Annotated in this window: 199 protein-coding genes, 14 pseudogenes and 1 riboswitch; of the genes and pseudogenes, 102 read left to right on the top strand and 111 right to left on the bottom strand. The window is 61.9% G+C overall.

Going from position 1 to position 230686, the window contains the following annotated elements; genetic code table 11:
* Positions 1-550 precede the first annotated feature (550 nt).
* Positions 551-772 (top strand): hypothetical protein, encoded by a 222-nt coding sequence (locus tag CO657_RS29950; protein ID WP_054184720.1) that lies wholly within the window; start codon positions 551-553, stop codon positions 770-772.
* Positions 773-953: 181 nt separating this feature from the next.
* On the opposite strand, the pseudogene traD reads toward CO657_RS29950, so the two are convergent.
* Together traD and CO657_RS29940 are read right to left on the bottom strand one after the other, a co-directional pair.
* Positions 954-1058: pseudogene (traD, locus tag CO657_RS29945) on the bottom strand (conjugal transfer protein TraD); the annotation flags it as partial.
* Positions 1018-1305: a TraC family protein gene (locus CO657_RS29940; protein WP_054184721.1), complete on the bottom strand. Its 288-nt coding sequence runs from the start codon at positions 1303-1305 to the stop codon at positions 1018-1020. The gene CO657_RS29940 and the pseudogene traD, both read right to left, overlap by 41 nt.
* Before the next feature lie 175 nt (positions 1306-1480).
* On the opposite strand from CO657_RS29940, the pseudogene traA reads away from it, so the two are divergent.
* The 4 genes and pseudogenes from traA (at position 1481) to CO657_RS29920 (ending at position 9487) form a co-directional block, all read left to right on the top strand.
* Positions 1481-6102: pseudogene (gene traA / locus CO657_RS29935) on the top strand (Ti-type conjugative transfer relaxase TraA).
* Positions 6103-6305: 203 nt separating this feature from the next.
* The gene (locus CO657_RS29930; protein WP_054185016.1) at positions 6306-7028 is read left to right on the top strand and encodes a FadR/GntR family transcriptional regulator; all 723 of its coding nucleotides are present in this window, start codon (positions 6306-6308) and stop codon (positions 7026-7028) included.
* Positions 7025-8197 carry a PLP-dependent transferase gene (locus CO657_RS29925; RefSeq protein WP_054185017.1) on the top strand — a complete coding sequence of 391 codons (1173 nt, stop codon included), beginning with the start codon at positions 7025-7027 and terminating at the stop codon, positions 8195-8197. The genes CO657_RS29930 and CO657_RS29925 overlap by 4 nt, the downstream gene beginning before the upstream one ends.
* Positions 8198-8227: 30 nt before the next feature.
* A complete protein-coding gene (locus CO657_RS29920; protein ID WP_003594548.1) occupies positions 8228-9487 on the top strand; it encodes an ABC transporter substrate-binding protein in 1260 nt (419 codons plus the stop codon).
* Between the two features lie 27 nt (positions 9488-9514).
* Here CO657_RS29920 and CO657_RS37660 read toward each other — a convergent pair.
* Positions 9515-9711 (bottom strand): annotated as a pseudogene (locus CO657_RS37660) (hypothetical protein); the annotation flags it as partial.
* On the opposite strand from CO657_RS37660, the gene CO657_RS29915 reads away from it, so the two are divergent.
* The 4 genes from CO657_RS29915 to pepT all read left to right on the top strand — a co-directional run bounded on the left by CO657_RS29915 (position 9683) and on the right by pepT (position 13843).
* Positions 9683-10618, top strand: coding sequence for a carbohydrate ABC transporter permease (locus CO657_RS29915; RefSeq protein WP_003594549.1), 936 nt, complete (start codon positions 9683-9685; stop codon positions 10616-10618). The pseudogene CO657_RS37660 and the gene CO657_RS29915 sit on opposite strands and share 29 nt — an antisense overlap.
* Before the next feature lie 4 nt (positions 10619-10622).
* Entirely contained in the window at positions 10623-11453 is an 831-nt protein-coding gene (locus tag CO657_RS29910; RefSeq protein ID WP_054185018.1) for a carbohydrate ABC transporter permease, read from the top strand.
* A 4-nt stretch (positions 11454-11457) separates the two neighbouring features.
* Positions 11458-12516: an ABC transporter ATP-binding protein gene (locus CO657_RS29905; RefSeq protein ID WP_054185019.1), complete on the top strand. Its 1059-nt coding sequence runs from the start codon at positions 11458-11460 to the stop codon at positions 12514-12516.
* Positions 12517-12610: 94 nt separating this feature from the next.
* The gene (gene pepT, locus CO657_RS29900) at positions 12611-13843 is read left to right on the top strand and encodes a peptidase T (protein ID WP_003594552.1); all 1233 of its coding nucleotides are present in this window, start codon (positions 12611-12613) and stop codon (positions 13841-13843) included.
* A gap of 37 nt (positions 13844-13880) precedes the next feature.
* Here the strand turns inward: pepT and CO657_RS29895 are convergent, their stop codons facing one another.
* From CO657_RS29895 to CO657_RS29875, 5 genes are all read right to left on the bottom strand, one after another.
* A complete protein-coding gene (locus tag CO657_RS29895) occupies positions 13881-14744 on the bottom strand; it encodes a cell wall hydrolase (protein ID WP_054185020.1) in 864 nt (287 codons plus the stop codon).
* 158 nt (positions 14745-14902) lie between these two features.
* On the bottom strand, positions 14903-15943 hold the full coding sequence (locus tag CO657_RS29890; RefSeq protein ID WP_003594557.1) for a sulfate/molybdate ABC transporter ATP-binding protein: 1041 nt from the start codon (positions 15941-15943) through the stop codon (positions 14903-14905).
* Between the two features lie 10 nt (positions 15944-15953).
* Positions 15954-16826 carry a sulfate ABC transporter permease subunit CysW gene (gene cysW, locus CO657_RS29885; protein WP_054185021.1) on the bottom strand — a complete coding sequence of 291 codons (873 nt, stop codon included), beginning with the start codon at positions 16824-16826 and terminating at the stop codon, positions 15954-15956.
* A complete protein-coding gene (gene cysT, locus CO657_RS29880; RefSeq protein WP_012555213.1) occupies positions 16816-17673 on the bottom strand; it encodes a sulfate ABC transporter permease subunit CysT in 858 nt (285 codons plus the stop codon). Before cysT ends, cysW begins: the two co-directional genes overlap by 11 nt.
* Before the next feature lie 8 nt (positions 17674-17681).
* A complete protein-coding gene (locus tag CO657_RS29875; protein ID WP_012555212.1) occupies positions 17682-18707 on the bottom strand; it encodes a sulfate ABC transporter substrate-binding protein in 1026 nt (341 codons plus the stop codon).
* A 360-nt stretch (positions 18708-19067) separates the two neighbouring features.
* On the opposite strand from CO657_RS29875, the gene CO657_RS29870 reads away from it, so the two are divergent.
* Entirely contained in the window at positions 19068-20084 is a 1017-nt protein-coding gene (locus CO657_RS29870; protein WP_003594564.1) for a porin, read from the top strand.
* A 49-nt stretch (positions 20085-20133) separates the two neighbouring features.
* On the opposite strand, the gene CO657_RS29865 is transcribed toward CO657_RS29870, so the two are convergent.
* From CO657_RS29865 to CO657_RS29820, 8 genes are all read right to left on the bottom strand, one after another.
* Positions 20134-20589 carry a PTS sugar transporter subunit IIA gene (locus CO657_RS29865; RefSeq protein WP_012555211.1) on the bottom strand — a complete coding sequence of 152 codons (456 nt, stop codon included), beginning with the start codon at positions 20587-20589 and terminating at the stop codon, positions 20134-20136.
* 57 nt (positions 20590-20646) lie between these two features.
* Positions 20647-21339 (bottom strand): response regulator transcription factor, encoded by a 693-nt coding sequence (locus CO657_RS29860; protein WP_054185022.1) that lies wholly within the window; start codon positions 21337-21339, stop codon positions 20647-20649.
* A complete protein-coding gene (locus CO657_RS29855; protein WP_054185023.1) occupies positions 21336-24044 on the bottom strand; it encodes a sensor histidine kinase in 2709 nt (902 codons plus the stop codon). The genes CO657_RS29860 and CO657_RS29855 overlap by 4 nt, the downstream gene beginning before the upstream one ends.
* Before the next feature lie 179 nt (positions 24045-24223).
* The gene (gene kdpC, locus CO657_RS29845) at positions 24224-24793 is read right to left on the bottom strand and encodes a potassium-transporting ATPase subunit KdpC (protein ID WP_054185024.1); all 570 of its coding nucleotides are present in this window, start codon (positions 24791-24793) and stop codon (positions 24224-24226) included.
* A gap of 16 nt (positions 24794-24809) precedes the next feature.
* Positions 24810-26870: a potassium-transporting ATPase subunit KdpB gene (kdpB, locus tag CO657_RS29840; RefSeq protein ID WP_054185025.1), complete on the bottom strand. Its 2061-nt coding sequence runs from the start codon at positions 26868-26870 to the stop codon at positions 24810-24812.
* 205 nt (positions 26871-27075) lie between these two features.
* Positions 27076-28779, bottom strand: coding sequence for a potassium-transporting ATPase subunit KdpA (gene kdpA, locus CO657_RS29835; protein ID WP_054185026.1), 1704 nt, complete (start codon positions 28777-28779; stop codon positions 27076-27078).
* A gap of 69 nt (positions 28780-28848) precedes the next feature.
* The gene (locus CO657_RS29830; protein ID WP_003594574.1) at positions 28849-28938 is read right to left on the bottom strand and encodes a K(+)-transporting ATPase subunit F; all 90 of its coding nucleotides are present in this window, start codon (positions 28936-28938) and stop codon (positions 28849-28851) included.
* A 299-nt stretch (positions 28939-29237) separates the two neighbouring features.
* On the bottom strand, positions 29238-29600 hold the full coding sequence (locus tag CO657_RS29820; protein WP_003594575.1) for a copper resistance CopC family protein: 363 nt from the start codon (positions 29598-29600) through the stop codon (positions 29238-29240).
* A gap of 497 nt (positions 29601-30097) precedes the next feature.
* Here CO657_RS29820 and CO657_RS29810 point away from each other — a divergent pair, with 497 nt between their 5' ends.
* Positions 30098-31141: an NAD(P)-dependent alcohol dehydrogenase gene (locus tag CO657_RS29810; RefSeq protein ID WP_054185027.1), complete on the top strand. Its 1044-nt coding sequence runs from the start codon at positions 30098-30100 to the stop codon at positions 31139-31141.
* Between the two features lie 15 nt (positions 31142-31156).
* Here the strand turns inward: CO657_RS29810 and CO657_RS29805 are convergent, their stop codons facing one another.
* From CO657_RS29805 to CO657_RS29790, 4 genes are all read right to left on the bottom strand, one after another.
* Positions 31157-31726 carry a DedA family protein gene (locus CO657_RS29805; protein WP_054185028.1) on the bottom strand — a complete coding sequence of 190 codons (570 nt, stop codon included), beginning with the start codon at positions 31724-31726 and terminating at the stop codon, positions 31157-31159.
* 33 nt (positions 31727-31759) lie between these two features.
* A complete protein-coding gene (locus CO657_RS29800) occupies positions 31760-33127 on the bottom strand; it encodes an FAD-containing oxidoreductase (protein ID WP_054185029.1) in 1368 nt (455 codons plus the stop codon).
* Positions 33124-33585, bottom strand: a complete 462-nt coding sequence (locus tag CO657_RS29795; RefSeq protein ID WP_054185030.1) for a hypothetical protein — start codon at positions 33583-33585, stop codon at positions 33124-33126. The genes CO657_RS29800 and CO657_RS29795 overlap by 4 nt, the downstream gene beginning before the upstream one ends.
* Positions 33586-33674: 89 nt before the next feature.
* Positions 33675-34862 (bottom strand): acyl-CoA dehydrogenase, encoded by a 1188-nt coding sequence (locus CO657_RS29790; protein WP_003594583.1) that lies wholly within the window; start codon positions 34860-34862, stop codon positions 33675-33677.
* A 175-nt stretch (positions 34863-35037) separates the two neighbouring features.
* Between CO657_RS29790 and CO657_RS29785 the strand changes: the two genes are divergently transcribed.
* Entirely contained in the window at positions 35038-35376 is a 339-nt protein-coding gene (locus CO657_RS29785; RefSeq protein WP_003594586.1) for a cupin domain-containing protein, read from the top strand.
* Here CO657_RS29785 and CO657_RS29780 read toward each other — a convergent pair whose 3' ends face one another.
* On the bottom strand, positions 35377-36330 hold the full coding sequence (locus CO657_RS29780; RefSeq protein WP_054185074.1) for a LysR family transcriptional regulator: 954 nt from the start codon (positions 36328-36330) through the stop codon (positions 35377-35379).
* 175 nt (positions 36331-36505) lie between these two features.
* Here CO657_RS29780 and CO657_RS29775 point away from each other — a divergent pair, with 175 nt between their 5' ends.
* From CO657_RS29775 to mmsB, 7 genes are all read left to right on the top strand, one after another.
* Entirely contained in the window at positions 36506-37711 is a 1206-nt protein-coding gene (locus tag CO657_RS29775; RefSeq protein WP_003594589.1) for an ABC transporter substrate-binding protein, read from the top strand.
* Between the two features lie 5 nt (positions 37712-37716).
* Positions 37717-38499 carry an ABC transporter ATP-binding protein gene (locus CO657_RS29770; protein WP_012555193.1) on the top strand — a complete coding sequence of 261 codons (783 nt, stop codon included), beginning with the start codon at positions 37717-37719 and terminating at the stop codon, positions 38497-38499.
* Complete coding sequence (locus tag CO657_RS29765; protein WP_003594592.1) at positions 38499-39200, top strand: ABC transporter ATP-binding protein; 702 nt, start codon at positions 38499-38501, stop codon at positions 39198-39200. Before CO657_RS29770 ends, CO657_RS29765 begins: the two co-directional genes overlap by 1 nt.
* A gap of 4 nt (positions 39201-39204) precedes the next feature.
* Positions 39205-40092: a branched-chain amino acid ABC transporter permease gene (locus CO657_RS29760; protein WP_012555192.1), complete on the top strand. Its 888-nt coding sequence runs from the start codon at positions 39205-39207 to the stop codon at positions 40090-40092.
* Between the two features lies 1 nt (position 40093).
* Entirely contained in the window at positions 40094-41083 is a 990-nt protein-coding gene (locus CO657_RS29755) for a branched-chain amino acid ABC transporter permease (protein WP_054185031.1), read from the top strand.
* A 112-nt stretch (positions 41084-41195) separates the two neighbouring features.
* Positions 41196-42791, top strand: coding sequence for a GMC family oxidoreductase (locus CO657_RS29750; protein WP_003594598.1), 1596 nt, complete (start codon positions 41196-41198; stop codon positions 42789-42791).
* A gap of 9 nt (positions 42792-42800) precedes the next feature.
* Positions 42801-43682: a 3-hydroxyisobutyrate dehydrogenase gene (mmsB, locus tag CO657_RS29745; RefSeq protein ID WP_054185032.1), complete on the top strand. Its 882-nt coding sequence runs from the start codon at positions 42801-42803 to the stop codon at positions 43680-43682.
* Between the two features lie 6 nt (positions 43683-43688).
* Here the strand turns inward: mmsB and CO657_RS29740 are convergent, their stop codons facing one another.
* The 9 genes from CO657_RS29740 to CO657_RS29700 all read right to left on the bottom strand — a co-directional run bounded on the left by CO657_RS29740 (position 43689) and on the right by CO657_RS29700 (position 52582).
* A complete protein-coding gene (locus CO657_RS29740; RefSeq protein WP_003594602.1) occupies positions 43689-44468 on the bottom strand; it encodes an ABC transporter ATP-binding protein in 780 nt (259 codons plus the stop codon).
* Positions 44469-44566: 98 nt separating this feature from the next.
* Positions 44567-45325 carry a fumarylacetoacetate hydrolase family protein gene (locus CO657_RS29735; protein ID WP_054185033.1) on the bottom strand — a complete coding sequence of 253 codons (759 nt, stop codon included), beginning with the start codon at positions 45323-45325 and terminating at the stop codon, positions 44567-44569.
* A gap of 89 nt (positions 45326-45414) precedes the next feature.
* Positions 45415-46794 carry an FGGY-family carbohydrate kinase gene (locus CO657_RS29730; protein ID WP_054185034.1) on the bottom strand — a complete coding sequence of 460 codons (1380 nt, stop codon included), beginning with the start codon at positions 46792-46794 and terminating at the stop codon, positions 45415-45417.
* Positions 46791-47108 carry an L-rhamnose mutarotase gene (gene rhaM / locus CO657_RS29725; RefSeq protein ID WP_054185035.1) on the bottom strand — a complete coding sequence of 106 codons (318 nt, stop codon included), beginning with the start codon at positions 47106-47108 and terminating at the stop codon, positions 46791-46793. Before rhaM ends, CO657_RS29730 begins: the two co-directional genes overlap by 4 nt.
* Positions 47105-48112 carry an ABC transporter permease gene (locus CO657_RS29720; protein ID WP_054185036.1) on the bottom strand — a complete coding sequence of 336 codons (1008 nt, stop codon included), beginning with the start codon at positions 48110-48112 and terminating at the stop codon, positions 47105-47107. The genes rhaM and CO657_RS29720 overlap by 4 nt, the downstream gene beginning before the upstream one ends.
* Positions 48109-49110, bottom strand: coding sequence for an ABC transporter permease (locus CO657_RS29715; RefSeq protein WP_054185037.1), 1002 nt, complete (start codon positions 49108-49110; stop codon positions 48109-48111). The genes CO657_RS29720 and CO657_RS29715 overlap by 4 nt, the downstream gene beginning before the upstream one ends.
* Before the next feature lie 9 nt (positions 49111-49119).
* A complete protein-coding gene (locus tag CO657_RS29710) occupies positions 49120-50655 on the bottom strand; it encodes a sugar ABC transporter ATP-binding protein (protein ID WP_054185038.1) in 1536 nt (511 codons plus the stop codon).
* A gap of 72 nt (positions 50656-50727) precedes the next feature.
* Entirely contained in the window at positions 50728-51723 is a 996-nt protein-coding gene (gene rhaS, locus CO657_RS29705) for a rhamnose ABC transporter substrate-binding protein (RefSeq protein WP_054185039.1), read from the bottom strand.
* A 46-nt stretch (positions 51724-51769) separates the two neighbouring features.
* Complete coding sequence (locus tag CO657_RS29700; protein WP_054185040.1) at positions 51770-52582, bottom strand: DeoR/GlpR family DNA-binding transcription regulator; 813 nt, start codon at positions 52580-52582, stop codon at positions 51770-51772.
* Between the two features lie 197 nt (positions 52583-52779).
* On the opposite strand from CO657_RS29700, the gene CO657_RS29695 reads away from it, so the two are divergent.
* Both CO657_RS29695 and rhaI read left to right on the top strand, forming a co-directional pair.
* Entirely contained in the window at positions 52780-54876 is a 2097-nt protein-coding gene (locus CO657_RS29695; protein WP_054185041.1) for a bifunctional rhamnulose-1-phosphate aldolase/short-chain dehydrogenase, read from the top strand.
* Between the two features lie 194 nt (positions 54877-55070).
* A complete protein-coding gene (gene rhaI, locus CO657_RS29690) occupies positions 55071-56363 on the top strand; it encodes an L-rhamnose catabolism isomerase (RefSeq protein ID WP_054185042.1) in 1293 nt (430 codons plus the stop codon).
* Positions 56364-56411: 48 nt separating this feature from the next.
* On the opposite strand, the gene CO657_RS29685 is transcribed toward rhaI, so the two are convergent.
* A complete protein-coding gene (locus CO657_RS29685) occupies positions 56412-56870 on the bottom strand; it encodes a carboxymuconolactone decarboxylase family protein (protein ID WP_054185075.1) in 459 nt (152 codons plus the stop codon).
* Between the two features lie 127 nt (positions 56871-56997).
* Between CO657_RS29685 and CO657_RS29680 the strand changes: the two genes are divergently transcribed.
* A complete protein-coding gene (locus CO657_RS29680; protein ID WP_054185043.1) occupies positions 56998-57867 on the top strand; it encodes a sigma-70 family RNA polymerase sigma factor in 870 nt (289 codons plus the stop codon).
* Positions 57868-58038: 171 nt separating this feature from the next.
* On the top strand, positions 58039-59247 hold the full coding sequence (locus tag CO657_RS29675) for an amidohydrolase/deacetylase family metallohydrolase (protein ID WP_054185076.1): 1209 nt from the start codon (positions 58039-58041) through the stop codon (positions 59245-59247).
* A gap of 111 nt (positions 59248-59358) precedes the next feature.
* Here CO657_RS29675 and CO657_RS29670 read toward each other — a convergent pair.
* The 3 genes and pseudogenes from CO657_RS29670 to CO657_RS29660 all read right to left on the bottom strand — a co-directional run bounded on the left by CO657_RS29670 (position 59359) and on the right by CO657_RS29660 (position 60964).
* Positions 59359-59605, bottom strand: a pseudogene (locus CO657_RS29670) (FitA-like ribbon-helix-helix domain-containing protein).
* Between the two features lie 70 nt (positions 59606-59675).
* Positions 59676-60515 carry an IclR family transcriptional regulator gene (locus CO657_RS29665; protein ID WP_041672212.1) on the bottom strand — a complete coding sequence of 280 codons (840 nt, stop codon included), beginning with the start codon at positions 60513-60515 and terminating at the stop codon, positions 59676-59678.
* A gap of 200 nt (positions 60516-60715) precedes the next feature.
* Entirely contained in the window at positions 60716-60964 is a 249-nt protein-coding gene (locus tag CO657_RS29660; RefSeq protein WP_054185044.1) for a type II toxin-antitoxin system Phd/YefM family antitoxin, read from the bottom strand.
* Positions 60965-61079: 115 nt separating this feature from the next.
* On the opposite strand from CO657_RS29660, the pseudogene CO657_RS29655 reads away from it, so the two are divergent.
* A pseudogene (locus CO657_RS29655) lies at positions 61080-61931 on the top strand (SDR family oxidoreductase); the annotation flags it as partial.
* A 97-nt stretch (positions 61932-62028) separates the two neighbouring features.
* On the opposite strand, the gene CO657_RS29650 reads toward CO657_RS29655, so the two are convergent.
* Positions 62029-65640 carry a hydantoinase B/oxoprolinase family protein gene (locus CO657_RS29650; RefSeq protein WP_054185045.1) on the bottom strand — a complete coding sequence of 1204 codons (3612 nt, stop codon included), beginning with the start codon at positions 65638-65640 and terminating at the stop codon, positions 62029-62031.
* A gap of 85 nt (positions 65641-65725) precedes the next feature.
* Here CO657_RS29650 and CO657_RS29645 point away from each other — a divergent pair, with 85 nt between their 5' ends.
* Positions 65726-66256 carry a winged helix DNA-binding protein gene (locus CO657_RS29645; RefSeq protein ID WP_054185046.1) on the top strand — a complete coding sequence of 177 codons (531 nt, stop codon included), beginning with the start codon at positions 65726-65728 and terminating at the stop codon, positions 66254-66256.
* Positions 66257-66311: 55 nt separating this feature from the next.
* Here the strand turns inward: CO657_RS29645 and CO657_RS29640 are convergent, their stop codons facing one another.
* The gene (locus CO657_RS29640; protein ID WP_012555169.1) at positions 66312-66527 is read right to left on the bottom strand and encodes a hypothetical protein; all 216 of its coding nucleotides are present in this window, start codon (positions 66525-66527) and stop codon (positions 66312-66314) included.
* Positions 66528-66653: 126 nt separating this feature from the next.
* On the opposite strand from CO657_RS29640, the gene CO657_RS29635 reads away from it, so the two are divergent.
* Together CO657_RS29635 and CO657_RS29630 are read left to right on the top strand one after the other, a co-directional pair.
* Positions 66654-67277 (top strand): TetR/AcrR family transcriptional regulator, encoded by a 624-nt coding sequence (locus tag CO657_RS29635; protein ID WP_054185047.1) that lies wholly within the window; start codon positions 66654-66656, stop codon positions 67275-67277.
* A 71-nt stretch (positions 67278-67348) separates the two neighbouring features.
* Positions 67349-67543, top strand: coding sequence for a hypothetical protein (locus CO657_RS29630; RefSeq protein WP_003594637.1), 195 nt, complete (start codon positions 67349-67351; stop codon positions 67541-67543).
* Between the two features lies 1 nt (position 67544).
* On the opposite strand, the gene CO657_RS29625 is transcribed toward CO657_RS29630, so the two are convergent.
* Together CO657_RS29625 and CO657_RS29620 are read right to left on the bottom strand one after the other, a co-directional pair.
* Positions 67545-67976: a DUF1810 domain-containing protein gene (locus CO657_RS29625; RefSeq protein ID WP_054185048.1), complete on the bottom strand. Its 432-nt coding sequence runs from the start codon at positions 67974-67976 to the stop codon at positions 67545-67547.
* A 90-nt stretch (positions 67977-68066) separates the two neighbouring features.
* Entirely contained in the window at positions 68067-68345 is a 279-nt protein-coding gene (locus CO657_RS29620; RefSeq protein WP_172643332.1) for a hypothetical protein, read from the bottom strand.
* Between the two features lie 274 nt (positions 68346-68619).
* On the opposite strand from CO657_RS29620, the gene CO657_RS29615 reads away from it, so the two are divergent.
* Together CO657_RS29615 and CO657_RS29610 are read left to right on the top strand one after the other, a co-directional pair.
* The gene (locus CO657_RS29615) at positions 68620-69990 is read left to right on the top strand and encodes an amidase (protein WP_054185049.1); all 1371 of its coding nucleotides are present in this window, start codon (positions 68620-68622) and stop codon (positions 69988-69990) included.
* 65 nt (positions 69991-70055) lie between these two features.
* Positions 70056-70916 carry a sugar phosphate isomerase/epimerase family protein gene (locus CO657_RS29610; protein ID WP_054185050.1) on the top strand — a complete coding sequence of 287 codons (861 nt, stop codon included), beginning with the start codon at positions 70056-70058 and terminating at the stop codon, positions 70914-70916.
* Between the two features lie 19 nt (positions 70917-70935).
* Here CO657_RS29610 and betC read toward each other — a convergent pair whose 3' ends face one another.
* The gene (gene betC, locus CO657_RS29605; protein WP_054185051.1) at positions 70936-72450 is read right to left on the bottom strand and encodes a choline-sulfatase; all 1515 of its coding nucleotides are present in this window, start codon (positions 72448-72450) and stop codon (positions 70936-70938) included.
* A gap of 94 nt (positions 72451-72544) precedes the next feature.
* On the opposite strand from betC, the gene CO657_RS29600 reads away from it, so the two are divergent.
* Positions 72545-73450: a choline sulfate utilization transcriptional regulator gene (locus tag CO657_RS29600; RefSeq protein ID WP_054185052.1), complete on the top strand. Its 906-nt coding sequence runs from the start codon at positions 72545-72547 to the stop codon at positions 73448-73450.
* 127 nt (positions 73451-73577) lie between these two features.
* Here the strand turns inward: CO657_RS29600 and CO657_RS29595 are convergent, their stop codons facing one another.
* Complete coding sequence (locus CO657_RS29595; protein ID WP_054185053.1) at positions 73578-74507, bottom strand: hypothetical protein; 930 nt, start codon at positions 74505-74507, stop codon at positions 73578-73580.
* Positions 74508-75089: 582 nt separating this feature from the next.
* Here CO657_RS29595 and CO657_RS29590 point away from each other — a divergent pair.
* Together CO657_RS29590 and CO657_RS29585 are read left to right on the top strand one after the other, a co-directional pair.
* Positions 75090-75290, top strand: coding sequence for a hypothetical protein (locus CO657_RS29590; protein ID WP_054185054.1), 201 nt, complete (start codon positions 75090-75092; stop codon positions 75288-75290).
* 61 nt (positions 75291-75351) lie between these two features.
* Positions 75352-76146 (top strand): HpcH/HpaI aldolase family protein, encoded by a 795-nt coding sequence (locus tag CO657_RS29585; protein WP_054185055.1) that lies wholly within the window; start codon positions 75352-75354, stop codon positions 76144-76146.
* 37 nt (positions 76147-76183) lie between these two features.
* Here the strand turns inward: CO657_RS29585 and CO657_RS29580 are convergent, their stop codons facing one another.
* Positions 76184-76864 carry a spermidine synthase gene (locus CO657_RS29580; protein ID WP_054185056.1) on the bottom strand — a complete coding sequence of 227 codons (681 nt, stop codon included), beginning with the start codon at positions 76862-76864 and terminating at the stop codon, positions 76184-76186.
* A 242-nt stretch (positions 76865-77106) separates the two neighbouring features.
* Here CO657_RS29580 and CO657_RS29575 point away from each other — a divergent pair, with 242 nt between their 5' ends.
* Positions 77107-77544 (top strand): VOC family protein, encoded by a 438-nt coding sequence (locus CO657_RS29575; protein WP_054185057.1) that lies wholly within the window; start codon positions 77107-77109, stop codon positions 77542-77544.
* Positions 77545-77563: 19 nt separating this feature from the next.
* Here CO657_RS29575 and CO657_RS29570 read toward each other — a convergent pair whose 3' ends face one another.
* The 10 genes from CO657_RS29570 to thiM all read right to left on the bottom strand — a co-directional run bounded on the left by CO657_RS29570 (position 77564) and on the right by thiM (position 86908).
* On the bottom strand, positions 77564-78463 hold the full coding sequence (locus CO657_RS29570; protein ID WP_054185058.1) for an ABC transporter ATP-binding protein: 900 nt from the start codon (positions 78461-78463) through the stop codon (positions 77564-77566).
* Positions 78460-79263: an ABC transporter ATP-binding protein gene (locus tag CO657_RS29565; RefSeq protein WP_054185059.1), complete on the bottom strand. Its 804-nt coding sequence runs from the start codon at positions 79261-79263 to the stop codon at positions 78460-78462. Before CO657_RS29565 ends, CO657_RS29570 begins: the two co-directional genes overlap by 4 nt.
* On the bottom strand, positions 79260-80138 hold the full coding sequence (locus CO657_RS29560) for an ABC transporter permease (protein ID WP_054185060.1): 879 nt from the start codon (positions 80136-80138) through the stop codon (positions 79260-79262). The genes CO657_RS29565 and CO657_RS29560 overlap by 4 nt, the downstream gene beginning before the upstream one ends.
* Position 80139: 1 nt before the next feature.
* On the bottom strand, positions 80140-81117 hold the full coding sequence (locus CO657_RS29555) for an ABC transporter permease (protein WP_054185061.1): 978 nt from the start codon (positions 81115-81117) through the stop codon (positions 80140-80142).
* A gap of 106 nt (positions 81118-81223) precedes the next feature.
* Entirely contained in the window at positions 81224-82870 is a 1647-nt protein-coding gene (locus CO657_RS29550) for an ABC transporter substrate-binding protein (protein WP_054185062.1), read from the bottom strand.
* 41 nt (positions 82871-82911) lie between these two features.
* Positions 82912-83934 (bottom strand): glycoside hydrolase family 3 N-terminal domain-containing protein, encoded by a 1023-nt coding sequence (locus CO657_RS29545; RefSeq protein ID WP_054185063.1) that lies wholly within the window; start codon positions 83932-83934, stop codon positions 82912-82914.
* A 16-nt stretch (positions 83935-83950) separates the two neighbouring features.
* Positions 83951-84439, bottom strand: a complete 489-nt coding sequence (locus tag CO657_RS29540) for a GNAT family N-acetyltransferase (protein WP_054185064.1) — start codon at positions 84437-84439, stop codon at positions 83951-83953.
* A gap of 215 nt (positions 84440-84654) precedes the next feature.
* Entirely contained in the window at positions 84655-85476 is an 822-nt protein-coding gene (gene thiD, locus CO657_RS29535) for a bifunctional hydroxymethylpyrimidine kinase/phosphomethylpyrimidine kinase (protein ID WP_054185065.1), read from the bottom strand.
* Entirely contained in the window at positions 85473-86108 is a 636-nt protein-coding gene (gene thiE, locus CO657_RS29530) for a thiamine phosphate synthase (RefSeq protein ID WP_054185066.1), read from the bottom strand. The genes thiD and thiE overlap by 4 nt, the downstream gene beginning before the upstream one ends.
* Positions 86105-86908, bottom strand: coding sequence for a hydroxyethylthiazole kinase (thiM, locus tag CO657_RS29525; protein ID WP_054185067.1), 804 nt, complete (start codon positions 86906-86908; stop codon positions 86105-86107). Before thiM ends, thiE begins: the two co-directional genes overlap by 4 nt.
* Positions 86909-86956: 48 nt before the next feature.
* Positions 86957-87053, bottom strand: a riboswitch (TPP riboswitch).
* A gap of 647 nt (positions 87054-87700) precedes the next feature.
* Between thiM and CO657_RS29520 the strand changes: the two genes are divergently transcribed.
* The 9 genes and pseudogenes from CO657_RS29520 to CO657_RS29480 all read left to right on the top strand — a co-directional run bounded on the left by CO657_RS29520 (position 87701) and on the right by CO657_RS29480 (position 101162).
* Positions 87701-88288 carry an invasion associated locus B family protein gene (locus tag CO657_RS29520; protein WP_054185068.1) on the top strand — a complete coding sequence of 196 codons (588 nt, stop codon included), beginning with the start codon at positions 87701-87703 and terminating at the stop codon, positions 88286-88288.
* Between the two features lie 13 nt (positions 88289-88301).
* Positions 88302-90023 (top strand): ShlB/FhaC/HecB family hemolysin secretion/activation protein, encoded by a 1722-nt coding sequence (locus tag CO657_RS29515; RefSeq protein ID WP_054185069.1) that lies wholly within the window; start codon positions 88302-88304, stop codon positions 90021-90023.
* Between the two features lie 13 nt (positions 90024-90036).
* Complete coding sequence (locus CO657_RS29510) at positions 90037-90504, top strand: hypothetical protein (RefSeq protein WP_054185070.1); 468 nt, start codon at positions 90037-90039, stop codon at positions 90502-90504.
* A gap of 45 nt (positions 90505-90549) precedes the next feature.
* Positions 90550-91103: pseudogene (locus CO657_RS29505) on the top strand (hypothetical protein).
* A gap of 92 nt (positions 91104-91195) precedes the next feature.
* Positions 91196-99061, top strand: a complete 7866-nt coding sequence (locus CO657_RS29500; protein WP_082366340.1) for a hemagglutinin repeat-containing protein — start codon at positions 91196-91198, stop codon at positions 99059-99061.
* Positions 99058-99264, top strand: coding sequence for a CPCC family cysteine-rich protein (locus tag CO657_RS29495; RefSeq protein ID WP_082366341.1), 207 nt, complete (start codon positions 99058-99060; stop codon positions 99262-99264). The genes CO657_RS29500 and CO657_RS29495 overlap by 4 nt, the downstream gene beginning before the upstream one ends.
* An 89-nt stretch (positions 99265-99353) precedes the next feature.
* Positions 99354-99731, top strand: a complete 378-nt coding sequence (locus CO657_RS29490; RefSeq protein ID WP_128715629.1) for a hypothetical protein — start codon at positions 99354-99356, stop codon at positions 99729-99731.
* A 118-nt stretch (positions 99732-99849) separates the two neighbouring features.
* Positions 99850-100788, top strand: a complete 939-nt coding sequence (locus CO657_RS29485) for a hypothetical protein (RefSeq protein ID WP_245293014.1) — start codon at positions 99850-99852, stop codon at positions 100786-100788.
* Between the two features lie 113 nt (positions 100789-100901).
* Positions 100902-101162, top strand: a complete 261-nt coding sequence (locus tag CO657_RS29480) for a MafI family immunity protein (RefSeq protein ID WP_164918693.1) — start codon at positions 100902-100904, stop codon at positions 101160-101162.
* Here the strand turns inward: CO657_RS29480 and CO657_RS36945 are convergent.
* Positions 101135-101704: a hypothetical protein gene (locus CO657_RS36945; RefSeq protein ID WP_156339796.1), complete on the bottom strand. Its 570-nt coding sequence runs from the start codon at positions 101702-101704 to the stop codon at positions 101135-101137. The two genes, CO657_RS29480 and CO657_RS36945, sit on opposite strands and share 28 nt — an antisense overlap.
* Positions 101705-101848: 144 nt before the next feature.
* On the opposite strand from CO657_RS36945, the gene CO657_RS29470 reads away from it, so the two are divergent.
* The 5 genes from CO657_RS29470 to CO657_RS29450 all read left to right on the top strand — a co-directional run bounded on the left by CO657_RS29470 (position 101849) and on the right by CO657_RS29450 (position 105060).
* Positions 101849-102235, top strand: coding sequence for a transposase (locus CO657_RS29470; RefSeq protein ID WP_054186396.1), 387 nt, complete (start codon positions 101849-101851; stop codon positions 102233-102235).
* The gene (tnpB, locus tag CO657_RS29465; RefSeq protein WP_003495066.1) at positions 102232-102576 is read left to right on the top strand and encodes an IS66 family insertion sequence element accessory protein TnpB; all 345 of its coding nucleotides are present in this window, start codon (positions 102232-102234) and stop codon (positions 102574-102576) included. The genes CO657_RS29470 and tnpB overlap by 4 nt, the downstream gene beginning before the upstream one ends.
* Before the next feature lie 75 nt (positions 102577-102651).
* Positions 102652-104271 (top strand): IS66 family transposase, encoded by a 1620-nt coding sequence (tnpC, locus tag CO657_RS29460; protein ID WP_128715578.1) that lies wholly within the window; start codon positions 102652-102654, stop codon positions 104269-104271.
* A gap of 200 nt (positions 104272-104471) precedes the next feature.
* Positions 104472-104723 (top strand): MafI family immunity protein, encoded by a 252-nt coding sequence (locus CO657_RS29455; RefSeq protein ID WP_054184494.1) that lies wholly within the window; start codon positions 104472-104474, stop codon positions 104721-104723.
* 22 nt (positions 104724-104745) lie between these two features.
* Complete coding sequence (locus tag CO657_RS29450; RefSeq protein WP_054184495.1) at positions 104746-105060, top strand: MafI2 family immunity protein; 315 nt, start codon at positions 104746-104748, stop codon at positions 105058-105060.
* Between the two features lie 59 nt (positions 105061-105119).
* Here the strand turns inward: CO657_RS29450 and CO657_RS29445 are convergent, their stop codons facing one another.
* Positions 105120-105704, bottom strand: a complete 585-nt coding sequence (locus CO657_RS29445; RefSeq protein ID WP_054184496.1) for a DUF1349 domain-containing protein — start codon at positions 105702-105704, stop codon at positions 105120-105122.
* Between the two features lie 227 nt (positions 105705-105931).
* On the opposite strand from CO657_RS29445, the gene CO657_RS29440 reads away from it, so the two are divergent.
* The 12 genes from CO657_RS29440 to aspA all read left to right on the top strand — a co-directional run bounded on the left by CO657_RS29440 (position 105932) and on the right by aspA (position 120003).
* Entirely contained in the window at positions 105932-107458 is a 1527-nt protein-coding gene (locus tag CO657_RS29440; RefSeq protein WP_054184497.1) for an ABC transporter substrate-binding protein, read from the top strand.
* Between the two features lie 255 nt (positions 107459-107713).
* Entirely contained in the window at positions 107714-108655 is a 942-nt protein-coding gene (locus CO657_RS29430; protein ID WP_054184498.1) for an ABC transporter permease, read from the top strand.
* Complete coding sequence (locus CO657_RS29425) at positions 108655-109524, top strand: ABC transporter permease (RefSeq protein WP_054184499.1); 870 nt, start codon at positions 108655-108657, stop codon at positions 109522-109524. Before CO657_RS29430 ends, CO657_RS29425 begins: the two co-directional genes overlap by 1 nt.
* Positions 109525-109573: 49 nt before the next feature.
* Positions 109574-110086 carry a RidA family protein gene (locus CO657_RS29420; RefSeq protein ID WP_054184500.1) on the top strand — a complete coding sequence of 171 codons (513 nt, stop codon included), beginning with the start codon at positions 109574-109576 and terminating at the stop codon, positions 110084-110086.
* Positions 110087-110155: 69 nt separating this feature from the next.
* Positions 110156-111352 (top strand): aminotransferase class V-fold PLP-dependent enzyme, encoded by a 1197-nt coding sequence (locus CO657_RS29415; RefSeq protein ID WP_054184501.1) that lies wholly within the window; start codon positions 110156-110158, stop codon positions 111350-111352.
* A gap of 21 nt (positions 111353-111373) precedes the next feature.
* A complete protein-coding gene (locus CO657_RS29410; protein WP_054184502.1) occupies positions 111374-113209 on the top strand; it encodes an ABC transporter ATP-binding protein in 1836 nt (611 codons plus the stop codon).
* Positions 113210-113292: 83 nt separating this feature from the next.
* Entirely contained in the window at positions 113293-114114 is an 822-nt protein-coding gene (locus tag CO657_RS29405) for a bifunctional allantoicase/(S)-ureidoglycine aminohydrolase (protein WP_054184503.1), read from the top strand.
* 94 nt (positions 114115-114208) lie between these two features.
* Positions 114209-114928 carry a FadR/GntR family transcriptional regulator gene (locus CO657_RS29400; protein WP_054184504.1) on the top strand — a complete coding sequence of 240 codons (720 nt, stop codon included), beginning with the start codon at positions 114209-114211 and terminating at the stop codon, positions 114926-114928.
* Between the two features lie 51 nt (positions 114929-114979).
* Complete coding sequence (locus CO657_RS29395) at positions 114980-115684, top strand: FadR/GntR family transcriptional regulator (RefSeq protein WP_054184505.1); 705 nt, start codon at positions 114980-114982, stop codon at positions 115682-115684.
* Positions 115685-115827: 143 nt separating this feature from the next.
* Positions 115828-117300, top strand: coding sequence for an amino acid permease (locus CO657_RS29390; protein WP_054184506.1), 1473 nt, complete (start codon positions 115828-115830; stop codon positions 117298-117300).
* A 72-nt stretch (positions 117301-117372) separates the two neighbouring features.
* Positions 117373-118476: an asparaginase gene (locus CO657_RS29385; RefSeq protein WP_054184507.1), complete on the top strand. Its 1104-nt coding sequence runs from the start codon at positions 117373-117375 to the stop codon at positions 118474-118476.
* A gap of 99 nt (positions 118477-118575) precedes the next feature.
* The gene (gene aspA / locus CO657_RS29380; protein ID WP_054184508.1) at positions 118576-120003 is read left to right on the top strand and encodes an aspartate ammonia-lyase; all 1428 of its coding nucleotides are present in this window, start codon (positions 118576-118578) and stop codon (positions 120001-120003) included.
* 107 nt (positions 120004-120110) lie between these two features.
* On the opposite strand, the gene CO657_RS29375 is transcribed toward aspA, so the two are convergent.
* A complete protein-coding gene (locus CO657_RS29375) occupies positions 120111-121040 on the bottom strand; it encodes a TauD/TfdA dioxygenase family protein (RefSeq protein WP_054184509.1) in 930 nt (309 codons plus the stop codon).
* A gap of 289 nt (positions 121041-121329) precedes the next feature.
* Between CO657_RS29375 and CO657_RS29370 the strand changes: the two are divergent.
* From CO657_RS29370 to CO657_RS29360, 3 genes and pseudogenes are all read left to right on the top strand, one after another.
* Positions 121330-121735: pseudogene (locus CO657_RS29370) on the top strand (carboxymuconolactone decarboxylase family protein).
* 278 nt (positions 121736-122013) lie between these two features.
* The gene (locus CO657_RS29365; protein ID WP_054184610.1) at positions 122014-122835 is read left to right on the top strand and encodes a DUF1206 domain-containing protein; all 822 of its coding nucleotides are present in this window, start codon (positions 122014-122016) and stop codon (positions 122833-122835) included.
* Between the two features lie 198 nt (positions 122836-123033).
* The gene (locus CO657_RS29360; protein ID WP_054184510.1) at positions 123034-125358 is read left to right on the top strand and encodes a putative bifunctional diguanylate cyclase/phosphodiesterase; all 2325 of its coding nucleotides are present in this window, start codon (positions 123034-123036) and stop codon (positions 125356-125358) included.
* Between the two features lie 35 nt (positions 125359-125393).
* On the opposite strand, the gene CO657_RS29355 is transcribed toward CO657_RS29360, so the two are convergent.
* Positions 125394-126116, bottom strand: a complete 723-nt coding sequence (locus tag CO657_RS29355) for a response regulator transcription factor (protein ID WP_054184511.1) — start codon at positions 126114-126116, stop codon at positions 125394-125396.
* A 13-nt stretch (positions 126117-126129) separates the two neighbouring features.
* Positions 126130-127368, bottom strand: a complete 1239-nt coding sequence (locus tag CO657_RS29350; RefSeq protein ID WP_054184512.1) for a GAF domain-containing sensor histidine kinase — start codon at positions 127366-127368, stop codon at positions 126130-126132.
* A gap of 279 nt (positions 127369-127647) precedes the next feature.
* Here CO657_RS29350 and CO657_RS29345 point away from each other — a divergent pair, with 279 nt between their 5' ends.
* The 8 genes from CO657_RS29345 (at position 127648) to ligD (CO657_RS29310) (ending at position 136879) form a co-directional block, all read left to right on the top strand.
* Complete coding sequence (locus CO657_RS29345; protein ID WP_054184513.1) at positions 127648-128664, top strand: ABC transporter substrate-binding protein; 1017 nt, start codon at positions 127648-127650, stop codon at positions 128662-128664.
* A gap of 72 nt (positions 128665-128736) precedes the next feature.
* The gene (locus CO657_RS29340) at positions 128737-130188 is read left to right on the top strand and encodes a sugar ABC transporter ATP-binding protein (RefSeq protein WP_054184514.1); all 1452 of its coding nucleotides are present in this window, start codon (positions 128737-128739) and stop codon (positions 130186-130188) included.
* Complete coding sequence (locus CO657_RS29335) at positions 130185-131132, top strand: ABC transporter permease (protein ID WP_054184515.1); 948 nt, start codon at positions 130185-130187, stop codon at positions 131130-131132. Before CO657_RS29340 ends, CO657_RS29335 begins: the two co-directional genes overlap by 4 nt.
* Positions 131129-132079 (top strand): ABC transporter permease, encoded by a 951-nt coding sequence (locus CO657_RS29330; protein ID WP_054184516.1) that lies wholly within the window; start codon positions 131129-131131, stop codon positions 132077-132079. Before CO657_RS29335 ends, CO657_RS29330 begins: the two co-directional genes overlap by 4 nt.
* A 14-nt stretch (positions 132080-132093) precedes the next feature.
* A complete protein-coding gene (locus CO657_RS29325; protein ID WP_054184517.1) occupies positions 132094-133008 on the top strand; it encodes an SMP-30/gluconolactonase/LRE family protein in 915 nt (304 codons plus the stop codon).
* Positions 133009-133143: 135 nt separating this feature from the next.
* Positions 133144-134328: an MFS transporter gene (locus CO657_RS29320; RefSeq protein ID WP_054184518.1), complete on the top strand. Its 1185-nt coding sequence runs from the start codon at positions 133144-133146 to the stop codon at positions 134326-134328.
* A 160-nt stretch (positions 134329-134488) separates the two neighbouring features.
* Entirely contained in the window at positions 134489-135694 is a 1206-nt protein-coding gene (locus CO657_RS29315) for an MFS transporter (RefSeq protein WP_054184611.1), read from the top strand.
* 132 nt (positions 135695-135826) lie between these two features.
* On the top strand, positions 135827-136879 hold the full coding sequence (ligD, locus tag CO657_RS29310; RefSeq protein ID WP_054184519.1) for a non-homologous end-joining DNA ligase: 1053 nt from the start codon (positions 135827-135829) through the stop codon (positions 136877-136879).
* A 20-nt stretch (positions 136880-136899) separates the two neighbouring features.
* On the opposite strand, the gene CO657_RS29305 is transcribed toward ligD (CO657_RS29310), so the two are convergent.
* The 6 genes from CO657_RS29305 to CO657_RS29280 are packed head-to-tail and all read right to left on the bottom strand — an operon-like array spanning position 136900 to position 141941.
* Entirely contained in the window at positions 136900-137208 is a 309-nt protein-coding gene (locus tag CO657_RS29305) for a YciI family protein (protein ID WP_054184520.1), read from the bottom strand.
* Complete coding sequence (locus CO657_RS29300) at positions 137205-138053, bottom strand: dioxygenase family protein (RefSeq protein ID WP_054184521.1); 849 nt, start codon at positions 138051-138053, stop codon at positions 137205-137207. Before CO657_RS29300 ends, CO657_RS29305 begins: the two co-directional genes overlap by 4 nt.
* Before the next feature lie 20 nt (positions 138054-138073).
* Positions 138074-139132, bottom strand: coding sequence for a maleylacetate reductase (locus CO657_RS29295; protein ID WP_054184522.1), 1059 nt, complete (start codon positions 139130-139132; stop codon positions 138074-138076).
* Position 139133: 1 nt separating this feature from the next.
* Entirely contained in the window at positions 139134-140114 is a 981-nt protein-coding gene (gene tsdA / locus CO657_RS29290) for a gamma-resorcylate decarboxylase (protein WP_054184523.1), read from the bottom strand.
* Between the two features lie 44 nt (positions 140115-140158).
* The gene (locus tag CO657_RS29285) at positions 140159-141391 is read right to left on the bottom strand and encodes a flavin-dependent monooxygenase (protein ID WP_054184524.1); all 1233 of its coding nucleotides are present in this window, start codon (positions 141389-141391) and stop codon (positions 140159-140161) included.
* A 10-nt stretch (positions 141392-141401) separates the two neighbouring features.
* On the bottom strand, positions 141402-141941 hold the full coding sequence (locus tag CO657_RS29280) for a flavin reductase family protein (protein WP_054184525.1): 540 nt from the start codon (positions 141939-141941) through the stop codon (positions 141402-141404).
* 203 nt (positions 141942-142144) lie between these two features.
* On the opposite strand from CO657_RS29280, the gene CO657_RS29275 reads away from it, so the two are divergent.
* The 3 genes from CO657_RS29275 (at position 142145) to CO657_RS29265 (ending at position 146610) form a co-directional block, all read left to right on the top strand.
* Positions 142145-142597: a MarR family winged helix-turn-helix transcriptional regulator gene (locus tag CO657_RS29275; protein WP_054184526.1), complete on the top strand. Its 453-nt coding sequence runs from the start codon at positions 142145-142147 to the stop codon at positions 142595-142597.
* A 182-nt stretch (positions 142598-142779) separates the two neighbouring features.
* Positions 142780-144072 carry an MFS transporter gene (locus CO657_RS29270; RefSeq protein ID WP_197283912.1) on the top strand — a complete coding sequence of 431 codons (1293 nt, stop codon included), beginning with the start codon at positions 142780-142782 and terminating at the stop codon, positions 144070-144072.
* A gap of 492 nt (positions 144073-144564) precedes the next feature.
* Entirely contained in the window at positions 144565-146610 is a 2046-nt protein-coding gene (locus CO657_RS29265) for an SPFH domain-containing protein (RefSeq protein ID WP_054184528.1), read from the top strand.
* Positions 146611-146653: 43 nt separating this feature from the next.
* Here CO657_RS29265 and CO657_RS29260 read toward each other — a convergent pair whose 3' ends face one another.
* The 3 genes from CO657_RS29260 to CO657_RS29250 all read right to left on the bottom strand — a co-directional run bounded on the left by CO657_RS29260 (position 146654) and on the right by CO657_RS29250 (position 148298).
* A complete protein-coding gene (locus tag CO657_RS29260; protein ID WP_054184529.1) occupies positions 146654-146935 on the bottom strand; it encodes a hypothetical protein in 282 nt (93 codons plus the stop codon).
* A 173-nt stretch (positions 146936-147108) separates the two neighbouring features.
* A complete protein-coding gene (locus tag CO657_RS29255; protein WP_054184530.1) occupies positions 147109-147573 on the bottom strand; it encodes an NUDIX hydrolase in 465 nt (154 codons plus the stop codon).
* 326 nt (positions 147574-147899) lie between these two features.
* Positions 147900-148298, bottom strand: a complete 399-nt coding sequence (locus tag CO657_RS29250) for a RidA family protein (protein WP_054184531.1) — start codon at positions 148296-148298, stop codon at positions 147900-147902.
* Positions 148299-148455: 157 nt separating this feature from the next.
* On the opposite strand from CO657_RS29250, the gene CO657_RS29245 reads away from it, so the two are divergent.
* Positions 148456-149049, top strand: coding sequence for a TetR/AcrR family transcriptional regulator (locus tag CO657_RS29245; protein WP_054184532.1), 594 nt, complete (start codon positions 148456-148458; stop codon positions 149047-149049).
* Between the two features lie 33 nt (positions 149050-149082).
* On the opposite strand, the gene CO657_RS29240 is transcribed toward CO657_RS29245, so the two are convergent.
* The 8 genes from CO657_RS29240 to ligD (CO657_RS29205) form a co-directional block, all read right to left on the bottom strand.
* Positions 149083-149763: a redoxin domain-containing protein gene (locus tag CO657_RS29240; protein ID WP_054184533.1), complete on the bottom strand. Its 681-nt coding sequence runs from the start codon at positions 149761-149763 to the stop codon at positions 149083-149085.
* A gap of 88 nt (positions 149764-149851) precedes the next feature.
* Entirely contained in the window at positions 149852-150769 is a 918-nt protein-coding gene (locus tag CO657_RS29235; RefSeq protein ID WP_054184534.1) for a carbohydrate ABC transporter permease, read from the bottom strand.
* Between the two features lie 23 nt (positions 150770-150792).
* A complete protein-coding gene (locus CO657_RS29230; protein ID WP_003574893.1) occupies positions 150793-151725 on the bottom strand; it encodes a carbohydrate ABC transporter permease in 933 nt (310 codons plus the stop codon).
* Positions 151726-151867: 142 nt separating this feature from the next.
* Positions 151868-153172 (bottom strand): ABC transporter substrate-binding protein, encoded by a 1305-nt coding sequence (locus CO657_RS29225; RefSeq protein WP_054184535.1) that lies wholly within the window; start codon positions 153170-153172, stop codon positions 151868-151870.
* Positions 153173-153322: 150 nt separating this feature from the next.
* Positions 153323-154390 (bottom strand): ABC transporter ATP-binding protein, encoded by a 1068-nt coding sequence (locus CO657_RS29220; RefSeq protein WP_054184536.1) that lies wholly within the window; start codon positions 154388-154390, stop codon positions 153323-153325.
* A gap of 141 nt (positions 154391-154531) precedes the next feature.
* A complete protein-coding gene (gene denD, locus CO657_RS29215) occupies positions 154532-155524 on the bottom strand; it encodes a D-erythronate dehydrogenase (RefSeq protein ID WP_054184537.1) in 993 nt (330 codons plus the stop codon).
* A gap of 51 nt (positions 155525-155575) precedes the next feature.
* Positions 155576-156301: a FadR/GntR family transcriptional regulator gene (locus tag CO657_RS29210; RefSeq protein WP_054184538.1), complete on the bottom strand. Its 726-nt coding sequence runs from the start codon at positions 156299-156301 to the stop codon at positions 155576-155578.
* A 198-nt stretch (positions 156302-156499) separates the two neighbouring features.
* Positions 156500-159145, bottom strand: coding sequence for a DNA ligase D (gene ligD, locus CO657_RS29205; RefSeq protein WP_054184539.1), 2646 nt, complete (start codon positions 159143-159145; stop codon positions 156500-156502).
* Between the two features lie 194 nt (positions 159146-159339).
* On the opposite strand from ligD (CO657_RS29205), the gene CO657_RS29200 reads away from it, so the two are divergent.
* The gene (locus CO657_RS29200; RefSeq protein WP_054184540.1) at positions 159340-161106 is read left to right on the top strand and encodes an SLC13 family permease; all 1767 of its coding nucleotides are present in this window, start codon (positions 159340-159342) and stop codon (positions 161104-161106) included.
* A 64-nt stretch (positions 161107-161170) separates the two neighbouring features.
* Here CO657_RS29200 and CO657_RS29195 read toward each other — a convergent pair whose 3' ends face one another.
* Positions 161171-161410 (bottom strand): hypothetical protein, encoded by a 240-nt coding sequence (locus tag CO657_RS29195; protein WP_003594756.1) that lies wholly within the window; start codon positions 161408-161410, stop codon positions 161171-161173.
* Positions 161411-161586: 176 nt separating this feature from the next.
* Here CO657_RS29195 and CO657_RS29190 point away from each other — a divergent pair, with 176 nt between their 5' ends.
* A complete protein-coding gene (locus tag CO657_RS29190) occupies positions 161587-162072 on the top strand; it encodes a DMT family transporter (RefSeq protein ID WP_054184541.1) in 486 nt (161 codons plus the stop codon).
* Complete coding sequence (locus CO657_RS29185) at positions 162069-162509, top strand: DMT family transporter (RefSeq protein ID WP_054184542.1); 441 nt, start codon at positions 162069-162071, stop codon at positions 162507-162509. The genes CO657_RS29190 and CO657_RS29185 overlap by 4 nt, the downstream gene beginning before the upstream one ends.
* 41 nt (positions 162510-162550) lie before the next feature.
* On the opposite strand, the gene CO657_RS29180 is transcribed toward CO657_RS29185, so the two are convergent.
* The 4 genes from CO657_RS29180 to yghX all read right to left on the bottom strand — a co-directional run bounded on the left by CO657_RS29180 (position 162551) and on the right by yghX (position 166659).
* Positions 162551-162769: a hypothetical protein gene (locus CO657_RS29180; protein WP_003594761.1), complete on the bottom strand. Its 219-nt coding sequence runs from the start codon at positions 162767-162769 to the stop codon at positions 162551-162553.
* Positions 162770-163164: 395 nt separating this feature from the next.
* Positions 163165-164925 carry an MOSC and FAD-binding oxidoreductase domain-containing protein gene (locus tag CO657_RS29175; protein ID WP_054184543.1) on the bottom strand — a complete coding sequence of 587 codons (1761 nt, stop codon included), beginning with the start codon at positions 164923-164925 and terminating at the stop codon, positions 163165-163167.
* A gap of 67 nt (positions 164926-164992) precedes the next feature.
* Positions 164993-165544, bottom strand: coding sequence for a G/U mismatch-specific DNA glycosylase (gene mug, locus CO657_RS29170; RefSeq protein ID WP_054184544.1), 552 nt, complete (start codon positions 165542-165544; stop codon positions 164993-164995).
* A 227-nt stretch (positions 165545-165771) separates the two neighbouring features.
* A complete protein-coding gene (gene yghX, locus CO657_RS29165; RefSeq protein WP_054184545.1) occupies positions 165772-166659 on the bottom strand; it encodes a YghX family hydrolase in 888 nt (295 codons plus the stop codon).
* Between the two features lie 326 nt (positions 166660-166985).
* Between yghX and CO657_RS29160 the strand changes: the two genes are divergently transcribed.
* The 5 genes from CO657_RS29160 (at position 166986) to CO657_RS29140 (ending at position 172398) form a co-directional block, all read left to right on the top strand.
* The gene (locus CO657_RS29160; RefSeq protein WP_003594794.1) at positions 166986-168143 is read left to right on the top strand and encodes a Gfo/Idh/MocA family protein; all 1158 of its coding nucleotides are present in this window, start codon (positions 166986-166988) and stop codon (positions 168141-168143) included.
* Between the two features lie 13 nt (positions 168144-168156).
* Positions 168157-169041, top strand: a complete 885-nt coding sequence (locus tag CO657_RS29155; RefSeq protein ID WP_054184546.1) for a carbohydrate ABC transporter permease — start codon at positions 168157-168159, stop codon at positions 169039-169041.
* A complete protein-coding gene (locus tag CO657_RS29150; RefSeq protein WP_003594798.1) occupies positions 169038-169895 on the top strand; it encodes a carbohydrate ABC transporter permease in 858 nt (285 codons plus the stop codon). Before CO657_RS29155 ends, CO657_RS29150 begins: the two co-directional genes overlap by 4 nt.
* Positions 169896-169967: 72 nt before the next feature.
* Positions 169968-171173, top strand: coding sequence for an ABC transporter substrate-binding protein (locus CO657_RS29145; RefSeq protein ID WP_037074333.1), 1206 nt, complete (start codon positions 169968-169970; stop codon positions 171171-171173).
* Between the two features lie 91 nt (positions 171174-171264).
* Complete coding sequence (locus tag CO657_RS29140; protein WP_054184547.1) at positions 171265-172398, top strand: ABC transporter ATP-binding protein; 1134 nt, start codon at positions 171265-171267, stop codon at positions 172396-172398.
* Positions 172399-172511: 113 nt separating this feature from the next.
* On the opposite strand, the gene CO657_RS29135 is transcribed toward CO657_RS29140, so the two are convergent.
* From CO657_RS29135 to CO657_RS29125, 3 genes are read right to left on the bottom strand one after another with little or no spacing between them, the layout of a single operon-like run.
* A complete protein-coding gene (locus CO657_RS29135) occupies positions 172512-173612 on the bottom strand; it encodes a D-TA family PLP-dependent enzyme (protein WP_054184548.1) in 1101 nt (366 codons plus the stop codon).
* Complete coding sequence (locus tag CO657_RS29130) at positions 173613-175088, bottom strand: M81 family metallopeptidase (RefSeq protein ID WP_054184549.1); 1476 nt, start codon at positions 175086-175088, stop codon at positions 173613-173615.
* Positions 175089-175118: 30 nt separating this feature from the next.
* The gene (locus tag CO657_RS29125; RefSeq protein WP_003594807.1) at positions 175119-175601 is read right to left on the bottom strand and encodes a hypothetical protein; all 483 of its coding nucleotides are present in this window, start codon (positions 175599-175601) and stop codon (positions 175119-175121) included.
* Positions 175602-175712: 111 nt separating this feature from the next.
* On the opposite strand from CO657_RS29125, the gene CO657_RS29120 reads away from it, so the two are divergent.
* From CO657_RS29120 to CO657_RS29100, 5 genes are all read left to right on the top strand, one after another.
* The gene (locus CO657_RS29120; protein WP_054184612.1) at positions 175713-176102 is read left to right on the top strand and encodes a RidA family protein; all 390 of its coding nucleotides are present in this window, start codon (positions 175713-175715) and stop codon (positions 176100-176102) included.
* A gap of 21 nt (positions 176103-176123) precedes the next feature.
* Complete coding sequence (locus CO657_RS29115; RefSeq protein WP_054184550.1) at positions 176124-176987, top strand: MurR/RpiR family transcriptional regulator; 864 nt, start codon at positions 176124-176126, stop codon at positions 176985-176987.
* Between the two features lie 25 nt (positions 176988-177012).
* Positions 177013-177789: an SDR family oxidoreductase gene (locus CO657_RS29110; protein WP_054184551.1), complete on the top strand. Its 777-nt coding sequence runs from the start codon at positions 177013-177015 to the stop codon at positions 177787-177789.
* 96 nt (positions 177790-177885) lie between these two features.
* The gene (locus tag CO657_RS29105; protein WP_054184552.1) at positions 177886-179109 is read left to right on the top strand and encodes an MFS transporter; all 1224 of its coding nucleotides are present in this window, start codon (positions 177886-177888) and stop codon (positions 179107-179109) included.
* A 77-nt stretch (positions 179110-179186) separates the two neighbouring features.
* The gene (locus CO657_RS29100) at positions 179187-180389 is read left to right on the top strand and encodes an ROK family transcriptional regulator (RefSeq protein ID WP_054184553.1); all 1203 of its coding nucleotides are present in this window, start codon (positions 179187-179189) and stop codon (positions 180387-180389) included.
* A 14-nt stretch (positions 180390-180403) separates the two neighbouring features.
* On the opposite strand, the gene CO657_RS29095 is transcribed toward CO657_RS29100, so the two are convergent.
* Entirely contained in the window at positions 180404-181426 is a 1023-nt protein-coding gene (locus CO657_RS29095) for an SAM-dependent methyltransferase (RefSeq protein ID WP_054184554.1), read from the bottom strand.
* A 299-nt stretch (positions 181427-181725) separates the two neighbouring features.
* Here CO657_RS29095 and CO657_RS29090 point away from each other — a divergent pair, with 299 nt between their 5' ends.
* On the top strand, positions 181726-182394 hold the full coding sequence (locus tag CO657_RS29090; RefSeq protein WP_054184613.1) for a haloacid dehalogenase type II: 669 nt from the start codon (positions 181726-181728) through the stop codon (positions 182392-182394).
* Positions 182395-182518: 124 nt separating this feature from the next.
* Here CO657_RS29090 and CO657_RS29085 read toward each other — a convergent pair whose 3' ends face one another.
* The 6 genes from CO657_RS29085 to CO657_RS29060 are packed head-to-tail and all read right to left on the bottom strand — an operon-like array spanning position 182519 to position 189938.
* Positions 182519-184540 (bottom strand): beta-N-acetylhexosaminidase, encoded by a 2022-nt coding sequence (locus CO657_RS29085; protein WP_054184555.1) that lies wholly within the window; start codon positions 184538-184540, stop codon positions 182519-182521.
* 52 nt (positions 184541-184592) lie between these two features.
* Complete coding sequence (locus tag CO657_RS29080; RefSeq protein ID WP_054184556.1) at positions 184593-185537, bottom strand: ABC transporter ATP-binding protein; 945 nt, start codon at positions 185535-185537, stop codon at positions 184593-184595.
* Positions 185534-186349, bottom strand: a complete 816-nt coding sequence (locus tag CO657_RS29075; protein ID WP_054184557.1) for an ABC transporter ATP-binding protein — start codon at positions 186347-186349, stop codon at positions 185534-185536. Before CO657_RS29075 ends, CO657_RS29080 begins: the two co-directional genes overlap by 4 nt.
* Complete coding sequence (locus CO657_RS29070; protein WP_054184558.1) at positions 186346-187248, bottom strand: ABC transporter permease; 903 nt, start codon at positions 187246-187248, stop codon at positions 186346-186348. Before CO657_RS29070 ends, CO657_RS29075 begins: the two co-directional genes overlap by 4 nt.
* Complete coding sequence (locus tag CO657_RS29065; protein ID WP_054184559.1) at positions 187248-188228, bottom strand: ABC transporter permease; 981 nt, start codon at positions 188226-188228, stop codon at positions 187248-187250. The genes CO657_RS29070 and CO657_RS29065 overlap by 1 nt, the downstream gene beginning before the upstream one ends.
* A gap of 18 nt (positions 188229-188246) precedes the next feature.
* Positions 188247-189938 carry an ABC transporter substrate-binding protein gene (locus CO657_RS29060; protein WP_054184560.1) on the bottom strand — a complete coding sequence of 564 codons (1692 nt, stop codon included), beginning with the start codon at positions 189936-189938 and terminating at the stop codon, positions 188247-188249.
* A gap of 334 nt (positions 189939-190272) precedes the next feature.
* On the opposite strand from CO657_RS29060, the gene CO657_RS29055 reads away from it, so the two are divergent.
* The 3 genes from CO657_RS29055 to CO657_RS29045 all read left to right on the top strand — a co-directional run bounded on the left by CO657_RS29055 (position 190273) and on the right by CO657_RS29045 (position 196336).
* Positions 190273-191181, top strand: coding sequence for a flagellin N-terminal helical domain-containing protein (locus CO657_RS29055; RefSeq protein WP_003594825.1), 909 nt, complete (start codon positions 190273-190275; stop codon positions 191179-191181).
* Positions 191182-191393: 212 nt separating this feature from the next.
* Positions 191394-192932, top strand: coding sequence for a DHA2 family efflux MFS transporter permease subunit (locus CO657_RS29050; protein WP_003594827.1), 1539 nt, complete (start codon positions 191394-191396; stop codon positions 192930-192932).
* Positions 192933-193033: 101 nt separating this feature from the next.
* Positions 193034-196336 (top strand): GH36-type glycosyl hydrolase domain-containing protein, encoded by a 3303-nt coding sequence (locus CO657_RS29045; RefSeq protein ID WP_054184561.1) that lies wholly within the window; start codon positions 193034-193036, stop codon positions 196334-196336.
* Positions 196337-196339: 3 nt separating this feature from the next.
* On the opposite strand, the gene CO657_RS29040 is transcribed toward CO657_RS29045, so the two are convergent.
* The 5 genes from CO657_RS29040 to CO657_RS29020 all read right to left on the bottom strand — a co-directional run bounded on the left by CO657_RS29040 (position 196340) and on the right by CO657_RS29020 (position 200781).
* Entirely contained in the window at positions 196340-197086 is a 747-nt protein-coding gene (locus CO657_RS29040; RefSeq protein ID WP_054184562.1) for a FadR/GntR family transcriptional regulator, read from the bottom strand.
* Between the two features lie 178 nt (positions 197087-197264).
* Positions 197265-198029, bottom strand: a complete 765-nt coding sequence (kduD, locus tag CO657_RS29035; RefSeq protein WP_280114339.1) for a 2-dehydro-3-deoxy-D-gluconate 5-dehydrogenase KduD — start codon at positions 198027-198029, stop codon at positions 197265-197267.
* Positions 198026-198862 (bottom strand): 5-dehydro-4-deoxy-D-glucuronate isomerase, encoded by an 837-nt coding sequence (gene kduI, locus CO657_RS29030; protein WP_003594834.1) that lies wholly within the window; start codon positions 198860-198862, stop codon positions 198026-198028. The genes kduD and kduI overlap by 4 nt, the downstream gene beginning before the upstream one ends.
* A 605-nt stretch (positions 198863-199467) precedes the next feature.
* Positions 199468-199614, bottom strand: coding sequence for a DUF1127 domain-containing protein (locus tag CO657_RS29025; protein ID WP_003594835.1), 147 nt, complete (start codon positions 199612-199614; stop codon positions 199468-199470).
* A gap of 186 nt (positions 199615-199800) precedes the next feature.
* Positions 199801-200781 (bottom strand): 3'-5' exonuclease, encoded by a 981-nt coding sequence (locus tag CO657_RS29020; RefSeq protein WP_054184563.1) that lies wholly within the window; start codon positions 200779-200781, stop codon positions 199801-199803.
* Positions 200782-200896: 115 nt separating this feature from the next.
* On the opposite strand from CO657_RS29020, the gene CO657_RS29015 reads away from it, so the two are divergent.
* Together CO657_RS29015 and CO657_RS29010 are read left to right on the top strand one after the other, a co-directional pair.
* A complete protein-coding gene (locus CO657_RS29015) occupies positions 200897-202165 on the top strand; it encodes a flavin monoamine oxidase family protein (protein WP_054184564.1) in 1269 nt (422 codons plus the stop codon).
* 224 nt (positions 202166-202389) lie between these two features.
* Positions 202390-203421 carry an aldo/keto reductase gene (locus tag CO657_RS29010; protein WP_054184565.1) on the top strand — a complete coding sequence of 344 codons (1032 nt, stop codon included), beginning with the start codon at positions 202390-202392 and terminating at the stop codon, positions 203419-203421.
* Positions 203422-203520: 99 nt separating this feature from the next.
* Here the strand turns inward: CO657_RS29010 and CO657_RS29005 are convergent, their stop codons facing one another.
* Positions 203521-205305 (bottom strand): trimethylamine N-oxide permease, encoded by a 1785-nt coding sequence (locus CO657_RS29005; RefSeq protein ID WP_054184566.1) that lies wholly within the window; start codon positions 205303-205305, stop codon positions 203521-203523.
* A 252-nt stretch (positions 205306-205557) separates the two neighbouring features.
* Between CO657_RS29005 and CO657_RS29000 the strand changes: the two genes are divergently transcribed.
* The 4 genes from CO657_RS29000 (at position 205558) to CO657_RS28985 (ending at position 209409) form a co-directional block, all read left to right on the top strand.
* Positions 205558-207927 carry a trimethylamine N-oxide demethylase gene (locus tag CO657_RS29000; protein ID WP_054184567.1) on the top strand — a complete coding sequence of 790 codons (2370 nt, stop codon included), beginning with the start codon at positions 205558-205560 and terminating at the stop codon, positions 207925-207927.
* A 297-nt stretch (positions 207928-208224) separates the two neighbouring features.
* The gene (locus CO657_RS28995) at positions 208225-208434 is read left to right on the top strand and encodes a cold-shock protein (RefSeq protein WP_003548109.1); all 210 of its coding nucleotides are present in this window, start codon (positions 208225-208227) and stop codon (positions 208432-208434) included.
* Positions 208435-208659: 225 nt separating this feature from the next.
* Positions 208660-208884 (top strand): hypothetical protein, encoded by a 225-nt coding sequence (locus tag CO657_RS28990; protein ID WP_054184568.1) that lies wholly within the window; start codon positions 208660-208662, stop codon positions 208882-208884.
* Between the two features lie 144 nt (positions 208885-209028).
* The gene (locus CO657_RS28985) at positions 209029-209409 is read left to right on the top strand and encodes a DUF6481 family protein (protein ID WP_012555040.1); all 381 of its coding nucleotides are present in this window, start codon (positions 209029-209031) and stop codon (positions 209407-209409) included.
* A gap of 41 nt (positions 209410-209450) precedes the next feature.
* On the opposite strand, the gene minE is transcribed toward CO657_RS28985, so the two are convergent.
* The 12 genes and pseudogenes from minE to CO657_RS28930 all read right to left on the bottom strand — a co-directional run bounded on the left by minE (position 209451) and on the right by CO657_RS28930 (position 219334).
* On the bottom strand, positions 209451-209711 hold the full coding sequence (gene minE / locus CO657_RS28980; protein WP_003594850.1) for a cell division topological specificity factor MinE: 261 nt from the start codon (positions 209709-209711) through the stop codon (positions 209451-209453).
* Entirely contained in the window at positions 209708-210523 is an 816-nt protein-coding gene (gene minD / locus CO657_RS28975; RefSeq protein ID WP_003594851.1) for a septum site-determining protein MinD, read from the bottom strand. Before minD ends, minE begins: the two co-directional genes overlap by 4 nt.
* 77 nt (positions 210524-210600) lie before the next feature.
* On the bottom strand, positions 210601-211323 hold the full coding sequence (minC, locus tag CO657_RS28970; RefSeq protein WP_054184569.1) for a septum site-determining protein MinC: 723 nt from the start codon (positions 211321-211323) through the stop codon (positions 210601-210603).
* Between the two features lie 210 nt (positions 211324-211533).
* Entirely contained in the window at positions 211534-212136 is a 603-nt protein-coding gene (locus CO657_RS37990; protein ID WP_054184570.1) for a methyl-accepting chemotaxis protein, read from the bottom strand.
* 110 nt (positions 212137-212246) lie between these two features.
* Positions 212247-213584, bottom strand: a complete 1338-nt coding sequence (locus CO657_RS28960) for an NAD(P)-binding domain-containing protein (RefSeq protein ID WP_054184571.1) — start codon at positions 213582-213584, stop codon at positions 212247-212249.
* Positions 213585-213675: 91 nt separating this feature from the next.
* Complete coding sequence (locus CO657_RS28955) at positions 213676-214716, bottom strand: heme-dependent oxidative N-demethylase family protein (protein WP_054184572.1); 1041 nt, start codon at positions 214714-214716, stop codon at positions 213676-213678.
* 34 nt (positions 214717-214750) lie between these two features.
* Entirely contained in the window at positions 214751-215716 is a 966-nt protein-coding gene (locus CO657_RS28950; RefSeq protein ID WP_054184573.1) for a PDR/VanB family oxidoreductase, read from the bottom strand.
* The gene (locus CO657_RS28945) at positions 215713-216318 is read right to left on the bottom strand and encodes a dimethylamine monooxygenase subunit DmmA family protein (RefSeq protein WP_054184574.1); all 606 of its coding nucleotides are present in this window, start codon (positions 216316-216318) and stop codon (positions 215713-215715) included. Before CO657_RS28945 ends, CO657_RS28950 begins: the two co-directional genes overlap by 4 nt.
* A gap of 11 nt (positions 216319-216329) precedes the next feature.
* Entirely contained in the window at positions 216330-217463 is a 1134-nt protein-coding gene (locus CO657_RS28940; RefSeq protein WP_054184575.1) for an aminomethyl transferase family protein, read from the bottom strand.
* Positions 217464-217571: 108 nt separating this feature from the next.
* Positions 217572-217652: pseudogene (purU, locus tag CO657_RS38320) on the bottom strand (formyltetrahydrofolate deformylase); the annotation flags it as partial.
* 56 nt (positions 217653-217708) lie between these two features.
* A complete protein-coding gene (locus tag CO657_RS28935; protein ID WP_245292996.1) occupies positions 217709-218647 on the bottom strand; it encodes a helix-turn-helix domain-containing protein in 939 nt (312 codons plus the stop codon).
* A 99-nt stretch (positions 218648-218746) separates the two neighbouring features.
* On the bottom strand, positions 218747-219334 hold the full coding sequence (locus CO657_RS28930; RefSeq protein WP_054184614.1) for a TetR/AcrR family transcriptional regulator: 588 nt from the start codon (positions 219332-219334) through the stop codon (positions 218747-218749).
* Between the two features lie 99 nt (positions 219335-219433).
* Here CO657_RS28930 and CO657_RS28925 point away from each other — a divergent pair, with 99 nt between their 5' ends.
* The 5 genes and pseudogenes from CO657_RS28925 to CO657_RS28905 all read left to right on the top strand — a co-directional run bounded on the left by CO657_RS28925 (position 219434) and on the right by CO657_RS28905 (position 226177).
* Positions 219434-220549, top strand: coding sequence for an efflux RND transporter periplasmic adaptor subunit (locus CO657_RS28925; protein WP_054184577.1), 1116 nt, complete (start codon positions 219434-219436; stop codon positions 220547-220549).
* Positions 220549-223657: pseudogene (locus CO657_RS28920) on the top strand (efflux RND transporter permease subunit). Before CO657_RS28925 ends, CO657_RS28920 begins: the two are co-directional and overlap by 1 nt.
* Positions 223658-223675: 18 nt before the next feature.
* On the top strand, positions 223676-224320 hold the full coding sequence (locus tag CO657_RS28915) for a TetR/AcrR family transcriptional regulator (RefSeq protein WP_054184579.1): 645 nt from the start codon (positions 223676-223678) through the stop codon (positions 224318-224320).
* 40 nt (positions 224321-224360) lie between these two features.
* Positions 224361-225108, top strand: a pseudogene (locus CO657_RS28910) (NADPH-dependent F420 reductase).
* A 247-nt stretch (positions 225109-225355) separates the two neighbouring features.
* Positions 225356-226177, top strand: coding sequence for an oxidoreductase (locus CO657_RS28905; RefSeq protein WP_054184581.1), 822 nt, complete (start codon positions 225356-225358; stop codon positions 226175-226177).
* 61 nt (positions 226178-226238) lie between these two features.
* Here the strand turns inward: CO657_RS28905 and purU (CO657_RS28900) are convergent.
* From purU (CO657_RS28900) to CO657_RS28885, 5 genes and pseudogenes are all read right to left on the bottom strand, one after another.
* A pseudogene (gene purU / locus CO657_RS28900) lies at positions 226239-227123 on the bottom strand (formyltetrahydrofolate deformylase).
* 87 nt (positions 227124-227210) lie between these two features.
* Positions 227211-228517, bottom strand: a pseudogene (glnT, locus tag CO657_RS28895) (type III glutamate--ammonia ligase).
* A gap of 236 nt (positions 228518-228753) precedes the next feature.
* Positions 228754-229276, bottom strand: a pseudogene (locus CO657_RS37985) (glutamate synthase-related protein).
* The gene (locus CO657_RS37980; RefSeq protein WP_281026232.1) at positions 229186-229704 is read right to left on the bottom strand and encodes a glutamate synthase-related protein; all 519 of its coding nucleotides are present in this window, start codon (positions 229702-229704) and stop codon (positions 229186-229188) included. The pseudogene CO657_RS37985 and the gene CO657_RS37980 overlap by 91 nt, the downstream one beginning before the upstream one ends.
* A gap of 229 nt (positions 229705-229933) precedes the next feature.
* Positions 229934-230619: pseudogene (locus tag CO657_RS28885) on the bottom strand (GltB/FmdC/FwdC-like GXGXG domain-containing protein).
* Between the last annotated feature and the right edge of the window lie 67 nt (positions 230620-230686).

Genomic DNA, 230686 nt, shown 5'->3' with positions numbered 1-230686 from the left:
ACTTCTCTCCTGCGGTGCGCTCGCCGTCTCATCGTTCGCGTGCCGTCGATGCCCGCTCCCTCCGGTCAGGGACATCCCGGCAGCTCACGACGAGGCCTCGCTTCAGCATCTTTCACCAAATCGATCTGGCCACCATGCTGTTCCTCCGGCGCGGATCACAGGCTTGCGCCTGTGAGCGCTGTTGCTTTGTCTGACGACTCGCAACAGCATGGGCTGCGTCGGGCACGACATCCAGGCCGATTTGGTGAAAGATGGCAGGATAGGCTAATGGTATCCCACTAGCCGTTTCGCCCGAGGGGCGATCTTCGAGGCCTGAATCGTGAATGGGTAAATGAGCGAATGGGTGCGCAACGGATCGCGCCGATTGGCGACTAAGCGGCCCAAATAGGTGGGTGCGCCCTTCGGCGACTGCGCGTTTCGGTAAGCCAGTGATCCTGTCGGTTCAAAACGGTGATGGATGGTTCCTAGTTTGGGGATATTGCCCGCACCGTACTTTGCCATCGCGGGGGTGTCGGTTAAACCTTTCGCCCGCGACAAGCTGGAATCAACAATGGACGAAACAATCAAAATCGATAGCCGAGGCGACTTCGGGCTCTGGGCGATCGAAGCGGCAAAGCAGATCGTCGGCGAGCAAGGCTTTGAGCTTGCCAAGGCGGCCCGTGACGGTAGTGAAGAAGATCTCCGCTCCGCAGGCAACGCTCTCGGACAGGCGATCACCGACGTGCTGCTGGAATTATATGACGGCTTGCTCGACGGTGCTCCCGAAACATAGGTCGATTTGGCGGTCGAGGCCGCGGGTGATTCGGGCCGAACTCGAGAGCCGCGTAAGCGCCGAGCCGACCTTTCGAGGCGCCGATCACCGTCATTCTAGCCGGCGCAGACGGTTCGACTGGAACCGGGGCGTATCCCTCTGCCGCCGGTTTCTACTATCTCCGACGCTGTAATTATCCTCCAGCCAACCCAGCCTTGACGACGATGCCGCCGAGCAGGATTTTCTCGCGCGTGTCGCGCTTGCGTTCAGCCGGCATTTGGAACCTGCCCCTCCGCTCCAGCGCCATTATCTGCTGGTCGACGCGTTTGAGGAGCAGGGACAACGACCCCTTTCCGTTCCTCCTTGCGAAACCGCGCGGCGATCTCCTCGACGATCCGATCGACCTCCTCATCGGCGATCTCCATCTCGGCCAGGCCGGATTTCGTCGCAGCGCGGGCAAACCGTTCCGCCGATTTGACGATCAATAGACGTTTGCGTTCGCGCAGTCTCTCGATCTGGGCGTCGAGATCGGCGATCGATGATTTGGTCGACATTCGCGGTTCCTTTCGCGGTTCAGATAGCGCGATGTTCGATTATACTGACTAGAATAGGATGGTAAAGCGCGCTACCCTGCAACCGGAAAAACGGCATCGGCCCTACGGTCCGATCTGTTAGAGGGCGCAATATACGTCGCTGTCGCGACGTGCCTGGATCAGTCTGGAGACACCAGTGGCGATCATGTTCGTCAGAGCGCAGGTGATCAGCAGGGGAACTGGCCGCAGCATCGTCTCGGCCGCCGCTTATCGTCATCGCGCCCGAATGATGGACGAACAGGTGGGAACGTCTTTCAGCTATCGCGGCGGCGCCTCCGAGCTGATGCATGAGGAACTGACGCTGCCCGATCAAATCCGGCCTGGCTGAAGAATGGGATCGACGGGCAATCTGTCGCTCGGGCCAGCGAAGTGCTTTGGAATGCGGTCGATGCCTTTGAGAGGCGGGCGGATGCGCAGCTTGCCCGGGAACTGATCATCGCCCTGCCGGAAGAGCTGACGCGGGCAGAGAACATCGCGCTGGTCCGCGACTTCGTTCGCGACAATCTTACCGCGAAAGGGATGATCGCCGATTGGGTCTATCACGACAAGGATGGCAACCCGCATATCCACCTGATGATGACGCTCCGGCCGCTGACGGAGGAAGGATTCGGGCGGAAGAAAGTTGCGGTTCTGGGAGAGGACGGCAAGCCGCTGCGTGTCGTCACCCCCGACCGGCCGACCGGCAAGATCGTCTATAAGGTCTGGGCCGGCGACAAGGAAACGATGAAGGCGTGGAAGATCGCCTGGGCGGAGACGGCCAACCGGCATCTGGCGCTGGCCGGTCATGAGATCCGCCTCGACGGTCGTTCCTACGCCGAGCAGGGTCTCGACGGCATCGCGCAAAAACATCTCGGGCCGGAGAAGGCGGCTCTCGCCCGCAAGGGCAGGGAGCTCTACTTCGCACCGGCCGATCTCGCCCGCCGCCAGGAGATGGCTGACCGGTTGCTGGCAGAGCCGGAGCTTCTGTTGAAGCAGCTCGGCAATGAACGCTCCACTTTCGACGAGAAGGATATCGCCAAGGCGCTGCACCGCACTGTCGACGATCCCGGCGATTTTGCCAACATCCGCGCCCGGCTGATGGCGTCGGACCAGTTGGTCATCTTGAAGCCGCAGGAGATCGATCAAGAGACAGGGAAGGCGGCCGCGCCTGCCGTGTTCACCACGCGGGACATCCTGCGTATCGAATATGACATGGCGCAGTCGGCACGGGTGTTGTCGAAGCGTGGCGGCTTCGGTGTTTCCAGGCGGCACGTTGAAGCGGCGATTGATCGCGTCGAGAGCCGTGATCCCAAAACCCCTTTCCGGCTCGATGCGGAGCAGGTCGATGCCATCCGGCATGTCACCGGTGATAGCGGCATTGCTGCCGTCGTCGGCTTGGCCGGGGCCGGCAAGTCGACGTTGCTTGCCGCGGCCCGTCTTGCCTGGGAAGGCGAGGGGCACCGGGTGATCGGCGCCGCCCTTGCGGGCAAGGCGGCAGAGGGGTTGGAAGACAGTTCCGGCATCAAATCGCGCACGATCGCCTCCTGGGAACTCGCCTGGGCAAATGGGCGCGACACACTCCATCGCGGTGACATGCTTGTCATCGACGAGGCCGGCATGGTGTCGTCGCAGCAGATGGCCCGTGTGCTGAAGATTGCCGAGGAGGCTGAGGTAAAGGTCGTTCTCGTCGGTGACGCGATGCAGCTGCAGCCGATCCAGGCAGGTGCTGCTTTCCGAGCGATCACCGAACGGATCGGCTTTGCCGAGCTTGCCGGGGTGCGCCGCCAGCGTGAGGCGTGGGCGCGCGATGCCTCACGGCTCTTTGCCCGCGGCGAGATCGAGAAAGGTCTCGACGCCTATGCTCAACAGGGCCATCTGGTCGAGACGGGCACACGCGAGGAAACGATCGATCGCATCGTCTCCGACTGGGCTGTTGCGCGCAAGCAGGCAATCGGTCGGTCGATCTCGGAAGGTCGAGATGGCCGTCTTCGCGGCGACGAACTGCTCGTGCTCGCCCACACCAATGATGACGTCAAACGCCTGAACGAGGCGCTGCGTGAAGTCATGGCCGGCGATAATGCCCTGAGTGACAGCCGCAGCTTCCGGACCGAGCGCGGGACGCGGGAATTTGCCGTCGGCGACCGCATCATCTTCCTGGAAAATGCTCGCTTCCTCGAGCCGCGGGCCAAGCACTCCGGGCCGCAATACGTCAAGAACGGCATGCTCGGCACGGTCGTCGCGACCGGTGACAAACGCGGCGATCCGCTGCTGTCGGTTCTGCTCGACAATGGCCGCAAGGTCGTCTTCAGCGAAGACAGCTATCGCAATGTCGATCACGGCTATGCCGCAACGATCCACAAATCGCAAGGCGCCACCGTCGACCGCACCTTCGTGCTCGCCACCGGCATGATGGACCGGCATCTGACCTATGTGTCGATGACCCGGCATCGTGACCGCGTCGATCTCTACGCTGCGAAAGAAGATTTTGAGCCGAGACCGGAATGGGGACGCAAACCGCGCGTCGATCACGCTGCGGGCGTCACCGGCGAGCTTGTCGAAACCGGCGAAGCCAAATTCCGGCCCGAGGACAAGGATGCCGACGACAGCCCCTATGCCGATGTCAGGACGGATGACGGAACCGTCCATCGCCTGTGGGGCGTAAGCCTGCCGAAGGCGCTCGAAGACGCCGGCATCTCCGACGGCGACACCATTACGCTGCGCAAGGATGGTGTCGAGCGGGTCAAGGTTCAGGTTGCTATCGTCGACGAGGCGACAGGTCACAAGCGCTACGAGGAGAGGGAAGTCGACCGCAACGTCTGGACGGCCAGACAGATCGAAACCGCCGAAGCGCGTCAGGAGCGCATCGCGCAGGAAAGTCATCGGCCGGAGGTGTTCAGCCGGCTTATCGAGCGATTGTCGCGTTCCGGCGCCAAGACGACGACGCTCGATTTTGAAAGCGAGGCCGGCTATCGCGCCCAGGCGCAAGACTTCGCTCGGCGCCGCGGGCTTGATCATCTTTCGCTCGCCGCAGCCGAGATGGAGGAAAGCCTTTCCCGGCGCTGGACATGGATTGCCGCAAAGAGGGAGCAGGTGGAAAAGCTCTGGGAAAGGGCAAGCGTGGCGCTCGGCTTTGCCATCGAGCGAGAACGGCGGGTGGCCTACAACGAGGCGCGAACTGAACCCCACATCGTCTCGGGCGCAAGCGCTGGCGAAGAGCGATATCTGATCCCGCCGACCACTTCGTTCGTCAGGAGCGTCGAGGCGGATGCGCGGCTGGCACAGCATTCCTCGCCGGCCTGGACGGAGCGGGAAGCAGTCCTTCGGCCGCTGCTCAATAAGATCTACCGGGATCCGGATGCAGCACTTGTTGCCCTGAATGCGCTCGCCTCGGACGTCGGCACTCAACCCCGCAGGCTCGCCGACGAGCTTGCCGCAGCACCCGACCCGCTCGGCCGGCTGCGGGGCTCCGAGCTGATCGTCGACGGACGCGCGGCGCGCAACGAGCGCGAGGTCGCCATGGCGGCTGTGAGGGAATTGCTTCCCTTGGCCCGGGCCCATGCGACTGAGTTCCGCAGAAACGCCGAACGGTTCGAACTCCGCGAGCAGACGCGTCGCTCCTATATGTCATTGTCGATCCCGGCGCTTTCCGAACGCGCGACGGCGCGTCTGATGGAGATTGAGGCGGTACGCAGCCGGGGCGGGGACGACGCCTATAAGTCGGCCTTCGCGCTTGCGGCCGAGGACCGCACCATCGTGCAGGAGATCAAGGCGGTCAGCGAAGCGTTGACGGCCCGCTTTGGCTGGAGTGCATTCACCGGGAAGGCGGATGCGGTTGCTGAACGCAACATGGAGGGGCGTATGCCGGAAAATCTGACGGCCGCCCTGCACGAGGAACTGACTGGGCTGTTCGAAGCCGTGAAGCGTTTTGCCGAGGAGCAGCATCTCGCCGAGCGGCAGGATCGCTCGAAGATCGTCGCGGCGGCCAGCGGCTCTCCAGGGGCGGAGAGAATAGGCATGCTGCCGATGCTCGCCGCCGTCACCGAATTCAAGATACAGGTCGACGACGAGGCTCGATTGCGAGCGCTCTCTAACCCTCTCTATCGCCAGCAGCGTGCCGCATTGGCCAACGCCGCGACAATGATCTGGCGCGATCCGTCGGGCGCCGTCGGCAAGATCGAGGAACTGCTCCGGAAAGGCTTTGCTGCCGATCGCATTGCCGCTGCGGTGACCAACGATCCCGCCGCCTATGGTGCGTTGCGCGGCTCCGATCGCCTCATGGATCGGATGCTGGCGTCGGGCCGGGAGCGGAAAGAGGCGGCGCGGGCTGTGCCCGAAGTGGCAGCCAGCCTGCGCGCGCTTGGAACGACCTACGACAATTTGCTGGATGCAGAACATAAGGTCATTGCAGCAGAGCGGCAGCGCATGGCGGTTGCAATTCCCGGCCTTTCGAAAGCGGCAGAGGAGGTACTCGTGCAACTGATGGCTCAGGCGCGGGAAAATGGTCGCAAGCTGAATATCTCGGCCACTCCTCTCGATGCAAACATCCGTCAGGAGTTCGCCGATATCAGCCGGGCGCTCGACCAGCGCTTTGGGCGAGATGCCGTCATCCGAGGTGACAAGGATCTCATCAATCGCGTGCCGCCGGCGCAACGCCCGGCCTTCGCGGCGATGCAGGAGAAATTGAAGGTCGTGCAACAGAGCGTCCGCCAGGAAAGCAGTGAGCAGATTATCGCGGAACGGCGGGAACGTGCTGTCAACCGTGGCCGCGGCATCGGGTGAAGACCGACGAAGAAGCGAAGCGGGCAATCGTGGAAACCAAGCGCGGCTTTCCTGCCCGCACCCACCTGAACGACGGCCGCTACATCGACTAAAATTGATGCGAAAGAGGCGGAAGAGTGGACTTGACGTGCTTCCTCGTTTGAGAAATGCTAAGATGTCAGACCAATTTCAAACCTGACTGCCTGATAGAAAAATGGGGAACCATGAAGGCAAAGCTTAGCGACAGGCCGGTGATCCGGCCGCTTCCCGTCATGGACCGCGCGCGTCAGGTGACCGATGCGCTGGCGGATTATGTCGAGGATGCGCGCTTGCAGGCGGGGGACCGGCTGCCGGCGGAGCGCGAGTTGATGGCGGCCCTTGCTGTCGGGCGTTCCACGATTCGCGAGGCGATCCGCCACTTCCAGGCGCTCGGGGTGATCGAGACGCGCAAGGGCAGCGGCACCTATCTGTTGAAGCCGGTGTCTAGGGCGACGATCCATATGCCGCTGTCCTTCGATGCGGTGCATCTGCGCGATGCGCTGCTGCAAACGCTGGAGGTTCGCCGCGGCATTGAATGCGAGGCGGGCATGGTCGCAGCGAGACGGCGCACGGCGAAGGACCTCGTCGTCATCGAGGAAAAACTCAACGAGATGGAGCGGGTGCACCTGGAGAAGGGCACTTCGGGGCCGGAGGATCTGGCTTTCCATCTCGCCGTTTACGACGCCACCCACAATCCGCTGTTTCGCCAGCTTCTCGAGCAGATGCGCGAGACCTTCGAGCGCTTCTGGGAGCATCCCTTCGACCGGCAGGATTTCGCCCGCCGGTCCTTTCCCTTTCATCGCACCCTTTTCAACGCGATCGCGGCCGGGGATGCCGAGGCGGCGCGTGCGGAAACATTGAAGATCCTCGACATTGTCGAGGAAGACATCAAGGAAATGTCCAAATGAACAGCGGCGAAGACCCGTTCGATCTTGCCTCCATCATCACCGCCCACGACCACGGCAACTTCGCCGACGCCGTCGTGCCGCCGATCTTCCAGACTTCGCTTTTCACCTTTTCCGATTATGACGAGATGATCACCGTCTATCGCGGCGAGAAGGTACGGCCGACCTATACGCGCGGGCTGAACCCGACCGTGCGCGCCTTCGAAGAAATGCTGGCAAAACTCGAAGGTGCCGAGGATGCGCTCGGTTTTGCGAGCGGCATGGCGGCGATCTCGTCAGCCGTGCTGAGCTTCGTCGAGCCGGGCGACCGCATCGTCGCCGTCAAACATGTCTATCCCGATGCCTTCCGCCTGTTCGGCACTATCCTGAAGCGGATGAAGATCGAGGTGACCTATGTCGACGGGCGCGACGAGGAGGCAGTTGCCAAGGCGCTGCCCGGCGCCAAGCTCCTGTATCTGGAAAGCCCGACGAGCTGGGTGATGGAGGCGCATGATGTCGGCGCGCTCGCGGCGCTTGCCAAGCGCCACGGCGTCGTCTCGATGATCGACAACAGCTGGGCGAGCCCGTTCTTCCAGCGGCCGCTGACGCTCGGCGTCGATCTCGTCATCCATTCGGCCTCGAAATATCTCGGCGGCCACAGCGATGTGGTGGCGGGCATCGTTGCCGGCTCGAAAGAAATGATCGCGCGCATCAAGGCAGAGGCCTATCCCTATCTCGGCGGCAAGCTTTCGCCCTTCGATGCCTGGCTCTTGATCCGCGGCCTGCGCACGCTGCCGCTGCGCATGCGGGCGCATGAGGCATCGGCACTCGAGATCGCCCGGCGCGTGCAGAAGCTCGAGGTGGTGGAGACGGTCTGCCACCCGGGCCTCGCCAACCGCCTGCCTGCCGGCCTCAACGGCACCTCCGGCCTGTTTTCCTTCATCTTCCGCGACGGCGTCGATATCCGCGCCTTCACCGACCACCTCAAGCTCTTCAAATTGGGTGTAAGCTGGGGTGGTCATGAAAGCCTGATCGTACCGGGCGAGGTGGTGCTGCAGCAAAAGGCACAGCCGAATTCCGCGCAAACCTTTGGCATCCATGCGCGATCCGTACGCCTCCATGTCGGCCTCGAAGGAACCGAGGCGCTGTGGAGAGACATCGAGGAGGCGCTTGCCGCCGCCTCGCAATCCTGAAACCCAAGAACCTAAAAGGGGGAACTGAGCATGAAAAAACTAATAATCTCGACGCTCTTTGCTTCGATGATGGCGGGTACGGCCTTTGCCGATACCACGCTCAAGCTTGTCGAAGTCATCACCAGCCCGGAGCGCACCGAAACGCTGAAATCGATCGTCGGCAAGTTCGAGGCGGCCAATCCCGGCACCAAGGTCGACATCATCTCGCTGCCCTGGAACGAAGCCTTCCAGAAGTTTGCGACCATGGTATCGGCCGGTGACGTGCCCGATGTGATGGAGATGCCCGATACCTGGCTGTCGCTCTATGCGAATAACGGCATGCTCGAAAGCCTCGAGCCCTATCTCGCAAAGTGGGAGCACACCAAGGAGCTGACGCCGCGCGCGCTCGAACTCGGCCGCGACGTCAAGAACACCGCCTATATGCTGCCCTACGGCTTCTATCTCCGGGCGATGTTCTACAACAAGAAGCTGCTTTCGGAAGCCGGTGTCGCAGCGCCGCCGAAGACGCTGGAGGAGTTCACCGCCGCTTCGGAAAAGATCTCCAAACTGCAGGGCAAATACGGCTACTGCATGCGCGGTGGTGCCGGCGGCCTCAACGGCTGGATGATTTTCGCCGCCTCGATGGCCGGGTCGAACAAATACTTCAAAGAAGACGGCACCTCGACGATGAACAGCCCAGGCTGGGCCAAGGGCATCGAATGGATGGTCGATCTTTACAAGAAGGGCTATGCGCCGAAGGACAGCGTCAACTGGGGCTTCAACGAAGTCGTCGCCGGCTTCTATTCCGGCACCTGCGCCTTCCTCGACCAGGATCCTGATGCGCTGATCGCCATTGCCGAACGCATGAAAAAGGAAGATTTCGGCGTCATGCCGCTGCCGAAAGGCCCGGATGGCAAGTCCTTCCCGACGATCGGCTATGGCGGCTGGTCGATGTTTTCGACCAGCGGCAACAAGGATCTCTCCTGGAAGCTGATTGCCACCCTCGAAGGGCCGGAAGGCAATATCGAGTGGAACAAGCGCATCGGCGCCCTGCCGGCCTATACGGCGGCCGAGAAGGATCCTTTCTATGCCGGTGACCAGTTCAAGGGCTGGTTCGAGGAGCTGGCGGACCCGAACACGGTGCCGACTGTCATGCCGACCTACCTCGAGGAGTTTGCCTTTTTCAAGGATTCGTTGGCGATCAAGACCTCGCAGCAGGCCTTGCTCGGCGATATCTCGGCGAAGGATCTGGCCGACCAGTGGGCGGACTATCTGACCAAGGCGCAGCAGAAGTTTCTGAGCAAGAAGTAGGTGGGGTGATGGGGGCTTCGAGGCAGAAGCCCCCTCATCCGCCTGCCGGCACCTTCTCCCCGCTGGGGAGAAGAGACTCGTGGCGGCGCCTCATTCCCCTTCTCCCCGGCGGGGAGAAGGTGGCCCGAAGGGTCGGATGGGGGGGCCGCACGCGCATTGAAAGCCTTGATTACACGTGATGGAAACTGCAATCCGATGACCACTTCCGCCGATACGCTCGACATGCGTCGCGACCGCAGGCCATGGCTGCGTCGTCTTGCCGATGCTTCGGAGCCATATCTCTACAGCGCGCCGTCGCTGATCCTGATCATTGCGGTAATGCTGGTGCCGCTGACCTTGGGCGTTTCCTACGCCTTCCGCGATATCCAGCTGCTCAACCCGTTTTCCGGCGGCTTCATCGGGCTCGATCATTTCCGGGAGCTTGCCGGCGATCCGGCCTTTTACGGAGCGCTGAGGAACACGCTCTGGTGGACCGGCGCCTCCGTCGTGCTGCAGTTCGTGTTCGGCCTCATCCTGGCGCTACTGCTCGACAAGCCGTTTCCGGGCCGGGCGATCGCGCAGGCTTTGGTCTTCCTGCCCTGGGCGGTGCCGTCCTTTCTTGCCGGCCTCAACTGGGCCTGGCTGTTCAATCCGGTCATCGGGCCGATCCCGCATTGGCTCTTCGGGCTCGGGCTGATGCATGAGCCGGGCAATATCCTTTCCGATCCCAATTATGCGATGTGGGGGCCGATCGTCGCCAATGTCTGGTGGGGCATTCCCTTCTTCGCGATCACGCTGCTCGCCGCCCTGCAGGCGATCCCGCGCGATCTCTACGAGGCGGCGTCGATCGACGGCGCCGGCTGGTTCCAGCGTTTCCGCTCGATCACCCTGCCGTTTCTGGCGCCGACCATTGCCATCACCGTGCTCTTGCGCACCGTGTGGATCTCCAATTTCGCCGATCTCATCGTCGTCATGACCAACGGCGGGCCAGCCGACCGCACCCAGATCGTCGCGAGCTATATCTTCACCACGGCGTTCAAGCGGCTCGATTTCGGTTATGCCTCGGCGATCGCGCTGGTGCTGCTCGTGCTGCTGCTTGCCTATTCGATGCTGATCATCCTGCTGCGGCAGACGCTGCTGAACAAGGATTGAGCCGATGAGACGATCCGCCATCCCCACCATCGCGCACCGCCTGGCAATCCTCTGCTATATCGCCTTTGCGCTCTTCCCGCTGTTCTGGCTGCTCAAAGTGTCGGTGACGCCGAACGACCTGCTCTATAGCGAAGGCGTGCGCATGTGGCCGTCGCGCACGACATGGGATCACTATGCCTTCGTGCTGCAGCACAGCGCCTTTCCGACCTTCTTCAAGAACAGCCTGATCGTCTCGGCCTCGACGGCGGTGACGGTGACGATCTGCGCCTCGCTCTCCGGCTACGCGCTGTCGCGCTTCAATTTCCGGGCAAAATACTGGATCGTCGCGCTGATGCTGCTGACCCAGATGTTCCCGCTCGTCATGTTGGTGGCGCCGATCTTCAAGATCCTGTCGCCCTTACATCTGACCAACAGCCTCACCGGTCTCGTCATCGTCTACACCGCCTTCAACGTGCCTTTCGCCACCTTCCTGATGCAGTCCTTCTTCGACGGCATCCCCAAGGATTTGGAAGAGGCGGCGATGATCGACGGGGCGACGCAGTTCACGGCGTTTCGCCAGATCATCCTGCCGCTGACGCTGCCAGGGATCGCCGCCACGCTCGGCTTCGTTTTCACCGCCGCCTGGAGCGAGCTGCTCTTTGCGCTGATGCTGATCAACGGCAATGACGCGGCAACCTTCCCGGTCGGGCTTCTCACCTTCGTTTCGAAATTCTCGGTGGATTTCGGGCAGATGATGGCGGCGGGCGTCATGGCGCTCTTTCCGGCCGGTCTCTTCTTCCTGCTCATCCAGCGTTATCTCGTCCAGGGCCTGACGGCCGGCGCGGTCAAGGGTTAAACAAATGGCATCGATCGATATCCAGAATCTCCGCAAAGCCTATGGCCATGTGCAGGTGCTGCACGGCGTCGATCTTGAGATCAAGGACGGCGAATTCGTCGTGCTGGTCGGGCCGTCCGGCTGCGGCAAGTCCACGCTGCTGCGGATGATCGCCGGGCTGGAGGATGTCACATCAGGCGAGATCCGCATTGCCGGCGCCCGGGTGAACGAACGGCATCCCAAGGACCGCGACATCGCCATGGTGTTCCAGTCCTATGCGCTTTATCCGCATATGAACGTCGCCGGCAATATGAGCTACAGCCTGAAACTGCGGAAGACGGCGAAGGAGAAGATCGCCAGCGCCGTCTCCGCCGCCGCCGCCAAGCTCGGCCTCGATCCGCTGCTCGAACGCCGGCCGAAGGCGCTTTCCGGCGGCCAGCGCCAGCGCGTCGCCATGGGCCGCGCCATCGTGCGCCAGCCGAAGGCCTTCCTGTTCGACGAGCCGCTCTCCAATCTCGATGCGCGGCTGCGCGAACAGATGCGCGCCGAAATCAAGAAGCTGCACGGTGACCTGAAGGCGACCTCGATCTACGTCACCCATGACCAGATCGAGGCAATGACCCTGGCGGACCGGATCGTCGCCATGCATGGCGGCGTGGTGCAGCAGGTCGGCAGTCCGCTCGAACTCTACGACCACCCCGCCAACCTGTTCGTTGCCGGCTTCATCGGCTCGCCGGGGATGAATTTCCTCGCGGCGAGCTATGTCGAAGGCGGCGTCAAGCTGCAGGACGGGACGATCGTGCTGCTGGCAAAGCCGCTGCCGCTTGAAGACGGCGCCAAGGTGACACTCGGCATCCGGCCGGAGCATGTGCTGATGACGACTGACGGGGCGGGACTTGCCACCGATGTCGAACTCGTCGAGCCCACCGGCTTCGGCATCATCCTGCATCTTGCCCTGCACGGCCTGCCGTTCAAGATCTTCACGCTCGATCGCGAAGCGCTGAAGGCAGGCCCGAAGGTCAATGTGGCTTTCCCGGCGCAGTACCTGCATGTGTTCGACGGCGAGGGAATACGCGTCGATTGATCGGGTCAATCCTCACGCATTGCGAGCGGAAAAAACTTTTGCCGCATCGCCCGTGAGGATTATATCAACCAGGTGATTTGCTGGATTGGATGCCATGACCGACACTGTTCTCGACCGCTTTCTCCGTTATGTCGTTATCGACACGCAATCCGACCCTGCCTCGTCCACGCAGCCGACCACCGAAAAGCAGAAGGATCTCGGCCGGGTGCTGGTCGATGAACTGCTGAAGATCGGCCTGGCCGATGCGCATCTCGATGAACATGGTTATGTCTATGCGACCATTCCTGGAAATAGCGACAAGGCGGTGCCGGTCATCTGCTTCTGCTCGCATATGGATACCGCGCCCGATTTCAGCGGCACGGGTGTCAGGCCGCAAATCATCCGCAATTATGTCGGCGGGGATATTCAGCTCGTCGGCGATCCGAGCCGGGTCATTCGCGTTTCCGAGCATCCCGAGCTGAACAACCAGCTCGGCAACGACATCGTCACCACCGATGGGACGACCTTGCTCGGCGCCGACGACAAGGCCGGGCTGGCGGAAATCATGACCGCGGCCCAAGTGCTCGTCGACAATCGCGAGATCCGGCACGGGACGATCAAGATCCTGTTCACGCCCGACGAGGAAGTCGGACGCGGCGTCAACAAGGTCGACTTAAGGAAACTCGGCGCCGACTTCGCCTATACGATGGACGGCGAGACATCAGGCCATATCGAGGACGAGACTTTCTCGGCCGATGGCGTCGAGATCGCTATTTCAGGCGTGGCGATCCATCCGGGCTTTGCCAAGGACCGGATGGAGAACGCCATCAAGATCGCTGGCGCCATCATCGACCGGCTGCCGAAGGAGATGGCTCCGGAGACCACCGAGGGCAAGCAGGGCTTTATCCATCCCACCGGCGTCACCGGCTCGATGGAAAGGGCCTCGCTCAGCCTTATCATCCGTGACTTCACCGACAAGGGACTGGTGGAAAAGGAAACGATGCTCGAAGCCATCGTCAAGGAGGTCATGGCCGGCTATCCCGGCTCGACCTATCATTTCCAGGTCAAGGAACAGTATCGCAACATGAAGGTGGTGCTCGACCGGCACCCGGAGATCGTCGACAATGCCATCGAAGCCGTGCGCCGGGCCGGCATGACGCCGGTGCGCGGCAGCATCCGCGGCGGCACGGACGGCTCGCGCCTCTCCTTCATGGGCCTGCCATGCCCGAACATCTTCGCCGGCGGCCACGCCTTCCACTCGCCGCTCGAATGGGTCAGCCGCCAGGATATGGAAAAGGCGGTCAAGACGATCGTCGAACTGGCCAAGGTCTGGGAAGAGCGCGCCTGAGCGCCCTGCACTTTAACCCATAACCGGAACGGCGGGCTTAGCCGCCGTTCGCTGCGACACTGCCGCGCAGCATGACGCTGTCATAGGCGGGGCGGGGAATGGGGATCGCGATCGGCATTCCCGGGTCGGATTCGATCGAGGTTTCCGGCGCGGTCACCGGGGCCGTGATCTGCATCGGCATGGGATTGGCAATCGGCGCCATACGTGCCGTCGGCGTCGCATTGATCGCCGACATCGTGCTCGCTGTCGCCATCGGGTCGGGCGCCGGCAGCGGAACCGGAACGGCCGACGGGATCAGCGCGTCGAATTGCGGCGGCAGCATGCTTTCGCCAGGCACATAGTTCATCGCCACCTCATAGGCGGGCAGCGGCGGCGGTGTTTGGAGCATGCCATCGGCGCCGCGCTTCTCGTAGAAGGCGTTGCCGCCGGCGACCGCCACATAATGCATGTTGTTGTAGGGGAATTTCAGCCCGTCGGTGTGGAAGAACATCGCATCCTTGACCGCGGGATGACGGGCGCCTTTGAGGATGGCGTCGGCGGCGGTCGCCAGCTCGGTTTCGGCCTGCGGCTTGACTTCGCGCGTCATCACGCCGGGAGCAAACTGTTTTTCCTGGGCGACGACGCCGCAGATCGAAGGCGGATAGGCGCCTGACGTCAGCCGGTTCATGACCACGGTTCCGACGGCCATATAGCCGTCCTCATCGGAATGCTGCGATTCGAAATACATCGCGCGCTGCAGGCAGTCGCGGTCCTTGTTCGTGTAGTTGAAGGTAACTTTCGCCGGTTGCTTTGTCTTCGCCGCCGTTGCCGCCGGTTTCGGTGTCGTTGTGCAGCCTGCGGCCGCCAGCCCTACGAACAAAATCCCGATCAGGGATTTTCCAAAGGAAATCTCCGCCCTCAACGCAAGGTGCCTCCTGTGGGATTAGTCCTACTTATTAACGTGAAAATCTTTTACTCGTCATGTGACAAAAATACAAACAACCATAGATAACAAAAAGCCAAAGGGACTCTCGCCACATGAGAGTCCTGCGAGGAGTCGGGTCGTGACAACAACCTCCATCAGCTGCGGAACAGCTTCCAGCGGGTCGGTTTGAAGGCCACGCGGTGGCGGTCGAGCCTGTCGGCCTCGCTCGGCGGCAGCTCGATCTCGATATGCGGGCGGTCGTTGCCGATATCCAGCTCGATATGGCGGGTGCCGGCGACGCGGCGGCTGGAAACCGGTTGGCCGGCGATGCAGTTTTCAGCTGATTCGCAGAGCCTGACGTCATGCGGGCGGAAGTAGAGCTGCGCGGTGCCGTCCGGCTCGCCCTCGGCATTGAGGCCGAGCGAGCGGCCTTCGAAGCGGATGTCGCCGTCCGAGATTTCGACCTGCAGGCAGTTCGACTGGCCGATGAAGCCGAAGACGAAGGGCGAGTTCGGATTGTCGTAGACCTCATCCGGCGTGCCGACCTGCTCGATTGCGCCCTGGCTCATGACGACGACGCGGTCGGCGAGCTCCAGCGCCTCGTCCTGGTCGTGGGTGACGAAGACGGTGGTGTGGCCGGTGCGGTCGTGGATCTCGCGCAGCCATTTGCGCAAGTCCTTGCGCACCTGGGCGTCGAGCGCCCCGAAGGGCTCGTCGAGCAGCAGCACGTTCGGCTCGACGGCCATGGCACGAGCGAGCGCCACACGCTGGCGCTGGCCGCCGGAAAGCTGGGCCGGGTAGCGTTTTTCAAGGCCGGAGAGCTGCACGAGGTCGAGCAGTTCCAGCGCCCGCTTGCGGATATCGGCCTTGGCCGGCCGCCGCGCGCTGTTTCTGACTCGCAAGCCGAAGGAGACGTTGTCGAGCACCGTCATGTAGCGGAAGAGGGCATAATGCTGGAAGACGAAGCCGATATTGCGCTGCTGCACTGATTTCTTCGAGGCATCTTCGTCGCCGAAGAAGATCTGCCCCTCCGTCGGGCTTTCGAGGCCGGCGATCAGGCGCAGCAATGTCGTCTTGCCGGATCCGGACGGGCCGAGCAGGGCGATCAGCTCGCCGGAGCGGATGCCGAGCGAGACATCATGCAGCGCCGGGAAACGATCGAATTCCTTGCGGATGTTTTGAACGCGTACTTCCATTCCCAATCCTTCAGTGCCGCCGGCTGGCGGAGATTTCAGCGCTATAGCGCATTTCCAGCAGCGTCTTCAAAACAAGAGTGACGAGCGCCAGCAAGGCCAAAAGCGTGGCGACGGCAAAAGCGCCGGTGAAATTATACTCGTTATAGAGAATCTCCACCTGCAGCGGCATGGTGTTCGTCTGGCCGCGGATATGGCCCGACACCACCGAGACGGCGCCGAATTCGCCCATGGCGCGGGCGTTGCAGAGCAGCACCCCGTAGAGCAAGCCCCATTTGATGTTCGGCAGCGTCACGTGCCAGAAGGTCTGCCAGCCGCTGGCGCCAAGCGAAAGGGCGGCCTCTTCGTCGGCCGTCCCCTGTTCCTGCATTAGCGGGATCAGCTCGCGGGCGACGAAAGGGAAGGTGACGAACATGGTGGCGAGGATCAGGCCCGGCACCGCAAACAGGATCTTGATGTCGTGGGCGCTGAGCCACTGGCCGAGCCAGGTATTGGCGCCGAACAACAGCACGAAAACCAGGCCCGATATGACGGGAGAAACCGAGAAGGGCAGGTCGATCAGCGTCGTCAGGAAGGCCTTGCCCTTGAACTCGAACTTGGCGATCGCCCAGGCGGCGGCAACCCCGAAGATGAGGTTAAGGGGAACGCTGACACCGGCAACGATCAGCGTCAGGCGGATCGCCGAGAAGGTTTCGGCATCGCCGAGCGCCTCTATGAAGGGGCCGGCACCCTTGCGGAAAGCCTCGACAAAGACGGCGGCCAGCGGCAGCAGCAGGATCAGCAGCAGGAAGATCAGTGAGACGATGATCAGCGTGAAGCGCGCGATGCGGTTTTCGGTGGTCACCGAACGCAGCTTCACCGGTTGAGCGGTTGTATCAAGCCCCATAGCCGTACCTCCGCCTGCTCCAGCTCTGGATGAGGTTGATGACCAGCAGCATGGCGAACGAGATGATCAGCATGATCGCCGCGATGCCGGTCGCTGCCGCATAATTATACTCTTCGAGTTTGATGATGATCAAAAGCGGCGCGATCTCCGATTTGAACGGCAGGTTGCCGGCGATGAAGATGACCGAGCCGTATTCGCCGACGCCGCGGGCAAAGGCGAGCGCAAAGCCGGTAAGCACGGCGGGCGCCAGCCCCGGCAGCAGCACGCGGAAAATCGTCTGGAAGCGGTTGGCGCCGAGCGTTGCTGCGGCCTCTTCCACTTCCTTGTCGATCTCCTCCATAACCGGCTGCACGGTGCGCACCACGAAGGGCAGGCCGACGAAGATCAGCGCGATGACGATGCCGGCCGGCGTGAAGGCGATCTTGATGCCGAGCGGCGTCAGGAACTGGCCGATCCAGCCGTTCGGCGCATAGAGCGTCGTCAGGGCGATGCCGGCGACGGCGGTCGGCAGCGCGAACGGCAGATCGACCATGGCGTCGATGATGCGCTTGCCGGGAAAGCGGTAGCGCACCAGCACCCAGGCAAGCAGGATCCCGAAGACGGCATTGACGATCGCGGCGATGAAGGCGCTGCCGAAGCTGATGCGCAGCGCGTTCAGCGTGCGCGGATCGAGCGCGATCGACCAGAATTTCTCCCAGCCGAGCGCGCTCGACCGGACGGCAAGGCCCGAGAGCGGGATGAGGATCAGAAGGGTGAGCCAGGTCAAGGTAAAGCCGAGCGCCATTCCGAAACCCGGAATGACGCTCGGCCGTCTGAACCGCCACCGCGTGGGGCTATGTGCTTTCATGAAGTCTATTATTGGGCCGGCTTATAGATCTGGTCAAATACCCCGCCGTCGCCGAAGAATTTCGGCTGCGCTTCCTTCCAGCCGCCGAAGTCGTCGATGGTCGCGAGCGTCAGCTTCGGGAAGCGGGCGATATCGGCCGGATCGGCGGCTTCAGGCTTGAACGGCCGGTAATAATGCTTGGCGGCGATCTTCTGGCCTTCGTCCGAATAGAGGTAGTTGAGATAGGCTTCGGCGACCTTGCGCGTGCCCTTCTTGTCGACATTGCCGTCGACGACGGCGACCGGCGGGTCGGCGCGGATGGAGAAGCTCGGGGTGACGATCTCGAACTGGTCGGGGCCGAGTTCTTCGAGCGAAAGATAGGCTTCGTTTTCCCAGGCAAGCAGCACGTCGCCGAGGCCGCGCTGGACGAAGGTGGTCGTGGCGCCGCGCGCGCCGGTATCGAGAACCGGAACGTGCTGCAGCAGCTTAGCAACATAATCCTGCGCCTTGGCTTCATCGCCGCCATTCGCCTGCTTGGCCCATGCCCAGGCGGCGAGGAAGTTCCAGCGGGCGCCGCCCGAGGTCTTCGGGTTCGGCGTGATCACCTGCACGTCGTCCTTGACCAGGTCGCCCCAATCCTTGATGCCCTTCGGGTTGCCCTTGCGGACCAGGAAGACGATCGTCGACGTATAAGGCGTCGAATTGTTGGGGAATTTCGTCTTCCAGTCGGCCGGGATCTTGCCGGTGGCTTTGGCAATGGCGTCGATATCGCCTTCGAGGGCCAGCGTCACGACATCGGCGTCGAGGCCGTCGATGACCGAGCGGGCCTGGGCGCCGGAACCGCCATGGGAGGCCTGGATCGTTACGGCTTCGCCGTTGTCCTTTTTCCACTTCGCGGCAAAGGCGGCGTTGAAATCCTTGTACAATTCGCGAGTCGGATCATAGGAAACGTTGAGCAGCGTCTGATCCGCGAAAGCAGGAGCAATGCTCCCGATCGCGAAGCTGCCTGCCATGACCGCGGCTGCAAGGAGCCGGGTGAGCCGTTGTGTCTGCATGGGAACCCTCCTGTTTTCTGTCTTAACTCTATCAAGTCAGTCGTATAATGAAACAAAGGTTCTTCCCGTTCCGGCCTTACCGTTAGAATGTCATTCCATTTGAGGGGTGATAATGAAATAGACGTGCCGAAGTTGGCCGCGGCCAATTGCTAGGCGGCGCCGCCAAGCCGTGGCACCGTGCTTTTTCGGCCACAGTTCCTCCACGAAAGCGCCATGGTGGTGCTGATTTTTGCCCAGATTTTGCCGCGATGACACTTGCGGATTCCTATATGGCCACCGTGCGTCCGTCTATTCCGGCCGCTACGCGGGGGCATCCCTTGAAATGTGCCCCGCATTCCAAACCTGTTAGGGCCATTCAAAATGAATATCAGAACTATCCTTTTTGCCTCCGTTGCCGCCCTTGCCGCGGCCTCCGGAGCCCGCGCAGCCGACGCCATCGTGGCGGCGGAACCCGAGCCCGTGGAATATGTTCGCGTTTGCGACGCCTACGGGACCGGCTACTTTTATATTCCGGGGACGGAAACTTGCCTTTCGGTCGGCGGCTACATCCGTACCGAAGTGCGCTTCGGCGACCAGATCTCCGGCGATTCCGACGTAAACTTCTGGACTCGCGGTCAGGTCACCTTCCAGGCCAAGAACGACACCGAGTACGGCACGCTCACCGGCGTCATCACGCTGCGTTACAATGCCGACAATGCCTCCGATCAGGAAGCTCTGCTGGATGAAGGCTATATCGACATTGCCGGTTTCCGCGTCGGTAAGCTCTACAGCTGGTGGGATGACGACATGAGCGGCGAGACCGATACGCTCGCCAGCAACGAGACGACCCACAACTCGATCCGTTATCAGTACGAGTCCGGCGCTTTCGCGGCCGGCATCTCGGTCGACGAACTGGAAGAAGACTACGACACCAAGCCGGGCGAAGGCCCGAACAACTTCGGTGTCGCAGGCCAGGTTTCCTACAAGGCCGGCGCCATCAGCGCTTACCTGCTTGCCGGTTATGACACCGACACCAGCGAAGTCGCCGTCCGCGGTATCGTCTATGCCGACATCGGCCCGGGCACGCTCGGCATTGCCGGCGTATGGGCAAGCGGCGCCAACTACTACTACGAAGAGTCCGAATGGACGATCGCAGCAGAATACGCCTTGAAGATCAACGACAAGTGGTCGGTTACCCCCGGCTTCCAGTACTTCGAAAACATCGCTCTCGAAGCTGACGGCAATGGCTTCACCGGCGGCAGCGCCTACACGACTGGCGTCACGATCGACTATCGCATCGTCGACGATCTCCGTACGAAGCTCAGCGTGCAATATCACGATGAGGACGAAGGCGACGACGAAGTCTTCGGCTTCCTGCGCTTCCAGCGCGATTTCTAAGATCGTCTGATTGCTAACGAGGAGGCGCGACCTTCGGGCCGCGCCTCTTTCATACCCTGGAGTCGGCGATGAAATCGGAATAAAATTCGTCGACCGTCCTTGCCTTGCGCATGGCGGCGAGCACGCCGTCCGATTGCAGCCGCCGGGCGATGGCGGACAAGACGTTCAGATATTCGCCGCGATTGTTCTCCCCGAAAAGCAGCACGAAGGCGATATCGGTCGGGATATCGTCGATCGCCTCGAAATCCAGCGGCTGGGCGAAGCGGAGGAGCAGGCCGCGCGGGCTGGTCATGCCGTCGATCGCCGCATGCGGAATGGCGATACCGTTGCCGATCCCGGTGGAGCCGAGCTTCTCGCGCGCTTCAAGCGCTTTCAGGATGGTCTGGCCGTCAACGGAGAAAGCCTTGGCGGCCTTCTCCGCTATACCCTGCAGCGCGCGCCATTTCGTCGGCGCCGGCACGCCGATGAAGGTGTGTTCCGGCCGGATGATGTTGGGAAGGTTCATGTCATTCTCAATGCTGTTCTGGCTCAATACTGTTCGGGCAGCGGGAGGCAAGGGCGGTCAATCCGGTTCCCTGAGCCGGTAGCCGACGCCGGTCTCGGTGGTGATATAGTGCGGCTGGTCGGGAATCTGTTCGACTTTTTGCCGCAGCTGCCTGATGTAGACGCGCAGATATTGCACATCCGCCGCCGGCCCCCATACCTGCTTTAAGAGATACTGGTGGGTCAGCACCTTGCCGGCGTGCTGGGCGAGCACCCGCAGGATGTCGTATTCCTTCGGCGACAGTTTTATGTCCTGGCCGTCAACCTTGACGATGCGCTTGACGAGGTCGATCGACAGCCCGCCGGTCTGGAAGATTGCCTTTTCGCCCTGCTGCTGCAGCCGGTGGCGCAGGGCCACGCGGATGCGGGCGCCGAGTTCGTTGACGCCGAATGGCTTGGTCACGTAATCGTCGGCGCCGCTTTCCAGCGCCGTGACGATGCCGGCCTCGTCGGTGCGGCTGGAGAGGATGACGATGGGCACGGAAAGTCCTTCATCGCGCCACGCCTGCAAGAGATCGTGGCCTGATATGTCGGGCAGGCCGAGGTCGAGCACGATGAGGTCGGGCAGGCTGTCGGCCACCGACTGACGGGCGCCGGCGGCGTTTGCTGCCTCCTGCACCTCGTAACCTTGGGCGGTCAGGCCGACCCGGAGCAGTTTGCGGATCGGCGGCTCGTCGTCGACGACGAGGATTTTGACGGCTGAACCGGTCATTTGAGTTCATCCAGTTTCGGAATGTCGGTGGGCTTCGGCAGGCGGATGGTGAAGACGGCGCCGGAGCGGCCCGTCCGGTTTCCGGCCGCGATCGTGCCGCCCATCGCCTCGATGAAGCCGCGGCAGATGGATAGGCCGAGGCCGGTGCCGGCGCGCACCTGATCGCCCTTGCGCACCCGGTAGAAGGTGTCGAAGACGCGAGTGAGATCGGCGGGCGGGATGCCCGGGCCTTCGTCCGAGACCTGCAGGACGACATTGTCGGCATCGGCCCAGCCGCCGATGTGGATGACTGAGCCGTCGGGCGCATATTTCGCGGCATTGTCGAGCAGGTTGAAGATCACCTGCTCGAACAGCACCGGATCGACGCGCACCATCGGCAGGTCGGCGGGAATGCTCATCTCGGTTCTGTGCCGTTCAAGCATCTTTGCGGCGCGACGCAGAGCGCTGCCGACGATATCGCCGGCATAATGCAGCGCACTGTTCGGCTCCATCGCGCCGGATTCGATCTTGGTCATGTCGAGCAGGTTGGCGATGAAACGGTTGAGGCGCTCGGATTCGTCGACGACGGTGGAAAGCAGGTCGCTGCGATCTTCCTCCGGCATCGAGGCGAAATAATCGCGCAGCGCGCCGGCGGCGCCGAGGATGGCGGCAAGCGGCGTTTTGAGGTCATGCGAGATCGAGGTGAGCAGCGCCGAACGCAGCCGGTCGGCTTCGGCCGCGAGCCTTGCCCGGTCGACATCGGCGACGAGCTGGACGCGTTCGATGGCAAGCGCTGCCTGGTCGGCCAGCGCATCGAGCAGCCGCTGCTGCTCCGGCGTCAGCAGCGGCCCGTCGCGTCGGTCGCTGTCGAGGCCGATGACGCCGACGGCGGTGCGGCCGGTTCTGAGCGGCACGTAGAGCCGCTTGGCGCCGGGCAGCGTATCGGCGCCGCGGCCGGCGGCGTGATTGTGCTCCCAGGCCCAGCGGGCGGCGGCGATATCGGCATCGTCGAGCGTGTCGTCGGGCGGATATCCGGCCTTGACGGCGATGCTGCCCTCTTCAGGCAAGAGCAGCACGACGCGGACCTTCAGCATCGAGGCGAGCTGGAAGGCGGTTGCCCAGAGCACGTCGTCGAGCGTGCCGGTACCGGCGAGTTTCTTCGAGAAAAGATAGAGATCTTCGGTCGTGCGCGCCCGCTGCTGGGCGGCGGCGGCCTGACGCTGCACGGTCGCGGTCAGATTGCTGGCGATGATGGCGACGCCCAAAAAGAAGAACAGCGCAAGCACGCTTTCCGGATCGCTGATCGTCAGCGTGTAGCGCGGCGGCAGGAAGAAGAAGTTGAAGGACAGCGCGCTGAGGATACAGCTGTAAAGCGCCGGCCGCAGCCCATGCAGCACGGCCGAGGTCAGCACCGCCATCAGGAAGACCAGGGCGAGGTTGCGCACGTCGAGCACCTGGTCGAGCACGATGCTGACGCCGAGCGCGATAGCGACATAGACGGTTGCCAGCAGATAGGCCCGCAAATCCAGCTGCGGCGCAGTGGCGGCCGCCTTGACACCGCGCGCGGTGGTGCCGTCCTTCTCGGTGCCGGAGATGACGTGGACGCTGATCTCGCCGGTCTTGCGGATCAGCTCGTCGGTGATCGAGCGGTCCCACCAGTCGCGCCAGGTCGGCTTCTTCGGCGCGCCGATGACGATATGGGTGACGTTGTTGGCGCTGGCGTGGCGGACGAGTTCGTCGGCCACCTCGCGGCCGGGGATGGTGATCGCCTCGCCGCCGAGCTGCTCGGCAAGCCGCAGCGTCGCGGCGATGGTATCGCGCTCGGCTTCGCTGAGGTTGATCGAGCGGTTGGTCTCGACATAGACGGCCGCCCACGGCGCCCGCAGCCGCGAGGCCATGCGCGAGGCGTAACGCACCAGCGAGGCCGACCGCGGGTGATGATCGACCGAGACGAGGACGCGTTCGCCCGCCGCCCAGGGGCCCGATATTGCGTGGGCCTGCATATGGGTGAGCAGCTGATCGTCGACGCGCTGGGCGGTCTTGCGCAGAGCAAGCTCCCTCAGCGCCGTCAGATTGCCCGGCGTGAAATAGTTGGTCAGCGCCCGCTCTGCGGTGCGCGGCATATAGACCTTGCCGTCATGCAGCCGCTTGATGAGATCGTCCGGCGTCAGATCGATGATCTCGACGTCGTCGGCAAGGTCGATGATCGAGTCCGGCACCGTCTCGCGCACCCGGATGCGGGTGATCTGAGAGACGACGTCGTTCAGGCTCTCGACATGCTGGATGTTCAGCGTTGAATAGACATCGATGCCGCGGTCGAGCAGCTCCTTGACGTCGAGATAGCGCTTCGGATGGCGGCTGCCCTCGGCATTGGTATGGGCGAGTTCGTCGACCAGCACGAGGTCGGGCCTGCGGGCGAGGATGCCGTCGAGATCCATCTCCTCGAGCAGCCTGCCCTTATAGTCGATTTCGACGCGGGGGATGATCTCGAAGCCGGCGAGCAACGCCTCGGTCTCCTTGCGGCCATGGGTCTCGACGACACCGATGACGACATCGAAACCATCGGCGATCTTGGCGCGGCCGGAAAGCAGCATCTCATAGGTCTTGCCGACGCCGGGGGCGGCGCCCAGGAAGATCTTCAGACGGCCGCGCGTTTCCGCCCGGGCTTTTTCGAGAAGCGCATCGGGCGATGGCCTGCCGGCCTGGTCGCGATTGTCGTCTGGCATGCGTGTGGTCTTTCCTGTCGGCGAGGCTTGCTCCACTTTCCCTCATCCCTGTGCTCGTCACAGGGATCCAGCAGCGTCGCGTCCGCGACGCCAAGGACGCTTTTCACGCGAAAGACTTCGCGTGGCTGGATTCCTGTGACAAGCACAGGAATGAGGGCGAGGTCGTGGCCCGCCTACCTTTACTCAGTCATAGAAGCATCAAGGCTCTGATTCAACGCCAGAACATTGACGGTTGGTTCGCCGAGAAGGCCGAGCTCGCGGGCCTGGACGGCGCCGTCGACCAGCGCCTTGACCTTGGCTTCGTCCATGCTGCGCGCCTTGGCGACACGGGCCACCTGGAAGTAGGCGGCCTCGGGCGAGATGTCTGGATCGAGGCCGCTGCCCGACGCGGTGACGAGGTCGGCGGGCACCTGGGCAATGGGGTTCGTCGCCTTGGCGGACTCGTAATCGCCCTTGACGCGGTCGATCAGTTTCTGGCTGGTCGGGCCGAGGTTCGAGCCGCTGGAGGCGGCGGCATTATAGCCGTCGCCGGCAGCTGACGGACGGCCGTGGAAATATCTGTCTGAGGTGAAGGCCTGGCCGATCAGGGTCGAGCCGATCACCTGGCCGTTCTTCTCGACCAGGCTGCCGTTCGCCTGGGCGGGGAAGAGGGCCTGGGCCGCCCCGGTCATGGCGAGCGGGTAGAGAAGGCCAGTGATGGCGGTGGTGGCGACGATCATGACGACGGCCGGGCGAAATTCTTTCAACATTGTTCTTAACTCTCCTTTAAGCGAGGCCGAGGGCTGCGACGGCCAGGTCGATCGCTTTGATGCCGATGAAGGGGACGATGATGCCGCCGAGGCCGTAGATCAGCAGGTTGCGCGACAGAAGCGCGCCGGCGCCGATCGGACGGTAGCGCACACCCTTCAGCGACAACGGGATCAGCGCGACGATAACAAGCGCGTTGAAGATGATTGCCGAGAGGATGGCGCTTTGCGGCGTGGAAAGTCCCATGATGTTGAGCACGCCAAGCTGCGGGTAAAAGGTCAGGAACATCGCCGGAATGATGGCGAAATACTTGGCGATGTCGTTGGCGATCGAAAAGGTCGTCAGCGCGCCGCGCGTCATCAACAACTGCTTGCCGATCTCGACGATCTCGATGAGCTTCGTCGGGTCGCTATCGAGGTCGACCATGTTGCCGGCCTCGCGGGCGGCGACCGTGCCGGTGTTCATGGCGACGCCGACATCGGCCTGGGCAAGTGCGGGCGCATCGTTGGTGCCGTCGCCGCACATGGCGACGAGCTTGCCCTTGGCCTGTTCCTCGCGCATCAGCGCAAGCTTCATCTCCGGCGTCGCCTGGGCGAGGAAGTCGTCGACGCCGGCTTCGGCCGCGATGGCGGCTGCCGTCAGCGGATTGTCGCCTGTGATCATCACCGTGCGGATGCCCATGCGGCGCAACTCCGTGAAGCGCTCGCGGATACCGCCCTTGACGATATCCTTCAGCTGGATGACGCCGAGCAGCCTGCCGTCGCGGGCAACGGCGAGCGGCGTGCCGCCTGATTTGGCGACCTCGTCGGCGATAGACTGAAGTTCGCGGACGACCTCGCTGCCGTTCTTCGAAGGGGCGTCGCCGTTGACATAGGTCAGCACCGCATCGACCGCGCCCTTGCGGATCGAGGCGCCTTCGAGATCGACGCCGCTCATGCGGCTCTGGGCGGTGAAGGGCACGAAGGTGGCCTTGAGGCTCGCCATGTCGCGGCCGCGGATCGCATATTTCTCCTTGGCGAGCACGACGATGGAGCGTCCCTCAGGCGTTTCGTCGGCCAGCGAGGCAAGCTGGGCGGCATCGGCCAGATCCTGTTCGGAAACGCCGCGAACCGGGCGGAAGCTTGTCGCCTGGCGGTTGCCGAGCGTGATCGTGCCCGTCTTGTCGAGCAGCAGCGTGTCGACGTCGCCGGCCGCTTCGACGGCGCGGCCGGACATGGCGAGCACGTTGAAGCGGACGAGACGGTCCATGCCGGCAATGCCGATCGCCGACAAGAGCGCGCCGATCGTCGTTGGGATCAGGGTGACGAAGAGGGCGACGAGCACGATGATCGGGATCGAGCCGCCGGCATAGATGGCAAAGCTCGGGATCGTCGCGGTGGCGAGCACGAAGATCAGCGTCATGCCGGCAAGCAGGATGTTGAGCGCGATCTCGTTCGGCGTCTTCTGGCGTTCCGCACCTTCGACCAGCGCGATCATCCGGTCGAGGAAGGTCGAACCGGCGGCTGCGGTAATGCGCACGCGGATCCAGTCGGACAGCACCTGGGTGCCGCCGGTCACCGCCGAGCGGTCGCCGCCGGATTCGCGGATGACCGGGGCGGATTCGCCGGTGATTGCCGCCTCATTGACGGAGGCCACCCCTTCGATGACCTCGCCATCCGAAGGGATGATGTCGCCGGCCTCGACCAGCACGACATCGCCGACCTTGAGACTGGTGCCGGGCACCATGCGGTAGTCGCTACCATTGTTGGTGGTAAGCAGCTTGGCCTGGGTTTCGGTGCGCGCCTTGCGCAGCGAATCCGCCTGCGCCTTGCCGCGGCCTTCGGCGACGGCTTCGGCGAAATTGGCAAACAGCACGGTAAACCAGAGCCAGAGATTGATCTGGAAGGAAAAGCCGAGATTGCCGTTGCCGGCTGCGAGGTCGCGCAGGAAAAGCACGGTGGTCAGCACCGAGACCGTGGCCACGACGAACATGACCGGGTTTCTGGCAAGTGCGCGCGGGTCGAGCTTCTTGAAGGCGGCGCCCACGGCCGGGATGAGAATGCGAGAAACCATGATGCTCGCGGATTTTGCCTGGCTCATAAGAGACTCCAGCTTGGAACGAGGATGGCGAACCTTGCGGTCAGCCCTGTAAAATCTTAAAGATCGCCGCGGCGACGAGCAGGCCTGCCAGCATCACCAGGATGATGTCGGAGGCCTGTAGCCCCGGGCGGTTCCTACGTCCCGGCGCACCGGGACGTAGGTGAGAAGCGTGGCGAAGCCTGTGGCGGAGGATCATGATCTCGCCCTAGAAAGTCTGACCAGCGATCATCACCAGGTGCTCGACGATGGGGCCGAGTGCCAGCGCCGGGAAGAAGGTCAGGCCGCCGACGATCAGGATGGTGCCGACGAGCAGGCCGACGAAGAGCGGGCCGTCCGTCGGGAAGGTGCCTGCCGAGGCCGGGACCGTCTTTTTGGCGATCAGCGAGCCGGCGATGGCAAGTGCCGGGATGATGACCAGGAAGCGGCCGGCGAGCATGCCGATGCCGAGCGTCACGTTGTACCAGGGCGTGTTGCCCGTCAGTCCGCCGAAAGCCGAGCCGTTATTGGCCGCAGCCGAGGTATAGGCATAGAGGATTTCGGAGAAGCCGTGCGGGCCGGCGGTACCGATCGAGGCGACGGCGGACGGCAGCACCGTGGCGATCGCGGTGAAAACCAGCATGGCGAGCGGCAGGCAGAGAATGGCGAGAACGGCCATCTTCATTTCCTTCGCCTCGATCTTCTTGCCAAGATATTCCGGCGTGCGGCCGACCATCAGGCCGGCGACGAAGACGGCGACGATGATGAACAGCAGGATGCCGTAGAAGCCCGCACCGACCCCGCCGACGATGATTTCGCCGAGCTGCATGTTGATCAGCGGGATGAGGCCGCCGAGCGCGGTGAAGCTGCCATGCATCGCATTGACCGCGCCGCAGGAGGCGGCGGTGGTGATGACGGCAAAAAGCGAGGAGAGGGCGACGCCGAAGCGGACTTCCTTGCCTTCCATATTACCGCCGCCCAGACCGAAGGCGTGCATCAGCGGATTGCCGGCGGCTTCCGCCCAATAGGTGACGACGACGCCGGCGAGGAACAGCACGCCCATCGTGGCGAGGATCGCCCAGCCCTGGCGCTGGTTGCCGACCATGCGGCCGAAGACGTTGGTCAGCGCCGCGCCGATCGCGAAGATCGAGACCATCTGGATGAGGTTTGAGATCGCATCGGGGTTTTCGAACGGGTGGGCGGAATTGGCATTGAAGAAGCCGCCGCCATTGGTGCCGAGCATCTTGATCGCAAGCTGCGAGGCGACGGGGCCGACGGCGATCGTCTGCTGCGCGCCTTCGAGCGTCGTCGCATTGACATAAGCTCCGAGCGTCTGCGGCACGCCGAGATAGACGTAAGTGAGCGTCAGCACGATAGAGATCGGCAGCAGCACGTAGAGGGTCGCCCTCGTCATATCGACCCAGAAATTGCCGATCGCCTTGCCGGACGCACGCGAGAAGGCGCGGATGAAGGCGAGTGCGATCGCAATGCCGGTCGCGGCGGACACGAAGTTCTGGACGGTGAAGCCGGCCATCTGGGTGAGATAGGACATGGTGCTTTCGCCGCCGTAGTTCTGCCAATTCGTATTGGTGACGAAGCTGACGGCGGTGTTGAAGGCAAGCTCCGGCGGGACGGCCGCCATGCCGGCCGGATTATAGGGAAGCCCGGCTTGGAAGCGCTGCAGCGCATAAAGCGCGATGACGCCGAGAAGATTGAAGAGCAGCATGGCGAAGGCATAGGAGGTCCAATGCTGCTCCTCGCCTTCGCTGGTGCCGGCCGCGCGGTAAAGTCCCCGTTCGATCGGAACGAGGAGGGGTGACAGGAAGGTGCGCTCGCCGCTGAAGACACGCGTCATGTAGCCGCCGAGCGGTTTGACGAGCACAAGCACGATCCCGCAATAAAGCAGGATCTGAAGCCATCCGTTGAGGGTCATGGAGGTCAACTTTCAATACCCGGCTGCTTCTCGGTCGCGTATGTGCGAGCTCGGAAGCGCCGGTTCTCTTCAAAAGCGTTCTGGGCGAAGCAGAGCGTAGGTGAGGTAGACGGTGAGAAACACGGTCACGGCACCGCTCAAGATATAATCGAGGGTCATCGTCGTTTCTCCTGTCAAAGCCTGTCGCAGGCTCGTGTGTAGGCAAAGCACAGCGCGAAGAATAGGATCGCGGTGCCAAGCAGAATGATATCCATCATGATCGTGACTCCTGTTATTCTTGTTGGAGTCAGACAAGACAAAGGGCGTCATTCCCTCGGGAAGGCCGCCTTTCATGCTTTCTGGCGTGGAGATGATCGGTCGATCTCTCGGGCTTCAATATGCAGCCGGAGGCCATAAAGGTTCGAGACGGCCGGAGGGCCGTCAATATAAAAATCTTATAAATGCTTTCGGTGAGCGAGTTAAGGATCGACCCGGAACCGGTACTGGCCTTCGGCACTGCGGCCGTCCATCGAGAGGACGCGCCAGTCGACGGTATAATCGCCGGGCGCCATGGCCGGATCGAGCGGAACCTTGAAGATCGATCCCTCAGGGCCGGAGAGAAACGGCTTGCCGGTGGGAATCGCCGTCCCTCGAGCATCCAGCAGGACGGCCGTCGAACGGGCAAGATCGACCGGGCCGGTGAAGGTGAGTTCGAGGTTGGCCGGCGCCAGCCTTACTTCCTGCTCCTGAGGCGGAAGAGAGGCTTGTTCCAGCGCCGCAGACGCCTCACTTGCGATGAAGAGAAGGGAGACGAACAGACAGAATGACGCGATCGACTTCATGATGGTCTTCCTTATCGTGCCGACCCGCATGTGCCCGGAGCCGTCATGCTTCCGTGACGCCATGCCGACGCATTATTAATAACGCCGTGGGGGAAGATTTCGATCCCTAGTTTTTGCGATAACGCGCGCCGGCCGTGGCCGGGGACCTTTCGGCGGCGCGGCGATCAGATCCACAAGCCGCTGCCAGAATTGCCGGATTGACCTTGATATCGTCGGACCGGAAGACCGATTTCCGCCGGCATTGTCGTGATCGTTCTTCATCGCTCTCTGCCTGTCCTTATGACCGGGATCTCGAATGGAAAATGTACTCCCCGACGGCCTCGGCTGGAATCATACGGAGGTCTTGGAAGACAAATCTTTCGGATTATAGGAAATGGGCATTTCATCGCATGTTGAGCAAAAGCTTGATCTCAACGATTGAATTGCCGCCCCTTACAGTCTTATAGTCGCTTCAACGGCACGCGACGAACCGCGGGCAAAAGGGAAGGAAACCGATCATGACCAAAGTCCGTGCGCTGGTACTGGAGCGCCAGCATGAGCTTGCGCTTCGCGATATCGATCTGCCCCTGGAAACAGGACCGGGGCAGGTCAAGATCAAGATTCATACCGTCGGCGTCTGCGGTTCGGACGTCCACTATTATACCCATGGAAAGATCGGCCCCTTCATCGTCAACGCGCCGATGGTGCTCGGTCATGAGGCGGCAGGCACGGTGGTCGAAGTCGGGGCTGGTGTGACGCATCTGAAGGTCGGCGACCGGGTCTGCATGGAGCCCGGCATTCCCGACCCGAATTCCAAGGCTAGCCGGCTCGGCATGTACAATATTGACCCGGCCGTGACCTTCTGGGCGACGCCGCCGATCCATGGCGTGCTGACGCCGGAGGTCGTGCATCCCGCCAATTATACCTTCAAGCTGCCTGACAATGTCAGCTTCGCCGAGGGCGCCATGGTCGAGCCCTTTGCCGTCGGCATGCAGGCGGCCAGCAAAGCCAAGATTACACCCGGCGATACCGCCGTCGTCCTCGGCGCCGGGCCGATCGGCACGATGGTGGCGATCGCCGCCCTTGCCGGCGGCTGCGCCCGGGCGATCGTCGCCGATCTCGCCCAGCCGAAGCTCGATATATCAGCGCAATATCAGGGCGTCATTCCAGTCAATATCCGCGAAAAGAACCTGAGCGAAGAGGTCGTCCGGCTGACCGACGGTTGGGGTGCCGACGTGGTCTTCGAATGCTCCGGCTCGCCGAAGGCCTGGGAGACGATCATGGCGCTGCCGCGCCCGGGCGGCGTCATCGTCGCCGTCGGCCTGCCGGTCAACCCGATCGGTTTCGATGTCTCGACGGCATCGACCAAGGAGATCCGTATCGAGACGGTGTTCCGCTACGCGCACCAGTATGAGCGCTCGATCGCGCTGCTGGCATCCGGCCGCGTCGATCTGAAGCCGCTGATATCCGAGACCTTCACATTCGAGGAGTCGATCAAGGCCTTCGACCGCGCCGTCGAGGCTAGGCCGAGCGACGTCAAGCTGCAGATTGTCATGGAGTAGGGCGCCGCACCACTTTTATGAATGCCCAGCGCTCGGCCTCATCTTGCGAAAGGCAAGGGCCGCGGCGGCGGCGACAGCCGCGGCCCCGAACGCAATCAGCAGATGGCGGTGAAGGGAAAGGTGGCCCAATATCTGCTCGATGCCGTGCCCGAACAAATAGCCGAGCGCGGTGAAAAGCTGCCCCCAGATCAAAGCGGCGATGGCGTTCAGGATGACGAATTTTCCGGTCGATATCCGCGTTGTCCCGATGACGATGGGACTGATCGTCCGCAATCCGACGAGGAAACGAAACGCAAGGATGAAGCCGGTCGGATATTTTTCCAGAAGTTGGGTAACGCGGGCGAGCGCCGGCTTTTCCATCAGCCGGCGGACGAGGCTCCAGCGGGCCGCGTAACGGCCGGCAAAGAACCAGAACTGATCGCCGGCGAAGGATCCGGCCGTGGCTGCGAGCGACGCCGACCAATAGGGAAGCAACTCGCGATGAGCGATCACGCCGCCGAGAAAGGCGGCCGTTTCGCCTTCGAAGGCAGCCCCCAGAAAGATCGCCAGCAGGCCGTAATTTTCGATCAGCAATTCGATGGACACGCGGGTTCGCCTCCAGCTCTTCCCGAGGTCAGGTCACGGCTGAACCGGCTTCAGATCGCCAAGCAGCGTCGGGATCAGCTCCGACACCGTCGGATGGATCGGCACCGACCATTGTAAAGCGGGATAGGTAGTCCCGGCATTCATCGCATCGATCAACCCGTGGATCACCTCGTCGCCCTCGATGCCCAGTATCGCCGCGCCGAGGATTTTCTTGGTCTCGGCGTCGGCAATCACCTTCATGAAGCCCTTGGTCTCGCCGCGCTCGTTGGCCCGGCCGACCCGGCTCATCGGCCGGGTCGAGACCATGATCTTGCGCCCCGACTGCCGCGCCTGTTTCTCGGTCATGCCGACGCGGCCGAGCGGCGGGTCGATATAGAGCGCATAGGCCGGAATGCGGCTCGAAACCTTGCGGTCGTCGCCGTCGAGCAGATTGGCGGCGGCGATCTCGAAATCATTGTAGGAGGTGTGGGTGAAGGCGCCGTGGCCGTTGCAGTCGCCGAGTGCCCAGATGCCCTCGACATTGGTGGCGAGCCTGTCGTCGACGATGATGAAGCCGCGTTTATCGGTGACGACGCCGGCGGCATCGAGGCCGAGATCGTCGGTGTTCGGGGTGCGGCCGGTGGCAATCAGCACATGGCTCGCATCGATCGTCGCCGAGCCGGCGGTGACGCTTACCCCGCTGCCGTTTCCCGCAAAGGCGATGTTGCCGGCATCGGTGTGGACGCCGATGCCTTCGGCGCGCAGGATCTCGGCGATCGCATCGGATATATCCTCGTCCTCGCGCGATGCGAGCTTCGGCCCGTGCTCGATGACGCTGACTTCGGCGCCGAAGCGGCGATACATCTGCGCAAATTCCAGCCCGATATAACTGCCGCCGATCACCGCCAGATGCCGCGGCAGCGTGTCGAGCTGGATGATCGAAGTGCTGGTGAGGTAATCGATATCATGGATACCCGGCAGCTCGGGGATAACCGGCCGCGCGCCGACATTGAGGAAGATGCGCGGCGCAGTCAGCGTCTCGCCATTGACGCTGACAGCCTTCGGGCTCTCGAAACGGGCGTGGCCGTAGATCACGCTCATGCCGTCCATGCCGCCGAGCCAGCCGATCAGGCCGTTGCGGGCATTCATCGTCACGGTTTCGGCGCGGGCCCTCACCACCTTCATGTCGATGGCGATTTCGCCGGGGATGTTGACACCGTAGGCGGCGCCGCTTCTGGCGACATGGGCGGCGCGGGCGCTGGCGACCAGCGTCTTGGTCGGCATGCAGCCGGCATTGACGCAGGTGCCGCCAAGGAATTTGCGTTCGATCAGCGCCACCTTCATGCCCTTGTCGGCCATGCGGGCGGCAAGCGACGGGCCGGCCTGGCCGGCACCGATAACGATAGCGTCGAAGTTTTTCATGCGACGGCTCCCACGATCAGCACCGCGCCGATGACGGCGACGGCATCCTCGATAAGGGCGGCCGGCAGGTCCTTGCCGAAGGAGACGGCAAGCCGGCTGCGGGCGGCAGCGCCGCCATAGGTGCCGATGACGGCGCCGATCACGCCGGCAATCAACCCGCCGAAGAGCAGGCCGCTGGCGGCCCCGATCGCAGCACCCGAGAGCGCGCCTGAGACGATGCGGGCACCGAACTGCATCGGCACCTTGCGCGACGGCGTCGACGGCAGCTGGTCGGCGGCCAGCTCGGTGACCGCGAGGATCGTGAAAATCCACGGCGTCCAGCGATAGCCCATGAAGGCAAGCGGCGTCTGCGACAGGTCGAACCAGCCGAGTGCTGCGCCCCAGGCGACGGCGGCCGGCGCCGTCATGGTGCGAAGGCCTGAGATGACACCAATCAGCAATGCAAGAAGCAGAAACATGCGATCCCCCTCATTGCCGGCTTTGTGCCGCGAGAGGGAAGGTTGCACATTGTCAGGCGCGTGGCAATTCGCCTTGCCCTGCAGGCGAGTTAGTTCGCAAACGCGGCGATGCCGGTGATCGCCCGGCCGATGATCAGCGCGTGGATGTCGTGGGTGCCCTCATAGGTGTTGACCACTTCGAGGTTGACGAGATGGCGGGCGATGCCGAATTCGTCGGAGATGCCGTTGCCGCCGAGCATATCGCGGGCCGCGCGCGCAATCTCCAGCGCCTTGCCGCAGCTGTTGCGCTTGAGGATCGAGGTCAGCTCCACCGGCGGATGACCTTCCTCCTTCATGCGGCCGAGCCGCAGGCAGCCCTGCAGGCCGAGCGAGATCTCCGCCGCCATGTCGGCGAGCTTCTTCTGGATCAACTGATTGGCGGCGAGCGGCCGGCCGAACTGCTTGCGCTCCAGCGTGTATTGCCGCGCCCTGGCGTAACAATCCTCGGCAGCACCAAGCGCGCCCCAGGCGATGCCGAAGCGGGCCGAGTTGAGGCAGGTGAACGGTCCCTTCAGGCCGGTGACGCCGGGCAGAAGATTTTCCTCGGGCACGAAGACCCCGTCCATCACCACTTCGCCGGTGATCGAGGCGCGCAAGCCGACCTTGCCGTGGATGGCAGGCGCCGAAAGCCCCTTCCATCCCTTTTCGAGGATGAAGCCACGGATCAGCCCGTCCTCGGTCTTTGCCCAGACGACGAAGACATCGGCGATCGGCGCGTTCGAAATCCAGGTCTTCGAACCGGTGAGGCTGTAGCCGCCGTCAACCTTTTTCGCGCGTGTCGCCATCGAGCCAGGATCGGAGCCGTGATCGGGTTCGGTCAGGCCGAAACAGCCGATCCATTCGCCGGTGGCGAGTTTCGGCAGGTATTTCAGCTTCTGCGCTTCAGAGCCGAAGGTGTCGATCGGCACCATCACCAGCGAGGACTGCACGCTCATCATCGAACGATAGCCGCTGTCAACCCGCTCGACCTCGCGGGCGATCAGGCCGTAGGCGGTGTAACCGAGGCCGGCGCCGCCGTAATCCGGCGAGATCGTCGGTCCGAGCAGGCCGAGTTCGCCCATTTCGCGGAAGATTGCAGGGTCGGTCTTTTCATTGCGGAAGGCGTCGAGAACGCGGGGCGCGAGCTTTTCCTGCGCATAGGCATGGGCCGTATTCTGCACCATGCGCTCCTCGTCGGTCAGCTGCTCCACCAGGCGGAACGGGTCGGCCCAGTCGAAAACCTCGCGCGTATGCTGCATGTCGGCGTCTCCTCACCCTTGATTTCAGGCTTGCCTCATCAAAGGTCGCATAGACCCGACAGCCGACCGCGTCAACAGAAGCCCGCCTCATCGAAAAGACAGGGCGCGCCATCTTTTCAAAAGCGCCGGCATGCTCCACTTTGCCGGCGATCGATTCTGGAACGAGGAGGCGGAAATGTCGTCAAGCGATCTGTTCGTATCGGCCGAAGGCGCCGAATGGGTCAATCCCGAGCCCGGCGTTACCAGGCGCATCATGACCTACCTGCCCGAGATGATGATGGTGGAAGTGGCCTTCGAGAGCGGCGCCGTCGGTGCGGCCCATTCGCATCCGCACATTCAGGCAAGTTATGTCGCCGAGGGCAGCTTCGAAGTGACGATCGACGGCCGGACCGAGGTGCTGCGCCAGGGCGGCAGCTTCATCGTGCCCCCCAATCTCGTCCACGGCGTCAAGGCGCTGGAAAAGGGCCGGCTGATCGATACCTTCACGCCGCACCGCGCCGAATTTCTCAAATAGTCAGATTTCGGCTTCCGATCGGCGCACCGGGCCCGCTGGAGTGACATAGGGCGGCACGAAGCGCGCGTCCTCGCCGCGCACCGCCTCGCGCAGGAAGTCGATGACGGCGCGCACCCGCGGCGCCTGTTTCAGGTCGCGGTGGCAGGTGATCCAGTAGTGGCGCTTGAGGTCGATCTCCTCGGGCAGCACGCGCACGAGCTCGGGATAACGGCTGGCGAAGAAATAGGGCAGGATGCAGAGGCCGAGGCCGTTTCGGGTGGCGGTCAGCTGCGCGAAGATGCTGGAACTCTGGAACTGCGGTTTGATGCGCGGATGCACATCGCTGAGATAATCCAGGCCCGGCGCGAAAATCATCTCCTCGATATAGCTGACGAAGGGATGCTCAAGCAGGTCCTCGCGGCAGGTGATGGCAGGCGCCTTTGCCAGATAGTCGCGCGAGCCGTAGATCTGCAGGTGATAGTCGGTCAGCTTCTCGGCGAAATAAGGTCCGCCCTTCGGCTCGTCGAGCACCACGGAAAGATCGGCCTCCTTGCGCGACAGCGACATGATCTGCTGGATCGTCACCAGCTCGAGCGAGAGATGCGGATGCTGGGCGGCAAACCGGTGCAGGACCGTGGCGAAGAAGAAATTGGCAAAACCTTCAGGCGCGCTGAAGCGCACGAGGCCGCGCTGCGCCATCGAGCCGTCGGCGAGGTCGGCGCGCAGCCGCTCGGTCTCCTGCTCCATTTTCTCGGCCGTTTCGACAAAACGCGTGCCCATGGCGGTCAGCACATAACCCCGCGGATTGCGCTCGAAGAGCTTGACCTTGAGGGTGAATTCCAGCCGGTCGATGCGCCGCGAGACGGTCGCATGGCTGGAGCGCAGCTGGCGGGCCGCCGTCGACAGCTGTCCAGTGCGGGCGACGGCTAGAAAAAACTGAAGATCGTCCCAAGTAAACTGCGGCGGATTGTTCATCGCGATCCCCATCTGTTCAAAAACGAACAGATACTGTTTGGAATTAGTTGTAAACCACCCGTTGCTTCAACGCGGAATTTCCGTGATCGTAGGGACAGGGTCCGCCGTTCTGAGGAGTGCGGCTGGCCAAATCTGAACAGACCCGCAATCTGGCTCATCTCTGGGAGGAGAGAATATGCGTAAGAATCTCATTGCATCAGTTGCATTTCTGCTTGCGAGCAGCACAGCGGTGCTCGCGCAGAGCGCGACCGACGGCAAGGTCAAGATCGGCATCCTGAACGACCAGTCGGGCGTTTATGCCGACTTTGGCGGCAAGTCTTCCGTCGAAGCCGCCAAGATGGCGGTCGAGGATTTCGGCGGCAAGGTACTTGGTGTGCCGGTCGAGATCGTCGATGCCGACCACCAGAACAAGCCCGATATTGCCTCCAACATCGCCCGCCAGTGGTATGACACCGAGCAGGTGGATGCGATCATGGAGTTGACGACCTCGTCGGTGGCGCTCGCCGTGCAGGCGATCGCCAAGGAAAAGAAAAAGATCGACATCGTCACCGGTGCGGCGACGACGGATCTCACCGGCAAGGCCTGCTCGCCTTACGGCTTCCATTGGGCCTACGACACCCATGCGCTCGCCGTCGGCACCGGTGGCGCGCTGGTCAAGCAGGGCGGCGACAGCTGGTTCTTCCTGACCGCCGACTATGCTTTCGGCTATTCGCTGGAGCAGCAGACCACCGACTATGTCAAGGCCAGCGGCGGCACGGTCGTCGGCGCCGTCCGCCATCCGCTGTCGACCCAGGACTTCTCGTCCTTCCTGCTGCAGGCACAATCATCCGGCGCCAAGGTGATCGGCCTCGCCAATGCCGGCCTGGATACCTCGAACGCCATCAAGCAGGCGGCCGAATTCGGCATTACCCAGGGCGGCCAGCATCTGGCGGCGCTGCTCTTCACGCTCGCCGAAGTCCATGGTCTCGGCCTCGAGGCGGCGCAGGGGCTGACGCTGACCGAAGGCTTTTATTGGAACCGCGACGACGACAGCCGCGCCTTCGCCAAGAAATTCTTCGCCCGCACCGGCAAGATGCCCAACATGATCCATACCGGCACCTATTCGGCGGTGATGCAATATCTGAAGGCGGTGCAGAAAGCCGGAACCGACGAGACGGAAGCCGTCGCCAAACAACTGCATGAAATGCCTGTCGATGACGTCTTCGGCCGTGGCGGCACGGTCGGCGCCAACGGCCGCATGATCCACGACATGTACCTGCTGCAGGTCAAGAAGCCGGCCGACAGCAAGGAGCCGTGGGACTACTTCAACGTTCTCGCCACCATTCCCGGCAAGGAAGCCTATATCGACCCCGCCAAGAGCGGCTGCGATCTGGTGAAGTGAGCGCAATGGCGGTTTCCGCGATTGAAACTCAGGAAAAGCCGCGGGTGGTCTTGTCCGCCCGCGGCCTGCGCCGCGATTTCGGCGGCTTCACCGCCGTCAAGAACGTCGATCTCGACGTGCATGACGCCAGCGTGCATGCGCTGATCGGCCCGAACGGCGCCGGCAAGACCACGGTCTTCAACCTGCTGACCAAGTTCCTGCAGCCGACATCGGGCACGATCACGCTGATGGGCACCGACATCACCGGAACGCCGCCCGACAAGGTGGCGCGCATGGGGCTGGTGCGCTCCTTCCAGATCTCGGCGGTCTTCCCGCATCTCTCGGTGCTCGACAATGTGCGCGTGGCGCTGCAGCGGCCGAACAATCTTTCCACCCAGTTCTGGCGGCCGCTTTCGGCGCTCGACCGGCTGAACGAACGCGCCGAGCAGTTGCTCGCCAGCGTCGGGCTTTCCAAGGAGCGCGATCATATCGCCGCCGATCTTTCCTATGGCCGCAAGCGGGTGCTGGAGATCGCCACCACGCTGGCGCTCGATCCGAAGGTGCTGCTGCTCGACGAGCCGATGGCCGGCATGGGGCTTGAGGATGTCGGCGTCGTCTCGGCGATCATCCGCGACGTCGCCCGCGACCGGGCGGTGCTGATGGTCGAGCACAATCTCTCCGTCGTCGCCAATATCTGCCAGCATGTCACCGTCCTGCAGCGCGGCGAGATCCTTGCCGAGGGCGATTATGCCACCGTCAGCCAGGACGAGCGCGTGCGCGTCGCCTATATGGGCACGGAGGAGCATTGATGGCCGCTCTCCTCGAAATCCAGGGACTGAACGCCTGGTACGGCGAAAGTCATGTCCTGCACGGCGTCGACATGCGGGTGGCCGAAGGCGAGACGATCACCATTCTCGGCCGCAACGGCGTCGGCAAGACGACGACGCTGCGCACCATCACCGGCATCGTGCGGGCCCGCAAGGGCAGGATCAGCTTTGCCGGCAGCGACATGATGCAGGTGCCGCTGCACAAGACGGCGCATCGCGGCATCGGCTTCGTGCCGGAGGAGCGCGGCATCTTCTCGACGCTCACCGTGTCGGAAAACCTGCTGCTGCCGCCTGTCGTGGCAAAGGGCGGCATGACGCTCGACGAGATCTACGAGCTTTTCCCCAATCTCTACGAGCGCCGCGGCAGCCCGGGCACCAAACTATCAGGCGGCGAGCAGCAAATGCTGGCGATCGCCCGGATCCTGCGCACCGGCGTCCGGTTGCTCATTCTCGACGAGCCGACGGAGGGGCTTGCCCCGGTCATCGTCCAGCGCATCGGCGAGGTGCTGCAGACCCTGAAAGGACGCGGCATGACGATCCTGCTCGTCGAGCAGAACTTCCGTTTCGCCAGCCGTATTGCCGATCGCTTTTATCTGATGGATCATGGGCAGATGGTGTCGGAATTCCCGGTCGGCGAACTGCCGCAGCGCATGGATACGCTGCACAAGGTTCTGGGAGTATGACCAGATGACGATGATCTTCGGCATTCCCCTGCAGGCGTTGCTCGGCCAGCTGCTGATCGGCCTGATCAACGGCTCGTTCTACGCGCTGCTCAGCCTCGGCCTCGCCATCATTTTCGGCCTGCTCAGGGTGATCAACTTCGCCCATGGCGCGCAATATATGCTCGGCGCCTTCGTCGCCTATCTGCTGCTCACCTATGCCGGCATCGGCTACTGGCCGTCGCTGATCCTGGCGCCCGTCATCGTCGGTCTTGGCGGTGCGATCATCGAGCGGCTGTTCCTGCGCCGGCTCTACGACCTCGATCCGCTCTACGGCCTGCTCTTCACCTTCGGGCTGGCGCTGGCAGTCGAAGGCACCTTCCGCTATCTCTACGGCTCCTCCGGCCAGCCCTATGCGACGCCGGCAGCACTTGCCGGCGGCGCCAATCTCGGCTTCATGTTCCTGCCGATTTATCGCGGCTGGGTGGTGGTCGTCTCGCTGGTCGTCTGCCTCGGCACATGGCTGCTGATCGAGAAGACCAAACTCGGCGCCTATCTCCGGGCCGCGACCGAAAACGCTGTGCTGGTGCAGGTCTTCGGGGTCAACGTGCCGGTGCTGCTGACGCTGACCTACGCGCTCGGCGCCGGTCTTGCCGCCTTTGCCGGCGTGCTGGCGGCGCCGATCTACCAGGTCTCGCCGCTGATGGGCTCGAACATGATCATCGTCGTCTTCGCCGTGGTGGTCGTCGGCGGCATGGGATCGATCATGGGCGCGATCATCACCGGTTATGTGCTCGGCATCGCCGAGGGCCTGACCAAGGTCTTCTATCCCGAGGCCTCTAACATCGTGATCTTCGTCATCATGGCGATCGTGCTTCTCATCAGGCCCGCGGGCCTCTTCGGCCGGGACGCTTGACATGGCTGACATCACCGACACCATCCGCACGGAAAGAAGCCGCACCGCCCTTTCGGTCCAGGCGGGGTTCCTCGCCATCGGGCTGCTGCTTCTGCTGCTCGCACCCTTCTTTTTCTATCCGATCTTCCTGATGAAGCTGCTGTGCTTCGCGCTGTTTGCCTGCGCCTTCAACCTGCTGCTCGGTTATACCGGGCTGCTGTCCTTCGGCCATGCCACCTTCTTCGGCGGGGCGGCTTATTTCACCGCCTATACGGTGAAGACATGGGGTCTGCCGCCGGAACTCGGCATCCTGATCGGCGTGGCGGGCGCGGCGTTCCTCGGGTTGGTGATGGGCTTTTTCGCCATCCGCCGCCAGGGCATCTATTTCGCGATGATCACGCTGGCGCTGTCGCAGATGTTCTTCTTCTTCTGCCTGCAGGCGAAGTTTACCGAAGGTGAGGACGGCATCCAGGCGGTGCCGCGCGGCCATCTCTTCGGCTTCATCGATCTGAACAGCTCGACCAACATGTATTATTTCGTGCTTGGTGTGTTCATCATCGGCGTGCTGATCATCTGGCGTTTCATCAATTCGCCCTTCGGCATGATCCTGAAATCGATCCGCGAGAACGAAAACCGGGCGATCTCGCTCGGTTATTCGGTGGCGCGCTACAAGCTCGGCGCCTTCGTCATGTCGGCGGCGCTTGCCGGGCTGGCGGGCGCGGTAAAATCGATCGTCTTCCAATTCGCGACTTTGACCGACGTCGCCTGGCAGATGTCGGGCGAGGTGATCCTGATGACGCTGCTCGGCGGCATCGGCACGCTGATCGGGCCGCTCTTCGGCGCCGGGCTGGTGGTGGCGCTGGAAAACTATCTCGCCACCTCGGAATTCCCGGTGACGATCATCACCGGCATCGTCTTCATGGTCTGCGTGCTGATCTTCCGCCGCGGCATCATCGGCGAGTTCTACGCCTCGCGGCTGGGGCGGAAATTGGGCTTCGTCTATCGCCGCTGAACGGGCGGACCCCTGTCTTTCGAGACAGGCGGCGGCGCTGCGACTCTCCCTCTCCCCGTCCCGCGGGGAGAGGGAAGCGGCAAGCATCTGGAGTTTCGTGCGGGGCGCGCATATGGATCGGTACGACTATATCATCATCGGGGCGGGCAGTGCCGGCTGCGTACTTGCCAACCGGCTGTCGGCCGATGGCAGGAGCCGGGTGCTGCTGTTGGAAGCCGGGGGCAGCGACAATTACCACTGGATCCATATCCCGGTCGGTTATCTCTATTGCATCAATAATCCGCGCACCGACTGGTGTTTCACCACGGCGCCGGAAGCCGGATTGAACGGCCGGGCGCTGAGTTATCCCCGCGGCAAGGTGCTCGGCGGCTGCTCGTCGATCAACGGCATGATCTATATGCGCGGCCAGGCGCGCGATTACGACCTCTGGCGGCAGATGGGCTGCAGTGGCTGGGGTTGGGACGATGTTCTGCCCTTCTTCCGCAAGTCCGAGGATTTCTATCGCGGCGAAGACGAGATGCATGGCGCCGGCGGCGAATGGCGCATCGAAAGGGCGCGCGTGCGCTGGGCCGTGCTCGATGCCTTCCAGCAGGCGGCGAAAGAGGCAGGCATTCCAGAGACGGCGGATTTCAACCGCGGCAGCAATGAAGGGTCCGGCTATTTCGACGTCAACCAGCGTTCCGGCATTCGCTGGAACACCTCGAAAGCCTTCCTGCGCCCGGCGCGGAAACGCTCCAATCTGACCGTGCTGACCAAGGCACAGGTTCGGCGGCTGCTGGTCGAGGAGGGGGCCGTCGCCGGCGTTGAATTCCAGCACGATGGCGTGGCGAAACGCGCCTATGCCGGAAAGGAAACCGTTCTTTCGGCCGGGTCGATCGGCTCGCCGCATATTCTGGAACTCTCGGGCATCGGCAGGGGCGAGGTTCTCCAGCGGGCGGGCGTCGATGTCATTTCCGAGGTGAAGGGCGTCGGCGAGAACCTGCAGGACCATCTGCAGCTGCGGCTCGCCTATAAGGTGACCGGCGTTCCAACGCTGAACGAGAAGGCGACGAAGCTGATCGGCAAGGCGGCGATCGGGCTCGAATATCTCGTCCGCCGCTCCGGGCCGATGGCGATGGCGCCGAGCCAGCTCGGCATCTTCACCCGCTCGGGGCCGGACCGGGAAACGCCCGACCTGCAATATCACGTGCAGCCGGTCTCGCTGGAGAAGTTCGGCGATCCCGTCCATCCCTTCCCGGCAATCACCGCAAGCGTCTGCAATCTGAGGCCGGAAAGCCGGGGTTCTGTGCATCTGTCGAGCCCGGATTTTGCCGCCCAGCCGACGATCAGCCCGAAATACCTCTCGACGCAGCGCGATCGTGACATAGCTGTCCGTTCGATACGGTTGACGCGCAAGATCGTCGCGCAGCCTTCCTTCGCACGGTTCAAGCCGGAGGAATTCAAGCCGGGGCCCGACTATCAGACCGAGGCCGATCTGGAGCGGGCGGCGGGCGAAATCGGCACGACGATCTTCCATCCCGTCGGCACCTGCCGCATGGGCGCCGACAGGGACAGCGTCGTCGATCCCCGGCTGAAACTGCGGGCGCTCGGCAAGCTCAGGATCGCTGACGCCTCGGTGATGCCGTCGATCATCTCAGGCAACACCAATTCGCCGACGATCATGATCGCCGAAAAGGCAGCGGCGATGATCCTCGAAGACAATCGATAGGAGAAGACCATGGCAAGGATCGCATTCATCGGGCTTGGCAATATGGGCGGGCCGATGGCGGCCAATCTCGTCAAATCGGATCACGAGGTCCTCGGCTTCGATCTCGCGGCCTCCGTGCTGAAGGCGGCCGAGGAAGGCGGCGTCAAACCGGCAAGCCATGCCAGTCAGGCGGTCAAGGACGCCGAGATCGTCATCACAATGCTGCCGCAGGGCAGGCATGTGCTGACGGCCTGGACCGATATCCTGCAGACCGCCGCGCAGGACACGCTGGTCATCGATTGCTCGACGATCGATGTCGAGAGCAGCCGCAAGGCGCATGAGATGGCCAAGGCCGCAAGCTGCCTGTCGCTCGACGCGCCCGTCTCCGGCGGCACCGGCGGGGCGAGCGCCGGCACACTCACCTTCATGGCGGGCGGCTCGGACGAGGCCTTCACCAGGGCGAAACCCATTCTCGAGGCGATGGGCAAGAAGATCGTCCATTGCGGCGAGGCCGGTGCCGGCCAGGCGGCGAAGATCTGCAACAACATGATCCTCGGCATCTCGATGGTCGGCGTCTGCGAGGCCTTCGTGCTCGCCGAAAAACTCGGCCTCTCGCACCAGGCGCTGTTCGACGTCGCCTCGACTTCATCCGGTCAGTGCTGGTCGATCAATACCTATTGCCCGGTGCCCGGGCCGGTGCCGACGTCGCCGGCGAACAACGACTACAAGCCGGGCTTTGCCGCGGCGCTGATGCTGAAGGATCTGAGACTGTCGCAGGAGGCGGCGCTGGCGAGCGGCGCGTCAACGCCGATGGGGGCAGAGGCGGCCCAGCTTTTTGCGCTCTTCGAAAAGCAAGGCAATGGCGGACGGGATTTCTCCGCCATCATCGAGATGTTCCGGGAAAAGCCGTAGACGATACTATAGAAGATAGCTGACCGGCTCGTTGCGCACCGGATGCGGAAAGACGCCCATCCCAACGCCGAAAATCGACTGCAGCTTGTCAGTCTGCATGATCTCCGTGGGCGTGCCTTCGGCGGTGATCCGGCCGCGGTTGAGCGCGACGATCGCGTCGCAATAGCGTGCAGCGAGGTTGATGTCGTGCAGCACGATGATCACGGTCAGCCCGCGTTCGTGGCTGAGCTCCTGCACCAATGAGAGGACGCTTGCCTGATGGGCGAGGTCGAGCGCCGACGTCGGCTCGTCCAGCAGCAGGCAACGGGCGTCCTGGGCGAGCATCATGGCGATCCAGGCGCGCTGACGCTCGCCGCCGGACATATTGGCGACGAGACGGTCGGCAAAATTCTCGAGCTCGGTGCGGACGATCGCTTCCTCGACCTTGTTGCGATCGGTGGCGGTGAAGCGGCCGAGCGTGCCGTGCCAGGGAAAACGGCCGAGCGCGATCAGTTCCCGCACGGTCATGCCGTCGGTTGCCGGCGTAAATTGCGGCATATAGGCGACGTGCCGGGCAAATTCGCGCGCGCCCCAATCACCGGCCGGCTTGCCGCCAAAGGCGATGGCGCCGGACTTCGCCGCAACCTGGCGGGCGATGATCTTCAAAAGCGTGCTCTTGCCGGAGCCGTTCGGCCCCACCAGACCGTAGATGCGGCGCTGCTCGAGCGTCAGGTCGATGCCATGCAGAATGGATTTCGGCCCGATGGCATATTCGATTCCCGACAGGGCAAGGAAAGGCGAAGGCATGGTCTGCTCCAGGTTCGGCGCTGCGAACGGGCTCGGGAGGGCGAGCCCTCCCTTTCCCTGCAAAACTAAACCGGAATTGTCAACTTACGTTTCGGACATTAACCCTTTGACACGGAAAAGTGCAGTCTGCTGTCCCCGAACAGAATATCGATATCGCCAGGTTCAGTCAGTTCGATCGCGCCGCTCAACGTGCCTGTGGTGATCAGCGCGCCTGCCTTCAGCGATGTCTCGGGGCGCAGACCGTCATTGGCGTAATCGATCAGCCAGGTGAGAACATCGCCCTTCGGATGCTGGGCCGGGCCGTCATAGATCGTGCGGCCGGCATGGGTGACCTTGAGCGGCGTGCCACCGGCGGTATCGACAGCGCTTTTGTCGAGCTTCGGGCCAAGCACATAGCCGCTATTGCCGAGGCGGTCTGATGTAAACAGCAGAAAGGAGACGCTGCCGCCTTCCTTGACGGCGCTGACCAGCAGCTCGGCGCCGAGATGGACGGCGGAGATCGCCTCGACCACGTCGGCGCGGCTATAGGGAGTGCCGGTGCGGATCGGCAGATCCCTGCCGAAGCGCACGGCGATCTCGGTTTCGAATTTCATGCCCGGGTACCAGGGGATGCTGGCGCCCGAGGCGGCCTCGGCGTAGGGATGCAGCGGACCGGTGACCGCCTGGCCTTGCGGCGAGACCGTCACCTTCCAGGCATTGCTGGAAATGCCGTCGGCGGCAGTCAGGAAATTCTGGGCCTCCATCGCCTGATGCAGATCGGCCGGCAGCGTGAAAGTGCCGGTTTCCTCCTGCCGGCCGGCCTGGCGCAGGCTATGAAGCCGGGCCGCGAGCGCGCCCGGATCGAATGTCTCTGTCATGCTGTCTCCTCGAATTGATTTTCGAGGGGCACACTAACGGTAAGGCAGGGGCGAGCAAGGGCGTTGTTGAGCCGTAATTGGAAAAGCTCTTATTCCATCGCCGCGTACCAGCGGTCGCGATAAGCAGCGAGCCCCGCGACCTCAACAGGTGGAACATGCGTTTCGGCGCCGGATACCGGCCGGATGCCGGTGAGAAGGGCAGCACCCTGGCTGGTGCCGGTCGAGCCGGGAAGGGCAAGCACCTCGCGGCCGGCAAGGGCGGCAAGCAGCTTCAGATAGGTCTCGTTGAGCGCAAAGGGACCCTCGACGATAACAGGGCCTTTGGCGCCGATCAGTCCGAGGCAGGCATCGGTCATCAAAGCGAGATAGAGGCATGCGGCGGCATGGCGCTCCTCGCGGCTCGCTCCTTCGGCGCCGATCCAGCGGCTTGCCTTGCCGGGAAAAGGTCCGGAGCCGGGGGCGATGTTGGGCAGCAGCATCATGCCCTTTTCGATCACGCGGCCGATCGCTGCCTGCGCGGCCTTTTCATCGACGGGACCGATCTCGGCCGAAAGGATCTCGAATTCCCGCCCGCCCATGAAACGCGAAGAGGGGACGGCCCGGCCATAGGCATCGATATTGGCGAGCGCATCGCGTTTGGCATCGAGGTGATCGAGATCGCCGCCGACGCCGAAATTGATGACCCAGGTGCCAGTGGAGACGACGGCGAAGGGTGCTTCCCGATGGACCAGATGCGGCAGCAGCGAGGCGTTGGAATCGTGAATGCCGCAATAGACCGGCATCGGTGCGGCAAGCTCGAGCTCTTCGGCGATCCCGGGCAGGACCGGGCCGAGCGCATCGAAGGCGGAGCGGATCGGCGCCATCAGCGCGCGGATGCCGAGCCTGTCGACGAGCGAGGAATAGTCGCCCGTCCTAGGTTTCCAGAGGTCGGTGTGGCAGCCGAGCGAGGTCAGCTCATTGGCGGCGACCCCGGTCAGCCGTGCCGTCCAGTATTGCGCATAGGTGAGGATAGTGGCGACCCCGGCGAACGCCTCGGGGAAGGCAGTCTTCTGGTAGTGCAGCTGTGCGCCGACATTGAGACCCATCGTAAGCCGCGGCGAGAAGGTTTCGTCGAAGGCGGGGCGCAAGGCCGTATAGGCATCGCGGATCGCCTCGGGATATTCATGTTCGTAGTCGATCACAGGCATGGCGAGCCCACCGTGCCGATCGAGCAGGGCGGCTGCGGCGCCATGGGTGGTGATCGAAATGGCGTCGAAGCCCGGTTCCCGCGCCAGGCTCTTCAGTGCATCGAGCGCGAAGGACCAGAGAGCCTCTATGTCGTAATGCGGGTAGGGGCCGGTCTTGATCGCAACGTTCGGCCGTTTCAGGACGGCAATCTCGGCGCCCGTCGCGCTGTCGAGCACGACGACCTTGGCATTGGTCTTGCCGATGTCGAGTACGGCGATGCGGCGATAGGAGGGAGCAGTCATGGCATATGAAAGAGGGTGACGAGGTCGCTTTGAACAGGCGAATTGTCCGGATTCGTCGCCATGATGTCGGCCATATGCGCCCACCATTTCTTCATGACCGGATGTTCCGGCAGGCTCGCCATCGTGTGGTCGGCCGGCCGCGTCAACACGCCGAACAGCGTGTTGGTCTGACGGTCGAGATGGATGGAATAATCGCTGGCGCCCGACTTATGCAGGAGATCGACCAGTTCCGGCCAGATCTCGTCATGCCGCTTGCGGTATTCGGCTTCCATGCCGGGATTGAGCTGCATCTTGAAGGCGTGTTTTTCAGTCATCGGGAGCTCATGAGCTTGATGCGACGGGCGATGATCGGGATCGCGATGGTGATGATGAGCAGCAGGCCGATGAAGATCGACATGACGATGCCGGGCACGTTCAGCAGGCCGAGGCCGAAAGTGACGAGGCCCATGACGAAGGCCGCGATGACGACGCCGCCGATCGTGCCGGAGCCGCCGAGGATCGAGATGCCGCCGAGCACGACCATGGTGACGACTTCGAGCTCCCAGCCTTGCGCGATCGACGGCCGGGTCGAGCCGAGGCGCGAAGTCAGGCAGACGGCGGCGATGCCGCTCATGATGCCGGTCAACAGGAAGAGGATGAATTTGACGCGCTCGACCGGGATGCCGGAGAAGCGGGCGGCGAAGTCGTTATTGCCGATCGCATAGACCTGCCGGCCGAAATTCGTCGCATGCAGCAGGATGGCGAAGAGGATCGCCAGCACGATGAACAGCACGAATTCGAAGGAGAACACCCAGACGAAATAACCCTGGCCGAAATAGGCGAAGTCGGCGGGATATTTGCCATAGGCCTGATCGCCGAGCACGATATAGGAAATGCCGCGGAAAAGGCTCATCGTGCCGATGGTGACGACGATCGACGGCAGTTTCAGCACCGAGACCAGGACGCCGTTGAAGATGCCGCAGACAAGGCCGGTGCCGATGCCGATCAGCACCAGGCCCGGCGTGCCGACGCCGAGCTGGGCTGCGGCTCCCATTGCCGTCGATGCGAGCGCAATGATCGCAGCGACCGACAGGTCGATCTCGCCTGAGATGACCAGCAGCGCCATGGCGAAGGCGATCATTGCCTTTTCGGTGAAGTTGAAGGTGGCGTCGGAGAGGTTCCAGGCATCGAGGAAATAGGGCGAGGCCAGGGAATTGAAGATGAAGATCAGGACGGCGACGCCAAAGAGCAGCACTTCCCAACTGGCGACGATGCGGCGCAGCGGCGTGCCGAGGCGATCGGGGATGACCCGCTTCTCAGGTGTGGACACGGTGCTCATGCTGCGGCCTCCGTTTTAATCTCGGCTGCGGCGCGGTCGCGCAGGATGATGCGGCCCCGGTTGCGTTCACGCCGGGCGTTGAAGGCGACGGCGAGAATGATGACGGTTCCGGAGATCGCCATCTGGGTGAAGGGTGAAATGCCGATCACCGGCAGCGCATTCTTGATGACGCCGAGGAAGAGCGCGCCGAGCACGGTGCCGGCGACCGAGCCGACGCCACCGGCAATCGAGATGCCGCCGATCACGCAGGCCGCCACGCTGTCTAGCTCGAAGCCGTTGGCGATATCGACATAGGCGACGGCATAACGCGATACCCAGAGATAGCTCGAAAGCCCGGCGAGCGCGCCGGAGAGAACGAAGGCGAGGAATTTGGTCCAGCCCGTATCGATGCCGGCATAGACGGCCGCGGTCGGATTGCCGCCGGTCGCATAGGCCGAGCGGCCGAACTGGGTATATCGAAGCAGCACATACATCAGCAGCACGATGACGATGCCGACCCAGCCGAGAACCGGCAGGCCGAGGATCGGCATGCGCGGCACCGACAGGAAGATGGGGGTCATCTGATGGGCGTTGACCCAGGCGCCGCCGGAGAGCACGAAGGCCATGCCGCGATAGATGGTGAGCGTGCCGAGGGTGACGACGATCGGCGGGATTTCCAGCGCCCAGACGAGAAAGCCGTTGATCGCGCCGAGACAGGCGCCGATGACGATGGCCATCAGGATCAGCACGACGAGCGGCAGATCGGGATAAGCGGCATTCATCATCGCGATCGCCATGCCGGTAAAGGCGAGATTGGCGGCGACCGACAGGTCGATCGATTTCGTCAGGATCACCGTCATCTGCGCCAGCGCCAGGATGATCAGGATCGAGGTGTCGTTGAAGATGCCGGCGAGATTGTCCGGCGTGGCGAAATCCGCAGCCCGCGTCGAAAAGATCGCGATCATCACGACGATGATGAGGAACAGCAGGGTTTCGCGTTTTCTGATCAGTCTTGCCATGCTTCTACCTCATGCATTGCCGGTGGCGGCGCGCACCAGCGCTTCCGGCGACAGTTCGGCGCGTTCGAAAATTCCGGCGGCGAGCCCTTCCTTCATCACCAGAACCCGGTCCGACATGCCGATGATCTCGGGCAGTTCGGAAGAGACCATGATGATCGACAGGCCTTCGGCGGCGAGTTCGCTGATAAAGCCGTGCACGGCCGCCTTCGAGCCGATGTCGATGCCCTTTGTGGGCTCGTCGAGAATGATGACCTTCGGCGACGTCGCCAGCCATTTGCCGATGACGACCTTCTGCTGGTTGCCGCCCGACAGCGTGCCGACCGGCACGGAAAGCGCGGCGGCGCGCAGATCCAGCCGCTCGGCATATTTGCGGGCGAGCGCGAATTCTTCTGCCGCCCTGAGGAAACCGCGGCGCGAGGTGCGGGTGAGCGAGGGCAGCGTCATGTTCTGGAAGATCGGCATCGGCAGCGCCAGCCCGTGGCGGCCGCGTTCTTCCGGCACGTAGACGATGCCGGCGCGGATCGCGTCCTGCGGCGAATGGATGGCGATCTCCTGGCCCTCGAGCATCATCGTGCCGGAGAGCGGCCGGGTGATGCCGAAGAGGGACTGGGACAATTCCGAGCGGCCGGCGCCGATCAGCCCGTAAATGCCGAGAATCTCGCCCTTGCGCAGGGTGAAGGAAATGTCGCGGAATTCGGTGCGGTGGCTGTAGTTGCGGATCTCCAGGACCGGACCGCCAATGGCGACATCGATCTTCGGAAAGGCGTTTTCGACGTCGCGGCCGACCATCATGCGGACGATCTCGTCCTGCGGCGTGTCCTTGAGCCGCCCCTGGCCGATGGCGCGGCCGTCGCGGAAGACGACGAAATCGTCGGCGATTTCATAAACTTCGTCGAACTTGTGGCTGATGAAGAGGATCGCCTTGCCCTGTTCCTTCAGGCCGCGGACGATGCGGAAGAGATCGTCGATTTCCTTGCGCGAAAGGGCGGCGGTCGGCTCGTCCATGATGACGATGCGGGCCTCGATCGACAGAGCGCGGGCAATCGCCACCAGATGGCGCTGCGCAATGGAGAGGTCCTTGAGCCGGATCGTCGGATCGATGTTGCTTTCGAGGGCGATGAGCAGCGCCTTCGAGCGGTTGTTCATCGCCTGCCAGTCGATGGTGCGAAAGCGGGTGCGCGGCGCATGGCCGAGGAAGATGTTTTCGGCAACCGTCAGCTCGTCGAAAAGCACGGTTTCCTGATGGATGGCAGTAACCCCGGCATCGATCGCCGCCTGGGCGCTGGCAAAACTCGTCGGCCGGCCGTCGACCAGGATCTCGCCTTCGTTCGGCCGGTAGATGCCAGTCAGGATCTTGACAAGCGTCGACTTGCCGGCGCCGTTTTCACCGATCAGCGCCGTCACCGTGCCGGGATGAAGGGCGATGCTGACATTGTCGAGCGCCTTCACGCCCGGAAAGATCTGGGAGATGCCGCGCATTTCCAGAATAGCGGGCGCATCGCCGGTTTTGCTGTCCGTGACGGTTTGTTGAAAGGCGGCGTTCATCAGATTTCTACCAAATGTCGAAAGGGAAATCCCGGCAGCAAGGCCGCCGGGATCTTATTCGTCGGCTCCGGATCAGAAGACCTTGGAGAACTGGTCGATGTTCGAGGCATTGTAGACGAAGGGATCAGCCATGGCGGCTTCGCCGTTGTCGCCGATCTTGATCTTGCCCATGCGGCCGGCTTCGATTTCGCTGCCCGGCTTGCCATCGGCATCACCCTTTGCCAGGTGATAGGCGATCTGCGTTGCGGAATAGCCGAGGTCGATCGGGTTCCAGATGGCGAATTCCTTCGTGGCGCCCGACTTGATCGCGCCGGCCATTTCGGACGGCAGGCCGAGGCCGGTGACGTAGACCTTGCCGACAAGACCCTTGTCTTCGACGACCTTGGAAGCGGCGAGAACGCCGACCGTCGTCGGAGCGACGATGACCTTGACGTTCGGGTTCGACTTCAGCAGGCCTTCGGCTTCACGATAGGACTTGTCCGAGAGGTCGTCGCCGTAAACCGTGGTGACGAGGTTGAGGCCCGGGAAATCCTTGAGCTGCTTCTTCATCTGGTCGATCCAGATGTTCTGGTTGGTCGAGGTGGTGGTTGCCGACAGAATGGCGAAGTCACCCTTGCCGCCGTCGAGATGGTCCTTGACCAGCGTTAGGCACATTTTGCCGATCAGCTCGTTGGACGAGGGGTTCAGCTGCAGGATACGGCCTTCCGGCGCGACGCCGGAATCCCAGGAGATGACCTTGATGCCGCGCTGGGTCGCCTTCTTCAGCGCCGGAACGAGCGCATCCGGATCGTTGGCCGAGACGGCGATGGCGTCGACGCCCTGGGCGATCAGCGAGTTGATGACTTCGATCTGGCCTTCGGCCGTCGTCGACGTCGGACCGGTGTAGATGACCTCAACGCCGCCGAGTTCCTTGGCGGCTTCCTGGGCGCCCTTGTTGGCGGCGTCGAAGAAGCCGTTGCCGAGCGACTTCACGACGAGGCCGATCTTGATGTCCTTGGCGCTGGCAGTGCCGGCCATCATGGCGACGGCGAGCGCGACGCCGAGCGCAAGTGTCTTTGCGAGTTTCATGTACTTTCCTCCCTTAAAGATTAGACTTCCACACCTCGGCGGCGCCTCATGCGACCGACGAGGAATCCTCCCTCACAGCCTGGGCCACCGGGCTTGCGACAACGAGCCGGACGCCGGCAGTCTCGATCATGCGAGCCGCCTCGTCAGAAATCCCGTCATCGGTGATGATCACAGAAACGCGGTCGAGCGCGCAGAGAATAAGGCTCGACCGGCGATTGAATTTGCTTGAATCGACCATGACGACGAGTTCGTCGGCCTGGTGCATCAGCTTCTGCTCGCTCTGGATGATCAGGGCATCCGCCTCCATGATGCCGAGCGGGCCGACACCCTGGGCGCCGATGAACATGCGCCGCGCATAAAAATTGCGGATCGCATCATTGTCGAAAGGCGACAGGATGAGGCTCTGCTCGCGATAGATCGCGCCGCCCGGCACCGTCACCGTGTTTTTGGAATGTTTGACCAGATGTTCGGCGATGGCAAAAGAATTGGTCATCACCTGCAGGCGATGGCCGGCCATGTAATGCACCATCTGGAAGGTCGTCGTGCCGCCATTGATGATGATGGCATCACCCGCTTCGCAGAGATCGACGGCTGCGCGGGCAATTGCACGTTTTTTATCGATGTTGACTGATTCTGAAACCCGGAAGGGCCGACCGGCAAGATTGCCGAGTTGCGGCGGATGCACTGCCTCGGCGCCGCCGCGGACCCGACGGATCTTGCCCTGCACATGAAGAGCCGCAATGTCGCGCCGGATTGTCGCTTCGGAAGCTTCCGTCAGCTCGGCAATGTCCTGGATCGTCACTACGGACTTTTCCTGAACAGCGCTTAAGATGATGCGATGGCGTTCGCGTTCGTGCATTGGGCTCCTCCTCTTGTCACATTTATTTCGCATCCCTTAATGACTGTCAATCACAAACGATCATAAATTTTCATATTGCGATGCAGCATAATCGGATTTGATCGTTTTCGATTGACAAGCACACTTTTGATGCGCGATACCGTGAGCGAAAGGGCGCGCTGATCGCGGCCCCTGACAAGCCTATATGGGAGGATGATATGGCGGCGAACGTCCGGCTTCTGGATAACCGGTGGGATGATGCATATGCGGCAGGCCTCGATGAGCCCGGCAAGCTGCTCTATCGCTCCAACCTGCTCGGCGCCGACAAGCGCATCACCAATTACGGCGGCGGCAACACCTCGGCGAAGGTGATGGAGACCGATCCGCTGACCAGCGGCAAGGTCAAGGTGCTCTGGGTCAAGGGCTCCGGCGGCGATGTCGGCACCATCAAGCTCGACGGCTTCGCGACCCTCTACCAGGACAAGCTCGAAGCGCTGAAATCAATCTATAAGGGAGTCGAAGACGAGGATCGCATGGTTGGCTTCCTGCCGCACTGCACCTTCAACCTCAACGCTCGCGCCGCCTCGATCGACACGCCGCTGCACGGCTTCGTGCCGTTCACCCATGTCGATCACATGCATCCCGACGCGATCATCGCCATTGCCGCCTCGAAGAATTCTCGGGAGCTGACGCAGCAGATTTTCGGCGCCGAGATTGGCTGGCTGCCCTGGCGCCGTCCGGGCTTCCAGCTCGGCCTCGACCTCGAAGCCTTCGTCAAGGCGAACCCGAATGCCAAGGGCGTCGTGCTCGAAAGCCACGGCCTCTTTACCTGGGCTGATGATGCCAAGGCCTGCTACGAGCTGACACTCGATATCATCAACAAGGCGATCGTCTGGTTTGCCGAAAAGACCGAAGGCAAGACGATTTTCGGCGGCGCCGTCGCGGAGAGCCTGCCCGTTGCCGAGCGCCGCGCCATTGCTGCCCGGCTGATGCCGGAGATCCGCGGCCGCATCGGCAAGCAGGAACGCAAGCTCGGTCATTTCGACGATCAGGACGCCGTGCTGGAATTCGTCAATTCGAAGGATTTGCGCCCGCTCGGCGCGCTCGGCACCAGCTGCCCCGATCATTTCCTACGCACCAAGATCCGTCCGCTGATCGTCGATTTCGATCCCGCCAAGCCGGATGTCGACGCGATCGTTGCCGGCCTCGATCAGGCGCTGGAGGATTATCGCGCCGATTACGCCCGCTATTACAACGACTGCAAGCATGACAATTCGCCCGCCATGCGCGACGCCAATCCGGTCATCTTCCTCGTTCCCGGCGTCGGCATGCTGTCCTTCGCCCGCGACAAGGCGACGGCCCGCATCGCCAGCGAATTCTACGTCAACGCCATCAATGTCATGCGCGGCGCCTCGACGGTTTCGGAATATCAGGGCCTGCCGGAGCAGGAAGCCTTCGATATCGAATATTGGCTGCTCGAAGAGGCCAAGCTGCAGCGCATGCCGAAGCCGAAGAGCCTCGCCGGCCGCGTGGCCTTTGTCACCGGCGGCGCCGGCGGCATCGGCCGGGCGACGGCCGCGCGCCTCGTCGCCGAGGGCGCCTGCGTGGTGCTTGCCGATATCGACCAGGCGGCACTCGAGGGCACCGAGGCCGATTTCGTCAAGAAGTTTGGCGCCGATGCGGTGCGCAGCGTCCGGCTCGACGTCACCAAGGAAGATGCGGTGATCGCCTCCTTTGCGGAAGCCTCGGTCGAGTTCGGCGGTATCGATATCCTCGTCTCGAATGCCGGCATTGCCTCCTCCGCGCCAATCGAAGCCACCGAGCTTGCGACGTGGAACCGCAATATCGATATTCTAGCGACCGGCTATTTCCTGGTTTCGCGCGAAGCCTTCCGGCTGTTCCGCCGTCAAGCGCTCGGCGGCAACATCGTCTTCGTCGCCTCGAAAAACGGTCTTGCCGCTTCGCCGAATGCCGCTGCCTATTGCACTGCAAAGGCTGCCGAAATCCATCTCGCCCGCTGCCTAGCGCTGGAAGGTGCCGATGCCGGCATCCGCGTCAACACGGTCAACCCGGATGCGGTGCTGCGCGGCTCGAAGATCTGGAGCGGCGAGTGGCGCGAGCAGCGCGCCGCCTCGTCGAAGATCGAAGTGGATGATCTCGAGGAACATTACCGCAAGCGTTCGATGCTGAAGCTCAACGTGTTTCCGGAAGATATCGCCGAGGCGATCTATTTCCTGGCATCGGACCTTTCGGCAAAATCGACCGGCAACATCATCAACGTCGATGCCGGCAACGTGCAGAGCTTTACGCGGTAAGGCTTGGTCTCTTCTCCCCGGCGGGGAGAAGATGCCGGCAGGCAGATGAGGGGGACGCTGAGCGGAGCGATGCGTGTTCTGAGCGGAAAGCGAAGAACTTTTGGCGTCATGCCGTGTCGCCCCCTCATCCGACCCTTCGGGCCACCTTCTCCCCGCTGGGGAGAAGGGAAGAGAGAAACAATCGGGAGGTAGAAATGGCCGAGTTCAGGATCGCGCAGGATCTGGTCGCGACGGAAAACGACAAGCGGGCAGCCGCGCTGAAAGCCGATTACGAGGCGCTGGGTGCGAACCTTGACCGCCGCGGCGTCGATATCGAAGCAATCACCCGGAAGGTTGCGGAATTTTTCGTTGCCGTTCCCTCCTGGGGTGTCGGCACCGGCGGCACGCGCTTTGCCCGCTTTCCCGGCACGGGCGAACCGCGCGGCATCTTCGACAAGCTCGACGATTGCGCCGTCATCAACCAACTGACGCAGGCGACACCGAATGTTTCGCTGCATATCCCCTGGGACAAGGCGGATGCCAAGGAATTGAAGGCCAAGGGCGATGCGCTCGGCCTCGGCTTCGATGCGATGAATTCGAACACCTTCTCCGATGCGCCGGGACAGGCCCATTCCTACAAATATGGTTCGCTCAGCCACACCGACGCGGCGACGCGGGCGCAGGCGGTCGAGCACAATCTCGAATGCATCGAAATCGGCAAGGCACTCGGCTCCAAGGCGCTGACGGTCTGGATCGGCGACGGTTCGAACTTCCCCGGCCAGAGCAATTTCACCAAGGCGTTCGAGCGCTACCTCGCCTCGATGGCTGACATTTACAAGACGCTGCCCGATGATTGGAAGCTCTTCTCCGAGCACAAGATGTACGAGCCGGCCTTCTATTCGACGATCGTGCAGGACTGGGGCACCAATTACCTGATCGCCCAGACGCTCGGCCCCAAGGCCTATTGCCTCGTCGATCTCGGCCATCATGCGCCGAACACCAATATCGAGATGATCGTCGCCCGGCTGATCCAGTTCGGTAAGCTCGGCGGCTTCCACTTCAACGATTCGAAATATGGCGATGACGATCTCGATGCCGGCGCGATCGATCCCTATCGGCTGTTCCTCGTCTTCAACGAATTGGTCGATGCCGAGCAGCGTGGGGTCAACGACTTTAACCCGGCCCATATGATCGACCAGTCGCACAATGTCACCGATCCGATCGAGAGCCTGATCAACAGCGCCAACGAAATCCGCCGCGCCTATGCGCAAGCGCTGATCGTCGACCGCAAGGCGCTCGACGGCTACCAGCAGGACAATGACGCGCTGATGGCCTCGGAAACGCTGAAGCGCGCCTATCGCGCCGATGTCGAGCCGATCCTCGCCGAAGCCCGGCGCAGGGCCGGCGGCGCGATCGACCCGATCGCGGCCTATCGCGCCAGCGGCTACCGCAAGCAGATCGCGGCCGAGCGCCCGGCTTCGGCTGCCGGCGGCGGCGGTATCATCTGAACTTCAGGCGCCGGCAGCGCAGGGGTTACTCGCTGCCGGCAACCGCGTTTACGGCTTCCAGGCGCCGGCGATCTGCCGGGTAGCAATGTTCAGCCGATTCCAGACATTGATATTGGCGATGGCAATGACGAGGGCCGCAAGGCTCTTGCCGTCATAGTGCCGGGTCGCCTCATCCCAGATCTCGTCGGGTACGGGGTCGGAACGGTCGCTGGTGCGGGTCACGGCCTCGGTCAGCGCAAGGGCTGCCCGCTCGGCACCGCTGAAATAGGGCGTGTCGCGCCAGGCGCTGACGGCGAAAAGCCTTTCATCGGTCTCGCCGAGCTTCTTGGCGATGCGCGGATGGCCGTCGATGCAGACGCTGCAGCCGTTGATCTGGCTGGCACGCAGATTGACGAGTTCAAGCAGCTTCGGCGAGAGGCCAGCCTCGGCCGGCACCTGCGCAAGCGCCGTCAGCGCCTGCATGGCGGCGGGAAGCACCAGGGCGGGATTTCCCATTCTCTCCTGCATGACCAATTTTTCCTGCATGATATGTCTCCTTGATGCATTTTGCTCTTCGACGATCCGCCGGGGCTGTCACACCGGCCGGGTTTCATTCGTCATAGGCTTGACGGAACGCAGCGAAGGAATGTGACGGATGAACGAGAAAAAATGGCTGGCCGATCAATTCGAGGCGAACCGGGCACATCTGCGGGCGGCGGCCTATCGCATGCTCGGCTCGCGCAGCGAGGCTGAAGACGCCGTCCAGGAGGCCTGGCTGCGGCTCAACCGCGCGGATACGACTGACGTCGGCAATCTCGGCGGCTGGCTGACGACAGTGGTGGCGCGCATCTGCCTCGACATGCTGCGTGCACGCAAGACCCGGCGCGAGCAGCCGCTGGAGATGCCGGTTCATGCCGCGATTGCCGATCCGGCACATGATCCGGAGCGCGATGCGGCCTTCGCCGAATCGGTTGGCGTGGCCTTGCTCGTCGTGCTGCAGACGCTGGCGCCGGCCGAGCGTGTCGCCTTCGTGCTGCATGACATGTTCGATCTGCCTTTTGACGAGATCGCGCCGATCATCGGCCGCTCGTCCGCCGCCGCCCGGCAGCTCGCAAGTCGCGCCCGCCGCCGAGTACAGGGCACGGACGAGGCGCCCGATGTCGATTTCGGCCGCAAGCGGACGATCGCGGAAGCCTTCCTGACGGCATCGCGCAACGGCGATCTCGAGGCCTTGCTTGCCGTGCTTTCCCCCGATGTCGTCTTCCGGCCGGATGCGACGGCAGCGCGATTCGGTCCATTCGGCGGAAGGCGCGGCGCGTCCGAGGTCGCAGAGCTGTTCAAGGGCCGGGCACAGGCGGCGGAAGCCGCGCTCGTCGACGGCGAAGTCGGATTCATCGTCCGCATCAAGGACGAACTACGCGTCGTCGTGACGCTGACCATCGCCGACGGGAAGGTGACGGTGATCGACGCCTTCGCCGATCCGGATTATCTCGAACACGTCGACTATTCCGTGCTTTCCAGCTGAAACAGACGACGATCCGGTTGCTCTTTCAAAAGGCGCGCTTCAGATTGGCGCGCCTTCGCCAGCATTTTCGCGGCCGCCCTGGTCGCGTCATTTTCCTTGACAGGCGCACCCCCAGCCTTATTCTATTATAGAGATTTACATAACATAACTGTGGAATGACGCGATATGAGCATGTCCGGCAACCAGGCGAAGAAGCCGCTCCTCCTCACCAATGTAAAACCGATGGCTTTCGGTGCGGGGACGCCGGAAGGGCCTGTCGACATTCTCGTCGATGGCGACGGCAGGATAGCAAAGATCGGTCCGGCGCTCGCCGTTTCTGAGGATGTGACCCGCATCGACGGCAAGGGCGCTTTCGTCTCGCCGGGCTGGATCGACCTGCATGTGCATATCTGGCATGGGGGCACCGACATTTCCATTCGTCCCTCCGAATGCGGTCTCGAGCGCGGCGTCACCACGCTGGTCGATGCCGGTTCGGCCGGTGAGGCGAATTTCCATGGCTTCCGGGAATATATCATCGAGCCCTCGCGCGAGCGCATCAAGGCCTTCCTGAACCTCGGCTCGATCGGCCTCGTCGCCTGCAATCGCGTCGCCGAACTTCGGGATATCAGAGATATCGATCTCGACCGGATCCTTGAAGTCTATGCCGAAAACAGCGAGCACATCGTCGGCATCAAGGTGCGCGCCAGCCATGTGATCACCGGCTCCTGGGGCGTCACCCCTGTCAAGCTCGGCAAGAAGATCGCCAAGATCCTGAAAGTGCCGATGATGGTGCATGTCGGCGAACCGCCGGCGCTCTATGACGAAGTGCTGGAGATCCTCGGTCCCGGTGATGTCGTCACCCACTGCTTCAACGGCAAGGCGGGGTCGAGCATCATGGAGGACGAGGATCTTTTCAATCTCGCCGAGCGCTGCGCCTCCGAGGGCATTCGCCTCGACATCGGCCATGGCGGCGCCTCCTTCTCCTTCAAGGTGGCGGAAGCGGCAATTGCGCGCGGGCTGCTGCCGTACTCGATCTCGACCGACCTGCACGGCCATTCGATGAATTTTCCGGTCTGGGACCTGGCGACGACGATGTCGAAGCTGCTCAGCGTCGGCATGCCCTTCGACAAGGTGGTGGAGGCCGTCACCCACGCACCGGCATCGGTCATCAAGCTGCCGATGGAGAATCGGCTCTCGGTCGGCGCGCAAGCCGAATTCACCATTTTCGACCTTGTCGATTCCGAGCTCGAGGCGACGGATTCCAACGGCGACGTCTCGGTCCTCAACAAACTGTTCGAGCCGCGTTACGCGGTGATGGGCGCCGATGCCGTTACCGCCAGCCGCTACGTGCCGCGGGCGCGCAGGCTGGTGCGTCATAGCCATGGCTATTCCTACAGGTAGGATCGCCGCCGGCTTATTCGATCAAACATCCGCCGGAGAAGCGTCGGATGTTTGGCGGTTCAATGGATTTACGACAGCAAGTCTCGCCGTCTCAGAGGGGCTGACGGACGATCATTCAAACCTCAATGGTTCCGCCGGTGCCGGTCGCTGGCCAAACGCGGCGAAATCATCATTGGTCAGCCCCGACTGCCGACCGAGATCAGCCAACGCATCCCATGCGGATGCGTCGCTTGGGCTTCACCACGCTTTCCAGGATGTCACGAACTTCCGCTTCGGTGCTGCGGCCGTTCATCGCCGCCCGCAGACACAATGCGCGATGCACTTCATCGGACACATTTCGAACTGTCAGAATGGCCATGCCCAAACTCTCCAGACGCTGTCAATGACAGCAATTTAGCCATCATACAGTCAGACCCGAGGTTGAGGGCTCAGCGGTTACGCCAACCCATCAGCTTCTCGATCCGCTCCGCCGAACTGCGAACATGGGCTGTATAATGGTTCTCGTCGGAAAAAGCCTTCTGTTCCGGCAGCACGATGGAAATGGTGGCGACGCATTGGCCGTCGCGATCGCAGATCGGCGAGGCGATGCAGGCAACGGCGTAATCCGATTCCCCCGCCTGGATCGACAGGCGATCCTCGAAAGCCTTGCCGGCCGACTCCGACAGCGTGCCGGGATCGATCTCGGCGCGGCCGGTCGGTGAGGAGCGGGCGCAGCGCTTGAACAGTTCGATGCGCTCGTCTTCCGGCAGGTGACCGACGAGCAGGCGGCCGGACGCTGTCCAGTTCAGCGGCACGCGGGTGCCAACGCGCGAGGCCACCTGGAAGTGGCTCGGGCCGTCGGCCATGGCAAGCACCAGCATATAGTCGCCGTCGCGGCCGCAGACCTGCACGGTTTCGCCGGCCTGGCGGCAGAGGTCGTGCATTTCGTGGGTGGCGATGCTCATGAAATCCAACGACCGGGCATAGGCGAGGCCATAGTGATAGAGCCGGGCGCCGAGCCAGATCGAGCCATCCGCCTGGCGCGTCAGCATATTCTTCTCGACCAGATCGTCGACGATGACGTAAACGGTCGACAGCGGCGCCTTCACCGCCTTGGCGATGGCATAGACGCCGGCGGGCGAGCCGGTTTCATAGAGGTGATCGATCACCTGAAGCGCCCGGTCGATGCCGCTGACGCGCGCGCGGCGCGCACCCTTGCCGGCAGCCTCGTCGGCATGGCCCTCATCCTCGGAGTAAACTGCTGGTGATGTCTTTCCGTCCAATTCCACGCACCTCGTTAAACTGCGATCATGTTACATTACTATGGCATATCGGTCGCTGCGGCAAATCGCAACATTTTGTAGGTTGATCGTGTGGCGAATGTGACAGTGGCGGAAGCTCGAAGGGTCGTGGAAACGAACTTTAAGAAAGAAAAACTCACGGGTTACCCTTCAGCCACCACCATCGGCGACGAGCCCGGCAGAAAGCATCAATAGCGATCTGTGTCGCGCATACCCCGAATGAACGTTGCGGAATCGACCGGCTCGTCAGGCGGCTGCATCCAGGCGGTGAATGTCTTCAACTGTTCGACATCGATCGGTTTTGCCGATGTCTTCATAGGCACGAGTCGCGCTACCGGCGTGCCATGCCGCAATATCTCGAAGGTCTCGCCTGCTTCGACGCGATCCAGCAATTCGCTGAGACGGACCTCGGCTTCCTCCAGTTTGACACGCGCCATGATGCGTCCTCGATGGTTATTTCCCGGGCATTTTAGTCCGAAAACCAGGCAGTCGTCATCCCGCTTGGAACAACAAACCGCAGCCTGAGTTTGACCCTGAACCCAGGAGGTCATGATGACGAATTATCCGACACCGCCTTTCCCATCCCAGAAACAGCCGATGCCGGGTTTTACCGCGCAGATGGATCCTGTTCCCGACCATGGCGAAAAAAGTTATCGCGGTTCGGAACGGTTGAAGGGCAAGCGGGCGATCATCACCGGCGGCGATAGCGGCATCGGCCGGGCGGTGGCGATCGCTTATGCCAGGGAAGGTGCCGATATTGTAATTTCCTATCTCGACGAGGATGAGGATGCCGACGAGACGAAGCGGCTGGTCGAGGAGGCCGGCCGCAAGGCCGTGCTGGTCAGCGGCGATATCCAGGATGCGGCCTTATGCCGGCAGATCGTCGAGACGGCGGTCAAGGAGCTCGGCGGTATCGACATTCTCGTCAACAATGCCGCCCATCAAGCAAGCTTCAAGAGCATCGACGAAATCAGCGACGAGGAGTGGGAACTGACCTTCAAGGTCAATATCCATGCGATGTTCTATCTGACCAAGGCGGCCGTTCCCCATATGAAACCCGGCAGCTCCATCATCAACACCGCCTCGATCAATTCCGACAGTCCGAACCCGACGCTGCTGGCCTATGCGACGACCAAGGGCGCGATCCAGAATTTCACCGCCGGCCTTGCCCAGCTTCTGGCCGAGAAGGGCATTCGCGCCAATGCCGTGGCGCCGGGGCCGATCTGGACGCCGCTCATTCCCTCGACGCTGCCTGAGGAAAGCGTCAGCAATTTCGGCAAGCAGGTGCCGATGAAGCGGCCCGGCCAGCCGGCCGAGCTGGCGACAGCCTATGTGATGTTGGCCGATCCCTTGTCGAGCTATGTCTCCGGCACGACAATCGCGGTCACTGGCGGCAAGCCGATCCCTTTGACGCAAGTCGCCTGGGATTGGCGGTTCCAGGTAAAGACATGCGTGAAACAAGGAGCTGAAGCGGGTCGATCAAGGTTTGACGCGACGCGTTTCAGTCCGGCTTGCCGTAGCCACCGCCGGTCGGCGTCGTGACGATCACGGCGTCGCCGGCGGCGAGCATTGCCTGGTCGCAGCCCTCAAGCCTTTCGACGGTGCCGTCCGCGCGGCGGATCTCGGTTTTTCCCAGCTGCCCGTCTTCTCCGCCGAAAAGGCCGAACGGCCGGATCGTGCGATGCGAGGAGAGAATGCTGCAATCCATCATCTCAAGAAAGCGGATGGTGCGCTCGGTGCCGCCGCCGGACCTATACTGTCCCTTGCCGCCGGAACCGCGGCGGATGTGGAAATCTTCGAGCACGACGGGAAAGCGGAATTCCAGCACTTCGGGATCGGTCAGCCGCGAATTGGTCATATGCGCGTGCACGCCGTGGGCGCCGCTGAAGCCGGTGCCGTCGTTGAGCAGACCGGCGGGGCCGCCGGCGCAGATGGTCTCATAATATTGATAGGCGGCATTGCCGAAGGTCAGATTGTTCATCGAGCCCTGGGCTGCCGCGAGCGTTCCGAGTGCTCCGAACAGCGCATTCGTGACATGCTGGCTGGTCTCGACATTGCCGGCGACGACGGCAGCCGGATAGGCCGGGCGCAGCATCGACCCGTCTGGCACGATGATCCGGATCGGCCGCAGGCAGCCGGCATTCATCGGGATCGGCTGCTCGACCATGACGCGGAAGACATAGAGCACGGCGGCGCGCGTCACCGGTTCCGGCGCGTTGAAATTGGTCGGCTGCTGCGCGCTGGTGCCGGTGAAATCGACCGTCGCCTCACGTGCCTGCCTGTCGACGGTGATCTTCACCTTGATGACGGCGCCCTGATCGGTGGGATAGGTGAATTCGCTGTCGCTGAGGCGGGCGATCACCCGGCGCACACTTTCCTCGGCATTGTCCTGCACATGGCCCATATAGGCCTCGACGACGTCGAGCCCGAAATGGGAAACCATCTTGCGCAACTCCTGCACGCCCTTTTCGTTGGCGGCGATCTGCGCCTTCACGTCGGCAAGGTTCTGAGCCGGATTGCGGGCGGGGTAGGGATGATCCTGCAGCATCGCCGCGAAGTCCGCTTCGCGGAAACGGCCCTTGTCGACCAGCAGGAAATTGTCGATCAGCACGCCTTCCTCATCGACCTTCGTCGCCCGCGGCGTCATCGAGCCCGGCGCTTTGCCGCCGATATCGGCATGGTGACCGCGCGAGGCGACGTAAAACAGGATCACCTCTCCGGCATCGTCGAAAACCGGGGTGACGACGGTGATGTCGGGCAGATGCGTGCCGCCATTATAAGGCGCGTTGAGCGCGAAAACGTCGCCCGGGCGGATGCGGCCTTCGTTCAGGCGGATGATGGTTTCGACCGAACGGTCCATCGAGCCGAGATGCACCGGCATATGCGGCGCATTGGCGACGAGCGCGCCGGTGCGGTCGAAGACGGCACAGGAAAAATCGAGCCGCTCCTTGATATTGACCGAATGTGCGGTGTTCTGCAGCGTCACGCCCATCTGCTCGGCGATCGCCATGAAGAGATTGTTGAAGACTTCGAGCATGACCGGATCGGCGCTGGTGCCGATCGCGGCATGGCGGGCAAGCGGGATCTCGCGGGTGAGGACGATATGATCGTGGCCGGTGAGCCGCGCCTGCCAGCCGGCTTCGACGACGATCGTCTGATGCGCTTCGATGATAAGGGCAGGGCCTTTGAGGATGGCGCCGGGCTTCAGCGTCTCGCGCTTGAAAATGCCGGCCTCCTGCCATGTTCCGCCGGAATAGAAGCGGGTTATGCGCAGCGCTTCCGGCTCGAAGGCTTTTGCCTCCCTATAAGTTTCCTCGATGTCGGCGCCGCCGCCGATGCCCTCGACTTCGACGGAATCGACGACAACGGGCCGGTCTTCGAAGGTGAAGCCGAACTGCTTCTTATGGGCGACGGCAAAGGCTTGCACCATTTCCTCCTCGGGCCCGAAGGCGACGGGCAGGGCGGTGTCGGTCCCCTTATATTGCAGGTGCAGCCGGGTGACGACCTCCATGCCGGCGGCCTCGACGCCTTGCAGTGTCAACTCCTCGCGCACCTCCGCCTCCAACCCGGCCCTGATCTCGCCGATCGTCACCAACGCCGTAGCGAGTTCTGTCAGCACCGCGCGCTGGCGGGTGGCGCGGATATCGGCAAGGCCCATGCCGTAGGCCGAAAGGATGCCGGAGAAGGGGTGGATCAGTACTCTTTTCATGCCGAGGCTGTCGGCGACGAGGCAGGCATGCTGGCCGCCGGCGCCGCCGAAACAGGTGAGCGCATAGCCGGAAACGTCATAACCGCGCTGGACCGAGATCTTCTTGATGGCATTGGCCATGTTCTCGACGGCGATGGCGAGGAAACCGTCGGCGGCGTCATCAGCCGTCCGGCCGCCGCCGATCGTCTTTGCCAGCTCGGCAAAGGCGGCGTGCACCGCCTCGGCATCGAGCGGCTGGTCCTGTCCCAGGCCGAAGATCGCCGGGAAGAATTCCGGCAGCAGCTTGCCGGTCATGATGTTGGCGTCGGTGACGGTGAGCGGGCCTCCGCGGCGATAGGATTTCGGGCCGGGCGTGGCGCCGGCCGATTCAGGGCCGACGCGGAAGCGCGAACCGTCATAGCTCAGGATCGAACCGCCGCCGGCGGCGACAGTATGGATCTTCATCATCGGCGCGCGCATGCGCACACCGGCGACTTCGGTCTCGAAGGCGCGCTCCAGGTCGCCGTCGTAATGCGACACATCCGTCGAGGTGCCGCCCATGTCGAAGCCGATCATCTGGCCGAAGCCGGCGATGCGCGACACCTCGACCGCGCCGACCACGCCGCCGGCGGGGCCCGAGAGGATCGCGTCCTTGCCCTGGAAGAGATGCGCATCGGTCAGCCCGCCGGAGGACTGCATGAACATCAGCTTCGGGCCTTGTCCCTCGACTGCGCCGAGTTCGGTGGCGACCTGATCGACATAGCGCCGGAGAACCGGAGACAGGTAGGCGTCGACGACGGCGGTGTCGCCGCGGCCGACGAGCTTGATCAGCGGGGAAACGACGTGCGAGGGCGAGATCTGCGTGAAGCCGATCGCGCGCGCAATGGCGGCGGCCCGCTGCTCATGCTCGGGATAGCGGTAGGCGTGCATGAAGACGATGGCGACGGCGCGCAGGCCCTCGGCATAGGCGGCTTCGAGCGCCTGTCGCAGCCTGTCCTCGTCAAGCGGGCGTTCCACCGTGCCATCGGCCAGCACGCGCTCGTCGGCCTCGATGACGCCGGCATAGAGCAGTTCCGGCTTGACGATCTTCTTGGCGAAGATATCGGCGCGGGCCTGGTAACCGATCTCCAGCGCATCGCGGAAACCTTTTGTCGTCACCAGGAGGGTCGGATCGCCTTTGCGTTCCAGAAGGGCATTGGTGGCGACCGTCGTTCCCATCTTGACCGCGCCGATGCGCTCTGAAGGGACCGGATCACCGGCCTTGAGCCCGAGCAGTTCGCGAATGCCGTGCACGGCCGGGTCGCGATAGGCTTCCGGATTTTCCGAAAGCAGCTTGTGGGCGATCAGCGCACCGTCGGGGCGCCGTGCGACGATATCGGTGAAGGTGCCGCCGCGATCGATCCAGAAATCCCACTGTCCGCCCATCGTCCGGCCTCCTGTTGAACTGAAAATTTATTGACGATTTATCGATAAAATGTCAACGTTTGCTCTCGGATCATGGAGAGTGGACATGGCGGATGGGCGTGAAAGACAAGCGGAAATCGGGCCGATCGTCTCCTCCGCACATCTGGCCGATGGCGCGCTTCCGGCTCTTTCGGAGCTGGAGTTCGGCCTTATCCTCGCCGGCAATGCCTTCGACCGCTGGATGGTACGCTGCATGACGGCGGCTGGCGAGCCTGGATGTGCCCCGATCGACGTGCTGGTGCTGCATTCGGTGGCGCACCGGCAGCGGCCGAAGCGGCTCGGCGATCTCTGCAGCGTGCTCGGCGTCGAGGATACGCATCTGGTGATTTATGCGATCAAGAAGCTGGAAAAGCGCGGCCTCGTGAAAAGCACGCGGGCGGGCAAGGAGAAGCTGATCGCCGCCACCGAAAAGGGCGTTGAAATTTGCCTGAAATATCGGGCGGTGCGCGAAGCGCTGCTGGTGGAATCGGTCAAGGGGCTGGGGCTCGACGCCGCGGCGGCATCGGCAGTGGCGGCGACGCTCAGGGCGCTTTCCGGCCACTATGATCAAGCGGCAAGGGCCGCCGCCTCTTTCTGACGGCAGCCCTTGACGGGGGCAGGGAGAGATCCCCCGAAATTTTCAGGCGCCGTGTTCAGCCGAAGCAGGGCATCGCCGGCAGATTGGCGCGGCTTGCTATCGCTCCGATGATGTTGCCGACCGGCGTCGAGCGCGGTTCGCGTTTGCCGGCGGCCGTCTCCAGGAGTTGCTTGAAATCTTCAAGCTTCACGCCGTCGGCGCGCATCACCATGGCGATCAGGGGGTCGCGAAGGGCTTCGGATATGGTCAGGTCGTCTCTGGTCTTTCTCATGGCTTGTCCTCCTTTCGTGGGCGGTCGCCCGTGTTCCACTGTGCGCTGCCGTTCTCGACATTGACTTTCGCGTTTCGTGGTGTTACCGGTAAGTAACAATGCATTTGTTACCGATCGGTCACATCGATGTCAAGGACTACGTCCGCAAAAAAATCAGAAACTTCGAATGAAATCTCCGTAGCCGTTCCAGAAGATCGCATCCCGCCGCGGGAACGTATCGTCTCGACCGCGTCGGAGCTTTTCCGCGAGCGCGGCATCCGCGGCATCGGCGTCGATGCCATCGCCGACGCGGCGCTGACCAACAAGATGACGCTCTACCGGCATTTCGGCTCGAAGGACGAGCTCGTCTGCGAGACGCTGCGCCGCGCCTCGGAAAGGGCGGGTGCGATCTGGCGCGAGCTGGAGGCGGCCTATCCCGGCAATCCGCGCGCCCAGCTCTACGCCTGGGTGGAGATGCGGGCGCAATGTCTGAACGGCGAGCCCGCCGGCTGCGATCTCGCCAATGCCGCCATCGAGCTGAAGGGCGAGGGCCATCCCGCCCACGAGATGATCGAGCGCCACAAGGCCGAACAGCGTGATCGCCTGGCGGCGCTCTGTTCGGCGGCCGATGCGCGCGAGCCTGAGCTTCTTGCCGATACGCTGACGCTACTGCTCGAAGGTGCGCGCGTCAGCCGCCAGGCGATGGGCGCTGCCAGCTGCTGCGGTCATTTCGCCAAGGCCTGCAATGCGGCGATCGCCTCTTTCGCCTGAACCGGTTTTTCGGGAACCTTACCGCTTCCATACCGTTTTTCCCTCACCGGAGGACAAGTGGAGACCGGGAGATGAACTACGTCTATCTCAAGCGCCTGTATGCCAAACGCGCCGAGCTCGAAGCCAAGCTGGAGCTTCACGATGCGCGCTATTGTTTCGGCGAGGAAGAGGTCGATGACGGCACCGACAGCGATCTGCGTCAGCGGCTGAGCGAAATTTCCGACGAAATCGACGCGCTGGAAGCAGGCCGGACCGCGAGAGCATGATCTAAGTCCTGAGGATTTCCATCGTCCGGTCGTCGAATTTCCCTTGATAGAAACGCTCGATCACGCTGTGAAAGGGCGAGCCATGGTCGCTGATTGCGGCAAACAAGGTCATCGACGAACGCAGCTTCAGATCATCGGGCGAGCCCAGGATCGCATGCGCGGACCGGTCCTTGACCGACAGGATCGCCTCGATGCAGCGCAGCAGCCGGCTGGAGAGAATGGGATCGGCGAGATAGGCGGCGGCTTCCTCGGCCGAGCGGATCGCATATTTTTCCGCCATCGGCGAAGTGCCGAGACCTGATATCTGCGGGAAGATGAACCACATCCAGTGGGAGGTCTTGCGCCCGGCTTTCAGCTCCGAGAGCGCTTTTTCGTAAACGCCGTTCTGGGCGTCAACGAAGCGGTCGAGATTGTAATCGATATCACCGGCCATGGTCCTTTTCCCTTTTCCTGCATTCTGCAGCCTGGGCCAAGGTCTCCATGCCCGGCGAGGTGATTTTACCCGCGCGAGCCGAACTCGCCTTCAGCAGACCCTTTCAGCATACGGGCTGCTCTCACGGCAATGGCCGTAAGGCTGGTGGTGCGGTGCGCTGTCGCCGGCGGGGGCAGCGATGGCCGATGTCGTCACCGGGTCCGTCTCACTGGAAGAATATGCGGCGAAACCGACAAAGCTCAAGAGAGCCAGCGCGGCGACCACGACAATGCGCTCGAAGCCCGAGAGTTTCTGGGCGCTGACATGTTCCACATAGTCGCGCTCGCCCAAGCCGGTGGTTTCGTCCTCTTTCACATGGAGGGTCACCATATCCTGGCGACGGGTCAAAGTTTCACAATCTGTCATCTAAATTACTCCTGCAACACATGCAGCGCCGGTCTCTCAAGAATAAACTCTCAACCCTCATGGCGGACCGACTCCCGCATGCGTGCAGCATGTGTGTCTTTAATCGCGGCAATTGAAGGGGCAATCTGCAAACTCAGTGTTCAAAAAATCGTCCTAATAAATGCAAAATATCGTGATGCTCTGGCTCGCCGGAATGATCCGGGGTAGTCCAGGGGTTCATCTTTCTGTGGATCGTCCCATGAGCAAATCCTTCGGCGCGATGTCGGTCGCCCAGCTTTCCGTCCTTATTCAAGGTGGCGCGGCCGATCCGGTCGATGTGGCCGAGGCGGTCTTCGGCACCATCGCTGATTACGCCGACAAGGCGGTTTTCACCACGCTGACCGAAAGCCGCGCGTTGGAGGAGGCGCGCGCCTCTTCCAAACGTTTGCGGGGAGGCCGGTCACTCGGATTGCTGGACGGTATTCCGATCGCCTGGAAGGATCTTTTCGATATCGAAGGCCTGGCGACGACGGCGGGATCCGTCGTGCTGGCCGCCGACGCGCCGGCCAAGCGCGATGCGGCCGTCGTCGGTTTCCTCAGGCAGGCGGGCATGGTCGCTATCGGCCGTACCAATATGAGCGAATTCGCCTTTTCCGGCCTCGGCATCAATCCGCATTACGGCACCCCGGTCAATCCGCGCGGCACCGATCTCCCGCGCATTCCGGGCGGCTCGTCCTCCGGCGCCGGCGTCGCGGTCGCAGCCGGCTTGGTGCCGGTGGCGATGGGCACGGATACCGGCGGCTCGGTGCGTATTCCCGCCGCCTTCAACGGCATCGTCGGCTACAAGGCGACCCGCGGCCGTCATGCGATGGACGGTGTCTATCCGCTGGCCAAGAGCCTGGACTCGCTGGGGCCGCTCTGCCGCAGCGTCAGGGATGCGGTGTGGATCGATGCGGCGATGCGCGGCCGGATCGCGCCTGACGTCGTCGAGCGTCCGCTGCAGGGGCTGGAATTGCTCGTGCCTGAAAATATCGTCTTCGACGGAGCAGAACCGGGCGTCATCGCCGCCTTCGAGGCCGGTTTGGAACGTCTTCAAAGGGCCGGCGCCCATGTTGCGCGTGCCGTCATTCCCGCCTTCGACGAGATTTTCGATCTGATGACGAGATATGGCCCGCTGGTCACCGCGGAAGCTTTCGCATTGCATCAGGAACGGCTCGCGGGACCGGATGCGGACAGAATGGACCGCCGCGTCGTCATGCGCACCCGCTTGGGAAGCAGGACGAGCCTGGCCGATTACCTGGCGATCCTTGCGGCGCGCGACCGCCTCATCGCCGATGTCGAGCGTCTTGTCGGCGACCGGCTCATCGCTTTTCCGACGGTCGCTCATGTCGCTCCGCCGATCGGGCCGCTGGAGCAGGACGATGAACTCTTCTTCGCCACCAACAACAAGACGCTGCGCAATACCGCGCTCGGCAATTTCCTCGACTGGTGCGGTGTCTCCATTCCCTGCGGCACGGCTGCCTCCGGCATGCCGGTCGGTCTGCTGCTTTCGGCGACAGCCCGTCGCGACGAGGCGCTGCTCGGGGTCGCACTCGCCGCCGAGCCGCTCATTCGCGGCGATTTCGCCTGATTGGCAATTGAACCGCCGGGCTTTTATTGCGATTGATGGCAGGAGGAAATCCTGGAGGAAAGCACGTGCAGATCTTGCAAAACGGACGCTTCGCGGTTTCGACATGGTCGCTGCATCGGCTGCTCGGCGCCGTTTATGGCTATAGCCCAGATCCTGAAAAAAGCGCAGCACCCAAGGAACCCTATGGCCCGGGCGCGGCAGCGCTGATCGACATGCCGGCGGCGCTGGCGGCGCGCGGCGTCAACCGGCTGGAGATCTGCTCCTTTCATCTGCCGAGCCTCGAAGCCGGATATATAAGCGAGTTGCGCGATGCGATGAGAGCATCGAATGTGCTGTTCCAGACGCTGCTGGTCGAGGACGGCGATCCGAGCCATGCCGGGACTGGAGAACGCGATGTCAGATGGATGGCGCCGTGGATCGATATCGCTGCTTCCCTTGGGGCGGAGAGGATGCGCGTCATCGCCGGCAAGCAGAAGCCGACCGAGGAAAACCTGAGCCGTGCCGCCGGTCATCTGAACTGGCTGGCTGAAGAGGCCGAAGGCAGCGGCGTGCGCGTCGTCGTCGAGAACTGGTTCGACCTGCTGCCGTCGCCTCTGGAGATGAACTGGCTGCTGGACCGGCCGGAAGGCAAGGTCGGCCTCAACGGCGACCTCGGCAATTGGGCCGCACCGGCGAAATACGAGGGTCTCGCCGACATCATGCGCCGGGCGGAAATCTGCCATGCCAAGGCCGATTACGGCGTTGCCGGCCTCGATGCCGACGATTACCGCAAATGTCTGGAGATGTGCGAGCGGGCCGGTTATGCCGGTCCCTTCACGCTGATCTACGACTCCCCCTTCTTCCCCGACGAATGGGACGGCATCCTGCTGCAAAAGCAGTTCATCGAGGATTTCCTGCGCGAGGCGCCGGCGCGCAGGACGGCTTGATCCAAAAGGATTTTCGCGCTCATTCCTGGCGCGGGAACCTCTGGTTTTCCTCGAGCACGTTCAGGTCCATGTGGTTGCGCATATAGCGCTCCGAGGCCTTCTGCAGCGGCTGGTAGTCCCAGGGATAATAAGCGCCGTTGCGCAGCGCCGCGTAGACCACCCAGCGGCGCGCCTGGCTTTCGCGCACGGCTGCATCGAAATCGGCAAGGTTCCAGCGCCGACCGGCTTGGTCGACAAGTCTCGCCAGAGTGTCGGCATGCGCCGGATTTCCTGCCAGATTGTCGAGTTCCTGCGGATCGGCTTCGAGGTCGAACAGCATCGGCGGGTCCTTGTCGCAGAGCGAAAGCTTGTAGCGCCCATCCCTGAGGCAAACGAGCGGCGCTTCGGAACCTTCGGCAGCATATTCCATCGGCACGGGACTGCGGCTGCCGGTGCCTTTGGCGAGGCCTGCGAGATCCCAGCCCTCGGTCCAGGGTTTTAACGCGGTGATGTCGATCCCGGCAAGACCGGCGAGCGTCGGAGTCACGTCAAGGGTAGAGACGGGATGATCGATGCGCCCAGGCGTCCAGCCGGGTGCGGCAATCATCAGCGGGACGCGCGCCGATCCTTCGAAGAAGTTCATCTTGAACCAGAGGCCGCGGTCGCCGAGCATGTCGCCATGGTCGGAAACGAAGAGGATGATCGTGTTGTCGGCCATGCGGGTCCGTTCCAGCACGCCGAGAATGTCGCCGATCTTCTCGTCGACATAGGAGATATTGGCGAAGTAGCCTCGCCTTGCCCGCCGGATTTCCTCCGGGCTTATGTCGAAAGCCTCGTGGTCGCAGGCTTTCATCAGCCGCTGCGAATGCGGATCCTGTTGCTCGAAGGCGATCGGCGCCACCGCCGGGTCAAGCGCCGGGCAGTCTTCATAGAGGTCCCAGAATTTGCGGCGGGCGACATAGGGGTCGTGCGGATGGGTGAAGCTGACGGTCAGGCACCAGGGGCGCCCGTCGTGGGCGCGTGAGAGATCGAACAGCTTGCGGGTGGCGTTGTAGGCGACCTCATCGTCATATTCCATCTGGTTGGTGATCTCGGCAACGCCGGCGCCGGTCACTGAACCCAAATTGTGATACCACCAGTCTATGCGCTCGCCGGGCTTGCTATAATCGGGCGTCCAGCCGAAATCGGCCGGGTAGATATCCGTCGTCAGCCGCTCCTCAAAGCCATGAAGCTGGTCGGGACCGACGAAATGCATCTTGCCCGACAGCGCCGTCTGATATCCGGCGGCGCGCAAATGATGCGCATAGGTCGGAATGTCGGAGGCGAATTCGGCGGCATTGTCGTAGACGCGCGTCCGGCTCGGCAATTGCCCGGACATGAAGGACGCCCGCGCCGGTGCGCAGAGTGGGCTCGCCGTATAGGTGTTGGCGAAGCGCACGGAACGCTCGGCCAATGATTTCAGATGCGGCGCATGCAGGAAATCGGCGGGCCCATCAGGAAACAGGGTCCCGTTCAGTTGATCCACCATCAGGATGAGAATATTCGGGCGCGCCATGTCGTTTTCCTATGCTATTTGCAGATTTTATTGAAACGCCTATTGTCGTGGCTGTAAAGACGGCATTTTTGAATGGCTGCCTAAAGGAATTTTTATGCCAGACCACTCGCTTGAGCTTGGATGGATGCGCATTTTCGTCGAGGTCGCAAGACTCGGGAGCTTTTCGTCAGCCGCAGCGCTTCTCGGACTTACCCAGCCTGCCGTCAGCTACCAGATCCGCCGGCTGGAGGAGCAGTTCGGCGTCAGCCTGCTGCGTCGCCAGCATCGCGGCGTGACGCTGACTGCCGAAGGCGAGCGGCTTCTCGACGTCACCGCCAAAGCGGTCGGCGACATCGATGCGCTCGCCCGCAGCTTCCGTGCCGAAGCCCAGAGACCGGTCGTTCGGCTCAGAACCGACTATGCTTTTTCATCGCTTTGGCTGATCCCGCGCATGGACGGCTTTCGGCTTCTTCATCCGGAAACGGACATCCAGATCATCGCGACGCAGCGATTTTCTGCCGGCTTTCGCGACGAAGCGGATGTCGCGGTCGTTTTCGGCACGCGGGCGGAATTCGGCGCCATCGGTACGCTTCTGCTGCGCGAAAAGGTCGTGCCCATCTGCACGCAGGGATTTCTCGATCGTAACGGTCCGTTCGAGGATGCGCGGCAGCTTGCCAAGGCGGTGCTGATCCATCTCGACACGCCGATGCCATCGCCCTGGTTCGATTGGCGCAGTTATCTGACCGAATTCTCCGTCCTGCGCGACATCAATGCCGGCTGCGGCGATATCAGCTTCAATACCTACTCGCTGGTCATTCAGGCTGCGTTGAGCGGGCAGGGCGTGGCGATCGGCTGGATGGGGCTCGTCGATACGCTGCTCCAAGCGGGCATGCTTGTTGAAGCCGGCCCGCCGCTCGAGGCGCAGGACCGCGGTTACTGGCTGGTGCCGCCGCGATCTCCAAGCGCGCACAGCGAGAAGCTCAGCACCTGGCTGATGAACGAGGCGGGGAAGGTCGGCTAGCTCGAGCCGCGCCGCATGGCGGAAAGGCTCGGACGGCGCTTATCCCGGATAACCATCGCCACATGCGCATGCTCACCAGACGCCTCGCAAGATATGGATATAGTTGAAGCCTTGTCGAGTCCGACTCTTAGCCGATTTTTCTCGTCACAAAGAAACTCATCGCAACTTTTTCGTCACCATTTGGCATTGACGTGAACGGCGCTCGAAATTCCTTCCGTCCTAGTCCGTCCGTACGGATGTACTGGAGTTCCGCAAGGATTTCGAAGCCGCTCTCCTGCATCAGATTGATGTGATGGCTGCGCCACTTTCGATTTATCAGGTAGGGTCGTCGTCCACGCATCATCGTCCACGTGGGCGCGCTCAAAACCCAGTGCCCATTCCAGTCGCTTGACAGACCGTGAGATTGGAAGTCGATCAGGTGCGTCGCAAACCCTCCTGGCTTCAGCCACCGGGCAATAGCGATATAGGTATCAACGAGGTTGTCCACGTGCTCCATGACTGAATGCGTCATCAGCCAGTCAGCCACACCAGCCTGCAGTACGTTGAAATCGGTCCATGGTGCGACGAATTTTAATCGTTCGCTGCCATTCACGAGGTCCGCCTTCAGCGCGTCGATTGCCTCCGCACTGAGGCGCTGTTGCAGGATCCCATCTATCCGATCCCAGGCGAAGTTTGTCGGTGACGGCGGAAAAAAGATGTCGCCCGATACGGTGTTATCCCAAAACGCGGCCCGCTCGCCGAAGAGTTCAATCAAACCGTTCAGGACTTCAATATCGTGCTCGATGCTCCGGTGGTCTTGCAAATCCAGCCCGATGTACGTGTCGACGCCCGCAAGCAGTGCGGCAAGCCCAACGCCAAGCGAACTTCCGGGGCCGACCTCGACCAATACTTCAGGTCGTTTGCCGTTCAGCCAAGGCGCTAGGTGACCGTAGTGGCGAAAGAAAAGGTCATAACAGTGGCGTGCAGAAGTGGTGCCCCCTTCCACGTGCGTATTTCGCAGTTGCGGAAGGACAAAGGAACCCAGTCCCTTGGCTAGGGAGCGAAGTGCAATGGTCATGGCGCCACCTTTTTCATCGAAACTCCAGCACGGCAATGTCCGGCGTGCTCTACCCAGCGGAATTCGCGCGCAACATCATCAGAGACCAAAGCAAAGACAAGCAATATGGTTCGGCCTTGGACTCGTTAGTTGGGGTTGTACGCAACTCATAGTGATTGATATTTTCACGAATCTGAAGTCATTCATTGGACGTACAGCGGTAATCACTATGACCATGGCTGGTTCCTGAAGCGCATGAGAGGCTGCCTCAAAAAGAATTGAGCGATTTCAGCGAGTTGTGGTTCCCTCGGATTTGCGAGATTCGATGGAGTTCTGCCTCCCGCACTGCATCGTAGCTTGCTAGCGATCTATGCAACATGAGTAGTAGAGAGGGCATTCGGTAAGTGGGCGGGTGTATCTCGTTCTCCTGGTCTATATCGGGCTTTCAAAAGCGCCACATGGATGCCCGCCGATCTGGGTGGCTAGCAGCAGCCTTGCGGCTCACCACGCCTCAACGCCGACGTTTGTGCCCAGGAGAAGCCTTGTCATGAACGACGCCGGTCGCCATTGTGGGAGCAAATCCATAGCGAAAGTGACGCAAGCATGCGAACGATCGGATATATCATCGGACTGCTGATGGTCCTCCTCGGCCTGATCTGGATCGGGCAGGGAAGCGGCTATTTTCCTTATCCGGCCTCGAGCTTCATGATCGCCCAAACGATCTGGGTGCTGTGGGGCGCTATTCTGGCCGCAGCCGGCATTGCCGTCCTGATCATCGTCTCGCGGCTGCGCCGGAGGGTGTGAACCGCCGCTGCTGCCTGACAGCAATGGCCGCTGGCGGTCTGACGAATTGGAGGAGAATGGTATGAGCGCCGCTGAAATCGACGGCTTTGCGAACCGGATCAGGGGCAGCCGGGACGGGATGATCTCCGCCTGGGTCGGCATTCCCGACGCCATGCTCGTCAACCACCTGGCGCAGGAGGCCTTCGATGCCGTCGTGCTGGATATGCAGCACGGCATGTGGGACATGCCGTCTGCGGCCAATGGCATCGCGCAGGTGCGTCTGGCCGGCAAGGCGGCCCTGGCGCGCATCCCGGTCGGCGATTTCGCCTCCGCCTCGCGGCTGCTCGATGCCGGTGCTTCCGGCATCATCGCGCCGATGATCAATTCGGCCGACGATGCGAGAGCCCTGGTCCGGACGACGAAATATCCGCCCGTCGGCGAGCGCAGCTGGGGGCCGTCATTGGCGCTGAACCATACCGGCCTGTCGGGCGATGATTATCTGAAGAATGCCAATGCGCTCACCGTGGCCATCGCCATGATCGAGACCCGCGCCGCGCTCGATGCGATCGACGGCATTCTCGGCGTGACCGGCATCGACGGCATTTTCATCGGCCCTTCCGATCTGTCGATCGCGCTGTCGAACGGCGATCAGGTGGCGCCGAACGCTGCCGAAATCGACAGCGCCATGCAGCATGCCGTCGCGCGCTGCCGCGCCCATGGCAAATTCGCCTGCGCCTTTGCCGCCGACGGCGAGCGGGCCGGCGAATTGTTGAAATTCGGCTTCGACCTGGTCATTGCCGGCGCCGAGACCACCCAGCTGCGCTCCGGCGCCCGCCGCGCCATCAATGCCGCCCGCAGGATCGCTTCGGGCAGTTGATCCCGGCGATGCCACCTCATTCGTTGAGGAGCTTTGGTCAGCGGGCCGGCTTTACCGCCAGCCAGATCACATGGCGGGCGCCGCCGCGTTTGCCGTTGGCGCGGGTGTTGACCGCATCGACGGAAAAACCGGTGTCCCTGAGGCGGCGGGTAAAATCGGGGTCGGGGCCGGACGACCAGACGGCGAGCACGCCGCCGGGGCGAAGCGCGTCGCGGGCGGCGCGCAGGCCGGCGAAATCATAGAGCCGGTCGTTGGATTTGCGGGTCAGCCCATCCGGGCCATTGTCGACATCGAGCAGGATCGCGTCATAGGCGCCCTTGCCGGCACGGATCGCCTCGCCGACATCACCCTGATGGATGGCGACGCGCGGATCGTCGAGACAGCCCTTGAAGACCTCGGCCATCGGCCCGCGCGCCCAGGTAACGACGGCCGGCACCAATTCGGCGACGGTGACCGTGGCGTCCTCGGGAAGTATGGCGAGAGCGGCGCGCAGGGTGAACCCCATGCCGAGCCCGCCGATCAGAACCTTCGGCTTCGGATGCGCCTTGATTCGCTCCCAGGAAAGGGTCGCAAGCGCCTCTTCCGAGCCGCTGAGGCGGCTGTTCATCAGCTCGTTGGCGCCGAGCATGATCGAGAATTCGCTGCCGCGCTGCTTCAGCCTGAGTTCGCCGCCCTCGCCGGGAATAGTCGCGGAATCGAGCTGGATCCAGGGCAGCATGACCGTTTCGCCTCACTTGAAAGAACCGTCCCCTAGCATAGGGTGATGAGTGGGGCCAGTCAGCAGGCCTCGGGGACCGTCTCAAGCGGGGCGGTGGTTAGAGGCGGTCCATGGTGCAAGCTTCCGATTGAAGAGCAGCGAATTGCGCTCGGAGGGCTGTCGGCGTTGGGGCTTCTCAAACGTCCTTTGTTGGACGAGGCGACGCCTCGGAGATTGCAACGACTTCTTTGGAGATTGGAAACATGGCGCTCAAGCGGATGGACAATGTAGGCATCGTCGTTGAAGACCTCGCCGTGGCGATTGATTTCTTTGGCGAACTCGGCCTTGAGCTCGAAGGACGGGCCATGATCGAAGGAGAATGGGCCGGACGTATCACTGGACTGGGCGATCAGCGCGTCGAGATCGCCATGATGCGCACACCTGATGGCCACAGCCGGCTCGAACTCTCCCGCTTCCTCATGCCTAATGTCGTCGCAGATCACCGCAACGCTCCGGTCAACGCGCTCGGCTATCTCCGCGTCATGTTCACCGTTGACGACATCGACGAGACGCTTGAAAGGCTCCGCATGCGCGGCGCGCAGCTCGTCGGCGACGTCGTCCAGTATGGAGACACATATCGGCTCTGCTACATAAGAGGGCCCGAAGGGATTCTTCTCGGACTGGCCCAGGAACTCAGCTGAGGCGCAATCAAACGGACTGTCAGATCATCCGCATGAAATGCTCCGGCTCCGCTTCGACGATATTGTCCTGGGCCGCGGCAGAACGGCGGCGGATGTCCTCCACCTCGTCGGGCCTGAGACGCGCCTTCGGGTCCTCGAAACGGACGTCGGGATCGGGAACGGCCGAGAGCAGCAGCCTGGTATAGGGATGCAGCGGATTGTCGATCACCCTTGCGGTGCTGCCCCATTCGACGATCTGGCCGGCATACATCACGGCGATATCTTCCGCGACATAACGTGCCGTGGCGATGTCATGGGTGATGTATAGCAGACCGAGATTCATCTCCTGCTTCATCTCGTTTAAGAGGTTCAGCACGCCGAGGCGTACCGAAACATCGAGCATCGAGGTCGGTTCGTCCGCCACGATCACCTCCGGCCGGACGGCAAGGGCGCGGGCAATGTTGACGCGCTGGCGCTGGCCGCCGGAGAGTTCGTGCGGATATCTCGGCGCGACGAGATCGGGATCGAGCCTGACGCGCTGCAGCAGTTCGCGGACCGTTGCATCGATCTCGGCCCCCTTGATATCGGGGCGATGCAGCTTCAGCGGGCGCCTCAGATGGTGGGCGATGGTGTGGGCGGGGTTCAGCGAGGCGAAGGGATCCTGGAAGATCATCTGTACCGAGCGGCGGTAGCGAGCGATTTCGGCGGAATTCGCCGCCTCGACGGGCCGGCCCTTGTAGAGGATGCGGCCCGATGTCGGCAGATATTCGCGCATCGCCATGCGGGCGCAGGTGGTCTTGCCGCTGCCGGATTCGCCGACGAGCGCCAGCGCCCGGCCGGCATGCAGCGAAAAGGAAATGGCGCGCGCCGCGTGCACGACCGCCGAACCATGGCCGAAACTCTTGGTGACGGTCTCGAGTGCGAGGATGGCGTCGCTCATAGCAGCACTCCTCCATGCAGCGAGGGGAAGGAGGCCCAGAGCTTTTTCGTGTAATCGTGCGCCGGAGTCTTGTAGATCGCCTCGGCTGAATTCTGCTCCACCAGCCTGCCTGACAGCATGATGCCGATGCGGTCGCAGAACTGCACCATCAGCCCGAGGTCATGGGTGATGAAGAGCACGGAGAAGCCGAAGCGGCGGCGCAGCTCGTTGATGCGCTGCAGGATTTCGCGCTGGACGACGACGTCGAGCGCCGTCGTCGGCTCGTCCATGACGACGAGCTTCGGATCGAGCGCCATGCAGATGGCGATGACGATGCGCTGGCGCATGCCGCCGGAAAACTGGTGCGGATAGTCGCGCATGCGATCCGGGGCGATATCGACGAGCCTCAGCATTTCGGCGGTGCGCTCGCGGGCCGCAGCACGGCTCATGCCCTTGTGGGTGCGCAGCATGTCGTAGAATTGCGCCTCGATGCGCAGCACCGGGTTCAGCGAGTTCATGGCGCTCTGAAAGACCATGGCGACCTCGCGCCAGCGGAAGGCGGCAAGCGCCTGCTGGTCGAGATCGAGCACGTCGCGGCCGTCGAGCAGGATGCGGCTCTGCTTGCGGATCAGCGCCGGCGGCTTGTGCAGGCGGCTGATGGCAAAGGCGATGGTGCTCTTGCCACAGCCGGATTCGCCCGCAAGGCCGAAGACCTCGCCCGGAGCCACGTCGAAGCTGACGTCGTCGACGGCGCGGAAATCCTTCTCCTCGCCGATATAGTCGATGGTGAGATTCCTCACCGAAAGCAGCGGCTGCGTCACAGGCGGCCCTCCCCGGAACGGACGAGCAGGGACCAGCGCTTCCGATGATTGCCGGTGCGCAGCCGCGGATTGGCGATCTCGTCGACGGCGAAATTCAACAGCGACATGCCGATGCCGAGGAAGGCGAGCGCAAAGCAGGGGGTGAGGATATCCCACCAGGCGCCGACCGAAAGCGCCGAAGCCTTCTGGGCGTTGTAGAGCATGGTGCCCCAGGAGATCGCGCGGGGATCGCCGAGGCCGAGAAACTCAAGCGTCGCCTCGGTGATGATCGCGAAGATGACGCTGCCGATGAAATTGATGCCGACGATCGATATCACGTTGGGAAAAATCTCGAATGTCATGATACGCCATTGCGGCTCGCCCATCATCTCGGCGGATTTGACGAAATCCTTATGTTTGACGGAGAGCGTCTCGGCGCGGGTGACGCGGGCGCCCCAGGCCCACGAGGTGGCGCCGAGGATCAGCGCGATGACGACGGGGCTTGCCTGGCCGATGAAGGCGGCGAGCACCAGCAGCAGCGGCAGGTTGGGAACCACCAGCACCATATTGGTGAAGAAGCTGATGACCTCGTCGGTCTTGCCGCCGCGATAGCCGGAAATGATGCCGAGAGCGGTGCCGACGAGGGTAATCAGCAGGCCGGCGCCGAAGCCGACGGCAAGCGAGGTGCGGGCGCCGTAGATCAGCCGGGCAAAGACATCCTGGCCGATGCGGGTGGTGCCGAGAATATGGTCGAGCGATGGCGGCTGGTGCGGCCGCCCGGTGCGGGCGGCGGGGTCGTATTGCGTCAGCAGCGGTGCTGCGATCGCGACGATGACGATGACGGCGATGATGACGAGGCCGGTGAGCGCCTTGCGGTTTCGAAGCAGGGTTTTCATCTCATGCTCCCTTCAGCCGCGGGTCGAGCAGGATATAACTGACGTCGACGATAAAATTGGCGATCAGCATAGTCGCGGTCATGATGAGGAGCTGGCCCTGGATGACGGGGTAATCGCGGGCGAGAATTGCCTGGTAGAGAATATTGCCGAGGCCGGGATAGTTATAGACGACCTCGGTCACCAGCGAGCCGCCGAGAATGGTGCCGATGGCGATGGCAAGGCTGGAGACGGTCGGCAGCAGGGCGTTGCGCGCCGCATACCAGAGCATCACATGCCGGTCGGAAAGCCCCTTGGCGCGGGCCATGACGATATAGTCCTCGCCGAGCAGGTTGATCATATTGTTGCGCATGGTCACGGTGAAGCCGCCGATCAGCACGGTGCAGAGTGTGACCATCGGCAGGATGCCGTGATAGGCGACACTGCCGAGATATTGCAGGCTGAAGGCCGGATCGAGCGAGGGATCGGCGGCATAGCCGTTCGGAAACCAGCCAAGCGTGAAGCCGAAGATGAAGAGCACGATCAGCGAGGTGACGACGGCCGGCACCGATGTCGCGAAGATCGCGCCGACGGAGACGACAACATCGAACCTGCTGCCGCGGCGCCAGGCGGCGGCGATGCCGAGGAGGGTGCCGAGCGCAAAGCTGATGATCGTCGCTGTGCCCATCAGGCTGACGGTCCAGATAAGGGCATGACCGAGCACCGAGGTGACCGGCAGCGGGAAATATTTGATCGAGCGGCCGAGATCGCCGGTGAAGATGCTGCCGAGATAGGTGAGATATTGCTGCCAGAGCGGCCCATCAACGAAGCCGAAGGTGAGCTTCAGCGCCTGCAGGCTCTCCGGCGGCAATTCGGTGCCGGCGCTCGAGAACATGATCTGCACGGGATCGCCCGGCATCAGGCGCGGCAGGAAGAAATTGATCGTCGCTGCCGCGATGAAGGCTGCCATGTAGAAAACCAGGCGGCGAAGCAGGAAAGCCATGAGAACTCCGTCGTGACGGGAGCGGCGCTTCTGGATGAGCGTGATGTCATCCGAAACCGCTTACACTTTTCGGCATCTTGCTCTGACGCCGCTCCCGGGAGGTGTCTTACTTGACCGGCTCGAGCGCGAGCAGGTTCAGGAGGCGTGCCGGATTGGTCCGCGAGATCGACGGATTGACGAAGGGATTTTCCTTGGTCGACCAGCCGGTGAACCGCTTGGTGTTGTACTGATACCAGTTCGGATTGTTGAACACCGGAATCATCGGCATGTTTTCGGCAACGATGCGTTGCGCCTTGTTCATCGCGTCCTTCTGCTTGGCAAGATCCGCCGTCTGGGTGAACTCGGTGACGAGCTTTTCGACATCGGGATTGAACCAGCGCTGCGCGGTGAAACGGGTCTTGCCCTTGTCCGAAGCGCTGAAGGCGCGCTTGTAGGGATAATAGGGCGAGGCCGAGGCCGGCAGGCTGTTGATCGCCGCATCGAACGTGCCGTTGATGAGGTTGCCGGTCCAGACGGCTTCTTCAGGCGTTTCGATCTTGGCGTCGATGCCGACCGCCTGCATGCCCTCGACGGCGAGGTTGACGGTGTCGATCCAGTCGGTCCAGGCGCTTGGGACGATGATCGAGAAAGAGATCTTGCTGCCGTCGGGATTGTCGCGGAAACCGTCGCCGTCCTTGTCCTTGTAGCCCGCCTCGTCGAGCAGGGCCTTGGCGGCGTCGGCGTCATAGGTCGCGAACTTGCCGAAGTCTGATTTGACCGATGGATCCGCCCAGCTCTTGTAAAGCTCGCCCATCAAGCCGGGGTCTTCGTTCAGCGTCGGATAGCCGTAGCCGGCGACGTCGATCATCGTCTTGCGGTCGAGCGCCATCGAGACGGCACGGCGGAATTTCAGGTCGTTGAAGGCCTTCTTGTTGTGCTCGTTCGCGGTTTCCAGGTTGAACAGGAAGGCGACCATGCTGCTTGGCGAATACCAATAGTGGAAATGCGCCGGATCCTTGGAGACATAGACATTGTCGATATCGGGAATGAAGGAGACGCCCCAGTCGAGCGTGCCGTCGGCCGTCGCCGTCAGCATCTGATTGTTGTCGGCAAGCTGCGGGAAGCGCATGCAATCGACCTTCAGATGCGCGTTGTCCCAATAGTTCGGGTTGCGGCACTGGTCGTAGGTCTGGCCGGTGAAGCGCGGAACCTCGGTCAGCGGGCCGCTGCCGACCGGGGTCTCGTTGGCGAAGGTGACCGGGTCGGCGACGTCCTTCCAGACATGTTCCGGAACGATCGGCAGCTGCGAGATCTGCTCGGCGGCGAGCGAGCTCGGATTGGCGAGCGTGAAGCGCACCGTCTGATCGTCGACAGCTTTGATATCGGTGATGAAGCTCCAGATGCTGACGAAGTCGAGCGCCGGGAACTTCTTCAGGTAATCATAGGTGAACTTGACGTCGGCTGCGGTCAGCGGCTTACCATCAGACCATTTCAGGTTCGGGCGCAGCTTGAAATCGATGCTCTTCAGATCGTCGGAGAGCTTGAAGCTTTCGGCCAGCCGATAGACCGGCTTGTTGCTGTCGAAGCGGTTGAAAATAACCAGCGGCTCGTAGATGAAGTCGAGCGTCGACTGGCGCGACGAGGTCTGGTTGAACGGGTTGAAGTTGCGCACCCAGGTCGTCGCCGGTTCGATATTCGCCGTCAGGACCGTTTGCGCCATGGCGGAGCCCGAAAGCAGCGTCAGTGCGGCGGCGGCAAGAAGATATTTTTTCATGCTCTATTCCCCTTTTTATGTGGTGAGAGATGACGCGCCGGTCAGGAGACCAGCACGCTTGCAAACATGTCTTCGACTTCAGCATGGGCGGCGCGGATGTCGACCTTGAGATTGCCGAGGCGGGCCGTGCCGGCCGCGATCCGCTTGAGAGCGGCGTTCGTCAGCGGTCGGGCGGCCTTGGCGGCGGCTTCGCTTTCCCTGACGTCGCCATGGCTGTGGAGGGCGATGTCGAAGCCGGCGTCGAGCACCTGCCGGACGCGTTCCGGCAGGGTGCCGGAGAGCGATTCCATGAAGATGCAGTCGGAAATGAGCACGCCGTCATAACCCATCTCGTTGCGGATGACGTCGTGCATGACCGGCGAGATGGAGGCGGGTAGCTCCCTGTCGTAGGCGGAGTAGACGACATGGGCGACCATGGCCCAGGGCGTATCCTTCAGCGCCACGAAGGGCTTGAAATCGGTCGCAGCGAGCGTCTCGCGGCTGGCGTCGACCACCGGACGCTCCTTGTGGGAATCCAGCGTCGCGCGGCCGTGGCCGGGAATGTGCTTCATCACCGGCATGTTGCCGGTCTCGAGCAGGCCGTCGACCACCTCGCGGCCGAGGGCGGCGATGACATCAGGATCGGGGCCGAAAGAGCGGGCGCCGATGACCGCGCTCGTCGTCTCGAAGACGAGGTCGAGCACGGGCGAGCAGCCGCTGGAAAGGCCGAGTTCCGTCATCATCGCCCCCATGGCCTGGGAGGAAAGGCGCACTGCTTTTTTGCCGAGCGCGAAATCCCGGCGCGCAAGTTCGGCGAACTGGCCGAAGCTGCGGAAGAGCGGCCAGGGGCCGGCATCGAGATGCTGCACGCGGCCGCCTTCCTGGTCGGTGCAAACAGGCGCATCGTCGCGGCCGACGGCTTCACGGAAGCGTTCGATCAGCCGCTTGGTCTGCTCCGGCTCACGCTGATTGCGCCGGCCGACGAAGAGGCCGAGCGGATTGGTCTCGCGAAACAGGGCGAATTCATCGTCCGAAAGGACCGGATTGGGAAGGCCGACGAAAAGGGCGAGCGGGGTCGAGGACAATTCTGTAACTCCGGGATCAGATGGTCAGGTCGGCCATGCGTCTCAGCATGCCTTCGTAGATGCCCTTGTCGGGGGCGGGGATGGTGATGGCGCCTGCGGTCTTCGCGTAAAAATCGACCGGGCCGGCATCGCCGATGAAGGCATAGGCATGGCCAAGCGTCTTCATGGTCTGAAGGCAGGCGGAAAACAGGGCGAGCCCGATACCCTTGCCGCGGGCCTGAGGATCGACGCCGGTCGGGCCGAAGAAGCCGCGCGCCGTCGTGTCGTAACAGGCAAAGCCGAGAAGCTTGCCGCCGTCGACGGCGATCAGGCAGGCAACAGGCTGGCGGGAGAAGGCGACGGAGACTTCGCTTGCCCAGTTTTCGCTGAACTGCTGGCGAACCCATTCGACGACGAGATGCAGTTCCGGGGGGAGGGCCGGGCGGATGGAGACACCGACATGATCGGCTTTCCGATTCAGATCGGCAAGCTTTGTGGAGTATAGACTCACAAGCAGGTCTGGCACCGGTCATTCCTCCTCATATTCCGTTATTGCGGAATATATCCCCTTTTAATGTCATAGACTTGGCTATCTGGCTGGGCTTGTCAACTGCGTTTTTCAAATAGCGCGATGCTGCTCGCCACGATGCTCTCACTCAAAAGCAAGCTGGCTGCCGAAAGCAAAAACGGCCCGGGGAGCCCGAGCCGTTTCGATTGAAGGGGTGCGTCGATGATGGATGCTTATCCCGTGACTTTCCAAAGCGCATGAAAGTGCTGCACCGGCCCGTGGCCGGAGCCGACGGTGAGGCTTCCGGCAGCGGCGACCGCGCCGGCGAGGTAATCCTTGGCGATGGCGACCGCCTCCGGCACCGAGGCGCCCTTGGCAAGCTCGGCCGCCAACGCGCTCGACAGCGTGCAGCCGGTGCCATGGGTGTTCTTGGTCGGCACCCGCCGGGCTTCGAACCAGTGCAGGCCGTCGGCTGTGGCGAGCACGTCGGGGCTGTCGTCGCTGTCGAGATGGCCGCCCTTGACCAGCACCGCGGCCGGGCCGAGCGCCCGCAGGCTTTCGGCCTGCGCCGCCATCTCAGCCCGGTTTGTCGCGACCGGCTGGTGCAGCAGGGCGGCGGCCTCAGGCAGGTTCGGGGTCAGCAGTGTCGCGAGCGGCAGCATCCGGCGGGTCAGCACGTCAACGGCTTCGGGCGCAAGCAGGGCGGCTCCGCCCTTGGCGATCATCACCGGATCGATGACGATGGGAATGCCGCGCCCCTCTGCCAGAGCTGCGTCCAGTGCGGCGGCGACGGCCTCGGCGATGCCGGCATTGGCGATCATGCCGATCTTGACCGCATCGACGCGCACATCGGCAAAGACGGCCTTGATTTGATCGGCGACGAAGGGAGGCGGCACCAGATGCACGCCGGTGACCCCTTGGGTGTTTTGCGCCGTCAGCGCCGTCAGCACCGCCATGCCGTAGACGCCGCGGGCGGAAAAGGTCTTGAGGTCGGCCTGGATGCCGGCGCCGCCCGAGGGATCGGAGCCGGCGATGGAGAGGACGTTGCGGATCATGCGCGGGCCTTTCGAATTTCTGCGGCGATGCGGCGTGTGGCGGCTTCCGGATCCGGCGCGCCGCAAATGGCGGAGACGACGGCAAGCCCTCTTGCTCCTGCGGCAAAGACTTCGGCCACATGCTCCGCCTTGAGCCCGCCGATCGCAACCGAGGGCACCGGCGAAACCGCCACCAGCCTTGCCAGGCCGTGAAAGCCGATCGGCTGCTTGTGGTCGGCCTTGGTCGGCGTCGCAAACACCGGCCCGATGCCGGTATAATCGACGAGGCTGGGATCGACGCCAGCGGCAAGCGCCGCGGTTTCGACTGACAGGCCGAGGATCATGTCGGAGCCGATCATCGCCCGCGCTGTCGCCGCATCCATATCCTCCTGGCCGATATGCAACCCGTCGGCACCGATGGCGATCGCCGCCTCGACATCGTCGTTGACGATGAGCAGGGCGCCGGTGCCATCAAGCGCCTGTTTCAAGGCGCGTCCGGTCTCGATCATGCCGGCCGTGCCGGCATGTTTGTCGCGCAGTTGCACCATCGTCGCGCCGCCGGCTACGGCACGGCGCGCCGTTTCGACCATGCCGATCCCGGCGCAGAGATCGGGATCGAGGACGAGATAGAGCGAGAGGTCGAAAGCCTTCATACTGCCGATATCCTTGCCCTGGCGTCGAGCGTTTCAGCGTCGAGCGCGTTCAGCGCGTCGAGGAAGCGCCAAGCGAAGGAGCCGGGACCGGCTGCGCCGAGGGCGGCATCCTCGCCGGCGATAGCGAAGGTTGCAAGGGCGGCGACCGTCGCGCCGAAGATATCCTCGGGCACGGAGGCGGCAAAGGCGCCGACCAGGCAGGTCAGCGAGCAGCCGAGCGCCGTGACCTGCGGCATCAAGGCCGATCCGCCTGTGATGCGCACCGCCTGCTCGCCATCGGTGACGAAATCGACCGCGCCGGTGACGGCAACGACCGCCTGCTGCCGCTCAGCCAGCCATCGCGCCGTTCCTTCCGCCTGCTCGACCGGATCGCGGCTGTCGACGCCCTGGCCGCGGCTCTCCCCGCCGGCAAGCGCGATGATCTCGGAGGCGTTGCCGCGGATGATCGTGGGCTTCAGCGCCAGCAGATCGGCGACCGCTTGGCGGCGAAAGCCCGTCGCATAGTGGGCGACCGGATCGAGCACCCAGGGTTTGCCGGCCGAGTTCGCCGCCTTCGCCGCCGCCTGCATGCCGTCGATCCATTGCGGCGACAGCGTGCCGATATTGACGGTCAGCGCATTTGCGATGCCGGCGAATTCGCCGGCTTCTTCAGCAGCATGCACCATGGCCGGCGAGGCGCCCGCGGCCAAGAGTACATTGGCGGCGACATTCATGGCGACGTAGTTGGTGATGCACTGAACGAGCGGCGGCTTCTCGCGCATCGCCGTCAGCATGGCTCCTGGTGTGGTCCTGGTCTGCATGTGGCCCCTTTCAGGCGGGGGCGGGCACGGGGTCATTGGTGCGGTGAGCCGCGACCCCGAGCGACTCCCTCCGCCGGCATTATCCGGTTCAGGTTCGAAGGGTGCTTCTCAGCCCGTCTATCGACGGGCGCCCCTGTCTCTCATCACGCTCTTTTTCGCAGAGAACGGCGCGGATGTCATCTCGAAAATGACGGGGCGATGACGGCGCGGGGAGAGACGGGAGATCGCCGTCGATTCGGGTGTTGACCAGGTTTTCCCTAAGGCGGGCCGCAAATTCCGTCCCGGGCTGCGTTAGCAGTTGCGGTTTCGCCAGGCGGTTGTTCCCTTCTTTCCCAGATAAACAACAGCAGCAACCCCCGGGCGTAAGAAATTTCTGAATACATCTCCGTATTTGTGAGCGGTATCGTGAATGATGCAGGCGGCTTGAAACGTCTCTTCTTCAAAATGAGTGCAGCTCATCTTTCGCAAACTTTTCTGAATGCCCGATGGCGCCGAATTATTCATCCTATCCGTCTATACGCCTGATTTTCAATGCAAACGAGCAGATGGCCAGCTTCGCGTAAGTTGCGCGTCGTCTCATGTGTCTCGCCAATCGGTTTCATTCGAATTTCGGAATCTGTTGGCGATTTCGCTGCGACTGGGGACTCGGGCAAACGGGACGCAATCTCCCAGAACGCGAAGTAAATACCTAACGCAAACTTTACCGTGCTGACACGTTAGGGTTGACTGAAGTGTGGATTGTAGCGATATGACTTTTCACGAAAATAAAATCTTCCTGAAGTTGCATTTTAAATGAAGACATTTTTGAAAAGCGGCATGAAACGGGGCCTCCGGATTATCGCCCCCATCGTGATATCGATCGCCTGTGCGAGCCCATCCTTTTCGCAGTCTCCTGGCCTTCAAGAACCGGAACAGGCGCCGGCGATAAAATCGCAGAAATTCGACGACTGGTATTATCGCTGCACCGGTTCGGCAGGCGCTGAGGCCTGCGAAGTCGCACAGGTCGCGCAAGTCGCCAAGGACGGCAAGCCCGTCAATATCCTGACGCTGGCGATATCGGCGCCGCCGGCTACGCCTTCCGACAAGGGCAAGCCGCGACTGATGCTGACCGCGCTTCTGCCGCTCAACGTTTTCCTGCCCTCGGGCCTGTCGATCACGGCTGACGGCAAGCCGGTCGCCAAGCTCGATTACCGCAACTGCAACCAGACCGGATGCTGGGCGCAGCTGGCGCTGGACACGAAAATGACCGCAGCGCTGAAGAAGGGCGCCGCCGCCGAAGGGCTGGTACGGCTGATGAACGGCCAGGACGTCAATATCCGCTTCTCGCTGAAAGGGCTGAAGCCGGCCCTTGACGAGCTTCAGTCCGTTGCCGCGAAGTAGCCGAATTTCATCCATGACCACAGAAATTCGATACTTTCTGGTTGCTGGCGCCGCCCTCGCAGTTGCGATCGCGCCCGCCTACGCGCAAACGCCTGCCGATGATTTCAACCGCCGCCAGGAAGAGCAGTCGCAGACGCAGCGGCTGGATGCCCTGCGCCGCGCCACACCGGACGGCGGCGCGGATGCCGAAAACGGCGCTTTGCCCGGCGGTCCCGGCAATGGCGCCTGTTTCGACATCACGAGGGTCGAGATCGAGGGGGCGAGCCTGCTGTCGGCCCAGGAGATCGGCAAGGTGACGGCGCCTTACGGCAACCGCTGCGTCGGCCTCGCCGAGATCAATGCGGTTCTGAGGGATGTCACGCATCTCTATATCGATCATGGCTATGTGACCTCGCGGGCCTATGTGCCGCAGCAGGATATCCGCACGACCAGGATCCTCCGCCTGCTGGTCGTCGAAGGCACGCTCTCCGACATCTATCTCAACGGCCAGAAAGTGGCCGGCAACGCTTCGCTGGCGACCGCCTTTCCCGGTCTGATCGGCCGCGTCGTCAATATCCGCGATATCGAGCAGGGCCTCGACCAGATGAACCGGCTGCAGGCCAACGACGCCAAATCAGCCATGCTGCCCGGCCCGAAGGACGGAACCTCGATCCTCAACATCGAGAACCGGCCGGGCCGGCCCTGGCATGTCTCTGTCGGCAACAACAATATGGGGCAGCAGAGCACCGGCTTTTCCCGCAGCTCGGCATCGCTCGGCTACGATGACCTGCTCGGCATCAATGACCAGTGGAATTTCTCCTACGAACACAGCGGCCCGGACTATTCGTGGGAGAATGACGGAAATGGCTTTGGCAACAGTTATTCCGGCAGCGTCAGCGTCCCCTACGGTTATTCCACCCTCTCTCTGAACGGCTCCTGGTACCAATATGAAAGTGCGGTCGAAGGAAACTTCAGCACGCTCGAAACCTCCGGCAATTCGGGGCAGGCGGGCCTCGGCATCGATCGCGTTATCTCTCGCGACAAGGATTCGATCACCACGGTCCGCAGCGGCCTGACCTACAAACAGACCAACAACTTCCTGCTCGGCAATTTGATCGAGGTCGGCAGCCGCAGCTATACGGTCGGCGATATCGGCATCTCCCATTCCCGCCGCATGTTCGGCGGCATCTGGATGTTCGATGCCAGCTTTGACAAGGGGCTCGGTCTCTTCGATGCGGTCAACCCGGGGGATCCGGGTGCCGGCAACGCCGATCCGCGGTTTTCGAAATTCAACGCCACGGTCAGCGTCACGCAGCCCTTCCAGGCCGCCGGCCGGCAATTCGAATTCACCTCGCTGCTCAGCGGTCAATATTCCCCGGATAATCTGCTCGGCGCCGAACAGATATCCCTCGGCGGCTACGGCAATGTCCGCGGCACGCGCGAAGGCGTGCTCTTCGGCAACAACGGCGTGTTCAGCCACAACGAGATCGTCTGGAGAACGCAGTCCAACCAGGGCGGCGGCGGGGCTGCCAAGGCCTTCGGCGAACTGCGCCCCTATCTCGGCTTCGACTACGGCCATGTCTATGCGCAGAAGCGCTTCGATATATCAGGCGGCGATCTTGCCAGCTGGACGGCCGGCATCCGCACCGTCGGCGGCAATATCAGCGCCGACCTCGGCTATTCCGACATTATCGCAAGCAGCCTCGACGATGTCGATGGCGGGCTCTTTTATTTCAGCGCATCCGCTCATTGGTAACGAAAGCAGGACAATGACCACCCGCACTATTTCGACGAACAAGCCCGCCAACACCCTTTCAAGATCGACGGCGCTGATCCTTGCTCTTTCCATGTCGCTTGCCGGCTGCGCCGGGCGGGAGGCACGCCCGGTGTCTTCGACCAACCCGTCCGACAGCGCCTTCGATTGCGCCGGCATCGCACGCGAATTCGAGGCCAACGAACGGCAGATCTCCTCGACGGTGAAGGAGCGCACCGATGCGCAGGGGAAGAACATCGTGCTTGGGGCGACCGGTGTGCTGCTGTTTCTGCCGGCGCTGTTTTTCATGGACCCGAAATCGCCTGAGAAAGTCGAGATCGATGCCTTGCGCAACAGGAACAATGTCCTGACCAGCATCGCCAAATCGAAGGGCTGCCCGGCGCCGAAGTCCCAGCTGACCGAGCTCTACAAGCATCTCGACAGCAAGCCAAAGCCTGCCTCGTCGTCGGATAGCCGGAACTGAGCCCCGCAGACGAATTGAACTCGTGAATGAATTCCGGAGTTGCTTATGCGTATCGTGCGTTTTTAACCCTTCTCCTGCTGGCGGCGACACTGGCGTCCTGCGTCACCACCAGGACAGATCCTCGGCTGATTGCCGCCCTGCAGCGCACGTCCGTGCGCGAGATCAGGATCGAGCTGGCTCCCGACGTCAAGACATTCGGTTTTGGCGACAAGCCCGACCAGCAGGTCTCCGACGCGGTTCGCACCCTCCAAGCCACGATGTCGAAGGAACTGATCGGCGTGCCGGGCGGCCCTAACAGGGGCAGGTTGGTCGTGACGCTGCATGTGTTCGACGTCACCACCAAGCAGGCCCGCATTATCGGCGGCCATGACAGCATGATCGACGGAACTGTTCGGCTGGAGGATGTCAAGACCGGCCAATTGATCGCCCAGGCGCAGAACATCCATGGCGAAGACCTCTCCATGCGCGGAAGCGGTTACGGCGTGATCATCGCAGTCGCGGTCAATGCGGCGACAACCTCCGGCGCGCCTGATGTCATGGCGCAGCGCCTGTCCAAGTCCTTCACCCGCAATGTGAAGACCTGGCTCACCCAGAAATAACGAGACGAGGCGAGGCGCTGCCGGGGAAGGCAGCGCCGGGCCGTGATTGATGTCGAGACAAAAACCAGTTGTGCGTTTGGAAAGACGAAACGATGCGTGAAAAAACCGGTCTTGGTTCGAATGCCAGAGCCCTTGCTTACCGGTTTGGTAGGTTCGCCCATCGCTCACTGGCACTCGTGCTCAGCGCGCTGCTGGTCTTCCAGCCGATGCTTGCCAACGCCCAGTCGGTTTCAGCAAGCACCACGGCGCCGGCCGCCAATCAGCCGGGCGTCGGTTCGGCACCCAACGGCGTGCCGCTCATCGACATCGTCACGCCGAACAGCCAGGGCCTGTCGCACAACAAATACGACAATTTCAACGTCGGCACGCCGGGCCTGATCCTCAACAACTTCAAGGGCGAGATCGGCAACTCCAATCTCGGCGGCGTCACGCCCGGCAATCCCAATCTCAACAGCTCAGGGCCGGCATCGGTCATCCTCAACGAAGTCACCAGCGGCAACCGCTCGGCATTGAACGGCGCGATCGAAGTGTTCGGCGGGCGCGCCGATGTCGTCATCGCCAATCCGAACGGCATCACCTGCGACGGCTGCGGCTTCATCAACACGCCGCATGCGACGCTGACGACGGGGGCACCGCAGATCGGCGCCGATGGCAAGCTCAACGGCTTTAGCGTCAACGGCGGCGATGTCACCATCGGGCCGAACGGCGGCAATTTTTCCGCCGGATCCGGCGCGGTCGATCTGTTCGACATCGTCTCGCGCACCGTCCACGTCAACGGCCCGGTCTACGGCAAGTCGATGCGCGTGACGGCGGGTGCGTCCAATTTCGACTACGCGACGGGCGATGCTCAGGCGCTCGCGCCGATCTCCGGCACGCCGGAATATGCGATCGACGGCACCGCACTCGGCGCCATGCAGGCCGACCGCATCAAGATCGTCGTCACCGAGAATGGCGCCGGCGTGCGCATGAGCGGCGATCTCGCGGCCAACACCAATGAACTGTCTTTGTCGGCCGACGGCAAGATCTCGCTCGGCAACGTCTCGGGCGAGCAGGGCGTTTCGATCTCCTCGAAGTCGAAGGTGACGGCCTCCAAGGTCACGTCGAAAGCAAAGGCCACCATTGCGGCAGATCAGGGCATCACCCTCGATACGGTCGCCGCCGATGGCGATATCGCGCTTTCAGGCGGCAGCGGCCTGCTGAGTGTCGGCGGCGAGGTCAACAGCGCCGCCAACGTGCTGATGTCGTCGGCGGCCGGCATTTCTGCCGGCAGCGTCGTGGCGGGCAATGCGCTCACCCTGTCCAGCAGTGCGGGCAACATCCAGGTTTCAGGTGCGGTCAAGAGCGCCGATGCGCTGGCGATCACCGCGACATCTGGCGCGATCGCCGCAGCCTCGCTCGTCAGCGGCAGCGGCCTCACGCTGTCCGCCGGCGCCGATATCGGCATTTCGGGCGATGTGCTGGCGCAGGGCGACATCACGGCTTCAGGCGGTTCGATCACAGCCGCGACCGTCGCCTCCGGCGTCGATTTCGCCGCCACCGCCCAATCCGCCAACGGCACGCTGGTGCTGCAGCAGGCGGGTGACATGAGCCTAACCGCCACAAATGGTTCGATCGCCGTCAGCAATGCGCTGCTGAGCAGCGGCAATCTTTCGGCCGCGGCGAGCCAGAATATTGCCTATAACAAGCTCCAGAGCCTCGGCAGCGCAGCGCTCACGGCCGCGGGCCAGATCAGTTACGGCAATCCCACCAGCGCCACCGGCAACCTGGCCTTCACCACCACCAACGTCGATCTCTCCAATGGCGCCGCCGGCAACATCGCCGTCGGCGGCACGCTGACATTCAACGCCGATAGCGCCAATCTCAGCAACAACAGCCTCACGCTCGGGGGGCTCGCCCTCAATCTCACCGGCACGGCCGATCTGAGCGGCGCCAAGATCAATGCCATCACCGATGACGGTGGATCGGGCGACATCGTCATCAATGCCGACGGCCTCTCCACCTCCGCCGGCACGGCGCTGCTTGCCGACGACGACCTGACGCTGACGCTGCTGTCACTGACCAATGCCGGACAATTGGCGGCCAAAGATGATCTCACCCTCAATATTTCCGGCAATTTCACCAACAACGCCACCGGCCTTGCCTATGCCCGCAACGACGTCCGCCTGTTCATCGGCGGCGTGCTCACCAACGATCAGGGGGCCATCGTCGCCGGTAACGATCTTCAGATCGCAGGCGTCACATCGCCACAGAGAAACACGGCGGTCACCAATATTTCCGGCCTGATCCAGGCCGGAAACGACATGTCCATCCTGACCAGCAACCTGACCAACAAGCGGACCGCCACGCCGCAATGGACGACCGGGACGCTGATTTCCTCCGGCGTCGTCACCGGCTTCACGCTCAATCCCGCGGCCGCCGGCCTGCCTTTCGGCTATCTCGAGACCGCAGACCAGAACATGTTCCAGCTCTATGCCGGCGTCGATCCGGGGCTGTGGCAGGATTATGAGCCGCTGCTCTGGTCGAAGGCGACACTCGCCGACGGCACGACCTACCGCGCGTGGACCTGGATCTCGGCTGACGGACCGGAAAAGGTCACGCCGATCATCGACTGGATCAGGGCAAGGGTGCCGCGGGATGCGAACGGCAACCCGGTTGCCGATCCCAACAATCCGTCGCGCTATTTCATCGTCGACGAGGTGAATTTCAGCGGCTCGGACGAAAGCACCACCTATTCATGGGACTGGTCGTCCCATCTCAGCCAGTCGGTCTACGAGGACCGCCTGACCGGCACGCTCAGCCCCGAAGCGACGATCCGGGCGAGCCGCAACCTCACCATCGATGCCACCAATCTCACCAATTCCTACAGCTCGATCGAGGCCGGCGGCGACGCGACGCTGAAGGGCTCGACGCTGACCAACACCGGCGTCACCCTTTTCCGCACGACGACGACGACCTGCAGCGCCCAGGGCGCCTGCACTGCCTATGATGCCAGTGGCCACGCCAATCCTTCAAAGAACATCGCCAACGGCACAACGATCGTCAGCTCTGTCCAGGCGATCGGCGGCGTCTCGGCCAATATCAAGGCTCACGGGGCGCTCTCCGTCGATTTCGGCAGCGTCAACAACACCTCGGCAGCCGGCTCGATGGCCGGCGGCGCCAGCGTGACCGCCGCAAGCAACCCCGGCGATCCGTTGTCGGCTCTCAGCGGCCTGACGGCGGGCGGCGCCCTCTTCAACGTCAATACGGGTCTTGGCACCACCCTTGTCGCCTCGACCAATCCGCGATCGGGCGGTTTCGGCGACCCGATCCCGGGCCAGACCTTCCTGTTCGAAACCCGCGCCAAGTTCCTTGATGTCGGTACCTTCTACGGCTCCGCCTATTTCATGGACCTCATCGGCTATCAACCGGATACCACGGTTCCCTTCCTGGGCGACGCCTATTTCGAGAACCAACTGATCGACACGCAGTTGCGGCAGCTTGCCGGCCAGGGCCTGGGGCCGGGCTCCTTCATTCCCGGTAGCGATGCCACCGAGCAGGTCAAGAAGCTGCTCGACAATGGCGTCAAGTACGCCAACGACAATCATCTGCAGGTTGGCCAGACGCTCACTCCCGAAGCGGTCGCCAAGCTGACGGAGCCGGTCGTCCTCTATCAGAAGCAAGTGGTCAATGGCATCGAAGTGTGGGCGCCGGTCGTCTATCTCCCGAGCACGGCAACCGCGCAGCTGACCGCCTCCGGCGCGCTGATGTCGGGCTCATCCGTCACCATTGGCGGCGGCGCCATCAACAACTCAGGCGCCATGGTCGCGGCCAACGGCCTCTCCGTTTCCGGTTCTTCGATTGCGTCGAACGGCGGCAGCTTCAAATCAGGCAAGGACGTGTCGCTTTCCTCCTCCGGCTCGCTGACGCTGAGTGCGCAATCCATGGATCTCGGCGGCCAGGCGATGGTCAACCCGAACGCCGCCGTCACCGCCGGCGGCAACACGACGCTTGCCGCGGCGACCGACCTGACGCTGAAGGGTGCTGCCATCAATGCCACAGGCAACGCCTCGCTCACCGGCAAGAATGTGACGCTGGATGCCGTCAAGGTCGACAATGCGGGCCAGCAGAATGCCACCGGTACCCAGATCGCCAGCGGCGGAGCCCTGACGATCAAGGCAACGGACAACGTCAACGTCATCGGCAGCTCCGCCAAGGCGGGAACGACGCTTGACGTGACCGCCGACAACGGCTCTGTGGCCGTCGTCTCGACCGATGTCGCCCGCAACAACCAATCCGGCTACACCAGGACCCTCTCCACCGACCAGCAGCAATCGCAGCTTTCCGCCGGCACCAATGCAACGATCAAGGCCGGCGACGACATCCTGCTCTCCGGCTCCTCCGTCAAGGCCAAGGGCGATGTCGCGCTGAGCGCCGGCGACGATATCAATATCACTGCCGCCCAGGAACAATCGGCATCCACCTTCGGCAAGAAGTCCGCCTCGTCGATCACCCATGTCGGCTCGGAAATATCGGCCGGCGGCGACCTCTCGGTGACGGCAGGCAGCAGCAGCGGCGATCACGACCTCAACATTGTCGGCAGCCAGCTTGCCGCCGACGGCAAGGTCGGCCTCAAGGCCTTCGGCGAGGTCACGATCGCCGAAGCCACCGACACCGCGACCCTCGACACCAAGCTCAGCACCAAAGGCGGTTTCCTCGGCACGAGCGAGAAGACGACCACCCATCTGGAAACGACGACGGCCGTCGGCTCCGCCATCACAGGCGGTGCTGGCGTCGATATCACCTCGGGCAAGGACACGGTTATCTCGGCCTCGAAGATCGAAGCCGGCAAAGCCGACGGCACCGACCCGGCGGACCTCAACATCAGCGCTAAGGGCGACTTGATTATCGCCTCCGGCGAGGATACCAGCGCCAAGGACGACAAGGGCTCGCGCAGCGGCTTCCTGTCCAAGGGCTCGTCCAGCCACAAGAGCTACGACGAGACCACCGTCGCCTCCGAACTCGGTGCATCCGGCAACATCAATCTGACCGCCGACGGCGCGGCGGTGATATCGGGCTCGACGGCCAATGCCGACAAATCGATTTCCGTTACGGCCGACAGCGTCTCGATCATCGGGGCTCAGGAGACGCATGAGCTCGAGGAGCAGCGCAAGAAATCCGGCTTCGGCGTCGGCGGCGGTGGCGGGTTCATTTCGATCTACGGCAGCCAGCAGAACAGCGGCAATCAGGCCTCCGAACTCAACGTGGCATCGGTGCTGTCCGCCGGAACGGATGTCGCACTCAAGTCGCGCGACACCGACATCAACATCCTCGGCTCCCAGATCTCTGCGGACCAGAACATTAGTCTCGACGCTGCCCGCGATGTGAATATCACGCCTGGTGCCGAAAGCGCCTCGTCCGAGGAAAAGGAAAAACGCTCCGGCTTTGGCCTCTCCTTCGGTTCGAGCAGCGGCGGCTTCTCGATCGGCATTGGCATGTCTTCCGTCTCCGACACGACGAAACAAGGCTCGCAGACCAACGCGATGGCGACCCTTTCCGCCGGCAACGACCTGACCATCAAGGCCGGCCGCGACGCCAACCTGCAGGCTGCTGACGTCTGGGCCGACCGCGATGTGGCGATCACTGCCGCGCGGGATGTCAATCTGCTGAGCGCGGAAGACAAGTCGAACTACGAGAGCGTGCACGAACAGTTCTTCGCCGGCGTGACGCTGTCGGTTTCGACAGGGCTCGTCAGTGCAGGCCAAAGCATTGCGAATGCGGCACAGAAGATCACCGGCATCTCGGACGGCTATACGGCCGCCAATGCCGCCTTCGCCTCGCTGAAGGCCTACGACGCCCTCCAGCAGCTCTCCAGCATCGCCAAGGACGGCGGCAGCATCGCCTCTGCTTCACTGACAGCAGGCTTCAGCTATGAGAAGAGCAGCGCCTCCTCGTCCACTTCCACGCCCGTTGTCACCAGCGTGGGGGCCGGACGATCGGTCACCATCGAAGCCACGTCCGGCGATCTGACGGGACATGGTGCGCAGATAGCGGCGGGATATGGCTATGGCGATGTTGCATCCGACGACGACAAGGCGGGCGACATCACGCTGAAGGCCGGTCACGACATCATGCTGGAAAGCGCTCAAGCGACCAGCGAGGCGGGTAGCGACACCAAATCGGCGAGCGCCAGCTTCGGCGTAAGCGCGGGTATCGGCCTGCAAGGCGTGGGCGTAGGTGTGACCGGTGGCGCCAGCGCGGGAATGTCGAAATCCGATGCCACCTCGATCACACAAGTTAACAGCCATGTCACCGGCAGCGGCGACATCACGATCAGCTCCGGCAACGACACGACACTCAAGGGCGCCGTCGTTTCCGGCGATACGATCACGGCCGATGTCCGCGGCGATCTCAGCATCATCTCTACGCCCGATGTCGGCAGCAGCGCCAACAGTTCCGCCTCTGCCGGCTTCTCGTTGAGCGGGACGGTAGGAAGCAACTTTCTGCCTGTGACCACTCAGCTTTCCGGCTTGCAGTTCGGCGGCGGTCTCGGCTCGGGTGCAACGAACTGGATCAGCGAGCAATCCGGCCTCCTCTCCACCGGTAAAATGGATATCGAAGTCGGCGGCAACACTGATCTTCAGGCCGGCAAGATCATCTCCGACAGCGGCGACTTGTCGCTTTCGACCGATACGTTGACCTACAGCGATTTCCTCGGGCAGAAGGGCTATGAGGGCTTCAGCGCCCAGATCGGCATCGAGATTCCCGGCAACGAGTTGCCCGGTGCGCCGCCGGCCAACAACACTCTCGAAGGCACGTATCAGCTCGACGACACGCGCCAGACCGTCCGCGCAACCGTCGGCCCTGGCACCGTTACCATTCGTAACGAGGAGAAGCAGGCGGCCCTGGAGCAATCCGGAGCCACTGCGCCGCTCACCGACCTCAATCGCGATCCCGACAAAGCCTACGAGATCACACGCGACAAGCATATTGATCTGGAGATCTACCTTTCGACGCAAAGCGTCAATGCGCTTGCAGAAGGCATCCAGAATGCGTTCGCTCCGGGCGGATTCATTGATCGATACCTTCTTGGCAAGCGGCTTACGCCAGAGGAAGTCGCCAATGTCAAAGCTGGCGTCGATGCACTGGTAAACGGTGGTGAATTTGTCGGCTGCGGTCAGAAGCAGGGTTTCAACCTGCTCGACCTCTTCTTCACGCCCGCTTACGCCGAAGATTTTTCCACGGATTGCACGATCAGGCAGCCGAACGGCGAGTTTATCCATCTGGGCATCCAGACTTATCAAGCGTGCCAGGATGCGATTTACGCTTATCTCAACTCCCTCGATACCGAGGAACGACTGAACGTTATCAAGGCTGCCGCTTTTGCGTCTTACACCGACAATCCCACCAATGGGGAAAGCTGGGTGAAGAACGGTTGGCTGTTGGATGCAATCGCTAAGCTTGATGGTGGATCCAGCGGCCCGGCCTATGAAGCATATCTTCAAGCAACGCACGATGCGGCCGTCGTCAAAGAGCAGTTGGATCAAGAGCAATGGGCTGCTTCGAACAACATTTTGAACGACCCTTCGACGACTTTGTCTCAGAAACTTCAGAAATTGGAAGATGCCGGCATCAATGTGAATGCCGTTATCGCAATGGCGATCCTAGGAGGGGTTGTAAATGGCAGTTCAACTTCTTTCTGGTCGTCTTCGGGCACAAAATCGGCTGTCCAAAATGCGTATGCCCATTGGACGAAGCATTCTGCGGAGTTCCCCGAGTTCCAAAACTCGGTTGAGTATGTGCAGGGTGCGCAGACGTTCGTATCCAATCCACCACCTGGGACGTTAACGAAGAATCGCACAGGCGGGGACACTTTGTTGTACGATCCCTCAACAAATACATTCGCCATACGAAACGCAAATGGTGCCCCTCGCACAATGTTCAGACCAACAGCAGGTATGGCGTACTGGAATAAGCAATGAGAAAAGAAAATTTAAAAAAATTCAAATGCCCATGTTGCGGTTGCCAAACGCTAACCGAAATTAGCCGCTATGAAATCTGCGACGTTTGCGGCTGGGAGGACGATCCCGTGCAATCATCAGATCCAACGTTTGCTGGGGGCGCAAATCAGGTGAGTCTGGATCAAGCACGCGTTGTCTGGCAAACCAAACTCAAGAAGCAATAGCGCCATACGGAGCAGTTCAGATAGGGTCGCCGATAAGCTTCCATTCGGACGAGCAGCAAACTATGGATCGAGAATATGCAAGGACAATCGTGGACTATCTCTATGATGAAGGAGATAGGGATATAATATTCTTCGGGTTCATCATCGGTGTCGTTAGCTTCGACAGAGAGGATGCTCCATACGAAAAATCTGAAGCCGACAGATTTAACCACGCACTCCGGCTGGCAAATTTCCTGATTTCTGAAGGAGATTTTAGTCCTGGAAAATCCATCCGCCAGGAAAATGGTAACTTTAGAAAAACCTTATACGAAGGTGGATTTGAGGAGTTTCGCCAAGATTTAGAGAATTTATTTGATGGAGGCGGCATCGACAATATCGATCTCGTTGCCGGTCCTTGGTTGATCAAAAACAATATTGGCAAGTCTGCGCCAACCGTCCCGGACAGCATTTCTGAATTATTTGGATGACTCAACCATGGATAAGCCTTTGACCTTGCTCCGTTGAAATAATCCATTTTGAAGTAAGCTCTGGCCCGTTGTGAGGTGTGGATCGGGAAAAACACCTCAAGCTTGGGAAGCAGTCTAATTGACCATCGAAGAATGCAACCCCGCCTCAGGCGAAGGTCCTCGGAGGAACAAACTGGCCGCAACGCGGCTATATGCGATCCTCGCGCGGGGAGCGAGAACGGGTGTTATATTCCGTCGCGGACCGAGCAGACAGGTGCAGCTAATTCGTTGGGACCTGCGCAACGATACTTTTGAACATGGGCAATGGTTCAAGGGACGCATCTACGAACGACGCTGCGATCTTTCCCCGTCCGGCCGACTGCTGGTGTATTTCGCGGCGACAAATCGCGCGCCCTACGGAAGCTGGACAGCAATATCAAAGCCGCCATTCTTTACGGCGTTGGCCCTTTGGCCGAAAGGGGATGCCTGGGGCGGCGGCGGCATTTTCGAGGATGAGGAAACACTGCTTTTGAATCATTGCCCCGAGTGGGAGGCCAGCTTCAAACTCGCCGATGGATTCCGGCTAAAGCCGGGAATGCATGTCAAACCGTGCGGGAACCGGCCAGGCCGCGGTGAGGACGAACCCATCAATGGCCTGCTGCGCGAGCGCGATGGTTGGCGGGTGATCGAGATCGGTGAAGAGCAGTACTGCGGTTTGAATGCGACTGAAATTTTTCGCTTTAGCCAGCCGCGTGTTGAGGAAAAGGTCGGTTCTAACGGTCGGCGGCTCCAGATGATCCTCCACGCGATCGGTCGCAGGCAAAAGGCGTGGTACGGCCTCGATTATCGCGTGATTGATCGCGACGGAACCCTGCTCATCGATCTCCCTGAGAGCGATTGGGCGGATTGGGACGGCGGCGACCTTGTGTTCGCCCGGGGTGGCTGCATCTACCGATTGTCGAAAAGCCAATTCCGATATTATGCCGACAAGCGCGAAGATGCCTTTCAGCGCCTGTATGATTTCAGGGATGCCCGCTTTACTGCTGTGGCGCCCACGCCCGCTGCACTCCAATATTGATGGAGCCAGCGGTTCAACAACAGCCGAGGTACTCGCTACCGGATGAAAGTCGAGTGGCGGGGCAGCCGCTAAAAGTTCCGGGTTTCATGCGAAGCCCGAAATAGGAGATGCGATTGTCGCGCAGATTTGAGGAAATCGAATCGTCATTCCAATGCTTAATGGAAGCAGCACGAACAGAGCTGTCTGAATCGGAATGTGCCGAGATACAGGAATATGTTGATGTCGGTGAGTACGGACTCGCGTTGAGAACAGCATTTGCGATTTATGCCGAGGAAAACAAGATCGCGAGCATTGCGGTAAGAGAATTGATTCATCGTTTGGCGAGCGCAATGGCTATTGACGTTGATCAATTGCTGGGGCGCTTACCGAATTGAGAAATATTCGGATATTTAACTCTGGGGATGGTTATCTTGGAGCTGGTGGCTTTGATACGCGACGCAACAAAAAGACGATATTGCCGATGCAAGATTTTATCGCAGGTATCTGGATGTCCCGAAATAAATTGGTCGCCGCCGTTTTCTGTGCGGTCGTTGCGCTGCCGGGGTCCGCGTTCGCTACGGATTCGGAACAGCTGATATTTGCACTCGAACGGTTCAACGACGGCAGCGGCGCTCAGCAACTGGCAATCAAACTGGCCGGGCTGGTTGAGAAGGCCGATAGGCCTGGTTTGAATGCGCTTAGCAAGCAAATCCAAGCCGAGGATGGGCCCCTTGCTTTCTGACTTAGCGGGCGTGGGGGAGCTTGGAGAGGCTGAACAGCGGAAGGTTGCGCTGGCCATGCGGCCATGCCAAACCGCGAATGTGTTGATCAGAGCAATCGCCATTGCGATTGGAGACGGGCGGTTCCAGCCCATAGTCAGAGGCGGAACGGTCATGATTGACGGCACAGAAGTTGATTCCAATTTCGCAAAACACATGTGGACGTGCGAGCTCCTCAGGCAATTGCCCCATAAAACGTCAATCGGCTCCAAATGCCTGATGACTGTAAGCGCGTAGGCCACCCCACGTATCTTTCGGACTGCTGATCGGCGATTTTCTGCGTGAGTCATGCGGAGAGTCCTATGAGTGATAGTGTGAATCAGCCTCGAACCTTTGAGGTTTTGACGGCAGAACCCGTCCGGCGTCGCCGCAAGCCGCGTGACTGGTCGGATGACGAAAAAGCGCGGATCGTCGCCGCGACGCTGCAGCCTGGGGCCAATGTCTCGGCGGTTGCCCGGTCTGAAGGCCTGGATCCGTCGCAGCTTTATGGATGGCGTCGCAAGGCACTGGCATCGGGCGTTGTTGCGCCCCTGACGGCGGGAACGGGCAAGCAGATCAAGTTCGCGCGGGTTGAAACGGTAAGCAACGGTTCGGTCGATATTGTCATTGCGGATATGGTCGTGCGCGTCGGCGGCGATTTTGACCCCGATCACCTGGTGAAGGTTCTGCGGGCGGTTCGCAAGGCATGATCGCTTCGGGTGTGGTGGTCTATGTGTCGTGCCAGCCGGTCGACTTCCGCAAGGGAGCCGCCTCTTTGATGGCGCTGGTGCGGGATGGCGGTCTCGATCCCTTCAATGGCGCGCTTTACGTCTTCCGGTCGAAACGGGCCGATCGTATTCGCATTGTCTGGTGGGATGGCAGTGGGGTCTGCCTCTATTCGAAAACCCTGGAAGATCAGGGCTTCTGCTGGCCGGGCATATCGGCGGCACGGATCCGTCTGGACCATTCTCAGCTGATGGCGTTGCTGGCCGGAATGGATTGGAAAAAGATCCGCCCGACCAAGGTCAGGCGCCCCTTGTTGACGGGCTGACAGCGCCTGCGGCAAGATGAATCATGCCGCTGTAATGGTTGGGAAAACGGCTGTTTTTGTGCTCTACTTATTGCCATGGATTTGCCCCCTCACGACCTGCCGGACGACGTTGACGCACTGAAGGCGATGGTCCTCGCGATGGCGCGCGAGCAGGCTGCGAAAGAAGCCCGACTGAAGGCCGCTGAAGCTGAGATCGCCCGGCTGGAGGCGGTGGAGAAGAGCGCCAACGAGCGGATTGCCAACCTCACATCGATCTTGAAGGTTCTGCAGCGCACCCAACATGGCACCCGTTCCGAGCGACTGCGCCTTGGCGTCAACGACGAACAGGTGTCCTTTGCCTTCGAGGAAGTCGAGACCGGCCTTTCGGCAATCCAGAGCGAGCTTGATCACGCGGCCAAGGACAAGCCGAAACGGGCAGCACGTCCGCGCAAGGGTTTTGCCGCTCATCTCGAACGCATCGAGGAAGTGATCGAGCCGGAGATCCCTGCTGAATACGTGGGCTTGGAAAAGGTCCTGATCGGTGAGGATCGCTCCGAACGGCTGGATGTCGTGCCGCCGAAGTTCCGGGTCATCGTGACGCGCCGCCCCAAATACACCTTCCGCGGCCACGATGGCGTGCTCCAGGCTTTGGCACCGGCGCACATCATCGAAAGCGGCCTGCCGACGGAGCGGCTGCTCGCCTATATCGCCGTCTCCAAATACGCCGACGGCCTTCCGCTTTACCGGCAGGAGGCAATCTATCTACGCGACGGTGTCGAGATCAGCCGATCGTTGATGGCCCAGTGGATGGGGCATCTGGGCTTCGAACTTCAGATTTGCGCCGATTACATCCTTGAGCGCGTCAAGGAGGGTGAAAGGATCTTCGCCGACGAAACGACCTTACCCACTCTTGCGCCCGGCTCGGGGAAAACGACGAAGGCCTGGCTTTGGGCTTATGCTCGCGATGATAGACCCTATGGTGGAACCAGCCCGCCGATGGTGGCCTATCGGTTTGAGGACAGTAGGGGCGCTGACTGCGTGGTGCGTCATCTCGCCGGATTCAGCGGCATCCTGCAAGTTGACGGCTACTCGGCCTATACCAGTCTCGCCAAGACGCGTGCCAAAGACGGCAGCAATGAAACGATCCGGCTCGCAGGATGCTGGGCGCATCTTCGCCGCAAGTTTTACGACCTTCACATCAGTGGTGTCTCAAAGGCTGCAACGGACACGATCATCGCGATGACCGAGCTGTGGCGCATCGAGGATGAGGTCCGCGGTCGGGATGCCGACAGCCGTTCCATGCTGCGTCAGGAAAAATCTGCAACCATCGTCTCCGAACTCTTTGATCTTTGGGAGAAGGAGCTGGGCAAGGTCTCTGGCAAGTCCAAGACCGCCGAAGCAATCCGTTACGCGCTCACCCGGCGCGAAGCACTGGAGCGCTTCCTGACGGACGGCCGGATCGAAATTGACTCCAATATCGTCGAGCGCGCGATCAGGCCCCAAACAATTACGAGAAAGAACAGTCTATTCGCCGGCAGCGAGGGTGGTGGACGCACATGGGCGACCGTCGCCACCCTCTTGCAGACAGCCAAGATGAACAACGTCGATCCGCTCGACTGGCTCTCCCAGACATTGACCCGCATCGCTCAAGGCTGGCCGGTATCCGAGCTCGAGGCGCTTATGCCGTGGAACTTCAGGCCTGACGCCATCAGCTAACCGCTTACTGATGACTGGCGTTTGCAAGGACGACCCTGACCTATGAGCCGTGTGCCTGTGTTTATGTAGAAGTTGACCGCCACTCGGTGTCTGACGGTAGCGCCGGATTGTGCTGTGTCAACGCACGGCAGATTGTCAGATGCAGTCGAAATAAGCGCCAAGCTTATCCGGATATTGCCGCAAGTCACGACGAGGTGTGTATGGAAGTTGAGAAACAGCTGATCAAGCTCATCAGTGATTTCAGCGGACGCCTGCCCGAGAAATATATCGGCGAATACATATCCCTTGCGAAGCACAATGAGTGCGCAGTCGCATTAGAAAATCTATGCACGCAATTGTACGAGCATGACGTGGTGCCGGCTCCAGGGGAACTGATCACCATTCGGGAGCTAGCCGAGGAACTGAAACTGCAGGAAGATACATGGCACTTCCTCAGGCATTCGAATTCGTGAGCTCGGTGCAAGGGCGACAACGGTGAACAAACTTCCAAACTGGCTTGTCCTCAATATCTGGCGAAATCTACCGGGAGAGATTTACCCAGCGATTAGGGCCATCGCCGTCGAATTCGATAAAAAGGCCCTTCTCATAAGATATTATCTGGAGCGTGAGCCAACTGAGTTTGATATCGAAAGCGCGGAAGTATTATCCACAAACGTTTTCGCCTCTGCCGGACCGGAACTGATCGAACGTATCGATACGGAATGTTCCCACGCAACGCGGCTCTTCAAAGATTTGGACGCATTGTCTGGGTTTGTATATTGCCGTCGAGAATACGACATGCCCGACTGAGGATGGCTGTGTCTCTTGTTCCAGGTGGCGGGTGGCGCTTGAACGCATCACAGCGTTCCTCAACTCAAATCATGCAGGTCCGTCGTAATCGCCGGGCCGATCGAAAATTCCGAAAACCGCACCGTCAATCCACTCCGCTCCGGCGTACAGGCGGTCGGCCCCACCTCGTAACCGTCGGCGATCGGGAAGGGCGCTAGCCGCAAGAGCGGCCAGAAGCTCCCGTCACGCGAGGCCTGGATGCGCAGGGCGCCGCTTGCGAGAGTGACACGGATGTGGAAATCTTCCAGTTCCTTGAAGGGGTGCGACACCGACCAGTCGGATTGGCCGTCGGTGACGACGGTGCTGAGGAAGGCTTCGCCGTCGGTGAATTCGACGCCGGTTTTCATCCAGCGGTTTTCGTCGAGACGCACCATCAGGCCGGCCTGGTCGTAGAGGGTGCGGAATTCGCCTTGGATGCGGATCTGGGCGGTGAAGCTCTCGGGCGTGGGAAAGGCGAGGAAATGGCCGCTGTCGCGGGTGAAGCCGTAATAGGTCTCGCGCCAGAAATCGGTCTTCTCCCCGGTCGTCAGGGTGAGGGCGGTGTCGTCCACGCGCCAGTTGGCCGGTTCGTTCAGCCATTTTCCACCGTTGAAGTCGATGTTCATTCCATCCTCGCCTTATTGACGCTCTGCCGCTGCCGATTCTTCAGCCCGCATCATGCGCAGCCTTTGCGCGGGTGGCCAGCCCATGCCGGTGATACGGTGGGCTTTCGCCATCCTGATCCTCGTCCCACGATATAATCCGCGGCTTCCGCTTGACACCACCACTTCATCTCTTATTCTGTTACAAAAAGATGAATTACATAATTGTGGAACTAAACGGGAGCCATCACATGAAAACGCTTGTCGCATTCCTGCTCGGCACTGCGCTTGTCGCCCTGCCCTCGACCCTCTTTGCCCAGGAAAAGGGCGGCGTCATCAATGTCGCGACGATCGGCGAGCCGCCGACGCTCGATCCTATGTCGTCGACGGCCGATCTCGTCGGCATCGTCACGCAGCATATTTTCGAAACGCTCTATACGTTCGACAAGAGCTGGAACGTCACGCCGCTGCTGGCCGAAAGCCTGCCTGAGATCAGCGCCGACGGCAAAACCTATACGATCAAGCTCAGGACCGGCATCAAGTTCCACGACAATAGCGACATGACCTCGGACGATGTCGTCGCCTCGCTCGGCCGCTGGATGAAGATCGCCTCGCGCGGCAAGCAGGTGGCCGGCTTCATCGACAAGATCACGGCTGCCGATCCCGCAACCGTGACGATCACGTTGAAGCAGCCCTATGCGCCGCTGACCTCGCTGCTTGCCTTCAACAATTCGGCCGCGATCATCATCCCTGCCGAAAAACAGGACGAGCCGATGAAGGAGTTCATCGGCACCGGCCCCTATATGCTGAAGGAGCGTAAGGCCGACCAGTATATCCAGCTCGTCCGCTTCGACGGCTACAAGTCGCGCGAAGGCGACAGCAACGGCTATGGCGGCGCCCGCCATCAATATCTCGATGAAATCCGTTTCGTGCCGGTGCCGGATCCGAATACCCGCGTCGAGGCCGCGATCTCCGGCCAGTATGATTATGTCGATTCGATCGCCGTCGAATCCTACGACAAGGTGAAGGCCTCCACAACCTCGCAGCCGGTCATGCTAAAACCCTTCGGTTATCCGGTCTTCGTCTTCAACACGAAGGAAGGTGTTGCCGGGAATGTCGAGGTGCGCAAGGCGATCCGCCAGGCGCTCAGCATGGAAGACATGCTGGCCGCGGCCTTCGGCAGCAAGGATTTTTATGCGCTCGACGGTGCCATCTATCCGAAGACATTCTCCTGGTCGACCGATGCCGGCGTCGAGGGCGCCTATAATGTCGCCGATCCGGAAGGGGCGGCGGCTGCCGCCAAGAAGGCCGGTTATAACGGCGAGCCGATCCGCATCCTGACCAGCCGCCAGTATGAATTCCATTACAAGATGGCGCAGGTCGCCGCCGAATATCTGAAGCTTGCCGGCTTCACCGTCGATATGCAGGTGGTGGACTGGGCGACGCTGACGCAGCGCCGCACCGATCCGAAGCTCTGGGATATCTACATCACCCACAGCCCCTTCCTGCCGGAGCCGGCGCTGATCGGCTCGCTTTCGACCAGCTCTCCCGGCTGGTGGGATACGCCGGCGCGCAAGGCCGCGGTCGACGCCTTCACCTCGGAAGTCGATCCGAAGAAGCGCGTGGCGCTCTGGGCCGATGTCCAGAAGGCGATCTATGCCGATGCGCCCTTCATGAAGATCGGCGATTTCAACGCGGTTTCGGCGAAATCGGTCAAGCTCGAAGGCGTCGATCCGGCTCCGTGGCCGTATTTCTGGAACGCCTCGATCAAGAAGTGATGGAGCGATTTCGGTGCTTACTACTTGCTCCCTCATTCCTGTCCTCGGGCTTGACCCGAGGGGTGTCACAGGAATCCAGCGCGCTCAAGTCCTTGGGCGCGGGAGACTCTTATTTGTTAAAAGATCCATTCATGGCGCAGACGCGCCGTGGCTGGATTCCTGTGACATCCCGCGGGTCGAGCCCGCAGACAGGAATGAGGGCGAGCGGGGCGTTCCGCTGCAGTCCTGTAAGCACCGAGCGCAGGAGCAGTTCGGATGATCCGCTACATCCTCCAGCGCCTGTTCGGCATGATCGTCGTGATGTTTCTCGTCGTCACGATCGTCTTCGTCATCGTGCGGGTGACGCCGGGTGACCCGGCCGCCGTCATGCTCGGGCCGGATGCGACGCCGCAGGATATTGCCGATCTCCGAACCCGGCTCGGCCTCGATCAGTCGCTCGGCCTGCAATATGTCTATTATATCGGCCAACTGCTGCGGGGCGATCTCGGCCAGTCGATCTTCCTCAACATGCCTGTGACGTCGGCGCTGCTCGATCGGGCCGAGCCGACCTTCTTCCTGACGCTGTTTTCGCTTGCCATCGCGAGCATCATCGCGCTGCCGATCGGCATCTATGCCGCCTATCGGCGCGGCTCCTTCGTCGACCAGGCGGCAACGACGCTGGCGATGTTTGCAGCCAGCATTCCGAGCTTCTGGCTCGGCCTCATCCTGATGCAATTCTTCGCCGTCCGGCTCAACCTCTTCCCGGTCTCGGGTTATGGCGGTCCGGGCTCGACCTTCTTTGACCGGATGTATCATCTGACGCTGCCGGCCTTCGCGCTCGGCATCGTCTCCTCGGCGCTGATCCTGCGTTTCACCCGCGCCTCGATGCTCGATGTGCTCGGTGACGATTATATCCGCACGGCGCGCGCCAAGGGACTGGTCGAGCGCAAGGTCATCCTCAAGCACGCGCTGAAGAATGCGCTGATCCCGATCCTCACGGTGCTCGGCCTGACGGCGGCGGTGCTGATATCGGGCGCCGTCGTCACCGAAACGGTCTTCGGCCTGCCCGGCGTCGGCAATCTCGTCGTCTCGGCGGTGCTGCGGCGCGACTATCCCGTCATCCAGGGGGCGCTGCTCGTCATCGCCGCGCTCTACGTGCTGATCAATTTTGCGATCGACATGCTCTATCTGCTGGTCGATCCGAGGGTGCGCTACTGATGGCCGATATCGCAATCAAATCAGCCGAGAGCGACGGCAGCAAATTCCTCCGCCGCCTGCTGAAGCGCAAGACGGTGGCCTTCGGCCTGCTGATCCTGGCGATCTTCGTGCTGCTGGCGGTCTTCGCGCCTTTGGTTGCGCCCTATTCGCCGTCCAAGCTTTCGATCGTCAACCGGCTGAAGCCGCCAGGCGGCACCTTCTTCTTCGGTACCGACGAGTTCGGCCGCGACGTCTTCTCGCGGACGATCTTTGCCGGCCGCCTGTCGCTGCTCGTCGGCGTGGCGGTCGTCAGCCTGTCGGCGGTGATCGGGGTCACGCTCGGCCTGCTTGCCGGCTTCTTCCAGAAGCTCGACACGCCGATCGCCCGGCTGATCGACGCGATGATGGCCTTCCCGGATATTCTGCTGGCGATCGCCCTTGTCGCTGCGCTCGGCCCGTCCTTGACCACCGTTATCATCGCGCTATCGATCGTCTATTCCCCGCGCCTTGCCCGCATTGTCCGTGCATCGACGCTGGTTATCCGCGAATTGCCCTATGTCGAGGCGGCGAGGGCGCTCGGCATTTCCACCTTCCACATCATGACCCGGCATGTGCTGCGCAATCTGCTGTCGCCGATCCTGGTGCAGGCCACGTTCCTCTTCGCCAGCGCCATGTTGGCCGAAGCTGGTCTCTCCTTCCTCGGCCTCGGCGTCAGCCCGGAGATCCCGACCTGGGGAACGATGATCGCCGCCGGCCGCCAATATATCGGCCAGGCCGACTGGATGACGCTGTTTCCAGGTGTCGCCATCATCCTTTCGGTGCTGTCGCTGCAGATGGTCGGCGACGGCCTCAGGGACATGCTCGACCCAAGACTTCGCAAGGACCTTTAATCCGCCGACCTAAATCGGCCAATCCAAAATTCGCCAATTCAAAATTCGCATGACAGGAGTTTGCGTGAATCAGTTTCCAACCGCCGCCGGCAAGGTCGAGAACTCGCCTTACCAACGGTTAGCCGCCCTCGGCATCAAGCTGCCGCCGCCGCCGCCGCCGATCGCCAATTTCGTGACGCATGTGGTGGAAGGCAATATGCTTTACCTCTCCGGCCAGGGGCCGCGCGAGGCCGACGGTTTCCTGCATGCCGGCAAGGTCGGCGCCAATGTCGGTGTCGAGGAGGCGTACAGGCATGCGCGGCTGACCGGCATCAATCTGCTCGCCGTCATGCATGATGCGCTCGGCGATCTTTCCCGCGTCAAGCGGGTGGTCAAGCTGCTCGGCATGGTCAATGCCGTGCCTGAGTTCGAGGATCATCCGAGCGTCATCAACGGCTGCTCGGATCTGCTGATCGCCGTTTTCGGCGCGGCCGGCGAACATGCCCGCTCGGCCGTCGGCTTCGGCTCGCTGCCCGGCAACATCACCGTCGAAATCGAGGCGATCGTCGCCTTGAATGGCTGACGAGAGCTTTCATATTGGGAGCAGCGCCCACCATGGCCCGTTCCTCGACTGAGTCTTCTGGAGACCTTCATGCTGAATGACATCAGACCTTCGCTCGGCCTTCGCCCCGTCATCAACGTATCCGGCACGATGACCAGCCTCGGCGCCTCGATCGTCGTGCCGGAGGCGATCGAGGCAATGGCATCGATCCTGCCGCATTTCGTCGAGATCAACGACCTGCAGCGCAAGGCAAGCGCCGTCATCGCCCGGCTGACCGGCGGCGAGGCCGGCTTCGTCACCGCCTCCTGCTCGGCAGGTATTTCGCTGGCGGTTGCCGGCGCCATCACCGGCGACAATCTGCTGGCGATCGAGAAGCTGCCGGATGCCGTGTCCGAGAAGAACGAAGTCCTGGTGCAGATGGGCCATGTGGTGAGCTATGGCGCCCCCGTCGACCAGGCGATCCGGCTTGCTGGCGGCAAGGTCGTGCTTGTGGGACAGGCGACCTCGACGCATCGCTTTCACATGGAAAAGGCGATCACCGACAAAACAGCCGCCGCCGTCTATGTCGTCTCCCACCATGTCGTCGATTACGGCCTGCTGAACCTCAAGGAATTCGTCGAGATCGCCCATGCCAGGGGTGTGCCCGTCATCGTCGATGCGGCCTCGGAATACGACCTCAGGATTTTCCTGGAGCAGGGGGCCGATATCGCCCTTTACTCCGGCCACAAGTTCCTCGGCGGCCCGACCTCGGGCATCGTTGCCGGCCGGAAGGAGCTGGTGCGTCATGCCTTCCTGCAGAACATGGGCATCGGCCGCGGCATGAAGGTCGGCAAGGAGAGCATCTTCGGCGTCATGGCCGCACTCGAAGCCTGGGAAAAGCGCGATCACGCCGGCATCCGCGAACGCGAGACCGGCTCTCTCAATCTGTGGAAGCGCACACTCGACGGCCGTCCCGGCGTCACCGCGCTGATCGAGCCCGATCCGACCAACAATCCGCTCGACCGGCTGCGTCTCATCGTCGATGCCGAGCAGGCCCATATCACCGCCTGGGATCTGGCCGATGCGCTGGCGAGGGGCACCCCGCCGATCATCGTGCGCGACCACGAGGTGGAACACCGCTATTTCTATCTCGACCCGTGCAACCTGCATCCGGGCCAGGATGTCATCGTCGCAAACCGCCTGGCCGAGGAACTCGACAAGGCGCGCGCCTCCAACGAGATCATCGCAACCCCGATCGAAAACCGCAGCCGGCACCGCTTCGACGGCGTGCTGCGCTGGCCGGATTGAGCCGCAAAGGAACCGACCGACATGGGCATCGTCCAAGCACAATCGATCGAGACAGCCAGCACCGTTCTTTCCGTCGAGGGGCTGACGACGTCCTTTCTGGTCGACGGCGCCTGGAAACCGGTCGTACGCGATGTCTCCTTCACCGTGGCACCTGGTGAAACCGTGGCGATCGTCGGCGAATCCGGCTCGGGCAAGAGCGTCACCTCGCTCTCGATCATGCGGCTGCTGCAGGCGGACATGAGCCGCATCGAAGGCCGCGTCATGCTCGGTGGGCGCGACCTGCTGGCCTTGCCGGAACCTGCGATGCGGCAGGTGCGCGGCAACGAGGTGGCGATGATCTTCCAGGAGCCGATGACCTCGCTCAATCCGCTCTTCACCATCGGCGATCAGATTTCCGAAGCGCTGCTCTGCCATTCCGCTGTTAGCCGGGCCGACGTCCGGGCCGAGACGATCAGGCTGCTGGAAAAAGTCCGCATCCCTTCGGCCGCCTCGCGCTTCGACGAATATCCGCATCGTTTTTCCGGCGGCATGCGCCAGCGGGTGATGATCGCCATGGCGCTTGCCAGCCGGCCGAAGCTCTTGATCGCCGACGAGCCGACGACCGCGCTCGACGTGACGATCCAGGGCCAGATCCTCGATCTCATCAAGATGCTGCAGGAGGAGGAGGGGACCTCCGTCCTGTTCATCACCCATGACATGGGCGTCGTCGCCGAGATCGCCGATCGGACCGTGGTTATGTATCGCGGCGAGCAGGTCGAAACCGGCGCCACCGCCGATATTTTTCACCGCGGGAAACATCCTTACACGAGGGCGCTGCTATCGGCCGTGCCGGTGCTCGGCTCGATGCAGGGCCGGCAGCGGCCGCTGCGCTTTCCGGTGGTCAACGTGGCGACAGGTCAATCGGATAGTCCGGCCGAGGCCGCCGATACGGTCGCAGCGACGCCGGTCCTTGAGGTGAAGAACCTCACCAAGCGTTTCGACATCCACTCCGGCCTGTTCAACCGGCTGACCAGCCGGGTGCATGCGGTCGAAAACGTTTCCTTCGATCTTCATGCCGGCGAGACGTTGTCGCTGGTCGGCGAATCCGGCTGCGGCAAATCGACGACGGGGCGCGCCATCATGCGTCTCATCCAGCCGCAGGCCGGTTCCGTTCTCGTCGAGGGCAGGGAGGTGCTCGGCCTCGACAGGAAGGATTTGCGCGAAATGCGTAAATCCGTGCAGATGATCTTCCAGGATCCCTTCGCCAGCCTCAATCCGCGCATGACGGTGGGTGCGGCGATTGCCGAACCCTATCTCGAACACAGGATGGGCAGCGCGAAAGAGGCGAGGGAAGTCGTTGCCGATCTGCTGGTCAAGGTCGGTCTCTCCCCGGATATGGCAACGCGTTATCCGCATGAATTTTCCGGCGGCCAGCGCCAGCGCATCTGCATCGCCCGGGCGCTTGCCCTGCAGCCGAAGGTCATCGTCGCCGATGAAAGCGTCTCGGCGCTCGACGTGTCGATCAAGGCGCAGGTTATCAACCTGATGCTCGACCTGCAGCAGAGCCTCAACCTCGCCTTCCTGTTCATCTCGCACGACATGGCGGTGGTCGAGCGCGTCAGCCACCGCGTGGCGGTGATGTATCTCGGCGAGATCGTCGAGATCGGCCCGCGCGCCGCCGTCTTCGAAAATCCGCAGCATGCCTATACCAAGAAGCTCATCGCCGCCGTGCCGGTGCCCGATCCCGACCGCCGTCATGAGAAGCGGATGGTGGCGAATGACGAGATCAAGAGCCCGATGCGGCCAGTCGACTACCAGCCTCCGGCCACTGTCTATCTCGAAGTCGGGCCGGGCCATCTGGTGATGGCCGATCGATAGGCTGGCTTGGCCAATGGCAGTTGCCTAACGGGCCGCCGGCGCATAAAGCAGATGTAGTGACACCTGCCTGTAAAGCCGTACAAATGGACAAGACAGAGTATTATTCCAAGCTCGGCGGCCTGCCGCCGCAGACCCAATTGCTTTCCGGCAAGGCCGTCTTCACCACGGCTTACGCGGTCATCCCGCGCGGCGTCATGAGCGATATCGTCACGAGCCTCCTTCCGCATTGGACGGGAACGCGGGCATGGGTTCTCTCCCGGCCGCTTTCCGGCTTCTCCGAGACCTTTTCGCAATATGTCATGGAAGTTCAGCCGGGCGGCGGAAGCGACCGGCCGGAGCCGGACAAGCGGGCCGAAGCGGTGCTGTTCGTCGTCGAAGGCGGCATGACGGTGGAACTCGACGGCGTCAGCCACACGCTGCGCGCCGGCTCCTTCGCCTATCTTCCGGCGGGTTCGGTCTGGCGCCTGAAAAACGACGGATCGGCCCCGGCGATATTCCACTGGATCCGCAAGGCGTTTCAGGAGGTCGAGGGGCTGGAGCCGCCGCCGGCGATCTTCACGCACGAGGATGAGCATCCCGCAGCAGCAATGCCCGACACGGACGGACGCTGGGGAACGACGCGGTTTATCGATCCTGCCGACGTCCGCTACGACATGCATGTCACTATTGTGACCTTGGAGCCGGGCGCCGTAATCCCCTTCATGGAAACCCATGTCATGGAGCATGGTCTCTATGTGCTTGAGGGAAAAGCGGTCTATCGCCTGAACGAGGATTGGGTCGAGGTCGAGGCCGGCGACTTCATGTGGCTGCGGGCCTTTTGCCCGCAGGCCTGCTATGCCGGCGGTCCCGGCCGCTTCCGCTACCTGCTCTACAAGGACGTCAACCGGCACATGAAGCTCTGGTAGCCAGTTTCGCATGCCGTGCGGGCGTATGGCCGACCCGGTTTGGGGATCTGTCCAGTTGCTTGACAGCTCTTGCGATTGACCGCATCGTCCTTGGATGCGGGATATGGATTCATGGCTGTCGGAGAAGCAAGAGATACACCGGAGAAACGCTGCTGAAGCGGTCTTCGAAGATGTCCGCACGGCCATTGTCGATCGGAAACTGGCTCTCGGCACCCGTCTTCCCTCGGAAGTGCAGCTCGCCGGACGGTATGGCATCAGCCGGGCGATCGTGCGTGAGGCGCTTCGCTCGCTGCAGACGCTAGGGTTCACGCAAACCAAGACCGGGCGGGGCACTTTCGTCGTTTCGGAGAGCCCGGCGCGGCAACTCGGCGGCGGCGCCTATTCCGCCCGCGACCTGATCGAGGCGCGCCCCTGTATCGAAATACCGGCGGCGGGTTGGGCGGCATTGCGGCGTTCGAAGGAGCAGTTGGCTTCGCTCTCATCCTTGTGCGACCGGATGGATGACGAGGAGGACGTCCGGACATGGGTGCGCATGGACGCGGCGTTTCATGGAGAAATCGCCGAAGCCTCGGGCAATGCGATCTTCAGGAAAGTCGTCGCCGATGTTCGCGGCGCGCTGTCGACGCAATCGGAACTGGTGGAACATGTTCGCGGACGGCGTAAAGCCTCCAACGCCGAGCACCGCCGAATTCTGGAGGCGGTTGCCGCAGGCACCGAGGAGGATGCACGCGTTGCCATGGCAGAGCACCTGCTGGAGGTAAAGCGTTCCATCATCGGGATTGCCGATGAAAGACGAACTGCGCCGAAGGTATGATTTTCAATTTGCACCCCATATCCGGCTGCCCTGCCCCTCGAATGCAACACCATGAATGATCTGGAAAACTGGCTTTCCGATTCTGCGATCCTCAGTCGAAAAAGCGCCTCGGAACTTGTTTTCGAGGAGTTGCGCAATCTCATTCTATCCGGCCGGTTTGCCGAAGGTTCCAAGCTGCCGTCGGAAGCCAAGCTCGCGGCAAAATACGGCGTCAGCCGCCCGATCGTGCGGGAAGCGCTGCGCTCGCTGCAGATTTTGGGGCTGACGGAGACGCGAACGGGAAGCGGAACCTATGTGCTCGCGGCTGGCGGCGGAGATATCCGTTACGGCGATTATTCGGCGCGTGATCTGATGGAGGCGCGGTCCTTCGTCGAGGTGTCCGCCGCCGGTTGGGCGGCGCTGCGTCGGGACGATGACGAACTGTCCCGGTTGCTCGGACTTTGCGACCGAATGGAGCAGGAAGAAGATACCGAAGCCTGGGTGCGGCTGGATTCGGATTTTCATGGGCTGATCGCTGAGGCATCGAAGAACGCCGTATTCCGTGACATCGTCGATGATGTCCGCGAGGCGATGGCGCAGCAATCCGGGCTGCTGACGGTCTTGGGGCCGCGGCGTCAGGAATCGAACGAAGAGCATCGGGCGATCGTCGAAGCCATCCGCAGAGGGTCGGAGGCCGAGGCCCGGGCGGCGATGGAAATTCATCTGAAACAGGTCGAGGCAGCGGTCAGCCGCATCATCGGCTCAGAACAACGCTAAACCTCACCGTGTGAAAAATCCTTGACTGGGTCGCATTTTTCCCGTTAATCCCAAAACCTGTCAGACCGCATAGCAGATTAACATCTTTATGGCATCTGCGCGGAGGGGCGGCCGGGAGGTTGCCGAACCCACAGGGAGGAGAAATGAAAGTCATGGAATCCAACAGGACCGGGGCCGAAGGCCAAGTCTTTGCCGAGGAGGATCTCGGCTACCACAAGGCGCTGAAGCCGCGGCAGATCCAGATGATCGCCATCGGCGGCGCCATCGGCACGGGGCTGTTTCTCGGCGCCGGCGGCCGGCTTGCCGCTGCCGGTCCGGCACTTGTGCTGGTCTATGCCTTGTGCGGCTTTTTCGCGTTCCTCGTTCTGAGGGCGCTCGGCGAATTGATCGTCCATCGTCCGACCTCGGGCTCGTTCGTCTCCTATGCCCGGGAATTTTATGGTGAAAAGCTCGCCTTCGCGGTCGGCTGGCTCTATTGGCTGACTTGGGCGATGACGGCGGTCGCCGACGTCACCGCGGTCGCCCTGTACATGAATTTCTTCAAGGCTTATGTCCCTTGGATCGCAATGATCGATCAATGGGTGTTTGCGCTGGCGGCGCTAGTCCTCGTTCTCGCCATGAACCTTCTGTCGGTGAAGGTCTTCGGTGAACTGGAATTCTGGTTCAGTCTGGTCAAGGTCCTCGCCCTCGTCGTCTTCCTGGTCGTCGGCGTCTACTTCGTCGTCACCGGCACGCCGATCGACGGCCATGTTCCGGGCCTCAACACGATTACCGATTTCGGCGGCATGTTCCCGAACAGCGTCCTGCCGGCCTTGGTGGTGATACAGGGCGTGGTGTTTGCCTATGCCTCGATCGAGCTGATCGGCACCGCCGCCGGTGAGACCGAAAATGCCCGCAAGGTCATGCCGCGGGCGATCCGCACGGTCGTTCTGCGCCTGGTGGTCTTCTATGTCGGCTCGGTCCTGCTGCTGTCGCTGCTGCTGCCCTATACTGCCTATAAGGGTGGCGAGAGCCCGTTCGTGACCTTCTTCGGCAAGATCGGCATTCAGGGCGCCGACGTCGTCATGAACCTCGTCGTGCTGACGGCCGTCCTGTCGTCGCTTAATGCCGGCCTCTATTCCACCGGCCGCATCCTGCATTCCATGGCGGTTTCGGGGTCGGCTCCGGCGGCGCTGGCGAAGATGAACCGGTCCGGCGTGCCCTATGTCGGCATTGCGGTGACGGCTGTCGTGACCGCCTTCGGCGTCGTGCTGAACGCCGTCGTTCCGGCAGAAGCCTTCGAGATCGGCCTGAACGTCGCCGCCCTCGGCATCATCGCCGCCTGGGGCGTGATCGTGCTGTGCCAGCTCAAGCTGTGGCAGCTGTCGCGGCAGGGCAAGCTGGTGCGGCCTGAATTCCGGATGTTCGGCGCGCCCTACACCGGCCTGCTCACCCTGGGTTTCCTTGCCGTCGTCGTGATCCTGATGGCTCTCGACTATCCGGTCGGAACCTACACGGTCGCTTCTCTGGCCCTGATCATTCCGGCGCTGGTTGTCGGCTGGCTGCTGATGCGTGAGCGCATCTACATGCTCGCCGCCGAACAGGGCGAGGATCGCGGCGGTTTCGATCTCGCCTGACACCGATCGACAATCCAAGCTTGCTCCGGCGGCGCATGTCGCCGCCGGGGTGCGGTATGAATGGAGAGAGACATGACCCCGAGTGAGGATTTCGTCGTCACCGATCGTGGCGGCATCGTCGAGAACAGTCATCGCGTCCACGCGGCTGTCGTCGATGCAACGGGCGGGCTGCTCTACGCGCTGGGAAATCCGGCGCGCATGACGCTTGCCCGCTCCGCCGCCAAGCCGGCCCAGGCGCTTGCCATCCTGGAGACGGAGGGTTTTGCGCGTTACGGCTTCGACGATGCGGATATTGCGCTAATGTGCGCGTCCCACAGCAGCGAAGAGCGGCATATCGCGCGCACGCGAACCATGCTGTCGAAGATCAAGGCCGAGGAGGCCGACCTTCGCTGTGGCGGCCATCCTTCGCTGTCGGAAACGGTCAATCGCTCCTGGATCAAGCAGGACTTTGTCCCGACAGCCGTTTGCAGCAATTGTTCGGGAAAGCACGTCGGCATGCTTGCCGGCGCCCGGGCGATCGGAGCCGGCATGGAAGACTACCACCTGGCGGATCATCCGATGCAGGGGAGGGTCAAACGCACCGTCGCCGAACTCTGCGATCTGGATGTTCGGGATGTCGAATGGGGGATCGACGGATGCAATCTCCCGACCCCCGCCTTTCCCCTGGACCGCCTGGCCCGCATTTATGCCAAGCTTGCCGCGGCAGCGGATGGCGGCGGGGCGGGCGAGGGGCTGTCGGCGCGGGGTGCGGCACTGGCCCGCATCTTCCATGCAATGGCACACCACCCTGACATGGTCGCGGGCGAGGGGCGCTATTGCACGGTCCTGATGCGCGCATTCAACGGCGCCGTTATCGGCAAGCTCGGGGCTGATGCCAGCTATGCGATCGGCGTGCGGGCCTCGGACGAAACCCGGCGATTGGGGACGGACGGTGCGCTCGGCATCTCGGTCAAGACCGAGGACGGCAATCTCGAAATTCTTTACGCCGTCGTGACGGAGATCCTCGAACGGCTCGGTATCGCTTCGCCTAATATCTCCAGCCGGCTCGCGGCGTTCCATCATCCCCAGCGCGTGAACACGATGGGGGTTACGACAGGCGGCGTGTCCTTTCCGTTCAAGCTGCGCGGACCCATACCGGGCGGGGACGATTCCTGTCTTGCTGCTCTGGCCCGATGACACCTCCGGACGCGGCTATTCTGCCGCGTCCCCACCATCATTTTCTCCGGCTAGTCGCCGCCGATCAGGCCCGCGGCGCCGCTTCTCGAAAGTCGCTCCATGACTATCTCCGATATTGCCAAAATCCGCGTTGAGCACGACCTGATCGGCGATCGCGACGTGCCCGCCTCAGCCTATTACGGCGTGCACACGCTGCGCGCGGTCGAGAATTTTCCCATTACCGGCCAGACGCTGAAAGAATCGGCGGATCTGATCGCATCGCTGGCGGCGATCAAGCAGGCGGCGGCTCAGGCCAATGTTAGCCTCGGGCTTCTGGATGAGGAGCGGGCCGACGCAATCATCGCGGCCTGCGTCGAAATCCGCGACGGTGCGCTGCACGACCAGTTCGTCGTTGATCTGATCCAGGGCGGGGCTGGAACCTCGACCAACATGAACGCCAACGAGGTGATTGCCAACCGGGCGCTCGAAATCCTCGGGCATCGCCGCGGCGAGTACCAGCACCTGCATCCGAACGAACACGTCAATCTCTCGCAATCCACCAACGACGTCTATCCGACAGCGTTGAAGCTCGCCGCAGGGATCGGCGTTCATCGTCTCGTCGACGCCATGGCGATCCTGCGCCGGGCATTCGAAGCCAAGGCGATCGAGTTCGCCGACGTCCTCAAGATGGGCCGAACCCAGTTGCAGGACGCCGTGCCGATGACGCTCGGCCAGGAATTCGGAACCTACGCCCTGATGCTGGCGGAAGACGAGGCGCGGCTCTTGGAAGCGGTCTCGTTGATCCGCGAGATCAATCTCGGCGCAACGGCGATCGGTACCGGCATCACCGCCCATCCTCATTACGCGGCGCTGGTGCGCGAGCGCCTGTCTGAAATCGTCGGCGTCGATCTGGTGACGTCACCTGACCTGGTGGAGGCGACGCAGGATTGCGGCTCCTTCGTGCAGCTTTCGGGTGTTCTCAAACGCGTGGCGGTCAAGCTGTCCAAGACCTGCAACGATCTGCGGCTTCTGTCCTCGGGGCCGCGGGCCGGATTGAACGAGATCAACCTGCCGGCGCGCCAGGCCGGCTCCTCGATCATGCCCGGCAAGGTCAACCCTGTTATCCCTGAGGTCGTCAACCAGGTCGCCTTCGAAGTGATCGGCAATGACGTGACGATCACCATGGCCGCTGAGGCCGGCCAGCTCCAGCTGAACGCCTTCGAGCCGGTGATCTTCTATAGTCTCTATCGCAGCCTGAGCCACCTGACCAATGCCTGCCTGACGCTCGAGGCGAATTGCATTTGCGGCATCACCGCCAATCGCGACCGGTTGCGGCAGACGGTCGAGCAATCGATCGGCATCGTGACGGCGCTCAACCCCTATATCGGCTACCGCAACGCCACGGAGGTTGCGCTCGAAGCGCATCATTCCGGACGGGGGGTCTATGAAATCCTTCTCGAACGCGGCCTGATGCAGAAGGAGCATCTCGATGCGGTCCTGCGCCCGGAAACGCTGACCCGGCCGAGCGAGAAGCTGTCCTTCTCGTAAGGCGCGGACTTCTTGCGAAAGGCGACCCCGGCCACTCTGCAGGGATGTCACCCGGCCCATGAAGCTCTGGTCGCTTCATGGGCCGGGCAACATCCGTGCGTCCGTGATCACGCCGCCTTTGCCTGCGGCTTGGCAGCCTTGACGTGGGTTACGCTGCGGCGGCCATCAATGCTGACGGGAACATCGCCGTCAACGGTGGCGCGGCGGACAACCCGGTGCTGGTCGCCATAATCGTTGACGGCATAGTGCTGGGTGGCGCGGTTGTCCCAGATCGCGACATCGCCGGCTTTCCAGCGCCAGCGCACCGTATTTTCCGGGGCGGTGACGTAGGATTGGAACACCTCGTAGAGTTTCGCGGAATCGCTCTTCGACAGGCCGACAAGGCGCTGAACGAAGTTGCCGAGAAGCAGCGATCTCTCGCCGGTTTCCGGATGGACACGCACGACCGGATGCTCGGTCTCGTAGATGGTCGAGGTGAAAACCTCCTCGAAATGCTTCTTCTCTTCAGCGGTGGCGCGAGGGCGCACGGCGGCATAGTCATAGGCATTGCTGTGAATGGCCCACAAATTATCCGCCAGCAATTTGAGCGCCGCCGGCAGGCTTTCATAGGCGGCATGGGTGTTGGACCAGATCGTGTCGCCGCCAGCCGCCGGAATGACGACGCCGCGCAGGACGGAGAATTTGGGGTAGGCATCGACGAAGGTGACATCGGTGTGCCACTGGTCCGCCCGGCCGCCGCCGCGGCTGGAATCGAGATTGAGGATGGAAGCCGTGCCGGCGACCGGTCCCTGGGTCGGATGTGGCACGAGGTCGCCGAGGCGGCGCGCGAAGGCTTCCTGTTCGGAATCCTCAAGATGTCCCTGATCCCGGAAGAAGATCACCTTGTGCTTCAGGAGAAGCTGGTTGATGGCTGCCACCGTTGCATCCGAAAGGTCTCCGCCAAGGCGGACACCCCTGATTTCGGCTCCGACACGGCCGGTCAGCGGGATGACATCGGATTCGGGAATGATCTGATTGACGAGAACCGGATTGCTCATGGAAATCTCCTGTTGATGTTGGAAGAAGTCGGCAGTTCACACGCACCCAAGGATGCATCCATTGGGCGTTCGAAATCTCATCGATGAAGTCGACAGGGCTATGAAACCTTGTAATCTATAAAATCTATAGACAATAATTTCTATTTTTGCGTGTTTTCCTGAAACAGCCGTCTTCGATTTCCTCGCCGGCGGGAAGTCTGGCGGCCGCTGTCATTTCTTCGTATCTTCCGCCGCTGCGTGGGATCGCCGCGCAAAAATCATGCTTGAGGCGCCCGGAAAGGAACTTTCGATGGCAACAGTCAAACTTCTGTCGGATCAAGAGGCCGCAGCCATTCCGGCCGTGCAAGCGGTGTTCGATGACATCAGGGCGACACGCAAGACCGATTTCATCAACAATTTCTGGCGTGCTCTCGCAAACGATCCGGCAAATCTCAAACGCGTGTGGGAAACGCTGAAATCCGTCATGACGGTCGAAGGCGCCATCGATCCGCTGACGCGGGAGATGATCTACATCGCCGTGTCGACGGCCAATGCCTGCCAGTACTGCATTCAATCCCACACCGCGGCCGCCCGAGCGCGGGGCATGACCGACGCCCAGCATGGCGAACTACTGACGATCATCGGGCTTGCCGCGCAGACAAATCATCTCGCTCGCGATGCAGGTTCCGCCCGATCCGGAATTCGAGGTGCGATAGGAGACTGGGGACTTGGCGAGCACATCAGGACATTGCGCAGCCGCCATGCACATAAATTCACCTGCAGTCTTCGCTTTGAGTGCAGGGCCTCAAAGTTTTAAGGAAAGCGAATTATCAACTTTAAGTTGTCAATGTGGCGTAATCTATCTTATGGAACTTACGACTGGTAGCCATTCCTAACGGCTGATCACGACGTCGCCCCGTTGCGAGCCCTCTCAGCAAACTTTCGGAAGGCTGGCGCGTTAATCTCGCGCACTGGCGACGGAGAGGAAATGCTGATGAGTAAAGGCTTTCGATTTGATGTGCTCGCCAAGGGCGGGTACACGGCGCGCGGTGTCGTTTTTCTGCTGATAGCGGGGCTCGCGCTCTTCTCCGGCGTCGCCGGTGGCCGGCCGGAAACGAAGTCGGCGCTCTCGACGCTGCTTTCGCAGCCGTTCGGCCGGATCTGGGTCGGAATGATCGGTCTTGGACTTCTCGGATTTGTCGCCTGGAGGCTGGCCCAGTCCTTGGCGGATAGCGACGGCCACGGCCGAAACGGAAAGGCTTTGGCGATCCGGGCGGCACTCCTCGGCAGCGCCGTCACCTATCTTGGGCTTGCCGGATATGCACTCAGTCGTGCCATCTTCCTCGGCGGCGGGAGCGAAGGCTCGGGTGAAAAGGGGCTGGCGGGATGGATCATGTCGCAGCCGTTCGGCTCCTATCTTGCGATCGCCGTTGGGGCCGGCTTTGTCATCGGCGGCATCGTGACGGTCGCAAAGGGCATCACCCGGAAATTCGAGCGCTACGTCAAGATACCGGACAGCAAGGGTATCGTGACCTTGATATGCGTTTATGGTCTCGTCGCCCGCGGCGTGGTGTTCGCGATCACCGGGATACTGTTCGCCTATGCCGGCTTCCGGGTGGATCCGCAACAGGCCGGCAGCATGGGCGATGCCCTGGAATGGGTCCGCCAGCTTCCGTTCGGATCCTTCCTCTACATCGCCGTTGCCGCCGGATTGGCAGCCTTCGGAATATACAACCTTGTTGAGGCTCGGTACCGCGTCATTTCCCACCCGTCATTGGCAGGCGCCAGACGTTCGATCCCGCTGGCAGGCTCCTGATACGCTTGTCAGAAGCGGGCTTTCTTCGGTTGAAGCAGGGGAACTGCGGTCGCAGCCGCTCCATCCGCGCTTTGTCGGGCGATATTTTATTTTCGTCTTTTCGTTGTGGTTTTTGCCTGGATGACTGGCATTTTAACGAAGCCCGTATGATTTCGTTAGGTCCGCTTTGGCACCCTCCCCGCACCTTCGGGAGATGCCATGTTCACTGTGCTTTCATGTATCGCCGACCAGCATGACTGGACGTTGCTTTTCGTCGCCCTGTCGATCTGCTGCTTCGGCAGCCTGACGGCCGTCTTCATGCTGACACGTGCGCAGGAATGCGTGCAGCATCATCACCACTATTGGCTCATCGCCGCTGCCGTCGTTCTCGGCGCCAGCACCTGGGCAACCCATTTTATCGCGATGCTGGCCTATGCCGGTCCGGTGCCGATCGGCTACGACGGTCCCCTGATCATTCTGTCGATTATCGCCGCCATCGTCCTGTTTGTAGGAGCGGTTGAAATCGCCTTTATGAATGGCGGCCAGCTTATCCAAGCGTCCGGCGGGGTCCTGTTTGGCGTTGCCATTGCGGCAATGCATTTCGTGGGGCTGCTCGCCATCACGCCGTTCAGCATGGTTTCGCTCGCCCTCGACAAATCGATCGTCGCCTGTGCGTTGGCAATCGGCCTCGGCATTGTGGCGGTTGCGGCGCTGCGGCATAGCGCAAGCAGGCGTTTTCATATTTTCGCCGGCGCGGCGTGCATCGTCCTGGCGATCTGCAGCCTCCACACCGTGTCGATGAGCGGCGTCCAGATCACCCCTTCCGCCGAGCCCGTGCATGCCGATCTGTCCTCGGTCGACCGGATCGCCATCGCCATCGCCGTCTCGATCATCTCCACCTTGATCCTGCTCGGCGCCGCCGCAGCGCTGTTTCTCGATCGTCATTTGACCGATCTGCGCGGGTTGGCAAACGCCTCGTTCGAGGGGCTTGTCATCGCCCAGGAGAATGTCGTCATCGATCTCAACGAGAAATTCGCTGCGATGGCCGGCAGGGCCGCCGCGCTTTTGAAGGGCCAACCGGTCGAGGCGGTGCTTGCGATCGAAAGACGCCTTGGCATCGACACCTGCCAGGGAGCGGTATTGTGCGACGGCCAGGATACGATTCCGGTCGAGATCCTTGCTCGGACGATCGAATATCGCGGGCGCGAGTGCCAGGTGATCGCCGTGCGCTATCTGACGGAGCGTCATGAGGCGAGCCGCAGGATCGAGCATATGGCACGCCATGACTCACTGACCGGCCTGGCGAACCGCCGCGAGTTCGACCAGCGTTTCGAGATGGCGATGGCCCGCGCTGCCGAAACGCCAAGCGGCCTGGCGCTGCTAGCCCTCGATCTCGACCGATTCAAACTCGTCAACGACACATTCGGCCACGCCGAGGGGGACGCGGTCCTGCAGCGTGTCGCCCAGGTCTTGCTCCGCACCTTGCCGGCCGATGTTACGATCGCCCGCATGGGAGGCGACGAATTCTGCATCATCCTGGAAAACGCGTCCCGCCAACAGACGGAAGCGTTGTCGGCCGATCTGCAGCACGCCTTGGCGCAGGAGTTCGCAGATCTCGCCACCTCCTCGGGATTCGGCGCCAGCATCGGCATCGCGTTGTACCCCGAGCACGGCGTTACCGATCGGCGCCTGCGAAACAACGCCGACATGGCTCTCTACCGGGCCAAGAGCGGCGGCCGCGGCCGAGCCTGCACATTCGAGGCGGCGATGGACATTGAACTGCATGCCAAGCGGCAGCTCGAGCACGATCTGCGGCACGCAGTCGCCAAAGGAGAGCTGTTCCTGGTCTACCAGAGGATCGTCGACACCTCCTCGCAAGAGCCGTGCGGCTACGAGGCGCTGTTGCGCTGGCGCCATGCAAGCAGAGGCGTCCTTGCACCGGCGGACTTCATCGCTGCCGCCGAAGAAACCGGCTGCATCATTCCCATCGGCATCTGGGTCCTGGAAGAAGCCTGCAGCGAGGCAGCCTCGTGGAGGGCCCCGCTGACGATCGCGGTCAACATCTCGCCGGTTCAGTTTCTGATGCCGAACCTGGTGGAGCAGTTCTCGCACATTCTTGCGAGGACGGGGCTGCAGCCTGACCGTCTGGAGCTTGAGATCACCGAGACGGCGCTGTTTCACGATCGGGCTGCCGTCCTTTCCACGCTCGGTCAACTGCGCGCGATGGGAATCCGGGTGGTTCTCGACGATTTTGGGACCGGTTATTCCTCGCTCGCCAACCTCCGGGATTTTCCGTTCGACAAGCTGAAGATCGATCGACGTTTCCTTGCCGGCATCGGCGTCGATCCAACCATCAGAGCGCTGTTTGAGAATGTCATCGAGATGGCGTCGACGCTCAACCTGCCGGTGATTGCCGAAGGGGTCGAGACGCAGGAGCAGCTTGCGATCCTTCATGCAAGCCATCCGGCCCAGATGCAGGGCTTCCTGTTCGGCAAGCCCGAGGCTGCGCCGAGCAGCCGCGCGCCCTTGAAAGCCATCGCCTGATCCTTGGGGCGGAATTGTCGCTGTTCAAGCCGCGACTACTTTCCGTCGAGCCACTCCTGCAGCTCGGCCTCGGCCCGCTCCAGCGCGCTATAGTTCAAGAGCTTGCGCAGGAAAGCGACGGTGACGGCGCGGGCGCGGAGGTTGAAGCGGCCGTCCTCATGGTGGTCGCCAGCGCTCTGGTAGACGTCGAGCTTGTCGTAGAGCTGCTGCAGGCGGTTCTGCACGCTGCGCAGCGACAGGCCCCGGCGTTTGGCGATCGCCCTGTCGGTCAGCCCCAGCGCGATATCGACGAGAATCTCGTATTCGGAATCGGTAAAACCGTTGGTCTGGCCGAGGCTTTTCTGCTGCAGGCCGCGCACCTCGCGGTCGATGACGCACTGGCTCTCGATGAAGATCGAGCGCAATGCCAGCTTCAGCCGCTCGTCCGAGGCGGATTTCAGCACATAGCCGTAGGCGGCGCCATCCGGCACGATGCGCGAGACGCCGCGCACATAGGCTTCGTCGGAATAATTCGACCAGAACAGGATCCGGGTCTCCGGCCGCTCCTTCCAGATCGTGCGCGCCGCCTCGATGCCGTTGCGGTTTGCCATCTGCAGGTCCATGACGATATGCGCCGACTTGTGGTCGCGGGCGAGCTTCTCGCCGACCGTTCCGTTCTCGGCCTCGATCACCGTGTCGCATTCCGGCAGCGCGGCGTTGACCGCCTCGTGCAGATAGGAGCGGTGCAGCGGGTCGTCCTCGACGATCAGAACCTTCATTGCGCGTTTCTCCTCAGTCCGGCCCGCTTGCCGGGTCGTGCGGGGTCAGCGGCAGCACGACGCGCACCACGGTCCCGCGATTGTTGTGGCCGGGCCCGGTGGTGAAGCGCGCCGAGATCAGCCGCGCCCGGGTCTTCATATTGTCGATGCCGCCGCCGATCCGTCCCCGTGCCTTGGCAAGCCCCGTTCCATCGTCGGAAATTTCGATCGACAGCCGTTCCTCGTCGGCCTCGAGCCGCACCGTCACGGCGAGCGGCGCGGCATGGCGCACCGCATTGTTGATCGCCTCCTGCGCGATCCGGAACAGCGCGACGCTGACGGTCGGTTCCAGCCGCTCCAATGCGCCGTGCGTTTCGTCGACCAGACCCCATTCGATGGCCGATCCCGTGTCGCGGGTCGATCGGTCGAGATGGTGCTCTATCGCCTGCGCGAGACCGAAGAGCTGGAGCACAGATGGTTTTGCCTGTTCAATGATCTGCCGCAGATCCTGCATGCAATGCTGCAGCGAACGCGAGACCGGCTCCAGCGCCTCCGGCGTCACTTCGCCGTTGCGCGACAGCCGATCGATCCGGCGGGCGAGCCGTGTCAGGTCGGCAAGCGTCTGGTCGTGCAGGTCCATGCCGATCCGCTGGCGTTCCTGCTCCAGCGCCTCGGTCAGCTTCAGCGCGCCCTGCCGTAGCCCCTCCTCGCGGGCCCGGGCCTCGGCCTCGACGATCGCCGAGCGTTGCGCCTGTTCGGCAGCCTGCAGCGCGAAGAAATAGGGCGTCAGCAGGTCGGCGATGATGCGGGCGCGTTCGATATCCTCCATCGTATAGACGCCTGCCGTTCGCGATGAACAGGAGAGCGCCGCGATGATCGTGCCCTGCACCTTCATCGGCACATGCAGACGACTTCTCAGCGACTCCTCGACGATCGGCCGCTTGAATGCACCCTCGAAATGGAAACGCGGGTCCGTCATCGCGTCTTCCGCCAGCAGAAAGTCCACCTCGCCCCAGAGCAGCGAACGGATCGGGCTGTTGACCACCGGCGCGCCGGCCAGATCGCCCCAGGCGGTCTCGATGCCCGTCTCGTAGGCCGTGTGGTAGTTGCCGCCCTCCAGGAGCACACAGACATCGAGGTGGTCGTGCGGGATGATATGGGCGACCTCGGCCGCAACCGAACGGATGGCCGAGCGGAAGTCGAGCTGACCCGCGAGCAGCCGGGAAATACCGAGATAGTGGTCGAACATCGCTGCCGGTGTGAGTTGCAGCATTGTGGTTCCTCCCCGAGACGGCACAGGCTCCTCAACCCGCCGCGATCCCTTCGCAGTAAGCGCCCGCGGAAGCGCCGCCGTCTTGCGTAAACCCGCAGCTAATTGCGCAAAACCCGCAAACGACTTGCTGCCTTGCCCCTGTACAGGGCGGTCGATCTCCCGCATCCTGCCTTTACTGAGAGGAGGAAGCTCAGTGCAAGAACAATTTTCACTCGGCCCCGATTGGGCAGGCAGGAGTGAAGCGATCCGCCGACCGGCGCGATCATCAGGGAGGAAGACATGACAATCCGCAAGATGCTTCTGGCATCGGCCGCTATTGCTTGCGCCGCGATGCCCGTTTCTGCCTTTGCCGATACGTCGGCCAAGAAAATCGCTCTTTCAAACAACTATGCCGGCAACTCATGGCGCCAGGCCATGCTGACAAGTTGGGGAAAGGTGACGGGTGAAGCCGTGAAGGCCGGCACCGTTGCCGCAGCCGACCCTTTCACCACCGCCGAGAACCAGGCGACGGAGCAGGCCGCGCAGATCCAGAACATGATCCTGCAGGGCTATGACGCCATCGTGCTGAACGCCGCCTCGCCGACGGCACTGAACGGCGCGGTCAAAGAAGCCTGCGATGCCGGCATCACCGTGGTGTCCTTCGACGGCATCGTGACCGAACCTTGCGCCTGGCGCATCGCCGTCAACTTCAAGGAAATGGGCCGCAGCGAAGTCGAGTACTTGTCGAAGAAAATCCCGGAAGGTGGCAATCTGCTGGAGATCCGCGGTCTTGCCGGTGTCTTCGTCGATGACGAGATCTCGGCGGGCATTCACGACGGCGTCAAGCAGTACCCGCAGTTCAAGGTCGTCGGCTCCGTTCACGGCGACTGGGCGCAGGACGTGGCGCAAAAGGCGGTTGCCGGCATCCTGCCGAGCCTGCCCGACATCGTCGGCGTGGTGACGCAGGGCGGCGACGGTTATGGCGCCGCGCAGGCGATTGCGGCGACTGACCGGAAGATGCCGACCATCATCATGGGCAACCGCGAAGACGAGTTGAAGTGGTGGAAGGAGCAGAAGGACGGCAAGGGCTACGAGACCATGTCCGTGTCGATCGCGCCCGGCGTCTCAACGCTCGCCTTCTGGGTCGCTCAGCAGATCCTCGACGGCAAGGAGGTCAAGAAGGACCTCGTGGTGCCCTTCCTGCGCATCGACCAGGACAATCTCGAAACGAACCTCGCCAATACCCAAGCCGGCGGCGTCGCCAACGTGGAATACACGCAGGCAGACGCCATCAAGGTCATCGAGTCGGCAAAGTAAGTCTCCCGGCGACTGCCGCGCGGCCGCACATGGCCGCGCGGCATTCTTTGTGAAGCGGATCTGGCGGGCAGGATGGATGAGGTTTTGAAGGCGGTGATCGCCGTCGATGGCGCCAAGGTGAGCTTCGGCGCCGTCAGGGCGCTCGACGGCGTCACGCTCCGCGTCATGCCGGGCGAATGCGTCGGGCTCGTCGGCCACAATGGCGCCGGCAAATCGACGATCGTCAGTGTGATCAATGGCGGCCTCACCCCGCACGAAGGAAGTGTGGCAAGCGACGGCGAGCGGCTGGAGCGTTATGGCATCAACGCGGCGCGGGCCCGCGGCGTGCGCTGCGTCTTCCAGGAGCTTTCGCTCTGCCCCAACCTGTCCATCGTTGAGAACACTCGCATCATGCATCGTCATCTCGGCGGCTTCGGCTGGCGCAGGCGTGCGGCCGGGGTCATCGAGAAGAGCCTCGATGCCGTCTTTCCCGGCCACGGCATCGACAGCGGCCGCACCGTCGGCGATCTGTCGATCGCCGAGCGGCAGATGGTCGAGATTTCAATGGCCTTTTCCGACGCCGGCGTTGCGCCGCGGCTGGTGATCCTCGACGAGCCGACCTCGTCGCTCGATGCGAGCCTTGCCCGCCAGATGCTCGATCATGTCCGCCGCTTCGTCGCCGGCGGCGGCTCGGTCATCTTCATCTCGCATATCCTGCACGAAATTCTCGAAACCTCCGACCGCATCGTCGTCATGAAGGACGGCCGCGTCGTTGCCGAGCGTCCGGCCGATGGATTCGACCATCACGGTCTCGTCGAAGCGATGGGCACCGTTGCGAAGGAGGAGACCGCGCAGCGCTCGACGCGCGACCAATCCGCCGCTCCGCTCGTTCTGTCCCATCAGACGAAAGGCCTTCCCTTCAGCGCCCGCAAGGGCGAGATTATCGCACTGGCGGGACTGGCCGGCCACGGGCAGACCGAATTGCTGCTTGCCCTGCATGCCGCCCAGTCCGGCAACTGGCTGCCTGAGCGCGATCCGCTCGTCACCTTCGTCGCCGGCGACCGCCGCCTGAACGGCGTCTTCGAGCTCTGGAGCATCCTGCGCAACTTCTCTATCGCCTCGCTCGGTGACCTGTCGCGGCGAGGCCTCATCGTCGCAAACGAGGAAGAGACGAAAGGCGCCGACTGGAAGCGGCGGATCGAAATCCGCACGCCCGATATGGCCAACCGCATCCTGTCGCTGTCCGGCGGCAATCAGCAGAAGGTGCTCTTTGCCCGCGCGCTTTCAACGCGCGCGCCGATCGTCCTGATGGACGATCCGATGCGCGGCGTCGACGTCGGGACCAAGCAGGAGGTCTACGCCATCATCCGTGACGAAGCGGCGCGCGGCCGCACCTTCATCTGGTATTCCACCGAAATGGACGAAGTCCGCCTTTGCGACCGTGTCTACGTCTTCCGCGAAGGCCGCATCACCGCCGAACTCGCTGGCGACGCCGTCAACGAGACGAATATCATCGCTGCATCCTTCGAGGGGGTCGCCGCATGACGTTCCGGCTGTCGTCCGACGCCTTGCGTCTTGCGATCCCCGCTCTGTCGTTGACGCTGCTGCTTGCCGCCGTCTTCTGGCTGCAGCCGCGCGCCATGAGCTATGTCGGGCTCAACCTGCTGTTCAATCTGGCTGTGCCGATTGCGCTGGCGACGATCGCCCAGATGCTGGTGATGGCGGTCAACGATCTCGATCTGTCGATGGGCACCTTCGTCAGCTTCGTCGCCTGCGTCACCGCAACCTTTCTGCGGGATACTCCCCTGATCGGCATCCTGATCCTTGCCGGCGCGATTGCCACCTATGCGGCCCTCGGTGTCGTCATCCATCTGCGCAACCTGCCGTCCATTGTCGTCACCCTCGGCATGAGCTTCGTTTGGGGCGGCCTTGCGGTGCTGTTGCTACCGGCACCCGGCGGTCAGGCGCCGGACTGGGTGCGCTGGTTGATGACGGTCAAGCCGCCACTGGTGCCGATGGCGATCGTTGCCAGCATCGTCATCGCTGCCGTCGCCCATCTCCTCGTCATGCGCTCCTCGCTCGGCGTGCTGATCCGCGGCATCGGCGGCAACCAGCGCTCGGTCGAGCGCGCCGGCTGGTCGATCGTCGCAGCGCGCGCCAGCGCCTACGGCCTGGCCGGCCTGTTTGCGGTGCTTGCCGGCATCGCCCTCGTCGGCCTGACGACCTCGGCCGATGCCAATATCGCGCTGCGCTACACGCTGCTGTCGATCGCCGGCGTCATCCTTGGCGGCGGCGAGTTCATCGGCGGCCGCGTCTCCCCTGTCGGCGCCGTCATCGGCGCGCTGACGCTGACGCTTGCCGGCTCGTTCCTCTCCTTCCTGCGCATCTCGCCCGATTGGCAGATCGGGGCGCAGGGCGCGATCCTGATCGTCGTGCTCGCGCTTCGGCTGATGCTGAACCGGCTGGAGAAGCGGGAGAAACGCCGATGACTCCTGTCCTTCGTCTTTTCAGCAAACCGTGGATCTGGTCGTGGCTTGCCGCCCTCACCGTCTGGTTCCTGACGATCATGGTGACGCTCGGCGCCAGCACGCTCGGCCTGTCGCAGGCAGCCCTCACCTTCGCGGCCTTCTCGGTCATCGTCGGCCTCGGCCAGATGTTCGTCATCACGCTCGGTCCCGGCAATATCGATCTCTCGGTTCCCGCCACCATGACGCTCGCCGGCACGGTGGCGCTGAAGCTGATGAATGTCGAAAACGGCATGATCCTGCCCGGTCTTCTCATTGCCGTCGTCATCGGGCTTGCCGTCGGCCTCGGCAATTATGCGCTGATCAAGGTCCTGCGCATTCCGCCGATCATCGCCACACTGTCGATGAGCTTCATCGTCCAGTCCGCCGCGATCTGGACGAACCGCGGATTGCGCATCAAGCCTCCGGGAATGCTTGCGGAGTTCACCACCTCGAACACGCTCGGCGTGCCGAATGTGGCGATCGTCGCACTCTTGATCTCGCTGCTTGCCTGGTTCCTGCTCGAGAAGACGATCTACGGGCGCTGGATCTCGGCGATCGGCCAGAGCATGCCGGCGGCGCGCATGGCGGGCATACCGGTCGACGGCACGCGCTTCGTCACTTACCTGTTCTGCGCCGTGCTCGCCTCGCTCGCAGGCTATCTGCTTGCCTGTTTCTCCGGCGGCGCGGCGCTCAACATGGGCTCGGAATATCTCTTGATGTCGATCGCCGTCGTCGTGATCGGCGGCACGGCGGTCGCCGGCGGGGATTCCAACGTGCCGGGCATCTGGGGCGCATCGCTCTTCATGTTCCTGGTCGTCTCGATGCTCAACACCTATGGGGTCGGCGCCGGCATCCGCCTCATCATGACCGGCCTCATTATCATCAGCGTCATCATGCTCGCCGGCGGCCGCCGGGCCGGCATGCGATAAACGGAAAGACCGCCATGGCCGAGGCCAGCATTTACGAAATCCACGACCCGCGCTTCCGGCAGTTGATCGTAACTAGTGCCGGCCTCGATGAACTCTATTCCGGCTGCCGCTGGGCGGAGGGTCCCGTCTGGTTCAACGATGCGAACCAGCTGCTCTGGAGCGACATTCCCAATCAGCGCATGCTGCGATGGACGCCGGAGAGCGGCGTCTCCGTCTATCGGCAACCCTCGAACTTCGCCAATGGCCACACGCGCGACCGGCAGGGACGGCTGATCTCCTGCGAACACGGGATGCGCCGCGTCACACGCACCGAGATCGACGGCTCGATCACTGTGCTCGCCGATCGTTTCGAAGGCGTCAGGCTCAATTCGCCGAACGACGTGGTGGTGAAATCCGACGGCACGATCTGGTTCACCGATCCCACCTACGGCATCATGTCGGATTATGAAGGCTATCGCGCCGTGCCGGAGCAGCCGACCCGCAACGTCTACCGGCTCGATCCGGCGACCGGGGGGCTTGCGGCTGTCGTCACCGATTTCATCCAGCCGAATGGCTTGGCCTTCTCCCCCGACGAGAGCATTCTTTACGTGGCGGATTCGGCGGCAAGCCATGATGAAAGCCTGCCGCGCCATATAAGAGCTTTCGACGTGGTCGACGGCCTCAGGCTTGAAAACGGCCGCGTCTTCTGCCTGATCGACAGCGGCATTCCGGACGGCATCCGCACCGACGTGAACGGACACCTCTGGTCGAGCGCTGGTGATGGCGTGCATTGCTTCGATCCGGCCGGCAAACTAATCGGCAAGATCCGCGTGCCGCAAACCGTCGCTAACCTCACCTTCGGTGGTCCCAAGCGCAACCGGCTATTCATCGCGGCGACGCGTTCGATCTATTCAGTCTATGTCGCCGTCAGCGGGGCTCAGATGCCGTGAGAGCGTGATTCTGCTCGGCGTCTCGCTCCGTCGCATCTCCTCAGAAAAAAGTTTTGATCTCCGGCTCTGTGAGTTAGACATCACAAATCCAAAAGCGCGCGTTCGGCTTCGAGCGTCAATTCCCGGAGTTGCATCATGAAAATCGCTCCGCAGCAGCGGATCTATGTCTGCTTCTTTCTCTTCGCCGTGTCGCTGGGGGCGCTGTTGTCGAGGATGCCGGATTTGCAGGTTGCGCTTGGCGTCGACAAGTCGGAGCTTGGGTTGACGTTGATCGGGGCTGCGATCGGCGCCTTGATTTCGTTGACTTTGTCTTCGCCTGTGATCGCCCGCCTTGGCGCGCGGACAACGGCATTCATTACTGTTCTCGGCACGTCTGCGTTGCTGTCGCTGGTGCCGTGGATCGGTGCGGCGCCGGTCGTGTTCTGTGTGCTTTTCGTCGAGGGGTTGCTCGCCGGGGCGCTGGAGATCAATCTCAATGTCGAGATTGATCGCATCGAAGCACAGTTAGGACGCGGCGTGATGAACAGGGCGCATGGTTTCTGGAGCCTCGGCTTCTTCGTCACGGCGCTTGTCTCCTCAGTCGTCCGCCAAGCCGGTATTTCGATGCAACTCCATCTCGCCGTGACCTTTGTCGCGGTGCTTGTGCTCGGCGTCTGGGCGATTTCAGGCATGCGCAATGCGCCCGCGCGAACCCCGTTGAATGAAGGCAAGGCGCCACTGGTGGCGCTTCCCACCCGGAGCCTTATGCCACTCTGCGTGATCGGCATCGCGGCCTTTCTCGTCGAAGGTGCCGGGATCGACTGGTCGGCGATCTATATGCGCGACGTGTTTTCAGTCGAGCCGTTTATTGGCGGACTAGGATTGACGCTCTTTACTTTCTGCATGGCACTGGCGCGCCTGTTCGTCGATCCGCTGGTCGATCGGTTTGGCCCGCGGGCCATCGCCACGATGCTGCTTGTCCTTTCGGCGATCGGCATTTGCGCCGTCTGGGGCGCTCCGCATGCCTATGTGGCACTGGCGGGCTTTGCCTTGATGGGCGCCGGCTGCAGCGCGGTCTATCCTCTCGCCGTCTCGGCGGCGGCCCAGCGCACAGATCGCGCGGCGCATCTCAACGTCGCCGCCCTTGGCCAGATGACCTTCGTCGTCTTCTTCCTGGCGCCGCCGCTGCTCGGTTTCATTGCCGAACATGCGGGCATCAGGACATCCTATCTCGTCTGCCTTCCGTTGATCATCTACGCGCTCTTTTCGGTCAAGGTGCTTGCTCAGCGCCGGGCGGCCTGCGACGGCAGAGTTGCGAGCGTTCGGAGCGTCAACGGGTGATCGATCGAGCTGGCTGTTTCGGCGGCTCGATTGGTTCGGCGAATTGTATAGGTTTTAGGCCGCCGGCGTCGCAGATCCGACAGTCCGCCGGCTGCCCATGCTAGATGATCATCGCGTCGAGCGGGAGCGCGAACACGGTTGCCAACAAAGGTCGATCATCATGACGAGCGTGCGTATCCAGGATAACGTCCTCGTAGCCGTCATGATCGCCTGCGTCGGCACGTGTTACGGATTCGGCCTCAGCCTTTTTCCTCAGATCATCCCCGACATGCGGAAAGATCTTGCCTTCGACTATTCCTTCGTCGGCACGGTCACCGGCCTGGTGCAGTTTTCCACAGTGGCATTCGCCGTGCTCGGTACCTGGCTCGTCCATCGCATCGGCGCCGCACGGACGGTGGTGGCGTCCGTGTCGCTCTGCGGGCTCTGCCTGTCGAGCATCCCCATCAGCGACAATCTCTATGTGGTTGCCGGCCTGCTGATGGTCGCCGGCGCGACTGGCGCATCGACTTTCGTGCCGATGATCAATCTTGCCTCGCGGGTGGTAAGAGCAGAACAGCGCGGCTTTGCCATGAGCCTGATCTCCAGCGCCCCGGCCTTTGGCGTCCTCATCAACAGCGCACTCGTGGCGGCATACGCCGGAAGCGGTCACTGGCAGATGGTCTGGTTCCTCACAGGCGCGGCCACGATCGCACTGGCCGTTGTCACCCACATTCTCTTCGGGCGGGCCGGCCTCTTCGACAGCGGGACAAGTCACGAAACGCTGGCGCCAACTGCCGGCGGTTCAGCAAGCCTGCGCTCCATCATGCCATGGGTGATGCTGATTTTCGCGCTCGGCTTCATCAACGGCCTGATGCCATATCCCTATCTCACCTATCTCTCGCCGTTTCTGCGCGAGGAGCTCGGCTACTCCGTCGGCTTTGCCTCATGGCTCTGGGCAACGATCGGGGCGGTGGGGATCGGCGCAGGCTTCGCCATTGGCACAATATCGTCGCGTCTCGGATCGCGCTATGCCATGCTGACCTGTTACTCAAGCTTCCTCGCCGCCGGCGCCCTCGTCGTCCTCGATCCCTCGATGGAACTCTCGATTCTGTCCGGCATCTTCTTTTCGCTGGGCTTTTATCCGATCTATGGCTTGCTGCCGGCCTACGTCTCACATCGCGCCACGCCCCGCGTCGCGGTGACTGTCTTGGGCATCTGCACCGTGTTCCAAGGCATCGGCGGCACGACAGGGAACTTCTTTGGCGGCGTGATCAAGACATCGACTGAGAGTTTCAGCGGCATCTATCTCGCCGTCGCAGTTACGGCCGCCGTCGCCGCGGCGATGACGATCTCGCTGCCGAAGGACCGGAGTGCGCAGGCCGTGTAGCGTCTGCGGCGCCAGGCTATGGTTCTTGCCGAAATACTCGTCGGACCTAAATCCGATTGAGCGGAGTGGGAAAGGTGACATCGTGTTTGGAGAAGAGCCTGAAAACCAGTCCGGGAAGGACAGACAACGATCATGACGCGCTCGCGCCGCCCCTCATTGCCATTCCTCAACGAGTCCAATGCAACGCTGCAGTCTCGTCCGATCCGCAAGCGCGATCCCAACCAGCCAAGCCTTCCGTTCGATCCAATGCCGGCAAGGGTCGAGCCATGCCTCGCATTGCTGAAGCGCAGCGTGCCGATCGGGCCGGATTGGCTCTACGAGGCGAAGTGGGATGGCTACCGGCTAGCGATCCACATCGAGCCGAAGGGCGTTCGTGTCATCACCCGCGGCGGCCATGACTGGACGCATCGTTTTCCCGCCATCGCCGCTGCGGCCAAAGAACTCGGTGTGACCACCGCCATACTGGACGGGGAAGCCGTGGTTATGGATGATCACGGCCGGTCGGATTTCGGCGCGCTGCAACGTTCGCTCGGCGGTCGCGGCGGCAAGCGGGCCTCGAGCGAGTCCATTCTCTACGCCTTCGACCTTTTGTATCTTGACGGGCATGACCTCACCGGCACCGAGCTTGCCGTACGCCGGCACCTTCTTGAAGACCTGATACCGGAAGGCAATCGGACGATCCGCTTTTCCGAAGAAATAGACCTGCCGGCCGAGGACCTCCTCGAGCACGCCTGCCACCATCATATGGAAGGCATCATCGCCAAACATCGCGACCGGCCCTACAGCAGTGGCCGCACGGGCGACTGGCTGAAGATCAAGTGCGTTGAGAGCGAGAGTTTCATGATCGTCGGTTACGAACAATCGGCATCCGCCCGCGGCGGCATCGGCAGTCTGCTGCTCGCCGGCAAGAAGGGTTTCGACTGGATTTCCGTGGGATCGGTCGGAACTGGTTTCAGCGCCAGCGAAGCCGAGCACCTGAAAAAGACGCTCGACCGGTTGAAAACGAGCCGGCCGGCCGTCCCCCTGAAGGGCAAACGCTACGTCTTCGTGCAGCCGACCCTCATCGCCGAGATCGAGTTCCGTGGCTGGACGGATGACGGCAGTCTCCGCCATGCGTCGTATAAGGGGCTGCGCGAAGTTCAGGACAATGCGGCCGTATTCGATATGACCGGCCTCGGCGGTTGAGGTCGGCGATCGTCAGGTTTTCAGCTGCCGTCGGAGAGTCTCTCCAGAAGAAGCCCAAGCGTGGGCCGCCATTCGAAGATCTCGACGCTGGCGTAAACACCGGAGCGGACGAAGGGGTCTCCTGTGTTGAACGCCTCGAACTCGGCGAGCGTCTCGACCTCTGCGATCACGAGGGCGGTTGAACCCCTGCCCTCCACCGGCGGCGCGGAAGGGCCGGAAAGCAGGATGCGGATCGCTGCGCCTTGCAGATAGGCCTTGTGTTCCTCCAGCAATCGCGAGCGTTCTGCGGCCTTGCCGGGGTCGGATACCGCATGGCGGGCAACGATCATTGTCCGTCCTCGATCGGTGTCAGCACGAAATCGAAATCGGAGCGCCAGATGGTCGGACGATCTATGCGCTCGAAAGGCGCGACAAGGCTGTGTTTTACGCCAAACACCGTATCGGATTCCAGATAGGGATCGTCGCCGACGAAAGTGTGGGTTACGAGCTTCTGATGACCCGGAGCCGTGATCAGGTAATGGGTGTGGGCGGGACGATAGGGATGGCGGCCGAGGGATGCCAGCATCTGGCCGACCGGGCCGTCATCCGGGATCGGATAGGAGACCGGCTTGATGCCGAGGAAACTATAGGCGCCATCGGCGCCGGTGACGAAGATGCCCCGGTTGTTCCATTTCGGCTGGATATCCGGCTGTTGGACGTCGTAGAAACCATCGGCATTATCCGACCAGACATCGATCCGTGCTCCCTCGATCGGATTGCCGTTAAGATTGAGCACCCGCCCGATGAACAGACAACTCTCGCCCTTGCCGTCGAGCGAGATGTTTTCACCCATCTGCCGTATGGGCGCCCCTTCGACATGGAACGGCCCGAACACGGTATTCTCTGTCGCGTCCGGCGGACGGCGGTTGTTGATGGCATCCACCAGCATCGACAAACCAAGCGTATCGCTGAGCAGGATGAACTCCTGTCGCTCGTCATGACAGAGATGGCCGGTTCGGGTCAGGAAGCCGATGGCCAACGCCCATTCCTCCTGGCTCAGGCTGATATCCCTGGCAAAAGCATGCAGATGCTTGACCAGCGACGCCATGATTTCGGCCAGGCGCGGATTGATGTCCCGCCCCATGCGCGCGTTGACGGCTTCCACGGATCTCTCTTCGCTGAAATATTCAGGCACGTGGCCATCCTCCTGAGGCGTTAACGCGGCCGCGCGCCCTCCCAGGCGCTCTGCAACAAAACCCGGATCGCTTTTCCTTCGATCGGACGCGGGTTCCAATGGGGATTCCGAGCGGCGATTTCGGCCGCGCGGTCCAGATCGGCCTCCTTCATGCCAAGATCTCGCAGCGCCAGGGGGGCGCCGATCGAAGCGGCAAAATCATAAAGACCGCGGCCGAGCGAGCCGCCGAAAAGCTCGGCGGCAGGCCTTAGCGCATCCGTCGCGGCTGCGGCGTTATAGTCGGCGGAATGGGGAAGAACGACCGCATGGGTTTCGGCATGCGGCAGATCGAAGCTGCCGCCCAGCGTGTGGCAAAGCTTGTGATGCAGGGCCATCCCGACCGTTCCGAGCACCGTGCCGCATAGCCAGGACCCGTAAAGCGCTTCGCTTCGCGCTTCGATATCCCGAGGGGCTTGGACGATCTGAGGCAGAGCGTGCTTCAGCGCCCGCAGGCCTTCGACCGCCATCATCGACGAAATCGGATTGCGGTCCTCTGCGTAGAGGCCTTCGACGGCATGTGCCATTGCATTGAGCCCGCTGCTGACGCTGATCTCGACCGGCAGGCCCAATGTCAATTCAGGATCGTAGATCACCACCTCGGGCAGGATGCCGGGCCCGCGAACCGTGCTCTTCTGGCCGTTCTCCGTCTGGCCGAGGATCGGTGTGACCTCCGACCCGGCATAGGTCGTCGCCACCACGATTTGCGGCGCATCGTTGCGATAGGCGATTGCCTTGCTGAGCCCGATCGTCGATCCGCCGCCGATCGCGACGACACAATCGGCGCCGGCTTGGCTGTATCTAGCCATCGCACGTTCGGTCACATTGACCGGCGTATGCATCGCCGCCTCGTTAAACAGTCCCGCCGCGATCGGGCCGAGGGAAGCAGCGATACGTTCTGCCTCTTGCTTCTGGTGTGGGGTCGAAAGGATCAGAGCGCGTTTGCCTCCCTGCCGTGCAACCGCCTCGGCGAGACGGCTCAGTGAGCCGCTCCCGAAGATGATCTCAGCCGCGCTGGCCGTATATCTGAAAGGTGCGACCATGCTATCGATCGAGCTTGAACAGTGAAACCGCATTGGTGCGACCGATCTTCAGCCGGTCGGCTTCGGAAATGGTGGCGCTGTCGAACCAGTTTGCAGCATGGTCGATGTTTTCGAATGGCCAGTCTGTCGAAAACAGAATTCTGTCCGCGCCGATTTCCAGCATAGCATCGATCAGCGATTGCGTGCGGAAATTCCCCGACGTCGTGATGTAGAAATTCTCGTTGAAATAATCGGCAATCGGACGTTTGGCCGGATAGTTCTTTTCTACCTTGACCCAGGCATTCCGGTTGTCGATACGCCACATCATGAACGGCAGCCCCTCGCCCATGTGGCCGACGATGATCCGCAAAGCCGGATGTTCGTCGAACAGACCGGATCCCATCAGGCGCAGCGCATGAACGGCGGTTTCCTGCGCGAACGCCCATGTCGGACCCATCAGCCAGGAGTGGCCGGCATAGATGCGGCTATCCTGCGGCAGCGGGTTGCGCGGATGCAGATAGAAGGGAACGTTGAGTTTTTCGACTTCGGCCCAGAACGGGCGGTATTGCTGCAGGTCGTAATAGAGCGGCGTCGTTCCGTCGCTCTCCTGCGAGAAGCCGTTGACCAGTGCGCCGACGAAGCCCAGCGTCGTTACACAGCGCTGCAGTTCCTGCGTTGCCGTATCCGGATCCTGCAGGGGCAAAGCGGCAAATCCCAGAAAACGGTTGGGGTTCTTGACGCATTGCTCCGCCAGAAAGTCGTTGGCGCGCCGGGAAACCTCCAGGGCCTTGGCCTTGTCCGGGATCGCCTGCACGGCCGGGGCGTTCAGCGACAGGATCATTTTTTCGACGCCGTGGGCATCCATCAGCCGCAAACGCTTATCCTGGATATCGAGAAGCCGGGCGGACAGTTCCGTCCAGTAGTCGCCCGGCACGAATCCGGCCGAATCCTGCAGCGTCTCGGGAATGGCGAAATGTTCTTCAAGCGCGATCTTGCCTTGCACGATATGCTCTCTTTCCTGTCTTTCGAAACGATGAGGGTGGCGGGTCAGAATTGTCCCTTGGGCGGAAGGCCGAGCAACTGCTGGCCGACCATGGTACCGACGGCATCCCAGTTCATGGAAATGTGGCGCCCGACGGCATTTGCGTCGCGCCAGGCGCGCTGAACCGGGTTGGACATCTGCAGGCCGAGGCCGCCTGTCGATGCATTGAGTGCCTCCACGGCCCGAAGCGCCAGGCTGACCGCAAAGGATTGGCTGCGGCGGGCGAGAATCCGATCTTCCTCGGTGATTTCTGCGGCGCCATCCTCGCGGGCCTGGGCCAATTGCTGCGCCCGGGCAATATCGCGCAGAAGGATTTCGCGGGCGGCGTCGACCGATGCGGAGGCTTCCGCCACGCGAAGCTGGATCGTCGGAAACTCCGCGATCTTGTTGTTGCCACCGGCAACCGCACCCCGTGTCACGCGGGTCCCGATGTGGCCGATATAGCTGTCGAGTGCGCCCTTCGCCCCACCGACGGCGGCGCTGCCGAGGCAGAAGGGAATGCCCATGAGGAGCGGAATGTTGAAAAGGCCGATGCCCTTGTAGCCACGCCCGCCGGGCGTTCTGCCGGAGGTCGCATCAGCAAAGCTCAGCATGCGGTATTCCGGAACGAAGACCTCTTCGAGGATCAGGCTCTTCGAGCCGGTGCCGGCGAGGCCGACCACATCCCAGGTCTCGGCAATGGTGTAATCGCCGGCGGGAACCAGAAGGAACGCCGGCACCGGACGCTCCCCCTCGCCTTTCGGCGGAATGATCGCCGCACAGAGCGCCCATCCTGCATTTTCGCATCCGCTGGCAAAGGCCCAGTCGCCGGATAGCCGAAAACCACCCTCGACGCGTTCAGCCATGCGGACCGGCGCATAGGAACCGCAGAGCAGCGCATCCGGATTGCCGCCCCACACCTCCTGCTGAACCCGTTCGTCGAACATGGCGAGCAGCCATTGATGCGCGGAAAGCAGGCCGGCCACCCAGCCGGTGGAGGCACAGGCCGACGACAGTTCGATATTGGCATCGACAAGCTCGGCAAACGATCCTTCGGCGCCGCCGAAACGGGCGGGCTTGACGATATCGAAATAGCCGGCCGAGCGCAGCAGATCGATATTGCGCGCCGGCACGCGGCCCAATTTTTCCGTATCGCGCGCACCGGCACGGATTTCGTCCAGTACCGGGACGATGCGATCGGCAAGACATGCGGTCTCGACCCGCGCCGAGGCGGGAAAAAGGGCGGCTGTATTGTTCATGGAACGACCTTCAGTTCTGGGATGCGGGAAGCGCGTGCAGTGGCGCGCAATATTTCGAGTTCTCGTACATCAGCGCGACGGTGTCTTGGGAAAGACGAGTATCCACCACCTGCCCGATGAAGATCGTGTGCGTGCCATAGGGAACGACGCCCATGCGGCGGCAGACGACCGAGGCATGAGCCGAGCCCAGCACCATCATGCCGCGCTCATGGCGAACCCAATCGGCAGCGTCGAAACGGCGCTCGGGCGCAATCTTGCCGCTGAAACCTTCCGACACGGCGGCTTGCCTGTCGGTCAGAATGCTGACCGCGAATTCCGGCACTTCAAGCAGCATGTCATGCAGGTAGGTGCGATTGTTCAGGCAGATGAGAAGAGAGGGAGGATCCATCGAAAGCGATGTGACGGCCGTTGCCGTCATTCCATGATCCGCACCGTTGCGGCAGGCGGAAATGACCGTCACCGTCGCCGGGAAACGGCGCATGGTCGATCGAAACGCATCGCTGATCGGTGCGGGGGCCGGCGCTATACCGAGGGCAGCAGTGGCAGACATGATTTCCTCCCGTGTTTCCTCATCTTCAAATTATTGCATTCGCAACTGTTGTCAACGCAAATTTAGGAATCAAGCGGGAAAACGTTCGATCTACCCAGCCAATTGTTGGCGGCTGAAAGCCAATCGTGTTGTCATCCCGGTCATTTGGGTGCATGTCGGAGAGAACGACCAGCGAGCCCCGAATCCCGCCAGCAGACAGAGATATGTACAAACTTACCGATTCCGTTCCGTATCTTCTCAATCGCGCCGGCGTGCGGATAGCCGAGGTATTCTCGCAGAGAATTGCCGAAGACGATCTCAGCGTGGCGATGTACCGGGTTCTGGCCATGCTGAAGGAGCGCCGGGAGAGCACGCTTGGGGATCTCGCCGACGTCGTCTCTGTCGAGATTTCGACGCTTTCGCGCCTGGTCGGCACATTGGCCAAGCGCAAGCTGGTGTCGAGAACACGTCCGGAAGACAACGGCCGTATCGTCATCGTCAGGCTGACCTCGCAGGGAGAGGCGCTGACGGAAAGGCTCATGCCGCTTGCCGTGGAGCTTGAACGCACCGCGGTTCAGGGCATGTCGGCCGAGGAGGTCGCAGCCCTGAAGAATGCGCTGCGCCGCATGCACAGCAACCTGCCGGCAATATCCGCAAAGGGAAAAGCTGCAGGCTGAAAAGTTTGCAGTTGCAAATATTTTATTCGCAAGTATTTAATAGCGTGTCATCGTTGTCTTGACATCGCCCGCTCGCGGGTGAGTCTGGCGCTGGGAGGAACCACGCCGGCAATGATCCAGGAGGATTTGTACATGGATCGATGCGGATCCTGCCGTTGGCAGGAGCGTACTTCCTGTACTCAATGTATGGGGAGGGAAAATTGGCCATACAAGATCTCGCTATTTTCAACGAACGCGTTCGCAACCCGAATATCATCATCGCTCTTTGCGGCCTGCTGATCCTGTTCGACGGTTATGACCTGATCGTTTACGGCGCAGTCGCGCCGGCGCTGCTCGGTGAAGCAAGCTGGGGCCTGACGCCCGGCATGGTCGGACGAGCTGCTTCCATCACCCTGTTCGGCATGCTGCTCGGCGCTCTCGTCGCGGGAACACTCGCTGACAGGATAGGCCGTCGCAAGGTCATCATAGGCAGTCTGCTGAGCTTCTCCGTGATGATGATCGGCAGCGGTCTTGCACCGAACTTTCTCGTTTTCGAGGCAACACGCTTTCTCGCCGGCCTGGGCCTTGGCGCTCTTTTTCCGACGGTAACCGCATTGATCATCGAGTTTTCCCCGCCGAAGCGGAAGGCGCTGGCCTATTCGATCGCGCTTCTCGGTTATCTCGCCGGCGGCATCATTTCGGGCATCCTCGGAATGTTGCTGATACAGAAATACGGATGGCGTCCGCTGATGATCATCGGCGGCGCACCGATCCTGCTTCTGCCTTTCTTCATCCGCCTCATCCCTGAATCGCCCGAATGGCTGGCAACGAAGAACCGCCAGAGCGAAGCCAACCAGATCGCAGACCAATATGGGCTGCCCAATCCCGTAGCCAGGCCTATTGTGCAGGTCGGCATCCGGTCGCTGTTTTCCGAAGGCCGCCTGCTGCCGACCTTGAACGCATGGGGCATCCACTTCTGTTCGCTGCTGCTGACATTCGGCATGGTCAACTGGCTTCCAACCATCATGAACAAGATGGGCTATGACCTCGGTTCCGCCCTCCTCTTCTCGGTAACCCTCAATCTCGGAGCCGCAGTCGGCCTATTGATCGGCGCAAGGATTGCCGACCGCGGCAATGTCAAGATTGTCGTCGCAGGCATGTTCCTGCTCGGAGCCTGCTCGATCTGGCTGCTGACGCAAGTGGATCAGGGCCTGCAGGTCTACGGCCTCGTCGCACTTGCGGGTACGGGAACGATCGGCACGCAAATCCTCGCCAATATTCTCGTTGGAAACCTCTATCCGGTCGAGATCCGTGGAACCGGCCTCGGCTTCTCACTCGGCATCGGCCGTATCGGCGGCATGATCGGACCGGCCATCGGCGGTGGTGTTCTGGGTGCAGGCCTTGCTCCGCAGTGGAATTTCTACATCTTCGCATCTGTCGGAGCTGTAGGATGCGTCCTTGCGCTCATGACATTGCTCTATCGCAAAAAAAGCTGACTGATGGCCGGATTGCCGGCAGGCATGACAGAGCCTGCCGGCAATGCAGATTTCGTGTACCCAGTTCCACTCGGGAGCGGGTCGCTCAAAGCGCCGCTTCAGCAGCACCGGGTACATTCATCTCGACGGCGCGCACTGAAACAAATATGCTGAACGGCGTAATTCAGTATAATTGAATGCTCGAAATATCGAAATCGCTGGAAGTACTTGCCTGATTTCAGTATCGGACGTCTTTAAACCTTAAGGCGCAATCCCTACGTCCTCCATCGTCATGTCTATCAAGGCGACACCGATGTGAGACCATAACGACCGCACCGTTCCTCGGTGGGGACGAGGGACCCGCGGTCATTTTCCCAGACAATAAGCAGCCCCAACGTCCGACACGCTCTCAGCGCGTCGCAGGCTTAGGCACGCAATCTCCCCATTTTATCAATCATTACCAATCGGGTGGCCGTCCGGTGGACGAACCCGTGCGCCCATAGGAAAGAAAAGATGGAAACCCTACAATATCTGAGCCCGATGGGATGGAAGGCGATCGAAATCGCCGTCACGCTCATCGTGCTGGCAATCCTGTTCCGGTGGAGCGGCGTGATCCGTTATATCCCCAACGACAGGCTCGGCATTCTCGAAAAGCTCTGGAGTTTTCGCGGCTCCGTCGACAATGGCTTCATTGCGCTCTATGGCGAGGCCGGCTTCCAGCCGGGCGTCGTGCGCGGCGGCCTGCATTTCTTCATGCCGTTCCAGTATGCCATGCACCGCGCCAATCTCGTGACCATTCCACAGGGCCAGATTGGCTATGTCTTCGCCCGTGACGGCGAGCCGCTGCCGCCGACCCAGACGCTTGCCTCGAATGTCGATGCCGATGATTTTCAGGATGTGCGCGGCTTTCTGACAAAGGGCGGCCAGAAGGGGCCGCAGCGCAAGATCCTGCGCGAAGGCACCTATGCCATCAATCTGGCGCAGTTCATCGTGCTGACCGCACAATCGACCTATGCCGTCAACCTGAACGCGTCGGAACAAGGACTGTTTGCCGACATGTCGACGCTGATCAGCGAGCGGAACGGCTTCGAGCCCGTCGTCATTCATGACGCCGAGGACCTGATCGGCGTCGTCACCATCCATGACGGTCCGGCGCTGCCGGATGGCGAGATCATCGCGCCGACCGTTGCCAACAACCCGAAAGATCCGAACTTTCACAACAACTTCCAGGATCCGGAGAAGTTTCTCAATGCCGGCGGTTATCGCGGCCGGCAATTGCAGGTGCTTGCCGACGGCAGTTATTTCCTCAACCGTATCTTCGCCACCGTCGAACTTGTGGAGAAGACGATCATCGACGTCGGCACGGTGGGTGTGGTCGTGTCCTATACCGGCCGCCGAAGCGCTGATATCTCGGGCCAGTCCTATCGTCATGGCGAACTGGTCGAGACCGGCGCACGCGGTGTCTGGTCGACGCCGCTTCTGCCGGGAAAATATGCCTTCAACACTTATGCCGGCAACATCATCATCGTGCCGACCACCAACTTCGTGCTCAAATGGACGAAGGAACAGTTCGGCGAGCACAGGCTGGACGAGAATCTGTCCGAAGTGTCGCTGATCACCAAGGATGCGTTCGAACCGGTGCTGCCGCTCTCGGTCGTCGTGCATATCGACTACATGAAGGCGCCCCTCGTCGTGCAGCGTTTCGGCGATATCAAACGGCTGGTCGAACAGACGCTCGATCCGATGGTCTCGGCCTATTTCAAGAATATCGCCCAGACGAAGACCCTGATCGAACTGCTGCAGGAACGCAGCGAAATCCAGCGCAAATCCGGCGACGAAATGCGCGAGAAGTTCAACTCCTATAGCCTCGAACTGCAGGAAGTGCTGATCGGCACGCCGCGGGCCAGCAATGGCCAGAACAGCATCGAGCAGATACTGATTCAGCTGCGCGAGCGTCAGATCGCCGTTGAAAAGGTCGAGACCTATAAATTGCAGGAGGCGGCGGCGATCCAGGAGCGCACATTGCGCGAGAAGCAAGCGCTCGCCGAACAACAGGCCAAGATCACCACATCCGCGCTGACCATCGAGATCAGCGAGAACGAAGGCAAGGCGCAGCTCGCCCGCACCCGTCAGCAGGCAGAAACCATTCAGGTCACCGCCAAGGCAGAGGCCGAGAAAGTGCGCCTCGCCGGCCTGGGTGAGGCCGACCGGATCAAGGCGATCGCACTTGCCGATGCCGAGCGCATCAAGGCGACCGGTTTCGCCGATGCCCAGAAGGTGCGTGCCGTCGGTCTGGCGGAAGCCGAGGCGACTGAGAAGAAGGTCGCGGCCTTCGGTGGGCCGGACTATCAGCTGCACTCGCAGGTGCTCATGCGCTTCGCCGAAGCGATCGAAAATGGCAGGCTGCCGCTCGTGCCGCAGATCCAGGTCGGCGGCGCCGGCGGCGAAAAGGGCGCCGCCAATGGCCTTGTGGAAATGATGCTGTCGATGCTGGTCGCCGATCGGCTTGGACGGCCGGCTTCACCGGCTGCGGTGCCGGCGCCGATCGAGCAGCAGTGATGACGGACGGGCCGGCTTTGCCGGCCCGATTTTGCGCTTTGCGCTAATGCTTCATTCCGCCTGGTTTCACCCTGCTGGAGAATTGGTGGACGAGCATAATACCCTGCTCGAGGAGCAGCTCGGCTGCCCGCAGATCGCGCGGTGCAAGCTCCCCGGATAATCCTCGGATCGTATTGGCGATACAGATGGAATTGGCGACGAAGCGGGCGTCGCCCTCCCCTTCGGCCTCCTCGGCGGTTGCCTCCAGGGCGTCGGCGACGGTGTCGAGCAGGCTCGACCGCTCGACCAGCGTCATGTCGTTCAGGGTTTTCGATATGCCGTTCATGATTGTCTCCTCGCGCGTGCCCAAGACGGGTCGCAGCGCCGGTTGTCTCGATTGAGTGAGGCGGCTGTGACTGTCAGATGGAGATGGAAGTCTGCAGAAGCAACGCATAGCTGCCGCGCGCTTCACGCATGCGTGCAGCGAAACGGGCGGCTCAAGCAATCATTTCGCCCCGATCATTCCTGATGCTTCAGGAGGTCGGCAAGCATCGGTCGCTGCCCTTTCAACAGCTTCGTTCCCGCCTCGGCCAGGGAAAACCATCCCGCGCGGTCAACCTCCGGAAAGCTCGTCATCTGGCCTGATCTCGGCGGCCATTCCATTTGAAATTCAGAGCTTCGTATTGCATTCACGTCCAATGCCGGATCGGCTTCGATCGACCACGCGACAACGATCTTGCCGCCAGGCTGCCGATATTCGCCGAGCGGCGTCACTCTGCCGTCGATGGCCACTCCAAGCTCTTCGGCCGTCTCCCTCATCGCCGTGGCGAGTTCATCCTCATCAGGCTCGACCAATCCCTTCGGGATCGACCAGGCAGCCTCGTCTTTTCCAGCCCAGAAGGGGCCGCCCGGATGAACGAGAAGGACTTCGAGGTCGCTGGATACGCGCCGATAGATGAGAAGTCCGGCGCTCCGGAGTGCCATCGCGCTATGCCCTTGCCGCGTTCATCATGAGGCCAGGCATTCCTCGCAGATGCCGCAGCCGTCATCGTCCATCCATCGACACCGGCGTTTGCAGCAAAGGCAGACACGGCCATCGGGCTGGTCTTCTCTGTCTTCCGGAGGAATGATCTCGATCGTCGTATCGAAGAGAGTGTCAACCACAAGTTCCACCATCTCGTCGCTCCATCAAGTCTGTTCGACATGAGATAGGGGCGGCTAGCGATGTCGGCAAGTTCTTGACAAGACCGGCGGCGCAAGTTGTGGACTTTCCCCTTAAGGGCGTTCCCGTGCCGCCGGATGTGGCGCTTTCATTCGCTGGCCGGGATACGGGCGATAACCTTTATCTCGAAGTCGAAGCCAGCGAGCCAGTTGACGCCGAGCGCAGTCCAGTTCGGATAAGGCGGCTTGCTGAAAATTTCCTGCTTGACGGCAATGATGGTTGCGAACTGGTTTTCAGGGTCGGTGTGGAAGCTGGTGACATCGACGATATCATCCAGCATGCAGCCGGCTGCGCGCAGCGTCGCCTTCAAATTTTCGAAGGCCAGCCTCACCTGCCTTTCGAAATCGGGCTCGACTGTTCCATCAGGACGGCTTCCGACCTGTCCGGACACAAAAAGCAGATCACCGGACCGAATCGCGGCGGAATAGCCGTGCTTTTCGTAAAGAGCGTGCCTGTCGGCAGGAAAGATTGCTTCGCGTTGGGTCATCCTCGTCTCTCTTTATCGTTGGCAACGACCCATCAGCGTGGCGTGGCGCTTCACAGGCTTGCGCAATATTTGATATACGGTACGTATGTGTAATATCTTGCATACGTGGCGTATGTCAATACCGGATACGCCGCGTATGTGAATTTGAGAGGGCTGGATGGCAAGAACACGCAGCGAAACGATGCAGGAAAACCGCGGCAAGTTGATCGCGGCTGCACGAAAGGCTTTCGCGGAAAAGGGGTACACCGCAGCATCTATGGACGAGCTGACGGCGGACGCCGGTCTGACACGGGGCGCGCTTTACCACAATTTCGGAGATAAGCGCGGGCTGCTGGCAGCGGTTGTCGATCAGATCGATATGGAAATGGCGGCGCGCGCCAAAGAGATCGGGGCGCGAGCGGGTAACGTTTGGCAAGGTCTGCTTGCCGAGGGTGCGGCCTATATCGAGATGGCGCTCAATCCGGAAGTCCAACGCATCGTCCTGCTCGACGGGCCTGCGGTTCTTGGCGATCCCTCGCAATGGCCGAGCCAGAACACCTGTCTGCAGGTGACAAAGAGCACCGTCGAGCGCCTGATTGCACAGGGCATCCTCAAGCCGCTTGACGCGGAGGCGACGGCCCGATTGCTGAGCGGCGCGGCGTTCAATGCGGCTCTCTGGATCGCCGCCAGCGAAGATTCGCAGGGCGTGCTGCCGAAAGCGGTCGAGGCCTTTCATGCCTTGGCGGCAGGTCTGCTTTTGCAGCGTCTGTGATCTGCCGGCAGCTGGCTGAGGGTTCGTGGCAGGTCAGCGTCCAAGGCTGCCGGCGGCGGTGATGATCTCCGCCGTCGTGGGGAAGACGGAGAGGTTGTTCGGTCCGTCGAGCGCCTCGATCCGCGCCCAGCCGATCGTGCCGTTCGCATTGACCAGGTAGTGCCCGACGAGCTGGGTTGCGTGGTTCTCGAAGATCGCATGGTCGGCTTCGACAAGCTCGAAGCCGTCCTTGGCGTTGAGTATCGTGTTGGCTTCCATCGGGTGCAGCGGTTCCGGCAGTTCGCCGGTGGGGTTGATGCGTGCCGTCTGGAACTGCGCCATTGTTGTCCTATAGGGCCATTCGGGCTGCTCGCGGCTCCCATCGGGCAGGAACCCGGCATGCGGCACACCGTAGGCCCGGTGCGTGCGGCAATCCGGGTCGCACAGAAGCGTTACCGGCGTCGGCCGGTGGCGGAAATACAGCCGCGCACGTTCCACCGGTGTATTGATAACGGCGACGGTCTCCACTCCGGCGGCGTAGAGGGTCGGCTGTACCGCGGCAAGCTGTTCCAGCTGGCGCCGGCAGAACGGGCAGTGCAGTCCGCGAAAGAAGCCGATCAGGAACGGGCGGCCGCGCAAGTCGGCGAAAGAGACCGTTCCGTCGAAGTTGGCCGCGGCCAGTGCGAATCCGGGCGCGGCGTCACCAGGCTGCAGCGGGCGTTTCTGGTCACCCATGGGATAATTCCCTTGTCGTATCGTCCAGGAGGACGACCGGAATTCAACTATACCACTTGTCGCAAGAAGGCCCAGTGCTCAGCGTCTGTCACTCCTTCACCGCCCCGGTCATCGAGGACACGTAGTAATCCACGAAGAACGAGTAGAGGATGACCACCGGCAGCGAACCGAACAGGGCGCCGGCCATCAGCGCCCCCCATTCGAAGACATCGCCGCGCACCAGTTCGGTCAGCACGCCGACGGGAATGGTTTTATTCTCCGATGACTGAATGAAAGTAAGGGCATAGATGAATTCGTTCCAGGACAGCGTGAAGGCGAAGATCCCGGCCGAAATCAGCCCCGGCACGGCGAGTGGCAGGATGATCTTGGTGAGAATCTGCCATCTGTTGGCGCCATCCACCAGCGCGCTTTCCTCCAGCTCGAACGGGATCGAGCGGAAATAGCCCATCAGTAGCCAGGTGCAGAAAGGAATGAGGAAGGTCGGGTAGGTGAAGATCAGCGCCAGCCGGGAGTCGTAGATGCCCAGCTTGAAGACGATGAAGGCAAGCGGGATGAAGAGGATCGACGGCGGCACGAGATAGGCGAGGAAGATCACCAGGCCGACGGAACGCGAGCCGGTGAAGCGGACGCGCTCGATGGCATAGGCACCCAACACCGAAGCCACCAGCGAGAGGAAGGTGGAGCAGACCGCCACCAGCATCGTGTTCCACAGCCAGCCCGGATAGGATGTCTCGAGGAACAGGTATTTGATGTGCGCCAGCGTCGGCCCGACCACCCAGAACGGGCTGTAATTGCTGTAATCGGTCAGCTGTTCGTTGGGTTTCACCGCGGTGATCGCCATCCAGTAGAAGGGGAAGAGCAGAACGAAGACGAAGACGGCCATCGGCAAATAGAGCATGACGATCCGCCGCGGCAGGCGGTTCAGATAGCTCATGCCTTCGGCATTGTCGGTCACGACCTGATTGGCGGTGTTGGCCCGATCGGCTGTGTTTGAACGTGTCGACATCGTCATTCTCCTAATTCTTGGCCTTAATCTTGGCCGCCCTGCTGCCACTTGCGCCGTTGCAGGCCGAAGAAGCTGAACATGATCGCGCCGAGCAGGAAGGGCACCATGGCAACCGCTATGGCCGCACCCTCGCCAAGCTGGCCGCCGGGAATGCCGCGCTGGAACGACAGCGTCGCCATCAGATGCGTCGCGTTGACGGGGCCGCCCTTGGTCAGCACGTAGATGAGCTGGAAGTCGGTAAAGGTGAAAAGCACCGAGAAGGTCATCACGACGGCGATGATTGGCGTCAGCATCGGCAGCGTCACATAGCGGAAACGCTGCCAGCTCGTGGCGCCGTCGAGCGAGGCAGCCTCCTGCAGCGACGCCGGGATCGTCTGCAGCCCCGCAAGCAGCGAGATCGCCACGAAAGGAATGCCGCGCCAGACATTGGCGACAATGACGGATATGCGGGCATTGATCGGATCGCCGAGGAAGTTGATTGGCCCACTGATCAGCCCCAGCTTCATCAGCGACCAGGAGATGATCGAGAACTGGGAATCGTAGATCCACCAGAAGGCCAGCGCCGAAAGCACCGTCGGTACGACCCAGGGCAGCAGAACGATGGCCCGGAAGAAGGATTTGTAGGGCAGATGCTGGTTGAGCAGCATTGCCAGCCAGAGGCCCAGCGCGAATTTCAGCACCGAGGCGACGGAGGTATAGAGAATGGTGTTGAAGACCGACAGCCAGAAGACGGAGTCGTCCATCAGGAACTGGTAGTTCTCCAGCCCGATGAAGATGCCGTCGCGGCCGATCCGGGTATCGGTGAAGCCGAGCCAGACGCCGAGCCCCAGCGGATAGGTGAGAAAGCAGACAAGGAACACCGCCGCCGGCAGCATGAACAGGAAGCCGAGCACATTGTTGTTCTGCAGGAGCGAAGAGACCGGCCCACGCCTATCCCCCGAATTTGCCATCGACATTGCTTATCTCCAGATCGCATTTTGGATCTCCCGGAGGAGCTTGCGGCATGCCGAAAGGCCGGCACGCCGCGTACTTTTTTTCCGTGCATGTCGTTGTCCCAGAACCGCTACCCACTTCCGGGCGACATGCATTAAGCGGGGCTCAGACGCGATAGTAGCGGTTGGCCCGGCGTTCGGCTTCCTTCATCGCATCCTCAGGCGACATCTGGCCGGTAACGGCGGCGGCATACATGTCGACCAGAACATAGTCGGCCATGGTCGCTGCCGAGGCGTAGCCGAGCGGGCCGGCATAGCCGTTCGGGCGCAGCTTTTCCGAGGCGCGCGCATAGGGCGCGTGCACCGGATCTGCCGTCCAGATCGGGTTCTTGGCGAAAGCCTTGAGCGGCTGGCAGCAATAGGCGCTGGAGCCCTGGATCCAGGCGTTCATCTGGTCGGCCTCCATCATGAACTTGATGTAGGCCTTTGCGGCTTCCGGATATTTTGTGTGCTTGAAGAGAAGCAGCGAGCTCGTCTGGCAAAGCTCGACGCTCTTGCCGACAGGGCCGATCGGGAAGTTCGTCGTGCGGATATCCTTGGCGATCTCGGCGAGCTTCGGGTCGTTCTTGGCCGTGTAATAGACCGAGACGCCGTTGGCGATCAGCGAGACCTGGCCGGCCAGGAAGGCGCGGTTGTTGTTGACGTCCTGCCAGCTCTCCGTGCCCGGAATGAAGGTCGCGTAGAGTTCCTTGGCATAGTTGATCGAAGCCAGCGTCTCCGGGCTGTTGATCGTCACCTTGCCGCTTTCGTCGACCATCATGCCGTTATGGCTCCAGAGCAGCCAATGGGCGTAGTTGTTGCCGTCGCCGACCGCCTTGCCGTGCGGGAAGCCGGCGGGCGTGCCCTTTGCCTTCATCGCCTTGCAGAGCTCGAGGAAGCCTGCGGTATCGTTCGGGAATTCGTTGAAACCGGCCGCCTTCACATGGCTGTCGCGGTAGACGACGGCATTGCCGATGGCCGTCAACGGCATGGCGATGAAGGTGTCGCCGCGCGTCGCATACCCCTTCACGCCGTCGTACCAGCCCTCATATTTGTTGCCGAGATAGTTGCCGAGTTCGGTGAGATCGACCAGCTTGTCTGGATACTGGTGGGCGTCGTCAAACCAGCACATGATGAGATCCGGGCCGGAGCCGACATTGGCGGCGACCGCAGCCTTCGGGCGGATGTCTTCCCAGCTTTCCTTGTCGATGCGCACCTCGACGCCGGTCGCTTCGGTGAATTTCTTGGTGTTGGCAAGCCAGGCCTCCTCGTCGCCCTTGACGAAGGGCGTCCAGCGAAGCAGGCGAAGGCTGGCACCGCTTTCCGGCGTGTAGCTCGGCTCGGCCTGCGCCAGGGATGGCCGGATGCCGAGGCCGGCGGCGCCGGCGACGGCAGCCGAGGCGGCAAGAAAGTCACGTCTTCTGATCCTCATGAGATTCCTCCTCATCAAAAAGCGGGTGCGAATTCCCCGGCGTTCACCTCCCGCTTGGCGAACGACGATCCTTGCATTCCTGAGAGGGAATGCGGCTGGCCTGCAGGCGACGAGAGGGCTCCTCCACCCTCGACCCGCCGCCGTACAGCGTCAGTCGGTCAATCTCCGGCCGCTCTCGGCATCGAAGAGATGAACATGCGCGGCGTCGATGCCGACGCGCAGGATTTCGCCCGGCCGCGCATTGACGCGTTCGCGGAACACGCAGCTGACATCGCTGCCACCGAGCTTGAGGGTGAGATGTGTCTCGTAGCCGGTCGGCTCGATCACCACGATTTCGCCGGGCAGGCCATTGGCGTCGAGCAGGATGTATTCGGGACGAAGGCCGTAGACGAGGTCGCGGCCGATGGCGTCGGCCGGCGGATTGGCGACCGGCAGCGCCGTGCCGTCGGAGGCCCTGAACTGTGTCGGGTTTTCCGGATTGAGCCTGCCCTTGATCATGTTCATCGCCGGCGAACCGATGAAGCCGCCGACGAAGAGATTGGCCGGCTTGTCGTAAAGCTCGAGCGGCGAACCGATCTGCTCGACGATGCCGTCATGCATGACGACGATCTTGTCGGCCATGGTCATCGCCTCGATCTGGTCGTGGGTGACGTAAACCGTGGTGGTTTTCAGCCGCTGGTGCAGTTCCTTGATCTCGGCGCGCATGGCGACGCGCAGCTTGGCATCGAGGTTGGACAGCGGCTCGTCGAACAGGAAGACCTCCGGATCGCGCACGATCGCCCGGCCCATGGCGACACGCTGGCGCTGGCCGCCGGAAAGCTGGCGCGGATAACGGTCGAGCAATTTGTCGAGGCCGAGGATGCCGGCGGCATATTTCACCCGCTTTTCGGCCTCCGCCTTCGGCGCCTTGTTCAGCATCAGCGAGAAGCCCATGTTCTGCTCCACCGTCATATGCGGATAGAGCGCATAGTTCTGAAACACCATGGCGATGTCCCGGTCCTTCGGCGGCAGCGTGTTGACGACGCGCCCGCCGATCTTGATCTCGCCGCCGGAAATGTTTTCGAGCCCTGCCAGCATCCGCAGAAGGGTCGACTTGCCGCAGCCCGAGGGGCCGACCAGGATGACGAATTCCCCATCGGCAATGTCGATATCCACCCCCCTGATGACAGGATGCACACCGAACGATTTCCGCACATCCGCGAATTGAACGCCTGCCATACTCACTCCTCCCAGAAATCAGCGTTACATGCTTTAAGTATTCGTATCTCACTCTGTCTTCGGCGGCTGCCATCATCTCTCCCAAGTCCTTCAGCCACCGCAATCCCGCATCTGTGGGGATGGGCCTCCTTCGCCCTCCCCTTAATCTCCTCGGGACGCACCCGGAGCGTCTTCGGCGAGATAGACCTCGATGAGCTCGTCGACGCTGGTTTCGGCGGTAAAACCCAGCTGCGTCGCGCGGTCAGGCGCAAAGGATTTCGGCCATCCGGCGACGATCCCTTCGATGACCTCGTCGCGGCGGCGGTCGATCAAGCCGACCGCCTCGGGGCCGGCCGCCCGGCGCAAAGCGGCGATCTGATCGGCAACGGTTGCGGCAACGCCGGGCATGGTCAGCGTGCGCCGCGCGCCCAGCGACGAAGTGTCGAGCGTCGCGGCGTGGATCAGGAATTTGACGGCGGAACGTGGGCTTGCCAGCCAGTGCTTGACCGTTTCCTCCACCGGAAGAACGGCGCGCTGGCCGGCGAGCGGCTCCCGCAGGATCCCGGAAAAGAAGCCGGATGCGGCGGCGTTCGGCGCACCGGGCCGGATCACGATGGTCGGCAATCGAATTCCCACACCGTCGATGAAGCCGCGGCGTGAATAGTCGGCGAGCAGAAGCTCGGATATCGCCTTTTGCACGCCATAGCTGGTGAGCGGCGCCTGGACGTAATCGTCGGGGATCGGATCGGGAAACGGCGAGCCGTAGACCGCAATCGACGAAGAGAAGACGAAGCGGGGAACATAGGCTTGCCGGCTTCCCTCATGACGGATTGCCTCCAGCAACGCACGCGTTCCATCGAGATTGACCCGGTAGCCGAGTTCGAAATTGCGCTCGGCCTCGCCGGAAACGATCGCGGCGAGATGGAAGATCACGTCGGCCCGGCGAGCCGCCAGCGCTTGCGCCGCATCGCCTTCGGAAATATCGGCAGCCAGGGCTTCGACCGAGGCTACGGCGCCTGATGGCACTGGCGGCGGGGCGATATCCACAAGCGTCATGCGGGTGATCGTTTGAGCACCGAGCGAACCGCTGCGCGCCAAGCTGGCGGCGAGCTTGCGGCCGATCATTCCTCCCGCCCCGATAATGAGAATATGCATCCTATTCCCCCTGTCTTCGATGTCTCGTCTCTGCCGCTCTTTGCCTGCGAACTACGCTAGGAGCAGCTTGGTTGTCGTATAAATGCGGGTTTCATGGATCGCGAAGGCCGCGCATGCGGCATCCGGATCTCGCGTCTCCAGACCGGCGAGGATCAACCGGTGATCGGAGATGCTCGTGGCGATCGTTCCGGGCTGCGATACGACGCGCCTGCGGTGGCTGAGAAGATAAGAATAGAGGTCGGCGGCCATGTCGGCGAGCACCGCATTGCCGCTGGAGCGGTAGATGGCGGTATGAAACTCACGGTCACAGATCAAGAAACGCACAGGATCGTCACAGGCAGCTTCCTGTGCCGCGATCGACTTGCCGAGATAATCAAGCGTTGACGCTTCCATCTTGACCGCGGCAGCCCTGACCACCTGCGCTTCGATCAGCAGCCGCGCCTCATGGACATTGTCGAGACTATAGGCCGCAATGTCCCGATAGCGCGCCGCCTGGACAGCCAATTCGCCGACATCTTCAGATGCCACCACCGTGCGCGTTCCCTGCGTAACCGAGAGAATTCCATGCGTGGAGAGGATGAGGATCGCGCCGCGGACGGTCTCGCGGCTGACCGAGAGCGCGGCGGCCAGGTCACGTTCACTGGGCAGCGGGTCGCCGGTTTTGAGGATGCCGGTGGCGATGAAGGTCGCAATCTTCTGGACGACGAAGTCTTTCATCGACTTCTTCGGCGCTCCCCCAAGCGTCGCAACCTCTTCGAGCATGGCTCGTACATCCATCGCCATGCCCTCCCCCTGGGGTCTGCTGGTCCGGTAAGTGGGCCAGTAGACCTCGGGCGCAAAGGATTGTCAAACGCTTGAGGTAAACAATCCACTCCGCTAATTTGGAGCAGTTTTATGAAGGGCAAGATCGGCACGCGGAGAAAGTTCATCCCGGCCAAAACCAGCTGGCCGCGGACAAGCTGCCGTTCGCGATGCTCAAGCCGCGCTTAAAGCTTTGCCCAGCCGTTTGATCGCCTGCTCCAGCGGCCGCTGGCCGTCGCAATAATCCTCCCAGGCTGACGATTTCGACAGCAGTGCCGGCACAGTGCGGATGGTGAAGCGTTTCGGGTCGAGATCGGATTTGACCTGGGTCCAGGTCAGCGGCATCGAGACGGTGGCGCCCGGCCGAGCCCGGGGCGACAATGGCGCCACAGCCGTCGCCATCCGATCGTTGCGGAGATAGTCGAGGAAGATGCGGCCGTTCCGCAGGCTCTTGGTCATCTTGATCAGATAGAGATCGGGATTGTCGCGCGCCATCTGCTGGCAGACGTCGTGCGCGAAGCCCTTCGCTTCTGCCCAGGAAAGCGGCTTGCGCTTGTTGATCGCAAGCGGCGTGACGACGTGCACACCCTTGCCGCCTGTGGTCTTGCAGAAACTGACGAGACCCAGCGCGTCGAGACGGTCGCGCATTTCGCGGGCGGCGGAAACGACCGTCGAGAACGGCACGTCGGGTCCGGGGTCGAGGTCGAATACCAGCCGGCCCGGTACCTCCGGCTTATGCGGTTCGCAATTCCAGGGGTGCAGCTCGACGGCGCCGATCTGCGCCACGGCAGCCAGACCCTCGACCCGGTCGATCTGCAGATAGGGCTTTTTGTCGCCGAAGACCTTGACCAGTTCGAGAAGGTTGGAGGTGCCGGGCATTGCATGGCGCTGGAAGAATTGCTCGCCGCCAAGCCCATCGGGCGTACGGATTATCGAACAGGGGCGCCCCTCGATATGCGCGATCATCCAGCTGCCGACGGCTTCATAATAGCGGCCCAGTTCTTCCTTGGTAACCGGCCTGCCGTCATTGGCATCCTGCCATAGCGGTTTGTCCGGATTGGAGATCATCACGCCCATCACCTCGGCTTTGGCGCCTTTGCGGCGGGTGGGCTTCGCCATCACCTCGGCCAACGGCTCCGGCACGTCGGTCTCTGCCGGTTTGGCCGGCCGTTCGGCCTTGACCTCCCTGGCCGGTTTGTCCTCGCGCAGGCCCTTGAAGGCCGCCTGGCGGACGATACCGTCGGCGGTCCAGCCGGCAAACTCGATTTCCGCCACGAGCTTGGGCTTCACCCAGGTGACCTCGGCCTCCTTCTTCGGCGCGCCGATGCCGGTAAAGGGCGATTTTGCCGCCTCGAGCGCTTGCAGTTTCGGAAGCAGCGTTTCCACTTTCTTGGCGCCATATCCCGTGCCGACGCGGCCGACATAGACGAAGTGGTCGCCGCGGTAGACGCCGACCAGCAAGGATCGGAATTTACCGTTGGTCTTGGCATAGGCGCCGATCACCACTTCGTGGCCGGCGCGGCATTTTGACTTCGCCCAGCTTTCGGTGCGGCCGGATTGATAGGGTGCATCGCTTTGTTTGGATACGATGCCTTCCAGAGAGAGCTTGCAGGCGGAGCGGAGGACCGCATCGCCGCCGGTTTCGAAATGCTCGACGAAACCGAGCCGAGGGTCATCGCCGGCATCCGACAGCAGGCTTTGAAGCCGGGCCTTGCGCTCGACGACAGGCAGGGATCGCAAGTCCTCGCCACCCTCGTAAAGAAGGTCGAAGGCGAAATAGACGAGATCGCCCGTCTTGCCTTCCGAAATGGCCGCCTGCAGGGCTGCGAAATCCGGCGCACCATGGTCGTCGAGAGCGCAGATTTCGCCGTCGATGATGGCGTCGGGCAGCGCGGATGCCGCCTCGGCGATCTCCGGATATTTGCCGGTCCAGTCAAGCCCTTTGCGGGTCTTCAGCGTCACCTCGCCGTCGAGTATGCGCATCTGGATACGGTAGCCGTCGAACTTGATCTCGTGAATCCAGCCCTCGCCGGCCGGCGGCCGCTCCAGGGTCTGGCAAAGCTGCGGTGCGATGAAATCCGGGAGGTCGACACTTCCAGCCGTTTTCGGCGTCCTGTCGGCTCGCGCCTCCACCTTCCCGTCTTCTGCGGCCAGCCCGTGATTGCTGTCCCAGACGGCATCCGACTTGATATCGCCGCCCTTGATCATGAACGGCTTCGGCTTGCGGCCCTTGCCGGCGGCAATCGTATCCATCGTCCGGCCGGAGGCGACGGAGGTGTCGTTCTCTTCCAGGACGGCTGCGCCATCCGCCTCGACCGAGAACGCGTCGTGGTGCTTGATCAGCAGCCAGTTGGTTCGCTTGCCGCCATCGCGATCATTGCGCATGCGCACCAGAACGAAGCTGCCGTGCAGCCTTTCACCTTCCAGCGTGAACTTGAAATCGCCCTTGGCAAGCGCCTGCTCCGGGCTCTTCTTTCCCTCGGGCTCCCAATAGCCGCGGTCCCACAACATCACCGTGCCGCCGCCATATTGTCCTTTCGGGATCGTGCCTTCAAAGTCGCCATAATCGAGCGGGTGATCTTCGACCTCGACGGCCAGCCGCTTGTCGTGGGGATCGAGCGATGGGCCTTTGGTGACAGCCCAGGATTTGAACACGCCGTCGAGCTCGAGCCGCAGGTCGTAATGCAGCCGCGTGGCGTCATGTTTCTGGATGACGAAGCGACGGCGGTTGCTGCGTGCGATCTGCTTCTCGCCGCTCGGCTCCGCCGTTTTTTGAAAGTCGCGCTTCGATCGATAGGTCGATAGGTTGTCATTGGCCATGGTCGTTTCCGAATCAGCATCCCCAAAGCACGAAATGCCGCCTGGCCGCTGGAAGTTCCATGAGGGCAGCATCGCAGCGGACGGCTGTTCAGCTCATCCGATTTGCCGGCGACCGGAGGCGATGAAAAAATTTCGCCGTCGTCTCGTATCGTTCTCCTGCTTCAAACGTTAATTTCTACCACCGGGATGCAAACATGCGCATTGACCAATGGCTCTCTCTTCTCATCATCGCGCTCATGATGGGCGCCTTCGTCTGGGGTCGTTATCGATACGACCTCGTCGCCGTGAGTTCCCTTCTCGTTGCCGTCACTGCCGGCATCGTGCCTGCCAAAATCGCTTTTTCCGGTTTTTCAGATGACATTGTCATCATCGTCGGCAGTGCGCTGATCGTCAGTGCGGCGATATCGAGATCGGGGATCATGGATCTGGCGCTGCGCCGATTTTCTCCCGAAAGACGCGGGCCGCGGATGCAGCTGATCATCCTGGTTGCCATCGTCGCGGCGCTCTCGGCTTTCGTCAAAAATATCGGTGCGCTGGCGATCATGATCCCGGTTGCCGTGCAGATGGCCCGGAAATCACGCGTATCACCGTCGATGTTCCTGATGCCGATGTCTTTCGCCTCTCTGCTCGGAGGGCTTATGACGCAGATCGGCACATCGCCGAATATCATCGTTTCCCGGGTGCGCGAGGAGATCACCGGGCAGCCGTTCACGATGTTCGATTATACGCCCGTCGGCCTGGCGCTCTCGGTCGCCGGCGTTGTCTTTCTCGGGCTGTTCTACAAGCTGCTTCCTGAAAGATCGCGGGTGGAAACCTCGATGGACGAGGCGGTAGCGATCAAGAACTATACGACCGAGGCCAAGGTCATCATGCCGTCGGGGGCGATTGGCCGGTCCGTCAGCTGGCTGCAGAAGCCGGCCGGCGGCGATGCGATGGTGACCGCGATTATCGGCGGCGGCGGCCAAAGACGAACGCCCCTTCCCGACACTGTGCTCAAGGATGGCGACCTTCTTATTATCGAGGGCGAGCAAAGCGCCCTCGATAAGATCGTCAGTGAAGCCAAGCTTCAACTGTCCGATCGTAAACACGAGGCCGAGACGCGCCAGGACATCAGTTCCGTCGAAGCCATCGTCGGCGAACATTCCCGCCTGATTGGCGTCAGCGCAAAAGACGTCGCTCTCTTCCACAATACCGGCCTCAACCTTCTTGCCGTCAGCCGCCGGGACAGGCGCTTCACCGAGCGTCTGGGCGAGATCAAGATCCGCAACGGCGACGTCGTGGTCTTGCAGGGCGACTTGCAGAAGCTGCCTGATCTTTTACGCGAATGGGGATGTTTGCCGCTGGTCGCACGCGATCTGAAGCTCGGCAATGCCCGCAACGGCATGATCCCCGTCATGATCCTGCTGGCGACGATGGGGGCGACGGCCTTCGGCGGCATTCCCGTGGCGACGGCATTTTTTGCCGCCGCCTTTCTGATGGTGGTGACCGGATCCGTTCCCCTGCGCGAAGTCTATCATCATCTCGATGCGCCCATTCTGATCATGCTGGCCGCTCTCATTCCGATCAGCGATTCGCTCAGAACCACCGGAACCACCGAAATCATCGCCGATCTGCTGTCGCGGACCGCCGAAATGCTGCCGCCATTCGGCGCCCTGACGCTCATCCTGGTTGCGGCCATGGCGGTGACGCCGTTCTTGAACAACGCCGCGACCGTTCTGGTCATGGCGCCGATCGCCGCGACCTTTGCCGCCAAGCTGGGCTTTCGGCCCGATGCGTTTCTGATGGCGGTGGCCATCGGCGCCGGTTGTGATTTCCTGACGCCGATCGGCCACCAGTGCAACACGCTGGTCATGGGGCCGGGCGGATATCGATTTGGCGATTATGCCCGATTGGGCCTGCCACTCTCGCTCATTGTCGTGCTCGTCAGTGTGCCTGCCCTGCTGGCAGTCTGGCCGATCTGACACGGCATTCAGCCCACACCGCAAGGCAATTCAGGCTGCGCCGGCGGCGCAGCCTTGCAGCGGTTTACTTCCACTGCGTCGCGTCGGCGGCAGCGCAGCCCAAAGGCGGCAGGGAACCGGCAAAGGTGGTTTTCAGCTTGGCGCAGCCCCAGCTGTTGATCGGGCCGGGCATGGCATTGTTGAGGGTGATGCCGATCTCATCATAGGGGCTGTCAGTGTTGCTGACATAGCGATACCAGCGGAAACCGGTAAAGACGACGACGGCCAGAGCGACCACCAGCAGCAGGCGAAACAATTTTCTCATTATATTTCCTTTAAATGCAGACGCCGCCGTTTAGCACTCCGATGCCGAAGCGAAAAGCTCCGGCCGGATGCAAGAGGCGACAGTTCTGCCGCGTCTTTTGCGCCTCCTGAAAAGCTGCGCGCTGTGGTAGCAATCTGAAAATACCGGGCGCAATCGATTCTTTGACGGGATCTGCAATGACCATCGAAACGGCACGCAATCCGCATCCCATCTATTTCATCGGCGCTTTTGCGACCGGTGGGCTCCTGACCTTCATGGTGCATCTGAATGGGGAACTGGCACGATACGCCAATCCGCTGTTCTCATCCTGGACCGCGCACGGCGCAGGCATGGTCGCCGCCGTCATCCTTCTTTTGGCGCTTTACCGCCGGCGCACTGCAACGGCGGGCAAAACCGCCAGGGCGCCCTTGTGGGCCTATATGGGGGGCGTATCCGGCGCCGCAACGGTCATTTTGACCTCGACTGCGGTCAACTCGCCGCTCGGGCTCTCCGGTACCTTGGCTTTGGGTTTGGCAGGCCAGGTCGCTTTCAGCCTGGCGGCCGACAATTGGGGACTGTTCGGTCTGCCGAAGCGGCGCCCGGATATGCGGGACATCGCCGCGCTCGGCCTGGTCGTCACCGGCGGCGCACTCATCATCCTGTTTGGGCGAGGTGGGGCGTGACGGTGTTCATTCTCATTGCCTGCCTCGGCGGCGTGCTCGTCGGCCTCAGCCGTCAGCTCAATGGGCGGTTGAGCATCTCGACCACGCCGCTCATCGCATCCTTCTGGAACCATGCCGTAGGCTTTATTGTGCTGACCTGTCTTGGTCTCGCTGTCGGAGGCCTGCTTCCGGCCGGCGCTGCGGAGGCCCCTTGGTATATCTATCTCGGTGGTCCGATCGGCGTCGTTTTCGTGGCGGCCGGCAGTTGGGCGATTGCGCGCATCGGCGCGGTCAATACGGCTCTGCTGATCATTGGCGGCCAGATGGTCACCAGCGTGGCGCTGGAATATGCGCGCGCCGCTCCGACCTCGTTCTGGGCGACCGCGACCGGAATTGTTCTGATCGTCGGCGGAATGATGGTCAGCCGGAGGCGACGCAAAAGCGGCGGCTCGCAATAGCCGCCGGCATTCTGCCGAAGCTGTCAGCGACGGAATATCGGCTAATTCGTGCGTCCAAGGGTGAAAAGGGCGTCCTGCAGTCTGAGTGCCGCAAGCGCCTCCGTCGCCTCATCCGGAGACCATCCCGCCTCCAGCGCCGCAGCCAGCACCAGCGATTCCGTTTGAAGCTCGAGCTTCTCGTAAAGCGGCTCAAGGGCTTCGCGCGCTGTGACAAGATGCTGGTCCGGGGGAGTGATGGATGTCGCGGCAACCGTAGGCATGAAATGCTCCTCCTATTGAACGCTAAGGTTCGAAACCCGTTAGGGGCATTCTTGTTCCGTGCAGATCACATTTTGGCCTAATCATTCATGACAGAACGTATTCTGAAATCCCGACGTCGGTACTTCGCCGTTTGAGGCCTTCTTTAGCGCCGAGCGAAAACCTTTTAAGGCCATCAGGTAAGCTACCGCATAAATGCGTAAATCGGAAGCGACTTGAGGATTGTGCCGCGATTCGGGACATTACAGCGTTGTTGGGGCGTCGTGAAAGAAGCGCCGAAGCGCCCATGTCCCACACCATCAATACTCGTTTGCCCTTGAGCAGCATGGCATCCTCGATGTTTGCAAGGCAATGACGACACCGGGCATCCCGGAAAGACAAGCAAGATACCCTGCCTTTACAAATCGATCACGATGTCGCCCTGAGGCTTTGAGCAGCAGATCAGCACGTTGCCATCCGCCGGCGCATCGACTGGGTCCGGCCGGTAGCCGACGCTCCCTGCGACAAGCCCGGTCTCGCATGTGTGACAGACGCCGGTTCGGCACGACCATCGCACCGGCACATCACAGGCCTCCGCCAGTTCGAGCAGGTTCTGGAATGTCGACTCCCAGTGCACCTCGAGACCGGTGCGCGCAAATGACACCATCGGCCCGGAGCCTGGAGACCCTGCCGGTAAGTGTGGCGGACGAGGCGGCGATGCAGACATTCCTGGGGTTATCGACGGACCGGCGCCGAACATCTCGCTGTGGATGCGATCCGGGGCGATGCCCAGGGCAGTCAGCCCGTCGGTCAAATCGCTCATGAACGTCGAGGGGCCGCAGATATAGACATCACAATAGTGTGGTAGCTTGAGCGCTCTTAGCGCCGGCACATCCAGACGGCCGGAAGCGTTGAAATCCAGCTCAGGACGATCCGCGGGATCGGGCGAACTGTAGCAAATGTGGCTGCGATGGTGGGCAAGCCTCCCAAGCAGCCCGCGCGCCTCTTCGGCAAACGGATGTTCGCGGCCGTTGCGGGTCGCGTACAGCCACCAGACTTGCCGGGTCGATGCTTCGGCCGCCAGAACGTGAAGCATCGCCAGCACTGGCGTTACGCCGATACCCGCACTTAAGAGAACAACCGGCGAGGCGCCCGGCCGCAACGTGAAACCGCCGCGTGCGGCACTTGCCTGCACGATGTCTCCAACCTGCAGTTCATCGTCGATGTAAGCGCCGGCAAGGCCGTGGGCCTCCCGTTTGACGCTGACGCGATAATGACTGGCGCTGGGTTCGCCTGACAGCGAATAGCTACGCATCATCGCCGGCGGAGAAGCTGGTTCGAGCCGCAACACCACGAACTGCCCGGGCAATACCGCGGCAACGGGTTGGCCATCCGTCGGTTCGAGCAAGAGCGAGGTCACATCGCCGCTTTCCCGCACCTTGCGCGACACACGCATAGGGCGGAAACCGCGCCATGCGGGCGGCGGACCGGACGCGGCGGCAAGCCCGGCATTTCCTGTCGCCTCTCCCTCCTCCCGTTTCTGCTTGAGCAGCGCCTCGAATGAACCACGCCAGCCGCTGCTCAGAGCCGGGATGCGCAGCGCGCGCTCCAACTGGTCACGAGGGTGGCCGGGCATATAAAGCAGCGCGTTGATCGTAAAGATATTCATGCCCTCGGGGCCGGACGCAACCTTTGTGATCTCGTTGCCTGCCTGCACCTCCCCTTCTTCGAGCACACGCAAGTAGAAACCGGGACGGCCATGTTTGACCAGCAGTGCGGCCATCTCAGGCTCGTCCATGCGTATGCCAAGCCGGTAGCAGGTGACGCGCGGCTGCGTCACCTCGAACAACGCGGCGCCGATCCGATAACGGTCTCCAACGCAGACTTCTGTGTCCGGCAAACCATCGATGGTAAAATTCTCTCCAAACTGCCCGTGGACAAAGTCGGCTCGGCGCAACTGCTCCTGCCAGTACCGGTAGGAATCGATCTGATAGACAAAGACCGCGCGGCCTTCACCGCCATGGCCGGCGAGGTCCGCTTGTCCATCGCCATCCACGTTCAGTCGCCGCACCATGCGCGGGCCGTCGACCGGCGTTTTCCAAATGGCGGTGTTGACGATCTTGCCTTGCCAAGCGATGTCGCGCGGCAGGCCCACATTGACTGAGAGCAAGCGTACCATGACATTTCTCCCGAATGACGATCACCGATAACAGGCACGCCTTTATCATAGCGCCATTGAAGGCGGTTCAGAGTGTCGATCTTAGCTCGCGATAATGTTCGGTTAATCCGGTCAAGCTGAAAGCTTTGTTGAGACCACTCGGATTGGGCAGCAGCCAGATGACGGCACCGGCAAATTCCTCGGGTTGCCGACCCCATTCAACATCGGCTCGAAGGCTGATGGCCGCATATGCCGCCTTTCCAAGAAAGGCCAAAGTGGTTGGCGCAAATGTTCGGATCTTCTTTTCCAAGACGGGCGCGGCGCTTAGATAATCCTGCCTCTTCAGCTCACTTGCGCTTTTCGTGGGACGTGAAACTGCGGATGTCAGGCCATAGCCATATTGCAATAACGCGCGCTCTCCTTCCGCCCGAAGCAACCGCGGTGTAAATCCGGCCAGATGTAATACGCGCCAAAAACGGTTGCTCGGGTTCGAGAAATTATGTCCGTCTCGAACCGCGGACAGGGCAGGGTTCAATCCGCAGAAAACGACGGAGAGACCCGGAGCGAGGATTTCCGACAATCCGCCGTTCGGCATCGTGGCATCGTCTGGGCCGTCCCCGGATATGGCATTGTCTTGCATTGCAGTATCCCTGTCGGGTGGAAATGCGCCGGGTCGGTCGAACGAGCTTCGTCCTTAACACCGTCGGCGTGACAGTGTTCTTCTAGGCCGACGGCCCGCAGTAGCCAAACGCCGGGGGCAAAGCGCAGGGCAATCCCGATAGGAGCTGAAATCCCAGGGTTGTCGCAGAACTGCCCTGGACGGCGGAGAATGCCTCCCCGCCGCAGATCATTCAAATCAAGCCGTTCTCAGACGAGGTATTTCTTAAACCAGTCGACCGTGCGCTGCCAGGCGAGCTTGGCCGCCGCTTCGTCGTAGCGCGGCGTGGAATCATTGTGGAAGCCGTGATTGACGTCGGGGTAGACATAGGCTTCGTAGGTTTTTTGCGACGATTTCAGCGCGGCTTCATAGGCCGGCCAGCCGTCGGTGATGCCCTTGTCCAGCCCGGCATAATGGAGAAGCAGGGGCGCCTTGATCTTCGGCACGTCCTCGGCGCGCGGTTGCCTGCCGTAGAACGGCACGGCTGCGGCAAGCTCCGGATAGGCGACCGCCGCAGCATTGGCGACGCCGCCGCCGTAGCAGAAGCCGGTGATGCCGACCTTGCCGGTGGTGAGGTCGCTCTTCATCAGAAACTCCACGGCCGCGAAGAAGTCGTTCATCAGCTTTTCCGGGTCGACCTTCTGCTGCAGATCCCGCCCCTTCTCGTCGTTGCCGGGATAACCTCCGACTGACGTCAGTCCATCCGGCGCCAGCGCGATGAACCCGGCCTTTGCCACGCGCCGCGCCACATCTTCGATATAGGGGTTCAGGCCTCTGTTCTCGTGCACGACCACCACGGCCGCGACTTTGCCGGCGGCTTTTGCGGGGCGGACGAGATAGGCGCGGACATCTCCATTTCCTTTCGGCGAGGGATAGGTGATGTATTCGGCTGATATGTCGGGATCGGTGAACTCCACCTGGGTCGCCAGCGCATAGTCCGGGCTCAGCGACGAAAGAATGGCGGCTGCCGTCAGCCCGCCGACGGCGAATTTGCCGGCCCGGTCGAGAAACTCGCGCTTGGTAATCCTCCCGTGCGCGTAATAATCATAGAGTTCGAGAAGTTCCTGAGGGAAATCCTTGGCTGTCATGCGGGTCATGATGGCTCCTCCTTGCCTTCGGGTCTCGCGCCATCCTACACACGTAAACTCATGTGTCTTTTCAACATTTCGCGAGTCCCGCGTGTGGCTGTCGGGACGATCACCGGCTGCTGCAAAGGACGCTGAATTCGCCGCTGCTTCAAGCGGTGCGGGCTATTTCCTTCGGCAATCCGCATCCGGCGGGTCGCAGCCAACAATCGGCGCCATCCGCCGGTCTATGAAAATTAATTTCACGCTCGCGCTTTGAGGCCCGTTTTCTATTGACGCCTCTCGATTTTTGTCCCAACTTAAAGAAAATAAATTACTTAATTGGGAACTTGATCGGCATGAAAGTGGGAATCATCGGGCTGGGATTCCGGCTCGGCTATCTCGGATATGTGTTCAAAGCGATCGATAGCAGCTTCGACATTGTCGGCTATGTCGATCCGGAACCTGCCGGACTTCCCGGATTGACGGAAAAGGGAGTTTCGGTCGGCAAGGCCTATGCTTCGCCAGAGGAGTTGCTGGCGTCCGAAAAGCTCGATCTGCTGATGATCGGCTCTCCCAATCACCTGCATCTCGATCATATCAGGCTCGGGTTGCAAGCCGGTCTCAAGGTCTTCTGCGAAAAGCCGATCGTGACCACAATCGCCGAAAGCATCGAGCTTGCCCATCTGATGGCGAAATTCGGCCATGAGCGGCTGATGGTCGGTCTGGTGCTGCGTTATTCCCCGCTTTATAAGGATCTGCGCGCCATCCAGGCCGAGGGCAAACTCGGCCAGATCGTCTCGATCGAGGCTTCCGAGCACATCGAGCCTTATCACGGCGCCTTCTTCATGCGCGACTGGCGCCGTTATGAGCGCTATTCCGGCAGCTTCATGCTGGAGAAATGCTGCCACGACCTCGACCTTTATAATGGTGTCGTCGGCGCGCGGCCGGAACGGGTGGCAAGCTTCGGTGGCCGCAAGAGCTTCATTCCGGCCAACGACCCGGCCCGCGAAGGGATCAACGATCTCGAGCTTTTCCACCGCAAGCCGAGCGGCTGGATGGGATCGGACAAGGTCTTCGACAGCGATGCCGACATCATCGATTATCAGGTGGCGATCGTTGAATATGAAAATGGCGTCGGCATGAACTTCCACACCAATCTGAACGTGCCCGATCAGTTCCGCCGTTTCGCCATCATGGGTTCGCGCGGCATGGCCGAAGGCGATTTCGTGCGCGGCTATCTCGATGTGCATGAGCAGCTGACCGGCAAGAAGGTCGTGGAAAATAAATATGCCGCCACCGAACTTTCTCAGCATTACGGCGCCGACGAACAGATGGCGAGCGATCTGCTGGAAAGCGTGCGCACCGGGCTTGAACTTCCGGTTTCCACGCTGAACGCGCTCGAAGCTGGCATCCTCGCCTTGGCGATGGATGAGGCGAGGATGAAGAAAACCGTCGTCGACCTGCGTCCCATCTGGGACCGCTTCGACGAGGCGCTCCACGCAAGAGCGGCTTGAGGAAGGCGGCAAGATGAGTGTCCAAAGAAGCGCCTTCATCTTCGCCTGGATCCTTCTTCTTCCGGCCGTCCTCTATGTTCTCGCCATCGTCGCCTATCCCCTTGTCGATACCTTCATTCTCTCCTTCACCGATGCGTCGCTGAAGAAGACCACCAACTGGGTCGGCTGGATCAATTACCAGAAGATCTTCAACGCCACCTTTGCGGAGGTCATCTTCCGCACCTTCGTCTGGACCTTCTTCTCGGTCGCGCTGAAAATGGTGATCGGCACATTCGGTGCGACGATGCTGAATGCCGCCGTGCCGGGCCGCTCGCTGTTCCGGCTCTTGACCATGCCGCCATGGATCGTGCCGATGGCGATCGGCATCTTCATGTGGGGCTGGATGTATAATGGCCAGTTCGGGATGATATCGGGCGTTTTGCAGCGCCTCGGTCTGGTCGACGGTCCGGTCGCCTTCCTCGCCTATGGCAGCACCGCCTTCTGGGCAACGATCGTCACCGATGTGTGGATCGGCGTGCCGCTGGTGACGATCTACTTCCTGGCGGCGATCCAATCGATTCCGAAGGATCTCTATGAGGCCGCCTGGACCGACGGCGCCGGCCGCTGGTACCGCTTCCGCCGTATCACCCTGCCGCTGATGGTGCCCGCCATCATTACCATGTCGATGCTGTCGCTGATCGCCACCTTCAACTCGTTCGACATCATTTGGATCCTGACGCAGGGCGGACCGAGCGGCGAGACGACGACGATGATCATCGATACCTATCAGACCGCCATCGGCTCGAAGAAATATGGTGAAGGGGCGGCGCGCGCCGTACTGATCTGCATCTTCCTGTCGCTCTTCTGCTTCGCCTATTTCCGCGTCACCCGCCGCCTTAACCCGGAGAAGCGCGCATGAGCAGTGCTGCCATGATCGACCGTTACCGCTGGTGGGAAATCATCCTGATCTATTGCGGCATCGCGCTGTTTCTGTTCTTCGTGCTGGCGCCTTTCTTCGAAGGCTTCATGGTGTCGCTGAAACCCCTCAGCCAACTCTTCTCCTCGCCCTACCGCTTCTGGCCGGAGAACGGCTCCTTCGAGGCTTACCGGACGATGTGGGTCAGCGTTCCGGGCTTCGGGCGCTATATCTTCAACTCCTTCTTCATCTCGATCATCGTCACGCTGATCGTGCTCTGCCTCGTCATTCCGGCGGCTTATGCCTTCGCGAAGTTCGAATTCAAGGGCATGGGCATCCTGCTCGGCGCCTTCCTGACGGTGAACATGTTCTCCGGCGCCGTGCTTCTGATCCCGCTCTTCCGGCTGATGCGCAGCATGGGTGTGCTCAACACCTATCTCGCGATGATCGTGCCTGGTGTCGCCTTCCTGATCCCCTCGGCGATCTGGCTGCTGCGCACCTACATGATCCGCATTCCGCAGGAGCTCAACGAAGCCGCCTATATGGATGGCGCCAGCCATTTCTACACGCTTCGCCGCGTCATCCTGCCGATTGCGATGCCGGGGATCATCGTCGTCGCCATCACCACCTTCATCGGCGCTTACGCCCAGCAATTCATCTTCGCGCTGACCTTCAACTCGAAGACCGAATACATGCCCCTGCCGGTGGGCCTCTTTGCTTATTTCGGCAAGCAGGAGGTCATCTGGAACGAACTGATGGCGGCATCCTTCGTCGGCATCGCGCCGGCGATGGTCGTCATCTTCTTCCTTCAGCGCTACCTTGTCGGCGGGCTGACCGCCGGTGCGGTGAAACAATAAGACCAAAAAACGAGTGAACAGCTAACCAAGAACGGGAGTCACGACGTGAATATTACAATCAAGACAGGCCTTATGGCGCTCGCCTTGCTCGGTTCGACGGCACTGACCACGGTCACTGCCCATGCAGCCGACAAGGAAATCAGCTGGATCTATTGCGGCGACACGATCGACCCGGTCCACACCAAATACATCAAGCAGTGGGAAGAAAAGAACGCAGGCTGGAAGATCACCCCCGAGGTCGTCGGCTGGGCGCAGTGCCAGGACAAGGCGACGACGCTTGCCGCCGCCGGCACGCCGGTTGCCATGGCCTATGTCGGCTCGCGCACGCTGAAGGAGTTCGCGCAGAACGATCTCATCGTTCCGGTGCCGATGACCGATGACGAGAAGAAGACCTATTACCCCCACATCGTCGACACGGTGACCTTCGAGGGCAACCAGTGGGGCGTTCCGATCGCCTTCTCCACCAAGGCGCTTTACTGGAACAAGGATCTCTTCAAGCAGGCGGGCCTCGATCCCGAGAAGCCGCCGAAGACCTGGGCCGAAGAAATCGAGATGGCAAAGACCATCAAGGAAAAGACCGGCATTCCGGGCTTCGGTCTCTCCGCCAAGACCTTCGACAACACCATGCACCAGTTCATGCATTGGGTTTACACCAACAACGGCAGTGTAATCGGTGCAGACGGCAAGGTCACGCTCGACAGCCCCGAAATCCTCGCCGCGCTGAAAGCCTATAAGGACATCGTCCCCTACTCCGAAGAAGGCCCGACGGCCTATGAGCAGAACGAAGTACGCGCCATCTTTCTCGACGGCAAGGTGGCGATGATCCAGGCAGGTTCGGGTGCCGCCGACCGTCTGAAGAAGACGCAGATCAGCTGGGGCATCACGACGCTGCCGCTCGGTCCGAACGCCAAGGGCCCGGGCACGCTGCTGATCACCGACAGCCTGGCGATCTTCAAGGGCTCCGGCGTCGAGGACAAGGCGACGGAGTTTGCCAAGTTCATCACCTCGCCGGATGTCCAGTCGGAATACGAGCTGCAGGGCGGCGCCGGCCTCACGCCCCTCCGCCCGTCGGCAAAGGTCGACGAATTCGTCGCCAAGGACCCCTACTGGAAGCCGCTCATCGACGGCATCAGCTATGGTGGTCCCGAGCCGCTCTTCACCGACTATAAGGGCTTCCAGAACTCGATGATCGAAATGATCCAATCGGTGGTGACTGGAAAGGCCGAGCCGGAAGCCGCACTGAAGAAGGCTGCCGGCGAAATCGAAGCCTTCAAGTAATCCCTCCTAAGGCTCCCTCGGGTCGCGGCAAAAGCCGCGGCCCCTCCCCTATATCTAATGTGCGACGAAGACCGCCGGCGGAGACAGATTTTTGGGACAGCTCGTTCTTAACAAAGTTCAGAAATTCTATGGCGACTACGAAGTTCTGAAGGGCGTGCAGCTCGACGTGAAGAACGGCGAGTTCGTCGTCTTCGTCGGGCCGTCTGGCTGCGGCAAATCCACCCTGCTGCGGATGATCGCCGGTCTCGACGCGACGACGGCTGGCGATATCGTCATCGACGGGATCAGGGTCAACGACCTGCCGCCCGTCAAGCGCGGCATCGCCATGGTGTTCCAGTCCTACGCGCTCTATCCGCACATGACCGTTTTCGAAAACATCGCCTTCCCGCTGCGCGTCGAGAAGATGGAGGAGGCAAGGCTCAAGGCCCGGGTGGAAAATGCGGCGCGCATCCTGCATCTCGAACAGCGGCTGCAGCAGAAACCCGGCATGCTATCCGGCGGCCAGCGCCAGCGCGTCGCGATCGGCCGCGCCATCGTGCGCGAACCGAAAATCTTCCTGTTCGACGAGCCGCTGTCCAACCTCGACGCGGCGCTGCGCGCTGATATGCGCATCGAACTTGCCAAGCTGCACAGACAGTTGAAGGCGACGATGATCTATGTGACACACGACCAGGTCGAGGCGATGACGATGGCCGACCGTATCGTCGTGCTCGACGCCGGAGATATCTCCCAGACCGGCGCGCCGCTGGAACTCTATCACAAGCCCGCCAACCAGTTCGTCGCTGGCTTCATCGGCAATCCGAAAATGAATTTTCTCCCCGTGAACTGCAAGGGCGTCAGCGCTGGCGGCGTCGAGGTGGACTATCTCGGCCAGACCGCGGTTCTGCCGGTGACGCCGCGTGACGGCATGGCTGGCAAGACACTGACCCTCGGCATCCGCCCGGAGCATATTCAGCTCAACGGCGGCGACATCGTCTTTACCGTAACGCCGACCGTCATCGAACGCCTCGGCGCCAATACCGTCGCCTACGCCTCGCTCAACGGCGAGGGCGAGAATTTCTGTGCCGTGCTGCCCGGCAGCGTCGGCATCCGCGCCGATGCGCCCGTATCAACCGGCATCAATGCCGCCGACTGCCATCTCTTCGACGAAGCGGGCATCGCGTTTGAGCGGCGGGTGGAGCTCACCGAAATCGATATGAATGTGATCAACCCGACGGCGGCTTGAAGCGACTGGCTCCGTGTCGGCGGCACGTCCGACTGCATTCTTGCTGATATCGAGATCGCGGACGATGTCGCTTCGCCCATCAGAACCATTTCACTCTCGACCGATCCCGACCCCTACCAGACGAGACCGCGGGCCGCGACATCTTCGACGCGTGTCACCACGCCTCCCAGATGAAAGACCATCGTGTCGAACAGGTTGGAAACCACGCAGGTGTGGTTCGGGATGATGAAAAGCTTTTCGCCGATCTGCGGCCGGGGGCCGGTGCAGCCTGAGAGATCGATCACGCCGTGTTCTTCCGAGAGGCTGGTGATCCGGGCCTGGGGATAACCGACGATCAGGCCGTAATCGCTGAAGCCCTGCAGGTCCGAGGTCAGCGCTTTCGAGCCGGCGTCGATGACGGCGCGGTCGGCGGTCGGGCGGGAGACGACGGTGGCGAGCACGTGCATGGCGCAGTCGTCCTCGCTGCAATGGCCCATGCGCACCATCTGGCGGTCGTTGTAGATATAGGTGCCGGCGCGGTGCTCGGTGGCGGACGGGACGAGATGCGCCTCGAACAGGCTCGGCGTTCCGCCGTTGCTGACGATCGGGCAGGCGATGCCGTCGGATTTCAGGCGGTCCAGCGTCTCGGTGATGAAGGCTTCGACGGCGGCCGCCGATTGGGGCTTCGGATAGGTGACGATGCCACCGAAGGTGAGGCCGTCGGCGGCGGCAACGCGCCTGGCGAGCGAGGCGGCTTCTTCAGGCGTCTGCACGCCGCAGCGGCCGCCGCCGGTGTCGCATTCCACAAGCACGGTTAGCGGCTTGTGGCCGGAGAAATGGGCGGCCAGCCCATCAATCGTCGTTTCGCTATCGGCGACGACCTTGAGCGCCGGGATTTTCTCGTTCAGTTTTGCCAGGCGCTCGAGTTTCTGCTGTCCGATTATGTTGAAGGTGATCAGGATGTCGCCGAAGCCGGCTGCGGCAAAGACCTCGGCCTCCGTCACCTTCTGGCAGTTGATGCCCTTGGCGCCGGCGGCAATCTGCGCCACGGCGAGAGCCGGGATCTTGTGCGTCTTGATATGCGGGCGGAAGTTCAGGCCGTGCTCGTCCATATAGGATTGAACGCGGGCGATATTGGCGGCCAGCCGGTCTTCGTCGATCACGGGGCGCGGCGTCGAGAGATCGGCGATCCGGTCTCCCGCCCTGGCGACGACGGCAAAGCTGGCATCATGCATCTAGGCGGCTCCGCGTTCTCTTCCATGGGGATCGGCCACGATCGGCCAGATTGTCTTCGGCGCCCGCCGGTACGGCGTCGTCGCCGGATTATTGGGATAGGGCGTTCCGGCGGAGCAGTAAAGGATCTCGGCGGCAATCCGGGAGAAGGAGGCAAAGAAGTGATTGGTGGATTTGATCACCAGGATCTTCTGCTTCTCGGGATCGATGCCCATCACCGAAAACAGGCTGGGATCGAAGCTCTGGGCGCGCGTCGAATTGAGGATAATGTCGATACCATCGAGGACGATATGGGCGGCATCGCCGAACGGCGCCAGGCTCTCTCCGAACTGCATCTCGGCATTCCTGACGAGCTTGAAGACCTTAACGGTGCCGTCGATCGGATTGCCGGTGCCGGGCGCCGATTTGGCGCCGAAGCGCAGCGGGATTTCGGCCCCCTCGCCTGCGGCAAAACATATCTGCACGGCCACCGGATCCCAGATGGTGCCGATGACAGCACTTCTGACGCCGCGGGCCAGGAGCTCGGCGAGAATGACCGTCGCATCCCCTGCCGTGCCGCCGCCCGGATTGTCCCAGACATCGGCGATTACGACGGGCCATGCAGTTGCAGCAATCGCGCGCGCGACAGCTTCCTTCTCGTCGATCTGTGGGACCATGAAGGTGCCGCGCTTGGAAAACAGCTCGAGGCCGAGCTCGCGCGCCAAATCAGCGCCCTTTTCCGGCTTGCCGTCGGTGACGACCAGCAGCTTCGTTCCCATTTCGGGAACGTCCCCGACCATGAAGCCATGGACCACCGAAATCGACAGGATATCGGGATCTTCCTTCTCGATCCGCATGATCTTGTCGACGAAGGAGCGCATCGGTTCGCGCGATGTCGGGAAGACGTCGATCATCCGGCAGTCGAACACCGAGATGACAGGCTTGACCCGGCCTTCGAGCGTGTCGACGGCGATGCGCCAGAGATCCTCGGCGCGGTCGACGAAATCGGTATGTGGAAATTCCTTGAAATAGACGGCGAAATTAAGCGCCGCGACACGCTTGGCCGTCAGATGGCTGTGCGGGTCGAGTTCGGCGCAGATGAGCACGTCGGGGCCGACGATCTCGCGCATGCGGGAGAGAAGATCGCCTTCGGTATCCTCGTATCCGGCGGCTACCATGGCGCCATGCAGGCCCATGACGACGGCATCGACCGGCATGGCCGCGCGGAGCTGGTCGAGGATTTCGTCGCGCAATTCTTCGTAGGTCGCCCGGTTGACGAGGCCCGCGGGGTCGGCCCAGGTCGCCGTTCCCTCGATCAGCTGCCAACCTTTCTCTTTGGTGACACGCCGTCCAGCGGTGATCGGCGCGGTGCAGAGTGTCGGTGTTTCCGGATGCTGGCCGGGGGGCGCATAAAGAGAGGCTTCGAATGCGCGGCGATCCACGCAGATCGGGGAAAAAGTATTGGTCTCGGTCGCCAATGCTGCCGTGAAAATGCGCAAAAAAGTGGCCTTCGTGTTGTCGGCCCCGCTTTACCCCATCGGGTTCGGCAGGTAGCCGGTGAAACCTGAGATCTTCCAGCGTCCTTGGTGAAGCCTGCAATAATAAAGTGTCTGCCATTGCAGGACGTCGCGAGTGCCGTCCGCCTTGGTAATGCCGCCATCGAATTTCTTGCGGACGAGTGCCATCTCGCCTTCGATCTCGATATCTTCAAGCGTCGTCGTGGTGAAGATCGCCGTGCGCGGATCTTCTGCAAAGCTCTGCGTGGCGAAATCCTTTGCCTGCTTCAGCCATTCCTGGCGATAAGAAGACAGCGTCGGAAAGGCCAGGCGCCACCTGTCGGGGCTGACCTGCTTCTGGGCATCGATGCCGATGAAGCCCTCTTCGACGAAATCATGCTCCACCTTCGACCAGTCGGTGGCGAGAAAGGCGTCGATATCGCGCAAAACGAGCATTTCCCAGATCGCCTGCCGGGCGCTGTCGGAGGGGAAAGGATTCTGGAAAGGATCGCGCATATCAGCCCCGGATTGAAATTCTTTTCATAATTCATGTTTTTCACTGGCCAAATTCTGCTTTCTATGGTCCTTTGTCAACTTATCAAGAAAATAATTTGCAAGGACATCAGCATGCCCATCAAGCGCTATGGCACTGTTCAAACGGGGGCCGGCGGCAAGGCGCTGCCTTTCGCGCGTGCGGTCGAGGCCGACGGATGGCTCTATGTTTCCGGGCAGGTTGCAATGGAAGATGGCGAGATCATCGACGGCAACATTATCGCCCAGACCCACAAGACGATCGCCAATGTTCTGGCAATTCTCGATGAGGCTGGATACGGCGTCGAGGATGTCGTGCGCGTCGGCGTCTGGCTGGATGATCCGCGCGACTTCTGGACCTTCAACAAGATCTACCAGGAGTATTTCGGCGAACATCCACCGGCGCGCGCCTGTGTGCAATCGTCGATGATGGTCGATTGCAAGGTTGAGATCGACTGCGTGGCCTATAAGAAGAAGGGTGCATAAGGAATAAGGGCGGGAGCGGCTTTGGATATCTTTTCGACATTGCAGGAAGACAAGAGCCGGCTCTCTCCCTCCGAAAGCCGCATCGCCGAGATCATCGTCAACGATTTTGAGTTCGCCGTGAACGCCTCGATCATCGAGCTAGCCGAACGGGCCGAGGTATCGCCGCCGACCGTCACCCGCTTTTGCCGGCGGCTCGGCTGCGAGAGCTTTTCCGATTTCAAGGTGCAGCTCGCCCGGACCGCCCATATCGGCGTGCGTTATCTGAAACCGGAATCGAAAAGCACCGATCCCGCCGATGTCGCCCAGGATATCATCACCAAGGCGCAGAACGCGCTCTTTCTCCTGCATCGGTCGCTCGATCTCGCCGCGATCGAAGCCGCCGTTTCGTTTATCGCCAAGGCCGATATGATCTATGCCTTCGGCTCGGGCGGCAATTCGTCGATGATTGCCGACGAGCTGCAGAACCGGCTGTTCCGTCTCGGGCTTCGCATTACGGCAAGTTCCGATCACAGCATGCAGTTGATGATGGCGGCCGCGGCAAGGCCGGGTGATGTGCTGATCGGCTCGTCCTTCTCCGGGCGCAATATGGAGCTGGTCCGGGCCTTCGAGCTTGCCCGCGGCGCCAAGGTGAAGACGATCGCGCTCACCCAGACGGCAAGTCCGGTTGCCAAGGCGGCCGAAATCGTCGTGCCGATCGACCTGCCGGAGGGTAACAACATCTACCGCCCGACCTCGACGCGCATCGCCTACATCGCGACGGTCGATATCCTGTCGAGCCTTGTTGCCTATGCGGTGCAGCCCAAGGCGACGACGACGCTTCGGCGCATCAAGCAGCAGCTCGTCATTCACCGTGACGGCGACGACCGGCAATTGCTTGGAGATTGAGGTTCATGAACGGGAGCGACAGAAAATGACGAAGTCGATAGCGATCGTCACCGGCGCTGCTGGTGATATCGGGGCTGCGATCGCCGCACGGCTCGCCGATGACCACGATGTCGTGTTACTCGCCGACATCGATGCTGCCGGTGCTTCTGCCGTGGCATCAAAGCTCGGGCCGGACGATCGCTTCGTGGCCGCCGGATGTGACGTGACCAGCGAGGCGAGCATTGCCGAACTGGTGAGATGCGTCGCGAACGCCGGCGTAGTGCGAACGCTGGTCAACAATGCCGGTGCGGCGCGCGCCACCAGCCTGCACGAGACGACGCCCGAGATCTGGCGAGCGGATAATGCGCTCAATCTCGAAGCGGCATTCCTGTGTTTCCGCGCCTTCGAACCGATGCTGAAGGCTTCGAAGGGCTCCGTCGTCAACATCGCCTCGGTCAACGGCATGAATGTCTTCGGGCACCCGGCCTATAGCGCCGCCAAGGCCGGCCTGCTGCATTTCACCCGGCTGGTCGCCGTCGAATACGGCAAGTTCGGCATCCGCTCCAACGCGGTTGCACCCGGCACGGTGAAGACGCAGGCCTGGGAGAAACGCGCCGCCGCCAATCCGAATGTTTTCGAGGAAGCGCGCCGCTGGTATCCGCTGCAGCGGGTCGTCGATCCCCAGGATGTCGCCAATGCGGTCGCCTTCCTTGCCGGTCCGCTCGCCGCCGCCATCTCAGGCGTCTGCCTGCCGGTCGATTGCGGCCTGACGGCCGGCCAGGCCGAACTGGCGAGAACCTTCTCGCAATCGGAGCATTACTGATATTCAGGGCTCCAATCTCCGAGCCGAAACATGACATGAATTTCGAGACTGCCGCCGCGGCCGCGCCTGCCGATTTTCCTGACGATTGATGACCCTATGAGCCGCCTCTTCCCCGACGTCTTTCGCAATCCGGCGATCCGCGCCAGTATGATCGCCATTTTCACTTTCGGCATGGCAGGGGCGATGACCGCCCCCTATCGTTCCATCGTCGGCATCCGCGAGTTGGGTTTGAGCGACGGCCTCTATTCCTTTTTGGCCTTCGCGTCGGCGGCGGTAAACGTCGTCATCAGCGTTCTGCTCGGCAACCTCGCCGATCGGCTCGGCGAGTATCGTTCGGCGATGATCGGCGCCTGCATCTTCGGCATCGTCGGCTACGGTATGGTCTATGCCTTTCCGAGCGCGACGGTTTTCATTATTAGCGGGCTGCTGCCGCTACCCATCTACGGGGCTTTGAATTCGCTGCTGTTTGCCAATGCGCGCGCGGCGATGCACGGCATGAACCGCAATGATATGGTGACGGCCAATTCAGGCGTGCGCGCGATGATCTCGCTCTCCTGGGTGCTGATCCCGGGCATCACGGGCCTCGTGCTTTCGGGCGCATCGAGCATGTTGCCGGCCTATCTCTTTGCGGCCATCTCCTGCCTGTTCTGTCAGGGCATCATCGTCTTTTTCCTGCCGAAGCGGGCGGGAACGGAGATGGCCGCGGTTCATCATCTCTCCTATCTCGGAGCGCTCAGGCAGGTCGTGTCGCCGCGGATTTCGGCGCATATCGCCGGCGTCGCGCTGATCACCAGCACGCTGCATTTGAACGATGCCCTTCTGCCGCTGATCGCCACCGGTGCTGCCCATGGCGCGCTCAGCGATGTCGGCATTCTTGTCGGCATCGTCGCCCTGCTGGAGATCGTCTTCATCATCGTCTGGTCGCGGATTGCGCGGAAGACCGGGCAGATGACGGCGCTTGCCGCCGGCACGATCATCTATGCCTTATTCCTCAGCCTTCTCGGCTTTGCCTCCGAGCCATGGCACCTCTATGCACTGACCTTGCTCGCCGGCATAGGTGCTGCGGCGATCATCAGCTTTCCGATCACCTATCTGCAGGATCTCATCGCCGATCGGCCGGGGCTCGGCAGCGCGCTGATCTCCGTCAATATCTTTGCGAGTGCGGGGATCGGCGCACTGGTTTTTGCCGCCGGCACCTGGGCGACAGGTTATTCCGGGACCGCGATGCTGGGCGCCGTCACCGGACTGTCGGGCATCACAATCCTCGGCCTGCTGCAGCGGCGGAATGCCGTTGCGCCTGGTGACGTCGAGGTTCAGTAAAATCCCACGGAAAAATGTGGCTTTCATCCCTATCCGTCTTGTGACAAGGGTGGTGCACCATTTCCTTTGAAGGCAACATGAAGGCAATCTCCGGCACGAATCTCGAGCAGGCCAAGTCTCACAACCGGCGTGTGGTGATCGAGGCTGTCCGCACCAACGGTCCCTTGTCGCGCGCGGCGATAGCCCGGATGACGGCGCTGACCGCCCAGACCGTGTCGAATATCGTCGAGGAACTGGAGCGGTCGCATCTGCTCGTTCCGGCCGAGGCGCAGAAGCTGGCGCGGGGACAGCCGATCATCCCCTATTCGATCAATCCCGCCGGCGCCTATTCGATCGGTCTCGAGCTTGGCCGTCAGCGTGCCAGCGGGGTTCTGACGGATCTCTCCGGCGCCGTCTGCGCGCGTATCGAGCGCCACGTCGAACATCCCGATCCGCAACGGGCGATGCCGGTACTGCAATCGATTGTCGAGGACATTCAGCAGGCCTTCATCTTCGACCGAAACCGGCTGCTCGGCGTCGGCATGGCCCTGCCCGGCCGCTATGCCGATGGCGGCATCACCTCTCTCAGCCCGCAAAACCTGCCCGGCTGGCAGGATTTTCCCGTCGGGCATGAGTTGGAGCAGCGGGTCAAGGTGCCGGTGCTCGTCGAAAACGACGCGACCGCAGCCGCGATCGGCGAACGCCTTCACGGCGTCGCCCGCGGTTTGAGCAGCTTCGTCTATCTGTTTCTTGCCGGCGGCGGCGGCATCGGCGCCGGAATGTTCCTCGACGGCCACCTCTACAAGGGCAGCCGCAACAATGCCGGCGAGATCGGCCATATCATCGTCGAGCCGCACGGCAAGCTCTGCAGCTGCGGCAAGCGCGGCTGCCTCGACCGCTACATCTCGCCGACCGTCGCTTACGAATTCATGGGCATAACCAATGCCGAGGAACTGTCTTCCGACGATCTCGACGCGCTGATCGCTGGGGGTGGCGAAGGCCTGGACGCCTGGCTCGACCAAGCCGTCCAGCCGCTGCGGCAGACGCTCGACTTCCTCGAACTTGCCTTCGATCCGCAGACCATCGTGTTCGGCGGCAGCATATCGACATCGCTGATGCGCCGGCTTGCGGAACGGCTGGAGCCGCTGCATGTGCCGATCGATCCCAACCGGACGCGCAGCGTGCCCCGGGTGATGATCGGCATGACCGGCAAGGATACCGCCATCCTCGGCGCCGCCGCCCTGCCGATCTTTTTCGAAACCAATCCGCGCTTCGACGTTCTGCAAAAGCCGGTCGGCTAAGCGACGATTGCAGCCTATTCAAACAGAATGAGGCTTGCCGGCGTTGGCGGCATCGGTTTGACTCTGACGCCGGCAAGGCCGGCCAGTCTAGCCATCTCCTTCAGCTCATCTTGCGTATAGGCTTGGCCCGCCGGCGTGCTGGCGAGCATCTCCCAGGAGAAGGCCGCCGGAAAAGGCGGCGATACGCGATCTTCGTTCGGCACGAAATCGACAGCGACGATCCGACCACCCCCTGCAAGGCTGGCGATGATCTTTCGCAGCAGCCCTGCGCATGTCGGCAGATCGAAATGGTGCAGGAAATTCGGCAGCAGGACGAGATCATAATCCGTGCCCCAGTCGACATCGAAGGCACTGCCGGCGATCGTCCGATACCGGTCAGCGACGCCGGCTCTTTCCGCATTCTGCCGCGACAGCTTCAGGACCGCCGCCCAATCGACGGCGATGATCTCCGCCGACGGAAGGGCTTTTGCAATTTCGATCCCGAACAGGCCCGGACCTGCGGCAATGTCCAGAACCTTTTTGAAGGGCTTTCCCAAGCCGGAGATTTCGTCAGCCAGTAATTTGGCGCTGAGGCCGGTAAAGGAGCCCATGCCGCGCGCAAATTTCAACCAGACGGGATTGTCCGGCGACATGTTCGCGAGCCCGGGCGAACCGCCGTTTCGCACGACGGCGGCCGGATCGCGCAGGAAATTATCCAGTATTTCGGGTGCGGCGACGAACTCGACAGCGGAGCCCATATAGGCCGGCGAATTGCGATCGAGGAACATTCTGGTCGCCGGAGTCATCCGGTACTCTCCGCTCTCCTTTGTCAGGAAACCGTGGACCACGAGGTAATCGCAGAGGATGCCCACCCCACGCTCCGAGGCGCTGGTTGCCGATGCCAGCAAGGCTGCCGTTTTGCCCTCGCCGATATGGGTAAAGAGATCGAGCTCGATGGCCGCCCTGATCGCTGCCGTCTTGCGGCAGGCAAACAGCGCATCGACCACGAGTTCGGGTGACACGACGCCAGCATCGGCGTCTTCGGCGATCGTTTCCATGGTATCCCCCAACAGCCCTCGATCGGTCTTGCCTGGCAGCGCCAGCCGCGGGAATTATGCGTGCATTCGCATATTCTACAATACTTACCGCGCTAACCCGATCGGGTGCTCCGACGGCCGACCGGTCACCTGCGGTCAGAGCCAGAGATCCACTCGCAATCAAAAACACGTTCGGACCTGCAAATTCAGAATTTCCTGCTCAAGACGTCGGGGAATTCAGCCTTCTCAGCGACTGGCGCTGACCTATGCTTTTTCTCGAAACAGACGGCTTCCCCGCAGCCAAATCAAGGACGAATCGCATGGCTATTTTCCGCCCGAAATACATCACCTTCGACTGCCACGGCACGCTGATCAACTTTCAGATGGCGGAGGCCGCGCGCGACCTTTATGGCGACCGCATGAACGAGCAGAAGATGCTCGAGTTCATCAAGGACTTCTCCGCATACCGTCTGGATGAAGTCATCGGGGATTGGAAGCCCTATGCCGACGTGGTCCATAACGCGCTCTCAAGAACCTGCAAACGCAATGGCATCGACTTCAGGGACGAAGACGCAAGGCTCGTATACGAACGCGTACCGACCTGGGGACCGCATGCGGACGTTCCGGCTGGCCTTGCCAAAGTCGCCAAGGAAATTCCGCTTGTCATCCTTTCGAACGCCATGAACGCGCAGATCATGTCGAATGTCGTAAAGCTCGGCGCGCCCTTCCACGCAGTTTATACCGCCGAAGAGGCTGGTGCCTACAAGCCGCACTTCCGCGCGTTCGAATATATGCTGGACATGCTCGGCTGCGGCCCGGAAGACATACTCCATTGCTCCTCCTCGTTCCGCTACGATCTAATGAGCGCCCACGACCTCGGGATCAAGAACAAGGTTTGGGTCAATCGCGGTCATGAGCCGGCCAATCCCTATTACGGCTATACCGAGATCGCCGATATCTCGGAATTGCCAGGTGTCGTCGGGCTCTAAGAAAGACCGAACCGATCCCTTCTTGCAGCTCAAAAAAGCAACCGCCGTGCGCTCACATTTCTCAGCGCGCGCACGACGATCTCGGGGCGATCCTCAAAATCTATTGGAGGTGCCAGGCTCGGCTTTACGACTCCTGTAGCCCATAGAGCAGCGGCATCAGCCCGGCCAGCGCCTTGAAGCGTTCCCATGACTTCGACGATGGTTTCGTCCAGCCGGTTTCGGCAAGTCCGGAAAGACGCGGAAAAACGAGGCGGTCGAAAACGGCGCGATCAGTCATCGGCTCGGACCAGATGCAGGCCTGGATGCCGAGCAGTCTCTGCTTCTGCGCCGCTGTCCAGCCGCCAACCGGATCGAAATTATAGAGTTTTTCCGCATCCGACGTTCCCGCCCAGCTGGCGCCGGGCTCGTCCCAGTCCGGCCGCAGCGCCATGTCGAGGTAATAGACCTGGCCGGGGCAGACGACCATCGCGTAGCCGCGTTCGGCAAGTTCGGCCGAGACTTCGACATTGCGCCAGCTGCAGAGATAGCTCTTCGCTTTGTCGATGACATCGCCGTGGGCCGCCTCTTCCCAGCCGCCGGTGATGCAGCCCTTGCTCGCCAGGAAACGCTGAATGCGCTCCAGGAATTCGGCCTGCAGGATCGCCGCACCCGAGCCGTGGATATCGTCGGCGCCATGCGTATTGGTCACGACGTTCAGCCGCTTGGCGTGGGCGTCGGCAAGGCCATCGCCGGCGACGCTACGCAGCCGGTCGAGCGCTGCCGGCGACCCGGACCACGCGCCGAGCGGCACTTCGTCGGCGCCGAGATGGATTGTCTTGAACGGGAAGAGTTCGATGAGTTCTGTCAGGATGGTCTCGACGATCTCGTAGGTCTTCTCGAGGGCGGGGTTGATGCAATTGTCAGGAAAACCCTGAACCGAATAATAGCTGCCGACCTCGGCCGGATCGCGCAGTTCCGGTATCGCCTGCTGCATGGCGTAGCAATGGCCGGGCATGTCGATCTCCGGCACGATCTCGACGCCGAAGCTCTTTGCCTCAGCGACGATCTCGCGGATGACTGATTTGGGATAATAACCGCCCGTGCGGGCCGGGCTGGAACCGAGCAGCGGCGGAACGGCAAGGCCGTGGCCGCGCCAGGCGCCGATTTCGGTCAGCGCGGGATAGGCGTCGATCTCGACGCGCCAGGCCTCGTCGTCGGAAAGGTGCCAGTGGAAGCGGTTGAGCTTGTTCCAGGCCAGCACCGCGATCAGCTTCTTGACTTCGGCAGCACCGTAGAACTGGCGGGCGACATCGAGATGCAGGCCGCGCCAGCCCATTGCCGGCTCATCGACGATCTCGCCGGATGCCGGAAACAGGAAGACGCCGGGATGCAGCCTTGCGCCGCGCCAGATCTGGCCGAGGGTGACGAGGCCGTAGAGAAAGCCGGTCCGGCTGCTCGCCTCCACCGTCAGCCTCTCCTCGTCAAAGCTCAGCCGATAGGCTTCGGGGCCGAAGCCGGCGGCATCCTTCAGGGTGACGGGCACCGCCCCTTCCGCCTCGGTGCGCACGATGCCTTCGACGGCGAAGAGATGGTCGACCAGCGCCGCGAAGCTCTGCGCCGCCGCCTCCCCTTCGCCGCTCTGCGCCTGCGGCGCAAAACCGGCCGGCAATGGACGGCGCGCGGCGATCGCCACATGGTTCGGCCAGGGAATGATCGACACCTGAACGGGCGCATTGGCGGGAACCGGATAGATCTCGGCGCCCCGCTTCAGAGCCGCATTGCTGACCGAAGAGCGCGTCGGCTCGATGCCGAGCACGATGGTGCCGCCATCGGAAAGCGCGAGATAGGCGCTCGTCGCACCATCCGTCCAATGGCGGAACTGCCAGCTCAGCGCGTAGACCGAGATCGTCCAGGTCTCGCCCGCGGCGAGAACGAAATCGACCGGCGGCTGGAATTCGGTGAAATTGGAGAGCCGCTTTGAGACCGTGGCGCCTTCGACCCGTCCGGCCGGATCGACCCGGCCCGGACCGCTGATGCAGAGTGAAAAGCCCGAAATCGGCGCGCTGCCGAGGTTCTTGAGGCGCAGGACATAGGAGAACTCCTTGCCGTCGGCAGGCGGGTTCCAAAGGGTTTCAAGCCGCAGGGTTTTCGGTCGCGGTGTGGACATGGTCACTCTTTCCTTTTGAACATTGGCCTCTTGAGAAGCGGGCTTTTGAAAATTAGCTCCTGGGCAGTCCGGCGTTGGAGACGCCGAGCGCGCGGATGAAATGGCTGGGGCCGACCTCCTCGATGTCAGCCGATTCAGGGCGGCTCAGCGCGCGCACCTTTTCCGCCTGTTCGAGGAAGCGCGCGCTTCCGCCCGTGACGAAAGGCCTGCTGCCGTCCGGAACGGCGGAAAGCAGCAGCCTGGTATAGGGATGGCGCGGGTCGGAAAGAACCCTTTCGGTGTCGCCCCATTCGACCATCTGGCCGGCAAACATCACGACGATCTCCTCGGCCACATGCGCCGCCGTTGCGATATCGTGGGTGATATAGAGCATGGCGAGATCGTTTTCCCGTTTCACCCTGGCGAGCAGATCGAGAATATCCTTGCGGATGGAAACGTCGAGCATCGAGGTCGGTTCGTCTGCGACCAGCACGCTCGGCGCGACGGCGAGCGCCCGGGCGATGTTGACGCGCTGCCGCTGCCCGCCCGACAGTTCATGCGGGAATTTCTGCCTGGTCACATCGGGTTCCAGCCCGACGCTTGCAAGCAGCCGGGTAATCTCCTCGGCGAGATGAGCCTTTGCGCCGCTCTGCCGATGCAGTTGCAACGGCCGCGCCAGATGATGGCTGACGGTGAAGGCCGGGTTGAGTGACGAGAACGGATCCTGGAAGACCATCTGTACCTCCCGGCGATAGCGATGCTCAGCCCCAGCCTCGCCGCGGGAGGTCAACTCCTGCCCGCGGAAAAACAGCCTACCGTCGGTCGGCCTGTCCAGGCGCGCGATGATGCGGGCGCAGGTCGTCTTGCCGCAGCCGGATTCGCCGACGAGCGCCAAAGCCCGGCCGGGAAAGAGCGAGAAGGATACGCCTTTCAGCGCCCGGACCGCGCCGAAATTGCGCTCTATCCCCTCGAGCCGGATCACCGCTTCAGCGACAACGGGATTTGCCTCCGCTTTCATGCCACGACTCCCGATAGATGCCGATTGTCCGGAAGCTGCGGAATGGCGTTCCAAAGCTTCCGCGTATATTCGTGCCGCGGCGCATGGGCGACCTGGCTGACGTCGCCCACTTCGACGAGCTCGCCCTTCAGCATGACGCCGATGCGCCGGCAGAGCTGGGCCATCAGATGCAGGTCATGGGTGATGAAGAGCACGGAGAAGCCGTAGCTCCGCTGCAGGTCGACGACCTGTTCGAGGATTTCCCGCTGCACGACGACGTCGAGCGCCGTCGTCGGCTCGTCCATGATGATCAGTTCCGGTCTCAGCGCCAGGCAGATGGCGATGACGATGCGCTGGCGCATGCCGCCGGAGAACTGGTGCGGGTAATCGCCGATGCGATGCGTGGGAATGCCGACGAGGCGGAACATCTCCTCGGCCCGCGCCCGGGATTCCGCATGCGAGCAGCCGGTGTGCCGGCGCAGAACGTCGTGGAACTGCGCCTCGACCCTTATCAGCGGATTGAGCGAGTTCATCGCGCTCTGGAAGACCATACCGATGCGCTTCCAGCGGATTGTCTGCAGCTCGCGTTCCGGCAGCTTGAGCAGATCCTGTCCGGCGAGCCGGATGCTGCCGCCGCTGATCCAGGCGGGCGCCTTGGAAAGACGGGTGATGGCATAGGCGATCGTGCTCTTGCCGCAGCCGGATTCCCCGGCGAGCCCGAAAATCTCGCCGCGGCCGATCGTGAAGGAGACGTCCTTCACGGCGCGGAATTCTCCCTTGTCGACGAGGTAATCGACATTGAGCTTTTCGATTTCCAGAAGATTGTCGCTCATCGGCCAAGCTCCAGTTCCCTGTTGCGGGCGCGGTTGAGGCGAAACCAGCGGCTCAGCGCCGGGCCGGAGCGGAGCTGCGGATTGGCGATCTCGTCGAAGGTGAAATTCAAAAGCGCAAGGCCAAGGCCGGTGAGCGCGATGCCGAGTGCCGGCACCCCGATGTCCCACCATGCGCCGACCATGATCGCCGAGGAATTCTGGGCATTGTAAAGCATCGTGCCCCAGGAGACTTTCAGCGGGTCGCCGAAGCCGAGATATTCGAGCGTCGTCTGGGCAACGATGGCGTAGATGATGCTGCCGACGAGGTTGATGCCGATCAGCGTCGTCAGGTTCGGCAGGATTTCCACGAAGATGATGCGCCAGGCCGGCTCGCCGATCATCTTCGACGCCGTGACGAAATCGCGATTGCGAAGCGCCATCGTCTGCGACCGGGTCATGCGGGCGCCCCACGGCCAGGAGGTCAGCGCGATGATCGTCATGATCGTCATCGGCCCCACTGTGCCGGCAAAGGAGGCGAGCAGTATCAGAAGCGGCATGTTCGGGATGACGAGCACGGCATTGGTCGCAAGGTCGAGACAGGCATCCGTCCTGCCTCCGGCATAACCGGCGACGAGGCCGATCGCCGTGCCGAGAACGGTGATGGCAATGCCGGTGGCAAAGCCGACGGAAAGAGAGCTGCGGGCGCCCCAGACGAACTGGCGATAGACGTCCCGCCCCATCTTCGTGGTGCCGAGAACATGTTCGATCGACGGCGGCTGATGCGAGCGCCCGACACGCGCTCCGGGCTCGCCGGGTGCAACGAGCGGCGCAAACAGCGCCATCAGCCACAGGACGGCGATGATGATCAGGCCGGCGAGCGCTTTCTTCTGCTTGAAGATGGGCCACAGCGTAAAGCTCATCACGCGGCCTCCCGCAATCTCGGATCGACAAAGCCGTAGATGATGTCGACGAGGAAGTTGGCGCCAAGGGTGGCGAGCGTCATCAAGAGCAACTGCCCCTGGATCACAGGGTAATCGCGGGCGATGCTCGCGGTATAAAGCGTCAGCCCCAGGCCGGGATAGTTGAAGACGATCTCGGTGACGATCGAGCCGCCGAAGACGGCGCCGAGCATCAGCGCCAGATTGGTCAGAACAGGAAGCATGGCATTGCGGGCGCCGTAGCCGAACATCACGGTGAGGCGGCTGAGCCCCTTGGCTCGGCCCATGGTCACATAGTCTTCGCCGAGCACCGAGATCATGGACGAGCGCATCGTCGTCTGGAATTCGCCGATCAGAAACGGCGAAAGCGTCAGCACCGGCAGGATCGCATGGGCAAAGACGCTGCCGACAAAGGTGAAATTGAAGGCGGGATCAAGATTGGGATCATAGGCATAACCCACCGGAAACCAGCGCAGCGAGACCGCGAAGATGAAAAGCGTCGTCAGCGCCACGATGACGGGCGGCACCGAAATCATGATCACCGACAGCGGCGAGACGATCGTGTCGAAACTCCCGCCGCGGCGCCAGGCCGAGACCGCACCCAGCACGACGCCGACACAGAGGGAAAAGATAATCGCGGTGGTGACAAGGAAGATGGTCCAGAGCGTCGAGCGGCCGAGCACCTGGACGACGGTCTGGGGGTAATATTTGACCGAGACGCCGAGATCGAGGGTCACGAGCCCCTTTAGATAATCGGCGAACTGCCAAAGCATCGGCTGGTCGACCGCGCCGAAGCGCGCCTTGATCGCTTCGACGGCGGCCGGCGTTGCCCGCGGACCGAGTTGGGCAACCATGGCATCGACCGGGCTCCCCGGCATTAGCCGGGGAAGGATGAAGTTCACCACGATGGCAAAGGCCAGCGCGACCGCATAGACGCCGAGGCGCCGGCTCGAAATGCGCATTTTGCTCCCCCGCTGGGTTTAGCTGACCGGCTTGAGACGTAAGAGATGCATCAGGCGCATGCGGTTGTTGTCGTGATCCTCGGGGTTCATCACCGGATCCTTGTCGGTGACCCAGCCGGTGAAGCGCTTGCTGGAGAACTGATACCAGGTCGGCCCGTTGAAGACGGGAACGACGGGGAAGTCGTCGGCGATCAGTAGCTGAATGTCGTTGAAGATCTTCTTGTGATCCTCGTCCGACGTCGCCTGCAGATATTGATCGAAAAGCGCGTCCAGTTTCGGGTTCGAATAACGCGAGGGCGCGCCGGTGATGCGCCCGCCATAGGCTGTGGAAAGGCTCTGGTAATAGCCGCGGAACGGCGTTGCGCCATCGGCGCGGGAGTTCATGACGACCTCGAAGCTGCCGTCGATGAGCTCTTTGCGCCATTGTTCATATTCGGGCGTGGCGACCGACGCATTGATGCCGGCGGCGCGCAGGCCTTCGACCGCGATCTGGACCGCATCGATCCAGTCCGTCCAGCCGTTCGGAACGATGATCGGGAAGGCGATCGGCTTGCCGCTCGGCGTGGTGCGGAAGCCGTCGGCGCCCTTCTTGTAGCCGGCATCGTCGAGAATCTTGCTGGCCTTCTCGGTGTCGAAGCCCATGAAAGCGTCCTTGCCGCCCTCGGCATCCTTGTTGCGCCAGCTTTCGAAGCGCGGCGGCAGGCCGGTCGCATGCTCGTTGACGACGGGATAGCCGAAGCCGGCAATATCGACCATGGACTTGCGATCCATGGCGAGGCTGAAGGCATGGCGGAAGTTCAGGTCCTTATAGGCCTCGAGGTTGCCTTCATTGCCGCTCTTGAAGTTCATCTGGAAGGCGACGGTTTCGGCCGGCGGCTGCCAATAGCCATTATGGTCGGCATCGAGCCCGACGAAGGTCTTGTCGATCTGGGGAATGAAGGACCCGATCCAGTCCATATTGCCCTCAGGCAGGATGGCGAGCATCTGGTCGTTGCCGGAGATCTGCGGCAGTCTCAGGCAATCGACATGCAGCGAGGTGGCATCCCAGTAGTTCGGGTTGCGGCACTGCTCGTAGACCTGCGGCGTGAAGCGGCGCAGCTCGGTCATCGGGCCGGAACCGACCGGCTTCTCGTTCTTGAAGGCGACCGGATCGGAAACGTCCTTCCAGATATGCTCGGGAACGACGGCGAGGTCCGCCAGCGTTTCCGGGAAATCGGAGTTGACGGCCTTGAGATCGATCTTCACCTCGGTCGCTGACGGCGTCTCGACGGAGGCAACCGTTTGACCGACGCCGACGGTGTCGAGGGCTGCATTCTTCAGCATGAGGTCGATCGTATATTTCACGTCGGCCGAGGTCAGCGGCTGGCCGTCGGACCATTTCACTCCGGGTCGCAGCGTGTAGGTGACCGATTTCATATCCTCGGAGAATTTGTAGGCCGTCGCCAGGCGGAAGACCGGCTTGCCGCCATCCTCGGCATTGAAGATCACCAGCGGCTCGTAGATGAAATCCATCGTGCTCTGCCGGCGGCCGGCAAGATCAAACGGATTGAAGTTCTGAACCCAGCTGGTCTGCTCCTCGATGTGCATCGTCAGCACCGATTCAGCCGCCGCATTGCCCGTCCCGAAAGCGACGAGCGCCGTCAGCGCGGTTGCCGCTGCTAAGCCGGCACGCACGGAAATGTTGCGAAACATGCTTTTGCTCGATCTCATTCCAACGTTCCCTTGTTGTTTATTTTTGGAGTCAATCAAATTGATTTAATATTGATAGTCAGTTTCCCGCCGATGCGTCAATTGCCGATCTCAAATTTTTGCGGGCGGCATCCCGAGCCGTTTTCGGCAGAGCTCGAGATGCGCATATCATGGTGAACAAAAAATAAGGGTCGGGCCCGCCGCGTTAACCATTAAGGTACTTTTAAGTACGATAATTAATCCAACGATGGCGAAGTGATCGGAAACTCCAGGTCGATAAGCATGAGGCTGCTCGCCACGGCCGGGATGTTCCCCGGGTTTCAACATATTCAACCACCGAAACAGGCGAACTCCGATGACGAGCATCAATACCAACAATTCTGCGATGGCTGCCCTTCAGACGCTGCGCGGCATCAATTCCAATCTCGAAACGACACAGAACAGTGTCTCCACGGGCTACCGTGTCGATACCGCATCCGACAATGCTGCCTACTGGTCGATCGCCACCACGATGCGCTCCGACAACAAGGCGCTCTCGGCAGTCTCCGATGCGCTCGGCCTCGGCGCGGCAAAGGTCGATACCGCCTACACGGCAATGGACAGCGCGATCGACGTCGTCGATGAGATCAAAGCCAAGCTGGTGGCAGCGACCGAAGACGGTGTCGACAAATCAAAGGTCCAGGAAGAAATCGGCCAGCTGCAGGAGCAGCTGATGAGCATTGCCCAGTCGGCGTCGTTCTCGGGCGAGAACTGGGTCGCCGGCGCCGACGGCACGATGAACGTCGTATCGTCCTTCGTTCGCGACGGTTCCGGCGCCGTTTCCGTCAAGATGACGGATTACGTTCTGGATACCAGCTCCACCGGCAACGTGCTGTTCGGCATGAACGGCGGTTCGATCGAAACCTCGACGGGTATCCTTGGAACGGCGGATGCAAACGGCGATTCCGTCTACTCGCTCGACATTACCAACTTTACCACCGGTCAGATCCAGTCGGCGCTGTCGACCGTCGAATCGGCGCTGTCGGCGATGACCTCGGCCGGTGCGCAACTGGGTTCGATCTCGACGCGCATCGATCTGCAGGAAGACTTCGTCGGTGCGCTGTCGGATTCGATCGACTCAGGTGTCGGCCGGCTGGTCGATGCCGACATGGAGGAGGAATCGAGCAAACTGTCCGCCTTGCAGACACAGCAGCAGCTGGCGATCCAGTCGCTGTCGATCGCCAATTCCTCGTCCCAGAACATCCTGTCGCTCTTCCGCGGCTAATCGCATTCGCCGACGCAACGGGAGCCGGGCTAATAAAACGCCCGGTTCACATCCGCCGATCAATCGATCGAGCCTGGCCTTCCCGGTCGGGCTCGATCGCATTTGGGACCCCTCTTGCCTTGACATGCCGGTTGACATGCCGATCGTCTCCACAGCAAACATGGTCGATCTTTTCAACCGGGGCAGAAATGCCGCGCGCGCGGGACCATCGTATGGAACGAGTTGAGCCTGCCCACCCCGATGCAAGGCCCGCCATCGTCTGGCTCGGCTTCCTCGCCATGTGCATCGGCATGTTCATGGCGATCCTCGACGTTCAGGTGGTGGCGACGTCGCTGCCCACCATCCAGTCGGCGTTGGGCATCGATCCGGATCAGATGAGCTGGATACAGACCGCCTATCTGATCGCCGAGGTGGTGGCGATCCCGCTCACCGGCCTGCTGACGCGGCTTTTGACCATGCGGTGGCTGTTCGTTGTCGCCATTGGCCTGTTCGTGACGGCTTCCGCCGGCTGCGCGGCCAGCGGCAGCTTCGGCGAGCTGGTTGCCTGGCGGGTGCTGCAGGGTTTTTCCGGCGGAACCCTGATCCCCTCGGTGTTTTCGGCTGTCTTCATCCTGTTCCCGAACGAGCGGCAGGCGCTGGCGACGACGATTGCCGGCGTGCTGGCGGTGCTGGCGCCGACGGTCGGGCCGATCGTCGGCGGATGGCTGACCGAGACCTATTCCTGGCACTGGCTGTTCCTGATCAACATCCTTCCGGGCATTGCTTCGGCAGTCCTGGCGGCATTCTTCCTGCCGCGGCAGCCGGCCGACCCGTCCGAACTCAGGCATCTCGACGGCCTGTCGCTTCTCCTGATGGCGACCGCGCTGATGACGCTGGAACTCAGCCTGAAGGAGGCGCCGACCAGCGGCTGGACCTCGGCCTATGTGCTGAGCCTGCTGGCGATCTGTCTTGTCTCGGGCGGTGTATTCATCGCTCGCACGCTGCGTCGGGACCGGCCGATTGTCGATCTCGGCAATTTCGCCGATCGCAATTTTCTCGTCGGCTCGACCTTAAGCTTCGTGCTCGGCATCGGCCTGTTCGGCTCGGTCTATCTGATGCCGGTGTTTCTCGCTTTCGTCAGAGGCCACGACGCGCTCGAAATCGGCACAACGATGCTGGTGACCGGCATCGCCCAGCTGGTGACGGCGCCGATCGCGGTCGCGCTGGAGAAGCGCATGGATGCGCGGCTGCTGTCGGCCGTCGGTTTCGCGCTGTTTGCGATCGGCGTCGGCATGAGCGCGTTTCAGGATCCGCGCTCGGATTACGATGCGATGTTCTGGCCGCAGATCGTGCGCGGCGTCGCCATCATGTTCTGCCTGCTGCCGCCGACGCGGCTGGCGCTCGGCACGCTGCCGGCCGATCGCATTCCCGATGCGAGCGGCCTTTTCAACCTGATGCGCAATCTCGGCGGCGCCATCGGCATCGCGCTGATCGACACCATCATCTACACGCGCTCCGAACCGCTGGGCCAAGGTCTCTGGGCGCGTCTTCAGACCGGCGACGCCGCCGCCGCGGCATTCGTCGGCGCACCTCTTCAGGCCATATCGGGCCACAATGGGGAATTCGATGCGGATACGACGGCGCTGCTCGATCCGCTGGTCCAGACCGCGGCCAGCGTCCAGGCGATCAACGAAGCCTGGATGGTGGTCGCCATTCTCACCGCCTGCGCCCTGCTCTGCGTGCCCTTCGCCAGGCGGCCGGCGTCAACGTGACACATGGCGATATGTTGCCGATCGGTCGGCCGCCGGTAAGATTTCTCTCAATCTTTTTGCGTCATGCTTCGATTCCCCTCTGATCAATCGACGAGATCTCAATGGCCCCGGACCTTGACCGCAGCTTTCAAATGCCCCGACGCGACGATCTCGGCCTGTTTACGATCAGCAACGGCTCCGGCCTGTCGATATCGGCGCTGCCGAACGGCACGCTGTTTGCCATCGAATATGCCGACGACAAGGGGTCGGTGCAGATCAATCAGATCCAGGGTTCGCCGCTCATCGGCGGCATCGGCCGCCTTTATCTGCGCATCGGCGGCGCTCGGCCTGATGTCGTCGAGATTGTCGGGCCGCGTGCCAATGGCAGCTTCGGATACGATGCGACGAGCTTCTCTTGGAACGGCAAGGCAGGCGATATCGCCTATGACGTCCGGCTCGAACTCCATCCCTCCGAAACGACATGGTTTTGGCGCGCCTCGCTCAGGCATCTGAAGGAGAAAACCCTGCCGGCGGATCTGGTGCTGATCCAGGATGTCGGCCTCGGCGATCGCGGCTTCCTGATGAACAGCGAAGCCTATGCCTCGCAATATGTCGATCACCATATCGCCGATCATCCGGCATTCGGCCCCGTGGTGATGAACCGGCAAAATCTCAAACAGGGTGGCGCCCGCAGTCCCTGGCTCGCCCAGGGCTGCCTCGATGGGGCTGCCGCCTATGCCACGGATGCGATCCAGCTGGTGCAGGCAAAAGACCGTCTCGGCGATCGGCTGGTCGGCCCCTTCGGCGCCAGCCTGCCGAGTGAACGGCGCCAGCAGGAAACGGCCTGCTCGGCCATCCAGTCGAAACCGCTCGCCATTTCTGCAAGCGGTGCTGGTGCGACTTTCTTTGCAGTATTTGCCGCCGATCATCCCGAGGCGTCGAGCGACGCCGATCTTGCGCGGCTCGACGGGCTTGAAGCTGCGGAAAGCGTTGCCGCTCGCCTCGAAGAGGTGACGCCGGTTCGCAGCCTGTTGCAGGATGCGTCGCTGTTGGAGGTCGAGCCGCTCGACAAAAGAGCGATCGGCCGGCTTTATCCCGAGCGGAGCCTCGAAGAACGCGCCGGCGGGAAGCTGCTGTCGTTCTTCACGCCGGACGGCGTCCTGAACCGCCACGTCGTCCTGCGCGAGAAAGAGCTTTTGGTGGCACGCCGTCACGGCGCGATTGTCCGAAGCGGCAATAATATGCTGCTCGACGATTCCACTCTTGCCGCCACCTGCTGGATGCAGGGCATTTTCGCCGCGCAGCTGACGATCGGCAATACCTCGTTCCACAAGCTCTTTTCCGTCTCCCGCGACCCCTATAACCTGACGCGCGCCAGCGGGCTGCGCATCATGGCGGATCTTGGTGCCGGCTGGCAGCTGCTGGCGGTGCCGTCGGCGTTCGAAATGGGGCTCAACGACTGCCGCTGGATCTACCAATGTTCGGAACGCACGATCACCGTTGCGGCGGTCGCCTCCGGCGAGGATGCGGCCATGCAATGGACCGTCTCCGTCGAAGGCAAGCCGTGCCGCTTTCTGGTGTTCGGACATGTCGTTCTCGGTGAGCGCGAATATGACGCGGGCGGGCAGATCGAAGTCGATGCCGCACACAAACGCATCGCCTTCCGGCCCGATCCGGCCTGGCTCTGGGGCGAGCGTTATCCCGGTGCCGGCTATTGGCTGGTGAGTTCGACGCCCGATGCCATCGAGGAGATCGGCGGCGACGAACTGCTCTATGCCGATGGCATTGCACGCAACGGCGCCTTCGTCGGTCTGCGCTCCCGGCCGACGCAGGCCTTCTCATTCGCCGTCGTCGGCTCGATGACCAATGCTGAAGAAGCCGAGCAGCTGGCGCAACGCTACGAGGCTGGCGTCGCCGATGCAGCCATGCTGGCGCCGGCCTCGAAATTCTGGCGGAACGCCGTTCGTGGTCTGACGATCGGTAGCCCTTCGCCGGATCTTGCCGCGCAGACAACGCTGCTGCCCTGGCTCGCGCATGACGCCATCGTGCATCTGAGCGTTCCGCACGGCCTCGAGCAATATACCGGTGCGGCCTGGGGCACACGCGACGCCTGCCAGGGGCCGATCGAATTCCTGCTCGCCTACGAGCATGACCGCGAAGCCAAGGAGGTGGTGAAAACGGTCTTCAGCGAGCAGTACCTTGAGAAGGGCGACTGGCCGCAATGGTTCATGCTGGAGCCCTATGCCAACATAAGAGCGGGCGACAGCCATGGCGACGTTATCGTCTGGCCGTTGAAGGCGCTCTGCGACTATATCGAAGCGACCGGCGATCTCGCCATTCTCGACGAGAAGGTCTCCTGGCGCGATGAAAAGACCATGCAGAAGGCGCCGAAGGCCGACAGCATCGCGATCCATGTCGACAAGCTGCTCGATACCGTCCGCGGCCAGTTCATTCCGGGAACGCATCTGATCCGTTATGGCGAGGGAGACTGGAACGATTCCCTGCAGCCGGCCGATCCGCATCTGCGCGACTGGATGGTCAGCAGCTGGACCGTCGCCCTGCTTTACGAGCAGATCGTCCGCTATTCCGCGATCCTGCGCCGTCTCGGCCATGGGAAAAAGGCCAGAAATAACAAGGCAAAATCGCTGACGAAAATCGCAACGGCGATGCGGCGGGATTTCAACCGCCATCTCGTGCGGGACGGCATCGTGGCCGGGTACGGTATCTTCGATCCCGCCCATGACGGCGTCGAATTGCTGCTGCACCCGAGCGACAGTCGCACCGGCCTTTCCTACTCGCTGATCGCGATGACGCAGGCGATGCTCGGCGGGCTGTTTTCGCCGGATCAGCGACGCGCTCATATGAAGCTGATCGAAGAGCATCTGCTCTTCCCAGACGGCGTGCGGCTGATGGAGAAGCCGGCGACCTATGCCGGAGGACCCGAGACGCTGTTTCGCCGGGCCGAATCCTCCTCCTTCGTCGGCCGCGAGATCGGGCTGATGTATGTGCATGCGCATCTTCGCTATTGCGAGACGCTCGCTTTGGACGCCGAGGCGGACGAACTCTGGGAGGCGATTTCGGTCGTCAATCCCATCGCCGTCACCACGGCCCTGCCGCAGGCCTCGTTGCGCCAGCGCAATACCTATTTCAGCAGCAGCGACGCAGCCTTCCGTGATCGTTATCAGGCGGCGGCGCAATGGGCGGGGGTCAAGGCCGGAAAGGTCGCGGTCGACGGCGGCTGGCGCATCTATTCGAGCGGGCCCGGGCTCTATGCCAGGAGCTTCGTCGAAAATATCCTCGGTTTCAAACGGCGCTTCGGCCGGCGCAGACGCAAACCGCTTCTCCCCGCGGTTCACGCCTCCGTCGAGCTGCAGACCGATCACGCCGCCTGGCGGCGGCTGATGAAACCGAAGCCCGACGCGTAATATTCACGACGAGGTGTTGGCGTCGCGCAGTTCTTCGAAGCGGGCGGCACTCTTCGACAGGTGAGTTCGAATGGCGCGGCGGGCAGCGGCCTCTTCGCCGTCGCGGATCGCCGCGAATATGGCATGGTGTTCCCGGCGCATTCGCGCCGCATGGCGCTTACGCTCGGCCGCCGTCATTTTGTCCAAGCGGGCCCATTGCCGCGGCACCATGAGGTCGCCGAACGTATCGAAGAGGCGGCCGTAATAGGAATTCTGCGTCGCGACCAGGATCGACCTGTGGAAGGCGTAGTCCTCTTGCGCCCCGTATCCGCCCTCTTCCAGCGCCTTGTCGAGCGCATCGAGCCGATCCTGCATGCGGTCGAGATCCTCAGGCGTGCGCCGCAGCGCGGCAAGTCCGGCGGCTTCGTATTCGACCCCCATGCGCAGTTCCAGCACGCGCAGGATCTCGTCGATCGACTGCAGGTCGTTGGGAATGATCGAGAAGGATCGCGGGTTAGGATCGTTCGAAACAAAAGCTCCAAGCCCCTGCCGCGTGGTGATCAGGCCCTTGGCGCGCAGCGTGGCGAGCGCCTCGCGGACAATCGTCCGGCTGACGCCGGTCGTCCTCATGATTGCCTGTTCGGTCGGCAGGCGCTGGCCAGGCTTCAGGTCGCCGGATTCGATCTGCGCCATCAGCGTATCGGCAAGGCCGCTGCGCAGGTTCGGCGGCTGGCGAATGGTGTTGAAGGCCGCGTTGTCTCTGTCCGTCATTTGTGTCGAATCCTGCCCTCGATGCGGCTGCGCTGGCCTCATGTCCTTTTGCTAACGCATGCCGGCAGGAAAGGCAAAAGGGCCTCGATCACGGCAGCTCTATGCGACAGCGCCGCGCGTCTCTTCAGACGCGCAGCGCTTAGTACTTTGAATTATGCAGTCATCGTTCGGGGGCGGATCATCGCGCCAGCCAGCCGCCATCGACGGGCAGCACCGTTCCATGCACGTAATCGGAGGCCGACGATGCCAGGAACACGGCAGCCCCTCCGAGTTCGGCTGGCGTTCCCCAACGCCCGGCCGGAATGCGGGCAAGGATGGCGGCGTTGCGGTCGGCATCCTCGCGCAGCGCCGTGGTATTGTTGGTGACGAAGTAACCGGGCGCGATGGCGTTGACGTTGACGCCCTTGCCGGCCCATTCGCAGGCAAGCAGCTTGGTCAGACCGGCAAGCCCGCTTTTCGAGGCGGTATAGGAGGGGATGCGGATACCACCCTGGAAGGAGAGCAGCGAGGCGATGTTGATGATCTTGCCCCTGCCCTTGTCGACCATGTGGCGGCCGGCCGCCTGCGACAGGAAGAAGGCCGTCTTCAGGTTGACGTCGATCACCGCGTCCCAGTCTTCTTCGGTGAAGTCGAGCGCATCGGCGCGGCGGATGATGCCGGCATTGTTGACGAGGATGTCGAGGCCGCCGAAGGTCTGGATGGCTTCAGCGACGATGCCCTTGACCGGCTCGATAGTGCCGAGATCGGCCTTGACGACGTGGAAGCGGCTTCCCGCCTGCTTCACCAGCGCTTCGGTTTCCTCCATCGAGGAGCGCCCGACGGCGACGATCGAGGCGCCGGCCTCGGCCAGCGCCGCCGCGATGGCCTGGCCGATGCCGGTATTGGCGCCGGTGACGACGGCGGTCCTGCCTGTGAGGTCGAACGGGTTCGCCACGGCGCTCACCTCAGATCCGCAATGGCGATGTGGTCCATGTCGGTGAAGCTCTTATTGTCGCCGGCCATCGCCCAGATGAAGCTGTAATTCTTGGTGCCGGCGCCCGAATGGATCGACCAGGGCGGAGAGATGACCGCCTGTTCGTTGGCGACAAGCATATGCCGGGTCTGCTGCGGTTCGCCCATGAAATGGAAGACGCGCTGTTCGGCTTCGAGATCGAAATAGAGATAGGCTTCCATGCGGCGATCATGCGTATGGGCCGGCATGGTGTTCCAGACGCTGCCCGGCTCGATCATGGTGAAGCCGAGGGTGAGCTGGCAGGACTGGCAGACCTCGGGATGGATGAACTGGTAGATCGACCGCTTGTTGGCCGTTGCGGCGTCGCCGGGCGTCAGATGGCGGGCTTTCTCGCGGGTGAGCAGCACGGTCGGGTGTGCTTGATGCGCCGGCGTCGAGACCAGATAGAACTTTGCCGGATTGGCGGCATCCACGCTTTCGAACCGCACGTCCTTGGCGCCCTTGCCGGCATAGAGGCAATCATACTTGGCAAGATCGTAGCTGGTGCCGTCGACGACGATGCGGCCGGCGCCACCGACGTTGAGCGCGCCGAGCTCACGCTCGGCAAGGAAGGTTTCCTGGCCGACCGCCGTCGGCGCCGTCAGCGCCAGCCCGTCGGCCAGCGGCGTCGCGCCGCCGATGACCATGCGGTCGTAATGGGAATAAGTCAGCCGGATCTCGCCGCCCGCAAAAACGGTTTCCACCAGAAAGTGACGCCGCAGCGTCTCCGTGTCGTATTCGCGCACGGCCTCGGGATGGGAGGCGTGCCTCACGTCGATCTGCATGTCAAAATTCCTTCAGTTTCGTTGTCGTCAAGCGTCGTTGCTCCAGCGAGGCCGGATCCGTTTGGTGGTCCGTTTCGCTCGGCAATGAACCGAATGGTTACATAGTTGTACGACAAATTCGAAGTCAATATGTTTCTGCAGCACTGGCCCGCAGCCGGCGGCCATCGCCGGAATCGGCAGTAAAATCAGCGGTAAGCGGGAAAAGTCTTCAGCGCCGGGCGACGGATTGCACGCGGCGGATTTCGCGCGATCGGCCAAAAACGAAAAAGCCTGCCGCGGGAGGAGGTGCGGCAGGCTTTTCGAAAAAAACCGAACGACAGCTGGGAGGAGGAGTGCTGTCGTTCCCGCAGGCGACCCTGGGAGGAGGATGGGGCGCCTGCATATCAAAGGGATGCGGGAGGAGGTGCATCGCTTCGATAGAAATAATCATACTTATTTCTTGCTCAGTTGGTAGGCATTTCTTTGCAGGGCAGCTATGCGTTATGCGAAAAGCAGGTAGCTCAAATCACCATGATCCCGTCACGCCGGAAGCACAAAAGCAAAGCGCCCGCTTCGGAGAAAGCAGGCGCTGGCCAAGTCTTTAAAAGTGCTTACTGTGCAGGCCGTTAGCGGGCGATGGCAGCGCGAGCGACGTTGCGGATATCGCCGCGGCCGATGCCGAGGTCGTCCAGTTCGCGCGCAGACATACGGCCCAGTTCAGCGACCGTCTGACGGTACTTGCGCCAGTTATTGAAAGAGCGTGCTACGTTCATGATGATCCCCTTTCCGTGGGCTTTCGAAGCCTAGCTGCCAGTCCTTGGCGCTTCGTTCGCTTCGATGAGTGGTATATAGTATGAGCCGATCGATTGTTGCAGCGCCAATGCATCACTGCACCTATGCGGCGTTTGCATGGGTCGTCGGATTGGGGGTGTTCCGGTGGGATCCGAACCGCTTCGCGGTCAGAGTTTGAAGCGATCGAAGGCCGTCAGCCGCACGGTCGGCGGATCCGCGTCTCGCCACCGGTAGATGTCCGAGCGCAGATAGGAAAGCTCGTCACCGAGATCGTCTTCGCCGACTTCGATCCACCAGGACTTCAGGCGTCCGTCGCTTCCATCCGACCAGCGATAACCCCTCGCCTTCAGATGGTCCTTCATCTCGAACGGGCTGTGTTCGGCAAAGATGCGGATGCGCGAGCGCTGGCTGGCGCGGTAGAGCTCGGCGAATGGGCTTTCGCCGTCGCCCTGCACCCGATCGAGGATTTCCAGCAGTGCGTGGCAGTCGTCCACCGCGCGATGGCCGTCATGGAAATAACCGGCCTGGCCGACGAGATAGCCGAGCTTGGTGCCCTCAAAGCCGCGGGCGCTCCAGTCGATCTCCGACACCGAACAGGCCCAGGCCTTGCAGGCGAAGATCGTCGAGAAGGCTTCGCAGAACGGCCGGTCGAAACCGGCATTGTGGGCGATGATCAGATCCGCCGGTTCGATCAGGGCGCTCAGCGACCTCATATCGATGACCTGGCCTTCGACCATCGCATCGGTAATGCCGGTCAACCGGGTAATTTCGGGCGGAATCGGCCGCGACGGCTGCTGCAGGCCGCCATAGATGCCGACGATATCGCCGATCCCGCCGTCATCGTCGAATGTGAAGGCGACGGCGCCGATTTCGATGATCTCATCGCTGCGGTGGTTGAGACCGGTCGTTTCCGTATCGAGAATGACGCCAAGCCGCGAAAACTCCGGCCGTCTGGCCGTCGCAATCGGCCGGGCGGTCAGTTTCCGAAGGATGCGGTAGTTGCCGCTCTCTTCAAGCGTGCGCGCCATGTCTTCATCGGAATGGCCGGCCGGCTGCGATGGCGGCCGGCGTGATGGAGCGCGCGCCCTGGCAGTCGCCGTTGACGGCTTGGCAAACATATCGAGTTGCGAATCTCTCTGCACGCTCATCGACCCTGTATGTCACGCAAACGCGGTTTAATCCATCGCGCGCGGCGCTATCCCCAGCCCTTGCCTTTCGTGGACATGCAGGCTTAGCTGAGCGCGAGCAGCCAAAGGAAAAGCCATGCCCGGTGACAACGGTAAGGGTGTCGAACAGGATGTCGTCATCATCGGCGCCGGGGCCGCCGGCATTGCCGCTGCCCGTCGCCTGCAGGCGATCCGTCCGGATATTTCCATCCTGCTGCTGGAAGCCGGCGACCGTCTCGGCGGCAGAGCCTGGACGGTCGGGCTGCCGGGAGCCGCCGACATCGCGCTCGACCTCGGCTGCGGCTGGCTGCATGGGGCGCGGACCAATGCCTGGACCGGCATTGCCGACGAGGTCGGATTGACGGTCGACCGCACGCCGGCGCCCTGGAACGGCGGGCGGCGGCTGCAGCGCGACGATGCGGAGATCCATGCCGCACAGGAGGCGATCGGCGCCTATTTCGAACGCCTGGAGAGCCATGAAGGCGATGACACTGATCTGGCCGAAATGCTCGAACCCGGCAATGCCTGGAATGGCCAGATCCGGGCGATCGGCACTTATATCACCGGCGCAGAACTGGAGTGCTCGTCGGTCGTCGACTACACCAGATATGATCCCGGCCCCGGCCCGGACTGGCGGGTGCGTGAGGGCTATGGAACCTTGATCTCGCGTTACGGCAAGCCGGTCCCGGCAAGGCTTGGCGTCGAGGTCACGCGCATCGACTACCGCCCTGCCGGCCGTATCGATATTGAGACGAACCAGGGTGGGCTCGGGGCTCGTGCGGTGCTGGTGACCGTTTCGACGAATGTGCTTGCCGCCGAAAAGATCGCCTTCGACCCGCCATTGCCCGAGAAGATCGAGGCAGCATCCCGTTTGCCGCTCGGGCTCGCCGACAAGCTCTTCCTCAGGCTGGCAAATGGGGAGGCGCTGCCGGCCGATACCCATATGCTCGGTTCCACCAGTCGCGGCGCGACCGGCACCTATCAGCTCCGGCCACTCGGCGCTGCCGTCGTCGAAGCCTATTTTGCCGGCAACCTCGCCCATGATCTGGAGCGGGAGGGCAGAGACTCCGCCTTCGCCTTCGCCGCCGATGAACTGGCGGCGGAATTCGGCGCCGATATCCGCAAGGAATTGTCGGTTGCGGCGATCTCGGCCTGGGCCGCTGCACCCCATATCGGCGGCTCCTATTCCTATGCCGAACCCGGCGCCTCGGATCTCCGCGCGGTCCTCGCCGCACCGCATGACCAGCGGATCTTCTTTGCCGGCGAAGCCTGTTCGCGCGCGCGTTATTCGACGGCGCATGGCGCCTACGAGACCGGCGTCGCCGCCGCCGATCTGATCGCCGGCTCGTTGTCGGCAAAAGTGTAAGTCGCAGTCCGCGTTGTCGGCGGGAATATTTTTTCCCACTTGTGACACCGGCGGGATTGGTTATGCTGCTTCAGCCCCTGCGCCGGATTGAGCCCAGGGCGCCAGACGTCATCCGGCGGCAAGCGGCCGCCTCAAGCTCGATATTATCATTGATTGCGGAGGCCCCGGCTTCTACCCCGGCGATTTTGTGCGTCGGCTGCGGGCGTCCGCATGAGGAGGAAGATATGGATTATCGCAAGCTCGGTCCCAGCGGGACCGTCGTCACCGCCTATTGCCTGGGCACCATGACCTTCGGCGCGGAGGCCGACGAAGCGGCCTCGCACAAGCTGCTCAACGATTATTTCGCCTGGGGCGGCAATTTCATCGATACCGCCGATGTCTACAGCGCCGGCAAGTCGGAAGAGATCATTGGTCGCTGGCTGAAGGCGCGCCCGACCGAAGCCCGCCAGGCGATCGTCGCCACCAAGGGCCGTTTTCCGATGGGCAACGGTCCCAACGACATCGGCCTCTCGCGCCGCCATCTCGGCCAGGCGCTCGACGATTCTCTGCGCCGCCTCGGCCTCGAGCAGATCGATCTCTACCAGATGCATGCCTGGGACGCGCTGACGCCGATCGAGGAAACGCTGCGCTTCCTCGACGATGCGGTTTCATCAGGCAAGATAGGTTATTACGGCTTCTCCAATTATGTCGGCTGGCATATCGCCAAGGCCTCCGAGATTGCCAAGGCGCGCGGTTATACGCGTCCCGTTACGCTGCAGCCGCAATATAACCTGCTGGTGCGCGACATCGAGCTCGAGATCGTCGCGGCCTGCCAGGATGCCGGCATGGGCCTGTTGCCCTGGTCGCCGCTCGGCGGCGGCTGGCTGACCGGCAAATACAAGCGCGACGAGATGCCGACCGGCGCCACCCGCCTCGGCGAAAATCCCAATCGCGGCGGCGAATCCTATGCGCCGCGTAATGCGATGGAACGAACCTGGGCAATCATCGCTGCTGTCGAGGAAATAGCCAAGGCGCACGGCGTCAGCATGGCGCAGGTGGCGCTCACCTGGACGGCGGCGCAGCCGGCAATCACCTCGGTCATCCTCGGCGCCCGCACGCCGGAGCAACTGGCCGACAATCTCGGCGCCATGAAGCTCAAGCTCTCCGACGAAGACATGGCGAAGCTCAACGAGGTCAGCGCCCCTCAGCCCTTCGACTATCCCTACGGCAAGGGCGGCATCAACCAGCGCCACCGCAAGATCGAAGGCGGCCGCTGAGCTTCGCTCCATAAACAACGGACTGTCTCGGATCTGCAGCCACCAATGCAAAAAGCCGCCATGTTTTTTCATGGCGGCTTTTCTGCTTGGGAGGCGATTTTAAGCCGGAAGCTGGAAGATCACATTGGCGATCAGGACGATCGCCAGGCCGCCGGCGAGTGCCAGATAGGGCAGCATGCCGGCCTTCTTGACGCCGAGATCCTGACCAACCAGGCCGAGATCCTCCATTGCGCCGGCCGGGAACTTGCCGCCGTCGCGCACATAGTGGCGATAGGCGAAAACCGGCAGGATCAGGGCGGCGAAGATGAAGCCGACCCAAAGTGCGTTGGAGTACCCCCAGACCTTGGCGCCGGCGCCGAGGAACAGCGCGTTGACGAAGGCGAGCACGGTGTTGAGGCCGATCAGCCAGGTCGGCGCCTTCCAGGGACGTTCGATATGGCCGGAGTCCATCCGATGGATCCAGCCGGAATTGAGGTTCAGGAAGTTGAAGATGATGTAGCCGACATTCGAGACGGCAAGCACGAAGAAGTAACCGCCGGTATCCGAGGCGATAGCCAGAAGGAAGAGGTTGAAGGCGAAATCGGTCCACATCGCCCGCGTCGGGGCACCGTTTTCGTTGACGTGGTCGAGATATTTCGGCAGCCAACCGTCCTTCGAGCCCTGATAGAGTGTGCGCGAGGAACCGGCCATCGCCGTCATGATGGCGAGGAAAAGCGCCATGATCATCAGCACGACGAGCAGCTGGGTGACGACGCGGCCGGCGCCGATCAGGCCGCCGAGCGCTTCGGCAACGCCGGTGCCGTCGACGATGCCGGGGGCGAGCATGCCCGCATGGCCGAGAACGCCCTGGAAGGCGAAAGGTACGAGGAAGAAGAACAGGCAGCAGGCAAGGCCGGAATAAAAGATTGCCTTGAAGGTGTCGGTCTTCGGGTTCTTGAGTTCGCGGGTGTAGCAGACGGCGGTCTCAAAGCCGTAGGTCGACCAGGCGGCGATATAGAGGCCACCGAGGAAGAGCGTCCAGCCGCCGTTGCTCCAGCTGCCGTCGGCGCCGGAATAGGCGGCCGTCGGCGGCACGAGTCCGGTGACGTTGGCGGCAAGGATATGGCCGCTGACGATCGGGTAAAGACCGATGATCAGCAGCGGCACCAGCACGATGATCGCCAGCCACTTCTGCACGCTTGCCGTCTCGGAGATGCCGCGATGCTGGATCGCGAAGATGATCAGCATCAGGATGCCGCCGATGAAGAAGGTGGCATTGACGTTGGCGGTGGCGAGGAAGGGAATGCTGAAGCTGACCAGCGACCAGCTGCGGATCCACGGCGTCAGCGCAGCGACGCCGTCGGTGCTGAGCAACACCTTGACGGCGTCATCAGGCGTCGTGCCGGCATGGGCCGCAATATATTCGGCGACGCGGGGGCTATCGGCGGTGATGGACGCGGCATGCGCGGAGATCCAGTCGAGGACCATCTGCGAATCCGCCGCCGGGATCGGGAAGAACGAATTGAGGATATAACCGGCGGCGATGGCGCAGCCGAGCGACAGCACGGGCGACCAGGCAAACCAGTTGCACCAGACCGACAGCGGCGCGATGAACTTCGAATAACGCAGCCATGCGGTGGCGCCATAGACCGAGGCGCCGCCGGATTTGTTGGCGAACATGCCGGCGATTTCGGCGTAGGTGAAGGATTGCAGGAAACCCATCACCATCGAAATGATCCAGACGAGGAAGGCGAGCTTGCCCGTCGTGCCCGCAATGCCGCCGATGGAGAAAAGAACGAGCGGCGGCACGCCCGCGGCCACCCAGAATGCGCCCTTCCAGTCGAGCGCGCGTACAAGCTTACCTTCGGTGCCGGATGAAATTCCGGCCTCCACAACATCTGCCATCGGTGAAATTTCCCATTCTATTTGTTCCCGGACGTATCTTTGTACGTCTCCCTGAACGTGTCTCCCTGACAGTCTCAAGCCCGCCCGGATGATTTTGGCGATCCGTGTTCCCGACGGATTCCCGAGTCTCAGCCCTTGATGCATAGTGAAGATATTTTCTTTTTAGTCAACTCGACTTTACTTTCCTCCGCCATTTTGTAACCTATATGGGTGGGTGCCCCGAGGGCATGCCGATCCTCCCATGAGGGCAGAATGCGAGAACTTCATCCTGCTATGACGGACCTGCGGCCAGCGGTCGCCAGCCTCGTGCGTTATCCCGGCATTCCCACCTTGCCGGAGGGAACGGAGCGCTACAGGGCAAAAGGCGGCGGATCGGTCGTGGTGCGTGTCGAGCCGGGCGACTGCGTCACCGTCATCGACAGCGAGGGCGGACAGGTTTGCGAGGTCTCTTTCCTCAACGAAAAGGGACGCTTCCTGGCGGCGGGTCTCGGAACGGCATTCAGCAATGCAGCCGAAGGTTTGAAAGCCATTCTTCAAGGGGAGAATGAGAGTGCTGCCCGCACACGCGCAGCGCTTGAGCGGCGCGGCGCCGATCTTGCCGCGGCCGGAGCGCTCCGCATCTTCGGGACGGGATCGAGCCCGGGCCGCCGGGCGGATTTCACGATTTCCATGAAGGGTCTGCTGATCGTCGCGGCACCGGCCGGTGCCATGTCGCCGGAGGCGCAGGATACGGCGACGCCGATCGAGATCAGGATCAAGCGCAGCCTGCTGATCCGCGATTATGCCGCCGCTCTGCCGGAACCGGCTGCCGACCCCATCGAGGATATCCGCATCCGGGCGGCAACCGCCGCAGCCTATTTCGTGCGTGCCGGCGAGTTCATCCAGATCATCGATGTTTATGGGCGCCAGTGCACCGATTTCCAGGCTTTCGCCGCCCGCAAGGTCGACAAGGGCCTCGATCTCGCGCTGGATTCGACGGTGACCCGCACGCTGCTCAGCCGCAGCTATCCGATGCCCGGCCTGCCCTCCAAGGCCTTCGACCGCGACTTCGAGCCGCTGGTCGAGATCGTCCAGGATACAGTCGGGCGCCACGATGCTTTCGCGACCGCCTGCAATTCGCGTTATTACGACGACATGGGTTATCCCGGCCACGTCAACTGCACGGACAATTTCAACGCAGCGCTGGCGCCTTACGGCATTGCCGGCCGCAAGGGCTGGGAAGCGCTGAATTATTTCTACAACACCAATATCGACCACAACAACCAGCTCTATCTCGACGAGCCCTGGTCGCGCCCCGGCGATTACGTGCTGATGCGGGCCTTGACCGATCTCGTCTGTGTCTCCTCGTCCTGCCCCGACGACATCGACGCGGCAAACGGCTGGGATCCGACGGATATCCATGTCCGCACCTTTTCCGGAAAAGAAAAATTCTCACGAGCGGTGGCCTATCGCATGACCCCAGATGCCGACGCCGAACTGACGCGCGAAACCGCCTTCCATCCCCGTCTTTCCGCCTTGACGCGCGATTACGCCGAATATCGCGGCTACTGGCTGCCGAACCGCTTTTCCGCCGAAGGACTGGTCGAGGAATACTGGGCCTGCCGCGAGCGCGCCGCCGTCATCGATCTCTCGCCCTTGCGGAAGTTCGAGGTGACGGGGCCGGATGCCGAGGAGCTCTTGCAATATTGCCTGACGCGTGACGTGCGCAAACTGTCGACCGGCCAGGTCGTCTATTCCGCCATGTGTTATGAAAACGGCGGCATGATCGATGACGGCACGCTCTTCCGCCTCGGCGACAAGAATTTTCGCTGGATCGGCGGCGATGATTTCAGCGGCATATGGCTGCGTCAGCAGGCCGAAAAGAAAGGCTTCAAAGCCTGGGTTCGCTCGTCCACTGATCAGATGCACAATATCGCCCTGCAGGGCCCGAAGAGCCGCGATATCTTGAAGGATATCATCTGGACGGCGCCGCGCCAGCCGACGATCGGCGAACTCGAATGGTTCCGCTTCACTGTCGGCCGCATCGGCGGTTTCGAGGGCGCCCCGGTCGTCGTCTCGCGCACGGGTTATACCGGCGAGCTCGGCTACGAAATCTTCTGCCATCCGAAGGATGCGCTGACGGTGTTCGACGCCGTCTGGGAGGCAGGGCAGCCGCATGGCTTGAAGCCGATGGGGCTGGAGGCGCTCGACATGGTCCGCATCGAGGCAGGCCTGATCTTCGCCCATCACGAATTCACCGACCAGACGGACCCGTTCGAGGCCGGCATCGGCTTCACGGTGCCGCTGAAATCCAAGCAGGACGATTTCATCGGCCGCGAGGCGCTGATCCGGCGCAAGGAACACCCGCGCCATCTGCTCGTCGGCCTCGACGTCAAGGCCAATGAGGCGGTCGGCCACGGCGATTGCGTCCATATCGGCCGCGCCCAGGTCGGCGTCGTCACCAGCGCCACCCGCTCGCCGATCCTCGGCAAGACGATCGCGCTCGCCCGCATCGACGCGATGCATGCAGGTCCCGGCACCGAGGTCGAAATCGGCAAGCTCGACGGCCATCAGAAGCGCCTGCCGGCGACGATCGTGCCGCTTTCGCATTACGACCCGCAGAAGACGCGGCCGCGCTCGTAACGCATGCATTGGAGATCTGGCCGATCTGTTCCTCACCTCGCCGATGTGGCATTACGCACCGGCGACAATGTGTAAAGTCACTGTGATACAACCATCTAGAGAATATGGAGTTTCGAAAAACTAAAAGTTGACAAATTCGGGTTGAGTGATTATATCCGCATTGTCGATATTGCTTGTTTGACTTTTGTTATCGCACGCCGACAACGTGCCCTGGACGAACTTCCCTCTTCAAAATCGAGATTATCATCCGTCGTGCATCGCACGTGCGGCCTGTCAATTGCTATGAAAGGGTTTGTTATGACCACTGGCACAGTTAAATGGTTCAATTCCACCAAGGGCTTCGGCTTCATCCAGCCTGATGACGGCGGCGCTGACGCCTTCGTTCATATCTCTGCCGTCGAGCGCGCCGGCATGCGTGAAATCGTCGAAGGCCAGAAGATCGGCTACGAGCTTGAGCGCGATAACAAGTCGGGCAAAATGTCCGCTTGCAATCTTCAAGCTGCCTAAGATTGATATCTGCTTTCCTTTGACCACGGATGTACTGGCATTGTTGAAAGCGGGATACCAGCGAGGTCAGGCAACTTGCCTGGCCTTTTTGCTGCGCTCGAGCGGGCCGCTGCACCATTCCTTAAATCGGAATCGATTTAAGGAATTATGCAGCAAGTCAACGTGTTCCAGCGTCCTTTGCCCGTCTTGAGACGCGCGGCGCTGTCACGAAAATCCAGGACTGATATGACAGACACACACAGCAAATCGCGCCAACGGGCGGAGATCGCCTTCGGAAACGTACAGTCGCAATTCCTGGCGCGCAGCCGCGCGGTCGAAGAAATCGATCAGACAGTGCGCGCCCGCGAGGAAAAGACCTTGAGATTGCGCGAAGCCCGTGAGGCCAAGGAATTGCAGGATCGCTTGATGGCGGCCGCCGGCCCAGCCGTGAAGCAAAAAAAGAAAAAGTGATTCAACATCTAGATGATTTCAAACCGGATTGGCATAATAGCATCCGGATCCCAATCGAATACATAGAGCATAGGGTCATGCGAAAGCCGCACAGTTTTCGGCAATCATGCTCTAACGTCGCAGCCAAACAGTCAGGTAACAGAATTGAAAAACGCCAGAAACAATGAGCTTTCCGATCGTCGCAGCGCCGCTGCCGAAGCAAAGGCCGCTCTCCTCAATGCGTATCGTGACGCCAAGGATAAGGCTGAACCGACCAGGCAGGCAAAGCAGGCCGAGCGTCAGGCCGTCGCTGCCGCCAGGGAAGAACGCCGCGCCGAGCGCGAACGGGTAAAGCGTGAGGAACTGGAGCAGGCGAAAGCCGCGGAAGCAGAACGCCAGGCCGCCGCCGAGGCTGCAGCACGCGCCGACGCCGACGCGCGCGAAGCGGCTGACAAGGACCGGATCGCTCGCGTCATTGCCGACGAAGCCGCCCGGAAGGCCGCACGCGACCTGCGTTACGCCAATCGAAAAGCCAGAAAGTCGTGACTGTCAGCGCTGCCTGTCGTCACAACAGGCAGCGCCCTCTTTCAAGCGGCCTGCACGGCTGCATTCAACGGGATTTCGACATCGATTTCGAGCGTCGAGACGAACTCGTTGCGATCGATCGTCACCTGCACCTTGTCATGGTCTAGTTCGACATGCTTGGCGATCACTGCGAGGATTTCTTCGCGCAGCAGCGTGACCAGGTCCGACCCGGCCGAGGAACGTTCGTGGGCAAGAAGCACCTGCAAGCGTTCGCGAGCGGCCGGTGCGGTTCTCTGCTTGTTGAAAAGACGGAAAATATTCATGCCGCCCTCCGTCCGAAGATTTTGCCGAAAATGTTGCGCTTTTCCTCAGGGATCGCCATCGGCACCAATTCGCCGGCGAGCCGGCGGGCGGCATCGAAATAGGCCATTGCCGCCGGGCTGCGGCTTTCTGCCAGCGTGACCGGCGCACCGATATTGGAGGCCCGCAGCACATCCATGCTTTCGGGCACGATGCCGAGCAGCGGGATGGACAGGATTTCCAGCACGTCATCGACCTTGAGCATGTCGCCGCGCTCGGCGCGGTTGGCGTCGTAGCGGGTGAGAAGCAGGTGCTTTTCCATCCGCTCGCCGCGTTCGGCCTTGGCGGTCTTGGCATCGAGCAGGCCGATGATGCGATCGGAATCGCGTACCGACGAGACTTCGGGGTTGGTGACGACAACGGCAACATCGGCATGGCGCATGGCAAGCGTTGCGCCACGCTCGATCCCGGCCGGGCTGTCGCAGATGATCCAATCGAAATAGCGCTTCAGGTCGTTGATGACCCGTTCCACGCCCTCGGCCGTCAGATTGTCCTTGTCGCGCGTCTGCGAGGCCGGCAGCAGGAACAGCGTCTCCAGCCGCTTGTCGCGGATCAGCGCCTGGGTGAGCTTTGCATCGCCCTGGATGACGTTGATCAGGTCGTAGACGACCCGGCGCTCAGCGCCCATGACCAGGTCGAGATTGCGCAAGCCGACGTCGAAATCGACGACGACGACTTTTTCATTGCGTTGCGCCAGCGCCGCTCCCAATGCGGCGGTCGAGGTCGTCTTTCCGACCCCGCCCTTGCCTGACGTGACGACGATCACTTTCCCCATGTCTCTCTCCTTTGCCGCAGTAATTCGAAGTGTCCCAGCGTCCTTCACGCGTTTCTCAAAGCCGCGCGGCGCTGTCGTCAGGTCATTTTTTCCGCCATGATCGCATCGTCTTCGAGCCAGAGCTGAACAGCCTGTCCGCGAAGATTGGCGGCCATGTCTTCCGCCATTTTGTAAACGCCGTCGATGGCCACCAACTCGGCTTCCAGCTTGCGGCAAAAAATCCGCGCCGATGCGTTGCCGATGGACCCCGCCATGGCGCGGCCACGCAGCGCCCCGTAGATATGGACCGACCCGCCGGCGATGACCTCGGCGCCCGAGGCGACGGACCCCACGATAGTGACGTCGCCTTCCGGGAAGATCACCGATTGCCCGGAGCGCACCGGCTCCCTGATCACGATCGATTGCGTCGTTGCCGGGCGGATCGCGCCGACTTCAGGTTTCACCGGCGAACCGGCAGGCTCATTGGCCTGAACCTCGATGTCGGAAGCGGAGCGGCCGCCTTTGAGCGCCGGCGGCATGCCCGCGCCGAGAATGGAAGGCCGTGCGCCCTCGATGCCCATGATGCTGACATTGCGCTTGGCCAGTTCGGCAATCAGCTCTTTCAGCTGCGGCCGGTCGATTTGCAGGTCCGTCAGATCGAGCACGACAGGCCGTCCGAGGAAGAAGCCGGCCGAACGCGCGGCCAGATCGTCGAGCCTCGCCAACCAATCATCGAAAGGAAGGTCCGGAGACAACATGACGGCCAGAAAGGAGCGGCCCTTGATGCGGATAGAGCGAGCGTCTGTTAGCACTTTGGTCATCTATGTGAAGAAATCGTTCACCATATCTACCGCTGCTATGGTTAACAAAAAGTTAACGCGGCCTTAATATTAGCGGCAATGACAAGCGTTTTTTCAACCGCGAAATTGAAACAAGCCATTGAAAATTAAACGTAATATTCGGCAGTGCCGCACGGTTAACAGCCGCGTTTTTGACCTGAGCCGTAAATATTTCGTCGCCCCGGAAAACGCTCAGCCTTCCGCCTTGCGTTGCGCCTCGGAAATGGCGCGCGCGGCCTCTTCGGAGGAGTTGGCGAGCGTGCGCATCTCGGCGGCAAGCACGGCAAAGCCCGATCCGGCGGTGCCGGCGCGGGCAGCTTCGATGCCGGCATTGACGGCAAGCAGCTTCAGGTAGCGGAGCGATTGCAGGATCTCGTTGGTCTTCGAAGCAGTGACGCGCATGTCGGCGGTCCGCTCGTCGATTCGCTGATAGAGCGATTCGATGTTGATGATGCTGCCTTCGAGGTAGAGAAGCTCGCCCTTCTGGTCCCATATGCCGCCGCCGGTCTCCGTCACCCAGATCAGATGGCCCATCGCATGGCGGATGCGGTATTCCATTGTCCAGTCCGCGCGCTTCTCCAGCGCCCGGCCGACGATTTCGTCCATCAAGGGCACGTCTTCCTCGTACATGATCGAGGTGAAGGTCCGCGTGCGGTTGCCGATGATGTCGTCGGCGGGATAACCGAAAATGCGCTCGATGCCGTTGGTCATCTCAAGCATCGTGTAGTTTTCATCGGCACGGCAGCGATAGAGAAAACCGCTCATGCGTCCGAGAATGCTCGTTTGAAAATCCATGAAGGCCACGTGCGAGGTGAAGAGTTGCGGATGGATTTATATCGAGTCGTTTCAAATATGCCGGACGAAGATGTACGAACAGCTTCGTCCGGCAGAACACTCGGGTCCGGTCAGTTGCGCAGATATTCCTCCTTGGAATCGTCGAGCGCCTCGACCCAGGGCGTGTGGTGCTTCGGCGACATGTTGCCGGTCATCAGCGATCGATAGGCGTGGTCGCGGAAGCCCATGATATTGTCCGTCTTGTGATGTTCCCACTCCATGAAGGTCCGGTTTGTGCCTTCGATGTCGAAGGAGGGATAATCGGTCTCGGCGAGCAGTTCCTTCACATAGTCGCCCTGATACCAGATCATCTGCTCGGCATCCTCAAGCGTCTCCTCGCGGGCCCGCCACATGTCGAAATTGGCCTTCAGCTCCTCTTCCGGCGGCAGGGTGATGCGGCCCATCATCACGTCGCGTGCCCACCAGGCCTGCACGTCGAACATGTTGAAGGTATAGAACTGATCCTGCATGCCGATATAGAAGAGCTGCGGGTTCTTATCGAAGATCACCCCCTTGTAGAGGCTGTCGGCCCAGAGGCGGTTGGCGGTCTTCAGCCGGAGGTCGTCGGGCAGGAAGGGGAAATGGTGCTGATAGCCCGTACACAGGATCAGCGCGTCGACCTCCTTGCTCGAGCCGTCGAGGAAATAGGCCGTGCGGTTTTCGAGCCGGGTCAGCAGCGGCCGTTCCTCGAAATTCTCCGGCCATTTGAAGCCCATCGGCTTTGAGCGGTAGCTCGTCGTCACCGATTTTGTGCCGTATTTCCAGCATTGCGAGCCGATGTCTTCGGCCGAATAGCTGCGGCCGACGAGCAGAATATCCTTGCCCTTGAACTCCAGCGCGTCGCGGAAATCGTGGGCATGCAGGACGCGGCCGTTGAAGGTCTTCACGCCCTCGAAATAGGGCACGTTCGGCGTCGAGAAGTGGCCTGATGCCACGACGACATAGTCGAATTCCTCGTCATACATCCGGTCCTCGACGCGGTTATGCGCCGTCACCGTGAATTTCTTCGTCGCTTCGTCGAAGCGGACCATGCGCACCGGCGTGCTGAAGCGCACCCAATGGCGGACATTCGCCTTTTCGACACGGCCCTTGATATAATCCCAGAGTACGGCGCGCGGCGGATAGGAGGCGATCGGCTTGCCGAAATGCTCCTCGAAGGAATAGTCGGCGAATTCGAGGCATTCCTTCGGGCCGTTCGACCAGAGGTAACGATACATGCTGCCATGCACCGGCTCGCCATATTCGTCGAGGCCGGTGCGCCAGGTATAATTCCAGAGCCCGCCCCAGTCCGACTGCTTTTCGAAGCAGACGATCTCCGGGATCTCGGCGCCCTTCTGGGCAGCCGATTGAAAGGCGCGCAGCTGCGCCAGACCGGAAGGACCGGCACCGATGACGGCTACTCTTGTCATGAAGCATTCCCCTCTTGATTATGCAATATAAATTTGCGACGAATTTTCAGAGTGTTACGGTGTCCTGCGTGCCTAAAAGATGCGCAGCACCTCAGTCGGGAAAAATGCCGGGGCTGGTCGGTGCTCCGTCGTCATATTTGGAAAGCCAGTCGATCGTCGTCTCGCGGAAACGGGTGAGGCCCTTGTAGTCGATCAGCTCGGGCGGCAGCGTCCTCAGCACGCGCGGGAAACGGCGCGCCCATTTCGGCACGGTGACGAGTTCGTCCATGTTCATCAGGTAGCAGCGGATGACAAAAAGGATGGCGTTGGAGCGCGGCAGACGCCAGAGGCTTTGCAATTCGACGCGCAGATGCACCTTCTCGCCGACATTGTCCGATGTCACCGTGGTGCGATCAGGACCCCATTTGTGATAATTCTCGGGACTGGTGTCGAGGCGCGGATTGATCGTCATCGTCCAGTTGAAGCGTCGTGTCGGCTTGCCTTGCTGCAGGTTCAACAGGAATTTCAGCGCCCGGTCGAAGACGCCGATCTGATGGGCGAGCGGCACCGGCCCATGCCATTCCATGAAATTCATGCCGATATCGAAATCGAGCGACCAGTCGGCCTGCGTCGTTACCATGCCGGCATCCATCCACAGATTGCCGTCGCGCTGGTCGACGATGCAGAAGTCGCCCTGGGCTTGGCGGGTGATGTATTCGAAGGGCTCATAGGGCAGCGTCGAGGCGTCGCCGAAGGTGAAGCTGTCGTCGATGCCGAGCGGGCGGTTGATCCAGCGCCACTGGTCGCCATTGCGGATCAGCGTGAAATGGTCTGGATTGCCCGCCGCCTGCTCTTCCATCAGCAGTTCCAGCGTATCCCATTGCGCGCTCATCATGTGCGGCAGGGCCTGATAGCGAAGCGGATCCTCCTTCAAAACCAGTGCCCGGTCGTGCATCTCGGCTACATAATGCTCGTCGACGTCGATCAGGTTTTCGAAGACGGTGCCCGCCCGGCCGCGCACATGCGGCTCCATGTTGACGGAATACATGTATTCGTCGCGCTCGAAGGGAAAGGGGAAGCGCCGGATGTTTTCGGGGCTGTTGCCGTAGCTGAAATCATTCCGAAAGGTTTCCTGCTTGAAGGCGATTGCCATGTTCGGTCTCCTTGTTCCGCTTGATCCGATGCCGTTAGAGATCAAGATGCAGCCTGTTTCCCTCGAAGCGGGAAACACAGATCATCACCTTGCGGCCGGATGCCTTTTCTTCGCTCGTCAGATAGACGTCATTGTGCAGCAGCTTGCCGTCGCAGGTAACGACCCCCGTCTCGCATTGACCGCAGGCGCCGCCGCGACAGAGGAAGGGTGCGTCGACGCCCGCCGCTTCGATCGCCTCCAGCATGCTTTCGTGATGGCCGACCTTCACGGTCTTGCCGGAGCGGATCAGCTCCATCGTGAAAGGCTTGCCGGGCAGCGACGACAGGAACCGTTCCGAATGCAGGTTCTGTTCCGGCCATCCGGCGTTGACGCTGGTTTTCAACACGCCATCGATCATCCCTGTGGGGCCGCAGACATAAAGATGCGTGCCGAGCGGCTGGCTGTCGAGCAGGCGCGTCAGGGGGATGGCCGCACCTTCGGCGTCGCAATGGATCTTGATGCGATGGGAACCGTAGCGCTCCAGCAGTTCCCGCCAATAGGCGCCGCGGTCGCGCGTGCGGATCGCATAATGCAGCTCGAAATTGGCGCCCTCGCGGGAGAACTGCTCCATCATCGCGATGAAGGGGGTAATGCCGATGCCGCCGGCGATCAGAAGATGCTTGCGCCCGCGCCAGTCCGGCTGGAAGAGGTTGACGGGGTAGCTGACCTTCAACTCGTCGCCTTCGCTCACCTTCTCATGCATGAAGGTGGAGCCGCCGCGTGAATCCTCGACATGCAGCACGCTGATCTCATAGGCTGCGCAATCATGCGGCGGCGACATCAGCGAATAGGCGTTGCGGCGCATATGGCCGCCATCGTTCATCGAGACGATGATATGCGCGCCGCCGGAAAAATAAGGCATCGGCTTGCCGTCGAAGCGCTCGAAGCGGAAACGTTTGACGCGTTCGGCGATCGGGGTGATCCGCGCCACGCGGACGGGAATTTCTGTGCCGCCGCTCAAAGAAACAACTCCTCGGGGTCGGGCGCGCTGCCCGGTTCTTCTGCATCGATATTGACGCCCTGGAAGGCGGCGAGCCGGCGCGAATAATGATCGCGCACCAGAAGCGTCAATCCGCAATGGCTGCAGGTAAAGGGACTGGCGGTGACGTCGTCGGTCGTGCCCTTGCAGTGGACGCATTGCACGCGCCTAGCAAGCGACCCGCGGTGTTCGGTGATGACGGAGGCGTGGTCCATGCCGTAATCGAGCGCCATCAGCATTGCCTGGCCGATGAAGCCTTCCGTGCCCGCTATATAAAGCCGGGTGCCCATATGGGCGGTGGCGAGCGATCCCTTCAACCGGAAGAGCAGCGTTGCGATCGTCGGAGCGGTGAAGAACATGTCGGTGCCGAGGTGGCGCAGTGCCTCGTCCAGGCCGGAGCCTTGCGAGCCGCGGGCGACATAGAGGATTTCGCTGCGGGAAAGAGCGGTTTCGTTAAGTGCTGCCCGCTGGTCGAGGAGAGCCTTGGCGCCCTCCCCTTCGAGCGCGAAAATGTGCCGCCGGGCATGCGGCTGGATGGTCAGGCCCGTATAGACTGGTCGGCTCTTGATGCCTGCAACGAGCATTGGCGTGCTCCTTAACCTACGGCAGTCCTCTTCTTCTTCTCCGGATCGTCGAAGGGGAGTGTGTGGGCGGTCGCGTTTGCCTTCACGGTCTTGCCGCGGACTTCGAGTTTCGTCCCATGCACCGCCTTGTCAACGTCGAGACGGGCAATCGCCATGGATTTCTTCGTCAGCGCCGAATAGCTCGGGCAGGTAATGACGCCGACCTTCTTGCCGTCGGCAAAGACCTCGTCGCCGAGATCGGCCGGTCCGTCGGCATCGATCAGCATGCCGAAGATCTTGAAACGCTCCTTGCCCTTGAGGCGGGCATGTTCCTCCGCGCCGCGGAAGCCGGTCTTGCCGGGGCTGACGGTGAAGTCGAGACCGAGTTCCCAAAGACTGTCGCCGGGCGGCTGGTCGGCGAAGGGATACATCTGCGAATTGTCGTAGGGGTAGAACAGCAGGTAGCTTTCGACGCGCAGCATGTCGAGTACGGAGAAGCAGCAAGGGATGATGCCCATTTCCTTGCCTTCCTCGACGATCCGGTCCCAGACCATGACGGCGTCCTGGCCGCGCACGAAGATCTCGTAGCCGCGTTCGCCGGTATAGCCGGTGCGCGAGATCATCACAGGCGCGCCGAACAGTGTAGTCTGCATGTGGTGGAAATATTTGAGATCGCGGATGCCCGGCACGTATTTGGCGAGATAGTCGACCGCCAGGGGACCCTGCAGCGACAGGTCATGCAGGTCGTCGTCGAAGAGCACGGCGCAATTTCGCCCTGCCGCCTGCTTGACGACCTCCTCGTGGCCGGAGCCGGAGCCGTGCACCAGCATCCAGGCGTTCGGGCCGGTGCGATAGACGATGCAATCGTCGGTGAAATGGCCGCGCTCGTTGAGCATGGTCGCATAGACCGAGCGGCCGGGATAGATCTTCGTCATGTCGCGGGTGGTGATGGCGTCGAGCACGGCGATGGCGTGTGGGCCGACCAGATGGACCTTCTTCAGGCCTGAAACATCCATGATGCCGGCCTTGGTGCGGACGGCGACATGTTCTTCCGACATATCCTTGTCGTAGGTCCAGGCGGTACCCATACCGCTCCAGTCCTCGAGCTTCGATCCCAGAGCGCGATGCCGATCCGCCAAGACGGAGAAACGCCATGATAATGCCATTACCGTTCCCTCTTATTTCCTCTACGGAATATTTATTTCTTGACTATATAAATCTTTCGCGCCGTGGCAAGCCCGTCCGACATGCATTTCCCCAAAACTTCTATAGCCGTCGGGATCGGCGGTGACCGAATGCGCGGTTGCCACGATCAGCTTGACGCCGCGGCCGCAGGCCTGCTTGTAGGGGGTGGCGCGCTCGCGAAGCTGCGCGCATTCTTGGACTTCTACGCCAGTTGGAGAAACTCGGGTCAGCTGGCTTTGGATGAGGTTTTCCGCCTGCGGGTTTCCCTGGGACTTTCCCCGTAGACCGACGCGTACAGTGCAGAAAAGCGGCCGGCGTGAACGAAACCCCATTTCAGGCAGATATCCCTGATGCTCTGCAGGTTCGACCGATCCAGAAGGTCTTTTCTGGCGGCGCGTAGCCTTAGAGTTCTCAGGTAGCTGCCCGGTGTCGCGCCTTTGAAAGTCCGGAAACCGGTTTCCAAGGAGCGAACCGAAACGTTGGCGGATTGAGCGATCATCGCGATCGTGATCGGCTCGGCGATATTTGCGTGCATGAAATCGATGGCCCGGCGAACATGCCGGGGAGCGGGTGTAAACGCAGCCTGCTCCAGACGCTGAGAGTAGCGATGCGGCACCAGTCTGATCAGCAAATCAGCGAGAGCCTGGGTGAGGTTGACCATCGCTATCGGCGAACGAAGCAAGATACCGTCGCCGAGCATGCCGGAGATTATCGTCTCGACGAGATTCTTGACGAGATATCCTGAGGGAGTTGATCCCTCAACGAGGGGTGACAGGTCGAGCGATCCGACAAGGGGGGCTTCGAACAGCAGCCCGAACGTCTGGCAAATCTGGCCCCAGTCCAGAAAGAGCTTCTGCGATCGATGCCGCCCTCCCCGCACCAGGAAGCGATCCGCCTTGCGGCTTTGGCCAAGCAGCATCTGGCCGGGCGACGCTGTTGTCGTGATCTGCCGTCGCGTCATGCCGGAGAGACCCTCTCGCGGCACGTGAATGGTAAACCATTCCGGTGTCTCTGCGGTGGCCCGGAGGTTCCACTCTCCATTGCAGGCGAGATCGGCTACCGTCACCGCACCGTGAGACCGTGCATCCGCGGACCAACGAAAGCCATCAAGCCTGTGATCCGGCGATGCATCGAAGTGGGCAGGTCCGAGGAAGATCTCCTGCATTCCGTCGAAGTCGACTCCGGCCCATCGTGGAGTGCGTGCGGCGTTAGGGATCATGAAGGCCTGTGGATTTGCGGGGTGGGAGGCTTGAGAAGGGCGATCTCATTCTTCATCTGCACCGCCCGCAATGCGCTTGACGGCATCGGTCGCGGTTTCGAGCACACGCTCCGACATGCGTTGATCGGTCAAGATGCGCGAGATGGTGACGGCGCCCACCATCAGCGACAGGATGACCATGGCTTTGTCATGGGGTTTTGCGCCGTCCGACGTGGGGATCAATTCGTCGAGAATTTGAAGATGAGCTTCGATGCCGTTCTGGAATGGGGCGCGGACCTCTTCGCTAAGGCGCGCCGCGTCGGAGCCGAGCGCCGCCAAAGGGCAGCCGCCCCCTTTTTCCTCCCGGTGCCCGGGCGAAAGATACAGGTCGACAACCGCTTCAAGCGGATCGGGACTTCCGGCGGCAACCCTCGACCATCTGCGCACTGCGCTTTCCATCGCTCGCCCGGATGCCAGCGCGACAAGATCATCCTTCGATTCGAACTGCTTGTAGAACCCGCCCTGGGTGAGGCCGGCCCCTTTCATCAGATCCTTCAGTCCGATGCCGTCGAAGCCATGTTCCCGGAAGAGCCGGCTTGCGACATCGATCACTGTTTCACGATTGGCCTCGGCCTGAGCGCGACTGACTCTCATATCGATCTCCAATTAGATTTCATTTGACATCTATACCAGAATTAGAGTTAGATCGCAATCTAAATTAATCGATGCGCCGGTCAAGAAGGCTTAACTGACATGAATCGCAAAATCCTCCTCGCCTCGTTCGGCCTGCTGGCAGCTGCCGGCGCCACGGCATTCGTGTTTTTCGGGGCGCCCTCGAAAGGAAGCGCGCAAGCAGCCGATCCACGAATGGCGCCGCCATTCGTCAAACTGGTGCAGGCAAAGAAGCCGGAGACAGCCGAGCGCAGCTTCACCGGTACCATTGCCGCACGGGTGCAAAGCAATCTTGGCTTTCGTGTGCCGGGCAAGATCATGCAGCGCTACGTGGACGTTGGCGTGCAGGTCAAGGCCGGTCAGCCGCTGATGCGCATCGACGAGACCGATCTGAGTCTCGCCCTGACGGCGAAACGAAACGCGGTCGCTGCGGCTGAGGCGGTGCTGACCCAGGCGCAGGCAGACGAGAGACGCTACGCCGCCTTGGTGAAAAACGGATTGGCGGCGACGCCGCAGCGCTACGAGCAGGCAAAGGCAGCGCTCGACACCGCCACCGCGCAGCTTGCCGCGGCGGAGGCGGACGCCAAGGTCGCGGAAAACGAGACCGCTTATTCCGTCCTGGTTGCCGATACCGATGGAACGGTCGTCGAAACGCTGGGCGAGCCGGGGCAGGTCGTGACCGCGGGGCAAACCGTGGTCCGGCTGGCACAGGCCGGCCCGCGTGAAGCGCTGGTCTGGCTTCCGGAATTCCTCAGGCCGCAACTCGGCGAGACAGCCGATGCCAGCATCTATGGAAACGAAAGCCGGCAGGACAAGGCGCGGCTTCGCCAGATCTCCGACGCTGCCGATCCGCAAACCCGCACCTATGAGGCACGCTGGGTTCTGGATGGCGCAGCAGCGTCGGCGCCGCTGGGCGCGACGGTGACGATCAGGATCTCCAACGGCAGCGGCCAATCGCATGCCGCGGTGCCGGTCGGCGCCGTGTTGGACGATGGCAGCCGCACCGGCGTCTGGGTCTTCGATCAGGCATCGTCGACCGTGCACTTCCGGCAGGTGAAAATCGAACAGATGGGTGAGGAGGTGGCGGTGGTTTCCAGCGTCAAATCAGGCGAGCCGATCGTCGCTCTCGGCGCCCATCTGCTGCAGGACGGCGCCAGCGTGCGCACCAAGGTGGAACAGGCAGAGGCGGCAAACTGATGACCTTCAATCTTTCCGCGCTCGCCGTCCGCGAGCGGGCCGTCACCCTGTTCTTCATCGTTCTGCTGGCCGCCGCCGGCGCCTATGCCTTCGTCAAGCTTGGGCGCGCCGAGGACCCCTCCTTCACCATCAAGACCCTGACGGTGACAACGGTGTGGCCGGGCGCGACAGCGCGCGAAATGCAGGACCTGGTCGCCGAACCGCTCGAGAAGCGCCTCCAGGAACTCACCTGGTACGATCGTGTCGAGACGACAACGCGGCCTGGATACGCCTTTTTGACCGTCACCTTGAAGGACAGTACGCCGGCAACGGACGTCGAGGAGGAATTCTATCAGGCCCGAAAGAAGCTTGGAGACGAGGCCCGCAACTTGCCCAGGGGCGTGCTCGGCCCTTTGTCAACGACGAGTATTCCGATGTCAGCTTCGGGCTTTATGCGCTGAAGGCCAAGGCATGCCGATGCGCGAGCTTGTGCGCCAGGCCGAGGTGATCCGCCAGGATCTTCTGCATGTGCCGGGAGTCAAGAAGATCAACATCCTCGGAGAGCAGCCCGAACAGATCTTCGTCGAATTCTCCTATGCCAAGCTCGCCACCCTCGGCATTTCGGCCCAGGACATCGCGGCCGCCCTGCAGCGGCAAAACACCCTGACGCCGGCCGGATCGATCGATACGCGCGGGCCCCAGGTGTTCATTCGCTTCGATGGCGCCTATGACAGCATCCAGGCGATATCAGACACGCCGATCGCTGCGGCCGGGCGCACCTTGAAGCTCTCGGATTTTGCCGAAGTGCGGCGCGGTTATCAAGATCCAGCCACCTATCTCATTCGCCATGACGGCGAGCCCGCCATCATGCTTGCCGCGGTGATGCAGCAGGGCTGGAACGGTCTGGACCTCGGCAAGGCGCTGGAAGAAAGATCTGCCGCCATTGCAAAGACCTTGCCGCTCGGCATGACGCTCGCCAAGGTCAGCGACCAGGCCGTCAACATCGACGAAGCCGTCGGCGAGTTCATGCTGAAATTCGCCATGGCGCTCGGCGTCGTCTTGTTCGTCAGCCTCGTCAGCCTCGGCTGGCGTGTCGGCATTGTGGTGGCTCTGGCCGTTCCGCTCACCCTTGCCGTCGTCTTCCTCATCATGCTGGAGACCGGCCGGTTCTTCGATCGCATCACCCTTGGTGCGCTGATCCTGGCGCTCGGCCTCCTGGTCGACGACGCCATCATCGCCATCGAGGTGATGGTGGTGAAGATGGAAGAGGGGATGGATCGCATCAAGGCGGCCGCCTATGCCTGGAGCCATACTGCGGCGCCGATGCTCTCCGGCACGCTCGTGACGATCATCGGGCTGATGCCGGTCGGCTTTGCCCGGTCGACCGCCGGCGAATATGCCGGCAACATCTTCTGGGTCGTCGGCTTTGCCCTGATCGTATCCTGGATTGTCGCGGTGGTCTTCACGCCCTATCTCGGCGTCAAGATGCTGCCGGCGATCAAGCCGGTCGAAGGTGGCCATCACGCCATCTACAACACCCCGAACTACCGGCGCCTGCGGCGGCTGATCGAATTTACCGTGCGCCATAAGTTCCTCACCTGTGCGGTGGTTGTCATCGCCATGGGGGCCTCCGTCGTTGGAATGGGATCGGTGAAAAAGCAGTTCTTCCCGACGTCGGACCGTCCCGAAGTCCTCGTCGAAGTCCGCATGCCCGAAGGCACCAGCATCGAGACGACGACGGCAACGGTTGAAAAGCTCGAAGAATGGCTGCAGAAGCAGCCGGAAGCAAAGACCGTCACCAGCTATGTCGGCCAGGGCGCTCCCCGCTTCTTCTTTGCCATGGCGCCGGAATTGCCGGACCCGTCTTTCGCCAAGATCGTCGTGCTGACCCCCGACGCCCACACACGCGAAGTCTTGAAGCTTCGGCTGCGCGCCGCCGTTGCCGATGGGCTCGCCCCTGAAGCCTATGTCCGCGTCACGCAGCTGGTCTTCGGTCCTTACACGCCGTTTCCGGTCGAGTTCCGGATCAGCGGGCCGGATCCTGAGCAACTGTACCAGATTTCCGACAAGGCCCTCGAGATCATGAAGAGCGTGCCGGATGTGCGCCAGGCAAACCGCGATTGGGGCAACCGCACGCCGGTGCTGCGCTTCGTTCCCGACCAGGATCGGCTGAACCTGATCGGCCTGTCGCCGGCCGAGGCGGCCCAGCAGCTGCAATTGCTGCTGAGCGGAGTTCCGATCACCGAGGTTCGCGAGAATATCCGTAGCGTGCCTGTCGTTGCCCGCAGTGCCGGCGGCAACCGGCTCGATCCGTCCAGACTGGCAGACTTCTCGCTGATGAGCCGGGATGGGCGACAGGTTCCGCTCGATCAGATCGGCCACTCGGAAATCCGCTTTGAAGAACCGATCATGAAACGCCGCGACCGCACGCCTGTCATCACCATCCGTTCCGATATCAACGAGGCGTCGCAGCCGCCTGAGGTCTCAGAGCAGATTCTGAAGGCGCTTCAGCCGCTGATCGCCTCGCTTCCTGTCGGATATCGTATCGAGATGGGCGGTAACATCGAGGAATCGCTCAAGGCCAACGACGCCCTGGTGAAAATTTTCCCGGCGATGATTGCCGCGATGCTGATCGTGATCGTGCTGCAGGTCCGTAGCCTGTCGACGATGACGATGGTCATGCTGACCGGGCCGCTCGGTCTTGCCGGGGCGGTTCCGGTTCTGCTGCTCTTCGACAAACCCTTCGGCTTCAATGCCATTCTCGGATTGATCGGGCTGGCGGGAATTCTGATGCGCAACACCCTGATCCTGACGGAACAGATCAAGGAGAACAAGGCAGCCGGTCTCGACGATTATCACGCCGTCATCGAAGCGACGGTGCAGCGGACGCGTCCGGTCATCCTGACAGCCCTTGCCGCCGTGCTTGCCTTCATTCCTCTCACCCACTCGGTGTTCTGGGGGTCGATGGCCTACACGCTGATCGGTGGCACGGCGGTCGGCACGGTGATGATCCTGCTCTTCCTTCCCGCTCTCTACGCCAGCTGGTTCCGCATCAAGCCCACGAAAAATGAAAACCATGAAAATTCACCGAAGGAGGTGGAGTTACCGACGGCAATGGCTGCCGAGTGATGTTCTCTGGAGGAAGCGATGACTTTTGCGGATCCGACAGCAACTGATCTTGAGCAGTCGCGCACGCGGATTCTCGAGGTGGCGGAAAAGCATTTTCGGCGGATCGGCTATCATAAGACGTCGGTCGCCGACATCGCCGCCGAACTCGGCATGAGCCGCGCCAATATCTATCGCTTCTTTCCCTCGAGGACGGCGATCAACAGTTCCGTCTGCGGACTGGTTGTCAAAGAAGTCGCTGAAATCGCTCTGGCGATTGCACGATCGGATGCGCCGGCGAGCAAAAGGCTGGCTGATCTTTTGGCCGCCATTCACCGGCACAGCACGAGGAGACTTGCGGAAGACAGACCCATGCACCAGCTGCTCGTCGCCGCCATGGATGGAAGTTGGGCAACCATCAACGCCCATAATGAGGACATCCTGACAATCCTCAAAGCACTTGTCCGCGAGGGTCTGCAGACAGGCGAGTTCAAAGTCGACGACGCCGACGAAGCGGCGCGCGGCATCATCACCGCCTTCCTGCCCTTCTTCCATCCGGTTCTGCTTGAGCAGCGCGTTCACGAGGGGGAGGCCACCGCAGTCAGCGTCCACGCCCAAATCAGCTTCATCATGAAAGCTCTCGGCACATCAGACCGCCACGCCGCCGCGCCCTCCCTGAAAGGGTAAGCGCGTCGGCCGTTCTTCCACCTCACAGAAAGGACATGCCATGAAGATCGCAATTATCGGAGCCGGAAACATCGGCGCGACCCTGGCGAAAAAAAACTCGCCGCCGGCGCCATGAGGTCAAGCTTGCCAATTCGAAGGGGCCGGATACCATTCGCGATCTTGCCGGCGATATCGGAGGGACCGCTGTTTCGAAGGAAGAAGCGGTCCGGGGCGTCGAGGTGATCGTTCTTTCGATCCCATTCGGAAGCTATCGCGATCTCGGTGGGCTCTTCAATGACGTGCCCAAAGAGGTCGTCGTGATCGATACGACAAACTATTATCCGTTTCGCGACGGTGCGATCGCGGACGTCGATGACGGCATGCCCGAAAGCGTTTGGGTGAGCGAACAAATCGGCCGCCCCGTCGTCAAGGCTTGGAATGCTGTGCTGGCGGCAACGCTGGCCGAGAAGGGGCGGTCTGGCGGCACCAATGGACGCATCGCCATCCCGATTGCAGGCGACGATCCGGAAGCAAAGGCGATCGCTATAGAGCTGGTCGAGGCCACCGGTTTCGATGCGGTGGATTCAGGCGGCCTGGCGGAGTCCTGGCGTCAGCAACCGGGCACCCCGGCCTATTGCACGGAGCTCGCCGTAGGTGAGCTGGAAGACGCGCTGCGATCGGCGGATCAATCCCGCGCAGCCGATCATCGCGAGGCCCTGATCAAGGAATTCTTCGCGGCAGGTGCGAGCCTGACCCATGACGAAACGGTCGCTCGAAACCGAGCCGGGACTGCCGCGCCGAAATCTTGAATCCGTTGACGCTGATGCAGCTTGGTCATGTCGGCGCCGTTACGGGTTCGGCGCCATGCTCCGGCGCGTTTCGCGAGAGCGATCATCAAAAAAATCTCCGTAAAGCAAAAAGTGCTTGATTTATATTTCGATCGACATCTATAAGAATTATAGATGTCGATCGAAATCTTACGTGTTGGCGACAGGGGCGAAGTCACCCTACGGTTCAAGCACGTATTCAACCACTCGCGCCCAGCCAGGAGCATGCATGTCTGAAAATAGAGTTGTCGTTATCACCGGAGCATCCTCCGGAATCGGCGAAGCATCGGCCCGCCTTCTTGCACAAAACGGCTTCCGGGTCTTTGGGGGCGTGCGCAACCCGAAGCGCGTTAACGCCATTCCCGGCGTGCGCTATGGGACTGTCGACGTGACCGATGACGCCTCGGTCGCCGACTTTGTTCAATGGGTTTTGTCCGAGGCAGGCAAGGTTGACATTCTGATCAACAATGCCGGCGTTTCGCTGGTCGGCCCGGTCGAGAATACGTCGCCTTCCGAAGCGCAAACGGTATTCGATACCAATGTATTCGGCCCCCTGCGCATGATCCGCGCTGTCTTGCCCTCCATGCGCGCTGCTCGCAGCGGCCTGATCATCAATATCAGCTCCGTCCTCGGCTTCCTGCCCGCACCGTTTATGGGACTATATGCCAGCAGCAAACATGCGCTCGAAGGACTCTCGGAGTCGCTGGATCATGAGATTCGCGAGTTCAACGTGCGCGTCGTGCTGCTCGAACCCACCTTCACAAACACCAAGCTCGATGTAAACGCGGCCCAGACCGAGGCACCCCTGGGGCCTTACGCAGCGCAGGCTGACGCGACCATCAAGGCGGTCCAGGCCCAGATCAAAACCGCGCCGTCGGCTGCGTCGGTCGCGGAGAAGATATTGGCGGCAATCAACGGTCCATACAAGATGCGTCAACCGGCCAGTGGCCAAGCGACGCTTCTAAGCCGGCTGCGCAGGTTTATGCCGGCAAGCGCGGTCGACAGCAGCCTGCGCAAGACTTTCGGCTTCGGAAAGCGTGCTGCGTCCTAAGTCTGGCCCAAACTTCCAGGCGTCGCCGGCTCATCGGCCTCCTTGCGGCTGACCGCGGCGCTCAACCCATGCGTTCGGAGGCATAGCTGCCGGGGCTTGCCGGGAAGACCACGGTTCGATTGCCGTTGATGAAGGTGCGGTGATGGATATGGGCGTGGATGGCGCGGGCCAGCACCTGGCTTTCGACGTCGCGGCCGATCGAGACATAGTCGTCGGGCGACTGCGCATGGGTGATGCGGGCCGTGTCCTGCTCGATGATCGGGCCTTCGTCGAGATCGGCGGTGACGTAATGCGCCGTTGCCCCGATCAGCTTGACGCCGCGGCCATAGGCCTGCTTGTAGGGGTTGGCGCCCTTGAAGCTCGGCAGGAAGGAATGGTGGATGTTGATGATCTTGCCCGACATCTTCTGGCACATCTCGTCCGACAGGATCTGCATATAGCGGGCAAGCACAATCAGTTCGGTGCCGGTCTGCTCGGCCACCTCCATGATATGGGCTTCGGCCTGAACCTTGTTGGCCTTGGTGACCGGAATATGGTGGAAGGGGATGTCGTGATTGACCACCACCTTCTGGTAGTCGAAATGGTTGGAGACGACGCCGACGATATCGATCGCAGCGCGCCGATCTTCCAGCGGTAGAGCAGGTCGTTGAGACAATGGCCGAAGCGCGACACCATCAGCAGCACCTTCATGCGGCTTTCGCTGTCGTGGAATTCGTATTCCATCGAAAAGGGCGCGGCGACGGCGGCAAAGTCGGCGCCGATCTCTGAGCCGGACAGGCCCTCCCTCGGAAATGAAGGAGACGCGCATGAAGAACTTGCCGGTATCGAGATCGTCGAACTGGCTGGAGTCGATGATGTTGCAGCCCTTTTCGGCCAGATAGCTCGAAATCGCCGCAACGATGCCGCGCGTCGACTTGCAGGATACGGTGAGTACGATGTTTTTCATGCTGTCTCTTCCTTCGCGAGATCAGGGCCGAGGATGCGATCACGCCGGAGCTTTCGCTCCGGCGTGTCGAAGACATCCGTCGGCCGCTCAGATGTCGAGCGTGCTGTCGCGTTCCCACTGGGTGAAATGCGAGCAGTAGGCATTCCATTCCCGATGCTTGAGCTTCAGATAGGCAGCGGAAAATTCCGCCCCCATCGCCTGCTTCAGGCCCTCGTCGGCATCATAGGCGCGCAACGCATCCAGAAGGTTGAGCGGCAGGCGCGGCGCGTCCTTCACCAGATGCCCCTCGGCATACATGTCGATATCGTAGTGCCGGCCGGGGTCTGCCTGGCTGCGGATGCCGTCGAGGCCGGCGGCGATGATGATCGCCTGCAACAGGTAGGGATTGACCGCTCCATCAGGCAGGCGCAGCTCGAAACGTCCCGGCCCCGGCACGCGCACCATGTGGGTGCGGTTGTTGCCCGTCCAGGTCACGGTGTTCGGCGACCAGGTGGCGCCTGAGGTGGTGCGCGGCGCGTTGATGCGCTTATAGGAATTGACCGTCGGATTGGTGACCGCGGCAAGCGCCGAGGCATGTTTCATAATGCCGCCGAGGAAGGTCTTGCCCTGAGCCGAGAGCCCGAAGGCCATTTCCTTGTCCGCGAAGGCGTTGACCTTGCCGTCGATGTCCCAGACCGAGATGTGGGCATGGCAGCCGTTTCCGGTCAGTCCCTTGAAGGGCTTCGGCATGAAAGTGGCGCGAAGCCCGTGCTTTTCGGCGACCGACTTGACCATGAATTTGAAGAACGAGTGTTTGTCCGCCGTCTTCAGAACATCGTCATATTCCCAGTTCATCTCGAACTGGCCGTTCGCGTCCTCATGGTCGTTCTGATAGGGCTTCCAGCCGAGCTCGAGCATGTAGTCGCAGATCTCGGCGATGACGTCGTAGCGACGCATCACCGCCTGCTGATCGTAGCAAGGCTTCTCGGCGGTATCGAACTGATCCGAGATCACCGAGCCATCCGCGGAGATCAGAAAGAATTCAGGTTCGACGCCGGTTTTCACCCTCAGCCCTTGTTTCGCAGCCTCGGCGACCAGTCTTTTCAACAGCACACGCGCGCCTGTTCGACCGGCTGATCGTCCATGACGCAGTCGGCTGCAACCCATGCGACGTCCTTCTTCCATGGGAGCTGGATGACGGAGGAAGCATCGGGGACCGCGAACAGGTCGGGATGGGCGGGCGTCAGGTCGAGCCAGGTGGCAAAGCCCGCAAAGCCGGCGCCATCTTTCTGCATATCGGCAATGGCTTCTGCGGGGACCAGCTTGGCGCGTTGGCCGCCGAACAGGTCGGTGTAGCTGATCATGAAATATTTGATGCCTTTGTCTCTGGCAAAAGCAGCAAGGTCCAGTGTCATTCTCGTTCCCCTTTGGATTTCTTGGAGACACCTTGGTTATGGATGCAAGACGGCCGGGACGTGTGCCCGGCCGGTAGAAATCAATAGCCTCCTTACCCGGGATCCAGTTGGTGCCGGCGAGCGGCACCTGCGCCATGGCCGATGCCTCGATGGTCAGTGCGACGAGGTCTTCCGGCTCGAGGTTGTGCAGGTGGTTCTTGCCGCAGGCCGCGCGATCGTCTGCGCCTCGAGCGTCATCACCTTGAGGTAGTTGGCAAGGCGGCGGCCGGCCGCAACCGGGTCGAGGCGCTTTGCGAGCTCCGATCCTGGGTGGTGATCCCGGCCGGATCCTTGCCTTCATGCCAGTCGTCATAGGCGCCGGCTGTCGTGCCGAGTTTCTGATATTCCGCTTCCCAGTGCGGATCGTTGTCGCCGATGGCGACAAGTGCCGCGGTGCCGATCGCGACTGCATCGGCGCCGAGCGCCAGCGCCTTGGCGACGTCGGCGCCGGAACGGATGCCGCCCGAAACGATCAGCTGCACCTTCCGATGCATGCCGAGTTCCTGCAGCGCTTGGACGGCCGGGCGAATGCAGGCAAGTGTCGGCATGCCGATTCTCGATGAAGACGTCCTGGGTGGCCGCGGTGCCGCCCTGCATGCCGTCGAGCACGACCACGTCGGCGCCCGCCTTCACGGCAAGGGCGGTGTCGTAATAGGGACGCGCGCCGCCGATCTTGACGTAGATCGGCTTTTCCCAATCGGTGATCTCGCGCAGCTCCATGATCTTGATTTCGAGATCGTCGGGGCCGGTCCAGTCCGGGTGCGGCAGGCCGAGCGCTGGTCGATGCCCTTCGGCAGGTTGCGCATATTGGCGACGCGGTCGGAGATCTTCTGGCCGAGCAGCATGCCGCCGCCGCCGGGCTTGGCGCCCTGGCCGACCACGACTTCGATGGCATCGGCGCGGCGCAGGTCCCGAGGGTTCATGCCGTAGCGCGACGGCAGGTACTGGTAGACCAGCGTCTGCGAATGGCCACGTTCCTCATCGGTCATGCCGCCGTCGCCAGTCGTGGTCGAGGTGCCTGATATCGTTGCGCCGCGGCCGAGCGCTTCCTTGGCATTGCCGGAAAGCGCGCCGAAGCTCATGCCGGCAATGGTGATCGGCGTCTTGAGCGTGATCGGCTTCTTGGCGAAACGCGAGCCGAGCACCACCGTCGTGTCGCACTTCTCGCGATAACCTTCGAGCGGATAGCGCGAGATGGAGGCGCCGAGAAATAGCAGATCGTCGAAATGCGGAACCTTGCGCTTGGTGCCGGCGCCGCGGATGTCGTAGATCCCGGTCGCGGCCGCGCGCGGATTTCGGCGAGCGTATAATCGTCGAAGGTCGCGGACTTGCGGGGCGGGGTATAGGGGTTGTGATAGCTCATGGGTGTCCCTCGCCTCAATACGCGTCGGCGTTGTCGATGTTGAAATTGTAGAGCTTGCGGGCCGAGCCGTAGCGCTTGAACTCTTCGGGCCTGACGTCGGTCACCCCTGCCCGCTCGAGCAGCTCGGCAAGCTTCTCCAGATGCTCCCGCGCATCTCTTTCTCGATGCAGTCGGAGCCGAGGCTCTTGACCTCGCCGCGGACGAAAAGCTTGGCTTCGTAGAGCGAATCCCCTAGCGCATCGCCGGCGTCGCCGAGCACGACGAGATGGCCGGACTGGCCCATGAAGGCCGACATGTGGCCGATGCTGCCGTGAACGACGATGTCGATGCCCTTCATCGAAATGCCGCAGCGCGACGCCGCATTGCCCTTGATGACGAGCAGGCCGCCGCGGCCGGTGGCGCCGGCATACTGGCTGGCGTCGCCCTCGATGACGACGGTGCCGGACATCATGTTTTCGGCAACGCCCGGGCCGGCCGAACCATGAACCGTCACCCTGCCGCCGTCATTCATGCCGGCGCAGTAATAACCGACCGATCCTCTGACGGAGACCGTGACGGGACTGTCGATGCCGACGGCGACGGCATGGCTGCCGCGCGGGTTGATGACTTCGAATTCGGTGTCGTTGGCGCCTTTGGAAAGGGCGTGCAGCGCGCTGTTCAACTCGCGAAGCGGGGTGTTGGAAAGGTCGAATATGGGCATTGAATCCTCGTTGGAATCCTCGTTTGTCTGGGAGACGGTTTCAGCCGTCTCCTGTTTTCAGGCGCCC

This window comes from Rhizobium acidisoli (assembly GCF_002531755.2).
GTDB classification, from domain to species: Bacteria; Pseudomonadota; Alphaproteobacteria; order Rhizobiales; family Rhizobiaceae; genus Rhizobium; species Rhizobium acidisoli.
Note: the sequence above shows the minus strand (reverse complement) of the source record. Positions and strands in the feature narration are given on the sequence as shown.

Coding starts and splice junctions, on each gene's coding strand:
- CO657_RS29575 (WP_054185057.1), top strand. CDS start 77,107: ATGGCGCTCAAGCGGATGGACAATGTAGGCATCGTCGTTGAAGACCTC.
- CO657_RS29210 (WP_054184538.1), bottom strand. CDS start 156,301: ATGGATGTACGAGCCATGCTCGAAGAGGTTGCGACGCTTGGGGGAGCG.
- CO657_RS29680 (WP_054185043.1), top strand. CDS start 56,998: ATGAACGAGAAAAAATGGCTGGCCGATCAATTCGAGGCGAACCGGGCA.
- CO657_RS29730 (WP_054185034.1), bottom strand. CDS start 46,794: ATGACTGCTCCCTCCTATCGCCGCATCGCCGTACTCGACATCGGCAAG.
- CO657_RS29430 (WP_054184498.1), top strand. CDS start 107,714: ATGATCCGCTACATCCTCCAGCGCCTGTTCGGCATGATCGTCGTGATG.
- CO657_RS29600 (WP_054185052.1), top strand. CDS start 72,545: ATGCCAGACCACTCGCTTGAGCTTGGATGGATGCGCATTTTCGTCGAG.
- CO657_RS29400 (WP_054184504.1), top strand. CDS start 114,209: ATGCGGGATATGGATTCATGGCTGTCGGAGAAGCAAGAGATACACCGG.
- CO657_RS28935 (WP_245292996.1), bottom strand. CDS start 218,647: ATGCAGGAGATCTTCCTCGGACCTGCCCACTTCGATGCATCGCCGGAT.
- CO657_RS29230 (WP_003574893.1), bottom strand. CDS start 151,725: ATGTCGATGGCAAATTCGGGGGATAGGCGTGGGCCGGTCTCTTCGCTC.
- CO657_RS29295 (WP_054184522.1), bottom strand. CDS start 139,132: ATGGTCGCACCTTTCAGATATACGGCCAGCGCGGCTGAGATCATCTTC.
- CO657_RS29075 (WP_054184557.1), bottom strand. CDS start 186,349: ATGAGCGACAATCTTCTGGAAATCGAAAAGCTCAATGTCGATTACCTC.
- CO657_RS29510 (WP_054185070.1), top strand. CDS start 90,037: ATGACCACCCGCACTATTTCGACGAACAAGCCCGCCAACACCCTTTCA.
- CO657_RS29190 (WP_054184541.1), top strand. CDS start 161,587: ATGACCATCGAAACGGCACGCAATCCGCATCCCATCTATTTCATCGGC.
- CO657_RS29145 (WP_037074333.1), top strand. CDS start 169,968: ATGGCGCTCGCCTTGCTCGGTTCGACGGCACTGACCACGGTCACTGCC.
- CO657_RS29645 (WP_054185046.1), top strand. CDS start 65,726: ATGGCGGATGGGCGTGAAAGACAAGCGGAAATCGGGCCGATCGTCTCC.
- CO657_RS29055 (WP_003594825.1), top strand. CDS start 190,273: ATGACGAGCATCAATACCAACAATTCTGCGATGGCTGCCCTTCAGACG.
- CO657_RS36945 (WP_156339796.1), bottom strand. CDS start 101,704: ATGTGTTTTGCGAAATTGGAATCAACTTCTGTGCCGTCAATCATGACC.
- CO657_RS29790 (WP_003594583.1), bottom strand. CDS start 34,862: ATGCAGCATACGCGCGAGGTTTTCGACTGGGCCGACCCGTTCCGCCTG.
- CO657_RS29570 (WP_054185058.1), bottom strand. CDS start 78,463: ATGAGCGACGCCATCCTCGCACTCGAGACCGTCACCAAGAGTTTCGGC.
- CO657_RS29050 (WP_003594827.1), top strand. CDS start 191,394: ATGGAACGAGTTGAGCCTGCCCACCCCGATGCAAGGCCCGCCATCGTC.
- CO657_RS29925 (WP_054185017.1), top strand. CDS start 7,025: ATGAACAGCGGCGAAGACCCGTTCGATCTTGCCTCCATCATCACCGCC.
- CO657_RS29340 (WP_054184514.1), top strand. CDS start 128,737: ATGGATGAGGTTTTGAAGGCGGTGATCGCCGTCGATGGCGCCAAGGTG.
- CO657_RS29250 (WP_054184531.1), bottom strand. CDS start 148,298: ATGACCCAACGCGAAGCAATCTTTCCTGCCGACAGGCACGCTCTTTAC.
- mmsB (WP_054185032.1), top strand. CDS start 42,801: ATGGCAAGGATCGCATTCATCGGGCTTGGCAATATGGGCGGGCCGATG.
- CO657_RS29940 (WP_054184721.1), bottom strand. CDS start 1,305: ATGTCGACCAAATCATCGATCGCCGATCTCGACGCCCAGATCGAGAGA.
- CO657_RS29180 (WP_003594761.1), bottom strand. CDS start 162,769: ATGCCTACGGTTGCCGCGACATCCATCACTCCCCCGGACCAGCATCTT.
- CO657_RS28905 (WP_054184581.1), top strand. CDS start 225,356: ATGTCTGAAAATAGAGTTGTCGTTATCACCGGAGCATCCTCCGGAATC.
- CO657_RS29365 (WP_054184610.1), top strand. CDS start 122,014: ATGAGTAAAGGCTTTCGATTTGATGTGCTCGCCAAGGGCGGGTACACG.
- CO657_RS29700 (WP_054185040.1), bottom strand. CDS start 52,582: ATGCACGAACGCGAACGCCATCGCATCATCTTAAGCGCTGTTCAGGAA.
- CO657_RS29415 (WP_054184501.1), top strand. CDS start 110,156: ATGCTGAATGACATCAGACCTTCGCTCGGCCTTCGCCCCGTCATCAAC.
- CO657_RS29495 (WP_082366341.1), top strand. CDS start 99,058: ATGAGAAAAGAAAATTTAAAAAAATTCAAATGCCCATGTTGCGGTTGC.
- CO657_RS29630 (WP_003594637.1), top strand. CDS start 67,349: ATGAACTACGTCTATCTCAAGCGCCTGTATGCCAAACGCGCCGAGCTC.
- CO657_RS29375 (WP_054184509.1), bottom strand. CDS start 121,040: ATGAGCAATCCGGTTCTCGTCAATCAGATCATTCCCGAATCCGATGTC.
- CO657_RS29345 (WP_054184513.1), top strand. CDS start 127,648: ATGACAATCCGCAAGATGCTTCTGGCATCGGCCGCTATTGCTTGCGCC.
- CO657_RS29105 (WP_054184552.1), top strand. CDS start 177,886: ATGAGCCGCCTCTTCCCCGACGTCTTTCGCAATCCGGCGATCCGCGCC.
- ligD (WP_054184519.1), top strand. CDS start 135,827: ATGACGCGCTCGCGCCGCCCCTCATTGCCATTCCTCAACGAGTCCAAT.
- rhaM (WP_054185035.1), bottom strand. CDS start 47,108: ATGACTGAAAAACACGCCTTCAAGATGCAGCTCAATCCCGGCATGGAA.
- CO657_RS29770 (WP_012555193.1), top strand. CDS start 37,717: ATGGCGGTTTCCGCGATTGAAACTCAGGAAAAGCCGCGGGTGGTCTTG.
- CO657_RS29905 (WP_054185019.1), top strand. CDS start 11,458: ATGGCATCGATCGATATCCAGAATCTCCGCAAAGCCTATGGCCATGTG.
- CO657_RS29550 (WP_054185062.1), bottom strand. CDS start 82,870: ATGAAAAAATATCTTCTTGCCGCCGCCGCACTGACGCTGCTTTCGGGC.
- CO657_RS29420 (WP_054184500.1), top strand. CDS start 109,574: ATGACAGGAGTTTGCGTGAATCAGTTTCCAACCGCCGCCGGCAAGGTC.
- aspA (WP_054184508.1), top strand. CDS start 118,576: ATGACTATCTCCGATATTGCCAAAATCCGCGTTGAGCACGACCTGATC.
- CO657_RS29560 (WP_054185060.1), bottom strand. CDS start 80,138: ATGAAAACCCTGCTTCGAAACCGCAAGGCGCTCACCGGCCTCGTCATC.
- CO657_RS28915 (WP_054184579.1), top strand. CDS start 223,676: ATGACTTTTGCGGATCCGACAGCAACTGATCTTGAGCAGTCGCGCACG.
- tnpC (WP_128715578.1), top strand. CDS start 102,652: ATGGATTTGCCCCCTCACGACCTGCCGGACGACGTTGACGCACTGAAG.
- CO657_RS29150 (WP_003594798.1), top strand. CDS start 169,038: ATGAGCAGTGCTGCCATGATCGACCGTTACCGCTGGTGGGAAATCATC.
- CO657_RS29305 (WP_054184520.1), bottom strand. CDS start 137,208: ATGATCGTTGCCCGCCATGCGGTATCCGACCCCGGCAAGGCCGCAGAA.
- CO657_RS28995 (WP_003548109.1), top strand. CDS start 208,225: ATGACCACTGGCACAGTTAAATGGTTCAATTCCACCAAGGGCTTCGGC.
- tnpB (WP_003495066.1), top strand. CDS start 102,232: ATGATCGCTTCGGGTGTGGTGGTCTATGTGTCGTGCCAGCCGGTCGAC.
- CO657_RS29355 (WP_054184511.1), bottom strand. CDS start 126,116: ATGAAGGTTCTGATCGTCGAGGACGACCCGCTGCACCGCTCCTATCTG.
- CO657_RS29615 (WP_054185049.1), top strand. CDS start 68,620: ATGAGCAAATCCTTCGGCGCGATGTCGGTCGCCCAGCTTTCCGTCCTT.
- CO657_RS29775 (WP_003594589.1), top strand. CDS start 36,506: ATGCGTAAGAATCTCATTGCATCAGTTGCATTTCTGCTTGCGAGCAGC.
- CO657_RS29090 (WP_054184613.1), top strand. CDS start 181,726: ATGGCTATTTTCCGCCCGAAATACATCACCTTCGACTGCCACGGCACG.
- CO657_RS29695 (WP_054185041.1), top strand. CDS start 52,780: ATGGCGGCGAACGTCCGGCTTCTGGATAACCGGTGGGATGATGCATAT.
- CO657_RS29585 (WP_054185055.1), top strand. CDS start 75,352: ATGAGCGCCGCTGAAATCGACGGCTTTGCGAACCGGATCAGGGGCAGC.
- CO657_RS29120 (WP_054184612.1), top strand. CDS start 175,713: ATGCCCATCAAGCGCTATGGCACTGTTCAAACGGGGGCCGGCGGCAAG.
- CO657_RS29685 (WP_054185075.1), bottom strand. CDS start 56,870: ATGCAGGAGAGAATGGGAAATCCCGCCCTGGTGCTTCCCGCCGCCATG.
- CO657_RS29110 (WP_054184551.1), top strand. CDS start 177,013: ATGACGAAGTCGATAGCGATCGTCACCGGCGCTGCTGGTGATATCGGG.
- CO657_RS29125 (WP_003594807.1), bottom strand. CDS start 175,601: ATGCGCGATCCTTTCCAGAATCCTTTCCCCTCCGACAGCGCCCGGCAG.
- CO657_RS29200 (WP_054184540.1), top strand. CDS start 159,340: ATGCGCATTGACCAATGGCTCTCTCTTCTCATCATCGCGCTCATGATG.
- CO657_RS29070 (WP_054184558.1), bottom strand. CDS start 187,248: ATGAGCTTTACGCTGTGGCCCATCTTCAAGCAGAAGAAAGCGCTCGCC.
- CO657_RS29325 (WP_054184517.1), top strand. CDS start 132,094: ATGGCCGAGGCCAGCATTTACGAAATCCACGACCCGCGCTTCCGGCAG.
- minD (WP_003594851.1), bottom strand. CDS start 210,523: ATGGGGAAAGTGATCGTCGTCACGTCAGGCAAGGGCGGGGTCGGAAAG.
- CO657_RS29710 (WP_054185038.1), bottom strand. CDS start 50,655: ATGAACGCCGCCTTTCAACAAACCGTCACGGACAGCAAAACCGGCGAT.
- CO657_RS29280 (WP_054184525.1), bottom strand. CDS start 141,941: ATGTCTGCCACTGCTGCCCTCGGTATAGCGCCGGCCCCCGCACCGATC.
- kdpA (WP_054185026.1), bottom strand. CDS start 28,779: ATGACCCTCAACGGATGGCTTCAGATCCTGCTTTATTGCGGGATCGTG.
- CO657_RS29800 (WP_054185029.1), bottom strand. CDS start 33,127: ATGAAAAACTTCGACGCTATCGTTATCGGTGCCGGCCAGGCCGGCCCG.
- CO657_RS29860 (WP_054185022.1), bottom strand. CDS start 21,339: ATGACCGGTTCAGCCGTCAAAATCCTCGTCGTCGACGACGAGCCGCCG.
- CO657_RS29315 (WP_054184611.1), top strand. CDS start 134,489: ATGACGAGCGTGCGTATCCAGGATAACGTCCTCGTAGCCGTCATGATC.
- CO657_RS29395 (WP_054184505.1), top strand. CDS start 114,980: ATGAATGATCTGGAAAACTGGCTTTCCGATTCTGCGATCCTCAGTCGA.
- thiE (WP_054185066.1), bottom strand. CDS start 86,108: ATGAAGGCTTTCGACCTCTCGCTCTATCTCGTCCTCGATCCCGATCTC.
- CO657_RS37990 (WP_054184570.1), bottom strand. CDS start 212,136: ATGGATTTTCAAACGAGCATTCTCGGACGCATGAGCGGTTTTCTCTAT.
- CO657_RS29240 (WP_054184533.1), bottom strand. CDS start 149,763: ATGGGTGACCAGAAACGCCCGCTGCAGCCTGGTGACGCCGCGCCCGGA.
- denD (WP_054184537.1), bottom strand. CDS start 155,524: ATGCATATTCTCATTATCGGGGCGGGAGGAATGATCGGCCGCAAGCTC.
- CO657_RS29920 (WP_003594548.1), top strand. CDS start 8,228: ATGAAAAAACTAATAATCTCGACGCTCTTTGCTTCGATGATGGCGGGT.
- kdpC (WP_054185024.1), bottom strand. CDS start 24,793: ATGTTGAAAGAATTTCGCCCGGCCGTCGTCATGATCGTCGCCACCACC.
- CO657_RS29440 (WP_054184497.1), top strand. CDS start 105,932: ATGAAAACGCTTGTCGCATTCCTGCTCGGCACTGCGCTTGTCGCCCTG.
- kduI (WP_003594834.1), bottom strand. CDS start 198,862: ATGCAGATCGACGTGAGGCACGCCTCCCATCCCGAGGCCGTGCGCGAA.
- CO657_RS29455 (WP_054184494.1), top strand. CDS start 104,472: ATGGAAGTTGAGAAACAGCTGATCAAGCTCATCAGTGATTTCAGCGGA.
- CO657_RS29915 (WP_003594549.1), top strand. CDS start 9,683: ATGACCACTTCCGCCGATACGCTCGACATGCGTCGCGACCGCAGGCCA.
- CO657_RS29350 (WP_054184512.1), bottom strand. CDS start 127,368: ATGCTGCAACTCACACCGGCAGCGATGTTCGACCACTATCTCGGTATT.
- CO657_RS29795 (WP_054185030.1), bottom strand. CDS start 33,585: ATGTTTCTGCTTCTTGCATTGCTGATTGGTGTCATCTCAGGCCTTCGC.
- CO657_RS29405 (WP_054184503.1), top strand. CDS start 113,293: ATGGACAAGACAGAGTATTATTCCAAGCTCGGCGGCCTGCCGCCGCAG.
- CO657_RS29040 (WP_054184562.1), bottom strand. CDS start 197,086: ATGACGGACAGAGACAACGCGGCCTTCAACACCATTCGCCAGCCGCCG.
- CO657_RS29320 (WP_054184518.1), top strand. CDS start 133,144: ATGAAAATCGCTCCGCAGCAGCGGATCTATGTCTGCTTCTTTCTCTTC.
- CO657_RS29270 (WP_197283912.1), top strand. CDS start 142,780: ATGTATGGGGAGGGAAAATTGGCCATACAAGATCTCGCTATTTTCAAC.
- CO657_RS29000 (WP_054184567.1), top strand. CDS start 205,558: ATGCGAGAACTTCATCCTGCTATGACGGACCTGCGGCCAGCGGTCGCC.
- CO657_RS29020 (WP_054184563.1), bottom strand. CDS start 200,781: ATGAGCGTGCAGAGAGATTCGCAACTCGATATGTTTGCCAAGCCGTCA.
- rhaI (WP_054185042.1), top strand. CDS start 55,071: ATGGCCGAGTTCAGGATCGCGCAGGATCTGGTCGCGACGGAAAACGAC.
- CO657_RS29445 (WP_054184496.1), bottom strand. CDS start 105,704: ATGAACATCGACTTCAACGGTGGAAAATGGCTGAACGAACCGGCCAAC.
- CO657_RS29220 (WP_054184536.1), bottom strand. CDS start 154,390: ATGGCAGGCGTTCAATTCGCGGATGTGCGGAAATCGTTCGGTGTGCAT.
- CO657_RS29275 (WP_054184526.1), top strand. CDS start 142,145: ATGTACAAACTTACCGATTCCGTTCCGTATCTTCTCAATCGCGCCGGC.
- CO657_RS29715 (WP_054185037.1), bottom strand. CDS start 49,110: ATGGCAAGACTGATCAGAAAACGCGAAACCCTGCTGTTCCTCATCATC.
- CO657_RS29640 (WP_012555169.1), bottom strand. CDS start 66,527: ATGAGAAAGACCAGAGACGACCTGACCATATCCGAAGCCCTTCGCGAC.
- CO657_RS29065 (WP_054184559.1), bottom strand. CDS start 188,228: ATGCGCATTTCGAGCCGGCGCCTCGGCGTCTATGCGGTCGCGCTGGCC.
- CO657_RS29010 (WP_054184565.1), top strand. CDS start 202,390: ATGGATTATCGCAAGCTCGGTCCCAGCGGGACCGTCGTCACCGCCTAT.
- CO657_RS28930 (WP_054184614.1), bottom strand. CDS start 219,334: ATGAGAGTCAGTCGCGCTCAGGCCGAGGCCAATCGTGAAACAGTGATC.
- CO657_RS29060 (WP_054184560.1), bottom strand. CDS start 189,938: ATGAGATCGAGCAAAAGCATGTTTCGCAACATTTCCGTGCGTGCCGGC.
- CO657_RS29095 (WP_054184554.1), bottom strand. CDS start 181,426: ATGGAAACGATCGCCGAAGACGCCGATGCTGGCGTCGTGTCACCCGAA.
- CO657_RS29785 (WP_003594586.1), top strand. CDS start 35,038: ATGTCGTCAAGCGATCTGTTCGTATCGGCCGAAGGCGCCGAATGGGTC.
- CO657_RS29390 (WP_054184506.1), top strand. CDS start 115,828: ATGAAAGTCATGGAATCCAACAGGACCGGGGCCGAAGGCCAAGTCTTT.
- CO657_RS29245 (WP_054184532.1), top strand. CDS start 148,456: ATGGCAAGAACACGCAGCGAAACGATGCAGGAAAACCGCGGCAAGTTG.
- CO657_RS29160 (WP_003594794.1), top strand. CDS start 166,986: ATGAAAGTGGGAATCATCGGGCTGGGATTCCGGCTCGGCTATCTCGGA.
- CO657_RS29735 (WP_054185033.1), bottom strand. CDS start 45,325: ATGACAGAGACATTCGATCCGGGCGCGCTCGCGGCCCGGCTTCATAGC.
- CO657_RS29830 (WP_003594574.1), bottom strand. CDS start 28,938: ATGACCCTCGATTATATCTTGAGCGGTGCCGTGACCGTGTTTCTCACC.
- CO657_RS29085 (WP_054184555.1), bottom strand. CDS start 184,540: ATGTCCACACCGCGACCGAAAACCCTGCGGCTTGAAACCCTTTGGAAC.
- CO657_RS29265 (WP_054184528.1), top strand. CDS start 144,565: ATGGAAACCCTACAATATCTGAGCCCGATGGGATGGAAGGCGATCGAA.
- CO657_RS28940 (WP_054184575.1), bottom strand. CDS start 217,463: ATGGCATTATCATGGCGTTTCTCCGTCTTGGCGGATCGGCATCGCGCT.
- CO657_RS29650 (WP_054185045.1), bottom strand. CDS start 65,640: ATGGGCGGACAGTGGGATTTCTGGATCGATCGCGGCGGCACCTTCACC.
- CO657_RS29590 (WP_054185054.1), top strand. CDS start 75,090: ATGCGAACGATCGGATATATCATCGGACTGCTGATGGTCCTCCTCGGC.
- CO657_RS29760 (WP_012555192.1), top strand. CDS start 39,205: ATGACGATGATCTTCGGCATTCCCCTGCAGGCGTTGCTCGGCCAGCTG.
- CO657_RS29500 (WP_082366340.1), top strand. CDS start 91,196: ATGCGTGAAAAAACCGGTCTTGGTTCGAATGCCAGAGCCCTTGCTTAC.
- pepT (WP_003594552.1), top strand. CDS start 12,611: ATGACCGACACTGTTCTCGACCGCTTTCTCCGTTATGTCGTTATCGAC.
- minC (WP_054184569.1), bottom strand. CDS start 211,323: ATGACCAAAGTGCTAACAGACGCTCGCTCTATCCGCATCAAGGGCCGC.
- CO657_RS29675 (WP_054185076.1), top strand. CDS start 58,039: ATGTCCGGCAACCAGGCGAAGAAGCCGCTCCTCCTCACCAATGTAAAA.
- CO657_RS29750 (WP_003594598.1), top strand. CDS start 41,196: ATGGATCGGTACGACTATATCATCATCGGGGCGGGCAGTGCCGGCTGC.
- CO657_RS29635 (WP_054185047.1), top strand. CDS start 66,654: ATGTCAAGGACTACGTCCGCAAAAAAATCAGAAACTTCGAATGAAATC.
- thiM (WP_054185067.1), bottom strand. CDS start 86,908: ATGCAGACCAGGACCACACCAGGAGCCATGCTGACGGCGATGCGCGAG.
- CO657_RS28990 (WP_054184568.1), top strand. CDS start 208,660: ATGACAGACACACACAGCAAATCGCGCCAACGGGCGGAGATCGCCTTC.
- CO657_RS29870 (WP_003594564.1), top strand. CDS start 19,068: ATGAATATCAGAACTATCCTTTTTGCCTCCGTTGCCGCCCTTGCCGCG.
- CO657_RS29015 (WP_054184564.1), top strand. CDS start 200,897: ATGCCCGGTGACAACGGTAAGGGTGTCGAACAGGATGTCGTCATCATC.
- CO657_RS29195 (WP_003594756.1), bottom strand. CDS start 161,410: ATGAGAAAATTGTTTCGCCTGCTGCTGGTGGTCGCTCTGGCCGTCGTC.
- CO657_RS28960 (WP_054184571.1), bottom strand. CDS start 213,584: ATGACAAGAGTAGCCGTCATCGGTGCCGGTCCTTCCGGTCTGGCGCAG.
- CO657_RS29865 (WP_012555211.1), bottom strand. CDS start 20,589: ATGAACCTTCCCAACATCATCCGGCCGGAACACACCTTCATCGGCGTG.
- CO657_RS29335 (WP_054184515.1), top strand. CDS start 130,185: ATGACGTTCCGGCTGTCGTCCGACGCCTTGCGTCTTGCGATCCCCGCT.
- CO657_RS29855 (WP_054185023.1), bottom strand. CDS start 24,044: ATGCCAGACGACAATCGCGACCAGGCCGGCAGGCCATCGCCCGATGCG.
- CO657_RS29820 (WP_003594575.1), bottom strand. CDS start 29,600: ATGAAGTCGATCGCGTCATTCTGTCTGTTCGTCTCCCTTCTCTTCATC.
- CO657_RS29580 (WP_054185056.1), bottom strand. CDS start 76,864: ATGCTGCCCTGGATCCAGCTCGATTCCGCGACTATTCCCGGCGAGGGC.
- CO657_RS29470 (WP_054186396.1), top strand. CDS start 101,849: ATGAGTGATAGTGTGAATCAGCCTCGAACCTTTGAGGTTTTGACGGCA.
- CO657_RS29720 (WP_054185036.1), bottom strand. CDS start 48,112: ATGAGCACCGTGTCCACACCTGAGAAGCGGGTCATCCCCGATCGCCTC.
- CO657_RS29515 (WP_054185069.1), top strand. CDS start 88,302: ATGACCACAGAAATTCGATACTTTCTGGTTGCTGGCGCCGCCCTCGCA.
- ligD (WP_054184539.1), bottom strand. CDS start 159,145: ATGGCCAATGACAACCTATCGACCTATCGATCGAAGCGCGACTTTCAA.
- CO657_RS29385 (WP_054184507.1), top strand. CDS start 117,373: ATGACCCCGAGTGAGGATTTCGTCGTCACCGATCGTGGCGGCATCGTC.
- CO657_RS28925 (WP_054184577.1), top strand. CDS start 219,434: ATGAATCGCAAAATCCTCCTCGCCTCGTTCGGCCTGCTGGCAGCTGCC.
- CO657_RS29810 (WP_054185027.1), top strand. CDS start 30,098: ATGACCAAAGTCCGTGCGCTGGTACTGGAGCGCCAGCATGAGCTTGCG.
- CO657_RS29005 (WP_054184566.1), bottom strand. CDS start 205,305: ATGGCAGATGTTGTGGAGGCCGGAATTTCATCCGGCACCGAAGGTAAG.
- CO657_RS29255 (WP_054184530.1), bottom strand. CDS start 147,573: ATGGCACTCCGGAGCGCCGGACTTCTCATCTATCGGCGCGTATCCAGC.
- CO657_RS29660 (WP_054185044.1), bottom strand. CDS start 60,964: ATGGCGCGTGTCAAACTGGAGGAAGCCGAGGTCCGTCTCAGCGAATTG.
- CO657_RS29765 (WP_003594592.1), top strand. CDS start 38,499: ATGGCCGCTCTCCTCGAAATCCAGGGACTGAACGCCTGGTACGGCGAA.
- CO657_RS29740 (WP_003594602.1), bottom strand. CDS start 44,468: ATGCCTTCGCCTTTCCTTGCCCTGTCGGGAATCGAATATGCCATCGGG.
- thiD (WP_054185065.1), bottom strand. CDS start 85,476: ATGATCCGCAACGTCCTCTCCATCGCCGGCTCCGATCCCTCGGGCGGC.
- betC (WP_054185051.1), bottom strand. CDS start 72,450: ATGGCGCGCCCGAATATTCTCATCCTGATGGTGGATCAACTGAACGGG.
- CO657_RS29410 (WP_054184502.1), top strand. CDS start 111,374: ATGGGCATCGTCCAAGCACAATCGATCGAGACAGCCAGCACCGTTCTT.
- CO657_RS29950 (WP_054184720.1), top strand. CDS start 551: ATGGACGAAACAATCAAAATCGATAGCCGAGGCGACTTCGGGCTCTGG.
- cysW (WP_054185021.1), bottom strand. CDS start 16,826: ATGGGGCTTGATACAACCGCTCAACCGGTGAAGCTGCGTTCGGTGACC.
- CO657_RS29555 (WP_054185061.1), bottom strand. CDS start 81,117: ATGGCTTTCCTGCTTCGCCGCCTGGTTTTCTACATGGCAGCCTTCATC.
- CO657_RS29260 (WP_054184529.1), bottom strand. CDS start 146,935: ATGAACGGCATATCGAAAACCCTGAACGACATGACGCTGGTCGAGCGG.
- CO657_RS29890 (WP_003594557.1), bottom strand. CDS start 15,943: ATGGAAGTACGCGTTCAAAACATCCGCAAGGAATTCGATCGTTTCCCG.
- CO657_RS29285 (WP_054184524.1), bottom strand. CDS start 141,391: ATGAACAATACAGCCGCCCTTTTTCCCGCCTCGGCGCGGGTCGAGACC.
- CO657_RS29155 (WP_054184546.1), top strand. CDS start 168,157: ATGAGTGTCCAAAGAAGCGCCTTCATCTTCGCCTGGATCCTTCTTCTT.
- CO657_RS29360 (WP_054184510.1), top strand. CDS start 123,034: ATGTTCACTGTGCTTTCATGTATCGCCGACCAGCATGACTGGACGTTG.
- rhaS (WP_054185039.1), bottom strand. CDS start 51,723: ATGAAACTCGCAAAGACACTTGCGCTCGGCGTCGCGCTCGCCGTCGCC.
- CO657_RS28955 (WP_054184572.1), bottom strand. CDS start 214,716: ATGGCAATCGCCTTCAAGCAGGAAACCTTTCGGAATGATTTCAGCTAC.
- CO657_RS29595 (WP_054185053.1), bottom strand. CDS start 74,507: ATGACCATTGCACTTCGCTCCCTAGCCAAGGGACTGGGTTCCTTTGTC.
- CO657_RS29930 (WP_054185016.1), top strand. CDS start 6,306: ATGAAGGCAAAGCTTAGCGACAGGCCGGTGATCCGGCCGCTTCCCGTC.
- CO657_RS29080 (WP_054184556.1), bottom strand. CDS start 185,537: ATGAAAGCGGAGGCAAATCCCGTTGTCGCTGAAGCGGTGATCCGGCTC.
- CO657_RS28945 (WP_054184574.1), bottom strand. CDS start 216,318: ATGCTCGTTGCAGGCATCAAGAGCCGACCAGTCTATACGGGCCTGACC.
- CO657_RS29175 (WP_054184543.1), bottom strand. CDS start 164,925: ATGGTACGCTTGCTCTCAGTCAATGTGGGCCTGCCGCGCGACATCGCT.
- yghX (WP_054184545.1), bottom strand. CDS start 166,659: ATGACCCGCATGACAGCCAAGGATTTCCCTCAGGAACTTCTCGAACTC.
- CO657_RS29135 (WP_054184548.1), bottom strand. CDS start 173,612: ATGCATGATGCCAGCTTTGCCGTCGTCGCCAGGGCGGGAGACCGGATC.
- CO657_RS29620 (WP_172643332.1), bottom strand. CDS start 68,345: ATGGTGACCCTCCATGTGAAAGAGGACGAAACCACCGGCTTGGGCGAG.
- CO657_RS29330 (WP_054184516.1), top strand. CDS start 131,129: ATGACTCCTGTCCTTCGTCTTTTCAGCAAACCGTGGATCTGGTCGTGG.
- CO657_RS29520 (WP_054185068.1), top strand. CDS start 87,701: ATGAAGACATTTTTGAAAAGCGGCATGAAACGGGGCCTCCGGATTATC.
- CO657_RS29910 (WP_054185018.1), top strand. CDS start 10,623: ATGAGACGATCCGCCATCCCCACCATCGCGCACCGCCTGGCAATCCTC.
- CO657_RS29780 (WP_054185074.1), bottom strand. CDS start 36,330: ATGAACAATCCGCCGCAGTTTACTTGGGACGATCTTCAGTTTTTTCTA.
- mug (WP_054184544.1), bottom strand. CDS start 165,544: ATGCAAGACAATGCCATATCCGGGGACGGCCCAGACGATGCCACGATG.
- CO657_RS29875 (WP_012555212.1), bottom strand. CDS start 18,707: ATGCAGACACAACGGCTCACCCGGCTCCTTGCAGCCGCGGTCATGGCA.
- CO657_RS29100 (WP_054184553.1), top strand. CDS start 179,187: ATGAAGGCAATCTCCGGCACGAATCTCGAGCAGGCCAAGTCTCACAAC.
- CO657_RS29625 (WP_054185048.1), bottom strand. CDS start 67,976: ATGGCCGGTGATATCGATTACAATCTCGACCGCTTCGTTGACGCCCAG.
- minE (WP_003594850.1), bottom strand. CDS start 209,711: ATGAATATTTTCCGTCTTTTCAACAAGCAGAGAACCGCACCGGCCGCT.
- cysT (WP_012555213.1), bottom strand. CDS start 17,673: ATGAAAGCACATAGCCCCACGCGGTGGCGGTTCAGACGGCCGAGCGTC.
- CO657_RS29025 (WP_003594835.1), bottom strand. CDS start 199,614: ATGAACGTAGCACGCTCTTTCAATAACTGGCGCAAGTACCGTCAGACG.
- CO657_RS29425 (WP_054184499.1), top strand. CDS start 108,655: ATGGCCGATATCGCAATCAAATCAGCCGAGAGCGACGGCAGCAAATTC.
- CO657_RS29045 (WP_054184561.1), top strand. CDS start 193,034: ATGGCCCCGGACCTTGACCGCAGCTTTCAAATGCCCCGACGCGACGAT.
- CO657_RS29755 (WP_054185031.1), top strand. CDS start 40,094: ATGGCTGACATCACCGACACCATCCGCACGGAAAGAAGCCGCACCGCC.
- CO657_RS29235 (WP_054184534.1), bottom strand. CDS start 150,769: ATGTCGACACGTTCAAACACAGCCGATCGGGCCAACACCGCCAATCAG.
- CO657_RS29225 (WP_054184535.1), bottom strand. CDS start 153,172: ATGAGGATCAGAAGACGTGACTTTCTTGCCGCCTCGGCTGCCGTCGCC.
- kdpB (WP_054185025.1), bottom strand. CDS start 26,870: ATGAGCCAGGCAAAATCCGCGAGCATCATGGTTTCTCGCATTCTCATC.